209 protein-coding genes, 1 tRNA gene and 5 pseudogenes (1 of these 215 running past the window's edge) are annotated in these 228,520 nt (G+C 57.4%); 98 read left to right on the forward strand and 117 right to left on the reverse strand.

The features are described from left to right. A protein-coding gene (locus tag V6582_RS16075) for a protein adenylyltransferase SelO family protein (RefSeq protein WP_156630894.1) crosses the window boundary here: on the reverse strand, nt 1–767 show its 5' portion. The gene continues 685 nt to the left of window position 1, outside the view; only the first 767 of its 1,452 coding nucleotides appear in the window; its start codon is at nt 765–767; its stop codon lies off the left edge, out of view. Nucleotides 768–988: 221 nt separating this feature from the next. Here V6582_RS16075 and V6582_RS16080 point away from each other — a divergent pair, with 221 nt between their 5' ends. Next, nucleotides 989–1,561, forward strand: a complete 573-nt coding sequence (locus V6582_RS16080) for a HupE/UreJ family protein (RefSeq protein ID WP_156630895.1) — start codon at nt 989–991, stop codon at nt 1,559–1,561. A gap of 156 nt (nt 1,562–1,717) precedes the next feature. Next, nucleotides 1,718–2,545 (forward strand): DUF2076 domain-containing protein, encoded by an 828-nt coding sequence (locus V6582_RS16085; protein WP_156630896.1) that lies wholly within the window; start codon nt 1,718–1,720, stop codon nt 2,543–2,545. Between the two features lie 486 nt (nt 2,546–3,031). Here V6582_RS16085 and V6582_RS16090 read toward each other — a convergent pair whose 3' ends face one another. From V6582_RS16090 to V6582_RS16145, 12 genes are all read right to left on the reverse strand, one after another. Next, on the reverse strand, nt 3,032–3,475 hold the full coding sequence (locus V6582_RS16090) for a hypothetical protein (protein WP_156630897.1): 444 nt from the start codon (nt 3,473–3,475) through the stop codon (nt 3,032–3,034). Nucleotides 3,476–3,601: 126 nt separating this feature from the next. Continuing rightward, nucleotides 3,602–4,066 (reverse strand): preQ(1) synthase, encoded by a 465-nt coding sequence (gene queF, locus V6582_RS16095; protein WP_156546680.1) that lies wholly within the window; start codon nt 4,064–4,066, stop codon nt 3,602–3,604. Then, nucleotides 4,063–4,977 carry a cation diffusion facilitator family transporter gene (locus V6582_RS16100; protein ID WP_156630898.1) on the reverse strand — a complete coding sequence of 305 codons (915 nt, stop codon included), beginning with the start codon at nt 4,975–4,977 and terminating at the stop codon, nt 4,063–4,065. The genes queF and V6582_RS16100 overlap by 4 nt, the downstream gene beginning before the upstream one ends. Before the next feature lie 199 nt (nt 4,978–5,176). Next, nucleotides 5,177–5,683, reverse strand: a complete 507-nt coding sequence (locus tag V6582_RS16105) for a GNAT family N-acetyltransferase (protein WP_156630899.1) — start codon at nt 5,681–5,683, stop codon at nt 5,177–5,179. Then, nucleotides 5,680–7,869: an anthranilate synthase gene (locus V6582_RS16110; protein ID WP_156630900.1), complete on the reverse strand. Its 2,190-nt coding sequence runs from the start codon at nt 7,867–7,869 to the stop codon at nt 5,680–5,682. The genes V6582_RS16105 and V6582_RS16110 overlap by 4 nt, the downstream gene beginning before the upstream one ends. A gap of 221 nt (nt 7,870–8,090) precedes the next feature. After that, nucleotides 8,091–8,861, reverse strand: a complete 771-nt coding sequence (locus V6582_RS16115) for a Stf0 family sulfotransferase (protein ID WP_156630901.1) — start codon at nt 8,859–8,861, stop codon at nt 8,091–8,093. Between the two features lie 152 nt (nt 8,862–9,013). Beyond that, complete coding sequence (locus V6582_RS16120; protein WP_015916752.1) at nt 9,014–9,319, reverse strand: PAAR domain-containing protein; 306 nt, start codon at nt 9,317–9,319, stop codon at nt 9,014–9,016. A 299-nt stretch (nt 9,320–9,618) separates the two neighbouring features. After that, complete coding sequence (locus V6582_RS16125; protein WP_156630902.1) at nt 9,619–10,662, reverse strand: hypothetical protein; 1,044 nt, start codon at nt 10,660–10,662, stop codon at nt 9,619–9,621. Then, a complete protein-coding gene (locus tag V6582_RS16130) occupies nt 10,659–11,270 on the reverse strand; it encodes a hypothetical protein (protein ID WP_234889595.1) in 612 nt (203 codons plus the stop codon). Before V6582_RS16130 ends, V6582_RS16125 begins: the two co-directional genes overlap by 4 nt. Nucleotides 11,271–11,280: 10 nt before the next feature. Further along, nucleotides 11,281–13,422 carry a type VI secretion system tip protein TssI/VgrG gene (tssI, locus tag V6582_RS16135; protein ID WP_156630903.1) on the reverse strand — a complete coding sequence of 714 codons (2,142 nt, stop codon included), beginning with the start codon at nt 13,420–13,422 and terminating at the stop codon, nt 11,281–11,283. Between the two features lie 269 nt (nt 13,423–13,691). Then, the gene (locus tag V6582_RS16140; protein ID WP_234889596.1) at nt 13,692–14,159 is read right to left on the reverse strand and encodes a YkgJ family cysteine cluster protein; all 468 of its coding nucleotides are present in this window, start codon (nt 14,157–14,159) and stop codon (nt 13,692–13,694) included. Nucleotides 14,160–14,411: 252 nt separating this feature from the next. Continuing rightward, entirely contained in the window at nt 14,412–15,533 is a 1,122-nt protein-coding gene (locus V6582_RS16145; protein ID WP_156630905.1) for a saccharopine dehydrogenase C-terminal domain-containing protein, read from the reverse strand. A 119-nt stretch (nt 15,534–15,652) separates the two neighbouring features. On the opposite strand from V6582_RS16145, the gene V6582_RS16150 reads away from it, so the two are divergent. After that, complete coding sequence (locus V6582_RS16150; protein WP_156630906.1) at nt 15,653–16,084, forward strand: Lrp/AsnC family transcriptional regulator; 432 nt, start codon at nt 15,653–15,655, stop codon at nt 16,082–16,084. 29 nt (nt 16,085–16,113) lie between these two features. Here the strand turns inward: V6582_RS16150 and V6582_RS16155 are convergent, their stop codons facing one another. The 6 genes from V6582_RS16155 to V6582_RS16180 all read right to left on the reverse strand — a co-directional run bounded on the left by V6582_RS16155 (nt 16,114) and on the right by V6582_RS16180 (nt 21,929). Further along, nucleotides 16,114–16,434 (reverse strand): BrnA antitoxin family protein, encoded by a 321-nt coding sequence (locus tag V6582_RS16155; protein ID WP_156630907.1) that lies wholly within the window; start codon nt 16,432–16,434, stop codon nt 16,114–16,116. Beyond that, nucleotides 16,434–16,679: a BrnT family toxin gene (locus tag V6582_RS16160; protein WP_156630908.1), complete on the reverse strand. Its 246-nt coding sequence runs from the start codon at nt 16,677–16,679 to the stop codon at nt 16,434–16,436. The genes V6582_RS16155 and V6582_RS16160 overlap by 1 nt, the downstream gene beginning before the upstream one ends. Before the next feature lie 114 nt (nt 16,680–16,793). Next, the gene (leuA, locus tag V6582_RS16165) at nt 16,794–18,500 is read right to left on the reverse strand and encodes a 2-isopropylmalate synthase (RefSeq protein ID WP_156630909.1); all 1,707 of its coding nucleotides are present in this window, start codon (nt 18,498–18,500) and stop codon (nt 16,794–16,796) included. Between the two features lie 348 nt (nt 18,501–18,848). Next, entirely contained in the window at nt 18,849–20,033 is a 1,185-nt protein-coding gene (locus V6582_RS16170) for a benzoate/H(+) symporter BenE family transporter (RefSeq protein ID WP_156630910.1), read from the reverse strand. Between the two features lie 173 nt (nt 20,034–20,206). Then, a complete protein-coding gene (locus V6582_RS16175) occupies nt 20,207–20,788 on the reverse strand; it encodes an ATP-dependent Clp protease proteolytic subunit (RefSeq protein ID WP_070164160.1) in 582 nt (193 codons plus the stop codon). A gap of 232 nt (nt 20,789–21,020) precedes the next feature. Further along, nucleotides 21,021–21,929, reverse strand: a complete 909-nt coding sequence (locus tag V6582_RS16180) for a metallophosphoesterase family protein (protein WP_156630911.1) — start codon at nt 21,927–21,929, stop codon at nt 21,021–21,023. A gap of 39 nt (nt 21,930–21,968) precedes the next feature. Between V6582_RS16180 and V6582_RS16185 the strand changes: the two genes are divergently transcribed. Next, the gene (locus tag V6582_RS16185) at nt 21,969–22,472 is read left to right on the forward strand and encodes an NUDIX domain-containing protein (RefSeq protein WP_156630912.1); all 504 of its coding nucleotides are present in this window, start codon (nt 21,969–21,971) and stop codon (nt 22,470–22,472) included. Here V6582_RS16185 and V6582_RS16190 read toward each other — a convergent pair. Further along, the gene (locus V6582_RS16190) at nt 22,454–23,422 is read right to left on the reverse strand and encodes a glutathione S-transferase family protein (protein ID WP_156630913.1); all 969 of its coding nucleotides are present in this window, start codon (nt 23,420–23,422) and stop codon (nt 22,454–22,456) included. The two genes, V6582_RS16185 and V6582_RS16190, sit on opposite strands and share 19 nt — an antisense overlap. Before the next feature lie 401 nt (nt 23,423–23,823). On the opposite strand from V6582_RS16190, the gene V6582_RS16195 reads away from it, so the two are divergent. Beyond that, complete coding sequence (locus V6582_RS16195; protein ID WP_156630914.1) at nt 23,824–24,399, forward strand: GNAT family N-acetyltransferase; 576 nt, start codon at nt 23,824–23,826, stop codon at nt 24,397–24,399. 112 nt (nt 24,400–24,511) lie between these two features. On the opposite strand, the gene V6582_RS16200 is transcribed toward V6582_RS16195, so the two are convergent. From V6582_RS16200 to V6582_RS16235, 8 genes are read right to left on the reverse strand one after another with little or no spacing between them, the layout of a single operon-like run. Further along, entirely contained in the window at nt 24,512–25,345 is an 834-nt protein-coding gene (locus tag V6582_RS16200) for an MBL fold metallo-hydrolase (RefSeq protein ID WP_349508889.1), read from the reverse strand. A gap of 40 nt (nt 25,346–25,385) precedes the next feature. Continuing rightward, nucleotides 25,386–25,802, reverse strand: coding sequence for a GNAT family N-acetyltransferase (locus V6582_RS16205; RefSeq protein WP_156630916.1), 417 nt, complete (start codon nt 25,800–25,802; stop codon nt 25,386–25,388). Between the two features lie 31 nt (nt 25,803–25,833). Next, nucleotides 25,834–26,262, reverse strand: coding sequence for a GNAT family N-acetyltransferase (locus V6582_RS16210; RefSeq protein WP_015916736.1), 429 nt, complete (start codon nt 26,260–26,262; stop codon nt 25,834–25,836). Between the two features lie 8 nt (nt 26,263–26,270). After that, nucleotides 26,271–26,777, reverse strand: coding sequence for an HXXEE domain-containing protein (locus V6582_RS16215; protein ID WP_156534669.1), 507 nt, complete (start codon nt 26,775–26,777; stop codon nt 26,271–26,273). Further along, nucleotides 26,777–28,846, reverse strand: coding sequence for a hypothetical protein (locus V6582_RS16220; RefSeq protein ID WP_156630917.1), 2,070 nt, complete (start codon nt 28,844–28,846; stop codon nt 26,777–26,779). Before V6582_RS16220 ends, V6582_RS16215 begins: the two co-directional genes overlap by 1 nt. A 1-nt stretch (nt 28,847) precedes the next feature. Beyond that, nucleotides 28,848–31,676: a DUF4159 domain-containing protein gene (locus V6582_RS16225; protein WP_156630918.1), complete on the reverse strand. Its 2,829-nt coding sequence runs from the start codon at nt 31,674–31,676 to the stop codon at nt 28,848–28,850. Further along, nucleotides 31,676–32,614: a DUF58 domain-containing protein gene (locus tag V6582_RS16230; protein WP_156630919.1), complete on the reverse strand. Its 939-nt coding sequence runs from the start codon at nt 32,612–32,614 to the stop codon at nt 31,676–31,678. The genes V6582_RS16225 and V6582_RS16230 overlap by 1 nt, the downstream gene beginning before the upstream one ends. A 39-nt stretch (nt 32,615–32,653) precedes the next feature. Next, nucleotides 32,654–33,667, reverse strand: coding sequence for an AAA family ATPase (locus tag V6582_RS16235; protein ID WP_156630920.1), 1,014 nt, complete (start codon nt 33,665–33,667; stop codon nt 32,654–32,656). Between the two features lie 187 nt (nt 33,668–33,854). Here V6582_RS16235 and V6582_RS16240 point away from each other — a divergent pair, with 187 nt between their 5' ends. The 3 genes from V6582_RS16240 to V6582_RS16250 are packed head-to-tail and all read left to right on the forward strand — an operon-like array spanning nt 33,855 to nt 36,390. Continuing rightward, entirely contained in the window at nt 33,855–34,478 is a 624-nt protein-coding gene (locus V6582_RS16240) for a DUF1285 domain-containing protein (RefSeq protein ID WP_156630921.1), read from the forward strand. Continuing rightward, nucleotides 34,475–35,131, forward strand: a complete 657-nt coding sequence (locus tag V6582_RS16245; protein ID WP_156630922.1) for a CoA pyrophosphatase — start codon at nt 34,475–34,477, stop codon at nt 35,129–35,131. The genes V6582_RS16240 and V6582_RS16245 overlap by 4 nt, the downstream gene beginning before the upstream one ends. Continuing rightward, on the forward strand, nt 35,128–36,390 hold the full coding sequence (locus tag V6582_RS16250) for a CCA tRNA nucleotidyltransferase (protein ID WP_156630923.1): 1,263 nt from the start codon (nt 35,128–35,130) through the stop codon (nt 36,388–36,390). The genes V6582_RS16245 and V6582_RS16250 overlap by 4 nt, the downstream gene beginning before the upstream one ends. A gap of 6 nt (nt 36,391–36,396) precedes the next feature. On the opposite strand, the gene V6582_RS16255 is transcribed toward V6582_RS16250, so the two are convergent. The 3 genes from V6582_RS16255 to hemF all read right to left on the reverse strand — a co-directional run bounded on the left by V6582_RS16255 (nt 36,397) and on the right by hemF (nt 38,341). Then, nucleotides 36,397–36,615: a DUF1059 domain-containing protein gene (locus tag V6582_RS16255; RefSeq protein WP_156630924.1), complete on the reverse strand. Its 219-nt coding sequence runs from the start codon at nt 36,613–36,615 to the stop codon at nt 36,397–36,399. Nucleotides 36,616–36,939: 324 nt separating this feature from the next. Next, on the reverse strand, nt 36,940–37,230 hold the full coding sequence (locus tag V6582_RS16260; RefSeq protein WP_156630925.1) for a hypothetical protein: 291 nt from the start codon (nt 37,228–37,230) through the stop codon (nt 36,940–36,942). Between the two features lie 196 nt (nt 37,231–37,426). Further along, nucleotides 37,427–38,341 (reverse strand): oxygen-dependent coproporphyrinogen oxidase, encoded by a 915-nt coding sequence (gene hemF / locus V6582_RS16265; RefSeq protein WP_156630926.1) that lies wholly within the window; start codon nt 38,339–38,341, stop codon nt 37,427–37,429. Nucleotides 38,342–38,528: 187 nt separating this feature from the next. Here hemF and V6582_RS16270 point away from each other — a divergent pair, with 187 nt between their 5' ends. Both V6582_RS16270 and V6582_RS16275 read left to right on the forward strand, forming a co-directional pair. Then, entirely contained in the window at nt 38,529–38,807 is a 279-nt protein-coding gene (locus V6582_RS16270; RefSeq protein ID WP_156630927.1) for a hypothetical protein, read from the forward strand. Between the two features lie 186 nt (nt 38,808–38,993). Continuing rightward, nucleotides 38,994–39,953: a flagellin gene (locus V6582_RS16275; RefSeq protein ID WP_156630928.1), complete on the forward strand. Its 960-nt coding sequence runs from the start codon at nt 38,994–38,996 to the stop codon at nt 39,951–39,953. Nucleotides 39,954–39,998: 45 nt separating this feature from the next. Here V6582_RS16275 and V6582_RS16280 read toward each other — a convergent pair whose 3' ends face one another. Together V6582_RS16280 and V6582_RS16285 are read right to left on the reverse strand one after the other, a co-directional pair. Beyond that, nucleotides 39,999–41,450 (reverse strand): cell envelope biogenesis protein OmpA, encoded by a 1,452-nt coding sequence (locus tag V6582_RS16280; protein ID WP_156630929.1) that lies wholly within the window; start codon nt 41,448–41,450, stop codon nt 39,999–40,001. 236 nt (nt 41,451–41,686) lie between these two features. After that, the gene (locus tag V6582_RS16285) at nt 41,687–42,172 is read right to left on the reverse strand and encodes a tRNA (cytidine(34)-2'-O)-methyltransferase (protein WP_156630930.1); all 486 of its coding nucleotides are present in this window, start codon (nt 42,170–42,172) and stop codon (nt 41,687–41,689) included. 465 nt (nt 42,173–42,637) lie between these two features. Between V6582_RS16285 and V6582_RS16290 the strand changes: the two genes are divergently transcribed. Further along, the gene (locus tag V6582_RS16290) at nt 42,638–44,497 is read left to right on the forward strand and encodes an ABC transporter ATP-binding protein (protein ID WP_156630931.1); all 1,860 of its coding nucleotides are present in this window, start codon (nt 42,638–42,640) and stop codon (nt 44,495–44,497) included. 145 nt (nt 44,498–44,642) lie between these two features. On the opposite strand, the gene aac(6') is transcribed toward V6582_RS16290, so the two are convergent. Continuing rightward, nucleotides 44,643–45,095, reverse strand: coding sequence for an aminoglycoside 6'-N-acetyltransferase (gene aac(6') / locus V6582_RS16295; RefSeq protein WP_156630932.1), 453 nt, complete (start codon nt 45,093–45,095; stop codon nt 44,643–44,645). 184 nt (nt 45,096–45,279) lie between these two features. Here aac(6') and V6582_RS16300 point away from each other — a divergent pair, with 184 nt between their 5' ends. Together V6582_RS16300 and V6582_RS16305 are read left to right on the forward strand one after the other, a co-directional pair. Continuing rightward, complete coding sequence (locus tag V6582_RS16300; protein ID WP_156630933.1) at nt 45,280–47,157, forward strand: ABC transporter ATP-binding protein; 1,878 nt, start codon at nt 45,280–45,282, stop codon at nt 47,155–47,157. Nucleotides 47,158–47,302: 145 nt separating this feature from the next. Beyond that, a complete protein-coding gene (locus tag V6582_RS16305) occupies nt 47,303–47,512 on the forward strand; it encodes a hypothetical protein (protein WP_156630934.1) in 210 nt (69 codons plus the stop codon). A 68-nt stretch (nt 47,513–47,580) separates the two neighbouring features. Here V6582_RS16305 and V6582_RS16310 read toward each other — a convergent pair whose 3' ends face one another. Together V6582_RS16310 and V6582_RS16315 are read right to left on the reverse strand one after the other, a co-directional pair. Next, on the reverse strand, nt 47,581–48,522 hold the full coding sequence (locus V6582_RS16310; RefSeq protein WP_156630935.1) for an endonuclease/exonuclease/phosphatase family protein: 942 nt from the start codon (nt 48,520–48,522) through the stop codon (nt 47,581–47,583). A 292-nt stretch (nt 48,523–48,814) separates the two neighbouring features. Further along, the gene (locus tag V6582_RS16315) at nt 48,815–49,072 is read right to left on the reverse strand and encodes a hypothetical protein (RefSeq protein WP_156630936.1); all 258 of its coding nucleotides are present in this window, start codon (nt 49,070–49,072) and stop codon (nt 48,815–48,817) included. A gap of 150 nt (nt 49,073–49,222) precedes the next feature. Between V6582_RS16315 and petA the strand changes: the two genes are divergently transcribed. The 5 genes from petA (at nt 49,223) to V6582_RS16340 (ending at nt 53,768) form a co-directional block, all read left to right on the forward strand. After that, nucleotides 49,223–49,819, forward strand: a complete 597-nt coding sequence (petA, locus tag V6582_RS16320; protein WP_041698135.1) for a ubiquinol-cytochrome c reductase iron-sulfur subunit — start codon at nt 49,223–49,225, stop codon at nt 49,817–49,819. Between the two features lie 13 nt (nt 49,820–49,832). Continuing rightward, nucleotides 49,833–51,098 (forward strand): cytochrome b, encoded by a 1,266-nt coding sequence (locus V6582_RS16325; protein WP_156630937.1) that lies wholly within the window; start codon nt 49,833–49,835, stop codon nt 51,096–51,098. A gap of 25 nt (nt 51,099–51,123) precedes the next feature. Beyond that, nucleotides 51,124–51,978 (forward strand): cytochrome c1, encoded by an 855-nt coding sequence (locus V6582_RS16330; RefSeq protein ID WP_156630938.1) that lies wholly within the window; start codon nt 51,124–51,126, stop codon nt 51,976–51,978. 310 nt (nt 51,979–52,288) lie between these two features. Continuing rightward, nucleotides 52,289–52,831 carry an adenine phosphoribosyltransferase gene (locus tag V6582_RS16335; RefSeq protein WP_156630939.1) on the forward strand — a complete coding sequence of 181 codons (543 nt, stop codon included), beginning with the start codon at nt 52,289–52,291 and terminating at the stop codon, nt 52,829–52,831. 31 nt (nt 52,832–52,862) lie between these two features. Beyond that, complete coding sequence (locus V6582_RS16340) at nt 52,863–53,768, forward strand: nucleotidyltransferase domain-containing protein (RefSeq protein WP_156630940.1); 906 nt, start codon at nt 52,863–52,865, stop codon at nt 53,766–53,768. A gap of 24 nt (nt 53,769–53,792) precedes the next feature. On the opposite strand, the gene V6582_RS16345 is transcribed toward V6582_RS16340, so the two are convergent. From V6582_RS16345 to ychF, 7 genes are all read right to left on the reverse strand, one after another. Further along, nucleotides 53,793–54,404: a LysE family translocator gene (locus V6582_RS16345; protein ID WP_156630941.1), complete on the reverse strand. Its 612-nt coding sequence runs from the start codon at nt 54,402–54,404 to the stop codon at nt 53,793–53,795. A gap of 83 nt (nt 54,405–54,487) precedes the next feature. Further along, nucleotides 54,488–55,279 (reverse strand): helix-turn-helix transcriptional regulator, encoded by a 792-nt coding sequence (locus V6582_RS16350; protein ID WP_156630942.1) that lies wholly within the window; start codon nt 55,277–55,279, stop codon nt 54,488–54,490. Between the two features lie 14 nt (nt 55,280–55,293). Beyond that, entirely contained in the window at nt 55,294–55,773 is a 480-nt protein-coding gene (locus V6582_RS16355) for a glutathione peroxidase (RefSeq protein WP_015916712.1), read from the reverse strand. Beyond that, the gene (locus V6582_RS16360; RefSeq protein WP_015916711.1) at nt 55,760–56,245 is read right to left on the reverse strand and encodes a MaoC family dehydratase; all 486 of its coding nucleotides are present in this window, start codon (nt 56,243–56,245) and stop codon (nt 55,760–55,762) included. Before V6582_RS16360 ends, V6582_RS16355 begins: the two co-directional genes overlap by 14 nt. Continuing rightward, nucleotides 56,242–56,712 (reverse strand): MaoC family dehydratase, encoded by a 471-nt coding sequence (locus V6582_RS16365; RefSeq protein ID WP_070148904.1) that lies wholly within the window; start codon nt 56,710–56,712, stop codon nt 56,242–56,244. The genes V6582_RS16360 and V6582_RS16365 overlap by 4 nt, the downstream gene beginning before the upstream one ends. Before the next feature lie 54 nt (nt 56,713–56,766). Further along, nucleotides 56,767–58,263: a hypothetical protein gene (locus V6582_RS16370; protein ID WP_156630943.1), complete on the reverse strand. Its 1,497-nt coding sequence runs from the start codon at nt 58,261–58,263 to the stop codon at nt 56,767–56,769. A gap of 155 nt (nt 58,264–58,418) precedes the next feature. After that, nucleotides 58,419–59,522, reverse strand: a complete 1,104-nt coding sequence (gene ychF / locus V6582_RS16375) for a redox-regulated ATPase YchF (protein ID WP_070164190.1) — start codon at nt 59,520–59,522, stop codon at nt 58,419–58,421. Nucleotides 59,523–59,676: 154 nt separating this feature from the next. On the opposite strand from ychF, the gene clpS reads away from it, so the two are divergent. Next, the gene (clpS, locus tag V6582_RS16380) at nt 59,677–59,988 is read left to right on the forward strand and encodes an ATP-dependent Clp protease adapter ClpS (RefSeq protein ID WP_015916707.1); all 312 of its coding nucleotides are present in this window, start codon (nt 59,677–59,679) and stop codon (nt 59,986–59,988) included. A 3-nt stretch (nt 59,989–59,991) separates the two neighbouring features. Here the strand turns inward: clpS and V6582_RS16385 are convergent, their stop codons facing one another. The 5 genes from V6582_RS16385 to V6582_RS16405 form a co-directional block, all read right to left on the reverse strand. After that, nucleotides 59,992–60,444, reverse strand: coding sequence for a GNAT family N-acetyltransferase (locus tag V6582_RS16385; RefSeq protein ID WP_156630944.1), 453 nt, complete (start codon nt 60,442–60,444; stop codon nt 59,992–59,994). Nucleotide 60,445: 1 nt separating this feature from the next. Next, nucleotides 60,446–61,159 carry an aminoacyl-tRNA hydrolase gene (gene pth / locus V6582_RS16390; RefSeq protein ID WP_156630945.1) on the reverse strand — a complete coding sequence of 238 codons (714 nt, stop codon included), beginning with the start codon at nt 61,157–61,159 and terminating at the stop codon, nt 60,446–60,448. 77 nt (nt 61,160–61,236) lie between these two features. Continuing rightward, the gene (locus tag V6582_RS16395) at nt 61,237–61,977 is read right to left on the reverse strand and encodes a substrate-binding periplasmic protein (protein WP_337739187.1); all 741 of its coding nucleotides are present in this window, start codon (nt 61,975–61,977) and stop codon (nt 61,237–61,239) included. Between the two features lie 66 nt (nt 61,978–62,043). Continuing rightward, nucleotides 62,044–64,446: a putative bifunctional diguanylate cyclase/phosphodiesterase gene (locus V6582_RS16400; RefSeq protein WP_156630946.1), complete on the reverse strand. Its 2,403-nt coding sequence runs from the start codon at nt 64,444–64,446 to the stop codon at nt 62,044–62,046. 405 nt (nt 64,447–64,851) lie between these two features. Continuing rightward, nucleotides 64,852–65,451 carry a 50S ribosomal protein L25/general stress protein Ctc gene (locus V6582_RS16405; RefSeq protein WP_156612785.1) on the reverse strand — a complete coding sequence of 200 codons (600 nt, stop codon included), beginning with the start codon at nt 65,449–65,451 and terminating at the stop codon, nt 64,852–64,854. 314 nt (nt 65,452–65,765) lie between these two features. Here V6582_RS16405 and V6582_RS16410 point away from each other — a divergent pair, with 314 nt between their 5' ends. The 4 genes from V6582_RS16410 (at nt 65,766) to V6582_RS16425 (ending at nt 70,280) form a co-directional block, all read left to right on the forward strand. Further along, entirely contained in the window at nt 65,766–66,650 is an 885-nt protein-coding gene (locus V6582_RS16410) for an AraC family transcriptional regulator (protein ID WP_156630947.1), read from the forward strand. A 184-nt stretch (nt 66,651–66,834) separates the two neighbouring features. Then, complete coding sequence (locus tag V6582_RS16415; protein ID WP_156630948.1) at nt 66,835–67,791, forward strand: helix-turn-helix domain-containing protein; 957 nt, start codon at nt 66,835–66,837, stop codon at nt 67,789–67,791. A 186-nt stretch (nt 67,792–67,977) separates the two neighbouring features. Next, the gene (gene adh, locus V6582_RS16420) at nt 67,978–69,492 is read left to right on the forward strand and encodes an aldehyde dehydrogenase (protein ID WP_156630949.1); all 1,515 of its coding nucleotides are present in this window, start codon (nt 67,978–67,980) and stop codon (nt 69,490–69,492) included. Between the two features lie 413 nt (nt 69,493–69,905). Beyond that, entirely contained in the window at nt 69,906–70,280 is a 375-nt protein-coding gene (locus tag V6582_RS16425) for a DUF779 domain-containing protein (protein ID WP_156630950.1), read from the forward strand. A gap of 59 nt (nt 70,281–70,339) precedes the next feature. Here the strand turns inward: V6582_RS16425 and V6582_RS16430 are convergent, their stop codons facing one another. Then, nucleotides 70,340–71,230: a hypothetical protein gene (locus V6582_RS16430; RefSeq protein ID WP_156630951.1), complete on the reverse strand. Its 891-nt coding sequence runs from the start codon at nt 71,228–71,230 to the stop codon at nt 70,340–70,342. Between the two features lie 420 nt (nt 71,231–71,650). Then, nucleotides 71,651–72,583: a ribose-phosphate pyrophosphokinase gene (locus tag V6582_RS16435; protein ID WP_015916696.1), complete on the reverse strand. Its 933-nt coding sequence runs from the start codon at nt 72,581–72,583 to the stop codon at nt 71,651–71,653. A 742-nt stretch (nt 72,584–73,325) separates the two neighbouring features. On the opposite strand from V6582_RS16435, the gene V6582_RS16440 reads away from it, so the two are divergent. Further along, nucleotides 73,326–73,691, forward strand: coding sequence for a hypothetical protein (locus V6582_RS16440; RefSeq protein ID WP_197434309.1), 366 nt, complete (start codon nt 73,326–73,328; stop codon nt 73,689–73,691). A 76-nt stretch (nt 73,692–73,767) separates the two neighbouring features. Here the strand turns inward: V6582_RS16440 and V6582_RS16445 are convergent, their stop codons facing one another. From V6582_RS16445 to lgt, 6 genes and pseudogenes are all read right to left on the reverse strand, one after another. Beyond that, nucleotides 73,768–74,187, reverse strand: coding sequence for an Imm50 family immunity protein (locus V6582_RS16445; protein ID WP_156630952.1), 420 nt, complete (start codon nt 74,185–74,187; stop codon nt 73,768–73,770). A gap of 177 nt (nt 74,188–74,364) precedes the next feature. Then, the gene (locus V6582_RS16450; protein WP_197434310.1) at nt 74,365–75,294 is read right to left on the reverse strand and encodes a hypothetical protein; all 930 of its coding nucleotides are present in this window, start codon (nt 75,292–75,294) and stop codon (nt 74,365–74,367) included. A gap of 140 nt (nt 75,295–75,434) precedes the next feature. Further along, a pseudogene (locus tag V6582_RS16455) lies at nt 75,435–76,590 on the reverse strand (M24 family metallopeptidase). Then, nucleotides 76,587–77,417, reverse strand: coding sequence for a peptidoglycan editing factor PgeF (gene pgeF, locus V6582_RS16460; protein ID WP_156630954.1), 831 nt, complete (start codon nt 77,415–77,417; stop codon nt 76,587–76,589). Before pgeF ends, V6582_RS16455 begins: the two are co-directional and overlap by 4 nt. Before the next feature lie 264 nt (nt 77,418–77,681). Next, nucleotides 77,682–78,794: a class I SAM-dependent methyltransferase gene (locus V6582_RS16465; RefSeq protein ID WP_156631003.1), complete on the reverse strand. Its 1,113-nt coding sequence runs from the start codon at nt 78,792–78,794 to the stop codon at nt 77,682–77,684. A 17-nt stretch (nt 78,795–78,811) separates the two neighbouring features. Beyond that, entirely contained in the window at nt 78,812–79,675 is an 864-nt protein-coding gene (gene lgt, locus V6582_RS16470) for a prolipoprotein diacylglyceryl transferase (protein ID WP_156630955.1), read from the reverse strand. Between the two features lie 356 nt (nt 79,676–80,031). Here lgt and V6582_RS16475 point away from each other — a divergent pair, with 356 nt between their 5' ends. From V6582_RS16475 to V6582_RS16490, 4 genes are all read left to right on the forward strand, one after another. Further along, nucleotides 80,032–80,313, forward strand: a complete 282-nt coding sequence (locus V6582_RS16475) for an accessory factor UbiK family protein (protein ID WP_156630956.1) — start codon at nt 80,032–80,034, stop codon at nt 80,311–80,313. A 498-nt stretch (nt 80,314–80,811) separates the two neighbouring features. Next, nucleotides 80,812–81,312 carry a YbjN domain-containing protein gene (locus tag V6582_RS16480; RefSeq protein WP_070164214.1) on the forward strand — a complete coding sequence of 167 codons (501 nt, stop codon included), beginning with the start codon at nt 80,812–80,814 and terminating at the stop codon, nt 81,310–81,312. Between the two features lie 2 nt (nt 81,313–81,314). Continuing rightward, nucleotides 81,315–82,136 carry a pyrroline-5-carboxylate reductase gene (gene proC / locus V6582_RS16485; protein WP_156630957.1) on the forward strand — a complete coding sequence of 274 codons (822 nt, stop codon included), beginning with the start codon at nt 81,315–81,317 and terminating at the stop codon, nt 82,134–82,136. After that, nucleotides 82,133–82,492 carry a tRNA-binding protein gene (locus V6582_RS16490; RefSeq protein WP_156630958.1) on the forward strand — a complete coding sequence of 120 codons (360 nt, stop codon included), beginning with the start codon at nt 82,133–82,135 and terminating at the stop codon, nt 82,490–82,492. Before proC ends, V6582_RS16490 begins: the two co-directional genes overlap by 4 nt. A 134-nt stretch (nt 82,493–82,626) precedes the next feature. On the opposite strand, the gene V6582_RS16495 is transcribed toward V6582_RS16490, so the two are convergent. From V6582_RS16495 to V6582_RS16510, 4 genes are all read right to left on the reverse strand, one after another. Next, entirely contained in the window at nt 82,627–83,991 is a 1,365-nt protein-coding gene (locus tag V6582_RS16495; protein WP_197434311.1) for a phophatidylserine decarboxylase associated domain-containing protein, read from the reverse strand. Between the two features lie 214 nt (nt 83,992–84,205). Next, a complete protein-coding gene (locus V6582_RS16500; RefSeq protein ID WP_156630959.1) occupies nt 84,206–85,585 on the reverse strand; it encodes a sensor histidine kinase in 1,380 nt (459 codons plus the stop codon). A gap of 44 nt (nt 85,586–85,629) precedes the next feature. After that, a complete protein-coding gene (locus V6582_RS16505; protein WP_156630960.1) occupies nt 85,630–86,328 on the reverse strand; it encodes a response regulator in 699 nt (232 codons plus the stop codon). Between the two features lie 5 nt (nt 86,329–86,333). Continuing rightward, the gene (locus tag V6582_RS16510) at nt 86,334–86,798 is read right to left on the reverse strand and encodes a MarR family winged helix-turn-helix transcriptional regulator (RefSeq protein ID WP_156631004.1); all 465 of its coding nucleotides are present in this window, start codon (nt 86,796–86,798) and stop codon (nt 86,334–86,336) included. A 413-nt stretch (nt 86,799–87,211) separates the two neighbouring features. Here V6582_RS16510 and V6582_RS16515 point away from each other — a divergent pair, with 413 nt between their 5' ends. After that, entirely contained in the window at nt 87,212–87,409 is a 198-nt protein-coding gene (locus V6582_RS16515) for a hypothetical protein (protein ID WP_060719824.1), read from the forward strand. A gap of 146 nt (nt 87,410–87,555) precedes the next feature. Then, a complete protein-coding gene (locus tag V6582_RS16520) occupies nt 87,556–88,203 on the forward strand; it encodes an MBL fold metallo-hydrolase (RefSeq protein WP_156630961.1) in 648 nt (215 codons plus the stop codon). A 78-nt stretch (nt 88,204–88,281) separates the two neighbouring features. On the opposite strand, the gene V6582_RS16525 is transcribed toward V6582_RS16520, so the two are convergent. The 3 genes from V6582_RS16525 to V6582_RS16535 form a co-directional block, all read right to left on the reverse strand. Beyond that, on the reverse strand, nt 88,282–88,497 hold the full coding sequence (locus V6582_RS16525) for a cold-shock protein (RefSeq protein ID WP_015916682.1): 216 nt from the start codon (nt 88,495–88,497) through the stop codon (nt 88,282–88,284). Nucleotides 88,498–88,956: 459 nt separating this feature from the next. Continuing rightward, nucleotides 88,957–89,847, reverse strand: a complete 891-nt coding sequence (locus V6582_RS16530) for a DMT family transporter (protein ID WP_337739188.1) — start codon at nt 89,845–89,847, stop codon at nt 88,957–88,959. A gap of 165 nt (nt 89,848–90,012) precedes the next feature. Continuing rightward, nucleotides 90,013–90,435: a hypothetical protein gene (locus V6582_RS16535; protein WP_156630962.1), complete on the reverse strand. Its 423-nt coding sequence runs from the start codon at nt 90,433–90,435 to the stop codon at nt 90,013–90,015. A 329-nt stretch (nt 90,436–90,764) separates the two neighbouring features. Here V6582_RS16535 and V6582_RS16540 point away from each other — a divergent pair, with 329 nt between their 5' ends. Beyond that, nucleotides 90,765–91,967 (forward strand): pyridoxal phosphate-dependent aminotransferase, encoded by a 1,203-nt coding sequence (locus tag V6582_RS16540; RefSeq protein ID WP_156630963.1) that lies wholly within the window; start codon nt 90,765–90,767, stop codon nt 91,965–91,967. 88 nt (nt 91,968–92,055) lie between these two features. Here the strand turns inward: V6582_RS16540 and V6582_RS16545 are convergent, their stop codons facing one another. Both V6582_RS16545 and V6582_RS16550 read right to left on the reverse strand, forming a co-directional pair. Beyond that, nucleotides 92,056–93,282, reverse strand: a complete 1,227-nt coding sequence (locus V6582_RS16545) for an OpgC family protein (RefSeq protein ID WP_156630964.1) — start codon at nt 93,280–93,282, stop codon at nt 92,056–92,058. Between the two features lie 171 nt (nt 93,283–93,453). Next, nucleotides 93,454–94,620 (reverse strand): calcium:proton antiporter, encoded by a 1,167-nt coding sequence (locus V6582_RS16550; protein WP_156631006.1) that lies wholly within the window; start codon nt 94,618–94,620, stop codon nt 93,454–93,456. A 475-nt stretch (nt 94,621–95,095) separates the two neighbouring features. Between V6582_RS16550 and V6582_RS16555 the strand changes: the two genes are divergently transcribed. Beyond that, on the forward strand, nt 95,096–95,359 hold the full coding sequence (locus V6582_RS16555) for a DUF2188 domain-containing protein (RefSeq protein ID WP_071585385.1): 264 nt from the start codon (nt 95,096–95,098) through the stop codon (nt 95,357–95,359). Nucleotides 95,360–95,433: 74 nt separating this feature from the next. Here the strand turns inward: V6582_RS16555 and V6582_RS16560 are convergent, their stop codons facing one another. Beyond that, on the reverse strand, nt 95,434–96,336 hold the full coding sequence (locus V6582_RS16560) for a LysR family transcriptional regulator (RefSeq protein WP_156630965.1): 903 nt from the start codon (nt 96,334–96,336) through the stop codon (nt 95,434–95,436). A 98-nt stretch (nt 96,337–96,434) separates the two neighbouring features. Between V6582_RS16560 and V6582_RS16565 the strand changes: the two genes are divergently transcribed. Beyond that, the gene (locus V6582_RS16565; RefSeq protein WP_156630966.1) at nt 96,435–97,496 is read left to right on the forward strand and encodes an NAD(P)H-binding protein; all 1,062 of its coding nucleotides are present in this window, start codon (nt 96,435–96,437) and stop codon (nt 97,494–97,496) included. A 48-nt stretch (nt 97,497–97,544) separates the two neighbouring features. Here the strand turns inward: V6582_RS16565 and V6582_RS16570 are convergent. The 4 genes and pseudogenes from V6582_RS16570 to trxB form a co-directional block, all read right to left on the reverse strand. Beyond that, nucleotides 97,545–98,661: pseudogene (locus V6582_RS16570) on the reverse strand (alkene reductase). Nucleotides 98,662–98,704: 43 nt separating this feature from the next. Beyond that, a complete protein-coding gene (locus V6582_RS16575) occupies nt 98,705–99,040 on the reverse strand; it encodes an ArsR/SmtB family transcription factor (RefSeq protein WP_197434313.1) in 336 nt (111 codons plus the stop codon). Between the two features lie 559 nt (nt 99,041–99,599). Continuing rightward, nucleotides 99,600–100,496 carry a LysR family transcriptional regulator VtlR gene (locus V6582_RS16580; RefSeq protein ID WP_041698126.1) on the reverse strand — a complete coding sequence of 299 codons (897 nt, stop codon included), beginning with the start codon at nt 100,494–100,496 and terminating at the stop codon, nt 99,600–99,602. A 25-nt stretch (nt 100,497–100,521) separates the two neighbouring features. After that, on the reverse strand, nt 100,522–101,496 hold the full coding sequence (gene trxB, locus V6582_RS16585) for a thioredoxin-disulfide reductase (RefSeq protein ID WP_156630968.1): 975 nt from the start codon (nt 101,494–101,496) through the stop codon (nt 100,522–100,524). Between the two features lie 232 nt (nt 101,497–101,728). On the opposite strand from trxB, the gene V6582_RS16590 reads away from it, so the two are divergent. Next, a complete protein-coding gene (locus tag V6582_RS16590) occupies nt 101,729–102,196 on the forward strand; it encodes an Lrp/AsnC family transcriptional regulator (protein WP_337739189.1) in 468 nt (155 codons plus the stop codon). A gap of 59 nt (nt 102,197–102,255) precedes the next feature. Here V6582_RS16590 and V6582_RS16595 read toward each other — a convergent pair whose 3' ends face one another. Both V6582_RS16595 and V6582_RS16600 read right to left on the reverse strand, forming a co-directional pair. After that, a complete protein-coding gene (locus tag V6582_RS16595; protein WP_156630969.1) occupies nt 102,256–103,263 on the reverse strand; it encodes a hypothetical protein in 1,008 nt (335 codons plus the stop codon). 347 nt (nt 103,264–103,610) lie between these two features. Beyond that, nucleotides 103,611–104,225 (reverse strand): sulfotransferase family 2 domain-containing protein, encoded by a 615-nt coding sequence (locus tag V6582_RS16600; protein WP_197434314.1) that lies wholly within the window; start codon nt 104,223–104,225, stop codon nt 103,611–103,613. Nucleotides 104,226–104,728: 503 nt separating this feature from the next. On the opposite strand from V6582_RS16600, the gene V6582_RS16605 reads away from it, so the two are divergent. Both V6582_RS16605 and V6582_RS16610 read left to right on the forward strand, forming a co-directional pair. Then, the gene (locus tag V6582_RS16605; RefSeq protein ID WP_156630971.1) at nt 104,729–105,766 is read left to right on the forward strand and encodes a hypothetical protein; all 1,038 of its coding nucleotides are present in this window, start codon (nt 104,729–104,731) and stop codon (nt 105,764–105,766) included. Nucleotides 105,767–105,896: 130 nt separating this feature from the next. Beyond that, complete coding sequence (locus tag V6582_RS16610; RefSeq protein WP_197434315.1) at nt 105,897–106,649, forward strand: hypothetical protein; 753 nt, start codon at nt 105,897–105,899, stop codon at nt 106,647–106,649. Here V6582_RS16610 and V6582_RS16615 read toward each other — a convergent pair. The 5 genes from V6582_RS16615 to carB all read right to left on the reverse strand — a co-directional run bounded on the left by V6582_RS16615 (nt 106,603) and on the right by carB (nt 114,536). After that, a complete protein-coding gene (locus tag V6582_RS16615) occupies nt 106,603–107,430 on the reverse strand; it encodes a glycosyltransferase family 25 protein (RefSeq protein WP_156630972.1) in 828 nt (275 codons plus the stop codon). The two genes, V6582_RS16610 and V6582_RS16615, sit on opposite strands and share 47 nt — an antisense overlap. Nucleotides 107,431–107,440: 10 nt before the next feature. Beyond that, complete coding sequence (locus V6582_RS16620; protein WP_156630973.1) at nt 107,441–108,541, reverse strand: glycosyltransferase family 4 protein; 1,101 nt, start codon at nt 108,539–108,541, stop codon at nt 107,441–107,443. Nucleotides 108,542–108,727: 186 nt separating this feature from the next. Further along, nucleotides 108,728–109,204, reverse strand: coding sequence for a transcription elongation factor GreA (gene greA / locus V6582_RS16625; protein ID WP_156630974.1), 477 nt, complete (start codon nt 109,202–109,204; stop codon nt 108,728–108,730). A gap of 471 nt (nt 109,205–109,675) precedes the next feature. After that, complete coding sequence (locus tag V6582_RS16630; RefSeq protein WP_337739190.1) at nt 109,676–110,920, reverse strand: DUF2235 domain-containing protein; 1,245 nt, start codon at nt 110,918–110,920, stop codon at nt 109,676–109,678. Nucleotides 110,921–111,053: 133 nt separating this feature from the next. After that, nucleotides 111,054–114,536 (reverse strand): carbamoyl-phosphate synthase large subunit, encoded by a 3,483-nt coding sequence (gene carB, locus V6582_RS16635; protein WP_156630975.1) that lies wholly within the window; start codon nt 114,534–114,536, stop codon nt 111,054–111,056. A gap of 289 nt (nt 114,537–114,825) precedes the next feature. Between carB and V6582_RS16640 the strand changes: the two genes are divergently transcribed. From V6582_RS16640 to ypfJ, 3 genes are all read left to right on the forward strand, one after another. Next, on the forward strand, nt 114,826–115,551 hold the full coding sequence (locus V6582_RS16640; RefSeq protein ID WP_197434316.1) for a DUF1868 domain-containing protein: 726 nt from the start codon (nt 114,826–114,828) through the stop codon (nt 115,549–115,551). 575 nt (nt 115,552–116,126) lie between these two features. Further along, a complete protein-coding gene (locus tag V6582_RS16645; protein ID WP_156630977.1) occupies nt 116,127–116,810 on the forward strand; it encodes a glutathione S-transferase family protein in 684 nt (227 codons plus the stop codon). A gap of 190 nt (nt 116,811–117,000) precedes the next feature. Continuing rightward, nucleotides 117,001–117,897 carry a KPN_02809 family neutral zinc metallopeptidase gene (gene ypfJ, locus V6582_RS16650; protein WP_156631010.1) on the forward strand — a complete coding sequence of 299 codons (897 nt, stop codon included), beginning with the start codon at nt 117,001–117,003 and terminating at the stop codon, nt 117,895–117,897. 6 nt (nt 117,898–117,903) lie between these two features. Here ypfJ and V6582_RS16655 read toward each other — a convergent pair whose 3' ends face one another. Further along, nucleotides 117,904–118,893 (reverse strand): aldo/keto reductase, encoded by a 990-nt coding sequence (locus tag V6582_RS16655; protein ID WP_156630978.1) that lies wholly within the window; start codon nt 118,891–118,893, stop codon nt 117,904–117,906. Nucleotides 118,894–118,996: 103 nt separating this feature from the next. Between V6582_RS16655 and V6582_RS16660 the strand changes: the two genes are divergently transcribed. Further along, complete coding sequence (locus tag V6582_RS16660) at nt 118,997–119,899, forward strand: LysR family transcriptional regulator (RefSeq protein ID WP_156630979.1); 903 nt, start codon at nt 118,997–118,999, stop codon at nt 119,897–119,899. 241 nt (nt 119,900–120,140) lie between these two features. After that, nucleotides 120,141–121,538: an MATE family efflux transporter gene (locus tag V6582_RS16665; RefSeq protein ID WP_156630980.1), complete on the forward strand. Its 1,398-nt coding sequence runs from the start codon at nt 120,141–120,143 to the stop codon at nt 121,536–121,538. 97 nt (nt 121,539–121,635) lie between these two features. Here the strand turns inward: V6582_RS16665 and carA are convergent, their stop codons facing one another. After that, complete coding sequence (carA, locus tag V6582_RS16670; protein ID WP_070164242.1) at nt 121,636–122,856, reverse strand: glutamine-hydrolyzing carbamoyl-phosphate synthase small subunit; 1,221 nt, start codon at nt 122,854–122,856, stop codon at nt 121,636–121,638. 338 nt (nt 122,857–123,194) lie between these two features. On the opposite strand from carA, the gene V6582_RS16675 reads away from it, so the two are divergent. Next, the gene (locus V6582_RS16675; RefSeq protein ID WP_060719796.1) at nt 123,195–123,650 is read left to right on the forward strand and encodes a GatB/YqeY domain-containing protein; all 456 of its coding nucleotides are present in this window, start codon (nt 123,195–123,197) and stop codon (nt 123,648–123,650) included. A 92-nt stretch (nt 123,651–123,742) separates the two neighbouring features. Here V6582_RS16675 and bioB read toward each other — a convergent pair whose 3' ends face one another. Continuing rightward, nucleotides 123,743–124,729 carry a biotin synthase BioB gene (bioB, locus tag V6582_RS16680; protein ID WP_156630981.1) on the reverse strand — a complete coding sequence of 329 codons (987 nt, stop codon included), beginning with the start codon at nt 124,727–124,729 and terminating at the stop codon, nt 123,743–123,745. Further along, the gene (locus V6582_RS16685) at nt 124,726–125,304 is read right to left on the reverse strand and encodes a biotin transporter BioY (protein ID WP_156630982.1); all 579 of its coding nucleotides are present in this window, start codon (nt 125,302–125,304) and stop codon (nt 124,726–124,728) included. The genes bioB and V6582_RS16685 overlap by 4 nt, the downstream gene beginning before the upstream one ends. Before the next feature lie 303 nt (nt 125,305–125,607). Between V6582_RS16685 and dnaG the strand changes: the two genes are divergently transcribed. Both dnaG and rpoD read left to right on the forward strand, forming a co-directional pair. Further along, nucleotides 125,608–127,632 carry a DNA primase gene (gene dnaG / locus V6582_RS16690; protein ID WP_156630983.1) on the forward strand — a complete coding sequence of 675 codons (2,025 nt, stop codon included), beginning with the start codon at nt 125,608–125,610 and terminating at the stop codon, nt 127,630–127,632. 685 nt (nt 127,633–128,317) lie between these two features. Beyond that, the gene (rpoD, locus tag V6582_RS16695; protein WP_156630984.1) at nt 128,318–130,363 is read left to right on the forward strand and encodes an RNA polymerase sigma factor RpoD; all 2,046 of its coding nucleotides are present in this window, start codon (nt 128,318–128,320) and stop codon (nt 130,361–130,363) included. 553 nt (nt 130,364–130,916) lie between these two features. Here rpoD and V6582_RS16700 read toward each other — a convergent pair. Beyond that, entirely contained in the window at nt 130,917–131,084 is a 168-nt protein-coding gene (locus V6582_RS16700; protein ID WP_156630985.1) for a hypothetical protein, read from the reverse strand. Between the two features lie 639 nt (nt 131,085–131,723). Here V6582_RS16700 and V6582_RS16705 point away from each other — a divergent pair. Next, entirely contained in the window at nt 131,724–132,041 is a 318-nt protein-coding gene (locus V6582_RS16705) for a hypothetical protein (protein WP_156630986.1), read from the forward strand. 150 nt (nt 132,042–132,191) lie between these two features. Next, the gene (locus V6582_RS16710; protein WP_156630987.1) at nt 132,192–132,947 is read left to right on the forward strand and encodes a hypothetical protein; all 756 of its coding nucleotides are present in this window, start codon (nt 132,192–132,194) and stop codon (nt 132,945–132,947) included. Between the two features lie 222 nt (nt 132,948–133,169). On the opposite strand, the gene V6582_RS16715 is transcribed toward V6582_RS16710, so the two are convergent. Further along, nucleotides 133,170–134,198 (reverse strand): IS110 family transposase, encoded by a 1,029-nt coding sequence (locus V6582_RS16715; RefSeq protein ID WP_060718548.1) that lies wholly within the window; start codon nt 134,196–134,198, stop codon nt 133,170–133,172. Between the two features lie 108 nt (nt 134,199–134,306). Between V6582_RS16715 and V6582_RS16720 the strand changes: the two genes are divergently transcribed. Continuing rightward, entirely contained in the window at nt 134,307–135,608 is a 1,302-nt protein-coding gene (locus V6582_RS16720; protein WP_349508890.1) for a toll/interleukin-1 receptor domain-containing protein, read from the forward strand. Nucleotides 135,609–135,774: 166 nt separating this feature from the next. On the opposite strand, the pseudogene V6582_RS16725 reads toward V6582_RS16720, so the two are convergent. Continuing rightward, a pseudogene (locus V6582_RS16725) lies at nt 135,775–136,912 on the reverse strand (amidohydrolase). A gap of 161 nt (nt 136,913–137,073) precedes the next feature. On the opposite strand from V6582_RS16725, the gene V6582_RS16730 reads away from it, so the two are divergent. Beyond that, the gene (locus V6582_RS16730) at nt 137,074–138,189 is read left to right on the forward strand and encodes a DUF930 domain-containing protein (RefSeq protein WP_197434527.1); all 1,116 of its coding nucleotides are present in this window, start codon (nt 137,074–137,076) and stop codon (nt 138,187–138,189) included. Nucleotides 138,190–138,192: 3 nt separating this feature from the next. Here the strand turns inward: V6582_RS16730 and V6582_RS16735 are convergent, their stop codons facing one another. Beyond that, entirely contained in the window at nt 138,193–138,798 is a 606-nt protein-coding gene (locus V6582_RS16735; RefSeq protein WP_156634830.1) for a LysE/ArgO family amino acid transporter, read from the reverse strand. A gap of 89 nt (nt 138,799–138,887) precedes the next feature. On the opposite strand from V6582_RS16735, the gene V6582_RS16740 reads away from it, so the two are divergent. The 6 genes from V6582_RS16740 to V6582_RS16765 all read left to right on the forward strand — a co-directional run bounded on the left by V6582_RS16740 (nt 138,888) and on the right by V6582_RS16765 (nt 144,719). Continuing rightward, nucleotides 138,888–139,790 carry a LysR family transcriptional regulator ArgP gene (locus V6582_RS16740; RefSeq protein ID WP_420360236.1) on the forward strand — a complete coding sequence of 301 codons (903 nt, stop codon included), beginning with the start codon at nt 138,888–138,890 and terminating at the stop codon, nt 139,788–139,790. A gap of 116 nt (nt 139,791–139,906) precedes the next feature. Then, on the forward strand, nt 139,907–140,458 hold the full coding sequence (locus V6582_RS16745; protein ID WP_349508891.1) for a heme NO-binding domain-containing protein: 552 nt from the start codon (nt 139,907–139,909) through the stop codon (nt 140,456–140,458). Then, entirely contained in the window at nt 140,458–141,993 is a 1,536-nt protein-coding gene (locus V6582_RS16750) for a putative bifunctional diguanylate cyclase/phosphodiesterase (protein ID WP_156634833.1), read from the forward strand. The genes V6582_RS16745 and V6582_RS16750 overlap by 1 nt, the downstream gene beginning before the upstream one ends. Before the next feature lie 60 nt (nt 141,994–142,053). Then, nucleotides 142,054–142,476, forward strand: a complete 423-nt coding sequence (locus V6582_RS16755) for a secondary thiamine-phosphate synthase enzyme YjbQ (RefSeq protein ID WP_156634834.1) — start codon at nt 142,054–142,056, stop codon at nt 142,474–142,476. Between the two features lie 240 nt (nt 142,477–142,716). Beyond that, nucleotides 142,717–143,139, forward strand: a complete 423-nt coding sequence (locus V6582_RS16760; protein WP_156634835.1) for a hypothetical protein — start codon at nt 142,717–142,719, stop codon at nt 143,137–143,139. A gap of 341 nt (nt 143,140–143,480) precedes the next feature. Continuing rightward, nucleotides 143,481–144,719, forward strand: a complete 1,239-nt coding sequence (locus V6582_RS16765) for a membrane dipeptidase (RefSeq protein ID WP_156634836.1) — start codon at nt 143,481–143,483, stop codon at nt 144,717–144,719. 142 nt (nt 144,720–144,861) lie between these two features. Here the strand turns inward: V6582_RS16765 and V6582_RS16770 are convergent, their stop codons facing one another. From V6582_RS16770 to tnpA, 5 genes are all read right to left on the reverse strand, one after another. Further along, nucleotides 144,862–146,904, reverse strand: coding sequence for a glycosyl transferase (locus V6582_RS16770; RefSeq protein WP_156634837.1), 2,043 nt, complete (start codon nt 146,902–146,904; stop codon nt 144,862–144,864). A gap of 304 nt (nt 146,905–147,208) precedes the next feature. Further along, entirely contained in the window at nt 147,209–148,768 is a 1,560-nt protein-coding gene (locus V6582_RS16775; RefSeq protein WP_156634838.1) for a hypothetical protein, read from the reverse strand. Nucleotides 148,769–149,374: 606 nt separating this feature from the next. Continuing rightward, nucleotides 149,375–151,063, reverse strand: a complete 1,689-nt coding sequence (gene tnpC, locus V6582_RS16780) for an IS66 family transposase (protein ID WP_060718544.1) — start codon at nt 151,061–151,063, stop codon at nt 149,375–149,377. A 62-nt stretch (nt 151,064–151,125) separates the two neighbouring features. Beyond that, entirely contained in the window at nt 151,126–151,479 is a 354-nt protein-coding gene (gene tnpB, locus V6582_RS16785) for an IS66 family insertion sequence element accessory protein TnpB (RefSeq protein WP_010975401.1), read from the reverse strand. Further along, nucleotides 151,476–151,928, reverse strand: a complete 453-nt coding sequence (tnpA, locus tag V6582_RS16790) for an IS66-like element accessory protein TnpA (protein WP_060718545.1) — start codon at nt 151,926–151,928, stop codon at nt 151,476–151,478. The genes tnpB and tnpA overlap by 4 nt, the downstream gene beginning before the upstream one ends. 159 nt (nt 151,929–152,087) lie before the next feature. Here tnpA and glf point away from each other — a divergent pair, with 159 nt between their 5' ends. Then, nucleotides 152,088–153,191 carry a UDP-galactopyranose mutase gene (glf, locus tag V6582_RS16795; RefSeq protein ID WP_156634868.1) on the forward strand — a complete coding sequence of 368 codons (1,104 nt, stop codon included), beginning with the start codon at nt 152,088–152,090 and terminating at the stop codon, nt 153,189–153,191. Between the two features lie 59 nt (nt 153,192–153,250). Here glf and V6582_RS16800 read toward each other — a convergent pair whose 3' ends face one another. Further along, on the reverse strand, nt 153,251–153,442 hold the full coding sequence (locus tag V6582_RS16800; protein ID WP_156634869.1) for a hypothetical protein: 192 nt from the start codon (nt 153,440–153,442) through the stop codon (nt 153,251–153,253). 100 nt (nt 153,443–153,542) lie between these two features. Between V6582_RS16800 and V6582_RS16805 the strand changes: the two genes are divergently transcribed. From V6582_RS16805 to V6582_RS16825, 5 genes are all read left to right on the forward strand, one after another. Next, a complete protein-coding gene (locus V6582_RS16805; protein ID WP_015916634.1) occupies nt 153,543–153,746 on the forward strand; it encodes a cold-shock protein in 204 nt (67 codons plus the stop codon). A 450-nt stretch (nt 153,747–154,196) separates the two neighbouring features. Then, nucleotides 154,197–155,357 (forward strand): Mu transposase C-terminal domain-containing protein, encoded by a 1,161-nt coding sequence (locus V6582_RS16810; RefSeq protein ID WP_234889901.1) that lies wholly within the window; start codon nt 154,197–154,199, stop codon nt 155,355–155,357. A gap of 37 nt (nt 155,358–155,394) precedes the next feature. Continuing rightward, entirely contained in the window at nt 155,395–156,522 is a 1,128-nt protein-coding gene (locus V6582_RS16815) for an AAA family ATPase (RefSeq protein WP_234889902.1), read from the forward strand. 76 nt (nt 156,523–156,598) lie between these two features. Next, a complete protein-coding gene (locus V6582_RS16820; protein ID WP_197434528.1) occupies nt 156,599–158,623 on the forward strand; it encodes a hypothetical protein in 2,025 nt (674 codons plus the stop codon). 441 nt (nt 158,624–159,064) lie between these two features. After that, nucleotides 159,065–159,298, forward strand: a complete 234-nt coding sequence (locus V6582_RS16825; protein WP_210252566.1) for a hypothetical protein — start codon at nt 159,065–159,067, stop codon at nt 159,296–159,298. A gap of 419 nt (nt 159,299–159,717) precedes the next feature. Here V6582_RS16825 and V6582_RS16830 read toward each other — a convergent pair whose 3' ends face one another. Next, nucleotides 159,718–160,701, reverse strand: coding sequence for a hypothetical protein (locus tag V6582_RS16830; protein ID WP_156634870.1), 984 nt, complete (start codon nt 160,699–160,701; stop codon nt 159,718–159,720). Nucleotides 160,702–161,107: 406 nt separating this feature from the next. Here V6582_RS16830 and V6582_RS16835 point away from each other — a divergent pair, with 406 nt between their 5' ends. The 4 genes from V6582_RS16835 to V6582_RS16850 all read left to right on the forward strand — a co-directional run bounded on the left by V6582_RS16835 (nt 161,108) and on the right by V6582_RS16850 (nt 165,335). Beyond that, nucleotides 161,108–162,952, forward strand: coding sequence for an AAA family ATPase (locus V6582_RS16835; RefSeq protein WP_156634871.1), 1,845 nt, complete (start codon nt 161,108–161,110; stop codon nt 162,950–162,952). Nucleotide 162,953: 1 nt separating this feature from the next. Next, a complete protein-coding gene (locus V6582_RS16840) occupies nt 162,954–163,298 on the forward strand; it encodes a hypothetical protein (RefSeq protein WP_156634872.1) in 345 nt (114 codons plus the stop codon). 17 nt (nt 163,299–163,315) lie between these two features. Further along, nucleotides 163,316–164,407 (forward strand): IS5 family transposase, encoded by a 1,092-nt coding sequence (locus V6582_RS16845; RefSeq protein ID WP_349508847.1) that lies wholly within the window; start codon nt 163,316–163,318, stop codon nt 164,405–164,407. Between the two features lie 397 nt (nt 164,408–164,804). Further along, nucleotides 164,805–165,335, forward strand: coding sequence for a hypothetical protein (locus V6582_RS16850; RefSeq protein ID WP_349508892.1), 531 nt, complete (start codon nt 164,805–164,807; stop codon nt 165,333–165,335). A 90-nt stretch (nt 165,336–165,425) separates the two neighbouring features. Here the strand turns inward: V6582_RS16850 and V6582_RS16855 are convergent, their stop codons facing one another. Continuing rightward, nucleotides 165,426–166,205, reverse strand: coding sequence for an XRE family transcriptional regulator (locus tag V6582_RS16855; RefSeq protein WP_234889908.1), 780 nt, complete (start codon nt 166,203–166,205; stop codon nt 165,426–165,428). A 48-nt stretch (nt 166,206–166,253) separates the two neighbouring features. On the opposite strand from V6582_RS16855, the gene V6582_RS16860 reads away from it, so the two are divergent. Next, nucleotides 166,254–166,592 (forward strand): helix-turn-helix domain-containing protein, encoded by a 339-nt coding sequence (locus V6582_RS16860; protein WP_156634889.1) that lies wholly within the window; start codon nt 166,254–166,256, stop codon nt 166,590–166,592. A 153-nt stretch (nt 166,593–166,745) separates the two neighbouring features. After that, a complete protein-coding gene (locus tag V6582_RS16865) occupies nt 166,746–166,982 on the forward strand; it encodes a hypothetical protein (protein WP_156536945.1) in 237 nt (78 codons plus the stop codon). Here the strand turns inward: V6582_RS16865 and V6582_RS16870 are convergent. Continuing rightward, on the reverse strand, nt 166,932–167,180 hold the full coding sequence (locus V6582_RS16870; protein ID WP_156634888.1) for a hypothetical protein: 249 nt from the start codon (nt 167,178–167,180) through the stop codon (nt 166,932–166,934). The two genes, V6582_RS16865 and V6582_RS16870, sit on opposite strands and share 51 nt — an antisense overlap. Nucleotides 167,181–167,330: 150 nt before the next feature. Between V6582_RS16870 and V6582_RS16875 the strand changes: the two genes are divergently transcribed. The 8 genes from V6582_RS16875 to V6582_RS16910 are packed head-to-tail and all read left to right on the forward strand — an operon-like array spanning nt 167,331 to nt 172,785. Further along, nucleotides 167,331–167,681: a hypothetical protein gene (locus tag V6582_RS16875; protein ID WP_070148838.1), complete on the forward strand. Its 351-nt coding sequence runs from the start codon at nt 167,331–167,333 to the stop codon at nt 167,679–167,681. Beyond that, nucleotides 167,681–168,535, forward strand: coding sequence for a ParB/RepB/Spo0J family partition protein (locus V6582_RS16880; RefSeq protein ID WP_156634887.1), 855 nt, complete (start codon nt 167,681–167,683; stop codon nt 168,533–168,535). Before V6582_RS16875 ends, V6582_RS16880 begins: the two co-directional genes overlap by 1 nt. Then, a complete protein-coding gene (locus V6582_RS16885; protein WP_071203634.1) occupies nt 168,532–168,996 on the forward strand; it encodes a hypothetical protein in 465 nt (154 codons plus the stop codon). Before V6582_RS16880 ends, V6582_RS16885 begins: the two co-directional genes overlap by 4 nt. Continuing rightward, nucleotides 168,993–169,238 carry a hypothetical protein gene (locus tag V6582_RS16890; RefSeq protein ID WP_234889907.1) on the forward strand — a complete coding sequence of 82 codons (246 nt, stop codon included), beginning with the start codon at nt 168,993–168,995 and terminating at the stop codon, nt 169,236–169,238. Before V6582_RS16885 ends, V6582_RS16890 begins: the two co-directional genes overlap by 4 nt. Next, nucleotides 169,219–169,536, forward strand: coding sequence for a hypothetical protein (locus tag V6582_RS16895; protein WP_041696869.1), 318 nt, complete (start codon nt 169,219–169,221; stop codon nt 169,534–169,536). Before V6582_RS16890 ends, V6582_RS16895 begins: the two co-directional genes overlap by 20 nt. A gap of 2 nt (nt 169,537–169,538) precedes the next feature. Next, entirely contained in the window at nt 169,539–170,138 is a 600-nt protein-coding gene (locus V6582_RS16900; RefSeq protein ID WP_156634886.1) for a DUF3486 family protein, read from the forward strand. Then, the gene (locus V6582_RS16905; protein WP_156634885.1) at nt 170,135–171,493 is read left to right on the forward strand and encodes a terminase large subunit domain-containing protein; all 1,359 of its coding nucleotides are present in this window, start codon (nt 170,135–170,137) and stop codon (nt 171,491–171,493) included. Before V6582_RS16900 ends, V6582_RS16905 begins: the two co-directional genes overlap by 4 nt. Further along, a complete protein-coding gene (locus V6582_RS16910; RefSeq protein ID WP_234889906.1) occupies nt 171,493–172,785 on the forward strand; it encodes a DUF935 domain-containing protein in 1,293 nt (430 codons plus the stop codon). Before V6582_RS16905 ends, V6582_RS16910 begins: the two co-directional genes overlap by 1 nt. 148 nt (nt 172,786–172,933) lie before the next feature. On the opposite strand, the gene V6582_RS16915 is transcribed toward V6582_RS16910, so the two are convergent. After that, nucleotides 172,934–173,962: an IS110 family transposase gene (locus tag V6582_RS16915; protein ID WP_060718548.1), complete on the reverse strand. Its 1,029-nt coding sequence runs from the start codon at nt 173,960–173,962 to the stop codon at nt 172,934–172,936. Between the two features lie 325 nt (nt 173,963–174,287). Here V6582_RS16915 and V6582_RS16920 point away from each other — a divergent pair. Both V6582_RS16920 and V6582_RS16925 read left to right on the forward strand, forming a co-directional pair. Beyond that, a pseudogene (locus V6582_RS16920) lies at nt 174,288–174,659 on the forward strand (DNA adenine methylase); the annotation flags it as partial. A 101-nt stretch (nt 174,660–174,760) separates the two neighbouring features. Next, on the forward strand, nt 174,761–177,172 hold the full coding sequence (locus tag V6582_RS16925; RefSeq protein ID WP_156632654.1) for a restriction endonuclease: 2,412 nt from the start codon (nt 174,761–174,763) through the stop codon (nt 177,170–177,172). 321 nt (nt 177,173–177,493) lie between these two features. Here the strand turns inward: V6582_RS16925 and V6582_RS16930 are convergent. Next, nucleotides 177,494–177,569 (reverse strand) — tRNA-Ile (locus tag V6582_RS16930). A gap of 161 nt (nt 177,570–177,730) precedes the next feature. Here V6582_RS16930 and V6582_RS16935 point away from each other — a divergent pair. Beyond that, nucleotides 177,731–178,477: an SIMPL domain-containing protein gene (locus V6582_RS16935; RefSeq protein ID WP_156632653.1), complete on the forward strand. Its 747-nt coding sequence runs from the start codon at nt 177,731–177,733 to the stop codon at nt 178,475–178,477. A gap of 57 nt (nt 178,478–178,534) precedes the next feature. Here the strand turns inward: V6582_RS16935 and V6582_RS16940 are convergent, their stop codons facing one another. Together V6582_RS16940 and V6582_RS16945 are read right to left on the reverse strand one after the other, a co-directional pair. Next, a complete protein-coding gene (locus V6582_RS16940) occupies nt 178,535–179,173 on the reverse strand; it encodes an outer membrane protein (protein ID WP_156632652.1) in 639 nt (212 codons plus the stop codon). Nucleotides 179,174–179,473: 300 nt separating this feature from the next. Beyond that, nucleotides 179,474–180,337 carry a DMT family transporter gene (locus tag V6582_RS16945; protein WP_156632651.1) on the reverse strand — a complete coding sequence of 288 codons (864 nt, stop codon included), beginning with the start codon at nt 180,335–180,337 and terminating at the stop codon, nt 179,474–179,476. Nucleotides 180,338–180,444: 107 nt separating this feature from the next. On the opposite strand from V6582_RS16945, the gene V6582_RS16950 reads away from it, so the two are divergent. From V6582_RS16950 to V6582_RS16970, 5 genes are all read left to right on the forward strand, one after another. After that, nucleotides 180,445–181,848 (forward strand): PLP-dependent aminotransferase family protein, encoded by a 1,404-nt coding sequence (locus V6582_RS16950; RefSeq protein ID WP_156632650.1) that lies wholly within the window; start codon nt 180,445–180,447, stop codon nt 181,846–181,848. Nucleotides 181,849–181,928: 80 nt separating this feature from the next. Further along, nucleotides 181,929–182,360 carry a plastocyanin/azurin family copper-binding protein gene (locus tag V6582_RS16955; protein ID WP_156632649.1) on the forward strand — a complete coding sequence of 144 codons (432 nt, stop codon included), beginning with the start codon at nt 181,929–181,931 and terminating at the stop codon, nt 182,358–182,360. A 185-nt stretch (nt 182,361–182,545) separates the two neighbouring features. After that, complete coding sequence (locus tag V6582_RS16960) at nt 182,546–183,367, forward strand: thermonuclease family protein (protein ID WP_156632648.1); 822 nt, start codon at nt 182,546–182,548, stop codon at nt 183,365–183,367. Between the two features lie 387 nt (nt 183,368–183,754). Then, nucleotides 183,755–183,979, forward strand: a complete 225-nt coding sequence (locus V6582_RS16965) for a hypothetical protein (protein WP_141748632.1) — start codon at nt 183,755–183,757, stop codon at nt 183,977–183,979. A 145-nt stretch (nt 183,980–184,124) separates the two neighbouring features. After that, on the forward strand, nt 184,125–184,604 hold the full coding sequence (locus V6582_RS16970; RefSeq protein ID WP_156632647.1) for a hypothetical protein: 480 nt from the start codon (nt 184,125–184,127) through the stop codon (nt 184,602–184,604). A gap of 298 nt (nt 184,605–184,902) precedes the next feature. Here the strand turns inward: V6582_RS16970 and V6582_RS16975 are convergent, their stop codons facing one another. Continuing rightward, nucleotides 184,903–186,159, reverse strand: coding sequence for an AGE family epimerase/isomerase (locus V6582_RS16975; protein ID WP_156632646.1), 1,257 nt, complete (start codon nt 186,157–186,159; stop codon nt 184,903–184,905). Between the two features lie 257 nt (nt 186,160–186,416). Between V6582_RS16975 and metH the strand changes: the two genes are divergently transcribed. Then, entirely contained in the window at nt 186,417–190,190 is a 3,774-nt protein-coding gene (metH, locus tag V6582_RS16980) for a methionine synthase (RefSeq protein ID WP_156632645.1), read from the forward strand. 21 nt (nt 190,191–190,211) lie between these two features. Further along, nucleotides 190,212–190,682, forward strand: a complete 471-nt coding sequence (locus V6582_RS16985) for a GNAT family N-acetyltransferase (RefSeq protein ID WP_156632644.1) — start codon at nt 190,212–190,214, stop codon at nt 190,680–190,682. Nucleotides 190,683–190,782: 100 nt separating this feature from the next. Here the strand turns inward: V6582_RS16985 and V6582_RS16990 are convergent, their stop codons facing one another. The 3 genes from V6582_RS16990 to V6582_RS17000 form a co-directional block, all read right to left on the reverse strand. Further along, on the reverse strand, nt 190,783–191,946 hold the full coding sequence (locus V6582_RS16990; protein WP_156632643.1) for an acyltransferase family protein: 1,164 nt from the start codon (nt 191,944–191,946) through the stop codon (nt 190,783–190,785). Nucleotides 191,947–192,268: 322 nt separating this feature from the next. Beyond that, a complete protein-coding gene (locus V6582_RS16995) occupies nt 192,269–192,673 on the reverse strand; it encodes a helix-turn-helix domain-containing protein (protein ID WP_156632642.1) in 405 nt (134 codons plus the stop codon). A 316-nt stretch (nt 192,674–192,989) separates the two neighbouring features. Further along, on the reverse strand, nt 192,990–193,733 hold the full coding sequence (locus V6582_RS17000; protein WP_197434415.1) for a helix-turn-helix transcriptional regulator: 744 nt from the start codon (nt 193,731–193,733) through the stop codon (nt 192,990–192,992). Between the two features lie 331 nt (nt 193,734–194,064). Between V6582_RS17000 and hisC the strand changes: the two genes are divergently transcribed. Beyond that, nucleotides 194,065–195,129: a histidinol-phosphate transaminase gene (gene hisC / locus V6582_RS17005; protein WP_156632640.1), complete on the forward strand. Its 1,065-nt coding sequence runs from the start codon at nt 194,065–194,067 to the stop codon at nt 195,127–195,129. Here the strand turns inward: hisC and V6582_RS17010 are convergent. The 6 genes from V6582_RS17010 to V6582_RS17035 form a co-directional block, all read right to left on the reverse strand. After that, nucleotides 195,126–196,019: a protein phosphatase 2C domain-containing protein gene (locus V6582_RS17010; protein ID WP_156632639.1), complete on the reverse strand. Its 894-nt coding sequence runs from the start codon at nt 196,017–196,019 to the stop codon at nt 195,126–195,128. The two genes, hisC and V6582_RS17010, sit on opposite strands and share 4 nt — an antisense overlap. A 172-nt stretch (nt 196,020–196,191) precedes the next feature. After that, nucleotides 196,192–197,919 (reverse strand): methyl-accepting chemotaxis protein, encoded by a 1,728-nt coding sequence (locus V6582_RS17015; protein WP_156632638.1) that lies wholly within the window; start codon nt 197,917–197,919, stop codon nt 196,192–196,194. 137 nt (nt 197,920–198,056) lie between these two features. After that, nucleotides 198,057–199,115: an ABC transporter ATP-binding protein gene (locus V6582_RS17020; RefSeq protein ID WP_156632637.1), complete on the reverse strand. Its 1,059-nt coding sequence runs from the start codon at nt 199,113–199,115 to the stop codon at nt 198,057–198,059. After that, a complete protein-coding gene (locus tag V6582_RS17025; protein ID WP_156632636.1) occupies nt 199,112–199,963 on the reverse strand; it encodes an ABC transporter permease in 852 nt (283 codons plus the stop codon). The genes V6582_RS17020 and V6582_RS17025 overlap by 4 nt, the downstream gene beginning before the upstream one ends. Beyond that, the gene (locus V6582_RS17030) at nt 199,960–200,799 is read right to left on the reverse strand and encodes an ABC transporter permease (protein ID WP_197434414.1); all 840 of its coding nucleotides are present in this window, start codon (nt 200,797–200,799) and stop codon (nt 199,960–199,962) included. Before V6582_RS17030 ends, V6582_RS17025 begins: the two co-directional genes overlap by 4 nt. A 193-nt stretch (nt 200,800–200,992) precedes the next feature. Next, complete coding sequence (locus V6582_RS17035; RefSeq protein ID WP_156632662.1) at nt 200,993–202,051, reverse strand: ABC transporter substrate-binding protein; 1,059 nt, start codon at nt 202,049–202,051, stop codon at nt 200,993–200,995. A gap of 892 nt (nt 202,052–202,943) precedes the next feature. On the opposite strand from V6582_RS17035, the gene V6582_RS17040 reads away from it, so the two are divergent. From V6582_RS17040 to V6582_RS17050, 3 genes are all read left to right on the forward strand, one after another. Next, nucleotides 202,944–204,515, forward strand: coding sequence for an amino acid permease (locus tag V6582_RS17040; protein WP_156632634.1), 1,572 nt, complete (start codon nt 202,944–202,946; stop codon nt 204,513–204,515). Nucleotides 204,516–204,834: 319 nt separating this feature from the next. Further along, entirely contained in the window at nt 204,835–205,980 is a 1,146-nt protein-coding gene (locus V6582_RS17045) for an iron-containing alcohol dehydrogenase (protein WP_156632633.1), read from the forward strand. A 176-nt stretch (nt 205,981–206,156) separates the two neighbouring features. Beyond that, nucleotides 206,157–206,873 carry a ParA family protein gene (locus V6582_RS17050; RefSeq protein WP_015916544.1) on the forward strand — a complete coding sequence of 239 codons (717 nt, stop codon included), beginning with the start codon at nt 206,157–206,159 and terminating at the stop codon, nt 206,871–206,873. Nucleotides 206,874–206,959: 86 nt separating this feature from the next. Here the strand turns inward: V6582_RS17050 and V6582_RS17055 are convergent, their stop codons facing one another. Then, nucleotides 206,960–208,297, reverse strand: a complete 1,338-nt coding sequence (locus V6582_RS17055) for a L,D-transpeptidase family protein (RefSeq protein ID WP_420360202.1) — start codon at nt 208,295–208,297, stop codon at nt 206,960–206,962. Between the two features lie 393 nt (nt 208,298–208,690). On the opposite strand from V6582_RS17055, the gene V6582_RS17060 reads away from it, so the two are divergent. From V6582_RS17060 to V6582_RS17070, 3 genes are all read left to right on the forward strand, one after another. After that, complete coding sequence (locus tag V6582_RS17060) at nt 208,691–209,524, forward strand: aldose 1-epimerase family protein (RefSeq protein WP_337739308.1); 834 nt, start codon at nt 208,691–208,693, stop codon at nt 209,522–209,524. 103 nt (nt 209,525–209,627) lie between these two features. Continuing rightward, nucleotides 209,628–209,963, forward strand: a complete 336-nt coding sequence (locus tag V6582_RS17065) for a TIGR01244 family sulfur transferase (protein WP_156632631.1) — start codon at nt 209,628–209,630, stop codon at nt 209,961–209,963. A 75-nt stretch (nt 209,964–210,038) separates the two neighbouring features. After that, nucleotides 210,039–210,380 carry a RidA family protein gene (locus tag V6582_RS17070; protein WP_156632630.1) on the forward strand — a complete coding sequence of 114 codons (342 nt, stop codon included), beginning with the start codon at nt 210,039–210,041 and terminating at the stop codon, nt 210,378–210,380. A 53-nt stretch (nt 210,381–210,433) separates the two neighbouring features. Here V6582_RS17070 and V6582_RS17075 read toward each other — a convergent pair whose 3' ends face one another. Continuing rightward, nucleotides 210,434–210,874 (reverse strand): carboxymuconolactone decarboxylase family protein, encoded by a 441-nt coding sequence (locus V6582_RS17075; protein ID WP_156632629.1) that lies wholly within the window; start codon nt 210,872–210,874, stop codon nt 210,434–210,436. A gap of 95 nt (nt 210,875–210,969) precedes the next feature. Between V6582_RS17075 and V6582_RS17080 the strand changes: the two genes are divergently transcribed. Further along, complete coding sequence (locus V6582_RS17080; RefSeq protein WP_156632628.1) at nt 210,970–211,446, forward strand: MarR family winged helix-turn-helix transcriptional regulator; 477 nt, start codon at nt 210,970–210,972, stop codon at nt 211,444–211,446. A gap of 60 nt (nt 211,447–211,506) precedes the next feature. Here the strand turns inward: V6582_RS17080 and V6582_RS17085 are convergent, their stop codons facing one another. The 3 genes and pseudogenes from V6582_RS17085 to V6582_RS17095 all read right to left on the reverse strand — a co-directional run bounded on the left by V6582_RS17085 (nt 211,507) and on the right by V6582_RS17095 (nt 215,193). Then, a complete protein-coding gene (locus V6582_RS17085) occupies nt 211,507–213,159 on the reverse strand; it encodes a thiamine pyrophosphate-binding protein (RefSeq protein WP_156632627.1) in 1,653 nt (550 codons plus the stop codon). A 31-nt stretch (nt 213,160–213,190) separates the two neighbouring features. Beyond that, nucleotides 213,191–214,163 (reverse strand): annotated as a pseudogene (locus V6582_RS17090) (DMT family transporter). Nucleotides 214,164–214,239: 76 nt separating this feature from the next. Further along, entirely contained in the window at nt 214,240–215,193 is a 954-nt protein-coding gene (locus V6582_RS17095) for an alpha/beta hydrolase (protein ID WP_156632625.1), read from the reverse strand. A 187-nt stretch (nt 215,194–215,380) separates the two neighbouring features. Here V6582_RS17095 and V6582_RS17100 point away from each other — a divergent pair, with 187 nt between their 5' ends. The 6 genes from V6582_RS17100 (at nt 215,381) to metF (ending at nt 225,041) form a co-directional block, all read left to right on the forward strand. Continuing rightward, a complete protein-coding gene (locus V6582_RS17100; RefSeq protein WP_156632624.1) occupies nt 215,381–216,103 on the forward strand; it encodes a ribonuclease T2 family protein in 723 nt (240 codons plus the stop codon). A 146-nt stretch (nt 216,104–216,249) separates the two neighbouring features. Beyond that, a complete protein-coding gene (gene ettA / locus V6582_RS17105; protein WP_156632623.1) occupies nt 216,250–217,899 on the forward strand; it encodes an energy-dependent translational throttle protein EttA in 1,650 nt (549 codons plus the stop codon). Between the two features lie 129 nt (nt 217,900–218,028). Beyond that, a complete protein-coding gene (locus V6582_RS17110) occupies nt 218,029–220,407 on the forward strand; it encodes a methyl-accepting chemotaxis protein (RefSeq protein ID WP_156632622.1) in 2,379 nt (792 codons plus the stop codon). A 295-nt stretch (nt 220,408–220,702) separates the two neighbouring features. Then, on the forward strand, nt 220,703–222,895 hold the full coding sequence (locus V6582_RS17115; protein ID WP_156632621.1) for a methyl-accepting chemotaxis protein: 2,193 nt from the start codon (nt 220,703–220,705) through the stop codon (nt 222,893–222,895). A gap of 227 nt (nt 222,896–223,122) precedes the next feature. Further along, entirely contained in the window at nt 223,123–224,124 is a 1,002-nt protein-coding gene (locus V6582_RS17120) for an ArsR/SmtB family transcription factor (protein WP_156632660.1), read from the forward strand. Next, nucleotides 224,124–225,041, forward strand: a complete 918-nt coding sequence (metF, locus tag V6582_RS17125; protein ID WP_156632620.1) for a methylenetetrahydrofolate reductase [NAD(P)H] — start codon at nt 224,124–224,126, stop codon at nt 225,039–225,041. Before V6582_RS17120 ends, metF begins: the two co-directional genes overlap by 1 nt. 583 nt (nt 225,042–225,624) lie before the next feature. Here the strand turns inward: metF and V6582_RS17130 are convergent. The 4 genes from V6582_RS17130 to V6582_RS17145 form a co-directional block, all read right to left on the reverse strand. Next, complete coding sequence (locus V6582_RS17130; RefSeq protein ID WP_156632619.1) at nt 225,625–226,626, reverse strand: GlxA family transcriptional regulator; 1,002 nt, start codon at nt 226,624–226,626, stop codon at nt 225,625–225,627. A 2-nt stretch (nt 226,627–226,628) separates the two neighbouring features. Further along, the gene (locus V6582_RS17135) at nt 226,629–227,213 is read right to left on the reverse strand and encodes an isochorismatase family protein (protein WP_156632618.1); all 585 of its coding nucleotides are present in this window, start codon (nt 227,211–227,213) and stop codon (nt 226,629–226,631) included. A gap of 299 nt (nt 227,214–227,512) precedes the next feature. Continuing rightward, a complete protein-coding gene (locus tag V6582_RS17140; protein ID WP_156632617.1) occupies nt 227,513–227,947 on the reverse strand; it encodes a DMT family transporter in 435 nt (144 codons plus the stop codon). A 3-nt stretch (nt 227,948–227,950) separates the two neighbouring features. Further along, nucleotides 227,951–228,418 carry a DMT family transporter gene (locus tag V6582_RS17145; protein ID WP_337739307.1) on the reverse strand — a complete coding sequence of 156 codons (468 nt, stop codon included), beginning with the start codon at nt 228,416–228,418 and terminating at the stop codon, nt 227,951–227,953. Between the last annotated feature and the right edge of the window lie 102 nt (nt 228,419–228,520).

Raw genomic sequence — 228,520 nt, forward strand, 5'->3', positions numbered from 1 at the left:
ATGGTTTCGCCTGATACCGCAACATTGTCGGTATTCATCACCCCATGGATGAAGCCGATCGATAGCCAGCGAGCAATCAGCGCCGCCTGCCGGTCGGCAATGGCGTTCAGCAGCGCCAGATAGCGGTTGTCGGTGTCTTTGAGGATGGGATAATGCCGGTCGATGACGTGATCGGCCAGTGCCTTCAGGCTGTCATTATCCTGTCGGGCAGCAAAGAACTGGAAGGTACCGACCCGAATATGGCTGGCGGCTACCCGTGTCAGTACAGCGCCGGGCAGCGCCACTTCGCGTCTGACCGGCTGGCCGGTTGCAACGGCGGCCAGCGCGCGGGTGGTGGGAAGGCCGAGCGCATGCATGGCTTCCGAGACGATATATTCGCGGATCACAGGACCTAGCGCCGCACGCCCATCGCCATTGCGGGAAAAGGGGGTGGGGCCTGCGCCTTTCAGCTGGATATCGCGCCGTCGCCCATGGCGATCCAGCACCTCGCCGAGCAGAATGGCGCGGCCATCGCCCAGTTGCGGTACGAAATTGCCGAATTGATGCCCGGCATAGGCCATGGCCAGCGGGCTGGCGCCCTGAACGATACGGTTACCTGAAAAGATCTCCGCCATGGCCGCATCGCTCTGGCCTTCGATTTGCAGGCCCAGTTCCTGCGCAAGCGCGTGGTTGAACCGGATCAGCTTCGGCTGCGCCACGGGTTGCGGCAGAACGGCAGCGTGAAACGGCTCCGGCAGACGGGCGTAGCTATTGTCAAAGGCAAACATTTCGATCTCTCAACATTTCGATCTCTTCGGGCAACGTTTCATGAGGTATATGTGGCGCAGCGACATGGGAGTGCAAGGCAAGACCTGTGACGAAGCCGCATCTCCGGCAAATTGCGCATGGACAATTGAAAATTGCTTACGTTACAGTCGCCGCTGACATAAAGAGGAAACCGGCGGGACCGAATCCCGGACGCCAGGTTGACCAAAAAGAGGGACTGTTGATGTTCAAACGCTTTTCATTCACCGCTGCCATTTTCGCAAGCGCCGCCGCTCCGGCCTTCGCCCATCTCAACCCCGCCGAACACGGCTCGGTTCTGGCCGGGATTTCCCATCCCCTGACCGGACCTGATCATATCTTGGCGATGGTTGCCGTCGGTCTCTGGGCGTCCCAGCAGGGTGGCAAGGCGCTCTATGCCGTGCCCGCCGCTTTTGTCGGCACCATGGCCATCGGCTTTCTTCTGGCGCTTTCAGGCGTGCATCTCCCCTTCGTTGAACCAGCCATCCTGGCGTCCGTCATGGGTCTCGGTCTGCTGGTGGCGACCGCCGTGCGCATGCCTGCTGCCGGCGCTTCCGCCGTCGTTGCTCTTTTCGCGCTGTTCCATGGCTATGCGCATGGCACCGAACTGGCTGGCGCCGGTGCGTTGGAATTCGGCCTCGGCTTCCTGATCGCTACCGCTGCGCTGCATGCGGTCGGTATTGGCCTTGGCGTCGGCCTCAACCGCTTCGGCCCGCGCATTACCCGGCTGCTCGGCGTGGCCACGGCTCTCGGTGGCGCGGCCCTGATGCTGGGCTGATAGTCCAATCAAGGTAAAACCAGCAACGGCGGGAGAAATCCCGCCGTTTTTAGTCGTGGAACAGAACAGGTTACATATTTGTAATTCACAAGGGCTTGGAACAGCCATGATTGCCACCCTAGATCATGGTCAGTCATGTCATCGGAGATAAGATCCATGTCACCGGAAGAGCGCCAGTTACTGACCCAATTGTTTGACCGCGTGCGCCAGGCGTCTTCAACGCCGCGCGACCGCGAGGCGGAAAGCCTGATCGAAGGCGAATTGCGCAGCCAGCCCTATGCCACCTATTATCTGGCCCAGGCGGTGATTATTCAGGAAAAAGGCCTGGAGGCAGCGACCGCCAAGATCCGCGATCTCGAAGACCAGATCGCCCATTTGCAGGACGAATTGTCCCGCGGTCAGGCCCAACCGCCAGCTCCGCAACAAGGCGGTGGCTTTCTCGGCGGGATAAGCTCGATTTTCGGGGGTGGCAGCCAAGCGCCTGCTCCATCCCGCAATGCAGGGCCTTGGGGTGCGGCACCAGCGCAGAACCGTGGCTATGACGATTACAGCCGCAGCGCCCCGCCACAATCCGGCCCATGGGGCGGCGTGCCTTCAGGCGGCCAATGGCAGCAACCGGGGCAACAACCAGCAGCAGCTCCAGCCGGCGGCGGCTTTCTGCGTGGTGCCCTGACCACGGCGGCGGGCGTTGCTGGTGGCGTGCTGGTGGCTGATGCGGTGCGTGACATCTTCTCTAGCCACGGCGGCGGCTTCGGCAATATGCTGGGCGCTGGCGGCATGGGGGGAATGGCCCAGACACCGGTCGAGGAAACCATCATCAACAACAATACCTATAACATCACCGAGAATGGCCGCGACGATACGCTCGCTCAACGTGATGACAGCGGCTTCCAGCAGGCCAGCCTGGACACTGACAATGACAGCTATGACAATAGCAGCTTCGACGACAGTGATTTCGGCGGCGATGACAGCATGAACGCGTGACCCAAGCGGTCATCAGGCGCCGCGCGTCATTACGCGCGGCTTAACGTGTCGGCTCGAAACCAAACTGAACAGAGCATTTGACCGGAAGGTGAAACCGGGTCCGCTTTTCTCCGGTGAATGCTAGAGAATGTCTGCTTTCACAGAAGCACAGTACACGACGCAAACGTTTTTATGTGCCGCTTACCCCCCCTCTGCCTTGCCAGGCATCTCCCCCTCCAAGGGGGGAGATCGGCTCGGAATGAGCGTGTAGCTTCACATTTGCCGTTCAAAATGTCGGAAGTCACGACGATATCCGATAAAATGCGGGGCAAAGTCTATCTGATCTCCCTCCGTGAGGGGGAGATGTCCGGCAGGACAGAGGGGGGTAAGCCACGGATGCAAACGACAGCGTCGTGGCCTGCATCATGGACTCGCATTAACGCTCTGGCTTTTTGTTTTACCCAATTCCAATTGGCAAAACCGGTTTCCACTTCTCCCGGAAATGCTCTAGCGCCCCATTTGGTTCGACGGTCCGAACATATCTATCCGTCGGCGCTCTCTATCCGGATCGTGAGGCCGCGCCGTCACGCTATAGTTGCTGCGGTAGGTTTTACCGAGATCCGAGACGATTTCAATTTCACACGAAGCTGTGGTTGAACCACTGATAGAAACCCGGATGGTCGCGCCAGCCAACCACGTTCGGGGCATAGTATTCGCCGCCATCATGCGATGGATCGCCGCGCGATAATAGAGAACGGACAAAGTGAAATCGGCATTGTCAGGAACGACTGTCCCGCGCTCCAGATCAAATTCGATGTGGTGCTTGCCGAGACCATGGAGGAAAGCGACATATTGGCCCAAGGCCCAGTAACCGTTGAGATCGTTATATCGGCTGGCGAAGGTCCGAAGAATGTCGTGTCCAATAGCCTTGAACTGCTTTCTTCTTGGCATAGGCCTCTCACTCTGGTGTCAGATCCCACAAGGGATATCGGAAAAAATCACCGTAGACACGACAAGATTTTTTTGGCTCGACACGATCTATTCGAGGTGGGAAGAGGCTAAATCTTCCCATTCCACTCACCCCCGCCCGCGATAGGTCGGCACGCCCTGATCCGGCAACCAGACACCCTTAGGCACCTCGCCGGTCTGCCAGAATACATCAATGGGTATGCCGCCGCGTGGATACCAATAGGCGCCGATCCGTAGCCATTTCGGATCGAGCAGTTCCACGAGCCGCTTGGCGATGTAGATCGAGCAATCCTCGTGGAAGGAGCCGTGGTTGCGGAACGAGGTCATGAACAGTTTCAGCGATTTGGATTCCACCAGGAAGTCGCCCGGAATATAATCGATGACGATATGGGCGAAATCCGGCTGGCCGGTCATCGGGCAGAGCGAGGTGAATTCCGGCGCGGTGAAGCGCACCACATAATCGGTTCCGGCATTGGTATTGGGAACCCGTTCCAGCACCGCCGCCTCAGGGCTGGTCGGCGCATCCACCTGGCGGCCCAGTTGGGACAGGCCGGAAACATCGGTCTTGCTCATGCATGTTCTCCTTCAACTTTAACACGGACGCCATGGGCCTCTTCGCTTTCCGGCTCCACATGGATCGTCACCCGCGCGCCCGGCTGCACGGCTTGTACCGCCGCTTCCAGCCTGTCGCAAATCTCATGGGCCTCGCCCACCGGCATCACGGCTGGCACGACGAGATCGAAACCAACAAAGGTCGCTGCCCCGGCCCGGCGGGTGCGCAGGTAATGCACCCCGAGCGAGCCGCTGGCGTGATCGGCAATTGCCTTCTTGATCGCATCTTCTTCCGCTGGTTCGACCGCCTTGTCCATCAAGCCATCGACGGAATGGCTGATCACTTTCCAACCCTGATAGATGATGTTGCAGGCGACCAGAATGGCCAGCAGCGGATCGAGAATGGCATAACCGGTGATCACCACCAGAACAAGGCCGATCAGCACGCCCACCGACGTCACCACATCCGACATGATATGCTGCCCATCCGCCGTCAGGGCAGGGGACCGGTTGGCTTTGCCGACCCGGATCAGGATCGTTGCCCAGACCGCATTGACGACACCGGCGGCGAAGTTGATCGCCAGGCCAAGCGCCGGGGCATCCAGCATGGCTGGCGCTTCAAGGGCGGCCACCGCCTCCTTCATGATCAGCAGCGCGGCAATGACAATCAGCACGCCCTCGATAACAGCCGAAATATATTCCGCCTTGTGATGCCCATAGGGATGGTCGTGGTCGGCAGGCTTCTGGGCATAGCCGATCACGAAATAGGCTATGAAAGCCGCCACCACATTGACCGTGGATTCCAAACCATCCGACAGCAGCGCCACGGACCCCGTGACCCACCAGGCCAGAAGCTTCAGGCCCAGCACGCCGAAAGACAGCGGAATGCCCCAGAAAGCCAGCCGCTTGACGATAGGGTTATGCTCGGACATCACGCCCACTCCTGCATTTGCGAACCAGTTGCAAAACTCATGCCCTTAAGACGGCAAAACCGCCCAAGCCTGCAAAGGCTGGACGGTTTATGATGGGTCTCATATCTTTGATATCTGCTAATCTGTCAAACCCGAAGGATGGATAATCCAAAGCGGCGTTAACAAGTAGTAGATATTGCTAATTAATGTGCAATGAAGATCATGCTGTGTTTGAACGAATGATCGCCATATGGATGACATCGACAAACCGCCCATCGATCCGCACCGCATCGCGGGCAACCCCTTCGCGGACAAAGCCGACGCTTTCGTAAAGGCGGATGGCGCGGTCGTTATCGGCATGAGCATCCAGTTCCACCCGGTGCAGGCCGATTGTCCATGATGCGGCAAGCGTGGTTTCGATCAGCCGTTTGCCGAGGCCAGCGCCCCGGTAACCATCGATAATGCCCATGCCCAGCACACCGCGATGGGCGTGGATTTCTCGGTCGTGACGGCGAATGTCGCACCAGCCGACGACACGCGCACCATCAAGCGCCACGAATTGAGGATTGTTGCTTTTCCTAAGGCCAGCCACGAAATCTCGCAGACGGTCCAGTGGCGGCGCTTCCAGCATGCTCAGATAGCGACGCTCGCGCGCGACTGCGTCGAGAGCCTGATGAAAGCTCTCGACATTGCTCGCCTCTATCGGCTGAATGATGATGCCACTCATGCAGCTTTCACCTTCGCCCGCTTGGCCAGTTTTTCCACGACATTCTCGATCATCCGCATCCCGGCATCGTTGCCGAGTGTCATGATCGATTCCGGGTGGAACTGCACGGCGGCAACCGGCTCCTTGGCATGTTCGATGCCCATGATCGTCCCATCCTCGCTTTCGGCGGTGATGATGAAATCCTTGGGCAAGCTGGCCGGATCGGCATGGATCGAGTGGTAGCGCCCGACCGTGACTTCCTTGTTCAGCCCGGAAAACACGATGCCGGGTTCCAGCACGCGGATGCGCGATGGCTTGCCATGCATTGGCACATCCAACTGCCGCAGCACGCCGCCATAGGCTTCCGTCAGCGCCTGGAGACCAAGGCAGACGCCGAAGATCGGCAGGTTGCGGTCACGCGCTTTCTTGATCGTCGCCGTGCAATCGAAATCCGACGGCGAGCCCGGTCCGGGCGACAAGACGACGAGATCGGGGTTCAGGCGATCAAACACCTCTTCCGGCACCGGGCTACGCACCGTGCTGACGGTGGCGCCGGTCTGGCGGAAGTAATTGGCCAGCGTGTGGACGAATGAGTCCTCATGGTCAACCAGCAGGATTTTCACGCCATGGCCGACAGCCGCCACGCCGCGCTGGGCCTTGGCGTTATGGCCGGTTTTGGCGTCACGGATTGCAGCAATCATCGCCGATGCCTTCAATTCTGTTTCAGCCTCTTCCTCATGCGGATCACTGTCATTGAGCAGCGTCGCACCGGCCCGCACTTCGGCAATACCGTCTTTGATGCGCACGGTGCGCAGCGTCAGCCCGGTATTCATATCGCCATTGAAACCGACCATGCCGACCGCGCCGCCATACCAGGCGCGCGCGCTCTTCTCATGGGCTTCGACAAAACGCATCGCCCAGAGTTTTGGTGCGCCGGTGACGGTGACCGCCCAGGCATGGGAGAGGAAGCCGTCGAAAGCATCCATATCGTCTCGCAACCGGCCCTCGATATGGTCCACCGTGTGGATCAACCGGGAATACATTTCGATCTGGCGACGGCCGATGACCTTGACGGAGCCCGGCTCGCAGACTCGGCTCTTGTCGTTGCGGTCGACATCCGAACACATGGTCAGTTCGGATTCGTCCTTCTTGGAATTCAACAGCTTGAGGATCTGTTCGCTATCGGCAATCGGATCGTCGCCGCGCTTGATCGTGCCTGAAATCGGGCAGGTCTCAATGCGCCGTCCGTTGACCCGCACGAACATTTCCGGTGAAGCGCCGACCAGATATTCCTGATTGCCGAGATTGATGAAGAAGGAATAGGGCGACGGGTTGATGTCCTTCAATCGCTTGGAAATATCCGAGGGCTTGCTGTCGCAACGCTCCATGAATTTCTGCCCGGGAACCACTTCGAACAGGTCGCCCTTGCGGAAGCTTTCCTTGGCCTTCACCACCAGTTCGGCAAATTCGCCGGGCCGGTGATCGCCGCGCGGCGGAATGGTATCGGTATGGCGGAAAGGCTCCGGCGCAATGGTCTCGGCCTTGCCAGCCGTGGTTACGCCATCCTTTTCGAAATCATAGCGGTCGATCCAGGCCTTGGCGGAATAGTGGTCTACGACCAGAATTTCATCGGGCAAGAACAGAACCATGTCGCGCTGATCGTCCGGCCGCTTCAGTTTCAGATCGATAGCATCGAACTGGAAGGCCAGATCATAGCCGAAAGCCCCGAACAGGCCGATGCTGCTATCGGCAGACGAATAGAACAGGTCGGTAATGGCGCGCAGCACAGTAAATACCGTTGGCGCCTTGGAGCGCTCCTCCTCGGTAAACACCCGGTCGGGGGTCTTCACCGTCAGGTCCAGCCGCTGCGTGGTCAGCGCGCCCAGCACCAGTTCCGGCACGGTCTTCAGCTTTTCGGCGATCAGCGACAGCAGCACTTCGCCCCGGCCATTATAAGCCTCGATCCACACGGCGCGGCCAAAGCTGGAGATACCCAGCGGCGGATCGACAATGGCGGTATCCCAGCGAGTATAACGGCCCGGATATTCATAGTTGGAGGAAAACACCGCGCCGCGCCGCTCATCCAGCTTTTCGACATAGCTGGAGACTGCATCGGCATAGGGTGTGGCACGACGCTGGCGCGTTACCGTAATCCCGCCCCGGGTCTGGTAGACATCGCTATTGTCATCGCGAATAATGGTTGCCATGGCGCTTCTTCCTCATCGTAAAGCCCGTCAGTGAGGGGCCATGAACACAAAAAAGCCGCCTCAGGAAATCCGGGCGGCTTTGGGTCAATCGTCTTTAGACATGACTGGTCAAGGCCGCGTTAGCGAACCCACCACCAAGCATTCATGGACAAAACGATCTTCATGGCGGAATTCATAACCCGGTCCGCCACGCCGCGCAAGAGTGATTTTCATCCCCCCAATCATAGGGGATCACTGCGCAAATGCTCCGTGCGAAACCGTGTCTCCCAGCTTTGGTTGATCCGGTCTGCCAGCTTGGCAGTGCCGGGCACGACGCTGCATGCAGCCTCACTATTTAATCCCAGTTGCTTCAGCACATCCTTCAGGCTGCCAATGGGGTCGGCGCAAAGCGCTTCATAGGTGACTGGCAGGGGTTGGATGTCTTGCATGTCAAACCAGCTTTGCCAGGCGCGATCATATCGGTTGAACTCGTCATAGCGGGCGCGGATTTCGGCGGCGTCGTAAATTGGATCGCGTGGCGCAGACAGCCGTTCCAGCTCCGTACCATCTGGTGCGCGATGCCATAATCCAGTTTGTTGGGCTTTCACATAGGAAACGGCCTGTTGCACCTTATCGAGACGTGTCAGGTGAATGAACAGCGTGGGGCCAAACGCAGCCTCGATCCGCTGCCGGTCGCTGGCCAGCATTGGGTACAGAACGGCAAGCTTCTCGACAAACAGATCGAAACTGTGCCGTTGCAGCCGCAGGCCAAACAGATCCGTGCCATCGCGGCCCCTCTCGACCGCAGTTTCAAAGATCGCCGCCAGAAGATCGCTCTCCGGCAAAGAGGGGTTGATGTCCAGATTGAGATAGGACAGCCAATCGGTAATCGGTCCGTGATGAAAATAGGATTTCGGCTTACCCGCCACTCCGGTTGCTGCCAGCATATTGCACAACAAAGTGCTGCCGCTGCGTGGCGAGGTGCAGATCACATAGGCCTGGAATTTCGCCATCGACTTTTGAGCCAAACAATCATTGAATTTGCCCAGCCCTATAGTAACGAGGTGTGACAGGCCGGTGACCGTAGGCAATAAAACCGGAGATTACGGACGGTGAAACAATCGTGATTGAGGGCGTCTAGAGAAATTCATGCTTGCGGGACGGCTCAAGCGCCATCATCCAAAAACACGTCCCCTGATCCTTCGGCAGCCGCCCCGCCGCAATCGATCGCATCGCCAATCCGCCCCGCAGGCTGGCCATTGATGAAGACCGTTGGCGACCCTGCTGCCAAAGCCCGACCATGGCTTGGTTCCGGGCAGGACGAACAGGCATGCGCGCCATAGGCATCCCCGACGCGGACCGCTCCGCGACCGTTGATGAACACATTACCGCTGGCCTCGATGGAGGGTGTCGGCGGGAAATGGCAGGCATGGCCAGAACCAATATCGCCGAGGCGGGTGATGGCGGGCATTTGAACGTCCTCCTGTTCTATAACTGTAGCGTCAGTCAATCACATTGCAATTTTTCAAATTTAAATTTTATTTATTTTTTAATATCAATGTATTATGCGATAATTTACTTTGGTACGTATGAGTTATGGGTGGTTTAGTATTTTGTTGAATTGAATTATTTAATTCGCATCAGGAAATTTTTGTGGATTAAACCCTCTGCCTACCGCCTGCCAGTAAAACCAGGCGGAAAAGGATTAAAGTGACACGAGTGATGCCATCTTCTTATGGTTTGTGGGAGTGAGTTTCTCCGATCCCAATATCAGAATGCACTACGAATTTGCTCGCCTAACCCTCGGAGGCTCTGGCGTGGCAATGGAATATGATCCTCAAGGCTTCTGATCCAGTCTCCGCTCGCGTCTCGCTCTGTGTGAGCTGCGTTCCACTGGGATCGTGTCATCGTTCCTGATCTAGCAATCTCTTGTGGCGATCCGTTGCCAGTGTAATCGTTGGCGATTTCGACTTTTACGTTTTCGCCGAAAAGATCGCCAGGTATCCAATCCACAGATAACAGAGTTCGAGTCATTGGCAGGGCGCGTCCGCCCGGCAATTGAGTTGCTGCGGTGCCGATCCGAATATGCGTTCCAAGCAAAAGAACATTGTCGGCAGAGTCGATTAGAAAGCTTTCACAGTTCGGAAATCCATCACCGGAGATTGCTGATGATATGTGAATAGTCTTTGCTGTCCTGTTTATCCGCAGGCTGAACTCATGTGTTACGTCGAGATCAGGTACGGCTCCTCCCCATCGCTCCCATACCTTAACGCTGCCGCCGTTCGTATCCGAGCCGCCATCCGAAATATCGCCCCCCAAGGCCCAATGGCCCAAATCTGTGTCCGCCCCGTAGAATGCAAAATTTTTCCCCGCGTAAGAAAGTCGTCCGTTGACGCTCTGATCGCCGTCTTCCCGATATGGCGTGATCTGTCCACTCACATTGCTTCGTGGTTTTTTTCGAGGCTGGGAGTAGTCATTAGCCATTTCTGGCAACTTGTCCCCCATTTGCTCAAGGCGAGTTTCGGGAATATGCACACCACGATCGGCCATTTCGTCGCGGGTCATCATTGACGCTGCACGTTCTGGTCGACCTTCCAATACCTTTGGGATTACTGCATTTGAAGAGCGATCTGAGCGCGCGATGGCATCCATAAATTGTGCTGATTTAAGGTCGATTCTTACCTGATGAGAAATTCTAGATGTAGCTTTCTTACTAGATGAAAAGCCTCGTGCATCGCCATGGAAACCAAGCCCCCCTAAGCCGAAATTGCGGTCAGGATGGAACGAGCGTGTATATAAAATGAAATAGCTCAATTGGTGTCCCTCACAAATTTATTGATTGCATGAGCTGACAAGGAGATGACTCTTCCGGCCGAGAAGCGTTCAACGGTCACATCGCTAGCAGATCCATCTGCTAGAGCAATACCGAAACTGGAGTGGAATATGCGCGCCCAGCCTTCATCATATTGATCACCCACAACATGTATATCGCTGGTGGAGTCCCAGGAAATCTGTTCCTTTGTTTCGGGGTCAGTTGACTGACCACTTCCGATGGTCAAAAGCTTGGTGACTAGAGAGCGTTCCTGGTGTTTTGGATCTGCTTCGAATTTGAACGTATATGTCCCGGTGTCAGGGTAGAAAAGTTCGATGATCGATCCTGGTGAGCTAATGCTGGCGTGAAAAACCTTCTCCTGTGACGTTCTGCCATCAGCATCTGCCTTGAGGAGACGCCACTGATTTTCAGGCATCGAGCGTCCGGCGACAATCACTGCACCGCCTGTTTCCAACATTGGCTGGTTTACTGTTATGATCAAGCGTGTCGACAATTCCGGCTCCTTTGCCTGGTTCTGGTCAACAGCATAAAGCGCTGCAACGGCCAGCAAAATTGATCCCGTGATCTTGAGTTTCGTAGAAATTTTCAACGCGCGCACCTCAGTTTATGTCGATTCTGGAGGCCGTCATTTTGATCTTGTCTTCCTTTTCGATAATGAGATTGGTACCCTTCAGTGTGATAGTGCCGTCTGGCTGCAGACGGACTTCCGACTTTCCGCAGCGAAACAGTATCTCCTCATGGGCATCGATGATCTTGGTTGACCCGACCACTTCGCTTGAAGCGCCAGCGGCACTTTCATAAATCGCACCACCTACATTCAAAGTGTGTATACCACCAACCGAGACAATATTTGCGGCTCCGACCGTAAGAGTTGCCGCACCCAGCGCATTTATGGACATCGCACCTGAAGCGTTAATCGTGTAATTCCCAAAGCCACTCATGGAAGACATTGTCTTTGCAAGGAAATAGCCGGCATCACGAATGCCGAATGTACTGGCGGCAAGCGCGCCACGTACCACACCGCCGCCAACTCCTGTTCCGACGTTAAGCGTCACGTTCTGGCCGACATGGGTCATCTGGCTAGACTGAACTTCTGTAAGATGGGCGCCACCCACGGATGTAATCTTGTTGACATCAACACGTTCCGTCGCATGGTTCAGCACTTTGACCGTCATATCCTTTTGGGCGTGCACAAATATCTCCTCCAGCCCAGCCTCATCTTCAAACGTCAGCTCATTAAACTTCTGCGTTGATTTCCCCTTATGCGTATTGGTCCGAAACACGCTCTTGGTCTTATTCGCCGGCAAATCATACGGTACTTGATTGTTCGTATTCGGCACGACGCCTGTCACCAGCGGTCTATCCGGGTCGCCGTCGATATAGGCGATCATGACTTCCATGCCGATGCGGGGGATGACCTGGGAGCCCCAGAGGCCGCCGGCCCAGCTTTGGGAAACGCGGATCCAGCAGGTGTCGGAGCCGTCCTTTTTGGCGCGTCTGTCCCAGGGGAACCAGGCTTTGATCCGGCCGTATTGGTCAGGATGAATTTCCTCCCCCGAGGGGCCTGCGACAATGGCCACCTGCGCGCCTTCGATGCGCGGGCGTTTGGTGGTACGATGCGGGGTTAAGGGGATACGGGACGGGATGGCCTCGAATTCGTTGATATATTCCGGCTGATTTTCCGTGGTCTCATAGGAGCGATCCACCACCCAATGGGTGATGCGGGTTATCACATGCTCTTCGTATTTGTGTTCCGGGTGCGGTTCTTCATAGGGGTTGAAGCGTCGTCCCGGTTCCAGCACACGCACGGTCGACTGGCCTTTGATCCGCTCGTGATCCGCCTGTGTCGCCTGAGCGCGCAATTTGCCGACGCGCTCCATTTCGGTGTAATCTGCGGCGCGGGCGGGGTAGTTGTAAAGCTCGCGCTTGGCATTGCCCGGCAACTCCACGAGAGAAGGAGTCTGTGAGCGTGGAATGAAGTTCGGCGTTTCAAAATTCCAGTCGGCATCGACCCGTTGGCCGGGAACATAGCTGAAGCGCCGCATCCATTCGGTGATGTGGTTGCGGTCGGAAGAGCCTTGGGCGATGCGTACGGTGTCATCGTCTTCCGCGCTGGCCGAGGCCTTTGACCAGGCAATCTGGTGGTCTGTCACTTTCAGGCGATGGATGCCCTTATCATGTTGAAACCAATAGAATATTCCATCTTCTTCCAACCGGCGAAGCAGGTAGTCGAGGTCACTCTCCTGCCATTGGACAGAATAGCCTTGTGCCGGTGGCTTGTTCTGTAGAAAGCCGATATCCGGCTGCGGCAGGCCATGTTCGGAAAACAGCGTTTCCATCACCTGGATCGATGTCATATCCAGCCAGATCCGGCAATCGGAGCGGCGCGACAGCAGCCACATCTGCGGACGGATGGTGAGCGTGTAGGAGCGTAACCCACGTGTGACCGGCGGGCCTTCCTCAAGATCGGTCACCAAGCCATTGAACGGGCGGCGCAGGCCATCCTCGCCCAGTTCGCCCTGGCGGATTTCAAGGGAAATATCGACCAGCTTGCCAATAAGCTCTTCCGGTTTGACCGCTTCACGCTTGGCGCGGACATGCAGGGTGATTTCGAACAGACGATTGACGCCCTCATCCACCTTCATCCGCTCCGGCAGCAATTGATCCTCACCCAGCGGAGAGGAGACCTTTAAAACGCGGCTGGCCTGAATGAAATCGGCAGTCAATATATCGTCGAACATCGTAAGGCCCCCAGGATTGCGTCTTAAAATATCAAATGCAATATCGATGGCCCGCCCGAACTGTTTCAAACACGCCATTCCTATGGCGAAATTAGACTAGTCTTACAAAAGGTCAAGGTTTTGGTTGTGTTGCCGGATATGTTTGTTTTTTCAGTTGCGAGTGATCATCTGTGGACGGAAAGGGCGATGCAGAATTGCGCAAAGTCTACTGCATAATTCCTTAAATCGGAATCGATTTAAGGAGAAAATTATGCAGCAAATTTAAAGTGTTACAGCGTCCTTTGTGCGTTTATAAAACGCACGGCGCTGTAACCGGCCAGCGTCTCGCCAGCATTGATCTTGACGACGTCTTCCCCGATAAAAACGATGACATAGCCGCCGACCGCCTCCGCGTCGGCTGCCCAGCGGCGCAACGCGCTGGCATAGGGTTCGTGACGCCACACCTGCGGAAAGGCCGGGTCGACCAAGACCGTGATTTGCGGACCCTGAGTGTAGACCATCATCTTTGCCTTGGCCGGTTCCCATTCCGGGCCAAGACTGTCGCTTGTCATCCAAAGACAGAGAAAGTCTCGGCAGAGCTGCGGTCTGTCGGGGTAGATCGCGCAGCCTTTCTCGGCTGTGCAGTGGAGGCACCAGGTATTGGCCGGTTTTGCTAAGGCGTCGATATCCGGCAGACGGCAACAGAGCGTGCAGGTGCCGCAAGTGCGAACGGGCAGGGCTGCCGGGGCTGGGGACATGTCGAGGGGCATGAGGCGGTTTTTGCAGCTTTGAGACGGAAAACCTGCCGTAGCATAAGGCAACCGCTCACGCCATGCACCTCACCCTAATACCCAGGCTCGAAGATCCTGACGCATCCTCGCCTTGAAGGCATTGCAAATATCTCAAATGCATCAGACGCTTGAGATATTTGCAAAAGGAATACCAAGAGTCATTTTCAATGACCCTTTGTATAAAACGATTGTCCGGGTGAGGCGGGGTCGTGTCTTCGCTTATGCCGCTGCGTATTCGGGGCGCTTTTGGGAGATCGGTCCGGCTGCCGATTGATAGAGCTGGCCGAAGCGATTGGCGAGAAAGGCGTCGAGGCTGATTTCCTCCTGACGCACGAAGCCGGATTGCGGCAATGCACCCTCAGCCAGGAGGTCCAGCACGGCGCAGATGCCAGCGGCGGTGGTGATCTGGATGGCGCTCATTTTCCTGTCCGCTACAGTCCCGGCATAGACCTTGTTGGCATAGGTCTCCTGCATATAGCGCCCTTCGCGCCAGCCGCAGACGGTCACGAAAATCACAACCACATCCTGCATGGTGGCGGGCAGGGCGTTTTCAAACAGGTCCTTCAGCACGTCGCGGCGATTCTTCAGGTTGAAATCGTTGAGCAGCGCCTTGATGATCGCCTGATGGCCGGGGTAGCGGATGGTGCGGTAATTCATCGTCCGTACCCGGCCTTCCAGGGTTTTCGCCAGCGTGCCGAGGCCGCCTGACGTGTTGAAGGCTTCATAGGTCACGCCATCAAGCGAAAATTCCTCACGCTCTTCCATGGCCGGTACGCTGATCATCTGGCCCTCGACAATGGCTTCGCAGGGTTCGATATATTCGTTGATCAAGCCGTCCGTGCTCCAGGTGAGGTTATAATTCAGCGCATTGGACGGGTATTGCGGGAGCGCACCGACCCGCATCCGCACGCTGTCCAACGTCTCGAAGCGCTGTACCAGATCATGGGCTACGATGGAAATGAAGCCGGGGGCAAGGCCGCATTGGGGGATGAAGGCGGTGCGCGCACCCTCAGCCAGTGCCTCGACCTTTTTCGTGGTCGCCACGTCTTCGGTCAGGTCGAGGTAATGGCAGTTGCTGCGTGCCGCGCTTTCGGCAATCGCGCTGGTCATGTGAAAAGGGGCGGCAGAGAGAACCGCAAACTGACCGTGAAGATGGGCATCCAAGGCTTTGCTGTCGGTAATGTCGACCAAAGCTGTGGCGATACCGGGGTGAGCGGCAAGCTTTGCCAATTGCTCTGGGCTGCGGTCGGCGACTGTCACCCGGTAATCGCCGGTCTCTGCCAGAAGATGGGCAATTGCCCCGCCGATCTTGCCCGCGCCAATGATGAAAATGTTTTTCATGGTCGTTCCCCTTGATGCTTTGAGGCATTCAGTTTGTGTCCAGTGCCTGTCGATTCACAGTGGCAGATTGCGCAATTTCACCTATAGTTTTGAGCAATATGATAAAGGGATTGGACAGAATGCAGGTCTCCGACAAGGACCGCGAATTGCTGGCGCTGCTGGGTGAAAATGCCCGCATGCCGGTGGCAACGCTGGCGCGACGGCTTGGCCTGTCGCGCACCACGGTGCAGGCGCGGTTGGAACGGCTGGAGCGGGAAGGGGTAATTGCCGGTTACGGCCTGCGGCTATCGGACGCCTATCAAAGCGGGCTGATCCGCGCCCATGTGATGATCACCATGGCACCCAAAGCATTGACCCGCGTCACGGCAGAGCTTGCCGCCATCCCGCAGGTCACGGCGCTGCATTCCGTCAACGGTCCCTACGACCTGATCGCTATGCTGGCGGCGCCATCAATCCAGGAGCTGGATCGACTGATTGACCTTATTGGGGAACTGTCGGGGGTGGAGCGGACGCTGTCGTCGATTATTCTATCGACGCGGATCGCACGGTGAGCGTCTCCGGTTGGATCAGGAGTTCTGACTCAGAGACCGGCGGCTTTGCGCAGATCCTCATTCATCCGGCTTTGCCATCCCTTGCCGGTGGATTTGTAGTGCTGGATGATTTCGGGATCAAGGCGTACGGAAATCTGCTGCCGTGGACTTTCAATAGTCGGGCGGCCCCGCTTGGCTTTTTCGCGGTCAATACTTGCGGCCAATTCAGGAAAGGCTGCACGGAATGGGCGTCCTTTTGACCTCTGCGCTTCTGACAGTTCCGGATTGTCAGGGTCAGAGGCAATTCGCTTTTGAATTTCAGCTTCTTCCTCATCCGTCAGAGGCCGTTTCGAGGAAAATTGGGTGGGCATCAGAGTTTCCTTTCCTTCCGGCTGGCAACGCGCATGGAAATGATCGAAATTGCTTCAGATCCAAGTGTGCGGAAGACGACTGCGGCGATGATTTGGCCTTTAAATTCTCCGATTGCCAATGATCTGCCTTGCTTGGCGGGATAGACTGTGGACCCTTCGAAAAAATCGAGCGTCAGATCGGCAAAATCAAGACCGTGCTTTTCGATATTGCTCGCCCGCTTGACCTCGTCATAGGCAATTTTCATTATTTAATGTATCACATTTAATATGCAGATCAAGTGTGCTGGCGCCGCAGCTTTCGCGGCACCTCAAAAGTATCGGCGAGATCCTTCATCTCCCGCCGATGCTGTCAGCTTCTCTTACTTCGCCCTTGCGTCCAGCACCCGGTTGGCTGCCGAGACGATGGCTTCCAGCGAGGCGGTGACGATGTTCTGGTTGATACCAGCACCGAACAGCCGTCCGCCGGGGTGGTCCATTTCCACATAGGCGATGGCTGCGGCGTTGGAGCCGTGTTGCAGGGAGTGCTCGGAATAATCGCGCACCGAAATTTCGATGCCCAGATAGGTGGAGAGCGCGTTGACGAAACCGTCAATCGGGCCGTTACCCTTGCCTTCGATCCGCTTCACTTCGCCGCCATCGGTGATTTCGGCGGCGACGATCCGCACGCCCTTGGTGGCCGTGTCAGGGTAGGTGTGGTGATCGACGAATTTCAGCCGGGCGTCGGGCTGGTCGATATAGCGGCTGATGAAGCTGTCATAGATCCGCTTGGAGGGCAGTTCCACGCCTTCTTCATCGGTAATGCGCTGGATTTCCTCGCGGAACTCCACCTGCAGGTTGCGCGGCAGGTTGATGCCGTAATCCTGTTGCAGGATATAAGCGATGCCGCCCTTGCCCGATTGCGAGTTGATGCGGATGATCGCTTCATAGGATCGACCGACATCCTGCGGGTCGATCGGCAGATAGGGCACTTCCCAGACCGGGGTATTGGCCTTTTTCACTGCCTTCATCCCCTTGTTGATCGCATCCTGATGCGAGCCGGAAAAGGCCGTATAGACCAGTTCGCCAACATAGGGATGGCGCTCCGGAATGGTCATTTCATTGGCATATTCATAGACATCCTTGATGCGCTCGATCTGCGAGCAGTCCAGCTCCGGATCGATACCCTGGGTGTACATGTTCAGCGCCAGCGTCACCACATCGACATTGCCGGTGCGCTCGCCATTGCCAAACAGCGTGCCTTCTACCCGGTCGGCACCTGCCATCAGCGCCAGTTCGGTGGCGGCGATGCCGGTGCCGCGGTCGTTATGCGGATGCAGCGAGATGATGACGTTTTCGCGGTTGTCGATATTGCGGCACATCCACTCGATCTGGTCGGCATAAATGTTCGGCGTCGCCATTTCCACAGTCGAGGGCAGGTTGAGGATCAGCTTGTTGTCGGCGGTCGGCTTGATCTCGGCAATCACAGCGTTGCAGATCTCCAGCGCCACGTCCAACTCGGTGCCGGTAAAGCTTTCCGGCGAATATTCGAACCGGTAGCCGCCGCCAGCCTTGGTGGCCATGTCGATAATCATTTTCGCCGCATCGACGGCGATCTGTTTAATGCCGGGAACGTCCTTGGCAAACACCACGCGGCGTTGCAATTCCGAGGTCGAGTTGTAGAAGTGGATGATCGGCTTATGCGCGCCTTCCAATGCCTCGAAGGTGCGGGTGATCAGCTCCGGGCGGCATTGCACCAGCACTTGCAGGGAGACGTCATCGGCCACATTACCCTGCTCGACGCACCAGCGGGCAAAGTCGAAATCGGTCTGCGAGGCCGAGGGAAAGCCGATCTCGATTTCCTTGAAGCCCATGTCCAGCAGCAGTTGGAACATTCTTGCCTTGCGGTCGTGGCCCATTGGGTTGACCAGCGACTGGTTGCCGTCGCGCAGGTCAACCGAACACCAGATCGGCGCCTGGGTGATGGTTTTGCCCGGCCATGTACGGTCGGAAATGTCGATCTGCGGGTAGGGCCGGTATTTGTTTGCCGCGTCGGGCATGCCCTTTTTGACGGAATTGGTCTTCAACATGTTCGCTCTCTTCTCATCCCGAATATGCCCGGCTTATAGCGGTTCGAATGCCGCTTGCGAATGCAAAATTCGGCCCCTTCAGGGGTCAACGGTCAAAATTGTGGAGTGGTGAGGAGCAATCGCCTGCGACGGCTAACCCGGCCGCCGGGCGCTCCTCAATGGACCCGGCAACCGCGGATAAGGTCGAGAAGAAGAAGCGAGGATAGGGCGCGCAAAGCTGCGGCGCGGCTAAAATTGCCTCGCTGTGCAGTCTTTGTCATGGAATGGCCCAATGTCTTCATGCTTCAATCTATAATCAGCGGTTTCCGGGCTGGCAAGGGCAATTTTCATCAAGGCTGCGGATGACAGTCAGCGTCGCAGCCGGACAGCGAACCGCGTCAGCCCCAGCATGGCCAGACCGCCGATCAATCCCCAGAAGGCGGCGGAAATGCCAAGAAGAGAGATACCCGAGGCGGTGACCAGGAAGGTGACCGCGGCGGCCTCGCGGGTCGTAGGTTCCCGGAAAGCCGAAACGATCGACCCGGAAAAGGCGCCGATCAGCGCAAGGCCCGCGACCGATTCGATCAGGATGGCGGGTGCCAACCCGACGAAGGAGGTGACCACACCGGCCAAAAGCCCAAGCACCAGATAGCCAACGCTGCCGATCATCGCCGCCCAATAGCGCCGCTGCGGATCGGCATGGGCATCATGGCCCGCCGCCATGGCGGCAGTGACGGCGGCGAGATTGATGGCATGGGCGCCAAAGGGTGCTGCAAGAGCGGTGAACAGGCCGGTAATGGTGAAAAGCGGACCCGGCCTTGGATGGTAATCATGCACTTTCAGCACGGCGATGCCTGGAATGTTCTGCGAGGCCATGGTGACGATGAACAGTGGCAATGAGATGGAAACCATCGACGCGAATGTGAACGTCGGCATCACGAATGCGACCGGCGGCACGAAGGAGGCGCCCAGTGCCGTGAATGCGCCGTCGGGCAGGGGAACGGCGAATACCAGAACCAGAACGAAGGCGGCAAGAGCGGCGGGAACGGCAAAGAGCCGGTTGATGGTGCCGACAATCGCCCAGGCCAGCAGGATCGGCAGGCCAAGCAGCGGGCTTTCTTCGATGGCCTTGAACGGCGCAAAGCAAAGGCCGACAATCACCCCTGATAGCATGGCATTGGCAAGCGGGGCGGGAATGGCGCCGATGGCCCGGCCAAGCGGCTTGAACAGCCCGGCAATGACGATCAGCGCTGCGCAGACCAGAAACGCCCCGACCGCCGCTGAAAAGCCGCCTTGCGGCACGCCAGCTGTCACCAGCAGGGCGGCACCCGGCGTCGACCAGGCAATGGAAATCGGCATCCGCGTCTTGAGGCAGACGATAAGACCGCAAATCCCCATGGCAACCGACAGCGCCATCAGGCCGGAAGCCGCCTGAAGATCGCTGGCGCCAACCCCTTTCAGCCCTTGCAGGATAACGGCGAAGGAACTGGCAAAGCCGACAAAGGCGACCAGAAGCCCCATGAACAGGCTTTGCGGCGAGAATTCTTTCAGCATGCGGATGGTCCCGGCCACAGTATCGATCCGGCTGGAACATCAGGTTTTAATGAAACACGCAAGGCTGAGATGAGTAAAACGGGTACGTATCGAAACACATTTGTGATGGCAGGCACATAAAACAAAACCCCGCCGGATTGCTCCGACGGGGCCATATCTTCATGGTTGTAAAATCAGATTTCCGACTGGCTTTCAACGATCTTCGAAACCAGGCCGTAGTCCTTGGCTTGTTCAGCCGAGAGCCAGTAATCGCGGTCGATGTCCTTGGCGATCTTTTCTTCCGTCTGGCCGGTGGCCTTGGAGAAGATCTTGATCAGCCGCTCGTTCATCTTGATGATTTCGCGGGCCTGGATTTCGATATCCGATGCCATGCCGCGTGTGCCGCCCGAGGGTTGGTGCAGCAGGAAGCGGGTATTGGGCAGGCAAAGGCGCTGCTCCTTCGGCACCGAAACATAGATCAGCGCGCCAGCGGAGGCGACCCAGCCGGTGCCGATGATCCAGACCTTCGGCTTGATGAACTTGATCATGTCATGGATCGAATCGCCCGATTCGACATGGCCGCCTGGAGAATTGACGTAGACGCGGATGTCGTCGTCGCTGGCGGCAGCCAGAGCCACCAGTTGCGTGCAGACCTTCTGCGCCAGTTCCTGGGTGATCCCGCCATAGATGAAGATCGAACGCGACTTGAAAAGATTCGCTTCCGTTTCCTTGCCGAGCGGCAGTTCCTTGCTCTTGTCGTCGTCTTCTTCGTTCATTCGGCAATTCCTCATTTGCGTTTTGCTCACCAGAACCGACCGCGTCCTGGCCATCACAATGACCGATAGGCTGCGGACGGGACGCTTACCACTTCCTATGCAAATAGTGCTTATCAAGGCTTAAAACAATGCCGGAAAAAGGCAAGCGTGGACGCAGTGAACAGGAAGTTGATCCTGTATATCGATTTTTCAGCGCCTCGGTTCGGCAACTGGGATTGGGGATATCGGCGGCTCAGCCCGACAATCTCTGGTTATGCGTCAGGGAGACCTCGCTGGTATCACCCGTCAAAGCATAGCGCTCCCAGTCCAGCACCCAGGCCCCTGGCGCACCGGAAATCGAAAACAGATTATAGGCGGCCTGCGGCTTTTTGCTGCCCGGCCCCTGGCTGGCCGAGGCAATACCCACAACCGGTACGGGGCCATGGCGATTGCGCAGCCAGTTCAGGGTGTTGAGATGGGTATGGCCGTGCAGCACCAGTTCGGCCCCGCCCAGCGAGATCGCTGCGGCAAAGCGGCGGATGCCGATCATCCGCTTGTGCTGCGAGGCGGCACCCCGAACAGGGGGATGATGGATCAGCACCACCCGGAACAGGCCCTCTTCGCCCGCCTGGCGCAGCAATTGGGCGGTTTCACGGGCCTGGCGCGAGCTGAAATAGCCGCTGGCGGAAAAGGGCGGGGTGGCGATGGAGGTTGAGCAACCGATCAGCCCCACCGGTCCCCGGCGACGAAAAGTCGGCCAGAGCTTGAAATCCTTGCGCCAGATTTCCGGGTCCGTGTCGCCGCGCACATAGTCATACCAGGCATGCATTGCCTTTTCGTGGGCGCCGGGCACATAAGCATCATGATTGCCCGGCACGACCGATGTCGTGGCGGGCGGGCCAACCGTGCGCAGCCATTCAGCGGCCTTGTTGATCTCTAACCCGGAAGCCAGGTTGACGAGATCGCCGGTAACGGTCAGATGGTCGGGTGCCCTGGCGTGAATATCGGCCACCAGCGCCTCCAGCGTGCCGGAGACCATATGCTTTGCCCGGTTGCGGTGCCAGTTGACGTAACCTGTGATGCGCTTCGATGCCAGTTCTCGAAAGGTGAGCTGCGGCATGGGTCCCAGATGGATATCGGATATATGGGCGAGTTTGAACATGAACCTTATCTATACTTTCCGGGCAGCGGGGCAAGCGCGATGACACTGTATCCATCAGGGTCTCAACCGGATGACAGCCGGTTGGGTTCCGTGAAAAAACTGCTGGTGCGGCTGTTGCACGTTTATTTTGCCATCACGCGCGGCATGACGCTTGGGGTGAGGGCCGCATGTTTCGATGAAGAGGGACGGATTTTCCTGGTGCGGCACACCTATCTCCCCGGCTGGTATATGCCCGGCGGCGGCGTGGAGCGCGGCGAAACCGCGAGCCAAGCGCTGGAAAAGGAATTGCGGGAAGAGGGCAATCTGGTGATGATCGCGCCGCCCGTTCTGTTGCAATCCTACCTGAACCGCACCGCCAGTCGCCGCGATCATGTGTTGTTTTACCGCACCCTGGTGCGCCAGACCGCGCCGCGCCTGCCGGACCTGGAAATCGCCGAATCGGGCTTTTTCCCCCTCGATGCTCTCCCTGAAGGAATCACACCCGCGACCCGGCGGCGCCTGGCAGAGTTAGTCACGGACGGGCCTTACGCCGATTTCTGGTGAAGAAAGGGAAGGTCCGGGCCGACCGGTATGATGCCTGTCGGGTTGATGGTCTTGTGGCTGCCGTAGTAATGGCGCTTGATATGGTCGATATTGACGGTCTCAGCCACGCCCGGCCAGTGGTAGAGCGCCGACAGATAGGCCGATAGCGCCGGATAATCGGCAATGCGGCGGATGTTGCATTTGAAATGGCCGACATAGACCGCATCGAACCGCACCAGCGTGGTAAACAGCCGCCAGTCCGCCTCGGTCAGTGTATCACCGATCAGGAACCGGCTGGAGGAAAGCCGTTGTTCCAGCATGTCCAGGGTTTCAAACAGCGGTGCAATCGCTTCTTCATAAGCCTCTTGCGTGGTGGCGAAACCGGCCTTGTAGACGCCGTTATTGACGGTGTCGTAGATGCGGTCATTCAATGCGTCGATCTCATCACGCAGCGGTTCGGGATAGAAATCTTTGATATCCCCTGTCAGCGCATTGAAGGCGGAGTTGAACATGCGGATGATCTCGGCGGATTCGTTGGAGACCACGGTATTCAAATGCTTATCCCAAAGGACGGGCACCGTGACCCGGCCGCTATACTGCGGATCGGCCTTGAGATAGACCTGCCAGAGATAATCCGCACTGAACAGATCGTCGCCCGTGGCCGCACCATCCTGCTGAAACGTCCAGCCGTTTTCCAGCATCAGCGGATGGACGACGGAAACCGAAATCAACTCTTCCAGCTTTTTCAGTTGGCGGAAAATCAGCGTGCGATGCGCCCAGGGGCAGGCCAGCGACACATAGAGATGGTAGCGCCCGGCCTCAGCCTTGAAGCCGCCACTGCCGCTCGGCCCCGGTGTGCCATCGGCGGTCAACCAATTGCGAAACCGGCTGGCTGAACGCTGGAAATGCCCTTTGGTGGCTTTCGTATCGTACCAGGCGTCGCTCCAGACGCCATCAACCAACATGCCCATCGGCTCTCTCCTTCTATCGCTGTTTCGAATTTCCGTTGTTCTTATATGCGGTGCTGGCGAGAAATTGCGATGATTTGGCCGATGAACAGTGTGTTTTGGTAGCTACAGCGCCGTGCGCCACATATGGCGCACGGCGCTGTAGCTTCTTATATTTGTTGCATAATTCTTTAAACCGATTACGGTTTAAAGAATTATGCAATAGCATCGGACCGAGTGGTGGAAACTGTTTTTCTGCACGATGCTATAGACGGTCGAAAAATTTGTTGTTATGCAAATTCCAATCGAAATTGGACAGTGATCCCATGACCTTCTGCCGGAACCTGCGACGACGCTGATGCTCTCGGCCATCCCTGTGATGGTTTGAACACTCCTGCGCAATTCGCTATACGGTTCCGGTCTTCATGCAAAAGCACGATCTCGTCTACCTCACTGAGGATGCGTCTCACGACGCCATTATCGAACTCATCAACGCGGAAGCTTTCGGCCCTGGCCGGTTCACACGAGCCGCTGCCCGTATCCGGGAACAAGGCCCGCATGATCGCACGCTATCCTTCGTCTGCGCCGACCAGGGCGAAACCATTGCCTCGGTGCGCATGACCCCGGTGCTGGCCGGAACAGTCAAAGGCCATATGCTCGGCCCGCTCGCTGTGCGTCCCTCCCATAAATGCCTGGGCATTGGCCGGGAACTGGTGCGCATCGCCATTGAAGCCGCCCGGCGGAACGGCTCCGAAGCAGTGATCCTGATCGGCGATCCGCCATACTATATGCCGCTCGGCTTTGAAAAAATCGCTTACAATGCCTTGTCATTCCCCGGTCCGGTTGATCCCGGTCGGGTGCTGGTGGTGCCGCTGGCTGAGGATGTGCATGCCCGGCTGAAGGGCGTGATTGGCTGGCGCGATAACCAAGATGTCGTTGCTCTTGATAGCGTCGAAGATGTCGATGACTGCGAGCCCTTGCGTCTGGCTGCAAACGGCTGAAACGCTGTCAGGAGACATATAGTGTTACAGTACCGTGCTTTTCTAAAAGCCACGGTACTGTAAACGCCATTGTTCGTGGTCTTCGAGACGATCGGGCGTCATACTGACGCCACTATCCTAAAGCCTCGAAACGATAGGCCTTCGCTTCTTTCCTGATGGAACCGACACCCGGAAAGGGCAGGTGCGCGGCGGCAATCAGATAGCCTTCGCTTGCCGCCTGTTCGAAAACCTGCGCCCGCGCCTTGGCGGCATTGGTCTGATCATAATCGAAATCGATGGTGATAGAGGGATCGCGAAACTGCACGTTTTCGCCATGGACGATATCGCCGACGAACAGCATGGCCTTGCTCTCGCTCTCAAACCGGATCGCCAAATGACCGGGCGTGTGACCGGCACGTAATGTGGCGCTGAAACCGGGGAGGATCGGCCCGTTATCGTCAAAAATCGTCAGCCGTCCCTCGGCCTCATACGGGTCAAGGCAAAGATGCGCCCGACCGATTTGGCCCTTAACCCGCTCCGTCACATCAGGCGCATCGGCGGCCCCCGGCGATAGCCAAAAACCTGTTTCCGTGCGTCCGGCGTGGACAATGGCGTTGGGGAAAATCGGCGCACCATCGCGCACCAGCCCGCCGGTATGGTCAGCATGAATATGGGTGAGAATGATGTCGTCGATATCGGCGGGACTGAGGCCAAGTGCTGCCAGCCCAGCGGAAAGCTTGCCGTGATCAGGCCCGAGAAGCTGGCCCGAACCAGTGTCGATCAACACGATCCGTTCAGGGGTTTTGATGAGGAAGCAGTTGACGGACAGCGAGGTCGCGGCATCTGCAAACCCCTCCGCGACAGGCTCGCCATTGCGGCGATAAAGCTTGCCGACATCGGCGGTCAGAATGCCATCCTGAAGGGCGAAGATCTGCGCTGCTCCAAGTGTGAAGTGATAGGGGGACATGGAGAGTTCCTTGGACAGGGGGACAAGCGAATATCGAGGCTTACAGCTGTTTTCTCATCCAGGTGACGCTGTAACTCTCTGCCGGGTCTGCCAGACTGCCAAATGTTTCATACCCCAGTTTTTCATAGAGCCGTCGGGCAGTTGGATTCATGGTATCCACTATAGAAGCTTTGCATCCTCGCCTTCTGCCTTCGCCTTCGGCCAGCATAAGCAACTGACTGGCAAGCCCCTGACCGCGACGATATTCGGGGACAAACAACAATTTAGTATAAAGCCAGGCTCTACCTGTGTATCCGATTAAACCGCCATCAACGATTCCATCCCGGTCTTTAAGCGGGATGAAAAGTTTTCGTCGTAGACTGAGATGTTCTCTGTTAAAATCGAGTATTGCCGTTTCAATGGTTTCAAGGGCGTCTTCGGGCACGTCATCAAAAATCTCAAGCACCAATTTGTCCATCGCCGTCCCTCATGCCGCTACAGAGCTGCAATCACCACCGCTTCACCATCATCGTAAGCGCAAAGTTGTCGATAAAATGCTCAATTGTCCCGAAAACCTCATAGCCATATTTTTGATAGGCCTTTGTCGCAACCGGATTGGCGGTTTGAATATGCGCGCCTTTGCAACCACGCTTGCACGCCTCATTCTCTGCCAAAGCCAGCAATTTTCCTGCAAGGCCTTGGCCACGAAGCGCTTCTGGAATGAACATAATGTCGATATCCAGCCAGCCTCTGGCGGTGCGCCCAATCAATCCGCCCAAAATCTCCCCATCATGATGCTCAATGGGGATAAACAGGCTTTTATGACCACCCGTTTTACCAAACATCACATCATTATGAGCTGTCAGCCAGCCGGAGATCAGGGTTTGGGTGTCGGACGGCACCTCATCCAAAACTGCAAGCGAAATATCGTTCGTCATCGCAAATCTCATTTATGTTTATAAAATAACCAAATTATCCCATGAGCTAACAAAAGAGCAACAAGAGCGAGAGGAACTTGCAGAACTGCTCCAGCACTGAGGAGCAGTAACAGATCATAGCCAGAGAAAATCACCTTCTCAATGACATAGTGAGCAAACCAGACACCTGAAGGAAAAATCAAAAATGCAGCAGTCCAGCCGCCAGGCAGCGGATTTTTCGTGAAAATCACGTTTGCGATGTGACTGATGGCATTCGCGAAAATGGCAGCATAGCTCAATGTGAACAGCGTGAATGCAAGATGGCTTCCCGTCCATAGCAGCCAAGCGGCGAGCATCAAAAATGCAATCGATAATAGTGTTACAGCAACACAAAACGGATATGTTTTGTACCACCGTACAAGCCGGGTTGACCGGCTTTTTTCAGCCCAAATCGCAATACCACGTGCCTCTTCAACATTATGCAGAACAAATATCAAAACCGCAGCCCACACAAAAAACGGCGGTATTGAACTCATCACCGTCCCTCGCGCCACCACATGGCCGAAACCGCAAACAGCAGCAGGGCCAATCCGCCGAAACCGGCAAACAGGGGCAAGGTGTCCACGCCTTTCAGCAGGGTTTCGCTGGTCATGCGGATCGCCATGCGTTCGCCGTCGCTGCTGCGGACCGGGCCGCTGACGGGCAGGATGTCCGGAACGGATACACCGCTGGCGCCGGCATCCAGTCGCCGGATCAGCCCGTGGGTGGCGTCCGATACCGGTTTCATAATGTCAGGGGTGGAGATCATCGCCTTGAATTCCGGCGCATCGACAGCGCCGATATGGACGAGGGTGGAAAACTCGCCATTGGTGATGGTGAACAGACCGGTTTCCGCCATCCGCTGCTCCGTCGTGAAGCGGCCCGGTTCGGTCTGGGTCAGGGTCACGTCCTGCACCTTGCCGGAGGGGCTGGTGATCGTGGCGGGGCCGGGGTCATTGCCGATGGTCTGGCGGGTAATGGTCAGCATCCGGCCATTGGCGCGGGCCGTCAGTGCTTCTTCCTCCAGCTCGGGTTCTTTCATCAGCCAATGGGCGATGCGGCGGTAAAGCGCCACATGCGGGCCGCCGCCTTCAAAGCCGCGCGCCCAGAGCCAGCCCTGATCGGACAACAGCATGGCGACGCGGCCTTGGCCTGCGCGGTTCAGCACCAGCAACGGCTTGTCATTGGCGGTCATGACCGTTTCGCCCTGCGGCGGATCGACATCGACGCTGCGGAACCAGCGGCCCCAATGCGGCGGCTCGGTGCTGGCGCCATCGAGATCGCGGGTCACGGGGTGTTTCTTGCCAATCTCCGATAGGCGCGGATAAAAGCCGCCCTCCTGCATATTGCCGGTAGGCGCTGCCGGCAGAACCGAGGCCAGCGGGGTCATAGCGATCGAATCCTGACCGGCATGTTCGGGGCCAGCCGCAATCAGCAGCGCGCCGCCCTTGCGCACATATTCGGCGATGTAATCATAGTAGAGGATCGGCAGCACGCCGCGATGCTGGTAGCGGTCGAAGATGATCAGATCGAAATCATTGATCTTCTCAACAAACAGCTCGCGGGTCGGAAAGGCGATCAGCGACAGCTCGTTGATCGGGGTGCCATCCTGCTTTTCCGGTGGTCGTAGAATGGTGAAATGCACCAGATCCACCGAGGCATCGGATTTCAGCAGGTTGCGCCAGGCGCGCTCACCGGCATGCGGTTCGCCGGAGACCAGCAGCACCCGCAGGTTCTGGCGGATGCCGTCGATCAGATGCACGGTCTTGTTGTTGGTTTCCGTTACTTCACCGGGCAGGCCGGAGACGGAAAATTCCAGCACATTGCTACCGGCACGCGGTACGGCAAAGGAATAGGGCGTTTCCGCACCCGGCACAGCGGCAAACGAACCGTCATCCTGGCCGTTGATCCGCACGGTGACGGTGGCGGGCTGGCGGCCCTTCACCCCTTCATCGATCACCCGCAGCGACATGTCCTGGTTCTGGCCGACAATGCCGAAGCGGGGGGCGCGCACCACTTCGATGCGCCTGTCGAATTCATTGGCCTTGCCGGTCAACAGCGTGTGGACCGGGGCGTCCATGCCCAGCGTCTTCAAGTTGGACGGCACATCATGCACCTGCCCATCGGTGATGAAGATCGCGGCACCAACCCGTGCTGGCGGCACGTCGGATATCGTAGAGGACAGCGCTTCAAACAGCCGGGTCGATGGCGTGTCGGCGTTTGCCGGCGTCGAGGCCTCGACAATGCGGGGTTCGATGCCGGGGAAGCGGGCCAGCTTGTCCTTGACGCCCTGCAAGGCCTGATCGGTCATCGCCTTGCGGCTGGCGATATCGGTTTGGCTCTGGCTGCGGTCAACGATCACAGGCACGACGGTCGAAAGCTTGTCGCGGTTTTCCGACAGAAGCTGCGGATTGGCGAGAGCGGCGATCAATGCGGCAAAGGCGACCAGCCGGATCGTTGCGCCGCGTATGCCACGGCGAAAGCCGATAGCCGCGACGGCCAGCGCCAGCAATGCCAGCGCAGCCAGCGCCCAGAGAGGCAGGAAGGGAGAGAAGGAAAGGCTCATCTTATTGACCCAGCCTTTCCAGCAGGGCTGGAACATGCACCTGATCGGCTTTGTAATTGCCGGTCAGCATATACATCATGATATTGACCCCGACGCGGTAAGAGATTTCCCGCTGATTTTCATCGGGCGGCACGGTCGGCAGCATGGGCACGCCATTGGCGTCGATAGCCCAGGCGGAGAGAAAATCATTGCCGGTGATGATGATCGGCGACACGCCGTCGCCGCCTGATGTCAAGCCGTTCTGGCTGGCGCGGGCCTCCTGGCGGGCCTCGACCCACAGCGGGCTGCCCGTATAGCGGCCCGGATAGGTATGCAGCAGATAGAAGGACCGGTTGATCACATGGTCCTTCGGCACCGGCTCTAGCGGCGGAATATCGATATTGGCAAGGATCTGGCGCAGGCGCTCGCCATTGGCGCTGGTCCCGGCGTCTCCTTGCCCACCCATACTGCCCAATTGGTCGCGGGTGTCGAACAGCACGGTGCCACCGGAGCGCATATAGGCGTCGATCCGGCTGATCGCCTCGGCGCTTGGCATCGGTGCGCTGGCCGAAATCGGCCAGAAGATGATCGGGTAAAGCGACAGCTCGTCCTTGGCAATGTCCAGCCCGACCGGCGCGCCCGGCTCCAGCGTGGTGCGATAGGTGAGGAATTCGGTGAGCCCGCTCAGGCCCCGCTCGGAAATGCTATCGACGTCCTGCTCACCGGTTTTCACATAGGCCAGATGGGTGGTATCCAGCCGTTGCAGCAGGATGTCGTCGCCCGGCTTGGCGTCATTGGCAAAGCTGCGGTCCGCAGGCAGCAGGGCCAATGCCGTGGCCAGGACCACGAGAGCACCCGCGCTTTTGGCGATCCGGGCTTTCGGCATCCGGGCAAAGGCGCCGCCCATCAGAAGGACGACCAGGCTGTCGATGATGAACAGCGCCAATGCGATACCCAGCAGCGGCGGCTTCAGCGGTGTGGCACTTGCCCCGGCCAGCGGCTCACGCACCACCGGAACCGTTACGCCCTCGAGGTTTATCGGTTTCAGTTCGGCACCTGCTGGCAGAAGGTTGAGGGCAGAAAATCCATCTTCGGAGCCGTAAAGGCCGGGTGGATTGTCGAATGTGGCGGCAGCCGGGCGCTTAGCCCCCAGCTCCAGTGGCTTTGCATTGCTGGCTTCCGCCGTCAGTCCGCCATGCTCGGTCAGCAGCCGGTAGGGCGGCAGGCTGGCCGCTGCGGCACTGGCATTGCTACCGGTATTGGCCCCGCTGGCATGGGCCAGTTGCACGACCCGGCGCAGCATTTCCACGAAATCGCCTGAGATCGGCAGATTGGACCAACTGGCCTCGGCGCTGACATGGAACAGCACGATGCGCCCGGCACCGCTATCCCGGGCGGTGACCAGCGGTGTGCCATCGGCAAGGCTTGCCCAGGTGCGGCTGGCGAGATCAGGGGTCGGTTCAGCCAGAACCTGCCGCTTGACCAGCACGCCATCGGGTGGCGCCAGTCCGGCAAACGGGCTGGTGGGCGGGAAGGGGGCCAGCGGTTGCGGCTCAGACCACGAGAGTGCGCCGCCCAATTGGCGTTCGCCCTGGCGCAGTGTCACCGGCACCAGCGGATCATCGGCAGGGGCAGCGGCAAGCCTTGGTCCGGCAAAGCGGATCAGCGTGCCACCGCGTTGTAGCCAGCGTTGTAGCTGTTGCTGCACATCCGGCGGCAGGCGGCCAATATCGGCCATGATCAGCGCCGAGGGGTTGTGCTGCAACAACTCGGGAATGGCTCTGGCCAGATCCTTGTCACTGGATTTGATCAGGTCGGCATAGGGTTGCAGCGCCCGCTGGATGTAATAGAGCGGCGAAAGCAGCGGTTGGAATTCGTCATTGGCGTCACCGGCCAGCAGCGCCACCTTACGGCGGCGAAAGCCGTCATCCAACAGCTGGACGGCTCCGGCGGTGCCATAACCGGCAAGGCTCAACCGGGCAAAATCATTGCGCAACTCAAAAGGTGCGGCAATCTCTGCCGTGGCGACGCTTTGCCCGGCGGCAAAACTGGCGGTGCCAGACGCAATCGGTCGGCCCTGCTGGTCCTGCGCATCAACGATAACCTGTTGTGGATCGGCAGACGACAGACGGGTAACTTTGGCAACAAGCTGATCGACACCATTGGTGGCGCCGGTCAGGGCGACACTTGCCTTGCCGTCATCGGTAATCACCCGCAATTCGGCAGGGGAAAGGACGGAGAATTGGCTGCCGATCTGTTCGCTTTCGCTGGCGGCTAAACCATCGCTCAGGAAGGCCAGCGTGCCGGGCTTGGTTCCTTTCAGCCCTGCCGTCAGCGCGGTGAGGGCGCGGTTGCGGTCCGGCGTCAAAGGCCTTGGCCGGGCAGCACTCAGTCTTTCGCGGGCGGTGGCGGCATTGACGGGGACTGCATCCTGGGTCAGGTCGGCGGTCAGCACCAGGGAAATCGGCAGATTACTGCTTTCGGCCTCATCGATCAGGCCGTTTGCCGTCTCGACGCGGCGCTCCCAATCGGTGACGCTGGCCCAGCTGTTGTCGATGACCAGAACCAGCGGACCGCCACCGGCAACCGATGTGCCGCGCGGGTTGAGCACCGGTTCAGCCAAGGCCAGAATGACCAGGGTTGCCATCGCCATGCGCAGCAGCGTCAGCCACCAGGGGCTTCGGGCCGGGGTTTCCTCCCGCTTCAATACACGAGCGAGAATGCGCAGCGGGGGAAAGATCTCCATCTGCGGGCGCGGCGGCGTCAGTTTCAGCAGGAACCAGATGGCTGGCAGCACGACGAGTGCGCCGAGCAGGGCAGGACTGGCAAAGGCAAGCGGAAGACCACCCATTACGCGCCTCCACGATGCGAAAGCTGCGGCGCGCCCGACAGATGCATATGCACCTTGACCAGTGCTTCGGAGGCCAGCCGGTCGGTGAGATGCGGAGTAAAGCTCCAGCCTAGCCGCCGCAATTCTTCGCTCAGGGCTTCACGGCGCAGGAAATAGGCGCGGCGATAGTCTTCCCTGATGCCTTCGGCGCGGCCCGATACCAGTTTTTCGCCGGTTTCCGGGTCGGTAAATTCGGTGCGGCCCGCATAGGGAAACAGTTCTTCCGCGGGATCGGCAACCTCGATGACATGGCCGCGCAACCCGCGCCGCGCCAGCGGTGCAATGCCCGCCATGATCGCATCGGGATCGTCGAGAAAATCACCGATCAGCACAATATCGCTGGCATTGCGGATCATGGCGGTATCGGGAAGGCCCTGATTGGGCAGGCCGCTCAGGTCCGGCGCATGGATCAGCGCTGCCGCCAGCCGCTCGGAAGCGTTGCGGGCGGAAATAGGTTCCATGATGCCGGGGCAGCCGATGCGCTCGCCGGAGCGCGCCAGCACTTCGGCCAGCGCCAGCATCAGCACCAGCGCCCGGCTTTCCTTGGAAACGCTGCCGAAGCGGGATTTATACATCATCGAGGGCGACAGATCGGCCCAGAGCCAGATCGTGTGGGCCGCTTCCCATTCGCGGTCGCGGATGTAGAGATGATCGTCGCGGGCCGAACGACGCCAGTCGATTCCGGCCAGGCTTTCGCCCTCGGCATAGGGACGGAACTGCCAGAAATTTTCGCCGATGCCGCGCTTTCTGCGGCCATGCCAGCCGGAAATCACCGTATTGGCGATGCGCTTGGCTTCCACCATGCAATCGGGAATGAGGGCAGCGCGTTGGCGGGCGCGGGCCAGAACATCTCCGGTCGGGGTTTTCTCGACGATCCGTCCGTCGACGGCCCCTCTCATCGCTTCTGGTGCAAATGCTGCCAAAACGCTACCGCTCCCTCACGCTTTGTTTTGCTTGAGCAGGGCGGCGATCACGTCACGCACCGCCATGCCTTCGGCACGGGCCGCAAAGGTCAAGGCCATGCGGTGCTGAAGCACCGGTTCGGCCAGCGCATGCACATCGTCGATCGAGGGCGCAAGACGGCCTTCGTAAAGCGCACGGGCGCGAGCGCAGAGCATCAAGGCCTGTCCGGCGCGCGGACCTGGACCCCAGGCGACATGCTTGTCGGTTTCCGTATGACCTTGGCCGGGCCGGGCGGCGCGCACCAGCGACAGAATGGCATCGACCACGCTATCAGGCACCGGCATCTGGCGGATCAGCCGCTGGATGTCGAGCAGGCGCGGCGCATCGAGCACGGCACTGGCATGGCTATCACTGACCCCTGTTGTGTCGAGCAGGATCTGCCGTTCTGCGGCCAGATCGGGGTAGCCGACATCGACCTGCAACAGAAAACGGTCAAGCTGGGCTTCCGGCAGCGGATAGGTGCCTTCCTGTTCCAGTGGGTTCTGGGTGGCCAGCACATGGAAAGGCGCGGGCAGGTCATAGCGCTGACCGGCAATGGTAATGTGGTATTCCTGCATGGATTGCAGCAGGGCGGATTGGGTGCGCGGGCTCGCCCGGTTGATTTCGTCGGCCATCAGCAATTGTGCAAACACCGGACCCTTGACGAAGCGGAAGGAGCGGCGGCCATGCTCGTCCTGGTCCATCACCTCGGTACCGAGAATGTCTGACGGCATCAGGTCGGGGGTGAACTGGATGCGGTTGGCGTCCAGCCCCAGCACGGTGCCGAGTGTGGTGACCAGCTTGGTCTTGGCCAGGCCCGGCACGCCGACCAGCAGCGCATGGCCACCGGAGAGAATGGCGAGCAGGGTGTTTTCCACCACCTTTTCCTGCCCGAAAATCACCTTGGAGACCTCGGCGCGCACGCTGGCAATTTCGGCCAGGGCCTGTTCAGCCTGAGCGACGATGGCTTTCTCATCGAGCGCGGTGTCCGTGGTGTTGATCATGCCCATGGCGGTCTCCGTTGGCTCATATCGTCATTGGTAGGTAAGGCAGGCCTGTGCCGATTGCCAGAAGAATCGATCAATACGTGTATCGGCACAGTTTATCTAACTTATTCCCCGTGAGGCGGCTGACAAGCGGGTTTCAAATGACTATCTCGTGTCCGATATCTCATAAGGTTAAAACCGGGACGCAAACATGGCAGGCGACGAAAACAATGAAGCGGGCGATGCGGCTGGATTGGCCGCAATGATTGCCCGCGCCGCCGACCAGACGGCAGGGGGCAAGCCCGGCCTTCCACCGGTCGAGCGCTGGAACCCGCCCTTTTGCGGCGATATCGACATGGAAATCCTGGCCGATGGCAGTTGGTTCTATCTCGGCACGCCGATTGGCCGCGCGCCTTTGGTGCGATTGTTTTCAACCGTGCTGCGCAAGGACGAGGATGGGAAAACCTATCTGGTCACGCCTGTGGAAAAACTGGGGATCAAGGTCGCAGACGCCCATTTCGTCGCCGTGGAAATGACTGTTGGCGCAAGAGATGGGGCGCCACTGTTGACCTTTCGCACCAATGTCGGTGATCTGGTCGAGGCTGGGCCTGAGCATCCATTGAGGTTTGTGATCGAGGGCGAACACCAGCAATTGAAGCCTTATCTTGCGGTGCGCGGACGGCTGGAGGCGTTGGTATCGCGTGCCGTGACCTATGAGCTGATGGCGCTGGGCGAGGTGATCGATATCGATGGGCAGGCGATGTTTGCCATCCGCTCCGGTGGTGAGACATTTGCCGTGATGCCAGCGGCTGATCTGGATGGATTGGCATCATGACGGAAACCGACCGCAACGATCTGACCCTGCCAGGCTTCACCGCCGATGAATTTCGCCGACGGGCTCTCAACCAGAGCGGTGCGCCGCTGGAAACCGCCTGGCGCGACCATGGCGATCACGTGCTGAATACCGATATGCTGTTGAAGCTGGAAGGCCTGCGGCTGAAGGATGCCGCCGTGCTGGTACCGGTGGTGGATGATGGCGACGACGCACGGATCATCTTGACCCAGCGCACCACAACGCTGCGCAAGCATTCGGGTCAGATTGCCTTTCCCGGCGGTGGTATCGATGATGCCGATGCAAGCCCGGAAGCGGCGGCATTGCGTGAGGCGGAAGAGGAAATTGGCCTCGATCCGCGCTTTGTCGAGACAGTCGGACGGTTGCCGCATTATCTCGCAGGCACCGGTTTTCGCATCACGCCGGTGCTGGCGGTGGTGCAGCCGGGATTTCGCCTGACCATCAACCCGGATGAAGTGGCCGATGTGTTCGAGGTGCCGCTATCCTTCCTGATGGACCCGGACAATCACCGCCGAGACAGCAAAGTCTGGGACGGGATTGTCAGGCATTTTTATGTGATGCCCTATGGCGAGCGCCAGATCTGGGGCATTACCGCAGGCATTCTGCGCACGCTTTATGAAAGGCTTTATGCATGACGACGGTTGCGGATCAGCCCTGGTTTCAGGATGCGGCGCTGGCCAAGGTCTTTGCCCTGTTGAACGCCGATGGCGGCGAGGTGCGGGTGGTGGGCGGCGCGGTGCGCAACAGCCTGCTGGGTGAACTGGTTGGCGATATCGATCTGGCCACCACGCTTGTTCCGTCCGAAGTGACGGCCCGGGCCGAGGCGGCAGGCATCAAGGCGGTGCCAACAGGCATTGAGCATGGCACGGTGACGCTGGTGATCGGCGGCAAGCCGTTTGAAGTGACGACGCTGCGGCGCGACATGGAAACCGATGGCCGCCACGCCGAGGTTGCGTTTGGCACCGACTGGCAGGTGGATGCCGAGCGGCGGGATTTCACCATCAATGCGCTCTATGCCACGGTGTCCGGCGAGGTGATCGATCCGGTCGGCGGGCTGGCGGATCTTGAAACTGGCACGCTGCGGTTCATTGGCGATGCCCGTTTGCGGATTGCCGAGGATTATCTGCGGGTGCTGCGCTTCTTCCGGTTTTTTGCCTGGTATGGACGCGGACGCCCGGATGCCGATGGCCTGCGGGCCTGTGCGGCAGCGCGTGATGAATTGCATCGGCTGTCTGCCGAGCGGGTCTGGTCGGAGACAAAAAAGCTGCTTTCCGCCAAAGATCCGGGCCGGGCGCTGCTGTGGATGCGCCAATCGGGCGTGTTGACCGCGATCCTGCCGGAAACCGAAAAATGGGGGATTGATGCCATTCCAGGCCTGATCGCCACGGAAGCCGCCCTGAATTGGCAACCGGAGCCCCTGTTACGGCTGGTGGCAATGGTGCCTGATAACCCTGAGAGGATGAAGGGACTGGCCGAGCGGCTGAAACTGTCGCGGGCTGAGGCGGAGTTTTTGCAGCGCTTTGCCACGGCACCGAAGATCAAGGATGATATGGCTGATCTTGCCCTCGACCGGTTGCTCTATCGGCAAGGCAAGCCGGGCATCATCGCGCAGTTGAAACTGTCTTTGGCCGCAGCCCGTGCCAAGGCGGAGGGCGATACGGCCAGCATGGCAGCGTCGGCTCGCTGGTTTCGGCTGTTGCAAAGGGCGCAGGCGTTCGAAAAGCCAGCCTTTCCCATCACCGGCAGTGATGTCCTCGCCGCCGGTCTTGTGCCGGGACCGGAGATTGGTCGCGTGCTGACGACGCTGGAAGACAGCTGGGTTCAGGCCAATTTCACCTTCAGCCGGGAAAAGCTTCTCTCCCGGCTTAAAGAGGCGGTCACACCATCAGGTTGATTGCGATCAGGCGGCCCGGTAACTGTGTTTGTTATCTGCGGTATCGCCGTCGCCTGCATCGGTAATGCGCGCCCGGACATTCTGCACCATATGTTCGCGGATCACGCTTTCTCCGTGCACGAGCCGCATATGCTCGACAGCGCGATGCACCACCTCGGCTTCTTCATTGGCGCGTGTATGCCATTCGCAACCGGGTACGAGACTTCCACATTCAAATTGTTTCATGGTTCTTTCCTCCCGAAGCATTGCTGCGGTGAGGCGTCGTTGGCAACGACCCCTCAAAGGTCAGTGCTTCCTGTTTTATCGTTTTTTCTGAATTGGTCATCGCTCAAACCTCATTCTCATGAGGGTTGAGTAAAAGTTTAACGTTGATGGAAGGGACGGGTTCCATTCCCTTCGCACAGATTGAAAAACGCCAATGATAGTGATGCTGCATCCGTCGAAAACGCATCCTCGGAACAAGTCCGAGGATGCTGAAACAGTCCGTCTGACGGTATGATGCGGCGAAGCCTGTTCATCCGTTCAGGGAGTGCGTTTGGTGTGATCCACTTATTCCGCTGGCATGGCCCAGGCGTAAAACACCGAGCTTGGGCCATGGACAGCGTTTTTGCTGACCATTTTATGGGCGTCGTTGGTGCGATGTTCGCGGCCATGAAGGCCGGCAAGCCGCAATTTTGCCTGTTCGACAAAGTAGCAATGCGGCAGATTGGCATCGCTGGACGCTTTCAGGTCATGCGCCATGCGATCGATGAGTTCCGCTGTGTCGATCAGGCGGTCGCGACCGGTCCGATCTGCGGAATTCGTCATGTCCGTGGGAATAGTCATGCTGTGCGTAGCCATTGCAATCCTCCTCCTCATTCCATAGGCGACAGGATAACACGGGAACGCGACATGCTAACGTTAATTTTCGATTAATGGGCCTGTATTGCAGTTTTTGTTAATCAAGAAAATATGAATTGAACGTTATCGCAGCAAAAGCCCCTATAATTATGGGGTTTCTGCTGCGATCAGACCCATTCTGAAGCAGATTTCTGCCTCAAGGCCAGCGGACGAGGGGCGGAAGCGACGACAAAATCGATTCGACATTACCGCCGGTCTTCAGGCCAAAGATCGTGCCCCGGTCATAGAGCAGATTGAACTCAACGTAGCGGCCTCGGCGCACCAGCTGTTCTTCCCGGTCTTCATCTGTCCATGGCGTGTTGAAGTTGCGACGAACCAGATCCGGGTAGACGGAGGCGAACTTGCGGCCGACATCCTGCACGAAGGCGAAATTGGCGGCCCAGAGATCGAATTTTTCCCCGGCATGCAGCCAGTCGAAGAAAATTCCGCCGATGCCACGCGGTTCCTGGCGGTGCGGGAGGAAGAAATATTCCTCGCACCAGGCTTTGTAATGCGGATAATCGGCAATGTCAGGATGGGCGGAACAGGCGGCTTCGAGCGCGGCATGGAAGGCCACCGTGTCGGCATCCTCCTGGGTCCGGCGCCGATCCAGCACCGGTGTCAGGTCCGCCCCGCCACCGAACCATTGGCTGGTGGTGACCACCATGCGGGTGTTCATATGCACAGCCGGGACATGCGGATTGCAGGGATGGGCGATCAGCGAAATGCCCGACGCCCAGAACCGTGGATCTTCTTCGGCACCCGGCATCTGCTTGCGAAATTCCGGCGAAAATTCGCCATGCACCGTGGAGGTATGAACGCCGACCTTCTCAAACACCCGGCCATTCATCATCGACATGCGTCCACCGCCGCCAAGTCCTTCTTCGCGCTGCCAGTCCTTTGGCACAAAGCGTCCGGGTTCGCGCTCGCTCAAGGGGCCGGTTAATTCGTCTTCCAGCGCCTCGAAAGACCGGCAGATCTGGTCACGAAGGCTTTCGAACCAGGCGCGGGCGGTGGCTTTTTTCGCCTCGATATCCTCAGGCAGGCCTTTGGGCAGAATGGGCCGTTGCATATGCTCTCCCTGTCGCCGCTTTCATCAGATCCCGGCGCGTTGATCGAAGCACGGTGACTATCAGATCCAGCTCGGTTGTGCCATCGCCGCCAAACCTCCTGATACTGGAAAAACCATCGCGCATGGCTTATCATCGGGTCTCGAAAGGCCGGGTCTAGAAAGGCCGGGTCTCGAAAGGATTGTCACCATGACAGCAAAACGTCCTCTTCCGCCGCTCGACGGACTGAAACGGCAGATTGCCCGCCACCGTGATCGACAGACAAAAGACCGGGGCCAGGGGATACGGGATACCTCGCCCTTCATTCGGGAAACCTTTCGCCTCAACCGGGAAGAGGCCCGCGCCAAGGCACGCGAATGGTTCGATGCCTTTCCCAAGGCCGCCTACTGGACCGAAGTGGAAAGCTGGCGGCAATTGGAGGGCGATGCCATCGAGTTCACCATGCGGCGCCTGTCGTCTGCGGATTGAGGCGTGGCCTGATCCGGCGTGCTTCTCAGCAGCCTGGCGTTGAATATTTCTTAATCGTTAAAATTGCAGTCTTTGCCGAAAGGTGATGGAAACAACTCATAGATTATAAATCCCTTACATTGTGGGGTATTTTTCTTCAAAGCGCCATTCGCGCGTTTTAAAGCCCACGACGTTAAAGGGGGCAGCATGGATTCCGTATCGATCAATGCCACGTCTGCATCGGCCCTGTCTCTTCTGAGCGGGTCTTCGAAGGCGCTTGAAGCGACCCAGACCAAGGTTGCAACAGGCAAGAAGGTCGATGACGCCTCTGATGACGCCGCCTATTGGTCGATTGCCACGACGATGAAATCCGACAGCCTGTCGCTGTCGAGCGCCGAGGACGCCACGGCGCTGTCGGCTGCCGTCTCCGACACCGCAGCCCTTGGGCTGGAGCAGGCGACGGGACTTGTTTCCGACATCCAGGCCAAGCTGATAGCCTCCAAGGCAGCCGGTGCCAACAAGGGGGCGATCAATGATGAGATCAGCCAGCTCAAGGACCAACTTTCGACCGTAACGCAGTCCTCAAGCTTCAACGGCCAGAACTGGCTGGCGCTCGACAGCAACCAGTCGCCGAAAGTGACCTCGATGATATCCTCGGTCGGCACTGATGGCAGCGGTAATCTGGCCGTTAATGTCACCAATTTTGACACGGCACAAAGCGTGCTGACCAGCAAAAACGATGCGAGCGACGGCATTCTGACGCGCTCGACGCTGACCATTGGCTCCGATGGCAGCGCCAGCGAATATTATCTGATGAATGTCGGTTCCCAGACACCGGCTGCACCGACTGCTGCGGAAATCGCCATTTCGGATGATACCTCGAATGCGCAGATCGATGCGATGATCGGTGCCACCCAATCCATCCTTTCCAGCATGACCGATGCCAGCGCCGCCGTCGGCGCCACCCAAAACCGGATCTCCAACAGTTCCGATTTGATGAAGGATCTACAGGATACCGCCACGATCAGCATTGGCCGCTTGACCGATGCCGATATGGAAGAGGAAGCCACCAAGCTTTCTGCGCAAAGCGTTCAATCCCAGTTGCAGACGGCCACCCTCAGCATTGCCAACAGCCAGCAGAAGAGCCTGGCACAGCTGTTTATGTGACAGCTGTGCCAAGGTGATGGCGACGTCGCACCGTCTAAATATGCCTTACCGCTTGCGTGATCTGTTGCGCTTGCGGGTATTGCCTGGTTGGCCGAAGCCTTGCTTAACGGGGCTTTGCTGAACGGTTGGGGGCGTATCGGCAACAGCGACAAGCTCGGAAATCGTTTGGGCAGACGCTTCGGGGGCCAGTTCGTCAGGAGCCAGTATCTGCGCAGTTTCGACCTTGTCTTCGTGCGTGACCGGCTCGGACAGCGGCGCATCGGCAGGCTGCTGCGGGATGACATCGTGCGTGTTGTCAGCCGCCGCCGCGTCGACGGGTTCGGCAGATATTTCCGGCTCCGGTTCCAATGAAACCGGCTCCTCAACGATAACTCTCTCATCATCGTGTCTGTCATTGTCGTTCATAGCACTGTTTTGGGCACTGGCTTGTGCACTGGCCTGGACGGGCGTTTCGCTGGCTTGCGTCACCGCAGGGGGAACGACCAGAGCCAGAAGCGACGGAATTGCATGTTCCGACGGTGCGTCTGTGCTTGCCGTGTCCAAGGCAGTGGCGGGGGACGCGGACAGCGCCTGCGCCAAAAGATCGGCGATTTTCAGCGTGCCCGGCAGGGATGTGTTGGTCGAATGGCCAGCGCGTGCGACGCGGACACTATTGGTCATCGGAGCTGTGGCATTCAATTCGCCGTACCAGTCGAGTTCACCGATGATCGCCAAGGGTGGCGAAAATGGCGCAGGCAACGCGACGCGGGTGCTGAAGGTGATGATCTGTAGCCGCTCTGCCAGGATGGGAAGCCGTTCGGGTGCTTCTTTTTCAATGGCGTTCAGCGCTTCAGCGACGATCTGGTTGCCCTTGGAATGGCCGGTGACAAGGTTGAACCGCAGGTCCGGGTGGCACAGCAGCGCCTGAACCGTGTCGGCATCGAGACTGGTGCGACGCGGCGGTTGCGATATTTTCGGGCGGCGCTGATAGGCGCCGAATTGCGGACGTCCGACCAGATCGTCGATCATCTCGAAATTGCGGCGCAGAAAGCCCAGCGGGCCAAAGAAGAAGGCGCCACCCAGGGCCTCCGCAACCACATCGCCCAGTCCATAGCCGGACACCACCGCGCAGACCGGTGCCTCGATGGCGTCGGCGACATTGCGGGCAAAGGCAGCAGCCCCAGCGGCGGAGCCGCCAATGCCCGCCACCGCCATGGCCCGGACCTCGCGGCCACCGCGCAGCAGATATTCATCCACCGTTTCGCACAGCGTCAGCATGCCCTGGCCGGTGGGCGGCACGATCATGATCAGCCCTTCGGCGGCCAATGCGTCGCTGATATAGAAGGCCTCGTCCGAGGTCAGCGCCCGGATGTCGTAATAGAGCGCATCGAGGCTGCTGTTGCGCAACCGCCAGGGCTCCAACGCGGCATTGCGCAAGGGCCGCTTTTGCAGCCTTTCCGGCAGCGAAAGCGACCGGGCAAATTGGGTCAAGCCAAAGGTGAAGGCTGTCTCGAACATTGGTCTTCTCCCATGTGTTTTGTTGCGTTGCAACTTATGGGCGCGCAATTCGATTAGCAACTGTTACTTTATTTTTTTTGCACTAACGAAAAGACGGTATTCGTCCATCATTGCAAATCCAACCCAGCATAGCACAGGCTGGACCCGCTGGCTTTGTGCAAAGCCAAATTTCCATGCACATGTCTGTGTGGTGTTTATCGCGATGAAAACGAGGCGAGCCGCGGTATTCCGCTGGTTCAGCGCCGCGTCTGGCGTAGCGCCTCACCGGCGATCATGGCCGCCGACATCGCGACATTGATGGAGCGCTGGCCCTCGACCATCGGGATCAGGATGCGGGCATCGGCGCCGTCATGGACATGGTCGGGCACGCCAGCGCTTTCGCGGCCAAACAGCAGGATATCGTCGGGTTGGAAGGCAAGTTCGGTATAGGGCATGGCCGCCTTGGTGGAGGCCAGAACCAGCCTGCGCGCACTGTCCTTGCGCCAATCCTCAAATTGCGCCCAGTTGACATGCCGGGTGAGGGTAACGGCGGCGAGATAGTCCATTCCCGCCCGCTTCAGATTGCGGTCCGACAGGTCGAAACCGGCAGGCTCGATAATATCGACACCCAGGCCCAGGCAGGCGGCGAGCCGCAGGATCGTGCCGGTATTGCCGGGAATATCCGGCTGGTAAAGGGCGATGCGGAGCGTGGAGGGGGAGACGCCGGGGATGCTATTGGTCATGGCGTTTGAATACCGGCTTCGCTGCGGCCTGTCTGTTGTCGATGGGCAACAGTGCGACCGCAAAACAGGGTGCCGTTCCGATTGCGACTTTTCAATTTCCCGCTGCGTCTTTATTGAAAGTGCATCTTTACTCGAGACAGGGAGGCACGCATGACCGATATCCACTGGATGCGCCATCCCGCTGCACGAATTCTCCGTCAGCGCTGAGCCCTCTCGACTTTTCCTTAACCTGTCGAAACGCCATCGCCTGAACTGTGCTCTTGCCCGAACTGCGCTCTTGCAAGAGGCGATGTCTTTCTCAATCCCATGGCTGATTTCGCCTGAACCTTTGCAGTCAGGCGGTCATGCCGCCAATCGGCTGGCCCTTTCGCGGTTGGCCGCCGTTTACCGATTGAGCTTGCCATATCCCGGTTGCTTTGCCGCGATACGCGCTATATCGGTCCGGCAAGCTGATGGAGACTGAAGATGTTTACCTGGTTCGAACGCCAACTCAATCCCTATCCGGCCGAGCAACCCAGCCTGCCGCCCAAGGGTCTGTTCCGCTTCATCTGGCATTATACCAGGCCCGCTGCCGGCTGGCTGGCGCTGATGGCCGTGCTGGTGATGCTGATTGCGGTGGGCGAGGTGATGCTCTTCCAGTTTCTCGGCGATATCGTCACCTGGCTCTCCCATGCCAACCGCGATACGTTCCTGCAAACCGAAGGCTGGCGGCTGGTGGGCATGGGCGCCTTGGTCCTGGTGTTTCTGCCGGGCATTGCCACGATCAATTCGCTGATCGTGCATCAGACGCTGCTGGGCAATTTCCCGATGATCGCCCGCTGGCAGATGCATCGCTTCCTGCTCAACCATTCCATGACGTTTTTCGCCAACGAGTTTTCTGGCCGGGTCTCGACCAAGGTCATGCAGACCTCGCTGGCGGTGCGCGAAACCGTGGTCAAGGTGCTGGATGTCTTCGTCTACGTCATCACCTATTTCATCTCGATGCTGGTGGTGATCGCCTCTGCCGACCTGCGCCTGCTGGTGCCGATGCTGGTCTGGCTCGGCATCTATATCTCGATTGTCACCTATTACGTGCCCAGGCTGCGCAAGATCGCCGCACTCCAGGCCGATACCCGCTCGACCATGACCGGGCGGATCGTCGATAGCTATACCAATATCGCCACGGTCAAGCTGTTCTCCCACACCAGGCGGGAGGAGGACTATGCCAAGGGCGCCATGGACGAATTCCTGCAATCCGTGCATGCGCAGATGCGCAAGGTGACACTGTTTCAGGTTCTGGTCTATCTCAATAATTGCACGGTCATCTTCATGATCGGCGCGCTGTCCGTCTGGCTGTGGCTGACGGCCTCCATCCAGGTCGGCGCCATCGCCATTGCCATCGGGCTTGCCATGCGGGTCAACAGCATGTCGCAATGGGTGATGTGGGAAGTGTCGGCGCTGTTTGAAAATATCGGCACCGTCTATGACGGCATGGAGATGATGACCAAGCCCCATGACATTACCGACAAGCCCGATGCCAAGCCACTGACCGTGCCCAAGGGCGAGATTGTCTATGACAAGGTTCGCTTCCACTATGGAAAGACGCGCGGCGTGATCGACGATTTCTCGCTGACCATAAAGGCTGGCGAAAAGGTCGGGCTTGTTGGCCGTTCCGGCGCTGGCAAGACGACCCTGATGAACCTGCTGCTGCGATTCTATGATGTCGAAAAGGGCCACGTCACCATCGACGGGCAGGATATCGGGGCCGTGACCCAGGATAGCCTGCGGGGCCAGATCGGCGTCGTCACTCAGGATACCTCGCTGCTGCACCGGTCGATCCGTGACAATATTGCCTATGGTCGCCCGGATGCCAGCGATGCCGAAGTGGTCGAGGCGGCAAAACGCGCCAATGCCTGGGACTTCATCGAGAACCTGGTCGACATGCAGGGCCGGGTCGGACTGGATGCGCAGGTGGGTGAACGGGGCGTGAAACTATCCGGCGGTCAGCGTCAGCGGATTGCCATCGCCCGGGTCTTCCTGAAAAACGCGCCGATCCTGGTGCTGGATGAGGCGACCTCGGCGCTTGACTCTGAGGTAGAGGCCGCCATTCAGGAGAGCCTGTTTGCGCTGATGGAGGGCAAGACAGTGATCGCCATCGCCCATCGTCTCTCGACCTTGACCGAAATGGACCGTCTGGTGGTGCTGGACAAGGGCCGGATCATCGAGACCGGCACCCATCATCAACTCGCCAACCATGGCGGCGTCTATGCCGATCTGTGGAACCGCCAGTCGGGTGGGTTCTTGGGAGACGAGGCCACCGAAGTGCAGGAAACGGCGGCGGAGTGATCCGCCGCCATTGTTTGCTGGCAGCCGCTCTCTCATTTCCGACGTCATGCTCGGCATTGTGTCGAGCATCTGATACCACTGCTGTCTTGAATGAAGGTGATGGTATGGATCTGGCGGCAGATCCTGGTTGAAAAGCTATACGGGCCTATAACGGCTTTCGGAAGAAGACGACGCGCTGTGTCTCCTCAAAGCCCAAAGCGGTATGGAGCGCATGGCTGGCTGAATTGTCTAGCGGCGCGTCAGAGCCAAATTCAACACATCCAAGCGACTTTCCCCATTCGGCAACGGCATTGCAAAGCACTCCTGCAATCCCTTGTCGCCTCTCAGCGGGCCGGACGTAAATCCCTTCGAGGAATAGAACGGGCGAACTGCTGCATCCATTCACATAATCATGTCGCAAACTGGCCTCAGCAAAGCCGACCGCTTCATTCGCGGTGTCTCGGACGATAAACGCGATGGCTTTTCCACTTTGCGAGAGAAACGTTCGGCCCAATTCAGCGCGATGATCTTCAAGTGTGTGATGCGGCCAGAGCGCGGTACGAAGCTGCGCCCACGGCTCAACATCTTTTATCGTCCCAATCTCAACAATCAACTTCATATTGGGGTTCCCTTCAGGGCGCTTTCGGCTCGGCGTTCTAGTGTCACGGCAACCAGGGTGTTACCATCCTGATCACGCAAATATAACCGGCCAATCGACATCAGCACCTTTGTCCCGGTCCGCAATAGCCCTAACTTGCGATAGAACCGACTCGTCCCGTTCGGCTCTATCGAGGTCCCGCCCCATGCTGATTGCCGCCGTCATCCGCCTGTTCGAACGCTGGGTCGATCCCTTTACCGAGCGTGCGGATCTTTGCCCGCCGCGTGGCACCACGGCTTTCGTGTGGTTTTACGTGCGCCAAGCCAAGTGGGCATTTTTTGCCATGGCTATATTTGGTGGCGCGGTGGCAGTCATGGAAGCCAGCATGTTCTGGTTTGTCGGGCGGCTGGTGGATCTGATCGATACCGTCCCCAAAGCCGCAGGCTGGCAGGGGCTGCTCGGTGCGCATGGGCTTGAACTGCTGGGCATTGCCGCCGTTGTCGTCTTCGTGCGATTTGCGGTGATCACGCTGAGCGCGCTGGTCGAAGAACAGGTCGTGGTGCTGAATTTTCTCAATCTGGTGCGTTGGCAAAGCCATGTGCATGTCGCGCGCCAATCGCTGAACTTCTTCCATAATGATTTTGCCGGGCGGATTGCCACCAAGGTCTGGGCAGGCGGGCAGGCGACGGGCGATCTTCTGACGTCGCTGTTGCAGGTCGCCTGGTTCATGGTGATCTATACGATTTCCACCATGGCGCTGCTGGCGCAACTGGACTGGGTGCTGGCGGCGATCATTGCCGTCTGGGTGCTGGTTTTCGCGGTGCTGGCCCGCTATTTCGTGCCGCGCATCCGCCGCCATGCCCGCGACACAGCCGAAGCAGGTTCGGCGCTGACCGGCAGGCTGGTCGACAGCTATGCGAATATCCAGACCCTGAAACTGTTTGCCCGTGAGCGGCAGAACGACCACTACATCCGCGCCGGCTTCGAGCGGTTTCAGGCGGCGCAAGCGCCCTTTACCCGGCTGATCACAGGGGTGCGCGCCTCGCTGGCGCTGCTGTCGGGGGGCATGATCCTGATGATTGCCGCCGTCTGTATTGATCGCTGGTTTTCAGGGGCGATGACGGCGGGTGGCATGGCGTTTACCCTTGGCCTCGTGCTGCGCCTCAGCATGCTGTTGAACCGGATGATGACCCAGTTGAACGGTATGATGCGCAATATCGGCACGATCCAGAACGCCGCCGAGATGATTTCCCAGCCCATCGGCCTGAAGGACCGGCCCGATGCCAAGGTGCTCACTGTCACCGGCCCGGAAATCCGCTTTGAGGATGTGTCCTTCCACTATGGCAAGCAGAAGGGCGCCATCGACCATCTGTCGCTGACCATCAAGCCCGGCGAGAAGGTTGGCATTGTCGGACGCTCCGGGGCTGGCAAAACCACGCTGGTCAACCTTCTGCTGCGGTTCTACGATGTCGAGGGCGGTGCGATCCGCATCGATGGCCAGGATCTGCGCGAGGTGACGCAGGAAAGCCTGCGGGGCAAGATCGGCATGGTGACGCAGGATACAGCCCTGCTGCATCGCTCGATCCGTGACAACATCCTGTTTGGCCGCGATGAGGCGAGCGAAGAGCAGTTGCGCGCCGCCGCCGACCAGGCCGAGGCGCTGGGCTTTATCGAAAAACTGGTCGATCAGCGCGGACGAACCGGCTTTGACGTGCATGTCGGCGAGCGCGGCGTGAAACTTTCCGGCGGCCAGCGCCAGCGGATCGCCATCGCCCGGGTGATGCTGAAAGATGCCCCGATCCTGGTGCTGGATGAGGCAACCTCGGCGCTCGATTCGGAAGTGGAAGCCGCCATCCAGTCCAATCTGGAACAGCTGATGACCGGCAAAACCGTGCTCGCCATCGCCCACCGCCTCTCCACCATCGCCAGCCTCGACCGCCTCGTGGTGATCGACCAGGGCTGGATCATCGAAGAGGGTAGCCATGACGAGCTGGTGGAGCGGGGCGGGCTCTACGCCGAGCTTTGGGCGCGCCAATCGGGGGGATTTATTGGCGGCGAGGAGCAGGACCGGGCGGCGGAATAGGGTGGCCTCGTCATTGCCTTCCAGGGGTGTCCGCTTTACGCTCAGCGCTATCTATAGATAGCGTGTTCGTAATACGAATATTACGCCGAATGAATCAGGCTGGTCCATGTATGAGATGACGAAAACGAAGGGGTCTTTCACGAAAATGAGGACGCTTCGCTGGAGGCTGGCGATTACCTTTTTAAAGATCGTTTTCCGCAAGGAAGAAAGACTAATCTACTCTCTCAAGGCGCTTGGAATGAGTGATCTCTACTGCGTGCGGGCTCTCGAATTCGGTTATCATCTGGACAATTACTCGGCGAGCATGCTGATCGGCAAGTTCATTGCTAATCCATTTACTGAACCTAAAATCTGAGCCGTCCTTCCGGGTCGCAGTTCATTATTCCGCAGTGCCTTTCAACAAGCCAATAGAACTATTAGGCCTCACCCCTTCGGCAGCAGCAGATCGGTGATCAGTCCATAATGGTTGGAGCCGAAATTCGAGGGAATGCGTGACAGCTTCGCTGCCATCAGCGGGCTGCGGATGAAAATATGGTCGATCGGCACGCCGAGGGCGCCGCCGATGATTGGCCAGGTGGCGGGCTCGAACCCGGTCGTGGTCATGCTGGTGACTTTCAGCAGTTTCTGCATGTCGGGCGCCAGCGTCGAGGCGTTGAAATCGCCGGCCAGCAGGAGAGGGCCATCGATGCCGCTCAAGACATCGCCCAGCTCTCCCAGTTCCTCCATGTGATAGCCGTCGAAATAGGGCTTGCTCAAATGGGCAGCGGCCAGATGCAAGGCGGTGCCGCCGACGTGGATTTTCGCCATGGCGAACCGGTCGCGCCTGAGATCGCTGAGATTGCCGACATAGATCATCTCAAGCGGATATTTCGAGAGGATCATCAGGTCGCAGGTCGGCGTGTGCTCACCGCAGCCGATCCGGTAGGGATAGGTCTTCACCAGCCGGTCGAGATGCAGGGAAACGGGGGCCGCCTCCATCACATAGGCGACATCCGCACCCGATTCGAGAATGTAATCGGTGATCGCACCGCCGTTTTCCAGGTTGTCGCCCAGCACGTTGAAGGACAGGACCCTGAACTGCTGCATGCGCGCCAGATCGATCCGGGGTGTTGGCGGCAGGGTGGCCCAGATCATCCAGACGGCATGACCGGCGATGAACAGTGTGGCGGCCAGAAGGGTCATGGTGAACAGGCCGGGGCGTAGCGCCAGGCAGAACAGCGCCACGAGCAGCATGGACAGCCCGGCGTGAAGCTGGAGGCTATAGATCACCCCTGCACCCCAGAAACTGGTCGTGTAACGCAGGGCAAAGACGCCAAGGGCAAGCACGAGCAGGGTTGCCATGATGTGCAGCAGCATCGATTTCATCTTCTTGCCTTTTGCGGAATTGCAGTGTCATGCAGCCTATAGGGTGTCGACTGCGCTTCTATAACACTTTCTATTTGTTGCATGATTTTATCTTTAAACCGATTCCGGTTGTCGTCCCATGCTTCAATCGCCATGCATACGGCCTGTCAGATGGCACGGAACCTGATTTCCGAAAAGACAATATCCGGCAACCAAGCCTGCACCTTGGGGCTTCATAACGAGACCGCCAGAATCCCGAGGTCAACTCACAACGATCACACATGCAGATCACGAAAATTTTGCAGCGCAACAGTCACTTGCGCATTGCACAAGTCTTGACTTTTTTCAAATCAGGTTTGCAGCGAAAAGCGTGAAAAACAGGGCTCTTCTCGTGTCCTGGCTCTTGATAAAGCGCAAATCCCTGCAATTGCAGGGGAATTTTTATCCCTGGTTTTCCTAAAGTTTTCCGCGACATGTTGCCTCTGATGCGGTTGAACACTGGACAGATTTCACCAGCGCGCATAGAAATTGACTTGGAGGCGGAGAATCCATGGCGATTTTGTGGCGTCATGGATGCCGTCAGGGGGACCGCTGCCGTAGGACCTGCTCGTTGAACGGGTATTGCGGCGGATGAAAAATGATCGAGCGTCCTTTGCGGGTGAGAGTGACCCATGGCGCTCCAACGGTTTGTCGCAGGCGATGCGAAGAGGATGGTTTGACCGTGAGCGAACACAATACACAGACTGAAACTGCGAGCGGAGGCATGGGCGCGGGCGAGCCGACGCGCCGCGACTTCCTTTATCTCGCCACCGGCATGGCGGGCGCAGTTGGCGCCGCGGCTGTGGCCTGGCCCTTTATCGACCAGATGCGGCCCGATGCCTCGACCCTGGCTTTGGCCTCTATCGAGGTCGATGTCTCGGCTCTTCAGCCGGGCATGTCGCTGACGGTGAAGTGGCGTGGCAAGCCGGTCTTCATCCGCAACCGCACCGACAAGGAAGTGGAAGAGGCCAAGGGCGTGCCGATTGCCCAGCTGAAGGACCCGGTGGCGCGCAACGCCAATGCCGGCGACGACGCCCAGGCGACCGATCTTGCCCGCTCGGCGGGGCAAGGCAAGGAAAACTGGATCGTGATGATCGGCTCCTGCACCCATCTCGGCTGCGTACCGCTTGGTCAGGCCGGGGAATATGGCGGGTGGTTCTGTCCCTGTCATGGCTCGGTCTACGATACGGCGGGCCGTATTCGCAAAGGTCCGGCGCCGGAAAACCTGCATATTCCAAATTATGGGTTCGTATCCAATACCGTGATCAAGATCGGCTGAGGGGGAGAGATTGATGAGTGGGCATTCCAGTTACCAGCCTTCGAGCGGGCTGACACGGTGGATCGATCAGCGGCTACCCTTGCCGCGCTTGGTCTATGATAGTTTCATTGCTTTTCCCGTACCGCGCAATCTGAACTACGCCTATACATTCGGCGCCATGCTGGCCGTGATGCTGGTCGTGCAGATCCTGACTGGCGTCGTGCTGGCCATGCATTATACCGCTGAAACCACTGTTGCTTTCAACTCCGTCGAAAAGATCATGCGCGACGTCAACCATGGCTGGCTGCTGCGCTATATGCATGCCAATGGCGCGTCCTTCTTCTTCATCGCCGTCTACCTGCATATCGCCCGCGGTCTTTACTATGGGTCCTACAAGGCGCCACGCGAAATCCTTTGGATTCTCGGTGTGGTGATCTTCCTGCTGATGATGGCGACTGCCTTCATGGGCTACGTTCTGCCCTGGGGCCAGATGTCCTTCTGGGGTGCGACTGTTATCACCGGCTTCTTCTCGGCCTTCCCTTGGGTGGGTGAGTGGATACAGACCTTCCTGCTTGGCGGCTTCGCCGTTGACCAGCCGACGTTGAACCGCTTCTTCTCACTGCATTACCTGCTGCCCTTCATGATCGCAGGCGTGGTTATCCTGCATATCTGGGCACTGCATGTCACCGGGCAGACCAATCCTACCGGGGTTGAGGTGAAGTCAAAGACCGACACCGTGCCGTTCACGCCCTATGCGACGCTGAAGGACGCCTTCGGCGTGTCGATCTTCCTGATCGCCTATGCCTGGTTCATCTTCTACATGCCGAACTTCCTCGGCCATCCCGACAACTACATCATGGCCGATCCGTTGAAGACCCCGGCGCATATCGTGCCTGAATGGTACTTCCTGCCGTTCTACGCCATGCTGCGTGCCATTACCTTCAACGTGCTGTTCATCGATTCCAAGCTGGGTGGCGTGTTGGTGATGTTCGGGGCGATCATCGTCTTGTTCTTCCTGCCTTGGCTGGATACGTCCAAGGTGCGTTCCGCCGTTTACCGTCCCTGGTACAAGCTGTTCTTCTGGATCTTTGTCGCCGATTGCATTTTGCTGGGTTGGCTCGGTTCACGTCAGCCGACGGATACATTCACCACCATGGCACAGTTCGGGACGCTGTATTATTTCGGCTTTTTCCTGGTGATCATGCCGCTGCTCGGTCTGCTGGAAACGCCAAGGCGCGTGCCGAACTCCATTACCGAGGCTGTTCTGGCCAAAGCCGGCAAAACCGAAGCGCATGTCTGAGACAGGCAGGGAGAGGATAAACTCAATGAAGAAGCTTGCCACAAGCCTCCTGTCGCTGGCATTCGCCACCGGTCTCGGCTTTTCCGCAGCGCTTGCGCAGGAACATGCGGAAGGCGAAACGCCCCATTACCCCATTCATAAGCCAGCCCCGGTGGAATGGAGTTTTTCCGGGCCTTTCGGTAAATATGACAAGGGACAATTGCAGCGCGGACTGAAGATCTACAAGGAAGTCTGTTCCGCCTGCCATTCCATGAACCTGGTTTCCTTCCGCACGCTGGAAGGCCTTGGCTATTCGGAAGCGCAGGTGAAGACCTTTGCCGCCGAATACGAAGTGCAGGACGGGCCGAACGCGTCAGGCGAAATGTATACCCGCAAGGCCGTGCCTTCGGATCATTTCCCGTCGCCCTTCCCCAACCATGAAGCCGCCGCTGCCGCCAATAATGGCGCCGCACCACCGGACATGTCGCTGCTGGCCAAGGCACGCGGCATCGAGCGTGGTTTCCCGACCTTCATCTTTGATATCTTCACGCAATATCAGGAGGGCGGGCCGGATTATATCCACGCGCTGCTGACCGGCTATCAGGACCCGCCAGCTGGCGTGACGGTGGCCGAAGGCACCCATTATAACCCGTATTTCTCTGCCGCCTCGGCACTTGCCATGGCGCCGCCGCTCAGCGAGGGGCAGGTGACCTATGACGACGGCACGCCGCAGACGGTCGATCAATATGCCAAGGACGTCTCGGCCTTCCTGATGTGGGCTGCCGAGCCGCATCTGGAAGAACGCAAGCGCACTGGCTTCATGGTCATGGTTTTCCTACTGATTTTCTCCGGCCTGGTCTACCTGACCAAGAAATCGGTCTATGCCAGCAAGGGGCATTGATTGACCCTTGGGGATTGTTCCCTGGCGTGACGCAATTTCGAAAAGGCGGCTTTCGGGCCGCCTTTTTCGTTGGCCGTAACGGCGATCAATAGAAAGACAGTTGCGTCGCGATCATATTCCCGCTGGACAGCGTCTTAAATCGATTCCGATTTCAAACATTATGCAGTAGGGTCCGGCGCAAAGAGAGTTTGTCAGGGAAAAATGGTCACCGGTTTTCTCAAAAAGACAAACGTCAACAAGTGAATCTAGAGCCTGTCTGGTTCCATCTGAACCTGACTGACTTCAGGAATTCCGTCACTTCGGGCAGACTATGACACAGATTTCCCAGGAACTTTCCGCCGCCATCCGCTCCATTCCGGATTATCCGAAGCCCGGCATCGTGTTTCGCGATATCACCACGCTGCTCGGCAATCCACGCGCTTTTCGTCGCGCCGTCGATGAGTTGGTGCAACCCTATGCCGGGTTGAAGATCGACAAGATCGCCGGCATGGAAGCACGTGGCTTCATTCTGGGCGGGGCGGTTGCGCATCAGCTATCTGCCGGTTTCGTGCCGATCCGCAAGAAGGGCAAGCTGCCGCATACTACGGTGCGGATCGCCTACAGCCTGGAATATGGCGTGGACGAGATGGAAATGCATATCGATGCCGTCCAACCCGGCGAAAAGGTCATTCTGGTCGACGACCTGATCGCCACCGGCGGCACCGCCGTCGGCGCAGTGCAACTGCTGCGCCAGATCGGCGCCGACGTCGTCTCCGCCTGCTTCGTCATCGACCTGCCGGATCTCGGCGGCCGCAAGAAGCTGGAAGCGCTAGGTGTTGAAGTGCGCACGCTGGTGGAATTTTCCGGGCATTGATCTTTATTGAACCGAAACGACGGATGCCGCGATGGATCACGATCTTCTAGCTCATTTGCCGCTGCGCAAAAGGCGGGAGCTGGATCGTGTCTTGAAAATTCTCTTCGAGGAATTCGACGAGGCACAGAAGGGTCGGCTTTCGGCCAAGAACAAGGGCGGCCAAATTCTCAAGGTCCTCCTGTTCGGCTCCTACGCGCGTGGCAACTGGGTCGAGGACCATGCCAGCGGCTACTACTCGGATTACGATATACTGATCGTGGTCAACACGGAGACCTTTGCCGACGAGGATGAATTCTGGCGCACCGCCCATGACCGCATCATCCGCGAAGAGCAGGTCACCAAGCGCCTGAAAACCCCGGTAAATTTCATCGTCCATTCGCTTCATGACGTGAACGACAAGCTGGCCCAGGGACTGCCGTTTTTTGTCGATGTTATCAGCGATGGCATTCCTCTTTACGAGGTGCGGGGTTATGGCTTTGCTGAACCGAAGCCGATCACTGCCGAAGAGAGACAAGCGCGGGCGCAAGCCTATTTTGATGATTGGTTTCCGAGCGCTGTCTATAATGTGACACTGGCGGGCTATGCCAGTAAGGACATGCAGCTCAAACAGGCGGCTTTCAACCTCCATCAGGCCACGGAACGCTTTTATCACTGCGTCATGCTGGTTTTCACTCTCTATAGCCCGCCGCTTCACAGTCTTCGGAAGCTCAGGCCTCTGGCTGAAAGCTATGACGCCCGTCTTCGAGACGTCTGGTCGCCGAAAAACCGCTTGGCACGTCGTTGTTTTGACCGGCTGCATCGCGCTTATGTCGAGGCGCGTTATTCCACCCAATACAAGGTGACCTCTGAAGAGCTTGACTGGCTGTTCGATGCGGTCACACGATTGCAGACGGCTGTAGAGATGGTTTGCCGTGAAAGACTGGCCGCCGCCGAATAGCCAGCGTTGTTTATTTGCTTCGCGTCAGCGCTCGGCCAGCGCCAGTCTGACGCTCATCAACAGGAATGCGGTAGAAAATCCTTTGTAGAGCGTTTTGACCGTTCTTGGCTTTGAGAGGATATGCTTGCGCAATCCGCTTGCCATCCATCCATAGAGGGCGAAGACGATGAATGTCATCGCCATGAACAGGCTCGAGCAGAGGACGAATTGCCTGATGGCCTGCGGGGCCTTGCCATCAACGAATTGCGGCAGGAAGGCCAGGAAAAACAGCGAGAGTTTCGGGTTCAGCAGGTTGATCAGCACGGCCTTGCCGATGATTCGCAAGGCATTGTACGGCTGGCTTTGCTCCTGGCTCATCTCGATTTCGCCGCCGCGCCAGAGGCTGGCTGCCATATAGAGCAAATAGACGACACCGCCGATTTTGACCGCTTGGAAGAGGGTTTCATTTGCGGCCAGTATCGCTGCCAGGCCAAAACTGGCTGCTGCCATATGCGGAAGAATGCCGAGCGTGCAGCCGAAGGCGGCAATGGTTGCGGCTCGCCATCCGCCGGACAGTGCGACAGTCAGAGTGTAAAGCGCTCCGGTTCCGGGTGTTGCAACGATGATGAGGGATGTCAGGTAAAAATCGAGAGGCATGATGAGCGACCGCGCTGTGTTGATCCTTGCGCCATTTGATCACCGCTTGCCCGTCCGGTCTTGAATGGAATTGCAGGTTTCTCTCAGGCCTGAAAAGCCGCAGGTGTGAGGCCATATCGGCGTTTGAATTCTCGCGTCATATGGCTCTGGTCGGCATAGCCGCAGGTAGCGGCGATGTCGGCAAGGCTGCTCTTACCCGATAGAATCAGGCGGCGGGCCTGGTTGGCGCGCTGCTGCAGAATATAGGCATGGGGCGTCAGCCCGGTCATGGCCTGGAAAGCCCGCAGCGTTTGGAATCGGCTGGCATTTGCGACAGTGGCCAAGTCCTGGAGGGATGGATTTGCCGCCGGGTCGTCACAGATCATCTGCCTGACCCGCTCCATGGGCGGATCGTTCTTCGGCCGCACTGCATTGCTTCGCCAAGAGATCAGTGGCGCCAGCAGGTCAATCAGGGTCTCGTCTTGGGCCAGGGCTGCCGCTGACCCTTTGCCTTCGCGCATGGCTTGAAAGGCACGGTAGAACCGGGTCGCCCAATCCGGCTTGTCGAAGACCGGTCTTTCGAATTCAACCTGTCCGGTCTCGCCTAGATCCGTCTGCATGTCGTTGAGAAACGCCGGCTCCATATAGAGCATCAGCCAATGTCGGCCGTGGTCATCGAGTGGCGCGCCATCATGCACCTCTCCGGGATTGACGGTGATAATGTTGCCGGGCTCAGCCGTCACCTGGCCCCGGCCAGAGGCCGATATCTGCCCGCCATTGACGATCAGCCCGATGCCGAACTCGTCGTGGGTGTGTCGAGAAAATCTGTGTTTACTTTGGGCGCAAACGGCGCGAAGCCGTGGGTCGCTGGGCCGGAATGACTGAAAGTCCTGCATCCGGCCCATCGCCCTTAACCCTTTACCGCCTTGGCAATATCGTCAGCAATTTCTTCCGGTTTGGTGATCGGCGCATAGCGGGCAATCGGGGTGCCGTCGCGTCCAACAAGAAATTTGGTGAAATTCCATTTGATCGCTTCGGTGCCGAGAATGCCGCGGACTTCGTGGGTCAGGTATTTGTAAAGCGGGTGGGCCTCGTTGCCTTTGACATCAATCTTGGCGAACATCGGGAAGCTGACCTTGAAATTCAGGTCGCAGAAACTGGCAATTTCCGCTTCCGATCCCGGTTCCTGGCCGCCGAACTGGTTGCAGGGAAAGCCGATGATGACGAGATCGTCTTGAAAACGCTTTTGCAGGGTCTCCAGGCCTTCATATTGCGGTGTGAAGCCGCATTTGCTGGCGGTGTTGACGATCAGGAGCAGTTTTCCGGCAAATTCGGCAAGCTTGCGCTCCCGACCGGTAATATCCTTGGCTGAAAAGTCATGAACGTTCATTGTCATTCTCCTGTTCGAGCACGGTGCTGACGAAACGCAGCACCGGCTCGCCCTGCTGGTTCATACCCTCGGCAACGCTGGCGTGGAGGTGCCAGCCGGGACGCGACCTGAGCGCACGGCTGTTTTGTGCCGTCAGGCTATAGGTAATGTCGTCCCCGGCATAGACCGGTTTCAGCCACTTCAGGTCGGTAAAGCCGGGCGAGGGGCCAAGCCGTGGCGGTGTCACGCCTTCGGCAATGGCTTTGGCGTTGGCTTCGCCCATGAAGTCGAGAAAGGTTCGCATCCACACTGAACAAGTATGCCAGCCGGAAGCACAGAGACCGCCGAAGACATAGGACTTCGCCGCTTCCGCATCGACATGGAAGGGTTGCGGATCGAATTTTGTGGCAAAGCGGATAATGTCCTCCGCGTTGAAATGGCGGGTGCCGAGCACGACTTTTTGCTCGAAGGGAAACAGGTCGACCATTCTCATGCCACGTCTCCTGCCGGTTGGCGCTGGCGCATCATGGCCGCATTGCGGGCGACGATGACGGTTTCGCCCTTCTGGTTGACCAGTTCATGGCGGCTGGTGATGACACCGATCCCCGGGCGTGAGCGCAATGCACGGGCCTCTTCAACCAAGGAAAAGCCGCTCAGGGTATCACCTGCCAGAACAGGCGTTTTCCACTGCACGAAGTCTATGCCCGGCGCGCCTTCGGAATAGGAGCGAAGGATATAGCTGTCGATCATCATCCGCATCAAAAGCCCGCAGGTATGCCAGCCGGAGGCCGCCAAGCCGCCGAGAATGCTGGCCTCACCGGCTGCCGCATCGAGATGCATCGGCTGCGGATCGAACTCTGTGGCAAATTCGATAATGTCATTTAAGTCCACCGTAACGGGGCCAAGCGGCAGGCGGGTACCAACTGGAAAATCTTCAAAATATAATTTGTCTGTCTGCATGATATCCTCTCTGGGCGTATCCGAACCCTGATAGCGCAGATACAAGAATTTCAATTACGGTGCCGGAGGTGTGCCTGGCGCGGGGTCTGGAGCGGTGCCCGGAATACTGAAAGCATTGCCGTTGACCTTGATCTGGCCGGTGCGATCCGTTTCCACGTGCCAAAGCAGTTGGCCATCATCCTGTGTCTGGGCAAAGCCTTTCGCCATCAGCAGGAAAAATGCTGTCTGGCCAAGCTCTGGCGTTTGCTTGGCATTGGTCTGGAGATAGGCAATGGTCTTGTCGAAATCGCGTGCTGTTACGGTTACGTCGACCAGCGGTTTGTCGTTGCCGGTCAGGGCAAACGTAGTTTTGCCGGTGATTGTTACATCATAGAGCGAAGATGTCAGGCGGGTACCGTCATAGGCAATGGTGGCGATGCCCTCAGGAAAGAAGCGGCGGCTGATTTCGCTCTTTTGCGGCGGTGTCAGCGGCTGGGCGGGATCGTAATCGACATTGTCCATCAGGTAATTGATGCCATCCGCCGCGTTGACGGTGGGCACAATGACCTTGATCTTCGAGGTCTGCGGAATGAGCGGCACATAGGCCGCTGGCACAAGGCCCGCTACCATCTGCGGCTCGACGAGATCCAGGCCGAAGCCGAATCTGGCGCCATTGCTGATGCCGTCAATCATCGTCTCTATGCCGAAACGCTTGGCGGTGAACGGCCCTTGCGGGGTCTCGACCTGTATGTCGCGATAGACCACGGTCTGGGACATGGTCTTGAAAAGGGGGAAATTCGAGCGGAACAGCTGGATCAAGAGGTTCTTGTCAGCCTCATCCATTGGCGGCTTGTTCCAGCTCCTGACCAGGATAGGGATCATTTTCTGGAGCGGCCCGTAGGCAAGGCCCTCGATCTTGCCGGAGCTTTCGCCTGAGCCGACGCGGACACCGACAGGGTCTGCTTTCGGACCCTTTATGGCTTCGACGAGGTTGGTATAGGAACCGGTGCTGGCAATCGTGATCGTATTATCACCGTCCTTCGTCCCTTGAACTGTGGAATTGACTGCATCCAGGCGTATGTCCGTCGAGCTGTCGCCCGTCTGCAATCGCAGCCGCATGTCCTCGGCCTTGTAGGTGCCGGACTGTAGATAGGTGATGGTTGGATCGTAGATGCCCGTCATGCTGTAGGAATCAACCGAAAAGAGAAAGTTGGACTTGGGGCCTTTCTCTTTGGTCTGCCCTTTGACGTCTATCCCACCTGCCTGGTCGATTTGCCACAGGCCACCGTCCAGCGGCCGAATGAGGGAAACGACCGGGCTGATGCCCACGGCCTTGGTGAATTTGATCGCCTCCAGTCCGAAGAGCGCAATGGTATTGACCCGGACCTCATAGGCGCTGTTGCGGGCCCGCACCGTCATGGCGCTCGCATCCTTGACCATGCCGTCCGGCAGGGCGGACAGGAGCTGCTGCTTGAGGTCCTTGGCGCCCTTGGCAGTAATATCGGCGGCGTTTGCCTGCCCATGCACCAGGACAGCGGATAGAAACAACACAGGCACAGACATCGAACGCATGCTTACTCCCCTCGTTTCAGGAGGCGGTAACCCACACCGCTCCAACAGGTTGATATTGCCCAGTTGGCTACCGTTTTAAAGGGCAAAATAAAAGCGGGATGCTTTTGGAAGAGCATCCCGCTTATGATTGACAGTTCGACCGTCGCAAATATGGATCAGGTGTTGAAGCGGAAGTGGATGACGTCGCCGTCATTCACGACATATTCCTTACCTTCGTCGCGGCCCTTGCCAGCTTCCTTGGCGCCGACTTCACCCTTGTAGGTGATGTAATCATCATAGGCGATGGTGAAGGCGCGGATGAAGCCGCGTTCGAAATCGGTATGGATCACGCCTGCTGCGGCGGGCGCCTTGGTGCCGCGCGGAATGGTCCAGGCACGGGTTTCCTTGGGGCCAACGGTGAAATAGGTGATCAGGTCGAGCAGGTGATAGCCCGCGCGGATCAGCCGGTCGAGACCTGCTTCTTCCAGCCCGAGCGCCGACAGAAATTCGGCAGCTTCCTCGTCCGGCAATTGCGCCACTTCGGCTTCGATGGCCGCCGAAATGATCACGGTTTCCGCCCCTTGCGCCTTGGCCATTTCCTCGACGGCTTTGGTATGGGCATTGCCACCCACAGCATCGGCTTCGGCGACATTGCAAACATAGAGGACCGGATGGGAGGTCAGCAGGTTCAGGCTTTTCAGCACCTCGCGTTCTTCAGCATCGAGGCTTGCCAACAGCAGGCGGGCGGGCTTGCCTTCCTGCAACAGCTTCAGCGCGCCATCCATGACAGGCAGCAGCGTCATCGATTCCTTGTCCTTGGAGGCGGCGCGCTTGCGGGTTTGCTCGGTGCGGCGCTCCAGGCTTTCCAGATCGGCCAGCATCAGCTCGGTTTCGATGGTTTCGGCATCGCCCACCGGATCGATCCGGCCTTCGACATGGGTGATGTCGTCATCTTCGAAGCAGCGCAGCACATGCACGACGGCATCGACTTCGCGGATATTGGCGAGGAACTTGTTGCCGAGGCCTTCACCCTTGGAAGCGCCACGCACCAGACCGGCAATATCCACGAAGGAAATCCGGGTCGGGATGATTTCCTTGGAACCGGCAACGGTTGCCAGCGTCTGCATGCGCGGATCGGGCACGGCCACTTCGCCGGTATTTGGCTCGATGGTGCAGAAAGGATAGTTGGCCGCCTGGGCTGCCGCCGTCCTGGTCAGCGCGTTGAAAAGGGTGGACTTGCCGACATTCGGCAGTCCCACGATACCGCATTTGAAGCCCATGGGTGTTTTCCGTGCTCAGTAAAGGTTTTGTTGCCTTGCCTATGGGGGAATGGAGCGGCCCGGTCAAGGCTTTGCCGCTTCTTGGCGCCAATTGCTTGAAGCCGGGAGCGGTTCGCATTATGGTAACGCGAGCGTGTGCCGATGGGAGTTGCCAATGCCTCAAAAAGTCATTGTCGGGCAGCCAAAGGTCAAAACCAGGCCAAAGCTGGAGCAGCCCAGGCTCTACAAGGTCATTCTGACCAATGATGATTACACCCCGCGCGAATTCGTGACCATCGTGCTGAAAGCCGTGTTCCGGATGAGCGAGGAAACCGGCAACCGGGTGATGATGACCGCCCATCGCTTCGGTTCAGCGGTGGTGGTGGTCTGCACCCGCGACATCGCCGAGACCAAATCCACTGAGGCCAATGATCTGGCCAAGGAAGCAGGGTTTCCGCTGCTGTTTACCATTGAGCCGGAAGAATAGGCATCACTTGCGGCGGATCTGATAGCCGGTCTTGTTCTGGAGAAAGCCGCAGGCTTCGTAGAAGCGGTGGATTTCGGGACGTGTGCTGCCTGTCAGCAGCATGACCTTGTAGCAGTCAGCATTCCAGGCGGCGTCGATGGCATGGAGAACGACCGCTCGGCCATAGCCCTTGCCTCGATGGCTCTCGGCACTTACGACATTCTCGATTAGCGCATAGGGGCGGCAACCACGCGTCAGGTTGGGGGTTACCAGCAAACTTGCCGTTGCTACGGGTCTTTCACGGTCGAGAGCAACGAATACCGTCAGACCCGGATGGGAGAGAATCGCTGCATAGGTGTTATGCACTCGTTCAGCATCGGTAAAATCGTTATTGCTGCTTAAGTCCTTGTAGAGTGACAGCAGGCTTTCCAGGTCGTCTGGGCGGGCGGCTCGAACCGTGATGGGTGGTTTGCTCATCTCAATCCTTCTTAGGCCCAAACATCTTCTTCAGCATCTCCGCCATCGGTCCCGTTTCCGGCAGCTTTTTCGGCTGCACGCCAGTATGGGCCTGATGAATGTGGGATTTCGCAGGCTTTGCCGGTTTGGGCTTTTCTTCTTCCGTCTTGGCTCCGGTGGCGAGCGCCAGTTTGTTCATCAACTGGCTGTCTTCGCCGCGCACCAGCATGTCGGCATTTTCAGCCAATGTTTCCAGCAGCGGGTCGAGCCATTCGGCGTCGAGCTTGCCGAAATCGCCTAGCACATGCGCCTGAACCCGGGATTTATCGCCAGGATGGCCGATGCCGAGCCGCAGGCGGCGGTAGTTCAGGCCGCAATGGGCATCCAGCGATTTGATGCCGTTGTGGCCGCCATGGCCGCCGCCCAGCTTGATACGGGCCTTGCCGGGAAGAAGATCCAGCTCATCATAGATCGCCACCAGCTGTTCGGGGCCTAGCTTGTAGAAGCGCAGCGCTTCACCGACCGATTCGCCCGACAGGTTCATGAAAGTCTGCGGTTTGATCAGCAGAACTTTCTCGCCCGCCAGCGTGCCATCGGCAATTTCGGCCTTGAATTTCTTCGACCAGGGCGAAAAGCCGTGGCGGCGGTGGATGGCGTCGAGCGCCATGAAGCCGATATTGTGGCGGTTGCCGGCATATTGGGAGCCGGGATTGCCAAGCCCTGCAAGAACGATCATCGCATTTTCCACGAACGGTATTTCGGTTGGTCTTCACGACAGCGAAATGCGGACCATGTCAACCCCGATTGCGCGTGCTATTGCGGCTGTAACAGGCCATATTCTCGCGAAATCCTGGCTTGCGTGCCGTCGGCAATCAGTCGATCAAGCGCTTGTTGCATTTGCGCCATCAGGGCGTCGGGCAGGGATTTGTTGCAGGCAATGGCGAATTTCTGCTCGGTCAGCACGAATTGCTGTTCCAGAGGATGCCCTTCCTCCACCAGTTTGTGATAGAATTTTTCCGAGACCGGCATGAGATCGATCCGGCCGCTTTCCAGTTTCTTGATGGTCAGGTCGAGGTTGGAAGCGAGGTCTATCCTCGGAAAACCATGCCGTTCCAGAAGGGCCTGAGTGTAATCGTCGCGCTGGGTGCCGACAATATACTTGCGGGCATCCTCGACATTGCGCACCTGAATGCCGGAGTCCTTGCGGCTCATGATGATATTGCGGTCGATGGCCAGCGGCTCGACCCATTTGAAGCGGCCTTCGCGCTCGGGAATATGGGCTGCGGTAAACACGCAGGTCATCTGTTCGGTTTCGGCCATCGCGATGGCGCGGGCCCAGGGCATCATCTCGATAGTGTAGGGGATCGCCAGATCCTTCATGATCATGACGACCTGCTCGTAGCCGACGCCCTTGTCCACGCCGTTTTCCCTGAAATTGTAAGGGGGGTAGTCTTCCGTGGTGAAGACGATACTGTTTTGCGCCATGGCGGTGGTGGTCATGAACATCACGCAGGATAGGACGGCAAGGCGGAATGCACTTCTTCGACAGCCCATCTTCGGCCTCCTCACGTTGCGTTTGGTTGTACTTGTCCTGCTGAAATTACGGTATTTTTTCTCATTCTACCCCGTGGTCCGCTGCCCAATCCTGGCAATGGGCGTGGCTTTCGGCGGCGTCGTGCCATTGGCCCCGAAACGGGCTTGCAGGTCTTCGAAGGACAATGGCCGGTCAAACAGATAACCCTGGCCGTAATCCACACCGATCGCCTGTAGCGCTCGCCATTGTTCCTTGGTCTCGATGCCCTCGGCCACCACGGTGCATTTCATCTTGTGCGAAATGGCAGCAATGCCTTCGATCAACATGCGGCTGCGCTCGCGCAGATCCGGGGTATCACCGGTCATGGAGCGGATGAAGGACTGGTCGATCTTGATGATATTGACCGGGAAGCGGCTGAGATAGCTGAGTGAGGAATAGCCGGTGCCGAAATCATCCAGCGCGATGCGGCAGCCAAAATCGCCGATCTTCTGGAGGACGGTCTGGATATGCGGACTGTCATGCAGCAGCGTCGCCTCGGTGATCTCGATGATGATCCGCGACGGGTCGATGTTGAAAAGATGCACGGCGCTGCCCAGCCAGACCAGCAGGCTGGCATCGATCTGCGTTGGTGAGACATTCAGCGCCAGATAGGAGGTGGTGTCGCCACTGAGGGCGGAAAGCCGGGTGAAGTGATCGAGAGCCTTGTCGAACACCTGCTTGCCGATATCGTGAATGGTGCCGGTTTCTTCGGCCAGACTGATGATTTCGGTTGGCGCCATGATGCCATGAACGGGGTGGCGCAGGCGCATCAGGGCCTCATAGCCGACCGTCTTGCCGCTTTGCAGGTCGATGATGGGCTGCAAGAAGGCATCGAGCCAGTCATTGCTCAATGCCTGCTCAATCATCCGCTCGATTTCGGCGCGCCGGCGCGTGGTATTGCCGATGCTGTCGTCGAAGATCTGGAAGCCGTTCTTTCCGTCGCGCTTGCGATTATACATGGCCATGTCGGCCTTTTGCAGCAATTCCGTCGCTGTCTCGGCGTGTTGCGGATACAGCGCGATGCCGATGCTGGCGCTCAGCCTCGTAGCGGTGCCCTTGACGATGAAGGGGGTTTCGAAAATCCCGCAAATATCGTTGGCCACGGCGCGGGCGGCTGTTTCGCAATCGTCGGCACGCAGCAGGATGGCGAATTCATCGCCGCCGATCCGGGCAGCCACCGAGTTTTCCGGCAGGAGATAGACGATCATGTCCACCAGAATTTTCAGGGTCGTGTCACCGGCATGATGTCCGAGATTGTCATTGATCCATTTGAACCGGTCGAGATCGACGAACAGGCAGGCAAGCGAACCGCCCTGGCGGTCCGTTGCCTCGATCTGCGCATCCAGTTCGTTCTCGAAGCCCTGGCGGTTGAGAAGCCCGGTCAGGTGATCGGTCAGTGCCTGGCGCCGGTTGCGTGCCTCCGATTGCTTGAGGGCGGTGATGTCAGTCATGACGCTCAGCGAAAGGTTGGACTGCGTCATCGGTGTGGCATTGCCGGATTCGACGACCAGCACATCCATGATCCGTCCGTCGGCGCAGACGAATTTGGTGGTATATTGCTGTTTCAGGCCGGTTTCGCCATCCTGCTTGACTTGCCGATAGGCTTGTCGGGCCTCGATTGTGATCAGACTTTCAAAAGTGAGGCCGATGACATCTTCGCGGTGATAGCCCGTCACCGATGCCCAGTAATCGCTGATGCCGGTAATCCGGTCATCGGCATCGACGGAAAACAGCATGGCGGGCGTGGCGTGATAGATGTCGGTTACCAGACGGTGAGCCTGTTTCAGCTCGATTTCTTCCTGCTGGAGCTTGGATTGCATGGCGTTGAAGCTCTGCGCCAACCGTCCCATTTCATCATTGGAATGCCAGTCGACCGAACGGCGGGAACCAAGCCTGCGCGTCGCTTCGATGGCGGCGGTCAGCTGTGTCAGCGGTCTCATCACCATCATCCGGTTTCCGACGATAGCCGCCAGGATCACCACCAGCATGGCAAGAATGAAAATGGCGATAAACACGCCTTCGGTCCGGCGAATGCTGGCAAACAGGCCATGCTTTTGAAAGGAAAGCGTAATGGTGCCGACGGTTTTCGGTCCGTCCTGATGCTGGTAGATGATGGTTTGCGCCAGGGTGGCAAATGTCTTTTCCGGCACAAATGGTTGCGGCATGTTGATGCGGATATTGCCGGTCAGGTCGGAAACCTCGACCCTGATGACCTCGCCACCGGAAATCAGCGCTGCACTGATCTGGCTTACGCTTTCGGCATCGAAATCCCAAAGCGGCTTGGCGAGTGCCTGGGCATTGGCCGCCAGCAGCATGGCAATGCTGTTTTGCTGGTCGGTTTCGGCCCGCTGCGACGACAGCCAGAGAAACAGCAGAAACAGCGGCACCACGCAGACGAACACCGTTCCGGCCACCAGCGCAAGGAAGCGCTGTTCCACGGACCGGGTCATGGAACGCATCCGACAGTGTGCAAACTCAAATAGCAACCAATAGATGTGATATTAAACATTTTTCCATCGTATTTGCTGAGCGGTGCTGGAAAATGAATAGGGATGAAACAATACAACCCCACGGCCCCTGGTTCTTCTCTTATTTGAGGGCAGGATTCCATGCGATACGTTAACGATGACTGAAGTCGCAAAGAAGAATTGCAACTTTACGCAAAGTTATTTGCGACTTTGGTGCAATGCTACCCGCTATGGGCGCAAATGTCACTATTTGACGGGGCGGGCCAGGGGGCGGACCTGTGTCATAGCTTTTGCCGTAAAGTTTTATCATGAACCGGATATCTGACGGCATAAAAAAACCCGCCCTGTAAGGGCGGGTTTATCGATCGCTCCAACTGAATGGATCGATTATTCTTCGGTCGCTTCTTCGTCGGCAGCGTCAACATCAGGAGCAACGAGAGTTGCGATGGTGAAGTCGCGGTCGGTGATGACAGGGGTCACACCAGAAGGCAGCTTGACGGCAGAGATATGCACGCTGTCGCCGATCTTCAGGCCTTCCAGATCGAAGGTGATGGCTTCCGGAATGTTGTTGGCCGGAACCTGCAACTCGACGTCGTGGCGTACGATGTTGAGGACAGCGCCGGTCTTGATGGCGGACTTCTCTTCATTGACGAAACGGACAGGCACGGCAACCGTGACCTGGCTGTTTGCGGAAACGCGCAGGAAGTCGATATGCATGGTGAAGTCGCGGACCGGATCCAGCTGGTAGTCCTTGGGCAGGACGCGGATCTTTTCGCCGTTGACTTCAATGGTCGCCACCGTGGTCATGAAACCGCCAGCGTGAATACGCTTGGTGACTTCATTGGTGTTCAGGGTGATGGCAATGGGAGCCTGCTTGTCACCATAGATGACAGCGGGAATGAGACCGTTGCGGCGAAGTTCACGGGAGGACCCCTTACCAACCCGTTCGCGCGTTTCGGCCTTGAGCTCGTAAGATGCGTGGCTCATGGCAGTTCCTTTCGATGTTACTGGAGAGTTTCAGCCGGTTTTGTCTTTGAAATTCCGGATTGAAACTGGAAACGGTGCCGGTAAAACCGCACGGCTTCATCCACCTTGCCTCCAAGGGTGTCTAGGCGGACGCGGGCGCTATAGTATGAAAGGGCCGGAAATGCAAGCGAGCACCGGCTTTTTCCGCTTGAACGCGACGGATGCGACCGAGGGCAGGCTGACCTTTTCGTCCGGCCTTTTTCATTGCAGGTTAGCAAGATACGTCAGGACAGGACCAGCGCTTTTGGCCAGATTGGCACTCAACGGAGTCCATGATGACCGAACACAAAACCCATTCCTACGCCCGCCGCTTCAATCGCGTTCTCGATTATATCGACCACCACCTGGATGAGCCGATATCGGTTGAGGAACTGAGCGCGGTCGCTAACTTCTCCAAATTTCATTTCCACCGGCAGTTTTCCAACTACATCGGCGTGCCGGTCGGTCGTTACGTGCAGTTGATGAAGTTGCGGCGGGCCTCGCAGCGGTTGGTCTTCAATCTGGACGCCCGCGTCATCGATGTCGCGCTCGATGCCGGCTTCGACAGCCCGGAAGCCTTTGCGCGCGCCTTCAAGACCGTGTTCGGCCAGACCCCGAGCGATTTCCGCAAGGCCCCGGAATGGGGGGCATGGAGCCTCTGCTACCAATTCCAAAACCGTCACCGTGAAGGAGTAAGCGATATGGACGTTCAGATTGTTACCCAGCCAACGATGCTTGTGGCCGCGCTCGAACATAAGGGCGCGCCGGGGCTTTTGCCGGCCTCGGTGCAGCAATTCATCGGCTGGCGCAGGGAAACCGGCCTTTCGCCGATTGCAACGAACAAGACGTTCGGCATTGCCTATCACGGTCCCGAACTCACGCCACCGGACCAGTTTCGCTTTGATATTTGCGGGACTGTGGTGACAGACGTGCCTGATAACCGACAAGGGATCGTCACAAAGACCATCCCCGGCGGGCGCTGCGCGGTGGCGCATTACCTGGGATCGCGCGATCACATCGACCGGGGCGTCTATTATCTGTATCGCTCCTGGTTGCCGCTCAGCGGCGAGGACCTACGCGATTTCCCGGTTTATTTCGAGTATCTCAATCTTGATCATGATACGCCCGCGCATGCCCATGAGACCAATATCTATTTGCCACTTGCCGACAAGTCGGCCTGAGATGCGGTTGGGTTTACGGTGAGGACCGGCATCGGCGGGGTAATCCGGGAGCCGGTTTTTGCCCGCGCCAATGCCGGGTTCTGCGACCTTCGTCCTGCAATCCCGCCGCTTGGCGACGATTGCCTTGTCGCACGCAAAGGTTCATGATGTACGAAGGGATGTGAATTTGCTTTGGGAGGAGCATATGAGCGTCGGTTACAAACATGCCGATACGGTCTATTCGACAGCGTTGCAGGGATCGAAGGCGGCCAGTTCACCGATTGCCGCTTCCTGGCGGCGTTGCCTCGATGTCCATGGGCTGGACCCTGAACAGGCAGGCACCCCGCGGATTTTGGACGAAACGGCCTTCCGCGAAGCGCGCCAACGCATGGACCACCTGATCGCCGCCAGCGCCGAAGAACTGGACCGGTTGTTTTCGACCGTCGGGCGTTCTGGCTGCTGCCTGGTGCTGGCCGATAGTCATGGTGTGGTGCTTGAGCGGCGTAGCGCGGCTGGCGACGACCGGGATTTCCACAGGCTTGGTCTCTGGCAACAGACGGAATGGAGCGAGGCCAGTGTCGGCACCAATGGCATCGGCACGGCGCTGGCTGACGAGCGCCCGGTCATCATCCACCGCGACCAGCATTTTCTCTCCGCCAATATCGCGCTGAGCTGCACCACGGCGCCAATCCGCGACCATCGCGGCCAGATTGCCGCCGCGCTCGACATTTCCACCTGCCGCCATGATGTGACGGATCTGTCGATGACCATTCTTGCCCAGGCGGTGCGCGATGCCGCACTCCGCGTCGAGGTCAACCTGTTTCGCATGGCCTTTGCGGGCGCGCGGATCGTCATGATTCCCACGGTTGCCAATCCCACCGCATTGTTGGCCGTGGACGGTGACGACCTGGTTCTGGGCGCAACGCGGGCGGCTCGAGTAGCATTGCAGATCGACGATCAGGCCATCGCCGCCGGTCTGCCTGCCGCCGATGCCTTGAAAGAAAAGCGCGGGGAAGAGGGTGACGATCTGCATGAAGCCGAACGGGCGGCGCTGCGCCGGGTCCTGTCGCGCACCAAAGGCAATGTCTCCCAGGCGGCGCAATTGCTGGGCATCAGCCGGGCGACCCTGCATCGCAAGATGAAACGTTTTAATATTCACTAATACACGCAACAGTGTCGCAGGGATGAGACACTGTGCGCTGCGGCATTGTGTGGCGAGGCTGGTATCCGGCCCCGGCCCGGCGCATCTTCCACCTACGGTTCTGGAGTTTGTCAGGGAAAAGTGGAGGACCGGTTTTCCCCTAACGGCAAACGTCACCACAGGACCCTTCATCAGGGAGGATGAGAGATGAACATTCAGGTTCAAACCACGGCGAGCACCCCGTTCAAGCTGAAATACGGCAATTTCATCGGTGGCGACTGGCGTGAGCCGGTGGGCGGCCGGTATTTTGAAAACACCACCCCTGTCACCGGTGGCAAGCTGTGCGATATCGCCCGCTCCGACGAGCGCGACATCAATCTGGCGCTGGACGCTGCCCATGCCGCCAAGGACAAATGGGGCAAGACCCCCGTTGCCGAGCGCGCCAATATGCTCAACCGCATTGCCGACCGGATGGAAAGCAATCTGGAGCTTCTGGCCCGGGCCGAAACCTGGGACAATGGCAAGCCGCTACGTGAAACCATGGCTGCCGATATTCCGCTGGCCGTCGATCATTTCCGCTATTTTGCCGCCTGCGTGCGCGCTCAGGAAGGCTCGATTGGCGAAATCGACCACGATACGGTCGCCTATCATTTCCACGAGCCGCTTGGCGTCGTCGGCCAGATCATTCCTTGGAATTTTCCGATCCTGATGGCCGCCTGGAAGCTGGCACCCGCCCTTGCCGCTGGCAATTGCGTCGTGCTGAAGCCCGCCGAGCAGACACCGGCATCGATTCTCGTCTGGGCCGAATTGATCGGCGACATCCTGCCGCCCGGCGTGCTCAATATCGTCAACGGCTTTGGTCTGGAAGCCGGCAAGCCGCTGGCCTCCAGCCCGCGCATCGCCAAGATCGCCTTTACCGGCGAAACCTCGACGGGCCGGTTGATCATGCAATATGCCAGCCAGAACCTCATTCCGGTGACGCTGGAACTGGGCGGAAAATCGCCGAATATCTTCTTCGAGGATGTGCTGCGCGAAGATGATGATTATCTCGACAAGGCCCTGGAAGGCTTTGCGATGTTTGCCCTCAACCAGGGCGAAGTCTGCACCTGCCCAAGCCGGGCGCTGGTGCATGAAAAGATCTATGACCGCTTCATGGAAAAAGCCATCAAGCGCGTCGAGGCCATCGTTCAGGGTGATCCGCTGGATATGGGCACGATGATCGGGGCGCAGGCCTCCAGCGAGCAGCTTGAAAAAATCCTGTCCTATATGGATATCGGTCGCCAGGAAGGCGCCGAAATCCTGACCGGCGGCCATCGCAATACCCTGTCCGGCGATCTCGCTGGTGGCTATTACGTCAAGCCGACCGTGTTCAAGGGTCATAACAAGATGCGGGTGTTCCAGGAGGAAATCTTCGGCCCGGTCGTCTCCGTCACCACCTTCAAGGACGAGGCCGAGGCACTGGAAATCGCTAATGACACCCTCTATGGCCTGGGTGCCGGCGTCTGGAGCCGCGATGCCAATACCTGCTACCGCTTTGGCCGCAATATCCAGGCCGGGCGAGTCTGGACCAATTGCTACCACGCCTATCCGGCCCACGCGGCCTTCGGCGGCTACAAGCAATCGGGCATTGGTCGCGAAACCCACAAGATGATGCTGGATCATTATCAGCAGACCAAGAACATGCTGGTAAGTTATAGCCCCAAAGCCCTCGGCTTCTTCTAAACCCGTTGTAAATCCGCCCCGCTGGGCTGCAAATGTCTTCCGCCTGCGCTTCCGGTGCTCACGTACTCTATGTACGCTCCGCTCCGGTTCTCGTCGGAAGCCATTTTCGCCACAGTGGGGCGAATTTCCAATCGGATTTGAACCCGCCGATATTCACGTCTGGAGGGGCTGCAAATGGTCATGTTCTGCGCTTTCGGTGCTCACGTACGCTCCGCTCCGATTCTCGAACATAACCATTTTCGCCACCTCCAGCCGCGAATCTCGACGGGTTTAGCCGTCGAGATCGGAGCCTTTGGAAGTTCGTATGGGCTTGCGGCTCTTGCATTCTTCTCCCCAGCGGGGAGAAGGTGGCGGCAGCCGGATGAGGGGGGCGAAGCCGAGACGGACTTCTTTCTGTTTGAAACGAGGTAGCGATGGACACGAGTTTGGATGGTGAACCAAGGGTCGTCGCGACAGCGGCGGCAATCGATTTGATCGGTGAGATCCGTAGGGATCATCCGCAGATCCTGTTTCATCAGTCCGGGGGCTGTTGTGATGGGTCATCGCCGATGTGTTATCCTGTCGATGATTATATCGTCGGGGATACCGATGTGAAGCTGGGCGAGATTGATGGCGTGCCCTTCTATATCCATAAGAGCCAATACGAAGTCTGGAAACATACCCAGTTGATCATTGATGTCGTGCCGGGGCGAGGGGGCATGTTTTCGCTGGATAATGGCCGCGAAAAGCGCTTTCTGACCCGCTCAAAGCTGTTCGGGGGTGAGGTCTGCGCCTTGCCTACCCGCTAACGATTGGCCGCTAACGATTAGCCCCGCTAACACTTGCGCCGAAGCGTTGAAATTTCGTCCTATAGCAGGCCGCATTTGGCGCAGGCAGCGTCGATGATTTCAAGCTTGATGGCTTGCGCCCTTGCATATTCCCGCCGAAAGAGGTTGGAAACCCAGAGTTCCGAGCGTCCGCGCCGTCCTTTCCAGCCGATGGTTCCGGCATCGGAGGCGTCGAGCAGCTTGCGGGTGAGATGCGAGCGCGACAGATGAAATGTCTCGGCCATGGTCTGGATCGATACCGTGCCGATCAAAATCTGCTCTGCATCGGCGTCGGTATCCTGGCTTTTGGCGATCAGCCAGTCAATGATGATATTGCCGTTGTTCAGCCAGACGAAGGGATCGAAAATCTTCGGTTGCTCGCGTAGCTCGGGGGTCTGCATGAAGGCGGAGGCGACAAGCGGATGCAGCTTGCTCATGTCCCGGCCATTGGCCTCGAAGTTTTGCAGCCGTGCGCCGTCATCGAACCCGTCCAGGCTTCGCAGATGGATCTCCATCCAGCCCGCCGCACTGCCAAGGCTGGCCTCGGTCGGCACCAGCGGCCTGCTGCGGCGGTCGGTGGTGGTTGTTTCGCGGGCGATGCCGTAGGCTTCCATTTCCTTCAGAAATGCGTCCGCCGTATTGCGGCTGGCCACGCCATTGGCTTCGATAAAGTCGAAATAGCGGGCGGGCAGGATCTGGCCCGCCTCGAAATATTGCATCAGGGCAATCTGTCCGAGAAGCCAGCGCTGGTGACTGGCAAAAACCCTTGCGATCTGAGGGCGCTCCTCAAACCGTTTCAAGAAGGCTTCCGCCTGCACGCGGATGATCGGATGAATCCGAGGATGGGATAGCATGGCGCTGGCTGTGAAAGGCATGGCCTGGTGTTTCGTTGGCTGCGCTGGAATATCGTCTTGAGCTTGCGTGCAGGTCATGGTTTCCGGGCCAGTTTTTCAATGCAAATAGAAGGGTATCCGAAGCTCAACCATTCATCAATGGATTAGCCATCTGCAACCATTCTGTTTTGACCAGATCGTTTCTGCTCTTCGTGGAATCGCAGCAACGCTCTCGTTCTTGTTTGTACGCATTTCCGGACAGAAAATCGGTGTCCAGTTTTCCTGGAAATGCTCTATGGATTTTTCGAGATTTTTACACCGGATCGGTGCTGACGTCATGCCAGCCGGAAAAGCATGTGCGACGAATAGGGTATTTCCGTTTTGCATCGGAATGCGAAAAGCGCGGTCCGTCTCCCCGAAAAGACAAACGGCAGCAAAAGGCGCTGTAACACGTTAATCTGCCAGGTAATCCCTGAAACCGATTTCGGTTCAGGGATTTACGCAAGCGTGCCGCGACGATTAATCGAACAGGCTGGAAACCGAGGCTTCGGCGCTGGTGCGGTTGATGGCTTCGCCAAGCAGGGTGGCGGTGCTCAACACCCGGATATTATGGGCCGATTGGACGGCGACGGTCGGCTGGATGGAATCTGTGATCACCAATTCGCGCAGCTTTGAGGAGGTGACGCGGGTAACGGCGCCGCCCGAAAGCACCCCATGGGTAATATAGGCGGTAACGCTGGCTGCGCCCATGTTCAGCATCGCTTCAGCCGCGTTGCAGAGCGTGCCGCCGCTATCGACGATATCGTCGATCAGAATACAATCCTTGCCTTCGACATCGCCGATGATGTTCATCACTTCGGATTCGCCTGGACGATCGCGACGCTTGTCGACGATGGCCAGAAGACAGTCCAGACGCTTGGCAAGTGCACGCGCACGCACCACACCGCCGACGTCAGGTGAAACGACCATGAGATTGGCAAGGTCGTAGTGTTCCTTGACGTCACGGGCGAGGACGGGTGCTGCAAAAAGGTTATCGGTCGGGATATCGAAAAAGCCCTGGATCTGGCCGGCATGCAGATCAAGCGTCAGAACACGGTCGGCGCCCGCCTCGGTGATCAGGTTGGCAACCAGCTTCGCCGAGATCGGTGTGCGGCCAGAGGCGCGACGGTCCTGGCGGGCATAGCCGAAATAGGGAATGACGGCTGTGATCCGCCGCGCCGAAGAACGGCGGAAGGCGTCGATCATGATCAGCAGTTCCATCAGGTGGTCATTGGTCGGAAACGACGTCGACTGGACGATGAAGATATCCTCGCCACGCACGTTTTCCTGAATTTCCACGAAGATTTCCTGGTCCGCAAAGCGGCGAACACTGGCTTTTCCAAGGGGAACATTGAGATATTTACAGACCGCTTCAGCAAGTTGCCGGTTCGAATTACCTGCGAAGACCTTCATTTGTGCCCGCCTGTTTGCATCCCGCTACGCGACCCCGTCTGGGCATCCCGCCTCGGATTAAAACTGTTACAACCGACCCCAGCACACTTGTTTCATGCGCGGCGCTGCAATGCGGGCTTTTTAGCGCCCTTGCCCCTGAATGCAAGTGGTTTGCGACAGTTCTCACGGAAATTCGTAAACGAAGTGATTTTCCCGCACGTGAAGGTTCATATGTGTCGGTATTCAGTGCGCTAAAGATCGGATTTGATGTGCATGGCAATTCTGCGCCAAAGATTGGCCCTTTACTAAAAGGTATTCATTCGAGCTAATTTATGGATGGCGAAAGGAATAGTAGATGGACGTAATTGCCGAAGTGTTAATGGACTAGGAACTACAACAGATTCAGCGCCTACCAGATGGCCCCGACACCGTCATTGTGTTTAAATACGGGCGGATCACTGCTTGGACAGAAGTCAAAGTCAACATATCCATTCGAGATACCCCGCTTGTCGTTAAACAGGTAATTCGTTCCAGAGAGTGGTACACGATCATCTTCAATGGTGGAGATATTCGGATCAGCCGCATTCCGGTTTGGCCATCTCCTGAATGTTTCATCTATAATGGTATTAATGACCCAACGGTGATGGTCTTAGATTGCGGAGACGAGTAGAGCGAAGTCGATTTCACATCAATTGTGGACGTTGCGATGTTCCTCTCTAAGAAACACGTTAATCAATTGACTGCGTTGCTAAGGAGGACAAGCATGAATTTCCCGGAGGAGATGCTTTGGGACCATATCAATGATGGCTGGAGCCGTATGTCTTTCAAGCAGCGTAAGCTGTGGGACGTTATCAAGCGAATGCCGGAAGAATGGGAGCTAAAGGGCTACGGCCCTTGCTGGGTCGTGGCATTGGTTGGCGAAATTGTAATCTATTACAACCATTTCGAAGATGGCTTCAATCGATCACCATGGTCGCAATTCGGTGTTATCGAACGATATCAGTCGTTGCAAATTGGGCCGGAGGACATGGTTCAGATGCAGCTTAATGACATCGAGGCAGGTTACAGCCTTGGCCCCTGGACGAGCAGTCCAATCGCTGGCAACCACGTCGTTAATTATAGCCGATGATCGCAAAAGGGCCAAAACGCAAAGTGGGCCGCTTAGGGCTATAAGCGGAGGTATGGTCTCGTTCCTTATCGCAGTCTCAAGCGCCATCTGGTTGTCCGGGAACAATCGATATCGCCAGTTTTTTGGCTCGAATGAAGCCATCCAACCCGTAGCAAGGTAAGAGTTCAATCTCGATGTCTTTGATATCCTCCTCCATCGCGTAATAGTTAGATCGGCCTCGGTCGGTTGCACGTTGCACGATAAGGCCCGCGATGACATTTTGATCGCTAAAACCATTCAGCTGGAGGTCCATGATGCCTTCAAGGCTGAAAGTCACGATAGCGTGCTTATACCCGTTTTGCTCACCCCCGCTCTCGGCTGCCCAGCTATGTATTTTCAGTTCACTGGCTCCGGTTCTGCTAAGAGACAGACTAAGAACCTCTGCGTCATGAAATTTCGGCATCTCCCCAAACCATGCCAATAGTTCTCTTCCCCCCGGTACATCAGCGTAGATCATTCGTTTTCCATGTTTTTGGTAATCCACCTTGCCGTTGCAGCCTGAAGATATTGAAAAGCGTCCTCAAACTTCAGGCCGGTGTCAATAAAGGGCCACTATTGGTCGTGGTTGGAATGCAACAACAGGTGAAGACCGACTATCTCAGTCTACAGCAACTTCCCCCCAATCAGCACTCTGCTACCCTGTATTTCTCGCACGCCAGTCAACATATTCCTCAAGAGTCTTGTTGGCGATGATCTGCATGACGGAGGCGGGGACGGCGGCCCAGGGGTCTTGGGCTTTGCCTGGCACGGTCTGCTGGCCCTGGATGCGGTGCAGGCGGTTGCCGCTGGCGTCGAGAACGTCCCAGACATAGACGACGGTGATCTTGCCGCCCTCGCCATAGGCGGAGAAATAGCCTTTGAGGATATGGCGGGCCTGTTCGCCGCTTGAACTGCGCATCATCAGGCCTTTGGCGCGGGCCTCTGCCCCCAATTGGCGCGAGAGCGGCGTGACCGCCTCGACCGGCGCGCCGATGATTGGCAGGAAGCGGATCGAGTCTGGTCCGGCATCGCCAGCCGGAGCAAGCGAGGCTTGCTGCGAGGGTGCGGGCGAGGCAGGAGCGGCGGCTTCGTCATCGGTTTGCGGCGCGAGAGCGGCCTGTTCTTCAGGCTCCGGTTGGCTGACCGATGATCCGGCCTCGGCCTGCTCATGCATCCGGTTCTGTTGTCGCTCGGGCTGCTGCCAGCTTTGCTGGCGGCGGGGTTGGCCGTCCAGTGGTTCGGAGGCAACCGGATTATAGCCGTTTTGGAGAGCTTGAGCCTGGGCTTCCAGCGAATTTTGTGGCTGGGCCTGCTGTTGCGGATAGGGGGAATAGGCCTGTTCCGGTACTTGCTCACGCTGGCGGTGTGGGCGGCGGGGAACATCCTCATTCTGGCGCATGGCCGTCTGCATGTCTTCCCCGGTCAGCGGCTTGCTGATCGAGCCGCTGGTGCCGACATCGAGCGGTGGTGTCAGCGTGTCGGAGACGCTGCAACCGGCCAGACCGGCACTGGCCAGGCCAGCGCTGGCCAGACCACCAAGGGCCAGAACGAGCGCGGAGCCGATGCTGGAAGCGGGACGTCTCATTGGCTGCCTCCTTAACGGCTGCGTTCGTATGAGAATCCCGCGATTATCTTCCTAAAACGTTAAATTTTGCTTCAAACGCGACGTACATGTCGCCTTTTATCGACGAAAATGCGTCTTTGATGTCAGGGCATCGAAGATGTTTACGCCTTGATGATCAGGTCAAGCGGATGGCGCGACAGCGCACGGGGTGCGCCTTCGGTGGTGAGATAAGTATGGCCGAGCGTCATCGCAGTCTCGCGTTCGGAATCCATGATGATCATGTGGATGAATAGCGACATGTCAGGCAGGATTTGCTGGGGATTGCCGATGTGGAACATCTGGTGCTCCATCCACGACGGGGAGAAGCGGGCGCCCAGCGAATAGCCGCAGGCATTCAGCCGGTGGCGGGTCAGGCCGCGCTCGTCCAGCACCCTGGCATGGGTCTCGAATACATCGCCGAAGGTATGGCCGGGCCGCAGAACGGTTTCGATTTCCTGGATCGCTTCACGGCAGGCAGCGTAAAGTTCACGGTGGCGGGGCGAGGGTTCGCCGACCAGCACGGTGCGCATCATCGCCGCATGGTAATGGGCCGAGACGCCCGCCCATTCCAGCGTCAGCTTGGTCATTGGCCGACAGCGTGCGGCGGCCCGCCTTGTAGCGGCATAGCAGTGCATCCTGACCGGAGCCGATAATGAATTCATTGGCCGGATAATCGCCGCCACCGGCAAAGACCGCGCCTTGCATGGCAGCGAGAATGGCGGCTTCGTCGCCCCCGGCTGAAATCAGCGGCAAGGCTGCATCCAGCGCGTCATCGGCCAGACTGGCGGCCTTTTCCACATAGGCAATCTCTTCCGCGCTCTTGATCAGCCGCAAATCGCTGACCAGCATCGAGGCATCGATCAATTCACCGAAGCTCAGCAATTGATTGTCCAGCAGCCGGGCGACCCGTCCGGTCATGCCATGGGTGTCGTATTCGATGCCCAGCCGGCAGCCGAGCAAGTCCAGATCGTTGAGCAGATCCTTCAGGTCGCTGGTCGGATCGGCATTGGTACGGTCAACCCAGATCAGGATATTGTCTATGGTCGAGGTCTGGCGGGCCTGACGCAGATCCGCCGAGCGGGTCAGAAGCGTCATCGAGCCATCGGCCTTCACCACCAGCGTCTGGAAGAAGCAGTAGCCGAAGGTGTCATAGCCGGTCAGCCAATACATGCTTTCCTGGGCAAACAGCAGCATGGCATCCAGCTTCTGTTCGCGCATCCTGTCGGTCAGGCGTTCCAGCCGGGCGGCGTATTCGGCGTTTGAAAAATGCAAAGTCATGCGCGAGGCCCCTGAAGCATGATGGCGGAGATCTGGCGGCCGTAGTCCGGCTCGCCCGCGTGGGTGGTGCGGCGATAGGAGAAGAACCGCTCCGGATCGCCATAGGTGCAGAGGCCAAGCATGTCGGCGGCAATTCCGGCATCCTTCAGCCGCTTCACTGTCAGTCCCGGCAGATCGAACATTGAATGGCCGGGTTTGGTCGAAGGCGTGAAGAATTGCCGATAGGCGGGATCATGGGCCAGAAACCGCTCGACGAATTCCGGGCCGACCTCATAGGCCTTGGCGCTGATCGACGGGCCAAGCGTGGCGACGATGCTGGCACGGGCAGCACCAAGCGCGATCATCGCCTCGATGGTGTTTTCCAGCACGCCGGTCAGCGCGCCCTTCCATCCGGCATGGGCAGCCCCGATGATGCGGTTGACCGGGTCGGCAAACAGGATCGGTCCGCAATCGGCGGCAAGCGCCCCCAGGATAAGGCCGGGCCGGTCGGTGACCATGGCATCCACCTGTGGCCTTTGCGACCCGAAAGGCTCTGTCACCGTCACCACATTGGGCGAATGGACCTGATGAACCGTGACAAGATCGGCCTCTTCCCGGCCAAACCAGCCAGCCACGCGGGCGCGGTTTTCATGCACATGCGCCGGATCGTCATTTGAGCCGAGCCCGATATTCAGCCCCGCGTAAATGCCGGTGGAAACGCCGCCATGCCGGGTGAAAAAGCCGTGGACTATCCCGGCCGACTCGCAGGGAGCCAGAAGGGCGCTCTGCAAGGGGGATGGTCTGGTTTCGGGCTGAAGGTGGGCCACATCGTGTGTCGAGGACGGCATCGGTGTCCCTTTCGCATGTCTTCGAGCATCGTGCAGAAAATTGGAATCTGCACGATATCAACAGTTTTTGTTTGCGCATCGGATTTATCCGAAAACCGGTTTCCACTTTTCGGTCCGATGCTCTAATCCGAATCAATCGGAATTATGTCCAGGATTTTTGCCCGCAGCACGGTCAGATCCGGCGATTTGGCCGGATGTGACCATCACTGCGGTAATCTGTCAATCCTGGGTCAAAACGCGGCCTGAGCTAAAGGTCGGCCTGGGTCAAATGTCCGCTTGGGGTAGGGGCCGGAACGGGGCGAGCGACAGGGTGGGGCTGGACAGGGCCAGCACCTTGAACAATTCGCCCATCCGTCCGACGCCAGCGCCGGCCAGCCGGTTGACGGCTTCGGCCAGTTCAAGCTGGGTGGCCTCGTCCTTGCCGCGCCCCAGAATGCCAGCCCGTTCCTTGATGCCGAGGCCGAGCAGGAAATCGCCCTGGCGCAGGCAGCCACTGGGCGTGACCCCGGCGGCAAGGGCGGTGCGGGCCAGATCCTCGAAATCGACATGGCTGGTCAGGTCGGCAATGCCGGGATTGGCCAGCGGCGGATCGTAATCATGGGCGCGCAAGGCTTGCAGCGTATCGCCGAAACCGGTGGAGATATGGCCGTAATCGATGATCAGTGCTGCCCCGCCTTCGGCTTTCAGCCGCTCGCACATGGCGGTCATCACCGCGCGGCGGGCCGGTGAAAATTCAAACACCGTGCCATCAGGCTGGGCGCTGGCGCCCGGCGGCAGAAGAGCCGGATCGAGCGTCGCAACCCCGGTCGAGAAGATCAGCTCGTCGTCCACGCTAAGGCTGACCATCCGTTCGCGGTAATGCGGACCGAGCTTGACGAACTGGCGGATGGGAATGGCGTCGAACAGCTCGTTGGCCACCACCAGCACGAAGCCTTCGGGCACATCGCCAAAGCTGTCATGCCAGTCAATCTTTTCGATATGCGGTTCCAGGCTGTTGCGCTGGATCTGGCGCAGTCGGTCGCTGGTTTCCACCAGATGCACGGTGGAATCCCGGTAGAGATCAGGCGCAAGCCGGGCGATCACCCGCAGCATGTCGCTCATCATCGTGCCACGTCCGGGGCCGACTTCGGCCAGCCGCACGGGGGCGGGCAGGCCATGGCGCTGCCAGGCATGGACGATGAAAACCCCGATCATCTCACCGAAAATCTGGCTGATTTCCGGACCGGTGATGAAATCGCCCGAAGTGCCGAACGGCTCACGGGTCTTGTAATAGCCGAATTCCGGATCGGCGAGGCAGAGAGCAAAGTAATCCGTAACGCTCAACGGACCGTTCAACCGGATGAGCGCCTTGATCTTATCACCAAGCGTGGTGGTCATGGTCAGCGTTTCCCGATTCATCCCTTTAATCCTGACGGCTCTTGGTTATGCGCAGCACGTCTTGCCCGCCAGATAGCCCACAGCCCCAGCGCCAGCATCGGCAGCGAGAGTACCATGCCCATTGTTAACCAACCACCTGCCAGATAGCCGAGCTGCTCATCTGGTTCCCGGAAAAATTCAACAAAGATACGCGCCAGCGCATAGCCGCAGATAAATACGCCGCTGATAACGCCTGAGGTTTTCAGCGCGTGGAACCGGCGAACGAGCACTTGCAGCAGCGCAAACAGCACAAGACCTTCGAGTGCCGCTTCATAAAGCTGGCTTGGATGGCGGGTGAAGGGGCCGCCGGTCGGGAACTGCATGGCCCAGGCTACATCGCTGATCCGGCCCCACAATTCGCCATTGATGAAATTGGCGATCCGGCCGAAGAAAAGACCGATGGGGGCAACACAGGCGACGAGGTCGAACAGCATCCACACGGGCAGGCCGTTGCGCCGGGCAAAGACAATCATTGCCAGCGTCGCGCCGGTCAGGCCGCCATGAAAGGACATGCCGCCGCGCCAGATTTCCAGCGCCACCACCGGGTTGTCCAGCACCGGTTGCAGATCATAGAACAGGATATAGCCAATCCGCCCGCCCAGCACGATGCCGATGGCCGCCCAGACCAGAAAGTCATCCAGGTGCTTTTCGGTGATTGGTGTGGTGTTGCCTGGCCAGAGCGACAGATTGGCGATCATCCGGCGCGCCAGCCACCAGCCAAGTAGAATGCCCGTAACATAGGCCAGCCCATACCAGCGAATGGCAACGGGGCCGATGCTGAGCGCAATCGGGTCGATCTGCGGATAGGGCAGAATGGCGAAAAGGCTGGCTACTGTGTTCAAGGATATGCTTTCATTCGATTACTCCGAAAAATGGCGGGCAGGCTTGCGCTGGTCAAGGTGAATCTGCCCACCCGCCTTGATCCGCTCCGATTAAGGTGAAAATTGCACCGAGAGCTTAAAAAGACGTGAGATCCTCAATGATCTGTGTAAAGGCCGGGAAAAGGCTTTTGGCAAGGGTTTTTTGAAGAGTGGCGTTTGGGCGCGTTTGGCGTGGCCCATCCGCTGTTTAGGCGGTGGGTGCAGGGGCTGGTGCTCTTCACGTGGTTTTCTCTTGCATAGCCTGCGCCGAATCCCTACCTCCAGAGAATGCCGCGCCCCAATCGGGCGTCTTGTGGTGGAGCGTAAGGAACACGATCATGAGCACCGGAACAAGCCGTATCATGGATGAATTCGCCAAGTTGATGACCGATGCCGCTGGCGCCGCCCAGGGCGTGCGCAAGGAAGCGGAAACCGCCTTGCATGCCCAGGCCGAACGCTGGCTGAACAGCCTGGACGTCGTGCGCCGCGAGGAATTCGACGTAGTGCGCGAAATGGCGTTGAAGGCATTGGAAGAAAACGAAGCCCTCAAGGCCCGTATCGAGGCGCTGGAACAGCAGACGGGCGGCAGTGTGCCTGTGGCCACCGACCCGGCATCTTGATAGGGAAAAGCATCTGGTAGCTACGGATCGGCTGGCCATCGGCCTGATTGTCCGTAGATGGACTTGCAAATCAATAATCACGCTATCTGACGGTTGTGCTCGCGCGCAGCCGTTTTTTATGTGCGCTATGGGGTCATCGGAGCGTTAACCGGGCATTGTGGTTAATGATTGCTTACGTTTTTTTTCCACATGTGGATTGTTCCAAAAAAGGCAATTCCATGAGTCAGTTAAGCCTCTGCATCGGGGTGTGGATACACGCGCTGTCCACAGTGACGCTCGTGAAATCGGTCGGGAGGGGCTGGTTTGGAGGAGTGCCCGCTATACACTGATTTTAAATGATGATTCGAAACGAACCCGACCAGTTTCGGGCAGGGTGCCGCAAGCATTCTGGGGCTATCGGGTGTCATTCGAAGCGTATTTCCGGTCAGTGCGTTGTGGTTTGTCGATGGTGTCAGCTTGTCGTCGTCACAAGGGCATTCCCGGTTTAGAAGGTGCGGCATGAGCCTAATGGAATTTCAATTTGAACGTCAATCCAACCCGGTCGACACGATCGAGTATGTGGCCTCCAATAATGACTGGTCTTTCGAGCGGTCCGGCGAAGATGAAATCGCCATGACCGTGGATGGCCGCTGGGCTGCCTATCACGTGTCCTTCTCCTGGATGGAGGAATGCGAGGCGCTGCATCTGGCCTGCGCCTTCGATATCAGGGTACCCGAACCCAGAGTCAACGAGATCATCCGGCTTCTGTCGCACATCAATGGTCAGGTGCTGATGGGCCATTTCGATCTGTGGCGGCAGGAAGACGTGGTGATCTTCCGCCAGTCGCTGCTGCTGGCCGGCGGTGCCGAGCCGACCAACCAGCAGGTTGAAGTGCTGTTGTCCAGCGCGGTCGAGGCCTGCGAGACCTATTTCCAGGCGTTCCAGTTCGTCGTCTGGTCGGGGATCGATGCCAAGTCGGCCATGGATGCGGCGCTGTTCACCACGGTCGGAGAGGCCTGACCATGGCCATTTCGCAGACCTCAGGTCCGATCGTTCTTGTCGGCGCCGGCAATATGGGCGGCGCCATGCTGTCCGGCTGGTTGAAGAATGGCGTCGATCCGTCGACGGTGATCGTCATCGATCCCGGCGCGAGTGATGCTGCCAAGGACCGGTTTGCTCAGGCTGGCGTGCGTCATCTCACGCAGGCACCGGACGATATTGTGGCTGGTCTGCTGTTTCTGGCAGTCAAGCCGCAGGTGATGGAAGCGGTGCTTGCGCCGCTTAAGCCGCTGGTGGGTGCCGATACGGTTGTGGTGTCCGTGGCTGCCGGAAAGACCCTGTCTTTCATGGAGACCCATTTGGGGGTTGCGGCCATGGTCCGCGCCATGCCCAATACGCCTGCCATGGTCGGACGTGGTGTCACCGGCGCCTATGCCAATGCTGGCGTCAGCGAAGCGCAGCGGGCGCGGGTGACGGCGCTTCTGTCCGTGTCCGGGCCTGTCGAGTGGGTGGGCAGCGAAAGCGATATTGACGCCGTGACCGCCGTTTCCGGCAGCGGTCCGGCCTATGTGTTTTATCTCGTCGAATGCATGGCTGAGGCAGGCCGTAAAGCCGGTCTGCCAGCGGACCTCGCCATGCGTCTCGCTCGGGAAACCGTCGCGGGGGCTGGTGAAATGTTGCACCAGTCCCCGGACGATGCCGCCACGCTGCGCAAGAATGTCACCTCGCCGGGCGGCACCACCGCCGCGGCCCTTGGCGTGTTGATGGCAGACCAGGGCATGCAGCCGCTGTTCGACACGGCGATTGCCGCCGCGAAACGCCGGGCCGAGGAGCTCGCCTCTTGAGCGGTGGCGACAAGACTTCGACCGAGATCACTTACGGCGATTTCGAAAAAGTCGATATCCGGGTCGGGACGATCATCGAGGCAGAGCCTTTTCCTGAGGCCCGCAAGCCTGCCTTCAAGCTGCGGATCGATTTCGGGCCTGAGATCGGCATCAAGCGGTCATCCGCGCAGATCACCGTGCATTACACACCGGAAAGCCTCGTTGGACGCCAGGTGCTCGGCGTGGTGAATTTTCCGCCACGCCAGATCGGGCCTGTACGCTCCGAGGTCCTCACCCTTGGTTTCGAGGATGAGACCGGAGCGATCGTGCTGGCTTCGGTGGAGCGCGGCGTGCCGAACGGCAAGCGGATGATGTGATGGAAAAAGTTTGGCCAACATGAAATGGCCCGTTTTATTATCGCTTTCATAGGTGCATCTCGTCAAGTTTTCTGAGCTGTTCCAAGACGGCATAGTCTTGAGATGCGCCGTCTTGGCCAGGTATTGGATGCCTGTCAGCGAGAGTACCAGACACCAATCTGTGCGCCGATATTGGTTACGTTGCCTCCTGCACCTGCGCTACTGGTTGCCGTTTGAGGGCGCTGTGGATAATGATTGCCGTTAGCGTCCATAAAGACCAACTGTTTATTCGGTAAGCTCTCATAAATCACGACGAAGGATGAGCCGCCGTAGTTGAACATGCCCATTTCCTCTCCTTTGTGGACTTTTGTCCCAGCTTTCATCTGCTCACTGAAGGAGATCGTTGAAACTTCGCTCATGCCCAGCGGGATGCAGCAGACCCGGCCATAGTCTTCGGTCTCGAAAACGATGAGACCGCGAGCATTGACCTCGGTCAAATAGGGTAGAGATGCGGTGGTGGCCCCGCCAAAATCCGGTAGAACTAGTTTGTTGAAATAGGCACCCGGAATGCATATCGGATCGAACAGAACCTTGCCATTGACCGGCACCCACCAGCGATGGAAATTATAGGGGTTGAGGTATGTCTGGAAGATATACCCGCCTGTGAACATGTCGACTAGATCAAACTTGTCGATAACCGCCTGTTGTTCCGCTATCGGTGAGCTGAGAATGTCGCGTAGAGAATAGTTCATATCCTTGAACCAGAATGTATTGTCCGCAGCAACATTCCAATCCCAGCGGAATAGAGACCCATCATTTGGGCAGATGACCGTTTGATTCGACTGCGGATCTGCAATCGGGCGCGCCTCATGGGGGTTCTTGAAATTACGAGTAAAAAAGGAATTCCACGAGTTCCAATAAGGCAGCGTCTGGTTATCTTTTTCCCATAAATCGAATTGGTATGATGCCTTGGCTTTCGCAGACAACCATTGTTGCCCTTCCACGGCGAAACCTTCAGCAGACGCCAGGCTCCCCAAAAACTGATGCCACTGGTTCAATACTCTGGCCATCTTTTCATTAAATTGTGGAAGGCCCAGAAGTTGTGACCCTGATAGAGTAGGATCAATGCCAACTGTGAAGCCGGAGAAAGGCAAGCCGACCAGATCGTCATCAATGTAGCGAGGCCACCAGGTTAGAAGAAAATTGCACACTGAAGCGAAGAATTCAGCATTGGGGATGGGTGGAATTGGCACGCCATCCGTATCAAGATCCTGCGTATTGCGTATGGTTTCATTTTGGCGGCACGCATTGGCCATCAGATAGGAAACAACTGGATTGCTGGCTAGAAAGTCTAGCAAATCCTGCACCGTTGGATCCAGTTCGCCATCAAAGGCCGTAACGGCTTCTGTTACGTGCTCGTGAAATTTTTTCCAACTGGAACTCCCTGGATCAGGAAGCCATCCTGTACGATAACTGCTTGGAAAATGGTGTTTTTTGATTGTGATGGAAGAATCTTGCACGTTAATCCCCTATGAAATGGCAAGCCAAATCGATCAGCCTCAGGCATTAAAGTGTCGGCAATTTTAAATTGCAACATGATAAAATTTTCAACCTAAAAAAGTCAGCCAAATTTAACAGGCTGCTAATGCTGCCCGACGGGAATGAAAATGAGTATATTTAGGGAACGGATAAAAACGTAGAATGGGCTGTTTCTCGCCGATCCTTTCTGCTCTATCACACCGGAATGCGGATCGTGGCGCGCAGGCCCCCGAGCGGGCTGTCGCCAAGCGTGACATTGCCGCCATGGCTGCGGGCGATGTCGCGGGCAATGGCGAGGCCAAGCCCGGTGCCTGACGCATCCTGGTTGCGGGCCTCATCCAATCGGAAAAACGGCTTGAACACATCATCGCGAGATTGGGCGGGAATGCCGGGACCATCATCATCGAAGACGATGGTCAGCCACTTGGCTCCGTGGCGGGCCTCGACATGCATGGTATTGGCATAGCGGCGGCCATTGGCGGCAAGATTGCCCACCAGTCGCCAGAAGGCATTGGGGCGCACCCGGATCTGCTCGTCACCCTCGATCATATAGCTGAAGGTCTTGCCGTGCAGCCGGTAATCGGCGCTGATTTTTTCCAGCATGTCCTTCAGGCTGAAGGGGCCGAAATTCTCTTCGGCCTCGCCCTTCGCAAAGGCCATATAGCCTTCCAGCATCGATTGCATGGCATCGACATCTTCATTCAGCGGTTCAAGATCGGGATTGTCGCCCGCGAGCGCCAATTGCAACTTGAACCGGGTGAGGATGGTGCGCAGATCGTGGCTGACGCCGGTCAGCATGGCGGTGCGCTGTTCCATCTGTCGCTCGATACGCTCGCGCATCAGAATGAAGGCGAGGCCCGCCCGGCGAATTTCATCGGCGCCACGCGGACTGAAGTCCTTGGCGGGCTTCTGGCCCTTGCCAAAGCTTTCGGCGGCCTCGGCCAGCGACAGGATCGGGCGGATCTGGCCGCGCAGAAACAGTGTGGCGATAACGATCAGCACCAACGACGTGCCGAACATCCACAGCAGGAAGATATGGGTATTGGAGGCATAGGCCTGGTTGCGCCGGGCGAAAATCCGCAGCACCTCGCCATTCAACTGGATACGGATCTCGATCAGCGGCGAATCGCCGACGGTATCGATCCAGAAGGGCCGCTTGATCTGGTTGCGCAATTCGTCGCTCAGCAATTGATCGAGAATCGAAAAGAATGGCTTGGGGCGAGGGGCTGGCAATTCGCCATTCTTTTCCAGCGAGGCGACTAGACCCAGCTTGGAATTGGCAAGTTTCAGGGTGTTGGCCGCGTCCTGCGGGTAGGTTTCCAGCAATACGATTATCGTGGCAATGTCACGGGTAACGGCGGCGGACAGGCGTTGCGTCACCATCTGCCAGTGACGTTCCATGAACACGAACAGCAAGACGGTCTGGAGGATCAGCATCGGCAGGATGATGATCAGCAGGGCCCGGGCAAACAGGCCGGTCGGAAACTGGCGGCGCAGCCAGCGGCTGAACCAGCGCAGGTCGATCCATGAGATGCGCCGGTATCTCAGCCGGCTGAAGGCTTGCCTGAACGTCATGGTCGGTTCCGTTATGGTTGACCGCTGCTGGTCGGATGCAGCTTTTAATCTCGGCTGAGGCGATAGCCGATGCCTCGCACGGTTTGCAGCCAGACCGGATTGGCCGGGTCGTCCTCGATCTTGCGGCGCAGGCGGTTAATCTGCACGTCGATGGTGCGTTCACCGACATCGGTATCTTCGCCCACCAGCTCATGGCGCGGAATGGTATCTCCGGCCCGGTTGGCAAACAGCAGCATGATATCCTGTTCGCGGTCGGTCAGATGAATGACCTCTGGCCCCTTTTTCAGCTCCTTGCGCAGGATGGAGAATGTATAGGGGCCGAACATCACCTGTTCGATTTTCGGCGTATCGGCATTGGTATTGCGCCGCAGGATATTGTTGATGCGTAGCACCAGTTCACGCGGATCGAAAGGTTTGGCAAGATAGTCGTCGGCACCTGCCTCCAGTCCGGCAATGCGCGAATCGGCCTCCGTGCGGGCCGTCAGAAGAATGATCGGCGCATTGATCTCGCCGCTCAGCGACTTGGTCAGCGACAAGCCGTTTTCGCCGGGCATCATCACATCGACGATCAGCAGGTCATAGGCCAGGCCCGCCAGCTTGCGGCGGGCTTCCTGCGCTTCGGCGGCGACGGTGACGCGAAAGCCCTGTTCGGTCAGGTAGCGATGCAAGAGATCGCGGATGCGTGTATCGTCATCGACAACAAGGAGGTGCGGGGCATCGTCGGTCAGGTCAATACGCTTCATACTGCTCAAGGCTCCTGATCTAGCGGGGTTGCCGCGCTACTCTCACTGCGCATGGCAGCCAGAAAAGTGCGAACCGCCTGTCTCTGTTCGCCGGAAAACCCTTCGAAGGCACGGGCAATCCGGCGCGATTGCGGGTCCGACAGAGCCAGCGCCAGTTCGCGCCCGGCCAATGTCGGGTAGAGCCGGCGCTGACGCCGGTCGGCGGGGCCGGTCATCTGGCGAATATAGCCCTCGTCAATCAATTCCTTCAGAACCCGGGCGAGGCTCTGCTTGGTAATGCGCAGCAACCCCAGAAGATCGGCCACTGTCATGCCCGGCTGGCGGTTGACGAAATGCACCGCCCGGTGATGGGCGCGGCCATAGCCCAGCTTGGCCAGAATTTCGTCCGGATCGGAAATGAAATCACGGTAGGCGAAGAAGAAGGCCTCGATCGTTTCGAAATCGATGCTTTTATCGTCGATATGCGGCATGTCCGGCAGCTGCTTTTTCGCCGTTCTTACCGATGACGTTTTCTGCACGTGTTTCAATTCCTTGTTCTACCGGTCTTTACGCCGCCGCGGTGTTTCGGGGAGGTCCGGCCGGTCATCTGTGGCCGATCATCTCGGGCGGCGTGGTCCATGCACTTGAAATTCGGTGCAAAACTATGACGAGTGCGATCAAAACGCTATTAAAAAAGCCGGTTTTCCAAAGATGCCGTCAATAGAGGCTGCTTCTGCCTGAGAAATATTTTCAAGGTCATGCAACCAAAGCGCGGCTCAAGGCTTTATGAGGGCAATAGATGGGGACGGGGTGGCGGTTGTCGATGGAAACAGTCGCGATCCCTTCAAGGCGATGAGAATGCTTTGGCGTTTTCATGCAATGGTAGAACAAGAGGCTGACTGCAATGTCATCAAATCTCGCGTCGGAAACCGCACCGGAATTTTCGTCCGACATTCCTGTCGCGCAAGCCGTTGAAAACACCTTAAAGCCGGTGATGATCCTGGTTTTCACCCTGAAAATCGCCGTGGCAGCCCTTCTGGTCGGCAATGTGATGATGCCGAACCTTCATTCGGCTGAAGCCGAAATGGTCGCCGTACCCTGACCATCTTCGATGGTCTGAGACGCCGCTTGATGTGAGGTTACTATAGGATTTTCCGCAGGACCGCTGTCCACTTTTCAGTTTGATGCTGTATATGACGTATAAAGGTCGCCATTGGTTCGCGGCACGCCGATCGTCAGAGGTTAAGTATGGGACAGCTTCAGGCCGGGATTATTCCCGTCACGCCATTTCAGCAGAATTGCACGGTTTTCTTCGACAGCGAGACAAAGGAAGGCGTGGTGGTCGATCCGGGCGGCGATGTCGAGGACATCCTGCGCATGGTCCAGGAAAACGGCATCACTCTGAAGGAGATCTGGCTGACCCACGGCCATCTTGATCACGCCGGTGGCGCCGAAGACGTCAAGGACGCGCTCGGCATCCAGATTATCGGCCCGCATCGCGATGACAAGGTGCTGCTGGATGCGCTGGAAGGGCAGAGCGCCCGATTCAATCTTCCCATCAAGCTGCGCAATGTAACGCCTGACCGCTTTCTGGAAGAGGGCGATGTCGTCGGCTTTTCCGGCCACGAGTTCGAGGTGCTGCATTGCCCCGGCCATGCACCGGGTCATGTGGTGTTTTTCAATCGCGTCCAGAAATTCGCCCATCTGGGCGATGTGCTGTTCAACGGTTCCATCGGCCGCACAGATTTGCCGGGCGGCAATCATCAACAATTGCTGGCATCGATCCGCGACAAGGTCCTGCCACTCGGAGACGATGTCGGTTTCATTTGCGGCCATGGCCCCGGCAGCCGGATCGGCGACGAGCGCCGCAGCAATCCGTTTCTGAAAGGCCTTTGAAAAGGTCTTTGAATCGCAGAAAAAACCCGGCAAAACTTGCCGGGCCGCTGGGCGAAATGAAATGTGTGAACGAGGGTCTCAGCCTGCGATTTGCAGATTGACGGCCTTTGGTCCCTTGCCGCGGCGGTCCGGTTCCGTATCGAAGCTTACTTTCTGATTTTCACTCAGTCCGTTCAGACCGGAAGCCTGTACGGCGGAGATGTGGACGAAAATATCCGCACCGCCATTGTCCGGCTTGATAAAGCCGAAGCCTTTGTCGTTGTTGAAGAATTTTACAATGCCAGTTTCGGCCATGCGTCAGGTCCTTTTGTCTCTGTCCGGGATCGGCGGACAGCATTGCTCAATCCCGCCCAGGGTCGAGGCAGGGGTCTAGGCGAGCAAGTTTAAATTGTGAGGAAAGGTCCCTGTTACCGCAGCCACAAGCTGTGAACGACGCCAGTCGTATCCCCTTATGGATGCCCGGAACTTCTGCGTCTCCGGTGCCAGTCGAAATTTAGATCTTTCCGCGCCTTTAAATTGCCCGAACCCTTCAAGAGTGCTTGGTTTGTGGGAAATTGGCAAGCAAAAGTTTTTTTACCAATCTATGATCTGGCATGGTTCAAGCCGGAGCAATTCGTGTCTTTCCGGGCCAAATCTGTGCTGATTTCGCCAAAAATTGCGAAAACTGCATCGTGGACGATGTAATTCATCCTGAATATGCCGGTTGTAGCGGTAAAGTTTTTCAAAGCTGTAAAATAAGGCGTGAGTTAAATTTTATTGCCTAATAGCGCGCTGTTTGCCCCATTCAGGCACGATTTCCACCGCCAGCATGGCAAGAAACATCAGCGCGCAGCCGAGATAGCCGATTGGCGTCAGGGATTCATGCAGGATAATTGCGCCCAGGAGCGCACCGAACAGCGCCTCAGATGACATGAAAATCGCTGCTTGCGAAGAGGATGTGTACCGCTGGCCGATGATTTGCAGGCTGAAGGCCAGGCCGCTCGACAACAGACCGCCATAAAGGATTTGCGTCATCGAGTTCTCGATGTCGGCAAGGCTGATCGGCTCCAGGCTGAGGGCGGCGAGCGTGCAGAGAAGCGCGGTCACGGCAAACTGGATGGTGGCAAGGGCGAGGGGCCGCGACAGGGTCTGGATAATCCGGCCCGTCAGCAGGATCTGCACCGCGAAAAACCCGGCGCAGAGAATAGTCAGTCCGTCGCCGGTACTGAGTGCCGAAAGGCTGCCGCCGCTGAGCAGGAGGATGCCGAGTAGGGCTGCCAGAGCGGAAGGCCATATGATCCAATGAGGCCGGTGCCGCAGAAACACCACCGCCAGGACCGGCACGATCACTACATAAAGGCCGGTGAGGAAACTGGCATTGGTGACGGTGGTGGTTTTCAGGCCGAATTGCTGGGCGGTCTGGGCGGCAAACAGCAGGACGCCGATGATGACGAACATCCTCACGTCACCCACCGACAATCTGTCACGGCTACGCCGGCTTTCGAGCACGGCGAAAGGCAGCAGCACAAGCGTCGCAATGCCAAATCGCAGGGCGTTGAACCAATTGGCGCCCAGATGATCCATGGCGGTGGACTGCGCCACAAACCCACCGCCCCAAATGGCGGCAGCCAGAAGAAGAAGGAGATTTGCCTGAATGCGGGTCACTGAAACATCCTGATCCTGCCCTGGGGCTCATCTTGCGGCTGCGCAGGCAATTCGGTGGCTCTATCAGGCGTCATCAATGGCCGCAAGAACTGCGATATCTGTTTTGAACCATCCCGGGGTTGTCTTCAGGTGTTTCAAAAAATACGAAACGTGTCTACGGAAACGCTACAGATCCTGATTGTTTTTTGGCGGTGCCCGGTTGAGCCAGACGACCAGCAGGCCAAACAGGCTGAGCAGGGCAAGAACGCGGCGGTCGGCCAATACCGAGAGATAGCCGGGGACATGAACGGAGGAAACGGTGCCAGCGACTGCTCGGTCGACGCCGTTGTTGCGGGCAAGCGTATTGCTCAGCAGGTCTTTCTGGGTGATCGGCAAGGCGATACTGCCGGTTTCCATCGTATCGACCGGGGTTTGATCGGTTATTGTGCTTGCCGCCACTGAGGGGGCCTGTTGTCCGCTTGCGGGGGCCGCCGAAACCCATGCGGTCGGCAATGTCAAAGCGGCCAGAGCAATCCAGGCCGCAAACATGGGTTTCCGGCCAAAATCCCAGGGTTTTGAGGGGTTATTTTCCGTCCTGTTCCGTCTCATCTCGCCGCGTCCTTCTGCCCAACCACAGGATGATAAAAGCCGGTCGAAATCGTCGGCAAAGGGACCGAATTGCGGCACTGCACTGCAAAAATTGAGGCGATATTGTGGCGCGTTAATATTTGGGCGTTCCGGTCGGTTAACGGCGCGTTCCGTCGTCCTGGCCAGCATCCTTGATGGTGGTTTTTGGGCGCTCCTGTCACGGTGACAAGAAAAGCATCGGCGCTGGCCGTTTCCGCTTGATCCGGGCAGGCAGAATTGCCATACAGCTGTAACCTGAAGCCTTGGGCAAACCAAGGTTTGCAAACGATCAACAGCTTCAGGATAATTTCATGGCTTTTCTTGCCGACGCCCTTTCCCGTGTTAAGCCTTCCGCCACCATTGCCGTGTCGCAGAAAGCTCGTGAACTGAAAGCGAAAGGCCGTGACGTGATCGGCCTTGGCGCGGGCGAACCGGACTTCGATACGCCCGACAACATCAAGCAGGCCGCCATCGACGCTATCCATCGCGGCGAGACCAAGTACACGCCGATCTCGGGTATTCCGGAACTGCGCAAGGCGATTGCCGACAAATACAAGCGCGAGAACAATCTGGACTACAAGCCGGAGCAGACGATTGTCGGCACCGGTGGCAAGCAGATCCTGTTCAATGCCTTCATGGCGACGCTGAACGCCGGTGATGAAGTGATCATTCCCACGCCTTACTGGGTCTCCTATCCGGAAATGGTGGCGCTGTGCGGCGGCACGCCTGTCTTCGTTGCCACCACGCAGGAAAATAACTTCAAGCTGACGGCAGAAGATCTCGAAAAAGCGATCACGCCGAAGACCAAGTGGTTCCTGTTCAACTCGCCGTCCAATCCGTCGGGTGCTGCCTATACCGAGGCCGAGCTGAAGGCGCTGACCGACGTGCTGCTGCGCCACGAGCAGGTCTGGGTGCTGACCGACGACATGTACGAGCACCTGGTCTATGGTGACTTCAAATTCACCACGCCGGCGGAAGTCGAGCCGAAGCTCTATGACCGTACATTGACCATGAACGGCGTTTCCAAGGCCTATGCCATGACCGGCTGGCGTATCGGCTATGCCGCAGGCCCGCTGCCGCTGATCAAGGCGATGGACATGATCCAGGGCCAGCAGACCTCGGGCGCTTGCTCCATCGCTCAGTGGGCGGCTGTGGAAGCGTTGAACGGCACCCAGGACTTCATTCCGGAAAACAAGAAGATCTTCGAAGGCCGCCGCGATCTGGTGGTTTCGATGCTCAACCAGGCCAAGGGTATCGTATGCCCGTCGCCGGAAGGGGCTTTCTATGTCTATCCGTCCTGCGCGGGCCTGATGGGCAAGACCGCGCCGTCGGGCAAGGTTCTGGAAAGCGATGAGGATTTCGTCACCGAACTGCTGGAAACCGAAGGCGTGGCCGTGGTGCATGGTACCGCCTTCGGCCTTGGCCCGAACTTCCGCATTTCCTACGCGACCTCGGAAGCCCTACTGGAAGAAGCCTGCAAGCGCATCCAGCGCTTCTGCGCGGCCTGCAAATAAGCTTTCGCATACCAGTAAAACTAAAGGGCGGGATGGTGATGCCATCCCGCCCTTTTTCTATTGATCCATCGACCATCGGCAGCACCGATCAGGCATTCTGCATTTGCTTGCCTGCCGGGACGGGTGCAGGAACCGGTTTTGGTGCCGGAGCCGGAGCGAAATAGATGTCGCGTTCGCGGTAGAGGGCTGGCAAAGCCAGAAGCGAAACGCAGAACACCGCGATCATGGTTTTCGACAGTTCCGAGAAGGGGCCGACCCGCCCATCGATATAGCGCACCGCAAACACCACCAGCACATGCCAGAGATAGACATGCAGGGAGTGACGGCCCAGCAATTGCAGGAAGCTGAGACTGAAGACGCTGTTGACCACGCTTGCTGTCTTGCGCACGAAAGCGCTGTCATATTTCGGACCGGCAATCAGCAGCCATGCAACCAGGCTGGCCATGGCGGCGAAATTCAGCAGATAGACGGGGCCGAAATCGGCGCGCACTTCCATCGTGCCGAATTTTTGCAGCACGACGTCAGGCATCAACCCATGGGCCGTCATGATTCGCAATGGCAGGAAGAACAGCAGCACGGCAAGGGCGGTCTTGGGGATCAGCGTCTTCTCGGGGCTGAATACCTTGCTCCATTCAATATTGCGCGTCGCCGTCAGGCTGCCAGCGATCAGGCCGGAGAAGAACACGATCTGCCAGCCCAGCAGGTTGAAGCTGGCGCGAATGCCTTCCTTTTCGGCAGCGCCCAGCCAGGCATCGAGCGGATAGGTGATCAGACGGTGCAGGCCGAGCTGGCCCGCCATCCAGACGACCAATGAGCCGATAGCGACGCTTGCCCAGCGACCGGTAATGCAGAGCCAGATCAAGACCGGCGCAAACACCATGTAGATGATATATTGAGGCAGGATATCCATATAGGTCGGCTGGAACAGGAATGTGGCAATTGAGCCGAGCCGCAACGGATCGCCGAGCGAGACTTCGCCCAGCCAGTCATGCCAGATTCCGGCAGCACCTGGCAACACGAAGCGGGCCAGGAGGACCAGCAGAATAATGCCCATGGCGTAGCGATACAGCTCCAGCGCCCGCGCCCAGATCCGCTCGCGTCCCGCTTCATAGCCGCTTTTCAGCATCTTGCGGCCATAGACCATGCCGACCAGCAGACCGGACATGAACACGAAGCCCTGCGCATCCTCGACAAATGTCAGGTTGCGATGGTTGACCTCGACCAGCAGATAGCCGCCCGTGAAGATCAGGTGGTTCAACATCATGAATACAAGGAAATATCCCCGCATTCCGTCTAGGACATCTAATCTTTTCAAGGTCCCGGCTCCCGGTTCGCGTCCTGCCCAGCAGGTCGGTTTTTGCCCTTCATCGTGGTGACAATGCGGCGGACCGGGTAACGATCCGATCACATAACCGCAACGAATGTTTGCAAGAAAGGTTCCGGCATCAAAATCTTGTGACTGGATTTTGACCTGCACCCGCTGAGATCAAAGGCCCAGAGCAGACAGCATGATGAAGGTGGCAAACAGGATGAAATGGGTCATGCCCTCGATGGCATTGGTCTCGCCATCGTTGAGGTTGATGGCCGCCGCGACAAGGGTGATCAGCACCATCACCGTCTGTACCGGGGTCATCGCCATGATGAACGGCTGGCCGGTGTAAAGGGCGATGGCCTCCATGACCGGCACTGTGAGGATGACGGTAGACAGCGACGCCCCCATGGCGATGTTGACGGTGGCCTGCATGCGGTTACGCAGGGCCGCTCTCAGCGCCGTCATGATTTCGGGGGCCGCCGAGATGGTGGCAACAACGATGGCCATGATGGTCGGAGGCGCGCCGGTATCGCGCAGACCCTCGGTCATCAGGGCAGACATGAACTCGGCGAGAACGCCGATCAGCACCACGCCAAACAGGATGACGGCGATGGAGGATGCGATGCTTCCGTCTTCCTCGTCATGGGGCAAGGCCTCCTGTGGGACCTGCTGTGGCTCTGCGGCGCTTTTGGTGGCTTCGACACTGGTGGCGGGGGCCTTTGCTATTGTGGCTGTCGTTGCTGCCTTGGGCACGGCGCGGCCGGTATAGCTATAGCTGAAGAAATAGCTGTGCTGACCGACCTGCATGCGCAAAAACAGCCCATAAAGCGCCAGCATGGCAAAGATGGTGAAGGTGGAATAATAGGTCCATTTGTCGACGGGGATGAATTCCGGCACGATCATCGATATGCCCATTGCCGTCAGGATCATCACGCCATAGGTCTTGCCGCTATCGTCATTATAGGGCTGTTCGCCGTGCTTCAGCCCGCCCAGCAGGGCGGCAAGGCCCAGAATGCCGTTGATATCCAGCATCACAGCCGAATAGATCGTGTCGCGCACCAGGGTGGGCGAGCTTTCGCCCTGCATCATGATGGCAAGGATCAGTACTTCCACGGCCACGGCTGACAGGGTGAGGATCATTGTGCCATAGGGGTCGCCAACCCGTCGGGCGAGGATTTCCGCGTGATGCGCGACCCGGATCGACGCCACCAATATGCCGCCAATCAGCACTGCCGCAGCGATGAGGCTGATGGTGGGCCCCGCTTCGATCAGCGAATGTTCGAGGAATAACACGGCTATCGCCAATGCGATGGGGATCAGCAGGGACTTTTCCCGGAGCAAAACTGTCACGTCTCTTCATCCTTTGAAACCGCCGGCGCGGCATTATTTGTCATTCAAGCAGGGTAGTCGGGCAAGCAAGAGCCATTCAAGGGCTGAACATGGATTTCTGTATAGCGATTCGCCATTGCAGTGCGTCCATTCTCTTTCGCACCTGCAACGTGCTGGGGCAATTTGCAGTTCCGTCCTCAAGATGCGATAGTTACACCAATGGTCATTGAAAATTGCCATTGGTGTTCCTTTTGAGAATATCTCAAGCCTTTGACGCATTTGAGATATTGGAAACGCCTTCAAGGTGAGGATGCGTTACAGCGCCGTGCGCCATATATGGCGCACAAAAGTCCGCTGTAGCGCTTTATATCTGCTGCATAATTTTCTCTTTAAACCGATTCCGGTTTAAAGAATTATGCAGTAGCATCTTCGAACCTTGGTATCAGACGACAGGGAGATCATTCATTGCACAGGGAGAAGATGCATCATGGTCAAGGTTACCTATGAAATCGTTCCGCATGATGAAGGCTGGGCCTATCGGCTGAACGGCGCCTATTCCGAACGCTTCGATACGCATGATCAGGCATTGGAAGCGGCGCGAATCGTCATGCAGGAAATCGCCCAGGCCGACGAGCCCGTGCGGATCGTCTATCAGGATGAGAGCGGCAAGTGGCGGGCGGAAATGAGCAATGGCGATGATCGGCCCGAGGTGGAAATCCTCGACCACTACGACCAGTCCCGTACCGCGTGAACGGCCCGCACTGCCTGAATAGATTGTGTAATCCAGGTTTGCTTGCGGACCAGGACAACATTACGCGGTCAATGTTATTCGCCCAGATAGGCCAATAATCCTTCGACCACGGCGTCGAACACCGTCCGGCAGCGGCGGCTGAGTTTCAAATCTTCGTGCATGACCACGAATGTGTCGAGCGCGATATTGAGGGTTCCGGGCAGGACTTCGATGAGATCCGCATGGCGGCGGGCGAGGCCGGGCTGGCACATGCCGATCCCCAGTCCGGCGCGGATGGCTGCAAATTGTGCCAGATTGCTGTCGCTGCGGAACTGAAAATGCAGGGCATCCAGATCCGGGCGGGTTCTCAGCAGATCCCTGATATAGGCCAATTGCCGGTCGAAACCGATGAGGCGGTGCTCGGCAAGCTGCGCCAGACTTGATGGCGTGCCGTGACGCTCGAGATAACGCCGATGGGCATAAAAGCCGATGCCAATCACCCCGATATGGCGGCTGATCAGGGCAAGCTGGGTTGGCGCCACCATGCGCACGGCAATATCCACCTCCCGGTGGAGCAGATCCTCCATCTGGTCGGTGGCCGATAGCTCGATTTCCAGCCCGGGAAACTGTTCCTGCAAGCGGGCGAAAATTGGGGGAAGCACTTCCACGGCGATCATTTCGCTGGCGCTGATCCGCACCGGTCCGCGCACATCTCCTGCTTCTCCCTGTTCCCCGGCGGCGATGCGCGCCAGCGATGTGCTGGTGGCAGCCATCAAGGCAGCGTGGCCCCGCATGGCGAGGGCGGTTTCCGTTGGCAGCAGGCCGCGCTGGCTGCGCAGGAACAAAGGTGTCCCGAAAGCCTGTTCCAGCATCTCGATATGGCGACCGACCGTCGGCTGGGTCAGGCCCAGTTGACGCGCTGCGGCAGACAGCGAACCCTCCGTGATGACGGCGAGTAGACTGCGGTAGAGGTCCCAACTCAAGCGTTCAGTATTCATGCATTTTTGTATAGCAGGGATAAGAAAATATACAATTTCGAATATAGGGGTAATTAGAGATGATTGGCAATTGAAACAGCAGAAGTCTGGAGATTGCTTTGACAGAGATAAACGATATCAGTGCTTCTATTCCGCAGCCCGGCCCGATTGCCCTCGTGCTCGGGGCGACCGGAGGCGTCGGTGGTGCCGTCGCACGGGCTTTGGCCGGTCGGGGATACCATGTGCGGGCTCTCCACCGCGATGCAGCCCAAATGGCGGCGAGGCAGAAAGAGGGGCAGCCAGGACTGGAATGGGTGCAGGGCGATGCGATGAACCGCGCTGATGTCCTCCAGGCGGCCAGGGGCGCCTCGGTTATCCTGCATGGTGTCAATCCGCCCGGCTATCGCAACTGGGGGACATTGGTGCTGCCGATGATCGACAATACCATTGCCGCCGCCCGTGCCAGCGGTGCCCGTATCCTGATGCCGGGGACGATCTATAATTATGGCCCGGATGCCTTCCCGCTGCTCAGTGAGGAGAGCCCGCAGCATCCTCAGACCGTCAAAGGCCGGATACGGGTAGAGCTGGAGCGGCGGCTGGAACAGGCCGCAGGCGAGGGGGTGCGGGTCATTCTTGTCAGGGCTGGTGATTTCTTCGGGCCAGAGGCGGGAAACAACTGGTTTGCTCAAGGGTTGATTACCCCCGGCAAGCCGGTGACCCGGGTTAACCTGCCGGGCAGGCCGGGCGTCAGCCATAGCTGGGCCTATTTGCCTGATGTCGCCGAAACCTTTGTCCGGCTGCTCGAATGCGCGCCTGATATGCCAGCCTTCGCCCGTTTTCACATGCAGGGCCATGTCGATGTGGACGGATATGCCATGGCGCAGGCAATCCGGCGGGCAAGCGGCAGCGATTCTGTCCGGTTCAAGCGCTTTGCCTGGTGGATGGTGCCGCTGCTGTCACCCATCCTGCCGGTGTTTAGGGAATTGCTGGAAATGCGCTACCTGTGGCGCGAACCCATTGCGATGGATAACCGACGTCTTGTCGAGGTGCTTGGGGAAGAACCAAGGACGGCACTGGACGTGGCGGTGACCGCGACCCTGAGGAGCCTGAATTGCTTGCAACCCATGGCGGGTTCTCTTGGCGCAGGCAGCTCGATGGCATCGGAAACTGCCCCGCAATGATGTAAAAAAGACCCCGCCGGTGGGCGGGATCTGTATCGAGGTTTTCGATCAATCGTCGAGCGTAGGATAGTCGATATAGCCCTTTTCTCCGCCGCCGTAGAATGTGCTTTGGTCGGCTTCATTCAGTGGCGCGTCTTCCTTCAGGCGGCGCACCAGATCCGGGTTGGCGATGAAGGGTTTGCCGAAGGCGACCATGTCCACCTTGCCTGACGCAACGGCGTCCATCGCCATCTGCCGGTCATAGCCGTTATTGCCGATCCAGACAGCCATGCCGCCCGCATTGCGGTAAGCGCCCTTGAAGGCATCCCAATCGAAGGGCTTGTCGCCCTGGCTGAAATCACGCGGGCCGCCGGTCGCACCCTCGATCACGTGGATGTAGGCCAGGTCGAAGGCCGCCAGCTTTTCCACCAGCGTGGTATAGACCGACTGCGGATCCGGATCTGAAACGTCATTGGCAGGCGTGACCGGCGACAGGCGGATGCCGGTGCGGCCGCTGCCGATTTCGCGGGTCACGGCCTGAACGACCTCAATCGTCAGGCGGATACGGTTTTCAATCGAGCCGCCATAGGCATCGCTGCGCTGATTGCTGCTCAGCCGCATGAACTGCTCCAGCAGATAACCATTGGCGGCATGGATTTCGACGCCGTCAAAACCGGCATCGATGGCGGCGCGCGCCGCCTTGCGGTAGTCTTCGATCAGGCCGGGGATTTCCGAGAGTTCCAGGGCGCGGGGCTCAGAGGTGTCGACAAATGCGCCATTGCCATCCGGGTTGATCACATAGGTCTTGCCCTTGGCGGCGATTGCCGAAGGAGCCACCGGCTTGCCGCCATTCGGCTGAAGCGAGGTATGGGAAATACGCCCGACATGCCAGAGCTTGGGTGACGATCTTGCCGCCCGCCTCATGCACCGCCTTGGTGACGGCCTTCCAGCCTTCAAGGGCTTCCGGCGTATAGAGGCCTGGAACATCGGCATAACCCTGGCCCTGATGAGAAATAGCCGTGGCTTCGGTGATCAGCAGACCGGCGGTGGCGCGCTGCTGGTAATAGGTGGCGGTGATTGGCTTTGGGACGGCATTGGGAGAGCGATTGCGCGTCAGTGGCGCCATGGCGATGCGGTTTGCAACGGCGATATCGCCAACTTGCAAGGGGTCGAAAAGAGTGGCCATTGAAATGTCCTTCTGAGGGTAATGAGTGGAGTATGAGGGCAGGTCAGAGTTCCAACGACAGCCGGGATAGGAAGGCAGCAATGGCTGCCTCGTCCCGCTTGTAGAAAATCCATTGTCCGACCTTGTGAGAGGTGATCAGTCCGGCCTTGTGAAGGCTCGCGAGATGGGCCGATACGGTGGATTGCGACAGGCCGCAGCGCTCGAATTGCCCCGCGCAAATGCCCATTTCCAGCGGATGAGCCCGGTCGCTGAAATGCTTTTCCGGTTCGCGCAGCCATTGAAGGATCTCACGCCGAACGGGATGCGACAGCGCTTTCAGCGCGTCATCCATGTCCGGCTTACCGAGGTCTTCTAGCGTGTCAGAATTCGTATCGTCCATAAACGATATATGGATCGTAAAAATCCGATATCAAGAGAGGCGGCCGGGGTTTTTGAAGCGCAAAAAAAAGCACCCGCGAACGGATGCTTCAAGTGTGAAGGTTGTCAAACCTCCAGAGGGGAACAGCTACAAAAAACTACCAAAGATAGTTCTTCCGCAACTATGCAATCATATAGATCAATCCTGGGAGTTTTCAAGGGCGCCTGCAAAAGTTTGGCCCCCATAAAAAAACCAGAAGTAAAAAACCAAAAAGAAAAAAGCCAAAAAAAAGGGGCCACCGGATTACTCCAGGGCCCTTAAAGTGTGAAGGTTAAAAACCTCCAGAGGGGAACAGCTGGTGCGGTGGGAACTGGGAGGAAGCCACCGTGTGCATCAGCTATGAGCGATATGGTGGTTTTTTGTGCAGTGAACAATGCTTTTTTGTGCATAGGAGGCATGCGCATGTCGCATGTCTGCTATTTGCGTCGCAATTGAAGAACGATCTGACGATGATCTGCGACCTTGCCGCCACTGTATTGCAAGGCCTATGCATAGATGCGCATAAGACGATCTGACGGATTCAGAAATTCCAGTTGCGCGCTTTGCTGACGATGAAGTCGCGGAAAACTTTTAGCTTGGCCGCATTTTTCATCTCGTCCGGATAGCAGAAATAGGTATCGAAGGACGGAACTTCGGCATTGATCGGCAGCTGAATCAGTCCCGGATCGCGACCGACGATGTAGTCGGGCATGCAGGCGACCCCTATACCCAGCAGGCAGGCGCGCTTGATTGAGGTCTGGCTGTTGATTTGCAGATGGGGAATGCGGCGATTGTCGGAGGAGCGCCCGGCCACTTCCAGCCAGTTAACGTCAAGCAAGTAATTGGGCGCCGGTTCGCCAAAGCTGATGATCCGATGGTTATCGAGATCCTCGATGGTCTGCGGCTCCCCATAGCGATTGATATAGGAGGGCGCGGCATAGACATGCATATGCACGGTAAACAGCTTGCGCTGGATCAGGTCCGATTGCTGCGGCTGGCGCAGGCGGATGGCGCAATCGGCGTGGCGCATGTTGACGTCCAGTTCCTCGTTGTCGAGGATCAGCTGGATCGACATATCGGGATAAAGTTGCAGGAATTCCTGCACCTTGTCGGTGAGCCAGCCCTGGCCAAGCCCGACCGTGGTGGTGACGCGCAGCTTGCCGCTTGGCTTCTCGGTGGTTTCGGTCAGCTGCATTTTTACTGTTTCCAGCTTCAGCAGCACGTCATGGGCGGTGCGATAGAGCAATTCGCCCTGTTCGGTCAGAATCAGGCCCCGGGCGTGGCGGTGAAACAGCTTCACCCCCACGTCCTGCTCCAGCGCGCTCACCTGCCGGCTGATCGCCGATTGCGAGAGATGCAGCTTATCTGCCGCATGGGTAAAGGACCCAGCTTCGGCTGCGGCATGGAAAATCCGCAGTTTGTCCCAATCCAGCGGTATATTGCTGCTGCCTCGCATCATGCCCTCACTCCGCGGCCTGAGCCGGGATAATCTCCGCGGCAAGATAACGTTCTGCCTCGAGGGCGGCCATGCACCCCATGCCGGCAGCAGTAATAGCTTGGCGGTAAATATCATCGGTCACGTCACCAGCGGCAAAAATGCCAGGGACGTCGGTCGCGGTCGAATCCGGTGCGGTCCACAGATAGCCGTTTGGCTTCAGTTTCAGCTTGCCGGTGAATAGTTCCACCGCTGGGGCATGGCCGATGGCGACGAAGACGCCGTCGATTGGGGTGTCTGTGACGATGCCGCTGTCGAGGTTCTTCAGCCGCACGCCGGTCACCGATGGCGGCATCGGCGGCTTGGCCGGGATGCCCGTGACTTCATCGATGACGGTGTTCCACAGGATCTTGACATTGGCCTTGGCCAACAGGCGCTCCTGCAAAATCTTTTCCGAGCGGAAACTGTCGCGGCGATGCACGACGGTGACGGTCTTGGCGATATGCGACAGGTAGAGCGCTTCCTCGACAGCCGAATTGCCGCCGCCGACCACGATCACATCCTTGTTGCGATAGAAAAAGCCATCGCAGGTGGCGCAGGCCGAAACCCCGAAACCCTGGAAATGCTGTTCGCTTTCGATCCCCAGCCATTTCGCCTTGGCGCCGGTGCAGATGATCAGCGTATCGGCAGTCCAGACCGTGCCGGAATCGGTCTTGACGGTGAAGGGGCGGCGGGTGGTTTCCACCTCGGTCACCAGGTCGTTGACGATTTCCGTGCCGACATGGGTTGCCTGTTTCAGCATCTCGCCCATCAGCCAGGGCCCCTGGATCGGATCGGCAAAGCCGGGATAGTTTTCCACATCGGTGGTGATCATCAGCTGGCCGCCCTGTTCCATGCCGGCGATCAACACCGGTTTCAGCATGGCGCGGGCTGCATAAATGGCGGCGGTATAACCGGCGGGACCAGAGCCGATGATCAGCACTTTGGTATGGCGGGCGGACATGGTCTTTCCTTTCCGTGGCGAGGGACGTGTGGTGTGCGGCATATAGGATGCCTGCCCCGCCTTTTCTTCATTTCATTTATGAAGGCTCCATGCATTTATTCAAGGGCAGCTCTGCGTTTATAACAGGGCAATTCCATCCACCGTAATTTTACTGCGGCAAACGGACATTTTCTTGCGTTGGAACCCGGTCAGGGTCATAAGCGCGCATGGAGTTTGATAAAAGGGTGACCGCGTGTTTCGCGCCGAATTGGATGCCATCGACATCAAAATTCTAAGAGAACTGCAACGCGACGGTCGGATGACCAATGTCGAGCTTTCGGAGCGCGTCGGTATTTCCGCGCCGCCCTGCCTTCGCCGGGTGCGCAAGCTGGAAGAGGCGGGCATTATTCAAGGCTATCATGCGGCTTTGAGCGGCCCCAAACTGGGCTTCGATCTGGTCGCCTTCTGCATGGTCGGACTGAAACACCAGTCGGAAGCCAATCTGAAGAGCTTCGCCGCCGCCACCGAACAATGGCCGCTGGTGCGCCAGGCCTGGATGGTCAACGGCGAAAGCGATTTCCTGCTGCACTGCGTTGCCGAAAACCTCACCAGTTTCCAGGATTTCGTTATCGAGACGCTGACAGCCAATAGCCATGTCGATACGGTGAAAACCCTGCTGACGATCCGGCAGATCAAGCGGCTGGACTCGATTCCTCTCTGATTCCTACTGCATGATTCCTTAAATCGGCATGGATTTAAGGAGAAAACTATGCAGCAGATTTAAAATGTTAAAGCGTCTGTGCGTTTTATAAAACGCACAGCGCTGTGCTTGTCGAGCAGGCTATTGACCCTGTCGATCAGGGCCTCGACCGAATAAAGCGCCATCACCTCGGGCGAGACCGGCTGAAACGGCGCCTGGAAGAAATCTTCTATGCCGTCGAGGTTTGCCTTGCTGTCGAGCAGGAAGACGTTAGCCGGATGATAAAAGTCCGCTGTGCGCACTGAACCATTATTGGTCAGAAGCTTGCGGCCATAGAGGGTGGCTTCGAGCGGGCGCAGCGTCAGGCCCTGCTGGCCGTCCTGGACAATGTCGATGATACAGCGGGCCGCCAGATTTTCGGCCAGATAGGCCGGGTAAGGGCTGTTGCCGGTGTGCTTGGTGAAGCGGTCGGCCAGGGTTTTGCGGGCCTTCTTCAGTTCCGTAAACCGGATGGAAGTGGTGAAGCCCCGGCGCCGCAAATCGCTGCTCAGCGCCTCAATCAGCGATTTGCGCCCCTTGTCCTTGCCGAGAAAGGCAAAATCCACGACGGGCTGCACCGATTTGACGCTGTCGACGGCGGCAATATACTGGCGGTAGGGTTCAAATCCGTAGCGCTGGCAGTCGGCCTCGTCGAAGGACAGCACTGGATAGCCGGCGGCGTGTAGGTCTTGCAGCAGCGGCCCCATGCCGGTCTTGGTGGCGATTGGATTGCGCACCACGACGGCGATCCTGGCGCGGGGGCGGGCCTTGTGCAGATATTCAACGATTTCCTCGCGCTCGTTGACGAGAAAAAGTGCATCCGGCTGGCTGGCGATCTGCTGGGCGATGATCCGGTTATAGAGATATTTTCGGCCGAAGCGCGGCATGATCTTGAAGATAGGCCGGTGACGGGCGGCATCTTTCACGTTCAGGACCTGAACATCGAATCGGCTTGGATCGGCCTTTGTCCAGAAATAGTCTTCATAATCGGCCCAGAAACCAATGCAGGCAACTTGCTGGCGCTGCTGCGCCACGGGGGTAGACGTCACGTTGGGCTCCTGCGCAAGCGACGTCTCCTCAATGTGGACGCCATGATTTTCACCAGAAACAGATTTCACTGTATAGTTCGTTAAATCTGAGCTGATTAAGGTGAAAATTCGGCGGTTACAGCGCCGTGCGTTTTATAAAACACACGGCGCTGTAACACTTTAAATCTACTACATAATTTTCTCCTTAAATCGGAAGCGATTTAAGGAGAAAATTATGTAGTAGCCCAGCGTTATATTGCATCCCTGCGTGGCCGCAAAGCCATGGGTATACTTAGTGTTTTTGAATGCACGCGGCATCGTCTTTCGACCCGGATGGATGAAGGCCGATGCCGCATCGGATCTATCCGTCAGGCAGAAAACTTATAGTTGAACAGCTCGATTTCTTCCTGGAAATGCGTCTGTACGAAGGTTTTGGTTTCCTCATCGTAATAGCGGGTATAATTGCCGCGCTTCGACTGGTTTTTCTTCGGAACAGGATTGCTCAGCCGCAGTCTTTCCAGCAGGGTCGGCTTCATGCCGATTTTCCTGCGGATATGGCGGAAGTCGGAATCGATATTTTCCATCGTGCCGATGTAATCGCAGCCGGAGAGCCAGAACATTTGCGAGCGGCGCTGAAGCGGCGGCAGGATCTCCTCTGGCCAATGTTCGTCATGTCTCGAATAATAGGCGTCTTCGAGCAGCCAGGCCTTAAAGCCAATGTCGCGGATATGCTGTTGGTAGACCGGGCACTCATAGCTCTGCAGCCGCTTCTGGCAAAGAAACGAATAGAGCGACACCATCCGGTCCCAAGGATTGCGCACGAAGCCGAATGAAAAGCGGCCATCGACGCCGAATTGGGAAAGCTTCCTGTGCGGAACATGGGTCGGCACGCCATGCGTTTCGCCGCCCAGCACCCTGGTAATGGATCTGCCAGCGGATTTCGGAACATGTACGAAGACAAAATTGGGCGCAACGACCGTCATGGTCCCTCCTGTGAGTGAATGCCGCGTCCAAAACGCTGGACGTCGGTAGGGCGCAGGTGCCCGTTTCAATGTTTCCCGCAGAGAGCTTAAGCCCCGATGCCGGCTTCCGGCCCAGGAACTCCACAACTCTGCATGGACATTCGGATCAAGTTCATCTTGATCCGTAGCTGATATCATCTTTATTTGCGCCAGTAGCGGCGCATTTGGGATAAACCCATGTTATTGTAGTAACCAATAAGTTACTGATTCGCGCCAGTGCTTTTTTAAAAAATTCCCCGTGCTTTTTTTAAAATCATGCGGCAGCAGCGCCGTTGGGCCTTTGGGCGAGGGATAAGCGGCACAAGGGAGGCTGTTGCCTGGGAAATCTGGGGACAACGATGATAGCGCTATCAACATAAGTGGGAACGGCTTGGCCTTGCGACAACAGCATGAATATATTCGGCGAGACGAATGTTCATGCTGTTCGGCCTGAAAATCGTCTTGTGACCACCAAGGGGGCCGAAATGCAAAAAGCGGATGCGATCAGCGTCAATTTGTTTCGGGCGACGAAACCGGACTTTCCCTTCCAGGCCTTCCTGGAGAAAACGTCTGCACAGTTTCGCTTTTCGGTGGTGGACGATGCGCATTACAAGCCATGTGACGTGGCTGTGTTCTTCGGGTCCTTCGGCCTGACGTCAACGCCGGTCCATGCCTTTCGAACGGCGATTGCCACCCAGCACAAGGGGCCGCTGCTGACCGTCGAAACGGGCTTTTGGGGGCGTGAGACCATCAAACGGTCATTTAACTGGTATCACACTCTTCTGGGGCATCGGCGCGCTTTCTACAAATTCAGACATAGTTTCTACCGGATTGCGCTCGATGGGTCGCTGCCGGGCGACGCCGATTTCTGCAATACCAAAAGCCCGGCGGATCGCTGGGAAAAACAGAGTGCGGCGCTGAATATCCGCTTGAAACCCTATCGCAGCGCTGGCGAACATGTGTTGATCATCGGGCAGATCCCCGGCGACGCCGCCATGCGGGGCATGGACGTCTGCCAGTGGCTGGGGGCAACGACGCGCAGCGTGCGCCGGCTAACCGACCGGCCGATTGTCGTGCGGCCGCATCCCGGCATGAAAAACGAGGATTTCGCAGCGCTTCAGGTCGAACTTGCGACTGTTTCCAACTTGCGGATCTCCGATCTCGGCTCGCTTTCCACTGTCGACGAGCTGGAGCGGGCGCATTGCACCATCTGCTATTCCTCGTCGTTTTCGCTGGATTCGTTGCTGGCCGGCGTGCCGGTCATCACCTTGTCGCGCTTCAACATTGCAGCGCCAATCTGCTCCAGGCGGCTCGAGGATGTGGCCGAGCCGCCTTTGCCTGATCGTGAGCAATTGTTTTACGATATCGCCTATGCCCATTGGACACCGGAGGAGATCCGCAGCGGTGAAGTCTGGGCGAGATTCGCTCCCATCCTTGCCAGGCGCTGTATCGGGAGCAGCCGTCCGGTCCGCAGTCGCGCTGCCAATTCTCTGCTGCCGGGATTTCAGTTGCAAGGGCTGTAACCGTCTTCATTTCCTGTGGTCGCTTTATGGGCTGGATCGGTTCCCCTCAAATCGGATAGAGGTAGGGGAGTTGAAGCAGGAAGCTGTGATGTCGTGAGGATTTCGCAGCTATTCCGTGACAGGATAATCCATGTTCGGGAAGAAAAACGGGCCACGCAAGAAAAGCCGGATCGAGCGGTTCTTTTCTCTCAACCAGCATCGCAAGCGCTGGGGCGCGGCGCGTCACGCTGTCGCGGATCTGGATTACCAGACGCTCAAACATCAGATGGTCGAGGGTGACTCTGCGCAGCAGACGCGCGGCTCGGAAAAATCGCTTGATCTGCATCTGGAAAATCTGCGCCGGGAGTTTGCTGGCCAGCCGGAATTGCTCTGGCATCATGCCCGGCTGATCGTGCTGCTGCGCCGCGAATTCCAGGTGGAACAGACATTCGCGCAATTGCAGGCACTGTGGGAGGCGGAGGCTGAGTTCCTCTGCGAAAACCTCAATCTACGCTGGCTGGTTTCTGCCGCTGACAGTTTTGTCGATCATCACCCGGATGCCGGGGAGCGGGCGCGCGCCATGCTGGTGTCGCTGCTGGTCAATACGGTGAAAATCTATGAGACCGAGCGGGTGTTGGCGACAGCTCCGGCACCGGCCGATGCGCAAAAACTGGAACGGCTGCAATCCGAGTTGATTCCGCTGTTTTCCGGCCTGTCCTGCTTTACCATTGGCACCGACGATACCCTGCGCAACATGCGCTGGCGGCTCGACGGGTTGATGGCGCAAGGCCCGGTCGGCCTGATACTGAAAACCGTCTTCGACCGGTTGCAGGTGGAAGATACCGCCTTTGCCCGCCTCAAGGCGCAGCATCACCGGGGGAGGACGGGCTGGTGGTCTGAGTGACGGCCAAGCTCTTCAGATAGTCGAAATCCTCGCGCCGGACCGGCACCTGCCGCCGCTGCGCGTCATGGCTATGACAAAGCTGACGCAGGCCCATTCGCAGCTGGGCCTTGATGCGCCGGAGCCGAAAGGCCAGCGCTGGGCGCTGCCTTTCTGATTGAGCGGGCGAAATCGATGACTGGGTCGCAATCGGCTCGGGCAGACCATAGGGGACGCAGCGGTCCAGTTGCACGACCAGCGCCGGATCGGCCTGGAAGGAGGCAAGCTCATAGGCCGCGCAGATTACCGCATCGGCAATGGCGCCGTGGCGCGCACTGCGCTGAAGGAGTTTGGCGGCTCCGGTCGGCCAGAGAATATAGGCCGCAGCCCCCGAACGATCCTGGTAGAGCCTACGAAGCGGCAGGTCGGAGAGGCTTGTGCGGGCAACAAGTTTCTTGCGGCTGCGGGTTTCCAGCGTCACATGGTCGAGATCGCTGCGATGGCGCAGTGTTTCCAGAAGAGCAGGCACCTTGTCGGACAGCACCGCATCGTCTTCCAGCACCAGCACGGGGGCCGTGCCTGCGGCAACGGTCTCCCAGATTTGGCGATGGCTAAGCAGGCAGGCCCGTTCCGCTGGCCGGATCGGTCTTTCCCAGCCGCTCCAATAGGCCTCGTCAAGATCGGGAAGATGATCGGCATCCAAGGCCGCTATGCGGGTGAAGGCTAGCCCAAGGGCATGCATTTGCGCTTGCTGGAAGGCCAGCCGCTCACGAGCGCGGTCGAGATTGATGATCAGCACCTGCATGGCGTCGGCTTTATGGTTGGGGCGCAGGCGGCGCGATCACCGGCCTGCCAAGCAATCGGCTATAGACCGCCTCCAGCCCTGCCGCTTCTCTCGCCAACGCAAAGTTTTCCCGCACATGGGCAACGGCCGCCTTGCCATGCAGGCAGGCGCGACCGGGATCGGCCAGATAAGGCTCGATTGCGTCACGCAGCGGCGCATAGGAATCAGCGGCGACCACGGCGCCGGTTGCGCCTTCGGCAATCAGTTCCGCATAGGCCCCGGCATCCGAGGCGACCACAACGGTTTCGGACGCCATGGCTTCCAGCGGCGTCAGGCCGAACCCTTCATTGCGCGAGGGCGCGACATAGAGCGTCAGCCGCCGATACCATGGCTTGATATCCTCGACTTCGCCCAGAAAAACGATCCGCTCGGTCAGACCGGCGGCGGCAATCTGCGCCTTCAGTCCCTCGGCAAAACCCTTGTGTTCCGGGGTGACGCGGCCGGAGACCACGGCTGTCCAGTCGGGATAGCGTGGCAGAAGCTCAACCATCGCCTTGACGAACAGATCGGTGCCCTTCTGGTGGCGCACCCGACCGAAGCAGCCGATCAGATAATCGCCTGGCAGGTTTGTGGCTGCTATCCTGTCCTCGGCACCTTGAGGCGGGTGGAACAGTTCGGTGTCGATACCGTGGCGGATGACGCTATGCGGCACCTGCAAAAACGAGCCGGAGCGGGCGCTGGTGGCAACCACGGCATCCATTTTCGAGATCAGCCAACGGGTATAGCGGCTGTGATGACGCTGGGCCGCCGAGGTAAACAGCAGTTTCAGCGGCATGCGCAGAACATCGCGCAACACCACGCCCGCCAGCATTTCCAGATTGCGCCGGGCATGCCAGACGCGGTGGGAGGCACCGCGCGGCTTTTTCCACAAGGCTGGCATTTGTGCGAAAGACAGGGCTGGCATGGTGTCCGGCAGGCCGGGACCAAGCGTGGCAATGGCCAGTCCGCGGCGACGCTGCTGCGGGATCAATTGCACCACGGTGGAGGTTACGCCCGAAAGCCGCCGCTTGAAATGAGGAGCCACCACCAGGATTGAAGCAGGATCAAGCACGCACAGGGTACCTTTCGTCATCACGGCTACTGCATAATTCTTTAAACCGGAATCGGTTTGAAGAAAAAATTATGCAGCAGATATAAATCGTTACAGCGAACCTTTGTGCGCCATATATGGCGCACGGCGCTGTACAGTGCAGGTTACTGCTCACAGAAAAAAGACGCGCCTGCAAGGCGCGCCTTTTTCAACAGCAGAGGCTGGCGATCAACCCCAGTTGACCGCGATAATTTCGTAAGCCTTGGAGCCGCCGGGCGCAACGACTTCGATACTGTCGCCGGCTTCCTTGCCAATCATGGCGCGGGCAATCGGCGAGGAAATCGAGATACGGCCAGCCTTCACATCGGCTTCCTGATCACCGACGATCTGGTAGACCTTTTCCTCGTCGGTATCCTCATCCACCAGCTTGACGGTGGCGCCGAACTTGATTTTCGAGCCGGACATTTTCGACAGATCGATGACTTCCGCGCGCGCAGTCAGATCTTCGAGTTCGGAGACCCGGCCTTCATTATGGCTCTGGGCTTCCTTGGCGGCATGATATTCGGCATTTTCCGAAAGGTCGCCATGGGCGCGCGCTTCGGCAATGGCCTCAATGATCCGAGGACGTTCTTCTTGCTGACGCCAGCGCAGTTCCTCCTGAAGCTTGGAGAATCCGTTCTGCGTCATCGGTACCTTATCAACCATGTCCTCTTCCTTCACCTTTCATGCCCGCATGGCGTGGCCATGAAAATAAAACAGGTTCCGAAGCAAAGCCACGGAACCAGCCACATATCCAACTCGTGACATTATAGCAGACTGTAACAGTCAATTTCCAGAGATTTCGAATGGACGTATTTTCAATCTGCCCATCCGGCACGACCATCCAGCCGCAAACCATATCACCGCGCTGATATAAGGTTCCAGATGTCGTTAACAAGGGCAATGGCGACAAGCCACATCGCAATCGAAATCGCGAAGACCAGAAGCAGGTATTTCATCCTTGGGGTCATTATCTCTGCCGTTTGTCGCCGGTTCTTGCTGGCGAGTCTAACCGATGATTCGGGTCCGGTGCGGATTAACCTTCGGTCAAGGATAGGATTTTGTAAACGGCGAGGCGAAGTGTGTCCCGCTTTGTACCATGCGGTCATCCGTTTATCGATGGGGTGGCCGAAGCGATCACCATGGTTCGATTTTATAGTCGCCGTCCGGCGGTATATTGGGCGGTCGGTAGGGGCCTGCCATTGGATGGCCATTCAGCCGGTCGATGACGGATTGATGGATGAGACTGCCCGCCTCGATATAGCGAGGGTCGCAGAGCGGCAGATACCAGCCTTTGGGCGGCCGGTGACGCCAGGAGGAAAACGGCACGCGTCGTGGAACGATCTCCAGCGGCAGCCAGCCCCATGTCATGGAATCATGGAGCGGGGCCAGCGGATCAAGCTTCACGCGGTCATTGTCGTTGCGTTCGCCATAGACGATGTCACGCACCCTGTCTTCATCGTAATCCAGGCCGAACGGCCTGCTTTCGGCGATCATCCAGGCCAGCGGAATCTTGGCCGTGGCGCTTTGGGCTTCGCTATAGCCGCCGCCGACATCGCCATGCGAGCCGGCAAACCAGACCTGCTTGAAATTCTGCGGCTTGATCTTCTGCGGGTCCTGTGGCTTGAACGGGCCGCCCCAGAACTCCTGATCGGCCTTCCAGTAGACCGGCCGGAACATCGTGCGCCGCTCATCGATCGCCAGCGCCTGACGGACCGTGGCCACGCTGGGATTGCGGGTCGTGAAAGGGAAGGTCTGGAAGGTGAGACCTCTCTGCGTCTGATTGATCACCGTCGATACGGTGTCGAACAGGCCAAGAAAGGCAATCGCTGGACGGCAGCCGCGCAACGTGCGCTCATAAAGACGCATGGCGGCAAAGGCGGATGGCGGGGAATGGCTGAGGACGTCAGCCGTTTCGCTATGCTGCTCCCCTTCCGGAATGGTTTTATAAGTCCGGTAGGCGTAGTCCACCAGGTTGAGAAAATTCGGTGCGATGATGCCGAGACTATTGATGAAACCGGCCAGAACCCTGGCGCTATAGGCGCCGCGGCTGAAACCGAGGATATAGATCCTGTCGTCCTCGCCAATCTTATTGCCATCATCGCCGCGCGGTGCGGCCCGGTAGTTTTCAACGAGAAACCGGTAGGCGCGCTTGACGTTGCGGTCGAGCCCCCAGCCTGTCGCCAAGCCCCAGACTTCCGCGGATTTGCGCGCAAATCGTAGCCAGTCGTCTTCTGCGCCGAAGGTGCCGACGCCCGGTTCATAATAGACCAATTGTTCGTCGCTGCGGGTCAGGCAGCCAAGCAGCCTGACCATATTGGTCCGGCTGGCTGAAATCTCGTTCGACGTGCCGTCAAATAGAATGACGATGTTTTTGCCCACGCTGCCCCCTCGCCAGATCGAGGGTTTTTCATAGCATCATCAGGGTGGTGCGGCATCCCTGGCTTTTGAAGGGTCAGGCGAAAAGCCTCACCCTTCGACCGCAGACGGTCAGCAGCGATTATTGGGCGGGCTATCAGAAATAGCTTTGCAGCGGGCGGACTTCCAACTGGCCCTTTTTCAGTGCCTCAATGGCTTCGGCGGCGGCAAGCGCACCGGCCATCGTGGTGTAATAGGGCACTTTCTGCATCAGAGCGGCGCGGCGTAGCGATTTGCTGTCCGAGATCGCCTTGTTGCTGTCGGTGGTGTTGATCACCAGCTGGACCTGCCGGTTGCGGATGGCGTCCTCGATATGCGGACGGCCTTCCAGAACCTTGTTGATCTTGACCGCTTCGATGCCTTGCTCTGCAAGGAAGCGCTGGGTGCCACCGGTGGCCAGAACCTTGAAGCCGATGGAGGTCAACAGCTTGATGGCGGGCAGAACGCGGACCTTGTCCTCATCGCGCACTGACACGAACACCGCGCCATCGCGGGGAAGCTCGACGCTGGCGCCGAGCTGGCTCTTGGCGAAGGCCAGAGCAAAGCTGGTGTCGAGGCCGATCACTTCGCCGGTCGAGCGCATTTCCGGGCCGAGCAGCGTATCGACACCGGGGAAGCGGGCAAACGGGAACACGGCTTCCTTGACGGCGATATGCTTCAAGTTGCGCGGATCGGGCTTGGCGCCGTAAGCGGCAATTGCCGCATCCAGCTTTTCACCGGCCATGATCCGGGCAGCAATCTTGGCTATCGGCGCGCCGATGGTCTTGGCGACGAACGGCACGGTACGCGAGGCGCGTGGATTGACTTCCAGCACGTAGATCACGCCATCCTTGATGGCATATTGCACATTCATCAACCCGCCGACATGCAGCGCCTTGGCCATGGCGGCTGTCTGGCGTTCCAGTTCGTCAAGGGTTTCCTTGCTCAGCGAGCGCGATGGCAGCGAGCAGGCGCTGTCGCCGGAATGGATGCCCGCCTCTTCGATATGCTCCATGATGCCGGAGACGAAGACGCTTTCGCCGTCGCACAGCGCATCGACATCCACTTCGATAGCATTGGTCAGATAGCTGTCGAACAGCAGCGGGTTCTTGCCGAGCAGCGTGTTGATCTGGCCGGTCTTGTCATTCGGGTAGCGCTGCTTGATATCCTCAGGCACCAGGCCTGGCACGGTATCCAGCAGGTAGCTCTGCAACATGCTCTCATTGTGGATGATCTGCATGGCCCGGCCGCCCAGCACGTAGGACGGACGCACGACCAGCGGGAAGCCGATTTCAGAGGCGACAAGGCGCGCCTGCTCGACCGAATAGGCGATGCCGTTGTTGGGCTGGTTGAGGTCGAGCTTCATCAAGAGCTTCTGGAACCGGTCGCGGTCTTCGGCCAGATCGATCATGTCAGGCGCGGTGCCGAGAATCGGGATACCGTTCTTTTCCAGGGCCTCGGCCAGTTTCAACGGGGTCTGGCCGCCAAACTGTACGATGACGCCGACCACTTCACCCTTTTCCTGCTCGGCGCGCAGGATTTCGATGACGTCTTCCGCCGTCAGCGGCTCGAAATACAGGCGGTCGGAGGTGTCGTAGTCGGTAGAGACGGTTTCCGGGTTGCAGTTGATCATGATCGCTTCAAAACCGGCATCCTTCAGGGCGAAGGCGGCATGGCAGCAGCAATAGTCGAACTCGATGCCCTGGCCGATGCGGTTCGGACCACCGCCGAGGATGACGATTTTCTTGCGATCCGACACTTGCGCTTCCGAGCGCAGCGCGCCGACGAACGGCGTCTCATAGGTCGAATACATGTAAGCCGTGGGTGACGCGAATTCGGCAGCGCAGGTGTCGATGCGCTTGAAGACCGGGCGGACGTTGAGGCCGTTGCGCAGCTCGGCCACTTCCTTTGGACGCTTGCCCGACAGGCTGGCAAGGCGCGCATCGGAAAAGCCCTTGGCTTTCAGCATCCGCAGGTTTTCAGCGTCTTCGGGCAGGCCATGCTCGCGGATGCGGGCTTCCAGATCGGTGATTGCCTTCAGCTGGGCGATGAACCACGGATCGATCTTGCAGCCTTCATGCACTTCGGCTTCCGACATGCCGAGCCGCAATGCCTGAGCAACCATGCGCAGCCGGTCCGGGGTCGGCGTGCCGATGGCGGCGCGGATGGCGTTCTTGTCGTCGCCCTGACCAAGGCCGGGGATCTCGATTTCGTCCAGACCGGTCAGGCCGGTTTCCAGGCCACGCAGCGCCTTTTGCAAGGATTCGGCAAAGGTGCGGCCAATCGCCATGACTTCGCCGACCGACTTCATCGCGGTGGTCAGTGTTGGTGCGGCGCCGGGGAATTTTTCGAAGGCAAAGCGCGGGATCTTGGTGACGACATAGTCGATCGACGGTTCGAAGGAGGCAGGCGTTGCGCCACCGGTAATGTCATTGTCCAACTCGTCCAGCGTATAGCCGACCGCCAGCTTGGCGGCGACCTTGGCAATCGGGAAGCCGGTCGCCTTGGAGGCAAGCGCCGACGAGCGCGACACGCGCGGGTTCATCTCGATGACGACGAGGCGACCATCCTTGGGGTTGACCGCAAACTGCACGTTGGAGCCGCCGGTCTCGACGCCGATTTCGCGCAGCACCGCAATCGAGGCGTTGCGCATCATCTGGTATTCCTTGTCCGTCAGCGTCAGGGCCGGGGCAACGGTGATGCTGTCGCCGGTATGGACGCCCATCGGATCGATATTTTCGATGGAGCAGATGATGATGCAATTGTCCGCCTTGTCGCGGACCACTTCCATTTCATATTCCTTCCAGCCCAGCACCGATTCCTCGATCAGCACTTCGGTGGTTGGCGAGGCATCGAGGCCGGAGCCGATGATTTCGAAGAATTCCGAGCGGTTATAGGCAATGCCGCCGCCGGTGCCGCCCATGGTAAAGGAGGGGCGGATGATGGCAGGCAGTCCGACGACGTCGAGCGCCTGGGCAGCCACCGCCATCGCGTGGTTCATATAGCGCTGCTTGCGATCAGTTTCGCCAAGGTTCCACTGGTTTTCCAAATCGTCCAGCGCTGTATCGAGTTCGGCGCCGGAAAGCCGGGCCTTCACCTCGTTACGGGCGATTTCATGGGTCTTGCGGTCGGCGTCCTTGATTTCGGTGGCATTGGCCAGCATGGATTTTGGCGTCTCAAGGCCGATGCGGGCCATGGCTTCCCGAAACAGGGCGCGGTCTTCGGCCATGTCGATGGCAGCGGGCTTGGCGCCGATCATCTCGACATTATAGCGATCCAGCACGCCCATGCGCTTCAAGGAGAGCGCGGTGTTCAAGGCCGTCTGTCCGCCCATGGTTGGCAGCAGCGCATCCGGGCGTTCCTTGGCGATGATCTTGGCGACCACTTCCGGCGTGATCGGCTCGACATACGTTGCGTCGGCAAGGCCCGGATCGGTCATGATGGTCGCCGGGTTGGAATTGACCAGGATGACCCGGTAGCCTTCTTCCTTCAGCGCCTTACAGGCCTGGGTGCCGGAATAATCGAATTCGCATGCCTGGCCGATGACAATCGGTCCAGCGCCGATGATGAGGATGGATTTAATGTCTTGGCGCTTTGGCATGTCTCTATCCGATCTCTTCACCTGCGCGAAAAACCGGCCAAGGTGAGGGGCATCACCGGTCGGGCGCAGATCCATGGTATTTCAGGCTAGAAGCGGCTTATAGGGAATTGTGGCGATCAGCGGAACCCCCGTTTTCGCTTTTTCTACGGATAAGTGAAGGGCGGGCGCGGCGGCGATGTGGTCCTGCAATTTCCCCCGGAACATTACAGTGAGAAATGGACCGGTTTGTCACATGCCATTTGTGTGGGCGCTGTAGGAAACCTGTTCGGTTTCAAAGGAGATGGCCCTCATGCCGCAGACGCAACTGTCGTCCGACCTCATTCGTTTCTCTGCTGTTGGCCGCCCCGGGCCATCGAAACATCTCGGCATCCGTTTCGATGCGGAAGGCAACTTCCTACCCGAACCGGGCAACACCATTGTCTGCCATCTTCGCGAAGGAAGTGAAAGCCAGAAGGCGATTGTCGCCTTGCAGGAGCGCTACAAGCAAATGTCCGAGGCTGACCATCTGGCCGTTACCCCTGCCTCCAGCCTGCATATGACCCTGTTTCAGGGCATTATCGAACATCGGCGCACCGCCGGTTTCTGGCCAAAGGATCTGCCGCTGGATGCGCCAATCGACGACATGACGGAAATCCTCGCGCAGCGGCTGACACATTTTGCGCCCGGACCGGATTTTCGCATGAAGATTGCCCGGATGGTGCCGACGGGGCTAAGACTTGAGCCGGTGGGCGAGGCGGATCGCCGGGCCTTGGCGCAGTGGCGCGACAGGCTGGCGGATCTGTTCGGCTATCGCCATCCCGACCACGAAAGTTATGAGTTTCATATCACCTTTGCCTATGTCGTCAGGCCATTTTCCGAGGCGGCTCTTTTTCAGTGGCAGGCCATGCTGGAGGCGGCGCGAGAAGAACTCCTGGAGCAATTTGAGGATATAGCCCTTGATCCTCCGGCTTTCTGTGCCTTTAACGATATGAAGCATTTCGAAGAACTGATCGTATTGCAGCGTAACATCGACTGAAAAAAATGACTGCTAAGAAATACGATATTGTATCGTTTCGCATCGGAGCAATCTGAAACCCTGTTGCCTTTTCCGGATCGATGCGATGGGATTGTTATGCTTTTCGCAAACATAGCCTGCCGCTGTTTTGCGACATCCCAATGCGTCTTTGTTGTCGGATTTTTTTAGAAATTCTCAACGAGACGATTGTTTAACTATTTGATCCCATGGGAATTTATGGGAAACGGGCATCGTCTTCGACCATTTCCCCTGGCTGCACCGTTTTAGTGGCGCCTTCAAGGCAAATGGCATTTTTTAACGCTCTGTCAGGGTTGCAAAATTGGCTATCGACTTGCAACGGCAAGGCGTGCAGCCTGACTTTCGTCATGTCCTTTGCTGGTTCTGGCAGATGCCAGGGGCTGGTTCTGGCAGATGCCAGGGACATGACAGCAGATTTTAAAAATCCAAGGTATTTTCATGAGACATTTTTTTATCCATCGTGTTTGCGCATCTAAAACCGTTTCACACTTTTCCTGGAAATGCTCTGGCTGGGGCCTATTTGCCCAGGCAACCGATATGAGCCAGGAGACCTGCCCATGATTACCGTCCATTATCTGGAGCATTCCAGGGCGCACCGCATTCTCTGGCTGCTGGAAGAGCTGGGTTTGTCTTATGAGGTGAAAACCTACAAGCGCGGCGCCGATATGCATGCACCGGCGGCGTTGAAGGCCGTGCATCCGCTGGGAAAATCGCCTGTCATCGAAGACAATGGCCGGATCTTCGCCGAAAGCGGCGCCATTATCGAATATCTGATCGACACCTATGGCGCCGATACCAATGGCAAGACGGTTTTGCGTCCGGCACCGGGCAGCGTCGCTTTCCTGCGTTACCGTTACTGGCTGCATTATGCCGAAGGCTCGGCCATGCCCCTGTTGGTGATGAAACTGGTATTCACAAGGCTGTCCCGGCAAATGCCATTTCTGTTGCGAGGAGTGGCTAAGCGGATTTCCGATGGCGTTTGCGGCAAGATGATCGATCCGCAGATCGGTGAACATCTGGCTTTCTGGCAGGCAGAATTGCGCAAGGATGGCTATTTTGCCGGTCCTGACTTTACCGCTGCGGATATCGCCATGAGCTTCCCGGTGGAATCGGTGCTGTCGATTTCCGGCGATACCGGCGATGTTTCCACACTGCGCGCCTATCTTTCCACAATCCGCGCCAGGCCGGCCTATCAGCGCGCCCTGCAACGTGGCGGAGCTTATATGTTCGCCAAGACCTGATCGCGCTGTTTTCCATCCCCCAGTGTTTGGAACACTGTTTTGCTTAAAAGTGTTTGGAACACTGTTGAGCTTAGGAGTGTTTGGAACACTGTTGGGCTCAAGCCGTTACCAGCCTGCCGCCGGTGCTGTTGCACGGCGGCTGTTTTTGCTGAACATGTGCGTTCTGCATATGCGGCTGGGGAGAGAACCGATGGAACTGGATGGGCGTCGTCAGTCCGAAAATCTCGAGGATGTCAGGGGTGCATCAGGCGGCGGTGGCTTCGGTCGGCGCGGCATCCGGCTGCCGCTTGGCGGTGGTGGGCGGGGTTTGAGTTTTTCGACCATCATCATTCTGGTGCTGATCTATTTCGGTCTTCGCCTGATGGGCATCGATATGTTGCAATTGCTTGAGGAGGGCAGTGGGTCCGCGCCGTCTTCGCAGCAGCAGCAGGTCAGCGACACGCCAGAACAGGCAGAAATGAAAGTATTCGTGAGCCGCGTGCTGGCGTCTACCGAGGATGTCTGGACCACAGCATTTCAAGAGCGCGGCGCGACCTATGAAATGCCAAAGCTGCGGCTGTTTTCTGGTCAATATCCCTCTGCCTGTGGCGCAGCCTCTGCGGCGACCGGGCCTTTCTACTGCCCTGGAGATCGCCGTATCTATCTCGATACCGCGTTTTTCACGGAGCTATCCAAGCGGTTCCAGGCCTCCGGCGATTTTGCCCAGGCCTATGTTATTGCCCATGAGGTCGGACATCATGTGCAGAACCTGACCGGCATCCTGCCGAAATTCAACCAGATGCGCAGCTCAATGAGTGCCGCCGACGCCAACCGGATGTCGGTTCGCGTCGAATTGCAGGCCGATTGCTTCGCCGGGATCTGGGGCCGGAAGGCCGATCAGCAGGGATTGCTCTCGGCGGGCGATCTGCAGGAGGCAATGAACGCCGCCCGGCAGATCGGCGACGATACGATTCAAAAGCGGTCCCAGGGCTATGTTGTGCCTGAGAGCTTCAACCACGGCTCCGCCGCACAGCGGATGGCATGGTTCAAGAAAGGCTATGACCAGGGCCGGATGGATGCCTGCGACACCTTTTCCGGCCCGATTTGATGGCGGTTACTTCTCGCTGTCCAGATGCGCCATTTGCGCCTCTGCATAGCGGGAACCGGCGGCGCTGCCCTTGGGGACTGCTGTTTCAAGGGCGGCGATATCCTCCTGTGAAAGGGTGAGGTTGAGTGCGCCGAGAGATTCAGAAAGCCTGTCGCGGCGGCGGGCACCAATCAGCGGCACGATGTCGTCGCCCTTGGCCAGCACCCAGGCAATGGCGGCTTGCGCTGTGGTCATGCCTTTTGAGGTCGCGACCTGTGTCAGGGCTTCGACGAGGGCCAGATTGTGGTCGGCATTCTCGCCCTGGAAGCGTGGCGAATGGGCGCGGAAATCGGTTGGCGCTGTCGGTGCGGTCCAGTTGCCGCTGATCAGCCCGCGCGACAGAACGCCATAGGCGGTAATGCCGATGCCAAGTTCCCGGCAGGTTGGCAGGATACTGTCCTCGATGCCACGCGAGATCAGCGAATATTCGATTTGCAGGTCAACGATCGGATGGACGCTTGCCGCCCGCCGGATCGTATCTGCGCCGACTTCCGACAGGCCGATATGGCTGACATACCCGGCCTGGACCATCTCTGCGATGGCACCGATGGTTTCTTCAATCGGCACATTGGGATCGAGCCGGGACGGGCGGTAAATGTCGATATGGTCGGTGCCCAACCGTTGCAATGTGTAAGCCAGCGCCGTCTTTACGGCCGATGGACGTGCATCGTACCCGATCCAGCCGCCTGCAGGGTCGCGCTGAGCGCCAAATTTGACGCTGATCTGCACTTTGTCGCGCAGGCCGCCCTTCAACCCTTCTCCAATAAGCATTTCATTATGGCCCATGCCGTAGAAGTCGCCGGTATCGATCAGCGTTACCCCGGCATCGATGGCGGCGTGCAGGGTGGCGAGGCTTTCCGTGCGGTCGGAAGGCCCATACATGCCCGACATGCCCATGCATCCCAATCCAAGGCGCGAGGTCTGAGGGCCGGATTTTCCAAGTTTTACCGTTTGCATATCCAGTTTCCTTTTCTGCTGTCTGTCTGAAAACAGGTTTACGCTGTTTGGCTTTGTGCGATAATCCTATTTATTCCGTATGTGTTGTTTGGATTTATGCACAATGAGCGATCTACCGCTGGCCGATCTCGATGCCTTCGCCACCATTGCCCGGTTGAGAAACTTCCGGGCAGCCGGAAAGTTGCGCGGCGTTTCGGCCTCGTCGCTGAGCGAGGCGATGCGGCGGCTGGAGGCGCGGGTTGGCGTGCGGCTGCTGAACCGCACCACCCGCAGCGTGACCCTCACCGATGCCGGAGCGCGGCTGTTGGAACGGTTATCGCCGACGCTGGCCGATATCGAACTGGCGCTTGACGATATCAACCAGTTTCGCGAGCGCCCCTTCGGACGGTTGCGGCTCAATGTGCCTGGTATCGTCGCCCGGTGTGTGCTGCCGCCTGTTGTCAACGGCTTTCTGGCCGCCTATCCGGATATTCTGCTGGAGGTGATGGTCAATGACGCTTTGATCGACGTGCTGGCCGAAGGCTGCGATGCGGGCATCCGCTATGAAGAGGCGCTGCATCAGGACATGATCGCGGTTCCCATCGGCCCGCGCCGCCAGCGCTATGTTTGCGTGGCTGCACCGTCTTATCTTGCGCAGTATGGCAGACCGGAATGTCCGCGCGACCTGATCCATCACCGCTCCATTCTGCATCGCTTCAACAGTGGCCGGGTGAATGAATGGCATTTCGAACGCGAGGGCGAGGCGATCAATGTCTCCCCGCCACCCCGGCTGATCGCCGAGACGGTCGATCTGGAACTGGCCGCGGTGCGGGCCGGACTTGGCATGATGCGCACATTCGAGGACTTCGTGATCGAGGATTTGAATGCCGGACGGCTGGAGCGGGTGCTGACCGATTGGGAGGACGAGTTTTCCGGTCCCTTCCTCTATTATCACAGCCGTCGCCACATGCCCGTACCCCTGCGGGTCTTCGTCGATTATATCCGCCAGCATGGCGATCCCGGTTGATCGCTCATCAACAACCGTGATGGGACGACGAGTTTTTCTGAAGCATCTGCTTATGTCTTGAAAACGTCACGGCTTTGACGTACCGAGGCAATTGCATATTATTTCCTCACACAGCTCGGCGGTTGAGAAGAGAATATGCATAGCAGCTGACCTGTATGCGCCATGTCCGGTATACGATGCTGAAACCCCGCCGCTCGTCCAGCCTGACTGGAAGCGGCTTTTTTTCGTTTTGGAAGTTCTCATGACTTATGCCTCGTCCCAGCGCCTTGGCGCGCCCATTGAAAGCTGGCTTAGCCATGTTCGCGCCACGCTGGCGCTGGGTATTCCCCTGGCGGGTGCGCAACTGGCGCAACTGGCAATCCACACGACCGATGTGGTGATTGTCGGCCGTCTGGGAGCCGAATCGCTGGCGGCTTTGGTGCTGGCCGGGCAGTTTTTCTTCACGGTGTTTATTTTCGGTTCGGGCTTTTCCATCGCGGTTATGCCGATGGTGGCCAATGCCTATGGCAAGGGCGATGTGCGCCTGGCCCGTCGCTCCATTCGCATGGGTTTGTGGGTGTCGCTCGCCTATAGCGTGGTGACCTGGCCGCTCTTCCATTACTCGCGTGATGTGCTGCTGGCCCTGGGGCAGGTGCCGCAGGTGGTCGAGCTTGCCTCGAGCTATATCCGCATCATGTGGCTGAGCTTGCCTGTCGCGCTGATGTTTGCGGTGATGCGGGCGCTGGTCAGCGCCATCGGGCGGGCGCAGATCGTTCTATATATCACCATCGCTACCTTGCTGCTGAATGCTGCCCTGGCTTACTGCATTGTGCTGGGCCATTTTGGTTTTCCGGCTTTCGGCATTCTGGGGGCTGCCTGGGTGGCGGTTTCGGTCAATGTCTTCGCCATGATCGCCATGGGTCTTTATCTGCATTTCAACAGCGTCACCCGGAAATACGAATTGTTCGTGCGCTTCTGGCGGCCCGATTGGGATGCACTGCGCGATGTGATCAAGCTTGGCCTGCCGATTGGCGTGACGGTGCTGGCTGAAGTCAGTCTGTTTACGGCTGCCTCCCTGCTGATGGGCAGCATTGGCACGATTGAGCTGGCCGCGCATGGCATTGCCCTGCAATTGGCCTCCATCGCCTTCATGATCCCGCTGGGGCTGGCGCAGGCCGCCACCGTGCGGATTGGTGTCGCCCATGGGCGCGGTGATTTTACCGATGTGGTACGGGCCTCCATCACGGTTGTCTGCATGGCAGCCCTGATCTCGGTGATCGGCGGGTTGCTGTTCTTCTTTTTCTCCAATGAATTGAGCGGAATGTTTCTCGACCGGGGCCGGGGCGATGCGGCGGCGGTGCTGGATTATGCAGCGCCGCTGGTGGTGGTCGCCGGTATTTTCCAGCTGGTGGATGGCATGCAGGCGGTTGCCACCGGGCTGCTGCGCGGCCTGAAGGATGCCAGCGTACCGATGGTCCTGGCGCTGATTTCCTATTGGCCAATTGGTTTCGGCCTGGCCTGGTTCATGGCGTTTCCCTTGGGGATGGGCGGTCTTGGCGTCTGGTTCGGTTTCCTGATCGGGCTTTCCAGCGCCGCCGTCATGATGGGGCTGCGGTTCTGGCTGCGGCTTCGCCACGAAATGCGGATGATGAACCGGTAAAGCCGTTCTACCCATATGATAAGGCTCTGCATGAGAATCAAATAAGCCGACCAAGTGATTGGTCGGCTTATGTTTTTCATCGGCTATTATCTGCGGTTCAGCGCTCGGCCAAAGCCGGTTCGCCCTTCTTCTCGCGCACCATGTTGATGAAGCGGCGGAACAGATAGTGGCTGTCCTGCGGGCCGGGGGAGGCTTCCGGGTGGTGCTGGACGGAAAACACTGGCTTGCCGGTCAGGCGCAGGCCGCAATTGGTGTTGTCGAACAGCGAAATATGAGTCTCTTCAACGCCTTCCGGCAGGGACTTCGAATCCACCGCGAAGCCGTGGTTCATCGAGACGATCTCCACCTTGCCGGTGGTGAAATCCTTGACCGGATGGTTAGCGCCGTGATGGCCCTGATGCATCTTCTCGGTCTTGGCGCCCAGCGCCAGACCCAGCATCTGATGGCCAAGGCAAATGCCAAACAGCGGAATATCGGTGTTGATCAATTCCTTGATGACCGGCACGGCGTATTCGCCGGTTGCAGCCGGATCGCCGGGGCCATTGGAGAGGAAAATGCCATCGGGCGACAAGGCCAGGATATCTTCGGCGCTGGTATTGGCAGGAACGACCGTGACCTTGCATTTCAGGCCGGTAAACAGCCGCAGGATATTGCGCTTCACGCCGAAATCCACGCAGACGACGTGATAATCGGCATCCTTGTCAGCCAGTTCGGAAAAGCCCTCGTTCCACACCCATGGCTTTTCACCCCAGGTGGAGGACTGGCCGGAGGAGGCGACCTTGGCAAGATCAAGACCTTCCAGCCCGCTCCAGGCCTTGGCCTTGGCCTTCAGCGCCTCAATGTCGAAATTGCCGTTCGGGTCATGAGCGATGACGGCGTTCGGCGCACCGTTTTCGCGAATCCAGGCGGTCAGCGCCCGCGTATCGACGCCGGACAGGCCGATCATGCCGCGTGCTTTCAACCAGGCATCGAGGTGCTTGGTGGCACGGAAATTGGATGGTTCGGTGATATCGGCCTTGAAGATCACCCCAACCGCGCCATGGCGGGCAGCGGGCGTCAGGTCTTCAATGTCTTCCTCATTGGTGCCGACATTGCCGATATGGGGAAAGGTGAAGGTAACGATCTGGCCGAGATAGGAGGGGTCGGTAAGGATTTCCTCATAGCCGGTCAGCGCGGTGTTGAAGCACACCTCGGCCTGAACATCGCCGGTGGCGCCGACGCCCTGACCTTCGATGACGGTGCCGTCAGCCAGAACCAGAAGTGCTGTCGGCTTGGTTGTTGTCCAAGCTGCGGTGGGCAATGGCGATGTTGCGGTCATATCCGTTCCTTTTCCAGCCGCTTGCCCCGGCCGATGCAAACCGGCGGCGCGTGGCTATCTTTGTGTGCCAGTATCTAGTTGTGCCAAGGGTCCTCGCGCAGCAAGAGGATGCGCGTGCGGGAACCTGATGTCGATGTCTGTGCAGGCGATGGTACATAGACGAGAAGCGTGGGCCGGGTCAATTGTTCCTCAGGTAAAAGAGGTGTTTTCCCTTGAAGTCTTGAAACACCCCCGCATTGCGCGGAGCCTCCGGGAGGGGTATCACCACGCCTGAAGCGAGCCACGGTGCCGTTTGAACGGCGGCCAGGGGCTCCACAGTCACCCAAGGAGATGAAGACATGCTACGCGAGGATCTGACGACTGCACTGAAGGAAGCGATGAAAGCCAAGGACAGCCGTCGGCTTTCCACCATCCGCCTGGTGCAATCGGCCATCAAGGACCGCGATATCGCCAATCGCGGCGAGGGCAAGGCCGAGGCCAGCGACGACGACATCCTTCAGCTGATGGCCAAGCTGGTGAAGCAGCGTGAGGAATCGGCCAAGATCTACGAAGACAATGCCCGCCCCGAGCTTGCCGCCCAGGAGCGCGAGGAAGTGGCGATCATCAAGGCCTTCATGCCCGAGCAGATGGATGACGATAAAGTCCGCGAAGCGATTTCCGGCATCATCACCGAAATCAGCGCCGAAGGCGTGCGCGACATGGGCAAGGTGATGGCCGCTTTGAAAGAACGCTATGCTGGCCAGATGGATTTCGCCAAGGCCTCCGGCGTGGTGAAAGAGCTTTTGACCAAGTAAGGCCGAAGTCGCCGTATACAGCGTCGTGCGCCATAGATGGCGCACGACGGGTCGCTAAAGCGCTTTATATCTATGGCAGCTTCTCGCTTTCTTTATTCTGCGGCGAGTGGCGCAGCGTCGTGTGGCAATGCGCCGATAGCGGCAAACAGTGCCTCGTCCTCACCTATTCCGGCATTGGGCGTGGTCAGCAGCGTATCGCCGTAGAAGACTGAATTGGCACCGGAGACCAGGCAGAGGATTTGCGCTTCCCTGTTTAGCGTCGAGCGCCCGGCCGACAGGCGAACCGTGGATCTCGGCATGACGATCCTTGTCGCCGCCACCATGCGCACCAGTTCCAGCGGATCGATACGCGGCATGGCGGCAAGCGGCGTCCCCTCCACAGGCACCAGCGCATTGATCGGGACGCTTTCGGGATGCGGGCGCATGGATGCGAGGACCTGGAGCATGGAGGCGCGATCACGGATGGTTTCGCCCATGCCAATAATCCCGCCGCAACAGAGGTCGATGCCGAAAGAGCGGACGATGGACAGGGTTTCCAGCCGGTCTGCATAGCTGCGGGTGGTGATGATCTCGCCATAAAATTCCGGACTGGTGTCCAGATTATGGTTGTAAGCCGTCAATCCGGCCTTGGCCAGTTGCTCAGCCTGATGCTTTTCCAGCATGCCAAGCGTTACGCAGGCTTCCATGCCGAGATCGCGAACGCCGCGCACCATGGTCAGTACCGCGTCAAACTCCTTGCCATCGCGCACCTGCCGCCACGCAGCGCCCATGCAGAAGCGCTCGGCACCGGCATCCTTCGCCCGTTTTGCAAGCGCCAGCACGCCGTCTGGTTGCATGAGGCGATCCTTCGTCAGCTTCACCTCCCGGTGATGGGCCGATTGCGGGCAATAGGCACAGTCCTCGGGGCAGCCGCCGGTCTTGATCGACAGCAGGCTTGCCTTCTGCACGGCATTCGGGTCGTGGTGACGGCCATGGACGGCGTTGGCATGGCCGATCAATTCCAGAAGGGGTAGATTGTGAAGGGTGACGATCTCTTCCACGCTCCAGTCATGGCGAATTTCGCCCGCCGCCCCACTCATTGCTCCGTCTCCTGCTGGCGTTTTGCCTTTGGTGGCCACTGGCTGGCGATCAGCGCCGCAAGCACACATTTCACCACGTCACCACCCAGAAAGGGCAGGAGGCCAACGGTCAGCAATGTCGCGGCAGGAACGAAGAAGGCAAGCCAGGCGAGGCCTGCGGCATAGACCAATGCCAGACCGGCAAAGCTGGCGACAAGGCGCATCGCCAGCCCGCGTCCATGACCGATCAAGCCGGTCAACCACGCCGCAAGCCAGTATCCGGTAAGATAGCCGCCAGTTGGCCCCATCATATAGGCAAGCCCGATGCCGCGTTCCGGCGAGCCGGAAAACACGGGCGCACCAACAGCACCGACGGCCAGATAGGTGGTGAAGATGGTCAGCGACATCTGCGGCCCAAGCATCAGCGCGAACGCCATCACCGCAAAGGTATGCAGTGTCATGGGGACCGGCCAGAAGGGGATCTGCACCTTGGCCGCCAAGGTCATCAACAGCACGCCGACGGAAATAATGATTATTTTATCGATAAAAATATAAAGCGCACTCTTATTGGTTCGAGAAAGAAGGGAAATGTCCATGTCGTCTCCAATTTTTATGTCTATTTTGAAAAATTATCGATAAAATATCGAGCCTGGGCTTGTTGTCAATCCCAACGCTTGCTCCTTGGGAGTCGTTGGCTCATTTTGAGGCCCGGGGATTTCCCTCATTTTGGGCTGGGAATTCCCTTAATACTGGGCCAAAGGCCGGAAAGGGACTGCAGACGTTGGAGCATGGAGGGCGCAAAGGGGAAGCACATGTGAATAGCGGGTACATCCCATGAAAGCCGTGGCGCTTGCCTTTCATACCTCCTATATAACCAGATCATTCCTCAAGGTTGCCCAATGCGCTTTTCAAACGACTTTCTCGACGAGATCCGCGACCGCGTGCCGATTTCGGCCGTGATTGGCGCGCGCGTGCCGTGGGATCGCAAGAAAACCAACGTGTCGCGCGGCGATTACTGGGCCTGCTGCCCGTTTCATGGCGAAAAAAGCCCAAGCTTTCACTGTGAGGATCGCAAGGGCCGTTACCATTGCTTCGGCTGCGGTGTGTCCGGCGATCACTTTCGCTTCCTGACCGATCTGGAAGGCCTGAACTTTCCGGAAGCCGTCGAGCGGATTGCCGACATGGCCGGTATCGCCATGCCCAAGGTGGATGTGCGCGACATAGAGCGTGAGCGCGAGCGCACCAGCCTTCAGGACGTCATGGAAATGGCCACCCTGTTTTTCCAGGACCAGTTGCAAGCAGCCCAGGGCGCCAAGGCCCGGGCCTACCTGCGGGAGCGCGGGCTTTCGGGCCGCACCATCGAGACCTTCCGGCTGGGCTATGCACCGGAAAGCCGCAATGCGCTGAAGGAACATCTGGCTGGTAAAGGCGTGCCGAAGGAGCAGATTGAGGCCTGCGGGCTGGTGGTGCATGGGCCGGATATTCCGGTTTCCTACGACCGTTTCCGTGACCGGATCATGTTTCCGATTCTGTCTTCCCGCGACAAGGTGATTGCCTTTGGCGGACGGGCGATGTCGCCGGATGCGCCAGCCAAATATCTCAATTCCAACGAGACGGAACTGTTTCACAAGGGCAATGTGCTCTATAATTTTTCCCGTGCCCGACGGACGCTTCAGGGCGCCGATGGAGCAGAGACGATCATAGCCGTGGAAGGCTATATGGATGTGATCGCGCTCTATCAAGCGGGTGTCGAAAATGCCGTTGCGCCACTCGGCACGGCGCTGACCGAAAATCAGCTGGAGCTGATGTGGAAAATGACGCCGCAGCCGGTCCTGTGTTTCGATGGCGACGGTGCCGGGCAGCGGGCGGCGTTTCGCGCTGTCGATCTTGCGCTGCCGCATCTGAAGCCCGGCAAGAGCGTCCGCTTTGCCATGCTGCCGGATGGCAAGGACCCTGACGATCTGGTCAAGCAGGATGGCCGTGCGCCTTTTGACAGGGTGCTGGCCGAGGCTCGCTCTCTGGATGAAATGGTCTGGGTGCGCGAGACCGGCCAGGGCCGGTTTGACACGCCGGAGCAGCGTGCCGAGCTGGAGGCGCGGTTAAAGCAGATCGTCAATATCATTGCTGATGAGAATGTGCGCCGCCACTATCAGCAGAATGTCCGCGACCGACTCTATGGGTTCTTCCAGGGGCAGGGGACGGCTCGCGCCGGGCGCGGTAATTTTGAGCGGGGTGGTGGTGGCTTTGCCGGCAACCGGCCCGGCAATGGCCGTTTTCAAAACGGGGCGGGTGGACGCGGCGGGCCGGGTGGCCAGCGTCCCGGCAGCACGGTGGCCTCCGACCGGCTGACGCGGTCGGGCATGGTCAGCCGCAGCCACGACCAGCCCAGCCTGCGCGAAAGCGTGCTGGCGCTGACCATCGTCAATCATCCGCAATTGTTGCAGGAGGATTATGACGAGATTTCCTGCATCGATTTCGACAGCCGTGATCTGCAAAGGCTTTGGCCAGCAGTACTGACTGCGGTTGCGCAAACCGGGGCGCAGCTGACCCGCGAAGATCTGTCCGAACGGCTGACGGCAAGTGGCTTCGATACGCTGCTAAAAGCGTTGGACCAGCAGATCCGCAATGCCAGACTGTGGACGGCAACCACGGTGGCCGCGCTGGAAGACGCCCGCGAAGGCTATACCCAGGCGCTTTCCCTGCATAAGCGCGCTAAGGCGCTGCGCCGCCAGCGTATCGAGTTGGAACGCGAGATTGCCGAAGCCACCGAGGCTGATGATGCCGGACGGATCGATGGACTGATGTCGGTTTTGCAGGAAGTGCAGCTGGAAATCGTTCGGATGGAGAACCAGGAAGCGATCATCGATGGCTTCGGCGTGATGTCGGGCCGCGTCAAGGGACCGGCCTATGGTCACAATTCATAACGGTTTTGCAAGCTTTGTTATGGCAGATACCGAACGCGCCCCTTGTATCGGCGGCGTGAGTGCCTAAATTTCAGTTCAAACCGGGTGAAGTTCCTGAGATCGAGGCCGTGCCTGTCCCGAAAGGATGTTCCAAAAGGACAGGTTAATGACGTGACGATTGAATGGCTCCCTGCCACGTGTGGCGCGTGTGGAGGCGTTAGATAAGGAGCGTAGAGCGAGATGAATGGTTTTTTCGCGATATCAACAGGCACAATCGCCTTAAAAGGCTTGACGTATCGATAAATTGTGGGAATCACGGTCAAACGAAAAAACAAGGTGACGCAGGTTGCGCCGGGTCTATGCTGGCGGGCTTCGTCGCCTGTTTGTGCAGTTATACTGCAATCGGCGGGAACCATGGTGGTCAATCGGGAATTAGACATCGCGGCGTAACAGCCTTTAGAGCGTGTGAAACGTAACAAGGCTGGTATATCGTTCGGCATTTAGGGCATGGTTTATCTTCGGCCGCATCAGGTTTGAGAAATTATGCTGCACATTTAGGGTTTTACAGAGCGTTTCGTGCGTATGGTCAACGCATGGCACTGTAGGTCGTAACCAGTGATTCGCAGTGGTCGGTGCAAGGCTATGCCCCATCTGGCGCGTGACAGCACTGCGGAAAATTGAAGCGTCAGGGAAAGCGACGAGACATATGGCAACCAAGGTCAAGGAAAACGAAGAAGCCGAGAACGAGCGCGATGGCGCGACCGACGGTCCGCTTCTCGATCTTTCGGATGACGCGGTCAAGAAAATGATCAAAGCCGCCAAAAAGCGCGGCTACGTCACTATGGATGAGCTGAATTCGGTTCTGCCGTCTGAGGAAGTGACCTCGGAGCAGATCGAAGACACCATGGCGATGCTTTCCGACATGGGCATCAACGTTGTCGAGGACGAGGACGCCGAAGATCCGGCTGCCGAAGAAAGCGACGGTGACGAAGAAGCTGAAAGCGAAGGCGGCGAACTGGCGCCTGCTGGCAATACCGCTGTTGCCACAGCCAAGAAGAAAGAGCCGACCGACCGCACGGACGACCCGGTGCGCATGTATCTGCGCGAAATGGGCTCGGTCGAGCTTCTGTCGCGCGAAGGCGAAATCGCCATTGCCAAGCGCATCGAGGCTGGCCGCGAAACGATGATCGCCGGTCTCTGCGAGAGCCCGCTGACGTTCCAGGCGCTGATTATCTGGCGTGACGAGCTGAACGAAGGCACGACGCTGCTGCGCGAGATCATCGATCTCGAGACCACCTATTCCGGTCCCGAGGCCAAGGCCGCGCCGCAATTCCAGAGCCCGGAAAAGATCGAGGCGGACCGCAAGGCTGCCGAGGAAAAGGAAAAGACCCGCCGGGTCCGCTCCAGCGAAGACGACATCACCAATGTCGGCGGCGACATGCAGATGCCGGAAGAAGAGGAAGAGGACGAAGACGAGTCCAATCTTTCGCTGGCCGCCATGGAAGCCGAGCTGCGCCCGCAGGTCATGGAAACCCTCGACCTGATCGCCGATACCTATAAGAAGCTGCGCAAGTTGCAGGACCAGCAGGTGGAAGCGCGCCTCGCCTGTGCCGGCACGCTGTCATCCGGCCAGGAGCGGCGTTACAAGGAACTGAAGGATCAGCTGATCACGGCAGTCAAATCGCTGTCGCTGAACCAGAACCGTATCGACAGCCTTGTCGAGCAGCTCTACGACATTTCCAAGCGCCTGATGCAGAACGAAGGCCGCCTGTTGCGGCTGGCTGAAAGCTATGGCGTCAAGCGCGATAGCTTCCTGGAACAGTATCAGGGCGCGGAACTTGATCCCAACTGGATGAAGTCGGTCGGCAATCTGGCTGCCCGCGGTTGGAAGGATTTTGCCCGCGAGGAAAACAACACGATCCGGGAAATCCGTCAGGAAATCCAGAATCTGGCCACCGAAACCGGCATTTCCATCGCCGAATTCCGCCGTATCGTCTCCATGGTGCAGAAGGGCGAACGCGAAGCCCGGATCGCCAAGAAGGAAATGGTCGAGGCCAATCTGCGTCTGGTTATTTCGATTGCCAAGAAATACACCAATCGCGGCCTGCAATTCCTTGACCTGATTCAGGAAGGCAATATCGGCCTGATGAAGGCGGTTGATAAGTTCGAATACCGGCGCGGCTACAAGTTCTCCACCTATGCGACATGGTGGATCAGGCAGGCAATCACCCGTTCGATTGCCGACCAGGCCCGCACGATCCGTATTCCGGTGCATATGATCGAAACGATCAACAAGATTGTTCGGACATCGCGCCAGATGCTGCACGAAATTGGCCGCGAACCGACCCCGGAAGAACTGGCTGAAAAGCTGGCCATGCCGCTCGAAAAAGTCCGCAAGGTGCTGAAAATCGCCAAGGAGCCGATCTCGCTCGAAACCCCTGTGGGCGACGAGGAAGATTCGCATCTCGGCGACTTCATCGAGGACAAGAACGCGCTGCTGCCCATCGACGCCGCCATCCAGGCCAACCTGCGCGAAACCACCACTCGCGTGCTGGCCTCGCTGACACCGCGCGAAGAGCGCGTGCTTCGCATGCGCTTTGGCATCGGCATGAACACCGACCACACGCTGGAAGAAGTCGGCCAACAGTTCTCGGTCACCCGCGAACGTATCCGCCAGATCGAAGCCAAGGCCCTGCGCAAGCTCAAGCATCCAAGCCGGAGCCGCAAACTGCGCAGCTTCCTGGACAGCTAAGCTTAGCCAAGAGACAAGAGTTGAAAACCCGGCGGAAACGCCGGGTTTTTTGCGTTTAAGGGTGGGGAAGGGTGGCTGGCAGAGCAGAGGGGGAGATCTTGCTCTGTCAGATCCGTGCCTGGGCAAGCCAACACGTAAAACCAGGCTTTAGGGCTATGGCAATATTACGGACCGCGCGCGGATATTATTCCATTGCAAGCTATCGCGGGTGCTCAAGAATTTGTCTGGTTCAATATCACAGTACATGACGCAAAGATTTTAGGGCTTCGCCACCCCCTCTTGCCTCTGCCGCCACCTTCTCCCCGCTGGGGAGAAGAGACCGGGCTGATAGCTCTGACCCTCAAATTACTGCGTAATTGCAGCGGATTTAAAGTGTTACAGCGGCGTGCGTTTTATAAAACGTACGCCGCTGTCATGTTGAAAGAACAAAACGTTGCCTCGTACATCTTCTCCCCAGCGGGGAGAAGGTCCCGGCAGGGGGATGAGGGGGCAAGCGGCATATCAAAACGGTTACGTCGTACTGTATGAACCTGAAACTCGCGCTGCCGAATGCTCACGTATCGCGGACGGATAGGGCGGCGATGGTAGACGGAATGCTGGCGGCAGACGAGGTGACCACGGTGGGTTTTGCAATGGGCGGCGCGGGGTTCGCGGCAATCAAATAACCCGTCCGCGAGGGGGCTGGTGGGATGCTGGCTGCTATGGCGGATGCAGATGTCATTTTGTTCTCCTGACCGGCCTTTTCCGTATCATGTGGCGTCGTCCGGTTGACGGCGAGGCCGTCATCGCCCCGCCAGAATAACCGGGCTTGCCCGGCGCGGGCCAATATCCTGTAGACCCGTGAGAAAATTCTGATTTGAAAAAAGATAATTTTATCGATTGTCCATAATGCAGTGCAAAAATTGGTGCTGTGGCGAAATTCTCGCCGCATGGATGTGCTTTATCAAAAACTCGTGCCGCAATCCCGCGCGGTAAGGGGCTGATCTTGCTGCATCAACGCCTTTATCCCTGCCCAATAAAATCCCATCTGCCCCACTTCCAATCACTACCCTTTATGCGCTAAACATCGGGTGAGATCGGTTGTAACACGCCGATCTTGGGGCATGGAAACCCCTTCAAAAGCGGTCGGTGTCGACCGTTAAAAAGACACCCCTCAGCCATAGGTTTGTGGCTGAGGCGGTGAACCGTGTCTATACGGTTCGCTCTCTACCATTCTCTATGGTCGGGGAGGTCTCGGCGTATGTCCAGAGCTTTGCTTAAAGGTCGGGACGGTCGTTCTTTTGTCGGCTTTCCAACTCCCCGATCACCAGAGGGCAAAACCCTCCGGTGATCGCTCGTGTTGTTCACAGGGAGCGCCGCAATGGAGACTTACGATATCTGGGCTGACCTTCTCGCCACTTTCCGCGCCTCGCCGGATGCGATCAAGGCCCTCTGGCTGCTGATCCCGCCGGGCGTGTTTCTGGCCGCCCTGGCGCTGCTGCTCCGCTACCGCCTGCGACGGAGCGAGGCAGATAAAAACACCGAACTGACCTACACCGTCATCCGCCAGGATGACCAGACCGTGCAAATCTACAGCCACGGCACCGGCAACACCCACGCCGACCCAATTTTCCTGCCCGTAACAAGAGCCGATAGCGGCAAATTGCTGGAATACTGGGAACGTTCCGAGCATTCTTAGTGGTGCAGTGTGGTTGGTTCCGGGGCGAAACCACCGTTGCATTTGCTTTACGGTGGAAAACGGGGAGCGAATGATACTTGGAGCAACTTTGCCTTGTTGGCTAAGGCCCGGTTGTGCATGGTGATGTCGGGGCTAAGGGAAGGGGGCGTGATGGTGGAACGGGTGCCGACGATTGATGAGATCGACAGTGGGAACAAGCTTGCTGCTTATTTATCTAAACGGTCACCCCACGAGGCGCAGCTTATCGCGTTGAGATCTTCCTTGAGGGTAATGCCACTATTGGCACGAATTTTATCGCTTAATAAGGTTTCTCGAAGTTTGAAGTCCAGATTAACGGTGTCGATCTTTCGTCGAAATCTAATCTCTTGGGCTATTCATAGTTTTCCAAATTATGAAATGGGTAACGCCGCAGAATCGGCTGCTGTATCAGCTGCCGATAGGTATTCTTATTCAGGAGCTTCCGCTGCGGGCGCTTCAGGTATGGTTGCCGATGCCGCCGCCTCCGCTGCTGCTGCTGCAAGCTCTGCTGTAGCGGACAGTCTATTAAGTGTGAATTATGCAGCAGATGCCGCCACTGCTGCTGCCTATGCCTACAACGATCCTATTTTTTGGACGATGACACGTGCTGATTTGCGCAGCTTGCAAAATGAAAATGTTTTGTCTGTACTGCAATCAGGTCTTTGGATCGGCACCGAGGCACCCAAAGCGATTTTGCATGACGAGGCCGCGTTTCCACTGGGTGTTGCAATGCTTGGGGATGAATGGTCACTGGTTTGCCAATGGTATTCTGCTATCAGCAAAGGTAATCAGCCGTTTGAATATTTGGGAAATCGACTGGAAGAGGTGATTGTTGATGTAGCTCGCGAGTCATATGTGGACACCCCCTCGGTCAAGCCTTTCTTCTGATCTTTTTGAACCCGGCTGGCTGCTCGCATATGTCCGGCCTCTCTGATGATCGGCCGAACGGCCGCGGGCCTTGATGAAATCCGCGGATCATGGTCCCAATCAAAAAAGCGCATTCTGCAGATGCAGTCTCGCGAACGGGTTGTCCTGATCCCCGGCGGAACCGGTATTCATCACGATCGTCTGGCAGGCCCTCCGAACTCGGTGACGCTGGTGCGTCGGTTTCTATGCGATGGCGTTTGTGTATACCGTCTGCCGAGTCATCACGGCCCATGCGATCCGCGCCATCTTGTTCGCCAGCGCCACGGTCGTCAGGCGCGGGGGCTTCGTTAACAACAATTTCCTGACCCACTCGATGAGCGGCCCGTGCATCTTATGCCTGACATGCCTGAGGACGGCTGTCGCGCCGACGATCAGCAGCGTTCGCAGATATCGGTTCCCGGCCTTCGTGATCCTGCCGAGGCGCTCTTTTCCTCCAGACGAATTCGATCGTGGCGTCAGCCCGAGCCATGCGGCAAATTCTCGCCCCGACCTGAAGACTGACGCATCAGGCACCGTCGCCGCCAGTGCTGTGGCAGTGATGACGCCGACGCCCGGGATCGTCGCAAGCCTGCGGCCTGCTTCGCTCGTTCGTTGCCATTCGCGTATCTTGGCTTCAAGTGTCCTGACCTCGGCGGTCAGGGAGTCGATTTGCCTGGCCAAGGATACGACAATGTCAGTCACGAGCGGCGGAACGTCCAGCTCTGTCGGCTCGTGTGCGAGCACCCGCTCGACGAGCTCTGCCGTTCTTTCGATCCCGACCGGCGCCACGATGCCGATCTCGGTGAGATGGCCTCGTAAGGCGTTCACCAGCATGGTCCTCTGCCGGATGAGGAGAGCACGCGACTTGTGCACCATCAGGATCGACTGCTGCGACGCGGTTTTGATTGGAACGAACCGCATGGTCGGCCGGGTCACAGCCTCGCAGATCGCCTCGGCATCCACCATGTCGTTCTTCCCCCGCTTCACGTACGGCTTCACATAAGCCGGCGCCATCAGCTTGACCTCATGGCCCATGCCTGTCAGTTCGCGAGCCCAGTGATGCGCGGAGCCGCACGCCTCCATGCCGATCAGACTCGGCTCCAGCTTGGCAAAGAATGCAAGAAGGTGTGTGCGCCGGAGTTTCTGAGCGATCACGACACGACTGCTGTCATCAATGCCGTGAACCTGGAAGACATTCTTTGCAAGGTCGATTCCGATTGTCAGCCTGGACATCCCGTTTCCTTTCCAACGTTTGATTGGTCCCTGCCGATATTCTCGGCGGTAGTGGTGGGGGTGTCCACATCATCAAATGGGTTCTGGAACCGCGATTCGGATGAGGTTATGAAGGCGCTCTCCCGTCGTTTTAGTGCAGATAGCGACAATAGAATCGACCCTGAAGACGACACGGTTGATTCTCGTGTTAGTGTCAGGTCCGCCTTGACTCCTAAAGGAGCAGGTTTCTTCGTCAGTTACTCCACAAAGAATGAGCCTGAGGCCCGTGAAATCGTCAAGTATCTCGAACAGGCTGGATACTCGACTATAGCCCAATTCAAAGATTTCCCGGTCGGCTCAAACTTCGTCATTGAGATGCAGGAGGGCTTGGAGCGTGGGGCGAGGGCCATTGCACTGCTTTCACCTGAGTACGTGGCTTCGGACCATTGCCGCGCGGAATGGGCCGCGATTTATAATATGGACCCGATTGGTAAGGGCAGGAAACTTGTCCCGCTTTTGTTGAAACCAGCTCCGCTCAACAAGCTAGCACGCCAGATCGTTTATAAGTCACTCGTTGGTCTGAGCGCCGAAGAGCGGCGTGTTGCCGTTTTGGAGGCCATTGGCAGTGATCCTGCTTTGTGGTCACCAGAAAAGTTGCGTGGCCGACTGGCCGAAACATCGAGTCCAGATGTTGTACCTACTGCCGATGGAAAGCTGGATGCTGTTCCTAATGCGATTTATGACCGTGCGGTCTATGACGCGGATTTACCGGACTTGCCTGAAACTTTAAGAGCCCTTTGCTCAATCATTCAAGGTTCGTTACCTGATAACTGCCCGAGGACGATTGCGCCTTCTTTGATTGCTTATGGAGATCATCTGAGGGACAGAGGGGCAAAGCCCATTCTTGGCTTGCTTTCGGCAATCGCAGGCTCTTTGACGAAAGATGTTAAATCGGGCGAGTTCGGCATCTGGAGTGATGGATTGTCGGAATATTTTGACAATTTCTTCTCCTTTCATTCAAAATTCGTCACTCACTTCCCGAAGTCGCAAGTGCGTGAAGAGGTGATTGCTGCCAACGAGATCGACGAAGATCGTGCGAGCGGCAAGGATTTTGTGGAGCCGGTGCAAGAAGCCGCCAAGGCGCTTGGGGAACTGCATTTGATAGGAGGCACTACACCCGGTTTCGAACGTGTCGTGCAAGACAGTCTGCAAAGGGCTAAAGATATTGATTCATTGCCCAATAACCCCGATTCAGGTCTTGGTACGGACGTAACGCCAAAACGCCGATTTATTTTCACGCAGGTTGGTTTCTGGGAGCGTGTTGTTGCCTCCCTTAACAATATGTCCTCCCTTGCATCAACTGAGCAGGGTAAGGCCGCGATTGCTATTTTGACCGAGGCGATCAAAAAATTCCTTTCGTTTCTTCAGTGAACTTGATGATGGTAGATAATCTGTGGAGTGAAGATAAAGCCGTTGCCGAGGTCCACTCGAAATCATTCCATCACCTCCAGGGCTTGCTCAAGGGCGAAACCAACGGTCGCGTTCTCTCCATCGAAGAGATCAACGAAGCCATCATTGACGGTTGCCTTGCGGCCAATCACCCCAATCTCCCCCGCACCACCCGCATAAACACCCTCGCTCCAACCTCAATCAACGCATCAGGAAAGTCATAATCCGGGTTGTGCAGGGCCGGGTGTGTCTCGCCCGCGCCGAGGAAGAACATGGCGGCGGGGGAGGTGGTGCGGAAGCGGCCGAAGTCTTCGGAGGCGCGCATCGGCAGGGCGCGGGCGTCGTGGGTTATGCCTTCGGCATCGAGGGCGGTGGTGAGGGCGGTGACGGCTTCGGGAGCGTTTTCGCAATGCAGGAAGATGTCGTGATAGGTGAGGGTCAGGCCAAGGCCGTGTTGCTCTGCGGTGGACTGGGCGAGGGCTTCGGCTTGGCTGCAAAGCGCGTCCATGCCCTCATCGGTCAGGGTTCTCAGCGTCACCCAGATTTCGCCGTCGCCGGGCGCGATGCCGAAGGCGGGTTCGCCGAGTGTTGCGTGGGTCACGGTGGCGAGGCGGAAGTCGGTGGCCGGTGGGGCGCTGTGGGAGAGGGCGGTCAAGGCTGGCATCAGGCTGCTGATCGCCTGCATTGGCGACAGGCCGGTTTCGGGCTGCGAGGCATGGGCAGTCTTGCCGGTGAGCGTGATTTTTAGCCCACGTGAGGCGCAGTTGACCGGGCCTGCCTTCAGCGCCACATGGCCGAGCGGAATGCCCGGCAGATTGTGCAGGGAAAAGGCCAGATCCGGCGCAATCTCAGCAAAGCGCGGATCGGCCAGCACCGCAGCGGCACCGGCGCCATTTTCCTCGGCAGGCTGAAACAGCAGCACAACGCGGCCTGTGGCAGGCGGCTGGCGCGACAGGCCAAGCGCCAGCGCCAGCAGAATGGTGGAATGGCCGTCATGGCCGCAGAGATGGCCTTTCCCCGGAATTGTCGAGGAATAGGTCAGGCCGGTTTTTTCCGTAATCGGCAGCGCGTCGAGTTCTGAGCGAAACAGCAGGGTCGGGCCGGGTGCCGCACCCGAAAACACCGCCGCCACACCATGGCCGCCAAGCCCGGTCAGGATGCGATCCGGGTGGAGTGGCGTCAATGTCTCAACGATCCGCCGGGCTGTCTCCGGAGACTTCTGGATAGCGATGAAGCTCGTGGCGGATGGCGGTGAGAGCGTGCAGATCGGTAGGGCTGAGGAACATGGTGGCTCCGCAATGGCGTGGCTGACATGTGTCTGTTAGCACGCCCTTGTGTCGGTCTGAAAGTATTGTGTCGGGCTGAAAGTGTCGAAACGCGGCTTGCGGGTTTGCGGCGGGCATCAGCCCCGTGTATGGATCGGGCAATGCAGGAAAAGCCGCAACCGATGCATAAACGCTTTGTCTGGGGCATCGCCGCCTCGGTGCTGCTGCATGGCCTTTTGGTTCTGGCATTCCTGGCCCATTGGCCCACCCCGGCGCCGGATGCACCCAAGGAAGAGGTCGTGTCGGTTTCCATTGAGCCGCCACCAGAGGAAAAGCCGCAACCCGAGAAAACCAAGCCGGAAAAGCAATTGCAGCTGGAGTTGAAGCCGGAGGCAAAGCCCAAGGAAGCCCCGGCACCTGCCGAAGCTGCACCCAAAGCCCCCGCACCCAAAGCTGAAGAGAAGAAGCCAGAGGAAAAGCAGGAAGCCAAGCCGCCTGCACCCGCACCACCGCAGGCGGCAAAGCCTGCCGAGGATAAGCCCCAGGCCTTCGAATCCGCGCCGAAGGACGAGGAAGCCCCGAAGGAGGATGTGCCCCCCGTGCCACCGCCTGCCGAGGAGCCGGCAGCACAAACCCAGTCACCTCCTTCCGCTGCCCCAAAAGCCGGGCCGGACAAGTCTGCCGCAGGCGATCCGCAAAAACCCGATCCGCCACAGCCGCCCGCCCTGCCAAAGGATGTGGCCCCGCCGGATGCCGGGCTGGCCGGACAATTGCCAGCGCCGGACAAGGTGGAAAAACCGGGCGGCGGGCTGGTGACGGAGCAACGCTTTGCACTGGACGAAGAGAGCGCCGCGCAGCCTCAGCCGAAGCGCGAGGCCTTGCCTTCGCCTGCATCGGCGGACAAGAAAGCCGGGCCTGTTGCCGCGTTGAAGCCTGCCAAGCGGATCTATTCCAAGGCAACGCTGTCCGATCCGCGTGTGCGCCAAGCGCTCGGCACACTGCCCCCGGAACGCCGGATCGTGCAGATGTGCAGCATTGAAATGCTGGAACAGATCCGCCGCGCCGTTCCCGGTGCCGTGCCGGATGTGATTACGGGATCGCCGACAACGCGACAGACCATTACCGCACGGTTGATGGATGTTTCGGGTGCTGCCTTCCGCAGTCGGGGGCAATGGTATGATATCGGCTATCATTGCGAAACGGATGCCAAGACCTTGGCGATCACCAGTTTCAGCTTTTCGCTCGGGGCCGCCGTGCCGAAAAGCCAGTGGCAGGCGCGGCGTTTTCCGGTGAATTGACGCTTACGAATGCCGGAGCAGCCCGATGGCGATCCAGGCCATGACCAAGGCAATGATCGCATCCAGAACCCGCCAGGAGGCGGGGCGCGCAAATACCGGCACAAGCAACCGTGCGCCATAGCCGAGCGAGAAGAAAAACAGGAAGGATGCTGAAACCGCGCCAAGGCCAAAGGCCGTCTTGTGATCCGCAAAGCGGCTGGAAATCGAGCCGATCAGCAGCACCGTATCCAGATAGACATGCGGATTGAGAAAGGTGAGGGCGAGGCATGTGGCAAGGCTGGCGGTGAGCGTGCTGGGCTTGGCCTCACCGGGCGTAAGGCCACTTTCAGTTTTCAGCGCGGCCAGGGCATGCCGGGCGCTGTAGGCCAGAAGAAACGCCGCGCCACCATAGCGCAGCACCGGCTCAAAAGCGGGCAGAAGGGCGGTTACCGTCGCCAGCGCGCCAATGCCAAGCGAGATCAGCAAGGCGTCGGCGGTGGCGCAGGTCAGGCAGAGGATAAAGACATGCTCGCGCCGCAAGCCCTGACGCAGCAGGAAGGCGTTTTGTGCCCCAATGGCGACAATCAGGCTCAGGCCAAGAAACAGGCCGGAAAAATAGGCGTTTTGCATAGAGGGCTCCAGGTTGTGGCCCTTTGACTAATGCAAATGACTTCATTAGAAAAATTAACAAATATAACCAGGCATAAGAAATTCTAATGATGTTCGATGGTGAACATTTATCGGCGCTGGTGGCTGTGCTGCGCAGCGGCAGTTTTGAAAAAGCAGCCCGTCAGTTGGGGGTAACGCAATCGGCGATCTCGCAGCGTATCAAGCTGCTGGAGGAGCGATCTGGCACGGCGCTGATCATTCGCGGCCAGCCCTGCTTGCCAACTTTGGCGGGCGCGCGGCTGTGCCGTCATGCCGAGGAAGTCGCCCTGCTGGAACGCCAGGTGATCGGTGATCTCGGACTTGCGCAGGCGGCGCAGGTGACGGTGCGGCTGGCAATCAACGCCGATAGTCTGGCGACCTGGTTCGTGCCGGCCATGGCCGCGGTGGAGGGCCTATTGTTCGATCTCGTGCTTGACGATCAGGACCACAGCGCCGATTGGTTGCGGCGCGGTGAGGTGCGGGCGGCGGTGACCTCGCTTGCCGAGCCCGTCCAGGGCTGCGATTGCCGACCGCTTGGTCTGCTGACCTACCGCGCCACGGCCAGCCCGGATTTCGTGGCGCGTTGGTTTGCGCAAGGGGTGACCGCTGAGGCTCTGGCCGTCGCCCCCTGTCTTACCTTCAATGCCAAGGATGGATTGCAAACCGCTTGGATGGAGCAGGTGGCCGGATGCCGTCTGTCGCCGCCTTGCCATTGGCTGCCCTCCAGTCAGGCTTTTATCGACGCTGCGTGCCTGGGACTGGGCTGGGGCATGAACCCGGCGGTCGCGGTGGCGCCCTTGATTGCCGAGGGCGCGCTGGTGGATCTGATGCCGGATCAACCGCTTGCCGTGCCGCTTTATTGGCACTGGAGCAGGGCGCTTGGCCGGGCACTCGATCCGTTGACAACAAGCGTTCTTGCCGCAGCACGCCAACGCTTGCAGCCCATGGCGCAGAAGCCTGCATCCAAGCGGTAAGACTGCATTCACCACAAAGTATATTGGGATCTTAGGGACGGAGGCCATCCGTCTTGTTGTTAAGCTTTTCCTCATATTGTTGCCTCGCGTCGATAGCTGGGAGGTTGGGGTAGGACATGAAGGGGATTGTTTTTACGGAAATGCTCGAATTCGTCGCCGCGACCTGGAATGAAGACATGGCCGACGACATTATCGAAGCCTCTATCCTTGCCAATGGGCTTGCCAGTGGCGGTGCCTATACCAGCGTTGGCACCTATGACCATCGTGAAATGGTGTCGCTGCTGGCTGCGCTGTCGCAGCGCTCCGGGCTTGATGTCGATGCATTGATGCAGGGGTTCGGACTGCACCTTGCGGGACGTTTCGCCGTGTTGTTTCCAGGCTTTTTTGACCGTAGCGCCGGTCTCTTCGGCTTTCTCGCCAGCATTGACGCCCATATTCATGTCGAGGTGAAGAAGTTCTATCCCGATGCGGAATTGCCTTCTTTTGAAATTCTCAGCCAGGACGGTACGTCCCTGTCCATGCTCTATCGGTCCGGGCGGAACATGGAGGCCCTGGCGGAAGGCCTGATTCAGGGCGCTGCCCGGCATTTTGGCCGCACCGTTACGATTGAACGCAGCCCGCGCGACGATGGGGCAACTTTGTTTGTGATCGTCGAGAGCGCATCGTGATGGTAAACCAGCCACGTGAGGTTTCCGATCCTGAGAGGATCGACCGGCTGACCCGCCGCCTGGAGCGCGAGCGCGAGGCCCGACGCCAAGCCGAGACATTGCTGGAAGCGCGTGCGCGTGAGCTTTATATGGCCAATTGCCAATTGGCCCGTCAGGCGGAAGATCTCGAACAGCGGGTCATGCAGCGCACAGCGGAACTGGTGCAGGAGCGCGAACGCGCCATGGCGCTGGCCCAGCAGGACCAATTGACCGGGCTTGCCAATCGCCGCAGCTTTACCGCGGTTTTGACAGACGCTTGCCAAAAGAGCCGCCTTCGAGGCGATCGTATCACCGTCGTTCTTGTTGATATGGACAGGTTCAAGCTGATTAACGACGCTTATGGTCATGAAGCGGGGGATGCGGTGCTGCGGGAATTTGCCCGCCGGCTGATGGTTGCGGCTGGACCTGGAACGGTGGCGCGGCTGGGGGGCGATGAATTTGCATTGATTCTCGACCACCTGCCGGATGTGACGGCCGATCATGCCTTTGTCTCGAGCTTTCGCGCCAGCCTGCAGGAGCCGGTTCTCTTTAATGGCAAGCGGTTGGAGGTCTCGGCGTCTATCGGATATGCGAGCCTGCCGGATCACGCCGCATCGTCCACCGAATTGCTGCGGCATGCCGATATGGCGCTTTACGTTTCCAAGAAAGCCGGGCTGTCACTGGCGACCGGTTTCGACGACGATCTCTGGGCCGAGGCCAATGAGCGCCGCTTGCTGGAACTGGAACTGGTGCTGGCCATGGACCGCCATGAAATCATGCCCTGGTACCAGCCGATCGTCGATGGAGCCAGCCGGCGGATATTGGGGGTGGAGGTGCTGGCACGCTGGCATCATCCCTATCGCGGTCTCGTGCTGCCGGGCGTCTTCCTGCCGCTGGCCGAAGAGCGCAATCTTCTGGATCGGTTGTTTGCCCAGGTCGCCCGCGCGGCCTGTGCGCAAACAGCGCCGCTGGTCAAGGCTGGCAAGCTCAACTACGTGTCGGTCAATATTTCCCCAAGTCAGTTCAAGTCCGGTAATCTAGCGATGGTCATCGCCTCCATCCTGGAGCAAACCGGTTTTCCCGCCACCGCGCTGGTGGTGGAGATTACCGAGGACCTGATCATGTCGGACCTGCTGCGGGCCGGGCGTGAGCTTGCAGAACTTTCGCGGCTCGGTGTGCGGGTTGCGCTTGATGATTTCGGCACCGGCTATTCGAATATTTCCTCCCTCAGCAGCCTGCCGATCCAGTGGTTGAAGCTGGATCGCAGCCTGATCGGCCGGGTGGGGGATGACCGGGTTGGGCAGGTTATCGTTCAGGCCGTGCTGCAAATGGCCCAGGCGCTCGGCATCGATGTGGTGGCGGAAGGGATTGAAACGGAGGTTCAGGCGCGCTGGCTTGTGGATGCCGGATGCCGCAAGCATCAGGGTTTTCTCTATGGCCGCCCGGCACCCCTGGAAGACTTGCCGTGTTTCTCGCAACCGGAACGCCCAAGCCTTGCAACTGGAAGCAGCCCTTGACGCTTGCATTCTATTGGCCATTTCCTTGAAGACGAAGGAGCGCAATTCAAGGAGCATGCCATGCCGCAAACCAGCCTGTCGATTTCCACCCGTGGCCAGGGTCTGTATGAATTTACCGATCAGGCCGATGATTTTGTCAGGCATGCGGGGGCCCAGGAAGGCCTGTTGACTGTTTTCGTGCGCCATACGTCCTGCTCGCTGATTATCCAGGAAAATGCCGATCCGGATGTGAAGCGCGATCTAAAGGTGTTTTTTCAGCGCCTGGTCCCGCCATGCACCGATCCGTCCATGGCATGGATCACCCATCGTCAGGAAGGGCCGGATGATATGCCGGCCCATATAAAATCGGCGCTGACGCAGGTATCGATTGGTATTCCGGTGGCCAATGGGCGGCTTTTACTTGGAACCTGGCAGGGTATTTACCTGTTCGAACATCGCGACCAACCCCATATGCGCCAGGTAGTAATGCATCTAAGCTCTTGAACCACAAGCTGAAACTAATGAACCGAGACTGAATGGACGCTTCTGATGGCGTTCAGTATTGCGGCGTTAATCTCTCAGTCAATCGCTTACGGAAACGGGCTGTCCGACGCGAGATCTTGGTTGGCTTTTCTGCATCTGAGTTTTTTGCAGATTAATCAAACCCATGATTAGACAAGGTTTTCGGGGCGGTAAGCCGGTTTTTCAAAGAGAAACCCATGCCGTCCTTCGAGGAGAAAAACGATGCGAAGCATTTTTGCGAAAACAGCTCTGGCTGGACTGGCCTTGATCGGCGCGGTGGTTGCCACGGTTGGCCCGGCCGCGGCCCAGCCGGATGTGCGCCTGGGCGTCTATATCGGCGGCGATGCGCCGCAATTGGTACAGGCCTGGGGCGATGACGGTTATCGCCGTCCACCACCGCCACCGCCGCCGTGGGGTGGTCCGCCACCTCCGCCTCCGCCCCCACGGCGTTGGGATGGTCCCGATCCGCGTTACGGTGGCGTGTGTTCGCCCGGTGATGCGATCCGTCAGGCCCGCCGCGATGGCTTGCGCCGGCCGAATATAGAGCGTGTCACGCCGCGCCGCGTGATTGTCGGTGGGATCCGCTACGGCGAATATGATCGGGTCGTTCTCGCAAACCGCCCCGGCTGCCCCTTCGCGGACTGAAGCCGGTCTTGAATTGAAGAATGTTGTTAAATGATTGACGGCGCGCGTCCCGACAGGACGCGCGCTGTTTTACGTTGCTCCGCTGAACGCGCATTTGTAATCGCGCTGGACTTATTGTTCTATTCGTCTGACTATGGGGACGGATCAGATCAAAAGGCACCGACCTATCGATATAAGGGGCCATTGCGACGTTATAGACTGTGTCGCTTGGTCTGGCCGAAGCATTTCAGAGCCTACTGCATCATTTGTGTTTTTATAAACCCGGCACAGGATGCGCGTAACATTCACATCAATATTTATATTTAGTCATTTTTAAAATTCGTTGCTGGAGATATGTCTCAATGGACAGAATTTCTTCTGAAAACACCACAGATTCCGTTTCCGAAATAACCGATATCACTGTCAGCGCGCTTCACGCGCTTGCCTATCCAATCGACACCCATCTGGATTCGCTATTTCTATCGCGACTGGCCGGATATGATTTCTGGAAGGGAGACTGGAAGGCGCATCGGCGCTCCCTCGTGGTGTGGTTGATCCGAAAAACCTCGCCCAGAGGACGCAACAGGCCGTTGTCCGAACATGTCAGCGGTCCGGATTTTCTGGAAGGCGGTTATGGTGGGGCTTGTTTCAGTGCCCATGCCTTGTGGGAAAACCTTATCCCGGCACCCTTCCTCGACCCCTGGAAAAACTGGGTGGATCATCAACGCTATGTGGAAGCGGTTATCAGGCAGAGCAAGGGCCGGATGCGGCTGGCGCGCAATGCAAGCGAGGTCCGCGCCGCCAAGGCTGAGGGGGCGCGATGCGCGATTCTGTCCATGGAAGGCGCGCATATGCTGGGGCCGGGCGGGCCGAAAAGCCAGGCCCTGCGGCTGGACAGGTTGGGCGAGATTGCCAGGGCCGGTGCCGCCTATCTGACACTCAACCATTTCAGCCATACCGATATCTCCGCGGCTGGTTATGCGCCGGTCAATCCATGGCGCAAGATCGAGGGCGGCGGTCTGTCTGCCTTCGGCAGGCAGGTGGTGGAGCGCTGCATCGATGTCGGACTGCTGGTGGACGTCACTCATACATCGACGCAGGGCATTCTGGATACTTGCGAGATCTGTCTCCGCCGCAACGTCCCGGTCTTTGCCTCGCATGGCGCATCGCGCACGGTCACACGAGGCGGGGAGGAGAGGCTGTCGCGCCATCTGGACCGGGCGTTGAGTGATGAGGCCATCCGCGCCATTGTCCGGACAGGCGGCTGTATCAGCATTATCCTGGCGCCATATTTCCTTCAGAACCGCTATCTTGCCGATGGCAAGCCGGACATGGACGCCGACATTGCCTTCGTGATCGCCTATTACGAAGCGTTTGCGCAGCTTATTGCCAGTATGAACATTGTCGAGGACCCCTGGAAGCATCTCTCGTTTGGCAGCGATTTCGACGGGGGCATTTCCAGCCTGCCAACAGGTATGCAAAGCGGCGCCGATCTTCCGAAGCTCACCGAAGCCATGGTCGCCGCCGGTTGGCCGACGCAGCGGATCATCGATGTCTATAGCGGCAATTTCCTGCGCGTCTGGGAGCAGGTCCGGCCCTGAGGCCTTCAGTCTTCGCGGCAACAATACAGCGCCGTGCGTTTTATAAAATGCACAAAGGACGTTGTAACACTATGCAGTAGGACAACGCCGCTCGCCAGATTTGGCGGGCGGCGTTGTCATCACACACGACAGCGCCGTGGTGTCAGGTCTCTATGCCGGACCATAGGCGCGTGTCGGGAAGGAGAGGCGCGTGCCTGTTCCACTTGGTGAGCTTTTCCCGGTAGCGCCGTCGATAGGTTTGATCGTCCTCGAAATCGATATTCTCCAGGGCGAATTCAACACCGATCTCGTAATAGGCCTCCATATTGAGCAGTTCGGGCTTGGGTGTTTCGCCCCGTTCGCATTCACCTTGCATCTGCCAGAACAAGTGTTCGAGCCGACGGGCGAGGCCGGGCATGTCACGCAGGGCGCTGGTTTCGAACTGTCGGCTCAAGCTTTCCTTGATGGCTACAAGGCTCTGACGGTCCTGGGCGAAGGCGATTGCGCGCCGAACATAGTCATCCGGAGATTGGCAGATCAGCTCCGGCGCACCGGCAGATGCCACGACGCTGGCGCAGAAGCGCGATGCGAAGCTCTTGCCGGGGAAAGTCAGGACCGGCAGGCCCATGTTGATGGCGTCGGCGGCGGTGGAATGCGCACCGTAAGGGAAGGTATCGAGAAACAGATCAGCAACAGCGATGCGGGCAAGATGTTGCGCATTGCCCGCCTTGGCCGCAAACAGCAGCCGAGCCGAATCGACGCCGCATCGGGTTGCCGTATCGCGCAGGCGCTGATTGACCTCTTCGTTGCCGGACAGCAGCCAGAGCACGCTGCCGGGCGTTGCCTGCAGGATGGTCATCCAGCGGGTGAAGCCGCTTTGCGTAATTTTCTGCATGCCGTTGAAGCAGGCAAAGACGAAGGCGTCTTCGGGCAGGCCCACTTCGCTGCGTGTCGGGCGCGGCGCCACTTTCCGCTTGCGATCGACCGGCTGGTTGCAGGCGATCCGAAGCACCTTCTCGGAATAATAGATCTCGTGTTCAGGCGGTACGATAAGATTGTCAGCAATCATATATTGATGGAAAGGGCTCGCCATGGAGCCGGGATAGCCGCAGAAATTGACGATAACCGGGGCAGGCCGATAGGCGAAAATCCGGGTTCTCGCATGCTTCGTATAACCGTTGACGTCGATCAGCACGTCGATTTCATCGGCTGCGATCAGCCGGGCAGCATCGACATCGCTCAGCGCAAAAATATCGCGCCAGCCATCGACCGCCTGTTTGATGCGTTGCTGGGTTTCATCGGTTTCTATCGGTTCTCCGCAATAATAGGCGAACACTTCGATACTGGTCTTGTCATGTAATTCCAGCACTTCGCGCAGCGCAAAGCCGACCGCATGGTCGCGCAGGTCCGACGACAGGTAACCGACACGTAACCGCTGGCCGGTTCCGGTCTTCTGGCGTGGCAGTTGGGGCGGTACGGCGCTCAGATCCGGACGGCCGATCATTGTTTTGTTGCAGCGATAGGCTTTGGCCAGATGGAACAGCGGATCGTCTGAATAGCAGGAGATCGTCAAGGGCGACACTGCATCCAGCAACTGGCGCATCGTGACATGGGGAGATTCTTGAAGGACCGGCCATTTGCACTGACGCAACCGTATGGCGGACCAATGCTGACCGGCTTCAGTCTTGTCGGGCCGCAGCTCGATTGCTTTCCACAGAGAGGCTTCAGCCTCTTCCATCAGACCGGCGTTTTCCAGCACGCGACCGATATGTTCCAGCACCATGATGCGATTGGCAAGCCGGTCAGGCGAAACATCCGCAGTCATTTCGGCATAGCTGCGCCATTGTTGCAGGGCATCGTTGAGCAGCCCGCTGTCTTCCAGAGACCTGCCCAGATTGACATGGGCGGCGCCGAATTGCGGGTCAATCTTCAGGCAGGCGCGCAGAGCATTGATTGCCCCAGCCATATCGCCAAGCTGCCTCAAGGTGACGGAATAGTTGAAATAGACCATATGCACCAGCGGATGGGCGCTGTTATAGGCGATCCAGACCTTGTAAAGCTCCATGGCCTGATCGACGCGACCTGCCCTGGCGCATTGCTCGGCGACTTCGAACAACTTTGTCAGCGAGAGCTGTTGGGTGCGTGCCTGCTCTACGAAGTCGGCAGAAGGTGCAGCGATAGTCGATGTTACAATGCCAGTGTCCATATCCACCCCAGGAACAGTCGGCCACAAGGCCGGGTAACGACAGCAGGCATATGCCGATGGGCATCAGGCCTGACGCATAACACTTTTCCACGGTAAACGGGACCGCGATGTCATGCCTTGCCTTGGTAGCGGCATTAGCTTGCATCGGGCTTGACGAAGGATTGATGGCAAGAACACTGGCAAAACATCGCATCTGGGCAGAATGGAAGCCTGAAAAAGTAAATGCGGCGCCTGGAGGAGGCGCCGCATCTGGTCTTGCTGTCGAGGGCTTTACAAGCGCGGCCAGAGCAGCGCCGATAAGCAGTTAGATGCTTTGATAGGCAAGGATGATGGCTTCAACCTGCGACGAGCTGAAAGCCTGGACCTGCGTGGTGGTCAGCGACTGCAGCTGCGTGCTGGTCAGGGCGCCGATATCGTCAGTTGTCAGGCCGCCGATTGACTTGACGCTGATCGCGGCAATATCGCCGGTGGAGAAGGTAACGATATCGGCGGTTTCCAGCGCAGAGATCTGCTTGGAGCTGAGGTTGGCCACCTGGCTGGTTGTCAGAGCTTCCGCTTGAGCAGTCGTCAGAGCCGCAACCTGGCTGGTGGACAGGCCGCCGATTGACTTGGTGGAGATCGACGCGACCTGGTCCGTTGACAGGCCAGCTACGGCATCGGTGGTGAGGACGCCAACCTGGGCTGAAGACAGGGTTGCCACCTGGGTTGTTGACAAGGCAACGACCTGGTCGGAGGACAGGGCCTTGACCTGTGTGGTGGACAATGCGGCGATCTGTGCCGTTGTCAGGGCGGCTCCATCCGCGGTTTCCAGCGCAGCTATCTGGGTTGTGGTCAGGCCGCTGATGGACTTGGCGCTGATTGCAGCAACCTGCGTGCTGGAAAGGGTAGCAATGGCGTCGGTGGACAGGGCGGCGATTTGCTTTGCGCCGAGGGTAGCAACCTGGCCGGACGACAGCGCGCTGACCTGGTCGGTGGACAAGGACGCGATCTGCGTGGTGGTCAGGCCGACAATGGTCTTGGTGCTGATGGCGGCGAGATCGGTGCTGTCGAGCGTTGCGACATCAGCCGTGTCGAGGCTGCCGAGCTGAGCCGAAGAGAAGCCGGAAATCTGCGTGGACGACAAGGCCGAGACCTGGTCGGAAGACAGGGCTTTGACCTGAGCGGTGGACAATGCGGCGATCTGTGTCGACGTCAGGGCGGCTCCATCCGCGGTTTCCAGCGCAGCTATCTGGGTTGTGGTCAGGCCGCTGATGGACTTGGCGCTGATTGCAGCAACCTGGGTGCTGGAAAGTGCAGCAATTCCGTCGGTGGTCAGGCCAGCAAGCTGCTTGGCGCTAAGAGTAGAGATCTGACCGGTTGACAGCTGCGTGACCTGGTCCGTGGTCAAGGCGCTAAGCTGCGTCGAGGTCAGGCCGGAGACCGCTTTGGTGCTGATTGCCTGGATCTGGTCGGACGTCATCACCGCGATATCATCGGTGCCGAGTGCAGCGATTTGCGTCGCGGACAGAACTGAAACTTGCGACGACAACAGATTGGCTGTTTGAGTCGTGCCGAAATTGCCGATCTGGGAGGCTGTCAATGCGGCCACAGCCTTGGTGCTCAAAGCGGCTTCCTGACCCGAGCTCAACGCGGTCAGCTGGCTGAGCGTCAGGCCAACGACGCCAGTAGCGGAAATGGCGCCCATCTGGTTTGTGTCCAGCACAGCCAGGTCTACCGTTTCGATTGCTGCGATCTGCTTGGAAGACAATGCCGCCACCTGAGTGGTCGACAGTGCAGCTGCATCTTCCGTATTCAGGGATGCGATCGCTGTGGTGGACAGCGCCTTGATTTGCGTAATGGATAACGACGAAACAATAGAAGTCATTGAGATGTGCCCCTTGGGTTAACGGAATGCCAACATCACCCTCCCACCATGGATTCTATCGGGTCACGACATGTCGTACCGTCGAATCAAATCGCATCAGAAGAGAAAATGCTACTCAGGACATGGCTCGGATGAGCCGGCACGTTAGGAGCGCATCATGCATAAGAGCTCACAAAAGCTCTGATCCTACGTCAATTGACGATAACGTGTTGCAAAGGTGCATGTCGTTTCGCCAAAATTTGCCTTTAACATAGTCCATCTCCGTTCTGCACGAGAGATTGACCTATGCAATCATATGTACCCGAAGAATTACTAATTTTCATTTAATGAGGGATTTTAGAGTGAGGATGCAACTTCTGTTGCTAGCAACGTTATTTGTTCCCTGATGTCTCTCTCGGTGCAATTCTCAAAAAACATTGCACTTATTGAATGTGTTTCTCGGAAATCGATTCTTGATAATAACAAATTCCAGAAATCCGCGTTATCTGGTGGAGATGTAGATCGCGGCGTATGCGGCGTCCACGCCCCATTGATTTTTCAGTTGCAGCGGCTTGATAGTTTTGCCTGGGGGCCGGATGTGAGCTCACCGATGAGTATCTGACGAGCTCATTGTGAGGCCTTGATGCGGGTGGCATAGGCCCAAGGCATCAGGGCATCGATGTCTTTCACGAGGTGGCCGTTTGCGAGGCGGGTGAAGAGGTCGCAAAGATAGGCGTAAGGTTCAACGCCGTTCATTTTGCAAGTGCCGATAAGACTGGCAAACCGAGCCCAATTGCGGCCCCCTTCATCGTGCCCCGCAAAGAGCGCATTGCGGCGGTTCATGGCCGGGCGGCGGATCGCGTTTTCCACCAGGTTGGAGTCGATATCGACATGGCCATCGTCCAGGAACAGCCGGAATCCGTCCTGTCGCGTCAGCATATAGGCCAGGGCTTTTCCGAGGTCAGATTTGCGTGAGACGCGCGCGGCCTGGGCTGCCAGCCAGGTGAAGAACTCCTCCACCAGCGGGAGGGACAGGTCCTGTCGAACTGCCCGGCGATGTTCGGGGTCTGAGCCTCGGATACTGTCTTCGATCTTGTAGAGCGCGGCGATCCGCACCAACGCCTCGTCGACGATGGGCGATCCGCTCTTTGGCGTGGCCTTGATCAGCTTTCTGCGCCCGTGTGCCCAACAGAAAGCCAACTTCAGCGGAGCGCCGCCGATACGATCGGACGTAGCGAGATGAGAGTAACCGCCGTAGGCATCCACTTGGATTGTGCCGTTGAACCCGTCAAGGATCTCAGCGGCATATTCTCCTTTACGCCCGGGCCGATAATGGAACACCACACCTGACGGAGCAGAACCATTCCAGCCGCGGTCGTCACGCAGCACGGCCCAGAGATAGCCGGTCTTTGTCTTGCCTCGCCCAGGATCCAGCACCGGGGCGGTCGTTTCGTCGACATAGAGGCGCGTGCTTTCCCACAGCAGCCGTTTGGCCATGTGGTCGACCACCGGTGCGATTTCGCTACCCGTGCGCCCCATCCAATCGGCCAGCACCGTGCGGTCGATTGGCACGCCGTGTCGCGCCATGACCTCGGCCTGACGGTTGAGGGGCATGTGTTCGGAATGCTTGGAGACGGCAATCTCCGCCAGAAGGGCCTCCGTCGGCCAGCTCCCTTCCAGAAGATGCGCCGGCGCTCTGGCCTGGACGACGCCGGTTCGACCCTTGGGGCATGCGTATTTCGGGCGGATCGTGACGATCACCTCGTAGCGCGCCGGGATCCGGTCGAGCCGTTCCGTCCGGTCCTCGCCGATCCGGACCATGTTGCCGCAACCGCAGGGACAAACGATGCTATCGGGCTCGATCACGCGCTCGACCCGCGGCAGGTGTTCGGGCAGTGCACGGGCCTTGCGCTCCTTGCGAGAAACGGCCTTGTCCGGATCGCCAACCTCTCCAGAATTGCCAGCCTTTTCGGGATCATCTGCGCTGGCTTCGATCTTCTTCTCGACGGCGGCGATCCGCGCCTGTGTTTCGGCAATCGCCGTTTCAAGGTCTTCCAGTGCCAGTTCCATCTGCGCCGGATCGAGCTTTTCCGATTTTGGCCCGAACTTCGTGCGCCTGTAGTCGTGAACCTGCCCCTCAAGCTTCTCGATCAGTTCCTTCAGCTCAGTGATGAACGCGTCCTTTTCGGCAACGACCGCCTGCTCATGCTGGCGTGCCGCACGCTCGACCGACAGTTCGAACTGCATCGCCGCAAAGGCTTTGACTACCTCTGGCGGAAGGTCCGGAAACAGGCTGAGATCAATAGGTTGCGACATGCCGCTTTATAGCAAAGCAGCTCAAAAAATCCAAATAAAACAATAGAAAGACGGCCGAACAATCATCCTGCCGCCGACGGCGCGGTCACCCGTTGCGCCATCACCCGCCGCCAGTCAAGACCTTCGAACAAAGCCTCATATTGACCCCTGGAAAGACGCATCGTCCCATCCTGAACCTTGGGCCAGGCAAAGCTTCCATGTTCAAGAATTTTGTAAGTTAGCACCATTCCTGTGCCATCCCACACCAGGATCTTCAGACGATCCCCGCGCTTCGACCGGAAGATCACCGTCACCCCGGAATGCGGGTCCAGCTTCAACTCGGTCTGCACCATCAAAGCCAGCGCCTGATGCCCACAGCGGAAGTCAACCGGACGGGTTGCGATCAGGATCGGCAGTCGTTGGCCCGCGACGATCATGACGCTCCTCGCACAGCGTGAACCAGAGCGGCGACCCGTTCAACGGGCACATTATTAGGAACCCGCATCACAACGTCTGAGCCAATCTCCAACGTCAAAACCTGCACACTCGGCCCGTCGGAGGCCAGCTTCGGCAGCGGCAAACGATTGACAGGCTCAGGCGGCTCCGCAGCGATTGCCAGAGGAACAAATGACGGCTCGACACCATCGTGCTCCGACGGCGTCGTTGCCGCCGCAAACGGCAGCACCAGAATGCCGTCACGCACTTGACGTCGCCAATCGGAAAGCTGGTTTGCTATAACGCCGTGACGGCGCGCGACATCCACAACACGAACACCAGGCTCAAAGCTTTCCGCCACGATCCGCGCCTTCACATCATCCGGCCAACGCCGGTTACCGCGGCGCGGCTCGACAACTTCGTAGCGACCAACAAATCCATCATCTGCCATGCAAATCTCCAGATAAAACTGGAAACCTTCTCGCATACGCAGCAAGCCTCAAAATACACCCAATCCAATGGGGCGGAGACCGCGCTTACATCGCGGCCTTCTTATCGCAAACACAATCATTTACCATTCACGTTGAACAGCAATGGGGAATCGGGGTTGATGAAAGAAATTGCAATTGTCGGCGCAGGGCTCTCAGGGGCCGTCATCGCTCGCGAACTCGCCGCAGCGGGACACAAGGTTTCCGTATTCGAGGCGCGCGACCATATCGCTGGCAATTGCCACACGGCACGAGACCCGGAAACCGGCGTCATGGTGCATGTCTACGGGCCACATATCTTTCACACCGACAATGAGACCGTGTGGAACTACATTACCGGGTTCGACACATTTCAACCCTATACCAACCGGGTGAAGGCCATAACCGAAGGTCAGGTCTTCTCGCTGCCAATCAACCTTCACACGATCAACCAATATTTTGGCAAGACCTTTAACCCAGCGCAGGCCCGCGCCTTTATCGAATCAAAGGGCCTGAAAATGGATCAGGAGCCGCAATCCTTTGAAGAGCAGGCGCTGAAATTTATCGGCAAGGAGCTCTATGAAGCCTTCTTCAAGGGCTACACGATCAAGCAGTGGGGTGTGCAACCGGACCAGTTGCCGGCCAGTATTTTGAAACGGCTTCCAGTCCGGTTCAATTATGACGATAACTATTTCAATCATCGTTTCCAGGGCATGCCCAAGCACGGGTATACGCAGATCGTTGAGCGGATACTGGATATTGAGGGCGTTGAGGTTCACCTGAACAGGCCCTTTTCGCCAGCGGAAAAAGATGATTTCGACCATGTCTTCTATAGCGGTCCGCTGGATGCCTGGTTCGACTATCGCGAAGGCAGGCTTCCTTATCGCACGCTGGATTTCGAAATCTTGCGGGGGGAGGGCGATTTTCAGGGAAATGCCGTGGTTAATTATTGTGGGTCTGACGTGCCTTATACCCGGATTACCGAGCACAAGCATTTCTCGCCCTGGGAAACGCATGAGAAAACCATCTGCTATAAAGAGTATAGCCGCTCCTGCACGGAGAAGGACATTCCCTATTACCCGGTACATTTGACGGGGCTGTCGGATAATCTCACCCGCTACCAGGAAATGGCCGCAGCTGAGAAAAATGTAACCTTCGTTGGCCGGCTCGGCACTTTCCGCTATCTCGATATGGATGTCTCCATCGCCGAAGCGCTTGATTGCGCTAGGAAATTTGTGTCCGGTTGAGAAAGGCTGGTCTCAGAGGTGGCACAGAACTCTTGAGTTCATCGAGGTGTTCCACGTCACTATAACTGCGGTGGGAAGAGGGCAATGCCAAGCTGAAGCAGAGCGGCACCGATCTGTTTTTGGATAAGGCCGTGTTGCAGGCCGGTTGCGTCGTCTATGACCAATGTCGCGATAATTTTCGCAACGTCACCCAGGTTGAAGCGGTGTTGAAGACATATTTTGAAACTGGAAGAAGCAATCAATTCTGCCAATTAGCTTTCTATATCCGTGTTGGTGGTTGATCGTCAGGGGATCACGCTATAAAAGTCTGGCGCGGAGTCAAACGGCTACGGGAATTCAAGAGGAAATGTCATGCCTACTGGTACTGTGAAATTTTTTAACGACGACAAGGGTTTTGGTTTTATCACGCCCGAGAATGGTGGAACGGATGTATTCGTTCACGTGTCTTCCCTGCAGCGCGGTGACTCGCTCAGAGAAGGTGACAAGGTCAGCTTCGAAATCGGGCAGGACCGTAAGACCGGGAAGTCGAAGGCTGAAAACGTCAGCGTGCTTTAACAACGGAGCCGCGTTCAGTGCAATGATACGCACGAACGCATTCCGTGAGTTGAACTCGAATTTGTCGACATGCTCGAGTGGAAGGCGAGAAGATATTCTGATCGCCAGTTCTACCTCGATCTGTTCCTAAAGCATTGGACCGAAAAGTGATAATCGCTTTTCGGTCCAATCATTGAGTGAATGAGACCACAAGCCGCCTAGTGCTCTCCTAGCTGTTTGAGCGCGCAGCCTTTATTTCCAAACATTTATATCCACTACAAATGCAATCTGTCCGCAGAAAGGCAATCGCCTTTGTGCGCCTGGTATCTTCCAATATTCCGGCTGATGACAAGGTTAGCTGAAGGGCGCACATGTGCTTTATCGCCGTGTTGTCACGCTCGATGACGAGAAAAGGACGAGATCCTTGCGGCCTAGCCGCTCGACCTGGAAGGCTTTCCGACATCCGCCATAATGTCGGACGTGCCGCGCGACGCACTGGCGAAGGTAAGCATCCAGGAGACACAGATCGCGGCATTTATTTTGCAGTTAACGGCGCGAACGCGACTAATCAGGAACTTCAGGCTGCTGCCACAGCTCTACAAGCATAGTTGGTTCTTCGAGGCGCTAGATAGCAACCCTACTACGGACGGGAAATCGATTTTATCTAGAAGGGCAGCTACAATGCATCGTAATAATTGGATGCCTATCTTTTCCGGGAATCGAAATCCTGTACGGCAGCCTCTATCGGATCGGCAGCGGCTCGAAGTCCTGGAGCCAGCTTTCGTTTATACCGGTAACAAGCCCGATGCCAAGCCGGAAAACTACATGGAGCGGGCTATTCCGCTCGATGATTTCCGCGCCCATGTGGCGGCGCAGATTGTCGAGCATAATGCGCAGGAGGGACGCCGGGCCGAAAACTGCAAAGGCCGCAGTTTTGATGAGACCTTTGCCGCCTCGATGGCTGCGCCGACGACAATTGTTCGGGTTCCATCCAAGGCGCAGTCCTCGCTTTGGATGTTGGCGTCTGAGGCGATCAGGACCCAGAAATCGAATGGCGGGATTCATTTCCAGGGGAACCGCTATTTTGATCCGGCCCTGAACGAATGGGCTGGAAAGCAGGTCATCATCCGGTTTGACCCCGATGCCCTTCATAAGCCGATCAGGGTTTATGACTTGAAGAACCGGTTGATCTGCGAAGCCGGCTGCATGGATGATGCAGGCTTCAGCAGCAGGGACGACGCGCGTGCGCACTCCCGTCTTGCCAGCACCCACAAGAAGGCGGTGCGCCTCAAAGCCGACGCGGAAGCAGCCCTCAGCGCCCAGCAGCTTGGCGAGATCTATTACAAGGGATCCAAGCCCAAGCCGGTGGATACGCCAGAGCCGATCCGGCCAGCTGTGACGCGGTTGATAACCCGCAGCCAGCAGGTGGAAGCGCCGGTCGAGGCGATTTCAGATCAACATTTCGAAGACAGTTTTTCCCGCGCGCTGGGCCTGGTTCAGGGCGGTGGGGTCATTGAATTCCCGCGAGGGAATAGCCCGGTGTCGCGTGTTTCGGACGCCGGGAACAACGAGCCGAAGAGTAATGCGTACGGTTCCGGAAAAAAGAAGGGCAGTCCTAGGACTGCCCGATAACAGGCCCGAATGGGCTATTTGACGGAGCTATAGTTAGATGAACAAACATGCTTTCACAAGCCCCCCGACCGGCCAGTTTAATGCCGGATCGTGGGAGCGGCCATTGCAGGCCCCGGAAGTCTCGGCCAATAAGAGCGAGGCCGATATCGAAAAATGGTGGGAGCTGGTCGACCGGGTGATTGCCGTTGCCCGCCAGTTTCGCTGGACGAAGGCCGAGGTCACCCGCCGTTCAGGCATGAAGGACGCAACGTTCAGCCAGTGGTTCTCAGGGCGTTACGAAGGACGGCTGGATAACCACAACGCCATGATCGAACAATGGCTGGATGCCCTGCAGGCCGCTGCCAGCGTGGCCGCGATGATCCCGCAAGCGCCCTCATTCATGCAATTGCGCGGCTCTGCCGAAGTGTTGGAAACCCTGACCTGGGCGCAGATTTGCCCGGATCTGGTGATGATCACGCTGGGCGCTGGCATGGGCAAGACGGCGGCCTGCGAATATTTCACCAACACGCGCCCGCATGTCTATCACGCCACCGTCTCGGAAAGCACCAAGACGGTGCATGGCATGTTGACCGAGCTGGCCGAGCAATTGGGCGTTCAAGAGAACAATCCCGCTCGACTGGCCCGCGCCATCGGCGGCAAGCTGAAGCGTACCGGCGACGGCACCCTGTTGATTGTCGATGAGGGCCAGCATCTGAATGACGAAGCGCTCAACCAGCTGCGCCATTTCGTTGACGTCTACAGATGCGGGGTGGCGGTTGTCGGCAATTCCGAGGTTTACAGCCGCTTTACCCGAGGCAGGCAGGGTCCGTCCTATGCCCAGCTGAAAAGCCGTATCGGCAAAGGCCTGAAGGCGGTCGAATTTGCCGACGACGAGGATGTGATCGCATTCGATGATGTCGTTGCCCAGATGCGGGCAACCTCAGGCTTCGACATGGTCTTGAAGGCCATTCGAGGCATGCGGGATTTCATCGTCGCCGAAAAGGGCGCCGATTTTGCCGATGGTCTGATCCCGTCCTTGCAGATCGATTCCATCACCGAGACGGCCGACCTATTGCGCATTGCGGACGATATCGCGCCTGCGCCTGACGCCACTAACTACTCAGCCAAAAAAGAGGACGCCATGGAGGAGGCGGCGCTGCCTGTCCTCAACAGTGGAGACGAATGATGGCCAGCGTTGCAGCACGGGAGTATTTTTTGGTATCAACCGCGTCATGGTTGAAAACAGGGAAGTGGGGGACGTGATGAAAATGCCATTTGAATGGACTGGTTTTGGAGAAGCCACCTCGGTCAAGCCCGAGGAACGCCCGGATGCCACCTCGGTCAAGCCCGAGGAACGCCCGGATATAGTATCACTGCCGATAGAGCCGAAAAGCCACCTTGAGAAGTATCTGGCCTATTATGTTGGGCGGCCAAATCCGGGCTATGCTGTACTGGTTACCGGGGAATGGGGAACAGGTAAAACCCATCAGGTCCGGCACGCCCTTCCACCCACACATGCCCACTATATCAGTCTCTTCGGCCTCAATACGTCCAGCGAGATTGATGCGCAGATATTCAGCAAGATGTTCCCTAGGGCCTCGGCTATCAAGCGCTTCGCCGAGAAGATGGATAGCACCTCTGTCGACATCCCGTTATTGGGACCTGTGGGCAGTGGTGGATTAGCGAGCATTCTGGCTAATCATTTCATCAAGAATGAGGTCGATAGTTCACGCCCACTGATCTTCGATGACCTTGAACGGTGCACCGTCGAAAACGCTGTACTGCTTGGAATGATCAATCGCTATGTGGAACATCATCGCTGCAGAGTGATCGTCATCGCGCACGACAATGAATTGGTTGAGAATTTCGCGCATACCAAGGAAAAGATCTTCGGCCAAACTCTCAACGTTGAGCCGAGCGTAGAGGCAGCTTTCGCGGATTTCGTCGCCTTTTTCAAGGATCGGCAGAAGCTTGACAAGCTTGAGCCATATTGGCGGGAGGTACTTTTCACCTTCCGGCAATCGGGAACATTTTCTCTGCGAGTACTTCGTCATGTTGTTGAGGATGTTAGTCGTCTGGCAGAGACTCTTGAGGATCGCCATTTCGAACACAACATCGCGATGGTGGAGTTAGTCCGCCTGTTTTCCGCTCTGGCAATAGAAATCAGGACGAATAATCTCAAGCGGGAAGATCTTTCAAGAAGGGCAAATAAGATACTTTCCCATCGTATGGCGATTGCACGGGCGAACAGCGAAGAGCAACCAAAATGCGGACTATACGAAGCAGCCCAAAAGTTTACCTCCGTTGATATTGGAAGCACATTGCTGAGCGACGAGATATTGGTGGAAATGCTGTTCGATGGTCGCTTCACTGAGGAAAAAATCCGTATCTCATTGGACAGCAGCGCCTACTTCATCCAGAAGGAGGCTGCGCCGCCGTGGCAGATCGTCATCAACTTCGACAAGCTTGATGATGAGGACATTGATCCGGCATTGGCGCGGATTAACGAGCAATTCGACAAGCGTCAGGTAACAGATTCTGGCGATTTCCTACACATTGTCGCTTTAAAGATGATGATGGCTTCTCGTGGCATCCTTAAGGTCACGCCGAAGGAAATCGCCAACGATGCCAAGCTCTACATCGATGATCTCGCGGCTGAGAATCGGCTGCCCCCGCGAAAGGCGGGCTGGATGTGGACCGACGAGTTTAAAGACGCATCTGGCGGCGTTATGTATTGGGTCACTGATTCCTATCGAGCCGACTTCCAGGATGTTTTCGACTATCTCGTCAAGGCTCGGACGAGCGCTCTGACTGACACGCTCCCCGGCAAAATCCCAACTTTGCTGGAAGCCGTGAAAACGGACGGACAGAAATTCTTCGACATGGTTTGTAATAACCGCAGCGCGACTATGGAATACGAGGACATTCCGATCTTTGCGTACGTGAATCCGGTGGCATTTATGGATGCCTGGTTGGAGTCGCCAAAGCCGGGTTGGTACTGGATCAGCAACGCACTGAAAGAACGAAAAAACGCAATAGCCGGTTATCCCGCGCTGGCTCCCGAAAGTACATTTTATCTAGAGGTCCATAAGGAGATGTTGCAGCGAGCACATAGCAGGGAGGGGTTGGCCAAAATACGAATGGAACGCGCTGCTGAATGGATGGGAATACCCAAGCTTCCTGAGCCTGTCTCAGCCAAAGCGCCAGTAAAACCGAAAAAGGTGATCCCTACGGCACGCGAAGGCGAGGCAAGTGCAGTTCCCGCAAAGCCGAAACGTTCGCGCTAAAAGACGTCCGATTAGCGGACGTCGGAGCCATTCATTGGGGTTCCTCCTGACGAAACATAAAATCTCGAGTTTCAGCCTCAGCATCAATGTCGCCATTCGTAATTAATCGCTGAGTTCAAAGAGTCGTTTGCAAATCTCATTTTTCCGGTTCTGCGTGTCAAAATTCCGGAAGTCTGCGGCGAGCTACAGCGAGTGTTGTGTGTCACTCAGATGTGGAATTTGCGAGAACTTCCGAAATTTCATGGGAATAGATGGGAGTAGTGTTTCAAAAAGATATTTTCCAATCCATTCGAGCCATTGCCCTGGTAAAATGCGCGGCGACAGGCTTGTGATCTGCGCGTAAGCGTATTTTATGACCAAACCTAACGTGGGCCTTCAAAAACTATTCAGGACAGGGGTGACGTTTTTCAAAGAATTGATATTGCCGGAACATTGCCCGGCGTGGCTCGCCAAGCCTCGACAGATTTGCCTTTCAACTCAGACAGTAAAAATTTCGTGCCGGAATTATCCTCTGCGAGCCAAAAATGCATTGAAATGAATGGCTTGTTCGACGAAGGTCATTGCGAGAAAATTTCGGGGCGGGGCCGCGGGCTCAAGCTATACCGCAGCGCCACTATGTTCCATATTTGCATCTTATCTGATTTTGGAGCCGATTTCGTCGGTCGCTTGATCTGACAGTCGCGACATCTAGGCGAGAACACCGCCGTTTACATCACCGTGCTGGCCGGTATCGTACTGCAATTCATCGGTAGTGCATGCTTCTTCCTGTAAACCAAGAGCCTCATCGAGCTGAATTTCTTCTTCGCCCGTCTAGCGCTGTTGCAGGACACTATGTTCGGGGTTCGCCTGCCAGATTCCAACCCTGACGGGAGAGAGAAACAACATATCATCGAAGGCTAATTTCTGCGTTTGTCCAGTACAACGCCATCGCGCCCGATTATTTGGATACTGAAAAGCCCAATTCTCCGGTGACGCCGCACACTACGAAAGCAAAACCGGCTCAACAGAAGGCTGAACAGTGGCAGCCAGCAGGAGCTTTTACCCTCCAGATATGGCCTCAATAAACCGCAACTGGATTGCGTTAATACGTAAAGTCAATCCGAACTTCCAGAATAAATTTTTTCCTGATGATTTATTTTAGATGTTATGAATATATTTTCGGCTCTATTCAGAGATTTATTTTCCGAAAACATTCTATTGACAAAATCCCCCAGATCATTTCTCATATTTATACTTCGAGAGCTGGAACATAATACAAGAAAACTCGCTTCACTTTTTTTGAGGGAGCCAGCAAATTTATAACCATCCAATATTTTATTAAGAGAAAAATTGATATGTGGCTTCAAATATTCACGAAGTTCACAATGACGTTTGTACATCACTGAGGCAAACGAGCGAATAAGCCACTTCATGTCGATTTTTTCAAAGGCGAGACTAGTTAGTTCTCTTCGGAGATCGGCTTTACAGTGAGAAGAGTCCGTGAATTTTTTGACGTCTAGCCATGGAGAAACATTGAAGCCTGTATCCAGCTTAATAAGCTGTCCAGTATCATTGCGGGCAAAATTTGCATTGCCGCCGATTGAAAATCCGCCCAGCGGTAGTGCCCCGTGCTGTGCGTAGTCTCTAAGCCGAGCACAAATTCGATAACTTAAATGAGTGTTATAGTAATTAACCCGTATTTTCTCGTTGAATTGTATAGCGTCTGACAGCGTTTTCAAATTTTTTAAAATTTTGCTGCAATGATCGTCATAGCTTTTGTAAGACGTTAATATGGTGATAACGTTGACATTAAAACGTGACCGAACACTGTCGAAAAAAAATACATCTAAACCGGATCCTTTATCCGAGTATGCGTATTCGAACGCTATATCTAGAGAATCTTTTTCAAATCTAATGAATGAGCGTGCAAATACTTGGAAAGATTCTTCTATATCAATGAAGGAAATGATCGTATTTAGGGCGCGCTCTAGTGTTTCATATTGACTTTCATTTATTTCAAATGTCTCTCCACCTAGAAAATCCTCTTTTAGGTAATATCTAACAGCACCCTCAGACATATTTTCTCGATTGGTTGGCACGGACTAAAATCCCGTTCTCTTACATTGTTTGCTCACGTAGAAAATCAGTCACGACGACGCGTAAAAGATTTGTTCAAGCGGAGATCTGAACTTAAATATCCTTTGATGACACTTTACTCTAATGTCGACTTTTGGCTCCCCAGTCATGAGATGCAAGCGACTTTTTAGAGGATGCAAGCGTTTGCCATACAAGCGGCTTCCCAAGAACGACTTTGAGCCGAAAAGCGGACGATACCAAGCACACTCTGGTGAGGCACACCAATCCTTCGGTAATTGTTTCTTCTATACGCCACTTCATCTGACACTCAACTAGTATTTACGTGCGCGAATATCATTACTACGTCATCCTTTAGGTTGAAATTAACGAATTTTCATTTAATTTGAAAAAAAATCGGCGGAGAATTGAATGATAAAAAAATGGAACATTAAAAATTTCAAATCGTTTCGTAATCCCCCCGAATTGAAATTTAATAGCATCAACATTCTTGCCGGTGCGAACAGCAGTGGTAAAAGTAGTATAATTCAAAGCATCCTGCTTTTAAAGCAAACAATACAATATGGAGCCCCGGATAGAAGCCTTGCTCTAAATGGGCCGCTGCTTCGGATGGGTGAATTTAGCGATGTTCGAAATTTCGACGCTGAAAATGAAACTCTTTCAATCGCTTTCGATTTAGATGTTAATCAGGGAACTTCGAGCGCTCCTATATGGCCTAGGCAAAGTCTTGATAGAATTTATGCGCAAGGTTCTACTGGTCTCCAAACAATTTCTGTTGAAGCAGAGTTTCGTCAATTTTTTGGGCAAGAACCTGATGGTGGCTTGAAAAACAAAATAGTTCTCCAGCGATCAAGCTTATATTCTACATACGATGCAGAAAGTTTAAATGAACCTGCATGTATAACGCTTACGACAAAAGCACTGCCGTTTGGTCCAGTTGATCCGGATTATGGGGCAAATCCTTTTCGGCATTTCAATGTAGAAATTGACGACGAAAGCCTAGCGCAAATTTCCGCAAATAGACCAAATCTAACTATTGAAGCAGGTATCGCGCGTCATTTTTTACCGGATTTAATTTTATTTAAGTATGATGCGGCGGCTCAAAAAGCTAATGAACTTGCTTCCTTTTTGTGTACGCCTCATTCAAACTTGGCTAAACATAGCAATCTAGGAAATGAAGTTATTTCACCTGTAGTAATTAATGTCCTGAATGAATGGCTTTCTAAGAAAAATTTTAAAGTGATTGATGTTAATGATTCAATCATTGCAAACGATGTAAGGCAAATTATATCGTCGCTGCCAGGTAACATCTTTTCTTGGAGCTCTCTGGTTGATCAAAAAAAGAGCGATAGACAGGATTTTGTCTTACTTCGTACATTATTGTCTGACGCACTTCTAGTTGAAAGCACAAAAAATTTAACATACGATCTGGATATCCCACGTATTACTCGTATCTCGTCGGATTACGTGAAAGACTTTTTTAGGCAAGGTGTTCGATATCTTGGTCCTCTACGGGACGCTCCTAGGCCAGTTTATCCCCTCGAGGCTTTGGAGAGCACGACGGATGTTGGGTATCGTGGCGAGCACACTGCGGCAGTTTTTCAATTAAACAGTGATAAATTTGTATCCATGCATCAGCCTCCAGGTGAAGGCTTCGAGTTCGACTATGTTACGGATGCAGAAAAAGTCACGATTAGCCTTCATGACGCGACCGTCAGTTGGCTTGCGTACCTCGGTGTAGCGGATGAAGTTAAGTCGACTGACAGCGGGGTTTTTGGAAATCGATTGCAGGTGGCTACGGATAATTTAGACCGGTGGCATGATCTCACTAATGTTGGGGTTGGGGTTAGCCAGGTGCTTCCTCTCGTGGTAACTGCCTTGTTAGCTAAGCCCGGTAGCCTACTAATATTTGAACAGCCCGAATTGCATCTTCATCCTCGTGTGCAGGCAAGATTGGCGGACTTTTTCTTGGCGCTTGCTTTGGACGGAAAGCAGATGCTGCTTGAAACTCATAGCGAATATCTAATAGATCGATTTCGGTTACGCATTGCACTTTCGGATGCTGATGCAGTCAGGCCGCTGTTGAGTATTCTGTTCACGGAAAAGGAAAACGGACAAAGTGTAATCACGCCTGTTCAGGTGACTGAATTCGGAGCCATCGAGAATTGGCCTAAGGATTTCTTTGATCAAAGCCAAAAGGATATCGCAAGGTTGCTTAAAGCGGCTGCGAAGCGTAGATCGAAGAGCAGGCACTAACATGACAGCGATATATTTAGATACAGCACTACTAGCAGTGCCGAATTATGCGATTGACGATCAATCAGGCCAAGAGCTTATCGAAAGAATTATTCATTTTTCGGAGCTTTCTCAGCATGATGTTCCCGTCGAAATTGTTATTTCGTCAAGGGCCGAAGAAACTCTTTGGTGCGCCAATTTGGGTCCAGACTTTCACCAGATTGAAGAATTTCTTGACTTAATGAATTTGAAGCATGTCTATTCTGCAAACGACCTCGTTCAGCGTTATCAAATCTTATTTGGAAATTGGACACCTCTAAAAACCTCCCCATTTTCCGCGTTTCATGATTCAATCCGGCCAGTGTGATTTTCTGGGAGCGGATGATGCGTGGGCAACCGGGCTTTTGGGATTTGGATGATCGTTACGAACGGCTGAGTGCCGTCGGCGATCCGCTGGAGAAGCTCAACAGCATCATTCCATGGGCGATATTTGAAAAACCTTTAGCGAAGGCGCTGAAGCGGTCCGACGGATCGAAGGGTGGACGTCCACCATTTCCGTCGGTTCTGATGTTTAAAATCCTGGTGCTGCAAGCGCTTTATAATCTCTCCGACGACCAAGCAGAGTTTGTTATCCAGGACCGGCTGTCGTTTATGCGTTTCCTTGGCCTTTCCCTTTCGCAGAAGGTGCCGGATGCCAAGACGATCTGGCTGTTCCGAGAGAGTTTGGTGCGTGCAGGTGCCATTGATAATCTGTTTGCCCGTTTCGACAAGCATCTCTCACGTTCCGGATATCTGGCCAAAGGCGGGCAGATCGTTGACGCCACGATCATCCAGGCTCCCAAGCAACATAACAGCCAGGACGAGAAAGACGCGATCAAGGCCGGCGAAATCCCTGAGGACTGGAAGGATAAACCCGCCAGGCTGGCCCAGAAGGACCGCGACGCGCGATGGACAGTGAAGTATTCCAAGGCGAAACGGCCAACGGAGACGCCGACGTCGACGACGACTGGCCAGCACGATATTGCCATTCCAATGTTTGGTTACAAAAACCATGCAGGCATCGACCGAGCCCATGGCTTTATCCGGGGATGGACGGTGACGAGTGCGAGCGCCCATGACGGAGCCCAGCTTCGAAACGTAGTGACCAAAGACAATACCGCGTCGACGGTCTGGGCCGATACGGCCTATCGCTCCAAGACCAACGAGGAATGGTTGCAGGACAATGGCCTAAAGTCCGACATCCATCAGAAGAAGCCAAAGGGCAAACCCATGCCGGAGGCGATGTCGCGCGCCAACGGCCGTCGTTCGAAGGTCCGCTCCGCCATCGAACATGTCTTTGCGCGGCAGAAGGACAAGATGAAGCTCTTCGTGCGCACCATCGGAATCAGCCGAGCGAGGGTGAAGATCGGCATGGCCAATATCACCTACAACATGCTTCGCTATGTCTGGCTGACTGGAAAACCACGGACCGCATAACGCGCAGCTGGCCGGAAGGCCGAAATGCATGCCGCAGATGCGGCAATCATCACAAAAAATGGGCGATCATCCGCGCGAGTTCATCGCGGAAATACATCCACGGCACCATCTTGCCAACTGCGACCGGTAAATCGAGGTGTCCAATTGCACTCGAGCTAGCTCGGATACCTTTCCGGAGGTTCTTGAGCTGGTCGATTTCGGAAGTGTGCCGGAACTGCCACCGGTTGCACCTCTGATTCTTGCTGATGAGAGTAAGCGCGCATTTGTATCCGCCGCGTCAGCACGGTTATTGGGGCAAAACATTAGGCTTGGGTCTGCTTTTTTTTCCACGGCCCCAACTTTGTTTGGTGTGAAGGCAACGCTTCTAAACGTTCTTGGGACGCCGCCGGGTAGTCCATTGCCAGTTTATTTTGATGCAGAAATTCAGACATTAAATTCGCTCTCGGATCTAATAGACAGTTTCACTGCGGACGTTGTATGGAGACGGGCAAATTGTGCAAATGATTTGCATTTCGCTATTACTCTCGGGGCACTATCTCTTCTTCGTGATGCTGGAGAGGAAGTTGGCTCTGCCAAATTGCGTCAGTTTGCGTTGGGATCAGAATTTATGGCTAGCCTCGAAAGGGTCGAGTGCCTTGGAGATGGACGCTATGGTACAGCCGTTCGGGAGCTTTGCAGTCAGCTTGTTGCAGGTAAATGTAACCGTCAAGTGAATCCATTCAGCTTAACGGGACAATACGTAAGGACGTTTGACGGCGCAAAAGCGTGGAGGACGCATGTCACTAATGCTGGTTTAGCTTTGAGGCTAATGCATTGGGATGGCAAGAATGGTATAGAGTTCGCCAATGTTGATGTGAAATCTGGAGAAAGAATTGAAGTAGGAGAAAACAAGCCTGCTGCTAGATTAGATTTTTCAGATTTAATTTAAAGACATGAATTCATGTGAAGAGCTTAACTCTACGATTTCAACTGTTATGCTTCTTTATTATTTGGCAGACGGTTGGATGATTTTATGAATTCATGGCGGATGTCCCACAAAAATCACCCGTCCAACCACCGCCAGATCCTCAACCCGGTTGGCGTCAAACGTCTCGATCGGGTACTTCCCGGCTGTGTTGTCTGAGATTAGCTCTAATCTTCCGTCCATGCGCCAGTTAGCCCGTTTGACCAGGACGGCGTTGCCTACGCTGAAGACGTAGATGCGGCCGTGGTCGACAGTGGTTTGGCTGGCGTCGACGATGAGGAGGGCGTTGTCGGGGATTGAGGGCAGCATGCTGTCGCCGGTGGACCACATGAGGAAACAGTGGTCGGGGGCGCCGCCGAGATCTCGGAGGAATTTTCGCTCGAATGCTGTTTCGCTGGTTGGCATCTGGTTGACGGGGAGGCGGCCTATTCCGGCTGAAGCGCAGACGTCGTATTGTGGCATTAATACGAAGTCGCGTTCTGCAACGGCAGCGCTAGATAACTGCGATCCGCGCATTTCGCCTTCGCCACCAACAAGCCAAAGAACATCAGCGCCGTGCTTTTTGCGATAGGCAAATAGCACTGAGGCGGTAGGCTCAGACTCTCCTCGTTCATAAGACGCCAAAGTGGTTTTACTGACACCTATAGAGCGAGCAAACTCCTCACGATCTGGATCTCCGATCGCTCTGCGAAATTCGCGGAGACGCGCAGCCATGGGCGTTTTTGGATCGACTTCAGGTCTTGCCAAATCGTAACACGCAATAAAACGGAAAAGCGCTTTACAAAGACGGAAATCCGCTTTATCCTCTCTATAAATACAGATCAAATCACCCATGAAAAAGGAGGCCAGTCAGGGCCTCCCCGTTCACAACGAGGAACTATTATGCACCGTGGCCGTGTTACGGACAAGGCAGCGAAACTGCGCCTTGATGAGATAAATCGCATAAAAGCCAGGCTCAATGTGGCCGGTCTCACGCTGCTGGCGATCGACCGGGAATATGGCTTGCCGCGCGGCACGGCCGGGAACACGTTGCAGCAGGCCAATCTGGCCGGCGAACGGGCGATTGCCGCTGCCTTGAAGACCCGTCCGCATCTGTTGTGGCGCAGCCGGTATCATCCTGATGGCCAACGCCGCGCACCGCAGCCGCCTGAAAACTATCAGCGCCCGCCCAACATGGAAAAACGCCGCCTCGAAAGCTCCGGCGCCCGCGAGGCGGCCTGAGGTGTGGTGCGGGCGGCACGCTGTTCTAGCCTTTGGCATCCGGGTTTTCACCGGCAGAACAGAAAGCGTCCATTGCAAGAGCTCTCGTTCCGGCTGTCCAGTCCAGCCGTCCGCTCCACACATAAATCTTCACCCGAAACGTCGAGCTGAACAATGACAAATCGAGACACCCAAATTGTCACCAAAGCCCTTCCCATCAAGGCGGATGCCGCCGACGCAGTCATGTACAAGTTGATCGCTGCAGCTGGTGAGGACGAAACAACTGGACGGCTTGTTGACCTTGCCTTGGAAGCATTGCCCTACAAGCAGGACGAAGTGATCGCCGCCCAGCTTCTGTCGTCAATCCTTCTTCACGACAATCTCGCGGAGGCGCTCAATGGCCGCCTCTGACACCTCTCGTCTGAGTATCGCGGCCCCGGTTTCTCCGGTGACCTCGAGACGGGTAATCAGGTTTTCTACCGTGACTGGCGTGCCGTCTTTAAGAAGGCTCACTGTCGCTTCGGCCAAAGGATGCCGCCAAAGCCGAGCATCGGCCTCGCGAACACCTTTCATGATCGCTGCAATACGCTCTTCTTTCGTTCTCTTCATTCGAATCGTCTCCTCGTATCTTCGTTGCGAGTTGATGACAGGTCTCGGGGCTGCGTTTGGGCAGCTCCGAGACCGCTATGCTCCCCTGATTCGCCCTGACCAAAATAGCCGGTTGGGTTACCGGGTGACCGCGAAAATGGGGGGGTGCTCATGCTGAACCTCCACTCCCAGGCGTCGCTGCATGACGGGGCGTTTCATGCCTGCGTGATGGCTGTGCATGACGGTTTTCCGCATCTCACAGTCCAGGCGATCATCGACCCGCCACATGAATGGTTCGATGCGGCACTGGCCCGGCAGGTGGTTATTCACCTGATGGTTCGGGTGTTTCTGATCCCCAAACGACGGGTGGTGGAGCATCAGGAACGCTCCCGCGAGGCCGTGAACCGGGCGCTGCGAACGATCGACCGCCGCCTGCAGACCCCACGATTTGAACAGCATTATTGCAGGATGGCGGCTGCGGCGCGCGCCTCGCTGACTGCCCGCATGGAGGACGCCGCCTGATGGCCGAGTTCAAAACCATCCCTATCGACCAGATCGTGGTTCCGGAGCGCCTGCGGGCGGTCGAGGAAGATCATGCCCTGGCGATTGCCCAGAGCATTGTCGAACATGGGCTGCTCAACCCGATCACCGTGCGCAGCACGAGGGCTGCCAAGGGCGGAAACTATACGCTTGTCGCCGGCGCTCATCGCCTGAGAGCCATGGTGCTGAATGATGAAAGCGAAATCGAGGCCATGGTGGTCGAGGCCGACAAGGCCGAGGCGCAATTGCTTGAGATCACCGAGAACCTGTTTCGCAACGAGCTTTCGGTGATCGACCGGGCGATTTTCGTGCAGAGCTACCGCGATGTGTGGGAGCAGAAGTACGGGAGGATCACCCCAGGCGGTGACCAGAAATCAAAGCGACAAGTTGTCGCTTTGGTCGGTGATCGAGCAAATTTGGCACTGCTGTTTCAAGAAGAGGCTGGACAAGGCTTCTCTGAACATGTGGCTGAACGCCTCGGCTTTTCGAAGCGGTCCATAGAGCGCCTCAACAGGATTGCCCAAAGCCTTTCCCCCGCACTTCGTACCGCGCTTCGCGGCACCCCAGCCGCCGACAATCAATCGCTTCTGCTCAAGCTCGCCAAAGCCGGTCCGAGCAAGCAAGCGGGGATCGTTGCCGGACTGGAGAAGGAACCGGATATCAAAAAGGTTCTGGCCTGGGCGAAAGACCCAGCACCACCGATCTCGGAGGCCGACAAGCAGGCGATCGTGCTTCATCAGCTAAAGACGGCCTGGAAGGGGGCCGATGAGACAACACGCCAGCGCTTCCTTCAGTCCATCGGTCTGGTGGATGATGTTCGAGAGGCTGTCCAATGAGCAAGCCGGACCCTTCCCAGCTCGACTTTTTCGCCCAGCCGGTTTTCCCGGTGCGCGATGGGGCAAAGCAGGTCGATATCGATCGCTACCGTGCCAAGATCAAACGGGCGATGGCCCGCGCCATCCGCGAATGCGACTACGACCGGCCCACCATTGCCGCTCGCATGGCCCACTATCTCGGCCTGCCGAATGTCAGCAAAGCCACGCTGGACGCCTATACCGCCGAAAGCCGCAATGGTCACGATGTGACGCTGATCCGTTTCACGGCCTTTGTTCATGCCACGGGCGCGCTCTGGCTTTGGGATGAGGTTGCCTCTGTTCAGGGCGTGACCGTGTTGATCGGCGACGAGGCGCGGCTGGCTGAAATCTCCAGGCTGCGGCAGGAGCGCAAGCGCATCGAGGCGGAAATCCGCCGCCAAAGTGCGCGCCCTGTGACGCTGGTTTCCAGGGGGCGGTCATGAAGGAGTGGTTTTCGCTGGCCGAGCTTGCGGAGCTGAAGCTGCCGGATCTACCCGATCGCGGCACGACCCATCGCCTTGAACTGTCCATGGCGGAAATCGCCGGACGTCTCAACACGATCGAAGTCGCACAAGCAGGTCGATTTTCGGCCATGGAGCAAAAACTAGCCCCCATCCAGGCCATGGGCGAGCGGCTGAACGAAGTCCTTTTGGAGCAAGCAAAGAATGAGCAGCATCGCGGTTGATTATGAAAAGCTGACCAGGGAGAAAGCCCGCCTGGTCATTCTCCAGGAGCTGGCAAAGCAGCAAAGCGAAAGCCTTTCGTCTGCCTTGCTGGCTCCAGCATTGCGCCTGAATGCGATCTATCAAGATCGGCCCTGGCTCAACCAGCAGATCGAATATCTGCGGAACCTGGGCGCGCTGACCGTCATCGATATCGATGACGAGATCAAGCTAGCGACCTTGTCCGACCATGGCAAACGGCACCTGGATCGCGAAATCACCATCGAGGGCGTTGCCCGCCCGCGTCGGCCGGGGATCTGATCATGGGGCGCGGACGCTTAAGTGGCATTGAACTGTTGCCGGAAGAATGCGGACCGATCGTTGCCTGGGCATCCGAGGCCCTGCAGGACCGCGACCGGACGCAAACCGACATTTATAAGGAGTTCGTCGCCAAGCTTCAGGCGCTCGATCGGGAATATCGTGGCGAGCTGGAGATCAGCATCCCGTCCTTCAGCTCCTTCAACCGCTATTCCTTGCGCCTGGCATCGATGACCCGGCGGCTGGATGAAACCCGTGAGATCGCAACGGTGATTGCTGGCAAGTTCGATGCCCAGTCCAGCGACGATCTGACCTTGATCGCGGCCGAAGCGATCAAGACGCTGATCTTCGAACTGCTCACCAGCAAGGGCGAAAGCGGTATTGATCCGAAGGGCGCGATGGCTCTGGCCAATGCGCTGCGCGCCTCCACCCAGGCGCAAACCGTGTCTTCGGATCGCCGGCGCAAGGTCGAGGCTGATTTCAAGCAAAAGGCCGACAAGGTCTTTGCGACGGTTTCCAACCAGATGGAAGCCCAGGGCAAGCCTGATGGGCAGGAGGTTCTGCGCAAGATCCGCGAAGACATTTACGGGATTTTCGAGAAATGAAATCCCCAGCCGTTCCGCTTTATGGCTATCAGCAACGCTGGCTGCTCGATCGCTCGCGCTTCAAGCTCGGCATGTTTGCCCGCCAGACCGGCAAGACCTTTACGACGACTCTGGAGACTGTGGACACCTGCTTTGAAGCGGCCGTGTCCGGCAAGCGCGAACGCTGGGTGATCCTGTCGCGTGGTGAACGCCAGGCGCGGGAAGCCATGAACGAGGGCATCAAGGTCCATTGTAAGGCTTATGATCTGGCGTTTCAGGAGGCTGAGTTCGATTGGGAAGGCGAGAGCGGCACGCATAAAGCGCTGGAGGTCACGTTGCCTCATGGCTCCAAGATCACGGCGCTGCCAGCCAATCCGGACACGGCGCGCGGCTTTTCCGCCAATGTCTTTCTCGATGAATTCGCTTTCCACAAAGACAGCCAGCAGATCTGGCGGGCGTTGTTTCCTGTCATTTCCAAGGGCTGGAACATCCGGGTGACATCCACGCCAAACGGCAAGAGCAATAAATTCTATGAGCTGGCAACCGGGCCGATCGATGATCCCTGGAGCCGCCATGTCGTCGACATCTACCAGGCGGTGCGGGACGGGTTGCCGCGCGACATCGACGAGCTGCGCGCCGGTCTTGCCGATGAGGATAGCTGGGCGCAGGAGTTCGAGCTGAAGTGGCTGGACCAGGCGAGCGCCTGGCTGTCCTACGATCTGATTTCGTCCTGCGAGGATGAGCGTGCCGGAGACCCGGAAGGCTATCAGGGCAATGTCTGCTTCGTCGGCCGCGATATCGGTCGGCGCGAGGATCTGCACGTCATCTGGGTCTGGGAGCAGATCGGCGATGTGCTTTGGGAGCGTGAACGGATCGAGCAGAAGCGCGCCACTTTTGCCGAAATGGACGAAGCCTTCGATGATGTCATGACCCGCTACCGCGTCGGCCGGGCTTGTATCGACCAGACGGGCATGGGCGAGAAAGTCACGGAAGACGCCCAGATCCGCTATGGCAGTCGGATCGAAGGCGTGTTGTTCACCGGGCCAAACAAGCTGGTTATGGCGACACGCGGCAAGGAGCGGTTCGAGGATCGCACCGTGCGTATCAGCCAGGGCGATCAGAAGCTGCGCGCCGATCTTCACAAACTGCGTAAAGTAGCGTCTGCCACCGGTGCGCCTCGCTTTGTGGCCGAGCGCGATGACGATCACGCCGACCGCACCTGGGCAGCGTTCCTGGGCATCCATGCTGCCGACGGCATCGTGGGTGAATACGGCTATCAGCCAGCGCCGGCACCACCATCCAAGTTCGCAGAACAGCAGGGTGACGATGAGCCCTACCGCGTCTCCTCGATGCGCAACAGACGTGGAGGCTATTGATGGCCCAGATCCTCGACCAATACGGCAATCCGATCAGCAGCGGCCAGATCAGACAAGAGCAGGCGGCACCTACGGTGACCGGTGTTCGCCGTCCTGTCGGCAATCATCAGGCCCCGGGGCTGACACCACCGAAGCTGGCGCGCATCCTTCGGGAATCGATCGACGGCGATCCGGAGCGGTATCTGGAACTGGCCGAAGACATGGAAGAGCGCAACGAGCATTATGCTGGCGTGCTTGGCGTGCGAAAGCGCCAGGTCGCGGGCCTGGAGATTACAGTCGAGGCCGCCAGCGATAGTGCCGATGATGTCGCGGCAGCCGATCTGGTGCGTGACGTCATCGGGCGCGACGATCTTGAAGACGAGCTGTTCGACATTCTCGACGCGGTCGGCAAAGGCTTTTCCGCCACCGAAATCATCTGGGATACGTCCGAGGGCCAGTGGACGATCGAGGCGCTGAAATGGCGCGATCCGCGCTGGTTCGTGTTTGATCGAGACGATGGCGAGACGCTCCGGCTGCGCGGTCTTGCAGGCGATGAGGATCTCTGGCCGGCGAAGTGGATCGTCCACAAAGCCAAGATCAAGTCCGGCCTTCCGATCCGAGGCGGCTTGGCGCGGTCGGCGGCCTGGGCCTATCTGTTCAAGACCTTCACGGCGACAGATTGGGCGATTTTTTGTGAGGCGTATGGGCAGCCGTTGCGCCTCGGCAAATATGGTTTAAGCGCTTCCGAAAAGGACAAGGAGGTCCTGCTGCGCGCCGTCAGCAGCATTGCGGCAGACTTTGCAGCCACCATCCCGGAAAGCATGGCGGTCGAGTTCGTGCAGGCTCAGCTCTCCGGCAGCATCGATCTTTATGAGCGGCGGGCCGATTGGCTCGACCGTCAGATCTCCAAGCTCGTGCTTGGTCAGACCGCGACGACTGATGCGCAGGCTGGCGGTTATGCCGTCGGCAAGGTGCATGACGGCGTGCGTGACGATATCGAGCGGGCCGATGCTCGGCAACTGGCCTCGACGCTCAACCGCGACCTCGTCATTCCGCTGGTCGCGCTCAATTTGGGCTCGCGCAAAAAATACCCGAAGATCCGCATCGGTCGGCCGGATGAAACCGACGTCAACGATCTCGTTGCCAATGTTGTCAAGCTCGTGCCACTCGGGCTGAAGGTCGGCATGTCGACCATGCGAGACATATGTGGACACCCCCTCGGTCAAGCCTTTCTTCTGATCTTTTTGAACCCGGCTGGCTGCTCGCATATGTCCGGCCTCTCTGATGATCGGCCGAACGGCCGCGGGCCTTGATGAAATCCGCGGATCATGGTCCCAATCAAAAAAGCGCATTCTGCAGATGCAGTCTCGCGAACGGGTTGTCCTGATCCCCGGCGGAACCGGTATTCATCACGATCGTCTGGCAGGCCCTCCGAACTCGGTGACGCTGGTGCGTCGGTTTCTATGCGATGGCGTTTGTGTATACCGTCTGCCGAGTCATCACGGCCCATGCGATCCGCGCCATCTTGTTCGCCAGCGCCACGGTCGTCAGGCGCGGGGGCTTCGTTAACAACAATTTCCTGACCCACTCGATGAGCGGCCCGTGCATCTTATGCCTGACATGCCTGAGGACGGCTGTCGCGCCGACGATCAGCAGCGTTCGCAGATATCGGTTCCCGGCCTTCGTGATCCTGCCGAGGCGCTCTTTTCCTCCAGACGAATTCGATCGTGGCGTCAGCCCGAGCCATGCGGCAAATTCTCGCCCCGACCTGAAGACTGACGCATCAGGCACCGTCGCCGCCAGTGCTGTGGCAGTGATGACGCCGACGCCCGGGATCGTCGCAAGCCTGCGGCCTGCTTCGCTCGTTCGTTGCCATTCGCGTATCTTGGCTTCAAGTGTCCTGACCTCGGCGGTCAGGGAGTCGATTTGCCTGGCCAAGGATACGACAATGTCAGTCACGAGCGGCGGAACGTCCAGCTCTGTCGGCTCGTGTGCGAGCACCCGCTCGACGAGCTCTGCCGTTCTTTCGATCCCGACCGGCGCCACGATGCCGATCTCGGTGAGATGGCCTCGTAAGGCGTTCACCAGCATGGTCCTCTGCCGGATGAGGAGAGCACGCGACTTGTGCACCATCAGGATCGACTGCTGCGACGCGGTTTTGATTGGAACGAACCGCATGGTCGGCCGGGTCACAGCCTCGCAGATCGCCTCGGCATCCACCATGTCGTTCTTCCCCCGCTTCACGTACGGCTTCACATAAGCCGGCGCCATCAGCTTGACCTCATGGCCCATGCCTGTCAGTTCGCGAGCCCAGTGATGCGCGGAGCCGCACGCCTCCATGCCGATCAGACTCGGCTCCAGCTTGGCAAAGAATGCAAGAAGGTGTGTGCGCCGGAGTTTCTGAGCGATCACGACACGACTGCTGTCATCAATGCCGTGAACCTGGAAGACATTCTTTGCAAGGTCGATTCCGATTGTCAGCCTGGACATCCCGTTTCCTTTCCAACGTTTGATTGGTCCCTGCCGATATTCTCGGCGGTAGTGGTGGGGGTGTCCACATCATCAAGCTTGGCTTGCCGGATCCGGACGCGGACGAGGAGCTGCTCGTTCCTCAGGCGGCAGCGCCAGCACCATCGTCTGACCAGGAGGATGCTCCACCGCCGAAAGTCGCTGCGCAAAGTCAGATGGCGGGGAGCGATCAGGACGCGATCGATATGGCGGCTGCCAAGATCGCGGCCGAGGACTGGAAGGAAATGACCCCACCTGTCGTCGATGGTTTGGCTGATGCCTTGAGCAAGGTGACGACGCTGGAGGAACCCGGCTTGCTCCGCTCCTGGAAGATGTCCACGAGCGCCTATCTGGCGTCGTCATCGAGAACCTGGACTGCCTGGCCTTCATCAATCGGTATGACCGGCCGGGCGTGCTGTTCTATCTCGACCCGCCGTACTTCGGGTGTGAGAACGATTACGGCAAGGCGCTGTTCGAGCGGGATCAGTTCGAGGTTCTTGCAGGGCGCTTAAAGACCCTTCAAGGGCGGTTTATCTTGTCCATAAATGACCGTCCAGAGGTCCGGGAGATATTCGCAGGGTTCCCAGTTGAGGGGGCAGAGTTGTCCTACTCGGTGTCAGGCGGGAAGGGGATTGAGGCGCGGGAGTTGATTTATTGGGGTAGGGAGGGGTTCTGTTGAGACGGGTGCTTGATGCCAGCTTTGCGCCTCCATGTCTCTCGTTCGAGGCAGTTCGAAAATTGTTCGAAAGCTGGCGTCGTCCACGTTTCAGACGAGTGACCTTGACGAACAAGGTTCGTACAACTTTAAATGACAACTTAGGTCGTCGTGGGGATGCCTGTAGTATTGGTAACCTACCGAGGCGCATAAATGGCAAAACTGCCAAAAAAGAATGGGGCTGCTTGCCAGATATGCCAGACTACGACTTCCATCAACTATCTCCACATGATCTTGAGGTTCTAACTCGCGATCTACTGCAGGCTCATTGGCGAGTCGATATTGAAAGCTTCAAGGGTGGCCGCGATGGCGGCATAGATCTGCGTTATGCCGCCGGGCCGTCGAAGACCATCATCCAAGTCAAGCATTACCTCCGTACTGGCCTAACGGGCCTGATGCGTGATCTGAAGCCGGAAGCCATCAAGGTCCGACGTTTGGCTCCCTCACGGTACGTCGTTGTAACCTCTGTTCCGCTGTCGCCGGCGAATAAAGACGCGATCGTCGAGATCATCGGCACCGAGTATTTAAAACCCCATGATATCATAGGACCAGAAGACCTCAATAATTTGATAGGCCAGCATTCCGATATTGAAGGTCGCCACTATAAGCTTTGGTTGGCAAGCCGAGGCGTCCTTGACCGGGTCATTCACAATGCGGCGCTCACCCGCAGCGAGTTCAAGGCGCGCCAAGTCTATCAACAGGCGCGCCGGTACGTAGCGAGCGATACTTATCCGACAGCGCTACAGATGCTTGCAGACCAACGAGTAGTTATCATTGCCGGCCCACCAGGCGTCGGTAAGACGACGCTCGCAGATCTGTTGCTATATACGCACCTTGAGCAGTGCTACCAGGCTATCCTAATCCAGCGCGACGTCGAAGAAGGTGAAAAGCTATTCCAGCCCGGCTCACGGCAGATTTTTTATTTTGACGACTTCATGGGAGCGACTTTCGCTGGGGACCGTATCCACGGCTCCAATGATCGCGCGCTGCTCAATTTTATTTCCATGATTAGGTCGACGCCAGACGCGCGACTTGTGCTTACCACCCGCGAGCATGTCTTCTCCCAAGCGTTGAGTCGCTCAGAACGGCTGCGTCACGCCGGGCTGGATGATCTACGTGTCACATTGAACATGCCGAGCTATACGACGATGCAGCGGGCCCGTATTCTCTACAACCATCTCTACTTTAGCGACCTGCCCAACGCCTATTGTGACGAACTGTTGCGGGATAAATTTTACATGCAGATCGTAAAGCATGAGAAGTTCAATCCGCGCCTGATCGAGTGGTTGTCATCCTACCGCCGTCTGACGTATGTGCCAGTCGAGCACTACCGCGGCTTCGTCAATAATCTCCTGCGCGATCCATCCGAAATCTGGCGTCACGCCTATGAGCAGGAAATTTCCGAGGCGGGCCGCTCGGTGCTGCTTGCTATGCTAGCTCTTGGCGGTCGGTGTGGTGGAGGCATGCTAGAGGGTGCCTTTGGACCGCTCCACGCGCATCGTGCCGCGCGCTACCGCTTCTCCACACGGCCTGAAGACTTCAGGACTGGCGTCCGAGAAGTGGTAAATAGCTTCATCAAGCCTTGGGGTAACGAGGGGTTTGAGGTGATCGATCCTTCCGTGCTCGATCTGCTCAATTCTGTCGTGCGCGACGCGCCGGATAATGCCGTCGACCTGATCCAGGAGGCGGCGCGCTTCGAGCAAATCGAGCGAATTTGGGAGCTGGCGAAGGCCAACCAAGGTGCTAACATCCTAGCTGCGCTCGAACGCGATGCGAACAGGATTGCCCCATCAATCGCCCGGTTGGCGGCCCAATGTCGGCGGTTCGCCTTCAAAGGCGGCGTCGCCTATTTCGGCCCGACGTTTGAACAAAGACTTACGATTATATTTGAGCTGGCTGAGCGGCTCAGAGCACCTGCGATCCACGCGCTGATCACACCAGCCTATGTGCGGCTAATTGAAGAGTGGGGCACCGAGCGGCCGCAGATCAACGACGCGGTCAACCTAATCCGCGCGATGGACTCGGCGGTGTCGGTGTCTGCTGTCAGTATCACATCCATGCGGAACACGGTTCTCGATGCGGTCTTGCAAGAAGCGCGAACTGGCTGTCGATCGGACGAGCTGCGCGAAATTCTAGGCGTGGTCGAGATACAGGACGAGGGGCGTGAAGTGGTCATGATTAGGGAAAGCTTTGCTAGGTATCAGCTTCAGAACTTCTCCGATGACCTGGGCGAATGTCGCTCGAGTGACGCGTTTTATGGTTTGATTGAGGACTTGGAGGTGTTCCGCGATGAGCTCGGAGTCGATGTCGATGCGATGATCCGGCGGGTCGAGGAGGCAAACGCCGAGTTCGAAGAGCGTGAAGATCAATACGCCGACCATATGCAAGCCGAGTGGAAGGAGCGGTCGCATATGGAGTTGTCCGGTGATCTGAGTATTTCGGAGATGTTTGGATCATTGAGGGGTGATCGCTCTTAGCGGGCGGTACCACGCTCACTCTGGCGTACAAACAGTAGCTAACTCAGCTTCCGTCCCAATGACCGCAGGTTCGGAAATCAATGCGAAACGGTGCTTATAGGGGCTGCAGTTACCCTCTGAACCGACTTCAAAGAATTAAAAAGTCTTTCAAAAATACTCGGATTTGAAGCCAGCAAGGGTTTTGCTCCGATGATTCGATATCGTCGACAACCGCCGGACTGCAAGTTTCATTTTTCCGGTTTTGCGTGTCAAAATTCCGGAAGTTTGCGGCGAGCTACAGCGAGCTACAACAGTCCGGGTTGATGTGGCGATGAACAGAAATGGTGGGCCTGGAGAGACTCGAACTCCCAACCAAGCGGTTATGAGCCGCCGGCTCTAACCATTGAGCTACAGGCCCGGCAGGCGCGAGGGCCGGCGGTGGGGTTGGCAATGGTTCCAACATCCGTGGTGACGCTCTAGCGGAAAACGATGGGTGCGACAAGTGTTTGCCGCAATGGTTTTGCAATAGGTTGTTTAGCGAGAGGTTGCGTAATCGGAAATAGGAGCTTGGGAGACGGCATGGTGAAATTGGGTGCGGTTTTGGATCTTGGACGGATTGGCTTTGTGTTGGCGTCCCTGGCTGTGGTTTCTCCGGTCATGGCACAGGAAGCGTCCCGGCAGGAGGCGGTCATCAATGTGTCGGGCGAAGGAGAGGTCAGTCTGGCGCCGGATATGGCTTTGATGCAATTGGGTGTCGTGACTGAGGCTGCCGAGGCCGCGCAGGCGTTGAAGGACAATAACGAGGCTTTGGCCAAAGTGTTGAAATCCCTGAAGGACAAGGGATTAGCGGATCGCGATTTGCAGACATCCGGCTTTCAGATTACGCCGCGCTATCGCCAGGAGCCAGAAGACAAGGCCGATAGCCGCCCGCCAGTGATCGAGGGCTATTCCGTCAGCAATGGGCTGACGATCCGGGTGCGTGATCTGTCCAAGCTGGGCGGGGTAATCGATACGTCCGTTGGGCTTGGCGCCAACCAGGGTGGAGAGATCCGCTTCACCAATGACAAGCCGGAAACGGCCATAGATGCGGCCCGCAAATCCGCCATGGCGGATGCCTTAGCCAAGGCGAAAGTGCTGACGCAAGCGGCGGGTGTCAAGCTTGGCCGAATCATTTCCATCAATGAAAACGCAGCGCGGCCTTTTGAGCAGGGCATGATGATGAAAGCCAGCATGGCCCGGGATATGGCGCCCGCACCAACGCCGATGGCAGCAGGCGAGAATACCTATCGTGTGACCGTGAATGTCAGCTTTGCATTGGAGCAATAGCCAGCAATCACAAAAAAAGCCCCGGTCGTTAAACCGGGGCCGATCTCTAACAGTCTATCAGAATTTGATACCGATGCCGAGATTGACGACATTCTGCTTGGTTTCAAAATCGATGCCGCCAAGGTTCTTGGTGCCGTAATCGTTGTAGCGATATTCGAGGCGGGTAAAGATGCGATTGGTAATCGCATAATCGACGCCAGCGCCGATGGTCCAGCCGTTAAGCGTCTTGTCGTAATCGCCGGACGAAGACTTGATATAGTCTCGGTCTGCCGTCCAGCCGCCAGCCACAAACAGCAGGGCGCGGTCGATGGCGTAACCAGCGCGGGCTCGGGCAGAGCCGGAGACATCCATGCCCACCTTGACGCCGGAATAGTTGTTTTCGTTCCAGTCGTAGTTCACGTCGGCTTCTACGCCGAGAATCACGTTGTGGCCGACATCGAAGTTCCAGCCACCAAATCCACCGATGCGGCCGCCATCGAAATTATCCGAGAGCGATGCGCCGCCCTGCGACAGTGTGGCATCCAGCCAGCCGTAGCCGCCGTAAACACCGATATAGCCGCCTGCCCATGAAAACGCTGCGGGGGTTTCAACAGCAGCAGGAGCTGTCGGAACCTGATCAACTGCATCGGCGGCCATGGCAATGCCTGCCGATACGAAGAGGGTTGCAGCGGTTGCAAGGAGGGTCACTCTGTTCATATTCGTCTCCACTCGTTTAATGAGTGAGTGAGATATAATTTATTCATTTGCGTGTATGTAGCAAAAATACCACGGTTTCTGCAATTATGAGCTTTAAATTCCGCAAATGAGGCCAATACACATCTTATTCGAGTGTTTTACTGTCAAATTTCGCGGGTTTTTGCTGTTTCTTTCCCTCAGATAGGGCAGAGAAAAGCCTGTGCATTCTGCTTTTGTGATGAATTTTTAGTTATTGGAGCCGAGGGAATGCGCAGGAAGGCTCAGCACTTTGGTGTTCTCTTTCCGGTGTTTTGGTGACGGCTATTGGGTCGCCCTTCTGGCGCCAGTGACGCAGGCAACGACGGCAAGGGTGGTGACCAGCATGGAGGGGCTGACGGTTTCGTGGAGAAGGGCGGCGGCAAGCCCCAAGCCGAAAAACGGTTGCAGCAATTGCAATTGGCCGATGGCAGCTATGCCGCCCTGGGCAAGGCCGCGATACCAGAAAATGAAGCCGATCAACATGCTGAACAGTGAGACATAGCCAAGGCCCAGCCAGGCGCCAGCGGTTACGCCACTGAGCGTTGAGGGCAGGGTGAGGGCGGCGGCCACGATGCTGATGGGCAAAGCCAACGTCAGCGCCCAGCAGATTACCTGCCAACCGCCCAACCGGCGCGACAGTCTTGCGCCCTCGGCATAGCCAAGGCCGCAGATCAGGATGGCGAGGATCATCAGCATATCGCCGTAAGATGCGGTGGCGACCCCTTGGGACAGGGCAAAGCCGATCACCAGAGCGCTACCGAGGCTGGAAAACAGCCAGAAGATCGGCCGCGGACGCTCACCGCCGCGCAGAACGGCAAACAGGGCGGTCGAAAGCGGTAACAAGGCGATGAAAACCAGCGAACGGGTCGAGGGTATATGTTGCAAGGCGTAGGCCGTCAGCAAGGGAAAGCCGATCACCACGCAGAGCGAGACCATGGCGAGGGCCGCGATTTCCGCGAGATTGGGTTTTGCCGGGCGAAATACCAGAAGCAGGCCGCAGCCAAGCAAGCCGGCGATGCTGGCGCGGGCGACGGTTAGAAAAACCGGGTCGAAACTGCCGATCGCAGCCCGGGTTGCCGGGAGCGAGCCGCTGAAGATCAGCATGCCCAGAAAACCATTGATCAGCCCGCTCGTCGTCTTGTTCATTTGATGCTCCTGTTTTTGTTGTTCTTGCGCCGAGGTGATGGTTATGCCAGAGACGGTGCAATACAATTTTGCCAAACTGTTATGGGTGTTTGAGCAATACAGAGGCGATGGTGAGCGATTTGGACGCGCAGGGAATAAGCCGGATCGACACGGTAATGGCGGCTATTCGGACGCGTATTTCCTCGCGAAGCCTGGCGACCGGCGCACGGCTACCCTCTGTGCGCGGCTTTGCCAAGACCATGCAGGTTTCGGTTTCAACAGTGGTGGAGGCTTACGAACGGTTGGCGGCGGAAGGGCTGATCCGCGCGCGGCCGGGCTCCGGGTTTTTCGTGGCGGCACCCTTGGCGCCGTTGTCCCTGACCAATCTCGGGCCTCGGCTGGAGCGGGAGATCGATCCGTTCTGGGTCTCTCGCCAATCGCTGGAAACTCGTGGTGATCTGCTGAAACCGGGATGCGGCTGGCTGCCGCCCGATTGGTTGCCGGAGGCGGCAATTCGGCGGGCGCTGCGCATGCTTGGCCGCGCCGATGGTGCGGTACTGACGGATTACGGTTCGCCGCTCGGCCTGCCGGGGCTTCGGCAATTGCTGTCGCGGCGGATGGCCGATCATGGGCTGACGGTGGCGGCGGACGCGATCATGCTGACGGAATCCGGCACCCATGCCATCGATCTGGTCTGCCGTTTTTTTCTGGAGCCGGGCGATTGCGTTCTGGTCGATGACCCCTGCTATTTCAACTTTCATGCCCTGCTGCGGGCGCACCGCGCCACCATCGTCAGCGTGCCTTATCTGGCGGATGGCCCGGATCTGGAGGCGTTCGCGGCTATTGTCGAGGCCCATAAGCCGCGGCTCTATATTACCAATTCGGGCGTGCATAATCCCACCGGCGCAAGCCTCTCGGCGGTCAATGCGCATCGAGTGCTGACCCTTGCCGACCGGGCCGACCTGACCATCGTCGAGGATGATATCTTTGCCGATTTCGAAGATGTTCCTTCTGCGCGGTTATCGGCTTTCGATGGGTTGAACCGGGTGGTGCAGATCGGCAGTTTTTCCAAGACATTGTCGGCTTCGGTGCGCTGCGGTTATATCGCCGCCCGGCGTGATTGGATCGAGGGACTGACCGACTTGAAGATCGCCACGAGTTTTGGTGGCGGGCGGCTTTCCGCCGAACTGGTGCTGGCCGTGCTGACGGATGGTGGCTATCGCAAACATCTTGAAGGGCTGAAAACCCGGTTGGCCGCAGCGCGCAGCACTGTGGCGGCGGAGTTGTCGTCGCTTGGCTTCACGCCCTGGCTCCAGCCGAAGGCGGGACTTTTTCTGTGGTGTCGAATGCCTGATGGGATCGAATCGGGCGCTCTGGCCCGCCACTGCCTGAAGGATGGCGTCATTCTGGCACCCGGCAATGTCTTCAGCCTGTCGCAGAATGCGGGCCGGTTCATGCGTTTCAACGTGGCGCAAACCATGGATGCGAGGGTTCTTGGCTCATTGAAGGCGGGTTTGCAGCAATTGCGGTGAATGGTGCGGCACGTTCAGAGCGATGTCAGCAACGATCATCATAGGTGGTGCCAGAAGAAACCCAATCAGGAGTTCGCATCATGATGTTCAAGACCGGTCTTTACGCAGCCCTTATTGCCACGAGCCTTACCGCATCGGTGGCTTTTGCGGCTGAAACCCAGATCAAGGTCACCGAAACCGGTGAGGGCGGTGGCGCCATGGGGCTGAAGATGGAGCCTGCAACGGTTGCCGCTGGTCCGGCGGTGTTCCACGTTCACAACGATGCCATGTCGGAAGACCATGAGATGATCGTGGTAAAGCTAGCGACCCCGGATGCCAAGATCCCGCTCGATAAGGCCAAGCACCGCGTTGACGAAAAGAAGCTGAAGAGCCTTGGCGAAGTGTCGGATCTGAAGCCCGGCGCGGATGGCAAGCTTAAGGTGACATTGAAGCCGGGCAGCTATCTGGTGTTCTGCAATATCAAGGGCCATTACGAGGCCGGTATGCAGGGCACCCTGACCGTTACGCCCTGATCGGCAGCCGGTGATCTGTGTGCCTCTTGTGATAAGCCCGCAGCGATGCGGGCTTTTTCATGCCGATATCGCGGGCTGATGCAGAGACATGCTGTTTCATTTTGGATGACTGTTTTCCCCTGAAGGCGCCAACCTTTTAGAAACTCTTAACGACGATAATGCCGCCATTCGATAAGGAGTAAAACATGGCGGCTAGAAAAGCAGCGGGAGGGGCAAGGCGCGGGGGCGCAAACAAACGCCGGGCATCCGGTGGGTCAAGAGCAAAACGGGCAGGGTCGGGCGGCAGCCTTTGGCCTTGGTTTGGGGCGCTTGTCGTAGTGGTGGCCGGCGTTTCGGCCTATGACCACCGCAAGGAATTGCCTGGACTGATCGACAAGACGTTCGGTACCGGTGGCAAATATATCGCGCAATTGCAGGGCCATGCGCCCCGCGAAACCAGTAGCCGCAGCGAGACTGGCCCGGTTCCGCCCGCAAGCATTCCAACGCCGACGGCGCGCAGGCTCGATCCGACGCCATTGCCACCGGCCACGACGATGATACCGACCGCCTCCATGATGCCTCGATCAAGAGATGACAGCCCCTTGCCGCCTGCCACCACGCTGGTGCCGGGACAGGTCGTTGCCTCCCTTCAGCCGCGCGGGGTCGATAAGCAGCGGGTGTCCGGCAAATTCTATTATTGCGGCACAAGCGGGCTCGACAATTGCGTTGTCGATGGCGACACCTTCTGGGTCAACAAGACCAAGATCCGGGTTGCCGATATCGATGCGCCGGAAACCGAACAGGCAAAATGTAAATCCGAGCGCGACCGGGGCTTTGCCGCAAAGGTACGGTTGCGTGATCTGCTCAGCGCCGGCAGTTTCGATCTTTCTCCCTTTGGTATGCGGGATGAAGACCAATATGGACGAAAATTGCGCGTGGTGAGCCGCAATGGCCGTTCACTCGGCGCGATGATGGTCGATGAGGGATTGGTCAGGCCCTGGACCGGTCATCGACAGCCCTGGTGCTGAGAGAGTTTGCCATAGGAAAAGTGGAACCCGGTTTTCCCGAAAAGACAAACGAAAACAACAGAAGCTGGAGTGTGTCTGGTTCGATCTGAACCTGACACACTCCGGATGTTTTTTCTGTGCCGTTCTGAGTGGTGCACGCCTATGTTGTGCCGTTTCGTGCCGCACGCCTCCAAAACTTGCCGGTCTTGCCACGTTTGCGCCATCTGCACGACATCAGATCGTAACACCTTGGCTTTATGCTTTCCTCCATAAGCAGAGAATAAAAAACTTTTGGAACTCATGGAGCAAAATCCGGTTTGCGGCGTTCCTAATTGTTTGCTGACTTCAAAGAAGCCTAAGGCAAAGATTGCGCGGCACGCACAGCACGGACAAAGGGAGAAAAGACCAGTGACCTACGATATGACTGACCTGACCATGTCCGAAGTTCTCAAGGACCCAATGATCCGTCAGCTCTTGCGGGCAGACGGAGTATCTCTCAGCGCGTTTGCCGTCCTGCTGGATGATGCGGCCCGTCAGCGTAATCTGGCCCTGCGTTGCCGCAAAGCTGGCGTTCCCGCAGCGCATGTGATCGACAGTCTTTCCCACGTGCAGGGGCCTGCCGACTGCCTGTAACATTTGACGTAACCTGTGCCAGCAGCGCCGTTTCCAATGGCCGCTCTTATTCTGCCGCGATGACCACGCAAGGCTCGCGGCAGTTTCGTCTTCTACCACGCTTCATGGTCCGAAGTTGAGGCGAGCGTAAGGGTTGGCGATGAAGATGGCTCGGTTGTTTTTGGCGCTGTCCGTGGCTGCCATTGGTTCTGTAACATTTGTCTATACAGCAGGGGCCAAGGAAGCGGCCCAGCCGCAGTTTTCTTCGGTCAAGGGGCGATGCCTGCGGGTTTCCATCGGTGATCAGGATCTGACAAAGGCCTGCTCTTCCGAAATTGGCCGCAGCTTGCATAGCGATGGCCGCTCTGGCCTTTATTTTTTCATGGGCACCACGCACATCATTACCTTTACCGGCATTCCCTCCAAGGAAAAGCCGCGCGACAAGAGCCAGATTGAGACGCTCAAGCTGGACGAAGTCATCCTCAATGATGGAAGCACCAAGAGCGGGTTGCAGCGGATCGCTGCCAATGGCGCCTGCAATACCAGTCAGATCAATAATGACCGGTTTCTGGTGGCCTGCACCGGCACACTGCAAAAAGGCACGAAATTCACAGCCAGTTTCGAAATCGACAAATCGATGAAATAGAGCATTTCCAGGAAAAGTGCGAAGCGGTTTTCCGTCCGGAAATGCGAAAAGCAAAGAGTTGGAGCATTTCCAGGAAAAGTGCGAAGCGGTTTTCTGTCCGGAAATGCGAAAAGCAAAGAGTTGGAGCATTTCCAGGAAAAGTGTGAAGCGGTTTTCCGTTCGGAAATGCGTGAGACAAACACTTGGAGCATTTTCAGGAAAAGTGTGAAGCGGTGTTCCGTCCGGAAATGCGTAAATGTCTAGATAACCCGCCTTCGGACAGAAGGCGGGCTTACAATAGGTGATTGTCGCTCTTGGATTACACGTCCAGCGGATAGTCCTGGATAACCTTGGTCAGGCTGCCTTCAGCTGGAAACAGCGGGATGAGGCAGGCTTGAAGGGCGTGATAGATATCCCCCTTGCCGGGGAACAGGCTGTTTGACGGCACAAGGTCTTCCGTCATCTCTTCGTGCCAGCCGCCAAATTGCTTGTCGATCGTGTGGTTGGCGATGAAATTCCAGATCTTGCGGTAGTTTTCCTCGTTCAGGTCGCGGCCCTGGTGCTGGTTGAGGTAATGGGCAGCGCCTGCGGCCTCGCAAAGCGGCCACCACAGCTTGAAGGTCTTGGCGGGCACGTTGTCCCAATCCAGCGTGTAATAAAAGCCGCCCTTTTTGCGGTCCCAGCCCAGCAGCATCGATTGATAGAACAGGCCGCTTGCCGCTTCCGGCATCCAGTCATGCTGCTTGCCTGTCAGCACCCAGAGCTGCAACACCAGGCGGGCCCATTCCAGCCAATGGCCAGGCGTGGTGCCGGCGGGGCGGAACATTTCATTGGGGTGATAGTAATTGCGGTCCACCACCCATTCCTCATCGAAATGTTCGGCAACGCGGAAGGCTTCTTCGCGGGCGCGGCGGTTGATGATCAGATCGGCGATCCGGGTGGCCTTGTCGAGATAATGCTGCTCGCCGGTGGCCTCGAATGCCGCCATCAGCGCTTCGGTGAGGTGCATGTTGGAATTCTGGCCGCGATAGCCGGGTACCGGCTGCCAATCCTGAGAGAATTCCTCGGCAATGGCGCCGTGGCGCTCCTCCCAGAATTTGGTTTCCAGCACCTCGGTAATGTCTTCCAGCATCCGGTCGGCCAGCGGATGGCCAACGGTTTTGGCCGAAGAAGCGGCCAGCAGCACGAAAGCATGGCCATAGCCCTGCTTGGAGCCATCGGCGACGCCATCGTCGTTCAATTGCCAGACATAGCCGCCGTTCTTTTCGTCACGATGCTTGCGCCACAGATAACGCATGCCGTGGTCTACCACATCGGCAGCGCCGGGACGGCCCAGCAGATCGCCGATGGCATAGCAATGCACCATGCGGGCGCTGGCATGGATGCCGCGCACGGGATTGTCTGTCGTCAACGGTGTGCCATCGCGGGCAAGATCGTAGAAGCCGCCCTTAGGGTTGATCGCTGCCGTCTGGAAGAAATCAAACAGGCCATCGGCCTGATCCAGCAGCCATTTGCGATGGTAAGGCCGTCCGCTCCATTGGTCAGCCAGCGGTTTTCCTTGATTGACGTTCGACATATCATCCTCCACGCGGTACAAAATCGCCCGTGTCTATACTGCATAATGGACGAAATCGAAATCGATTTAAGGAGAAAATTATCCAGCAGCCATAGAGTGTTACCGCTCCGTTCACCCTTTATGATAGACTGTGCCGCAATGCGTTTGGAAGGCACGGTGCCGGCTGAACGGCGCGATCTAATGACGCCGCGTATATTGACATAAACATATCTTTATGTGATTGGGTACGTAACCCTGGGAACGGAAGGAAGTCGCTCATGCTCGATCAATTGTTTGGACGTGAAGGAGCGAACCGCGACGGCGCAGAGATCCTCAAAGCTCTGCAACAGGCGGCGCGTGAGCGTATTCTGATCCTCGACGGTGCTATGGGCACTGAAATTCAGGGCCTTGGCCTGGGTGAGGATGACTTTCGCGGCGAGCGCTTCATTGGCTGCGCCTGCCACCAGAAGGGCAATAACGACCTTCTGATTCTGTCCCAACCGGAAGCTATTGAAGATATTCATTTTCGCTACGCCATGGCGGGAGCGGATATTGTTGAAACCAACACGTTCTCTTCCACCCGCATCGCCCAGGCGGATTACGAGATGGAAGGCGCTGTCTACGATCTCAACAAGCATGGGGCGCAGGTCGTGCGCCGGGCCATCCTTCGTGCCGAGCGCGAAGACGGCAAGCGCCGCTTTGTGGCGGGCGCGATTGGCCCAACCAACCGTACGGCGTCGATCTCGCCCGATGTCAACAATCCCGGCTACCGCGCCGTGTCGTTTGATGATTTGCGCCTTGCCTATGGCGAACAGATCGATGGCTTGATTGATGGCGGTGCCGATCTCATCCTGATCGAGACGATTTTCGATACGCTGAACGCCAAGGCGGCGATTTTTGCCTGCGAGGAGCGCTTCCTTGCCAAGGGCATTCGCTTGCCGGTGATGATATCAGGCACGATCACCGACCTTTCTGGCCGCACCCTGTCGGGCCAGACGCCATCGGCGTTCTGGAACTCGGTGCGCCACGCCAAGCCCTTCACCATCGGGCTGAACTGCGCTTTGGGTGCGGATGCGATGCGCCCGCATTTGCAGGAACTGTCCGGTCTTGCCGATACGTTCATCTCCGCTTACCCCAATGCCGGTCTGCCGAATGAATTTGGTCAGTATGACCAAAGCCCGGAATATATGGCGAAATTGGTGGAAGGCTTTGCCGAGGAAGGCATCGTCAATGTGGTGGGTGGCTGCTGCGGGTCCACGCCAGCTCATATCCAGGCCATCGCCGAAGCGGTAAAGGGCAAGGCGCCTCGCCAGCCGGTCGAGCACCGCCCCTTCATGTCGCTCTCGGGTCTTGAGCCTTTCGTGCTGACCAAGGACATTCCCTTCGTCAATGTCGGCGAACGCACCAATGTCACCGGCTCGGCAAAGTTCCGCAAGCTGATCACCGCTGGTGATTTCAATGCAGCGCTGGTGGTTGCCCGCGATCAGGTCGAAAACGGCGCGCAGATCATCGACATCAACATGGATGAAGGACTGATCGATTCAGAAAAGGCCATGGTTGAATTCCTCAACCTGATTGCCGCTGAACCTGATATCGCCCGCGTTCCTGTGATGATCGATTCATCCAAATTCCAGATCATCGAATCCGGCCTGAAATGCGTGCAGGGCAAGCCGATCGTCAATTCCATCTCGCTGAAGGAAGGCGAGGAGAATTTTGTTGCGCAGGCGAAGCTGATCCGCAATTACGGTGCCGCCGTCGTGGTCATGGCCTTTGACGAGCAGGGGCAGGCGGATACTTACGAGCGCAAGGTGGAAATCTGTTCACGCGCCTACAAGATCCTTACCGAAGAAGCGGGCTTTTCGCCTGAGGATATCATCTTCGACCCCAACGTCTTTGCTGTCGCCACCGGCATTGAAGAGCACAACAATTACGGCGTGGATTTCATCGAGGCGACCCGCACCATCCGTCAGCGCATGCCGCTGGTGCATATTTCCGGCGGTGTTTCCAACCTGTCCTTCTCGTTCCGCGGCAATGAGCCGGTGCGCGAGGCGATGCATGCTGTGTTCCTCTACCACGCTATTCAGGCGGGCATGGACATGGGTATTGTCAACGCCGGTCAGTTGGCAGTCTATGAAAGCATTGATGCCGAGCTGCGCGAAGCCTGCGAAGACGTGGTGCTGAACCGCCGCGAAGATGGCACGGAACGGCTGCTGGAGATTGCCGAGCGTTATCGCGGTACAGGCGAGGCGAAAGCCCGCGTTCAGGACATGTCCTGGCGCGAGCTGCCGGTGGCCAAGCGTCTGGAACACGCTTTGGTCAACGGTATCACTGAATTCATCGATGCCGATACCGAGGAAGCCCGCCAGGCGGCCGCGCGTCCGCTGCATGTCATTGAAGGTCCGCTGATGGCGGGCATGAATGTGGTCGGTGACCTGTTTGGCGCGGGCAAAATGTTCCTGCCGCAGGTGGTGAAATCCGCCCGCGTCATGAAGCAGGCCGTGGCTGTGCTTCTGCCCTACATGGAAGAAGAAAAGCGCGCCAATGGCGGCACTGGCGAGCGCGAAGCTGCTGGCAAGGTGCTGATGGCCACCGTGAAGGGCGACGTGCACGATATCGGCAAGAATATTGTCGGCGTGGTCTTGGCTTGTAACAACTATGAGATCATCGATCTGGGCGTGATGGTGCCTGCTGCCAAGATTCTGGAAGTGGCGATCAAGGAAAAGGTCGATATCATCGGACTTTCCGGCCTGATCACGCCATCGCTGGATGAAATGGTGCATGTCGCGGCTGAAATGCAGCGGCAGGGCTTTAATGTGCCGCTGCTGATAGGTGGTGCCACCACCAGCCGTGTGCACACGGCGGTGAAAATCCACCCGCAATATCAGTCGGGGCAGGCGGTCTACGTGCTGGATGCCAGCCGCGCCGTGGGCGTTGTCTCGTCCTTGCTGTCGCCCGATACCCGCGACACCACGATTGAAACCTTGCGCACAGAATATGCCAAGGTGGCCGATGCCCATGCCCGCGCCGAGCTTGAAAAGCAACGCTTGCCAATTGCCCGCGCCCGCGCCAATGCGGCCAAGGTGGATTGGGCCAGCTACAAGCCGAAAAAGCCAAACTTCACCGGCATCAAGGTGTTTGAGGATTATGACCTCAAGGAATTGGCGAAGTATATCGACTGGACGCCTTTCTTCCAGACATGGGAGCTGAAAGGCCGTTATCCGGCTATTTTGGACGACGAAAAGCAGGGCGAAGCCGCCCGTGCGCTTTATGCTGACGCACAGGCTATGCTGGCGAAAATCATCGACGAGACATGGTTCCGCCCCCGCGCGGTGATCGGCTTCTGGCCCGCCAACAGCGTTGGTGATGATATCCGCCTCTTCAAGGACGATAGCCGCAAGCAAGACCTAGCCACCTTCTTCACCCTTCGCCAGCAGCTTTCCAAGCGCGATGGCCGCCCGAATGTTGCCTTGAGCGATTTCGTCGCTCCGGTTGATAGCGGCGTGGAAGATTACGTTGGCGGCTTTGTGGTCACGGCAGGGATCGAAGAAGTGGCTATTGCCGAACGGTTCGAGCGTGCCAACGACGATTACTCCTCCATCATGGTCAAGGCCCTTGCCGACCGCTTCGCCGAAGCCTTTGCAGAGCGCATGCATGAGCGGGTTCGTAAGGAATTCTGGGGCTACGGCGCAGATGAGACCTTTGCACCGGAAGACCTGATCTCCGAATCCTACGCCGGTATCCGCCCAGCCCCCGGCTATCCAGCCCAGCCCGACCACACGGAGAAGGTTACGCTGTTCAACCTGCTGGATGCCACGGCCACGACAGGCGTAACGCTGACGGAAAGCTACGCCATGTGGCCCGGCTCATCCGTCTCCGGCCTCTATATCGGCCATCCTGACAGCTACTATTTTGGCGTTGCCAAGGTGGAGCGCGATCAGGTGGAAGATTACGCCGCCCGCAAAGGCATGGACGTGCGCGAGATTGAGCGTTGGCTGGGGCCGGTGCTGAATTACGTGCCGAAGGCGGCAGTGGATACGGATGCGGCGGCGTGATCGTCTGAAGGTCGAGGGAACATGCAGATAAGACCAGCAAATTCCCTTGACGCCCAGGGGATGAGCAATGCTCTGGACGAGATATTTGCCGCGGGCCTACGCAAGAGTGCAGGTGACCCTGAGTGGGTGCTTGCACATTATATCGACCACAAGAACCGCATTGAGTGCTCGGTTGCGCAAGAAGAGGATGGCCGCATTCTTGGGTTTCAATCCTTGCGATATGCGACAGCAGATAACCCCTATGGCACCCCAGAGGGTTGGGGTATTATCGGCACTCATGTAAGCCCACTTGCCGCACGGCGAGGGGTTGGTTCGGCTCTTTTTCGAGCGTCAGTGCGGGCCGCAGAAGCATTTCCGGTTCAGAATATCGAGGCGGCCATTGGGGCCGATAACGCTGTAGCGCTTGCCTATTACGAGGCGATGGGTTTTCGGACCTATCGCTCTTCAGACGGGTTGGTTTGCAAAGTTTACCGCATCGAGGCGGGGGCTTAGAGTTCATCAGGGAAAAATAGAAATTCTCTGGATCTTTGTTCTTAAGCATTTCCGGACGGAAAACCGCTTCACACTTTTCCTGGAAATGCTCTAAAAGACATCATTTCATCACCGCCTCCGCACGCGGCAAGACCTCTCTGGCATCGCCCTTCTGGGCGGTGAAGCTGAATTTCTTCCGTAGGCGCAGGATTGGTTTTTCGATGAAATGCCAGGAGCCCATGGCAATCACGGTGGCTATCGGAAGTGAAATGGCGAAATGCAGCCAGGGTGATGTCAGCTTCGGAAACAGGTTCACCAGGGCCTGCTGAAAGGGATATCCATAGAGATAGATTCCGTAGGAATAATCTCCCCCATGGTAGATCGGGATGGGGGGAATGCGCAGCATTCCGACATAGACGGTGAGATAGACCAGCATAGGCGCAAAAATCGTGCAGAGCGTGCTGCCGCTGACGTGAGGAAGCGCGAAAGAGGTGGCAATCGGAACGATGCAGGAGATAACCGCCAGCGTCCAGTGTTTTGGAATGAAACGGCGGAACAGGAAGAACACCGATCCCAGCATGAAATTGACATAGAGCATCAGGCCGCGCAGGCCGATGAAATGATTAAGCAGGGTGTAGCCGGAGCTTTCAGGTGGAAATAGCCCGCCCATGCTCGACGGGCTGATGTTTTCGACCTTCAGGGCGATGATGATCACGGCGACACAGGCCGTCGCCACCAGTGCTGCCAGCGGGCGCTTTAGAAAGCCAAAAATGATCAGCGCTGACATGATGGCATAGCAACCGATCTCATAGGGGACGGTCCAGAGAGATCCATTCACGGTCGATGGAAAGGGATTGTGCTCGAAAACGCCCGGTAGGACATAATGGATAACGCCAAAAATATTGGCGAAATAGGCCCAGAATTCATAGGACTGAAAATAGGTCGGGAGGCTGACCGTGGTAAACAATGGACCGAGGATCAGCGCCGCAAACACAATGTCGACCGCAAGGGCTGGCACGATTCTGATGCCGCGATTGAGCAGAAAGTCCTTCAGGCGAAGGCGGATGGCGCTGCCGGTAATCAGAAAGCCGCTGAGTGCAAAAAACATCGGCAGGATGGCAGCCTGCAGGACCGTGATTCCGGGCTGAGAAAATTGGTATTTTTCACCTTCGGCAATCAGGAATGAATGGTCGAGTAAAACCATGACTGCCAGGAAAATTCTGAGAAAATCAAATCCCGGACCAATGCCTCGATGTTCATCCAATACAGAACCAATCGACTTCATCTAAAATACCTCGATTATAAAAGACTAGAATTAGTTATATTGTAAAACTGATATGAACTAATTCGTCATTTGCTCAGTTATGTTCCTTATTCAGGACAATACTGTTCAAATTTAGATCGATATATTGAGTTGAAATTTTTGATACTGCACTCTTGTGGAAGGAGGTAAGCCTCACCCAAGTGGAGGATCAGGAGATGGGCGACGCTCAGGCCCCGGCATTGCCATCACAATGCAGGTCTGTTGTCGCAGGTGATTGGGGGTATGGAGGAGGTGGCGCCTAGGATTCTACCGGGCTCTGACGCGCGCGGATCTGGCCGTAGCGTTAACGCGCAGATGCAATCTGTTCGATAATGGAAATAATGATTTTGCGCGTATTGGGGTTTTTGATGCTGGCAAAGCATGTGTTGAGTTCAAGCGCGTCTGAACGTGATGTCGCTTTAACCAGATCTGTCAGCTCGCTTGAGCTATCCTCGGGCGATGCGTCGGCATTATCGGCGGTGTAGGAAAAATCGGGGTCCATTCCCAAGAGAGTGGCTGCAGCGGCAAGTCTGCTGGCGCTCATGCCGTTGATGCCTTTTTCATATTTATGCAGCTGTTGGAATGTCACACCCAGTTCTCTTGCAACGTCGGATTGGCTCATCCCCTTATTCTTTCGGGCGCTTTTCAAGCGTTCACCCGCCAGGATGTTATAGTCGTGAACGTTGGATGTTTTTTTGAGCAATGTCATGGGCGATCTCAATAGACTACAACGAAAATAATATCATGTTTCATTCGATGTTTTTCAATAAACGAATCTGTGAAAAAACGAGAGTGTATTTATCAGTGACTGATAAACTCTTTTGATGTGTGCTATCTATGGTGGTTACTTCTTGAAATCACCATTCGATCGACGGAAATCGTAGCGTGCTTTATCTAAGGGAAGGATCGATTTAAGCAGCGTCTCAGTCATTTAGAGAGGGTATGGCCATCTAATTATAGGATATTTTAAATGTGACAAAAAGAGATAATTCCACGTAGTGGTGGAAGTGCCACCTTGACAGATTTCAGCATATCAATTTTTGCCTGAAAGCCTCTGCCACGGCGTGTGATCTGCTAACGGCGCCGAGCTTCGTCCTGATATTGCCGACATGCTTTGTGACCGCTTTTTCGGAGACCCCGAAAATGACGCTGATCTCCCAATCCGTTTTGCCATTTGCAATCCAGCCGATAACTTCTCTTTCCCGTGGGGTCAGCCGGGTGGCCGGTTTATGGTTTGCGCCATGCAGTTCCAATGCGCGTGCGAAGCTGAAGCTTGCAATCAGCGCCATGCCGGTTCTTGCCTGTGGGGAATCATCGATGTCGCCCCCGGCGAATGTGACGCCAGCGCAGCGTCCATCCAGAGACACGATGGGTAATGTGAAGCCATTGCTGACATAAAGCTCCCGGGCCTGATCCATCACCCGTTTTTCGTCGCGGCTTATGGCCAGTGTTTTGGAAAAATCCGACCAGACAAATGAGGGTTCAGATCTGACGATGTGACGGATGGCCGGGTCTTGAAATGCCAGGCTGTCGCGGAAATAGAGGCGCGACCATTCGTCAGGCCAATCGGCAAGTAAAATCCCTTGCATTTGCTGGCTCGGTAGCATGCCGGGCTTTGGCGGAAATCCTATAACGATATTTTTGACGCCGTATCGGTATGTGGCCTGCTTTGTTAAATTAATAAGATCTAAAAAAGTCTCTGTTTGCTTGATATCTGATAGAAAGGAGAGTGTTGAATCGATACTGACCAATATATTGTCTTCATTCATTTCTACCCCCATTTTTTGATAGTCTTTACATTACCTATCTGATTTCACTTTGCGTTGACCCATACTATCGAAAAAACGGAACAATGCGAGAGCAGGATTGTCTTACCCTCGACTTTCAGTTCTGCCCCCAAACAACCATTGGAAATAGAAAGTGCTGGTCTTTTTTGCGGCTCTTTTGCTGTTTCGATCCATGCGCGGGGGGCTCAAGGCCCTCCTGGTGAGGATGGACGAGCGCCTCAGGTGCCTTGGCATCGATCTCCGCCTGAGATATCAAAAATGAAAATTGATTGCCGCCACCCTCTCTTCCTCCTCCCATCTGTGGAGAACTTCCATGAGCCGTTTCTGGAGCCCGATCGTTCAATCTCTGATGCCGTATGTGGCGGGCGAACAACCCGCGATCGCCGATCTGGTCAAGCTGAACACCAATGAGAGCCCTTATGGTCCTTCGCCGCACGCGATTGCCGCGATGCGACAGGCGGTGGATGACACTCTTCGGCTTTACCCAGACCCGACCGGCCTGCCGCTGCGCCATGCGATTGCCAAAAGCCACAATCTCGATCCGAACGAGGTGTTTGTCGGCAATGGTTCCGATGAGGTCCTGGCACATACGTTTCAGGCCCTGCTGAACCATGATGAGCCGCTGCTGTTTCCAGATGTCAGCTACAGTTTCTATCCAACCTATTGTCGGCTCTATGGCATCGATTTCCGGGAGGTGCCCTTGGACGATGCCATGCGGGTGCGGATAGAGGATTATCGGCAGCGGTGTGGTGCGATCATCCTGCCCAATCCCAATGCACCGACGGGCATCGCCCTGTCCCTGGCGCAGATTGAAACTCTCATTCGCGACCATCCCGATCAGGTCGTGGTGATTGACGAGGCCTATGTGGATTTCGGCGCGGAAAGTGCCATTCCGCTGGTCAAAACCTATCCGAACCTGCTGGTGGTTCAGACCTTTTCGAAATCGCGGGGCCTTGCCGGATTGCGGGTTGGTTTTGCTGTCGGACAACGGGCGTTGATCGAGGCCTTGGAGCGGGTCAAGGACAGTTTCAATTCCTACCCGCTCGATCGGCTGGCGCTCGCCGGTGCCGTTGCCTCCTGGGAGGACCGGGAATGGTTCGAGCGTCACCGCGATCTGGTTATCGCCAGCCGGGAGCGTCTCTCCCTCGGTCTTCAGGATTTGGGTTTCGAGGTCCTGCCATCCTCAGCCAATTTTGTGTTTGCGCGGCATTCGGACCGGACCGGCGTGGATCTCACATTGGCGCTGCGGCAAAAATCGGTCCTGGTGCGAAATTTTCAAAAGCCTCGGATCGGTGATTTTTTGCGCATTAGCATTGGCACCGATGCCGAATGCGACCGGCTACTGGCGGCTTTGCGGGAGGTATTAGGCCAGAGTTAACGATCGATCCGGCATAGGATCGCTGTCGTGTCGTCGCTTTGCTTGAAGCGCGGAAATTGTAGCCCGTCGGGATCGACCTCGCGTTCCAGATGCCGTAATTCGGTGACCAGGGCCTTCAATCCGGCAGTTGCGGCGCGTTTGACCAGACCAGCAGGGTCATAGGCTTGGTAGAGGCTGACAAGATCGGCCAGCCCATCCGAGCAGATCAGCGCTGTGGCGCCGGTCTCGATGGTCAGGGATGTGCGAACCAGATGATCGGCGGTATCGGGTATGAGCCCCAGAGACCAGACACTGCCGCCAGGCGTGTTTTGCTGTTCGCGTTTGCTGCGTAAATTTTCCAATGTTTCGGTGTCGCTTGTGTGGGCCATGCCGCTTGCACCGATGCCGCCCGCGCGCTCCACATGGGCGCGGGCGGCCTGCTGTTCACGCTCAAATGCATCCGGCAGAGCCATATGGGTTTCCACCCGGCCATCGTCATGCAGAAGGTAGAGCACGCTATCGCCAAGGCCAATGAATTCTGCGCCATCCGGCGTTACCCGCAAGCCGGCCAGGGCCGCCAGTGGCCAGGCATAGCGCGGCTGATCGCCTGCTGCTGCGGTAAAAAGCTCGTGGGCGTCAAAAGCGATGGCGCGGATCACCTCGGTGACATTGGTGTCGTATGTTAGTTCCGTGGTCAGCCGTTTTGCCGCAAACTGGGCAATCCAGGCGGCATCGGAACCGTAACCCTCCATGAACTGGACGTCGCCCAGCCCGGTTGCGCCGTCGAGCACGAAAGCGGCCTGCTCATTATATCCCAGTCTGTCCTCGTTGCTGCGGTCGCTTTTGCCCGGATCGCTGATCGTGTCGATGATGGCCAGGGCAGGGCTGGTCAAGGCTGGCTTGGCAGACATAGGCACTCTTTCGTTAAGCCGAAGCTTGGAAGATGCGCGAAAATTGGCCTATCGCTTCACGGACCGCAAAATAAAAATGCCGAAAACCAAACACACCGCCGATGTTTTCGCCAATGTGTTGCTTAAAGGTGGGGTTGCTTAAAGGCAGCGGGCTGCCTGAAAGCTCTTTCGGTCAGGCCGCCGTGCGGTTGCTGTCCCGCCTGTCGCTGCCGCGCAACGCGGCGGAGCTTCCCGGCTCGCGGATCGCGGATCGTCTATTCAACTGGAACCGGTTGGCCAGTTCTGTCAGCTTGGCAGCGCCGCTGGAAAGCGCTTCGCTGATGGCATTCATGCTGCCGACCATGCCCGCGTTCTTTTGTGTCATCTGGTCAAGCGCATTAACCGCGGTGCTGATTTCGCTAAGGCTGGTGGATTGTTCTGACGATGCCGTCGCAATAGCCTCGATATTGACGTCGATGGATTGCACGAAAGACTCGATCCTCGTCAGCGCGCTGCCGGTTTCCCCGACCAGACGGACCCCGTCCTTCACTTCGTTGTTGGATTTGGCAATCAGTTCCGAAATCTCCTTGGCGGCCTTGGCGGAACGCTGGGCCAGTTCGCGCACTTCCTGGGCAACGACCGCAAAACCCTTGCCGCTTTCGCCAGCGCGAGCGGCCTCAACGCCCGCATTCAGGGCAAGAAGGTTGGTCTGGAAGGCAATTTCATCGATGACGCTGATGATATTGCTGATTTCCTTTGAGGCGACTTCGATCCTGCTCATGGCGTCCACGGTGAAATTGACCACCTTGACGGATTCGGTCGCGGCCAGGTGGGCGTCGCGCACGAGATTTCGGGTATCCTTGGTGCGGATGCTGGATTCCTTCACCGTCGCGGTGATTTCTTCCAGCGCAGCAGAGGTCTGTTCGAGCGCTGCCGCCTGCTGTTCAGAGCGTTGGGCAAGACTGCCAGACGCTGTCAGCATCTCCCTGCTATTGCTTGAGACAGAAGCAGTTTCCGACAGAACCTGGGCCAGGGTTTCCTGAAACTTGCCGATCGACATGTTGAAGTCGTTGCGCAGATGCTCGAAGGTCGGAATGAAGGGCTCATCGATCGTTATGCGGATATTGCAGTTCGACAGGCGTTCCAGGCCTGCACCGATGGCGGCAATGGCATTGACACGACCTGTCACGTCGCTAGCGAATTTCACAACCTTGATGACTTTTCCCTTTTCATCGAAAATCGGATTATAGGTTGCTTGGATATAAACCTTCTTGCCGCCTTTGCCGATACGCAGAAATTCATCGCTCTGGTACTCTCCGGCGCCCAGCTTGCGCCAGAATTCCTTGTATGCGGGCGAGGCTACATAGGTTTGATCGCAAAACATCGAATGGTGCTTGCCAGTGATGTCGCCCAATTCATAGCCAAGCGTTGTGCAGAAATTTTCATTGGCGGTGATGATTTGGCCGGAGGGCGTAAACTCGATAACAGCCTGCGAACGCAACAGTGCGTCGATCTTGCCGTCGTTATCAATGGTCTTGTTCTTGACAGTCGTGATGTCCGTGGCAATTTTCACAACCTTATAAGGTGTTTTGCCGCGAAAAACCGGATTATAGGAGCCTTCAATCCAGATCGGTTCACCTGTTTTGGTAAAGCGCTTATACTGGCGCTGATCGAACTGGCCTGAGGCGAGTTTTGCCCAGAAAGCGGTATAGGCTTGGGTTTTCACTTCTTCAGGATCGACAAAGATCCTGTGATGCTTGCCGATGATTTCGGATTTCGTATAGCCAACCGCTTTGCAGAAATTCTCGTTTGCATCGAGAATATTGCCTTTAAGGTCAAATTCAATGATTGCTTGAGAACGATTGAAAGCATCGAGAACAGCTTTTGTATCATTTCCGAAGCCAAGTGACATTAATCCCATAACCCTGCCTCCTGCTGTTGGAGGTATGTTATTTGATCTTTATTTAGAACAGGTAAATATTTATAAATACACTGAAAATTCAGTGACTTAGAATTTTAACGTCTCTCATTGACACCTTATGCCATTGTAATTGGCTATTAATCCGCCACAACCATCAGGTCGTCCCCTGCAAATTTCAGGGTGATGGTTTCGCCAATCATTGCCGGTGTAACGCCCGGGTCGTTGAACATGTCGAAGGACAGTGTCACGCCGCCGACATCCAGCCGGGTGCGGATGACCGAGCCGAGAAAGTGGCTTGAGGTGACTTTGCCGCTGATCCGCACGTCTCCCTTGGCGCCTTCGGCAGGCGATCCGGCTTCCGGGCGCAAAGCCACGGTAACAGTCTCGCCATTGGCCTTGCCCAGCGGCTTTTTCAGGCTCACCTGCTGGTCGCCGATCAGGATCGTATTGGTGGATGTATCCACCACCTTGGCGTCGATCAGGTTGAGCGTGCCGACGAAGGAGGCGACGAAACGGGTCTGGGGATGATTGTAGATTTCTGAAGGCGTGCCGATCTGATCGGCGCGCCCGCCGTTCATCACCACGATCCGGTCGGATATCGACAGGGCCTCTTCCTGGTCATGGGTCACGAATACGGTGGTAATGCCGAGCTGGCGCTGGATCTGGCGGATTTCCTCGCGCAGCGACACGCGGATTTTGGCATCCAGCGCCGACAGCGGCTCATCGAGCAGCAAAACCTGCGGCTTTGGCGCCAGCGCCCGGGCCAGCGCCACGCGCTGCTGCTGGCCGCCGGACATCTGGTAGGGATAGCGCTCGGCCAGATGATCGAGGTGGATCAGCTTCAGCATTTCCATCACCCGGCTGTGAATTTCCGCCTTGGGCTTTTTGGCGATCTTCAGGCCGAAGGCGACGTTGTCGAACACATTCATGTTGGGAAACAGCGCGTAGGCCTGAAACACCATGCCGATCCGGCGGCGATTGGGCGGCAGTTTCGTGACGTCCTGCCCATCGATGACAATCGAGCCGGAGGAGGGCGTTTCAAACCCCGCCACCATGCGCAGAACGGTTGTCTTGCCGCAGCCGGACGGTCCCAGGAAGGAGATGAATTCACCTTTATTCACCGGCAGATCGAATTCCTTGACGACGGTATTGGCCGCGAAACTCTTGCTGACCGCTTCGATCCTGAGGAAACTCATCGGGTTGCACTCCTTGGGGGCATTGAAGAGGACAGCGGGGCCTGGCGTGCAATACTGCGCGGCAACCAGCGCTGTCCGGGTTTTTTATTGGCGAATAATTGCATGAGGACCATGCAGCCCCAGGTCAGCGCAAAGGACAGAATGGCAAGCGCTGCCGGTTCATAAGCGCGGTCCTGGCCGATCTTGACCATATAAGGGCCGAAGGCCGGGCGATTGAGAAGGCTGGCGAAGACGAATTCACCAAGCGAGATTGAGAAGGTCAAAAAGGCGCCGGAGACAATGGCCGAGCGCACATTGGGAAAAATGACCTCGGTAATGGTGCGAAGACGCGATGCGCCGAGGCTTTCGGCGGCTTCCGTCAGGGTGGTGATATCAATGGCGGCCATGCCATTGTCCACGGCCCGAAACATATAGGGCAAGGACAATGTGACGTAGCCGATCACCAGCAGGATATTAGTGCCGTTTTCCGACATGGTGAGCGGCAGATAGGAACTGGAACCAAACAACCGGATATAACCGAACACCAGCACGACCGGCGGAATGATCAGCGGCAGGAGACTGACGAACTCGACAATGGGCCGGAGTTTCGGCAGCCGCAGCCGTACCCAATAGGCTGTCGGCACGACGATGACCGCACCGACCACGATGGCCATCAATGAGGCAAAGGCCGAGTAGCCGAGGGTAGACAGAAACTCGTCGCTGGAAAACACCGAACGGTAAGCGGCAAAACTCCACTGGCCCCGCAGCATTTGCAGGGAAAACTGGAAGGTCGCATAGAGCGGGACGAGGAAATAGGCGGCGGCGATAAGGACGATGACGGTCGAGACCAGCGGAAAGGGCTTTTTCATTTTTGCCACCGTTCGGCGCGGCTGCGCAGGATAAGATAGAGCGTGTTTGTGACGGCCATGATCGCCACCATGCCAACCGCCAGCGCATAGCCAAGATTGGGATTATACAGCACATTGCCCTGAATCTGCTGGTAAAGCACGATTGGCACGACGCCGAAGCTGGAGCCGGTCAGCGCATAGACGGTGACCAGCGTGCCGAAGGCATTGGCAAATAGCAGCAGGAAACAGCCGAGAATGGATGGTGTCAGCACCGGCAGGGCGACCATTTGCCAATATTGTCTGCGGGTGGCGCCGAGAATTTCCGCCGCTTCGCGCCATTCGCCCTTCAACCCGTCGAGGGCAGGGGTGATGATCAGTACCATCAGGGGTAGCTGGAAATACAGATAGGTGATCGCCAGGCCCCAAAAGGAGAACAGGCTGAAGCCCGTGCCATAGAGGTTGAAGCCGAACATGTCACGCAACAGAACGGTGACCAGACCCAGCCTGCCCAGGGTGGCGATGAAGGCGAAGGCCAGCGGAATACCGGCAAAATTCGAGGCAACGCCTGAAAATGTCATGAAGGCCGTGCGCACCCAGCGCGGCAAGCCGCCAAGAATAATGGCATAGCCAACCAGAAGACCGGCGATGGCGCCAAGACAGGCGGCGGCCAGGCTCAGGCGCAGCGACAGGGAATAGGCGGCCATGATATTGGGCGTGGCCAGGCTGATGAAATTCTCCAGTGTGAAATCACCGGCGGGATTCTGGAAAGAGCCTTTGATCAAATAAAGGATTGGGCCGATCAGAAACAGAATGGCAAACAGGAAAAACGGCAGCACACCCAGCCAATCCCAATTCATCCGGATTTTCTGACGGGGTGGTGGCGCCTGTCTTGACGAACTGGCTTTGGACAAACTGGGCTTATGTGGACTGGATGGCGAGTGAAGCCCGGTCTCCGCAACGGTCATGCCAATTTTCCCTTTTCATGAACCACGCAGGCCGGTTTAAACCGGCCTGCGCAAAGGTAAGGTGAAGTTTCAGCCCTGGGCTGAATTATTGTGCGCCCATCTGCTTTGCCCAATCGGCGGCAACGACGGCCTTGGCGGCAGACTGTTCGTCCAGAGATGGGAAGATCGCCTTGGCATAGCCTGCGGCATCCGGCATCTTGTCGAGCAGGGCCTGCGGAATCTTCTTCTTTTCAGCCAGGTCGTTGAAGCGGATCGGATGGCAATAGCCAGCCAGCCAGCCGAGCTGACCTTCGTCGGAATAGAGATATTCCATCCACAGCTTGGCAGCATTCGGATGCGGTGCGAAGGCCGAAATTGCCTGGACATAAACGCCGGCGATAACCGAATCCGAGGGAACGACAACGTCCATCGGCGGGTTGCCAGCGAGCTTGTCGCGCATGGCAAGCACGTTATAGTCCCAGTCGAACAGGATCGGCGTGGTGCCCTGCGCCATGTTCTGGGCCGAACCGTTGACCGGCACGAGATTGCCCTTTTCCTTAAGCGCCTTCATGAACTCGATCCCGGCGGTGGCGGCGTCAGCGCCAGCCTTGCCCGACTTTGCGGAGCCAGCAGCATAAACCGTCATCATCGAGCTGTTGCCGGTGCGCGGATCGCCAGGCATGGCTACGGAATTGGCATATTTCGCATCGGTCAGGTCGGCAAAGCTCTTCGGCACGTCCTTGACGATATCCTTGTTCACGCCGATAGCGAGAACGCCGTAATAATCGCCATACCAATAGCCATCGGCATCCTTGGCCGAAGCAGGGATCGAATCCCAGGTGGAAACCTTATAGGGCTGAACGAGACCGTCTTTCTTGGCCGCAGGACCGAAGGACAGGCCAACGTCGATGACATCGGGAGCCTGTGGGCCGGTATTGCCCTTATTGGCCTTGATGGCTTCGATTTCGTCGCCGGAACCTGCATTCGGGTTCAGCTCGTTGACCTTGATTTCAGGGTATTTCTTCTTGAAGCCGGCGATCACGTCGCCATAGCCGCACCAGTCATGGGGCAGGGCGATGGTGGTGAGCATGCCTTCTTTTTTGGCAGCTGCGATCAGCTCGGCGCTCGGTTCGGCGCTTGCATAGGCGGCCGATGCGACGACCATGGCGGTCGAGAGGGAAAGAATGCGGTGCAAACGGATGTTCACGGGTATCCTCCTTGTGGATCTGCAAATCTTTGATCTGCAAGATTGTCTGCGGTAAGCCGAGCGACTGCATAGGGGGCGCAGATGATAGTTATGTGACGGACAGGGTGGGCGAGCACTGCTATAACGGGCATATCTGCAAGTATTTCTGCAACGGTATTCTTGGAGACAATCTGCGGTAACGCTGATAACGCTGATGAACCGGCCGAGCAGGTAAAAGCCATGACCCTGGATTTTGCGCGCGCTGCTGCTGAGATGACAGGTATCTGCAAGCGTCGATTGTTCCCCTCCGGTCTTTGCCGGTTTATTGCGCAAAGATAAGACGACAGAGGGTCATCGAGTCAATCTGCCCCGGCTGGAAAAAATGACTTTTCCCGGTTCAGCCAGGGACAACATCGGGAAATTGGCGGTTAGCTCTTTGATTTAAAAAAGAAAACAAGATTTTTGTCTCAAAAAACCAGCCCTGTGGCTATCCCGTGCAGGCTGGCCCGTGGGCTGCGCTTTGTTATCCGAGCCGGGCTTAATGAGGTGTTTTTCCAGCACTCCCGGTCAGTAAGACGGTCGCAGGCTGGGGAATGGCGCGAACAGGCATGTGAATTGCATAGGCATTTGAAAGGTTGGAGTTTGATTTTTTTCTCGACTGAAATTGATTTTAGGCAAACACTGAAAACAGGGACCTGTATCACAGGATCGTGACAGGTTTCCAAGCCATCCGGATAAGTCCGGTCCGGCTTTAATAACAAGATCCAAAGGGAGCAGCGAAGACTGCGTGCGGTTTGCAACGGTAACAACCGGCAAACCGAAAAGGCAAAGGCTGCCGAGGTGTGTTTTCTCGGCTTAACTGGGGGTCATCATGACCGGTTATAGTGACGTCGATAAGCAGGAAGACCTGCATATCCTCCATTCCATGGGCTATGCGCAGGAGCTGGAGCGGCGCATGAGTTCGTTCTCGAACTTTGCGATTTCCTTCTCGATCATTTGTATTGTGTCCGGCGGCATCAATTCGCTGGCCCAGGCGACATCCGGGGCCGGTGGGGCGGCCATCGGTATCGGCTGGCCGCTGGGCTGCCTTATCTCCGGCGTTTTCGCGCTCGGCATGGCGCAGATCGCCTCGGCCTATCCGACCGCTGGCGGGCTTTATCACTGGGGCTCTATCCTCGGAAATCGGTTCACCGGCTGGGTGACGGCCTGGTTCAACCTGATCGGCCTGGTCACGGTGCTCGGTGCTATCAATGTCGGCACCTGGGGCTTTTTCGCTGGCTCGATTGCCGGTTGGTTCGGCATTAATGTCGATACGACGACGGCGGGCGGCTTTGCCAATCAGATCCTGTTCGTGGCCGCGATTACGGCGGTGCAGGCGCTGATCAACCATCTCGGCATCAAGCTCACCGCCAAGCTGACGGATCTCTCGGGTTACCTGATCTTCATCACCGCCATCGCGTTGACAATCGTCTGCCTGATCGGCGTGAAAGACTGGGATTTCTCGCGGATCTGGACCTTCACCAATTATTCCGGCACGCCGGCTGGCGATGCGCCGGTCTGGCCGCAAACCGGCAGTGTCTGGTATATCTTTGCCCTCAGCCTGCTGTTGCCGATCTATACGATCACCGGTTACGACGCCTCCGCCCATACCTCGGAGGAAACCATCAAGGCTTCGGAATCGGTGCCGAAGGGGATTATTTCCTCGGTTTTCTGGGCATCGCTGTTTGGCTACATCATGTTGCTGGCTTTCCTCCTGGCCATTCCCGATATGAATGAAGCCGCAGCCCAGGGCTGGAACGTGTTTTTCTGGACGCTGAACAGCATCACCAACCCGGTTGTCGCCAATATTCTCTATCTGGCGATTTTCGTTGCGCAGTTCATCTGCGGTCTGGCAACCGTCACTTCGGTATCACGGATGATCTATGCCTTTTCGCGTGATGGCGGCCTGCCTGCGTCCAAGGCGCTTTCCAGCGTCAGCCCACGGTTCCGTACCCCTGCCACGGCGATCTGGGTCGGAGCGGTGCTGTCAGTGCTGTTCGTCTGGGGTGCGTCGCTTGTTACCATTGCCGGGGCCTCGGCCTATACGATTGTCGTGTCCTGCACGGTGATCTTCCTGTTCCTGTCCTTCGCCATTCCGATCGTGCTCGGCATGAAGGTGATCGGTACGGCGAAATGGCCAAAAATGGGGCCGTGGAACATGGGCATCGGCGCCTACAGGTTTGTCGGCCTGCTGGTCATCCTGGCCATGGTGGTCATTTTCATCATCGGCGTGCAGCCACCCAATCAGTGGGCGCTGTACATCACGGTCGGCTTCCTGGCACTGACGGCGCTGATCTGGGTTCTGTTCGAGCAGCGCCGCTTCAAGGGGCCGCCGATTGGCGATGAAGTGGCAAAACGGCAGGCGGAAATTGCCGCTGCGGAAAAGGCTGTCGGTCAAGGCTGAATGGCCTGACCTCATACGAAGAGGGGTCGCCCGGATCGGCGGCCTCTCTTTGACTAAAGGAAAGCGTGAGGTGTTTTTCTTTTGAAATTTGAAATTGTGGTGGCGAAGCCAGTGATTTTCCCTTTTTGATTAGTAGTTATTTATATTAGATGCCCTACCATGGCTTGCGTGGGTGAGGAGGAAAGCCCGCATTCGGGAGGTTCAGATTTTCTGAGGTTTACACTGTGGTCAGGACGCGAGCAGCGGCATGACCCTCGCTATTCCTTTTTGCCTTTTCCGATCCCCTCTTCGATCCTCCGGTGGAAGGAGTGATGCGATCATGAAAATCTTTGCGAATTGGAGTTATCCGACCGACATCAGGGTCGGGCGCGGTCGGATAGAAGAGCTGGGTGAAGCCTGCAAATCTCTGGGTATGCGCAATCCGCTGCTGGTGACCGACCGAGGGCTGGCCTCGCTGGCTATTACCAGGGTGGCGAAGGAAACGCTGAGCGATGCTGGGCTGGACCATGCGCTGTTTGCCGATGTCGAACCCAACCCGACGGAGCTTAATCTGGAAGCCGGGCTGGTGGCTTTTCGGCAAGGCGGTCATGACGGCGTTGTCGCTTTTGGCGGCGGGTCGGGGATTGATCTCGGGAAATGCGTGGCTTTCATGGCTGGTCAGACCCGGTCTGTCTGGGATTTCGCCGCTGGCACCGAGGGCTGGCGTGATGCCGACGAGTCGGCAATCCTGCCGGTCGTGACAGTGCCGACCACCGCGGGAACCGGTGCCGAAGTGGGGCGCACCTGCGTGATCACCAATACCGTCACCCACGTCAAGACTGCGATCTTCCATCCGAAAATGCTGCCGGCAATCGTCATTTGCGACCCGGAACTGACGGTTGGCATGCCAAAATCCATCACGGCTGGCACCGGTATGGATGCCTTTGCTCATTGCCTGGAAGCCTATTGTTCACCGGTCTATCATCCACTCGGCCAGGGTATCGCCATTGAGGGGATGCGCTTGGTCAAGGAGTTTCTGCCTAAGGCCTATCGTGATCCGGTGGACCTGGAAGCCCGGCTTAACATGATGTCGGCGGCGGTCATGGGGTCGATTGCCCTGCAAAAGGGGCTGGGGGCCATTCACGCGCTGTCGCACCCTATCGGTGCGGTCTATAATACCCATCACGGCACAACCAATGCCGTGCTCATGCCGATGGTGGTATCTTTCAACCGTAAGGCCATAGAGCGCAAGATCGAGAAATTGGCGGGCTATCTGGAAATCCAGGGTGGCTTCGATGGTTTCCATGATTTTCTGATGGTGTTTCGCGAGGATCTCGCCATTCCGCATAATCTAAGTGAGCTTGGCGTGCCGGGTGATCGGCTGGACGACCTGGCCGCCATGGCGATCCGCGATGCAAGTGCTGCGAGCAACCCCGTCAAGATGACTTTGGAAAATACCACCGCATTGCTGGCGGAATGTTTTTGAAAATCTGGCTCCAGCTTACGGCAAGCAAGGTAACCTAGAATTTCATTCACAAGAACTGATATATGTCATTTGCTATTTATTAACCATTTTTAGCAAGGATGTATTAACCGGGCGCCATGAACAGTCGGGTGCCTGTCAGAGCGATGAGTGGCTCAATCATAGCATCGAGGACACCAATGCCAGTCATCTCATTTGCCAATGCCAAAGGCGGCGCGGGTAAAACCACAGCAGCACTGCTGCTTGCCACAGAACTTGCCCATCAGGGCTACCGGATCTGTATTCTCGATGCCGATCCGCAGCGCTGGATTACCCAATGGTCGGAAGCCGCCGGGTTGCAGCACAATATCGAAGTCATTTCCGAAGTCAGCGTTGGATCATTGCAGGGCCATATCCGCGAAGGCCGCAAAACCGCCGATTACGTTATCATCGACCTGGCCGGTGCGCGTGACGCCATCGTTACCATGGCGATCGGGCTTTCCGACCATGTGATGATTCCCGTTCAGGGCTGTGCCATGGACGCCAAGGGGGCCGCCCAGATCCTCGACCTGATCGAACAGATGCGGATTGCCGGTAATCTGGTTATTCCGCATTCGGTGGTTCTGACGCGGGTCGCCTCGATGGTCACCACACGGGCGCTTCTTGCTATCAAGGGCCTGCTGGCGGCGCGTGGGGTGAATGTCATCAATACGCCGATTGCCGAGCGCAATGCTTTCCGGGATATTTTCGAGACTGGCGGCACGGTCTATTCGATGGACCCGGCCAAGGTCAGCAATCTGGATAAGGCCCAGGACAATTCACGCGCCTTTGCTGCGGAAGTCGTGCATTTGTTGCCGGTAAAAGTGGTACGAAGCCTGCGCCCGCGCCTTTTGCGGCTGATCGGTGATGCCGCCTGAGACTTGTAATTGATATAAGCCATAAAAAACGCCCTGCTGCGACACCTGTCGGCAGGGCGTTTTCTTGTGTTTAAAATTGACGGCTATCAGTCCACGAATTCAACGGTAACGCCAGGCTGCACCATCTTGGCCAGTTCCGTTGCATCCCAATTGGTCAGGCGGATACAGCCATGGCTCTGGGTGCGACCGATTTTCGAGGGCTCCGGTGTGCCGTGGATGCCGTAGGTTGGCTTGGACAGGGCGATCCAGACGGTGCCGACCGGGCCATTTGGGCCTGGCGGAATATTCAGCACCTTGTCATTGGCACCCTGCTGGAAATTGACCTTCGGATTATAGGTATAGCCGGGATCGAACGCGACGCGCTGCACCTGCACGGTGCCGGATGGCGATGGCGTGTCATTGGAGCCGATGCTGGCCGGATAGGCGGTGATCAACTGGCCATCCTCACCATACGCCAGAACCTGTTTGCGGCCCTTGTCGGCAACGATGCGGGCAACCCGTCCGCTATGGGGCTGGCCGATGCTGACCACTTTGACCGTGCTGCCGGGAACAGTGAAATCGACACCGGGATTGAGCGCTTTCAAATACCCCTCATCCATGTGGAACTTCTCAGCCAGCATTTCGGTCGTGGATGTATAGCCAAGCGACGGCATCGCTGCCTTCTGGCTGTAATCCTCAGGGATTTCCGCCACATAGGGGCCAGCGGCGTCGGCAGCGGTCAGCGTGTAGCTGGTGAAGGGCAGGCCGCCATTCATACGCAACCGCTCCACTATGGCGTCGGTGTCGTTAGGGTTCAGCGTTTCGCCGGTCTTCTGCTGCCAGGCCTCCAGCGCCTTTTGCACATTCATGCCCATATGGCCGTCGATAGCGCCCGGCGAAAACCCTTCGCGGGCAAGAAAGACCTGAAGCGCGGTGATTTCCGGCTTGGCCTTGCCGCTGCTGCCAAGCGTCGAAGGCGCTGCGGTCGAGGGGGAAGCAGGCCGTGCCAGGGCATCGTCGCTCACTGACGGATCGTGGTTGACGTTTTGCGGATAGCCCTCGCCGAGCGGCTGGCGCTCAACGGGCTGATCCTCTGGAATGCCGCCGGTTGCCATGTCTTCATCGTCGTAGCCGCCACCGGATGGGGCAGGCGGATAGTAGTCACTGGTATTACTGTTGCGGTTGGGGCGCCCATAAACCATGTCGGCAGGCATTTCAGTCGCAATCAGATTGCCGGAGCGGTCGATCAACACCGTGCGGCCCATGCGGTCGCGGCTGATCATCACCGAGCCCTGTTCGGGTACGAAATCCAGAACCTCGCCTGAGGGGGTAATCAGCACCGTATTCGCGTTCTGCCCCGTATAGGGGCTGCGCGCCAGCGCAGGCTGCGACACGGTTGAGAGAAGCGCGACGACGATGAGACCAGTTTTCCAAAGCGGCTGCACGGGTGATCTTTCCGGTTGGTTTCTTGCATAACGCCCCAAACCCTATCCGGTTCAGGGGAAATCGAGGCGCTTGCGCCAAAGCATGGACAATTGCTTATCATGCGCTGAGACACCGTAATTTTGACGCTAATATGGAAAAATGAAAACGAAGTGAAGAAACTGTTAAACCTCCGTGCCTCTATCCAAGCGGAGGCCTCAACCAAGCTTGCAAAAATCGATGTATAAACAATGATCTAGCGCATGATAGGGCGGAAGACGTGAATGCGGTAGTCCATCCGAATTAACAGAGTTTTACACGGGAAAAGCTTAGGCTGCCGGGTTTTTACACGGTCTAGGACATGGCATAGGCCGCTATTGGCGCGCTAATGCTGTGCGGATTGCAGGAGGAGACGAATCATGAAGCTACAGGCAGCCAAGGGTCCAATCGTTGAACTGGACCCGACGTCGGTTATGGATATTCGCACCTTGATCATCGATGGTGTCGATCTGTCGCCGCACCGCGCCATCCCGGATGATGGCGATCCGCGCATCGACCATTCGCTTGAAGGTTTTCTCTTCACCTGCGGCCCTGACCATATCCGGCACCCGGAACCGATTGGCGGTGGCAGCGGACGTCGCTATCCGCTGCATGGTTCGTTTTCATCACATCCAGCCACGATCCTTCACCAAAGCGACAGTGAGTGCCGGGCTGAAATTCCGGTAATTCATGCCGATGGCGGCCAGTCGCTTCTGGAGCGACATTGGCGCATCGATGCGCAAACCGGTATTGTCGCGCTGCGCGACCGGATCACCAATAGCGGCCATGCGCCGTTTCCCGCCATGCTGATGTATCACATGAATGTCGCGGCAAAACTGTTCGACGACGCGGTGCGGATGGAAGGCGCAATGCTTGACGATGGCGATTTCGGCTGGCGTTTCGGCGCGGAGCCGGGCGGGGTGTTCTGCGTCGCCGCCAACGGCGACAAGGCAGGAGCGGATGGCTGGGCGGAGTTTCGGCTTGGCCCAATCGCCTCGGTTGGCGGGCTGACGCTGGTGGTACGTTTCGACACGGCAAGCCTGCCATTCCTGCAAATCTGGCGCAACCAGCAGGCACCCGCCAATGTGGTGGGCATCGAGCCGGTCACGCATCGCTGGGTTGGACGTGACGATCTCGCCAAGGGTGGCGAACTCGACATGCTGGCACCTGGCGAGAGCCGTGAATTCGGACTGGATTTCTTCTTCGTATGAGAACTGGCGCGTCTGGAATCCGCTTGCGGCGTTGACGCCCCGGTATCCACATCGTAAATGTTTGGCCGGTTTCGATTAAGCCGGTTTTGAAAAGGATGCGACGATGAATATCAGGCCGATCAACGAGGAATATTCCGTCAGCGGTCAGATCAGTCTCGATGATCTGGATGATATCAAGGCGCTGGGCTTTAAATCCATCGTTTGCCATCGCCCGGATGGCGAAGAGCCCGGCCAGCCGGACTTTGGCGCCATTGCTGCGCGGGCCGAAGAGCTGGGGCTTGCCATTCGCCATATTCCGGTCGGCCCGATGGGGGTCACGCCGGATGCCGTCGCCGCCATGGTCGACGCGCTTGATGATCTGGAGCGCCCGATGCTCGGCTATTGTCGTTCCGGTGCCCGCTCTACGGCGACCTACGAACACAGCTTGCGCCAGCGTTAAGCGGTCAAAAAACTTTCCCACGCTGCGGCAAAGTCCGCAGCGTTTTCGTGTTTCACAACCTCAAGGAGATATTCCATGTCCATCAAGCGTATCGAGCCCGGCAAGCGTATGAGCGGTGCTGTCGTCCATGGCAATACCGTCTATCTGGCTGGCCAGGTCGGCGAAGGCACTGGCGTCACCGAACAGTCCAAGTCGGCGCTGGCCGAAGTGGATCGCCTGCTGGCCGCTGCCGGTTCCGACAAGTCGAAGATCCTGCAAACCATCATCTACCTCTCCGACATGTCCACCTTCGCTGAAATGAACGCTGTCTGGGAAGCCTGGATCGACCCCGCCAACCCGCCAGCCCGCGCCACCAGCCAGGGCGCTTTGGCGACGCCGGATTACAAGGTCGAGTTCATCGTGACGGCTGCGATTTAAGGCCTGCATTTAACCTTGAAGGCCGGTGGAAGCCGGCCTTCTTGTTTGTATATTTAGGCTGCTGGTGGTGGAAAATGCAGTCCGCCTGCAATCCTGTTCCATGCATTGATATTGGCAATGGCAACAGTGAGATTAATGGCTTCTTCTTCGCTGAAATCTCTGAAAAGCGCGATGTAATCATCGTTTGTTGTACGGTGTGTTGCCATGGTTGTGATCTGTTCGGCCCACAAAAGCGCTGCTCTTTCCCTGGCTGAATAAACGCTTGCGTCTCGCCATGCGACCAGCAGATCAAGCTTTTGCATGTCCAAGCCAATCCGGCGCGCGACATTGAGATGGAGTTGCGTGCAAAACGCGCATCCATTGATCTGTGACACCCGCAATTTTACCAGTTCCGTCAGTTCCTTTTCGAGGCCGCTGTCATCGACGGCTTTTCCCATTGCTAAAAGCGCAGCATGGGCGGCCGCTGACGTCTGGCGAAAGTGCTCATAGGTCATGTTCTGCGGTTCTGGGTCATTTGAATTTGTCATATTGGGTGGGCCCGATTTTAATGTTATTATCAGTGTACGAATAACATATCAGGGCTCTTATAATGTGCAAGACGCAAAACGATTCAGCCCTGCCTGAGGCTGGGCAAGGGAAACGGGGTGAGGATGGATATTTGGGCTACCTGCTGCGCCAAGGGGCAAATGCCTATCGAAACCGCGTCGAGCAGGATTTGGATGACCTCCATCTAACCCAGCCGCAGTTTTCCGTCCTGACCATGCTGGCTGCCTATCCCGGACATTCCAGCGCGGATATGGCCCGCTTATCGCTGCTGACACCGCAGACCATGACCGTGATCGTCGCCAATCTTATGAAGGCAGGGCTTGTGGAGCGGCGACCGCATCCCATTCATGGACGCATTCAGCAACTCGATTTAACCGAAATCGGGCATCATCGTCTGAATGAGGCAAAGAAACGTGTCTATGCCCTTGAAAATGAATTGATAACCGGTCTTTCGCAGAATGATGAAACCGTTATTCGCTGCTGGCTGGTGCGGCTTGCCGCAATGGCCTCTCCAGCATGATGCGGAGAGACCATTGCCAAGCTTTGCTTCTAGGGTGATGGCTGTCATTTCAAAGCGTTATCAGCTTTTCTCGCGAATTTGAGTCAGCGTGCGTGTTGGCGTAATCGCTTCCGCGTCCAGCTTGATTTCGATGATCGATGGTTTGCCAGAAGCGCGGGCGCGCTCAAACGCCGCCGCGAAATCCTCAGTCTTTTCCACCAGTTCTCCATGACCACAATAGGCTTGCGCAAAGGCTTTGAAGTCTGGATTCACCAGATCGGTGGCACTGACGCGGCCCGGGTATTCGCGCTCCTGATGCATGCGGATCGTGCCATAGGTGCTGTTGTTGATCAGCAAAACGATAATCGGCAGATTGTAGCGCACCGCTGTGATGAATTCCTGGCCATGCATCATGAAGCAACCGTCACCGGCAAAGCAGATCACGTCGCGTTCGGGAAACTGCGCCTTGGCGGCCACGGCGGCGGGCAGGCCGTAGCCCATGGAGCCGGAGATGGGGGCTGCCTGGGTGTTGTAGCCCTGGAAACGATGGAAGCGGTGTAGCCATGTGGCGTAATTGCCGGCGCCATTGGTGAAGATTGCGTCTTTCGCGGTATTGGCTTCGATCCATTCCATGATCGGTCCCATCTGCACGGCACCGGGGCCAGTTTTGGGGGGCGTGGACCAGGTCAGATAGGCGGCATGCATGGCTTTTGTCCGCTCGGCCCAAACCGGCGAGGCTGGTGCTTTGAGGCTTACCAGAGCGGCGACAAAATCCTTGGGGCTGGCGCAGATGGCGAGATCCGGGCGATAGACCCGGCCAAGCTCTGACGGGTCGGGATAGACATGAACAAGTTTTTGCTTGGGGTAGGGGATGTCCATCAGCGTGTAGGACGATGACGGCATTTCTGAAAAACGACCGCCCAGCAACAGGATCAGATCGGCTTCCTTCACCTCTTTCGCAAGCGCCGGATTGATGCCGATGCCGACATCGCCCGCGTAATTGGGATGCAGATGATCAAACAGCATCTGGCGGCGGAAGGAGCAGCCGACCGGCAGTTTCCATTGTGCGGCAAAATCTTCAAACGTCTTCACCGAGGCCTCATCCCAGCGGGTGCCGCCGAGAATGACCAGCGGACGCTCCGCCTTCTCAAGCATCGCGCCAAGCGCAGCAATCTGGCTAGGGCCGGGATGCGCATCCACCGGCATATAGGGGCGGGATTCTGGCGCGTCCGCCTCTTCCACCAGCACATCTTCCGGCAGGGTCAGCACGACGGGGCCGGGACGGCCCGATGTGGCCACGGCAAAGGCGCGGCTGACAAATTCCGGGATACGGGCGACGTCATCAATCTCGCCGACCCATTTGGCAAATTCGGTAAAGGCGCGGCGGTATTCGACTTCCTGAAACGCCTCGCGTTCGCGCATGTCGCGGGCGACCTGTCCGATGAACAGGATCATCGGCACCGAATCCTGCCGGGCAATATGCAGGCCCGCCGAGGCATTGGTGGCGCCGGGACCGCGCGTTACCATGCAAATGCCGGGCTCGCCGGTGAGACGCCCCCAGCAATCGGCCATCATCGCCGCCCCGCCTTCCTGACGGCAGACGACGGTTTCAATTTGGCTATCAACCAGCGCGTCCAGCACCGCCAGATAGCTTTCGCCGGGCACGCAGGCGACGCGCTTCACGCCATTGGCCTTCAGGGCTTCAACGATCAATTGTCCGCCGGTTCTTTTCATGGAGCGATCCTTGGATGTGGTTTGGCCGAATTTAAGGTTGCGGTGGCCCGCTGCTTTCGGAAACAGGCCTGGATGCATGTTTGCGCTCCCGCCAGATGATGGTGAGGCCGGAGCCGATGATGATTGCGATGCCCAGCCATTTCAGCGCATCCGGCAGGTCATGGAAGACCAGCCAGCCAAACAGGGTGGCGGTGACGATTTCCAGATATTGCAGCGGCGCGAGCATCGAGGGTGGCGCGGCACGATAGGCAAACACGCCCAGCACACCGCCGACCGCGGCGGTGGCCCCGGTGCAGATGAGCCAGATGGTGCCGGTCAGGTCCGGCTGGACCAGATCGAACATGGCGAGGTTCATCGTCTGGCCTATGGCGATCATGATGGTGCAAAACACCATGGCCCAGCAGCCGGTTTCCACCTGCATGACGAACGGGTCCTGATGGCGTGACAATAGCCGTGTCAGGATTGCAAAAATGGCGATGCAAAAGGCTGCGATGATCGGCAGGAAGGCCACAGCGCCGACTTCCTGGAAACTGGGCTGCACCACCAGCATGGCGCCGATAAATCCGGTGCCACAGGCGAGGTAGCGGCGCCAGCCGATTTTTTCCTTGAGGATAATGCCGCTTAAGATCGTCAGGATGATCGGTCTCGACGAAAAAGATTGCCACGGCATCCGCCACTTCCATGGTGCGCAGCGCGGTGACAAAGGTCAGCATCGACAGGCAGAGCACCCCGCCACGGATCATGTGCAGGCGGGTGTTGGACCAGGACAGTTTCAACCATGTGCGGCGTATCATCAGCACGGGAAGCATGAAAAGGATCTGAAAGAAAAACCGGGCAAGGCTGATTTCGGCAGCAGGCATGGTTTGCGTTGCCAGCTTGGAAAACACATCCACCAGCGGCGTGATCAGCACCGACAGGACCATCATGCCAAGTCCGAACGTGACGCCGGAGAACAACGGCGCTTGGCTGGTTGTGCCTGAAGTGGCACGCGGTGGAGTGGACATGCGGGACTGTCTCGCTTTTGATCGTCTGTCTATACCGTCCATCATGCCGGACGGCACGTGACTTTCTGTTATAGGGTCATTCCAAGCCGGAATGAACGGCCTCTAGGCCCAGCGCCTTTCGCGCCCAATCCCGAAACGCCGCCATGGCCTCGTCTCGGCCAATTTCGTTCAGCGTTTCATGCCGCATGGCGGGATAAAGGGTCAGCGTGACATCGGTCAGACCGGATTGCCGCAGGCGGCGGTCCAGTGCGCGGGTGGCCTCGCCGCCTTTGGTGGCCGGGTCCTGCCCGCCGCCGACCAGATGAATGGGCAGGTTGGTCCGCAGCCGGGCAAGGCGGGGCAGGGTGGCCGTCTGCGCCGTCAGGTCAAGCACGTCCATCCACAGGGAATTGCTGGCCTGAAACCGGCAGAGCGGATCATTGGCATAGAGATCGACTTCCGCGTCATCGCGGCTCAGCCAATCGAACAAAGTGCGCCTGCCGGATACGGACTTGCCCCAGGCCTCGAAGGTTGCCCTGGCCATCAGCAGGCTTGGCACGTCAGACCCTTTCAATGCGCGCTCGATCTTCAGAACCAGCCGGGCGAACCGGGTCTCAATACCGTTGTTGAAATTGGAATTCCATATCGCCAGCGCTTGAAAGCTCTCCGGGAATTGCGTGGCGGTGCGCAGCGCGATCAGCCCGCCCATGGAATGACCAAACAGCAGAACCGGCAGGCCGGGATGGTTGGCAATGGCCAGGTCGCGGATTGCCTTGGCATCGTCTATCACCAGCGACACCCCATCCTTTCGCGCAAAGCGGCCAAGCGGCGCATTCGGGGCCTGGGTTTCTCCGTGTCCACGGTGGTCATGGGCATAGACGTGAAAGCCCGAGGCCGCCATGAAGACGGCAAAGCGGCGATAGCGAAGCGAATGTTCGATCAGCCCGTGATTGACGAGCAGAATGGCCTTGCCGTCATTTTCTGCTTGTTGATGATGGTAGGCGATCCGGGCACCATCCGGCCTTTGCAGGTAAAGCGTTTCGTCAAACATGCCGTCCTCCCGATAGTGCCGAACGCGAATGGTATATCGCGAGTCTCAACCCGTTCTGCCCCGAAAAATGACGTGATTTTGCCGCCAAGTGCAATTGCTGAAAGGCAGGTTCATACCGTTATTCAAGGTTGCAAGCCTGTTTCAACCGTTCCATGAAGACCTTAAGCGATTCGGTGGAGAGAACATCATGAAGCATTTTCACTATCTGGGTCTGGCTGCGGCGGTCTTTCTGACCTGTCATCCGTCTTTCTCAGCGGAAAAAGGCAGGACGACCAGCATTCTGGCCGTCAGCTGGCAGCCGGGTTTTTGCGAGACCAAGCCGGACAAGCCGGAATGCAAGAGCCAGACGGCGGACCGCTATGATGCCAGCCATTTTACTCTGCACGGGCTGTGGCCGATGCGCCAGAACTATTGCGGCGTTGATCAGGCCGATATCGATGCCGACAAGAAAAGCCGCTGGACCGATCTGCCGGAGGTGACGCTGTCTGCCTCCACTCGTCAGGCGTTGGACCGGGTCATGCCCGGCACCCAGTCATCATTGGAACGGCATGAATGGATCAAGCATGGCACCTGCACCGGTCTTGGTCAGCAAGACTATTTTGCCGAGGCGATCGCGCTGATCGAGACCCTGAACGGTTCGGCGGTCAACGGTCTGTTTGCCGCCAATGTGGGCAAGACGGTCACCCAGGAAGATGTGCAGACAGCGTTTGATGCCAGCTTTGGTACGGGTGCTGGACGGCGGGTGAAAATGAGCTGTGAACAAGACGGCAACAGACGGATTGTGACGGAGCTGACCATAGGACTTGGCGATGGCGATGCCGGGACGCCGCTGCAGGAGCGCATCCAGGCGGCAGGCTCAACCAAGTTCGATTGCAACCAGGGTATTGTCGATCCGGTTGGGCTGCAATGAGCCTGCTTTAAGACCGGATATTGCGCCTGCATCCTATCTCGTAAACAGGGCAAGACCTGAAGGAATTGCGCGGGCGGCATTGCCCCCGCTTGCGGTTTCGCCTACATAGCGGGCAATTCCATTTACCCGTGCGGAGCATTTTACCGATGGCACGTCAGTTCATCTACCACATGTCCGGGCTTAACAAGTCCTATGGCGCCAAGAAGATCCTTGAGAACGTCAACCTGTCCTTCTATCCCGATGCCAAGATCGGTATTCTCGGCCCGAACGGTGCCGGTAAATCGACGGTTTTGCGCATTATCGCCGGTCTCGACAAGGAATATACCGGTGAAGCCTGGCTCGCCGAAGGCGCGACCATGGGCTATCTGGAGCAGGAACCGAAGCTGAACCCTGATAAGACCGTGTTCGAAAACGTCATGGAAGGCGTTGCTTCCAAGACTGCCGTCCTCGACCGTTACAACGAGTTGATGATGAATTACTCGGACGAGACGGCGGACGAGGGCGCAAAGCTTCAAGATATTATCGACAGCCAGAACCTCTGGGATCTGGAAAATCAGGTCGAAATGGCGATGGATGCGCTGCGTTGCCCGCCCGGCGACAGCGATGTGACCAGCCTTTCCGGTGGTGAACGCCGCCGCGTGGCGCTGTGCAAGCTGCTGCTGTCAAAGCCCGACCTGCTGCTGCTCGACGAACCAACCAACCATCTGGACGCTGAAACCATCGGCTGGCTGGAAAACCACCTGCGGGAATATCCCGGCTCCGTGCTGATGATTACCCACGATCGCTACTTCCTGGACAATGTCACCGGCTGGATTCTCGAACTCGACCGTGGCCGTGGCATTCCTTACGAAGGCAATTACTCGGCCTATCTGCAAGCCAAGGCCAAGCGCCTGATGCAGGAAAGCCGCGAAGATGCGTCGCGCCAGAAGGCGCTGTCGCGCGAGCAGGAATGGATCGCATCCAGCCCGAAGGCCCGTCAGGCCAAGTCCAAGGCGCGTATCAAGTCCTATGAGCAGTTGGTGGAAGCGGCTGACAAGCAGCGTCCCGGCGATGCGCAGATCATCATTCCCGTCAGCGAACGACTGGGCCAGGTGGTGATCGAACTGGACGGGATTTCCAAGTCCTATGGTGACCGTCTGCTGATCGACAATCTGAGCCTGAAACTGCCGCCAGGCGGCATTGTCGGCGTGATCGGCCCGAACGGTGCCGGTAAGACGACGCTGTTTCGGATGATCACCGGCCAGGAAACGCCGGATTCCGGCACGGTCAAAGTCGGCGATAGCGTGCAGCTCGGTTATGTCGACCAGAGCCGCGATACTTTGGCTGCCGACAAGACGGTTTGGGAAGAAATTTCCGGTGGTGCCGAAATCATCAAGCTCGGCAAGTTCGACATGAACTCCCGCGCTTATTGCGGTGCCTTCAACTTCAAGGGCGGCGACCAGCAACAGAAGGTCGGCAATCTCTCCGGCGGTCAGCGCAACCGCGTGCATCTGGCCAAGATGCTGAAGGCTGGCGGCAATGTTCTGCTGCTCGACGAACCGACCAACGACCTCGATACCGAAACGCTCGGTGCGCTGGAAAATGCGCTGGAAAGCTTTGCCGGCTGCGCGATCATCATCTCGCATGACCGCATGTTCCTCGACCGTCTGGCCACCCACATTCTCGCCTTCGAAGGCGACAGCCACGTGGAATGGTTCGAAGGCAATTTCGAGGACTATGAAAAGGACAAGATCCGCCGCTTGGGCGCCGAAAGCGTCAATCCGAAGCGCGTCAGCTACAAGCGCCTGACCCGGTAATCTTGATTATTGACGGCCCCGGGATGGCTTTGTCCATATTGGGGTCGGTTTTCGTTATCATAATTTTAACAGTATATTAGATGTTAGTGTGATGAAGTTCATCCAGAGGTTTAGCGCCTGTGGGGGATTATGTTTTCTATACGTAACGTTCTGGTTTCAGTCTTTCTTATTATCAGCATTGCCTTGGGCGCCATGGTGTCGCGATCGCTCTATGTCGCTTACAACCAGTTCGGCGTGTTCCGCGATGTCGCAAAACTGACGGCGGTCAATAAGGCGCTGTTTGATTTTCTGCTGAATTACCGTCTGGAACGCGGCCATAGCAACACCGTCTTTATCACAAGCCCTGAAAAGGCTGGAACGACTGCGAAGGATGTTCCTGTCGATCGCCAGAAGGTGGACGCGGCGATGCAGGATTTTACCGCAGCGGTCACCGTTGTCGGTTCCCCCGAATTCACGGCGATGTTGAACAGGATCAAAGGGCATTACGACACGATCGTCTCGATGCGCCAGCCGCTTGATGCGCAGTTTTCGCTTCCGCTGGAAAGTCGCAATAAGGATTTGAATGTAAAGCAGCTTTCCTATGGCGATACCGTGCTTGACGATCTCGAAAAAAGCTCGGTTTTCACCGAATCTGCCATTCGTACGCTGGATAACAGCTTGACGGATCTTTTGCAGGTCAGAACCAATGCGTGGGTCGCGCGCTCGGCGGCCGGTGCGGAAAACATCCTGCTCAACAAGGCTATCGCTCTGCAAAAACCTCTTGCTATGCCGGATGTGCTTGAAGTCGCGAACCAGCATTCAAAAATCATGTCCGGCTGGCTTCAGGTTCGCGCGCTCGTCAATCATTCGACGATGCTGGAGGAATTGAAGCAGGCCCTCGCCAATGCCGAGACAGGGTATTTTTCCGGCCCATTCGCGGATATGCGCGACACTCTTTACAAAAAAGTTGTAGCTGGCGAGCCGACGGATTTGACGCTGGATAAATGGCTGTCGCCAAGTTCCAAAGCGCAGGCCAGCATAGCCGGTGTCGTGGTCACGGCCATGAAGGTTGTGAACGATAAAGCCAACGGGTTGGCTAATTCGGCCTTCTCCATGGTTATTTTGTATAGCGCCTTGCTCGCTGGCTCAATCATCTTGACCATTGCAGGCATGGCGATTGTCGTAAGGCGCGTTGTTGCTCCCATCGGTACTCTTACACAGTCCATGCGAACCCTTGCCGATGGCGATACGCAGAAAAATATCCCCTTCACCATCCGTCAGGATGAAGTGGGAGCCATGGCCCGCTCGGTCGAGATTTTCCGGGAGGCGGCCATTCGCAACAAGCAGCTTGAGACTGAAACCGAGGAGATGCGGCGTCGGGGTGAGCTTGAGCGCATTGAAGTTCAGCGCGTTGCCGAAGCGGAGGCCGAGGAGCGCCTGAACCGGGCAACCGGTTCGCTTGCATCCGGTTTGAAGCGCCTGGCGTCCGGGGATATGCTTTGTGAAATCCGCGAGGAATTCGCTCCACGGTTTGAAGCGCTTCGTCATGACTTCAACCGCTCTGTCGAGCAATTGCGAACGGCCTTGCTGAACGTCGGCAGTGCCGCGCATGCGGTGCGCAATGGCAGTGGGGAAATCTCCCAGGCGTCCGACAATCTGGCAAAGCGCACGGAGCAGCAGGCGGCCTCCCTGGAGCAGACTGCCGCAGCCCTTGAGCAGATTACCGTCAATGTCAGGGCAACGTCGCAGCGCACGGGCGATGCGCGCGATCTGGTGCGCAATACCCGCACACGCGCCGAGCATTCCGGAGCGGTGGTGGGCAATGCGGTCACGGCCATGGGGCGTATCGAAGAGGCATCCTCAAAGATCACCCAGATCATCAGCGTCATCGATGAGATCGCGTTTCAGACCAATCTCCTGGCGCTCAACGCGGGCGTCGAGGCAGCGCGCGCCGGGGAGGCGGGCAAGGGCTTCGCCGTCGTTGCTCAGGAAGTACGCGAGCTTGCCCAGCGTTCCGCCAACGCCGCCAAGGAGATCAAGGCGTTGATTGCCAATTCGGAAGTGGCGGTGGGCGATGGCGTGAGACTTGTGAACGATACCGGCAAGGGCCTGAGCGAAATCGCCGAACTCGTGCAGGCCATCAATGCGCATATGGATGCTATCGCGACGGCGGCGCAGGAACAGTCGGTCGGCCTCGGCGAAGTCAATACCGCCGTCAATCATATGGACCAGGCCACCCAACAGAATGCGGCCATGGTGGAGGAAATGAGCGCGGCAGGGGCGGGCCTTGCCAGTGAAGCAATCAGGCTTGCCGAACTGTTGGCGAATTTCGAGACGGGCGAGCAAAAGGCCGGTTTGTCTCCCGCACCGACAGCTGGCCAGTATCGATCCGCCCGACCGGCTGCGACAGCCCCGGCTCGTATGGAGCGGCAGGCAGCTCCCCTCACGCGCCCCAGCCGGGCGGTAGCCGCTCCAAGCCGAGGCAGCGCCGCCGTTGCCGTTTCGAAGGATGCCTGGGAAGAATTCTGAAATCCTCTCCAATACAAAAAAGCCCTGCATCTTTCAGATGCGGGGCTTTTCCGCTTAAGGGGAGACCCCGTCCGCAGCTTGAGAAAATTATGCCTGGAAAATTCCGATGGCATTTTTGAATTATGTGATCTGCTGCTTACTGTAGTTGAGGGGCAGTAAGAAAATACGCAGCCTCAAGTTGATTCCGTTTGTTTTAATTTACTTACGGAAAAATAATCAATTTCTCGCAAATTGGAAATCACTATGAGTTTTTGCCGCTCTATGCGGTGAATTCTGTGATTTTCGGGGGGTATTTATGCGAATTATTTCCGCTTTGTCATTTAAGGTGCTTTTAACAAGTCTTGGGATCGTGCCATTGATGGCGGCCATCGTGCTTGGTGCGATCCTGAGCTGGGAGGCCTGGGATAACTATACGAAAACGTCCAAGGCCGTGACGCTGGAGCAACTGGCACGGGATGGGGGCAATCTGTTGGTGGTCATGCCTCTGGAGGGCGCGGCGTCGCCGGCAGCCAGGGCAGAGGCACGGGCAACATCGGATGCGGCCTATGCGAAAGTGGTGAGCGCCTATAACAACGCCATCGCCGCTGGCTATGATGATGCAATCCTGAACGGCCTGAACAACCGGCTCGTTGACGCCTTCTCCAGGATTGGCGAATTTCGCTCTGCCGTCGATGCCGATCGCGTCGATCCGATCATGCCGCTGAAATATCTCCAGCCTATTTCCGCCATGGGAATGGAATTGGCCGGTCGTGCCGCCAATCTGGTCGATGATCGCCTGTTGTCACAAGGTATCCAGGGCTATTATTCCCTGTTGCAGGTCAACGATTCCTATCTGATCATCAACCGGATCGGCCAAGTTTATATGCAAAAGGGCACGCTGTCTCCCGAAGAGGCAGCCCGGTTCCATGCCGGATTCAATAAGGCCTCGATTTACATGAAGCCGATGCAGCAATTCCTGCCCAAGCCGTTGATGGATCGTTACGAGCAGTTCTGGCGAGGAAGCGATGCTGTGCCTGTCCAAAGTGCCGTCGACGCGATGTCCGTGGGGCGTACATATACCCCAGCGGCAGGCGATCTCGACACCTGGGACAAGATCATGGCCAAGCGACGGGATGTCGTTGCCGACCTGATCAAATCCTCATCGCAAGATCTGGGTGCCTTTGCCGATGCGCAGCTGTCGGACGCGCGTAACTCCTTCTATTTTATGGTGACGGCTCTCGGCATCCTGGTTTTGATCACCGCCGTGTTCAGCATTTCGGTCCTGCGGGTTCTCTCGAATGCCATTCGCCGGATCTCAAGCCGGATGACCGGCCTTGCCGAGGGCGACAAGGCTGGCGCTATTCCCTATCTCGACCGCAAAGATGAGATCGGCGACATCGCCCACTCGGTCGAGGTGTTCCGCCAGGCCGCGCTTCGCAACGATGAACTGGAACGGTCGGCCCAGGAAAACCGCCGTCTTGCCGAGATCGAGCGCGAGGAAATGCAGGCCAAGGCCGAGGCGGAGGCAAACGAACGTCTCACCCGCGCCACCGGGGCCTTGGCCTCCGGACTCCGCCAGCTGGCGGCGGGCGATTTGCTTTGCGAAATCCAGGAGCAGTTTTCACCGCAGTTCGAAGCCTTGAGGCATGACTTCAATACATCGGTCAACCAGTTGCGGTCCGTCCTGATTTCCGTTGGCATATCCGCGAGCGGCGTACGCAATGGCAGCGGTGAGATTTCTGATGCCTCCAACGATCTTTCCAAGCGGACCGAAACCCAGGCGGCCTCCCTGGAACAGACAGCGGCGGCTCTGGAAGAAATCACCGCCAATGTGAAGTCGACCTCGCTGCGAACCGGCCAGGCCCGTGATCTCGTTCGGGATGCCCGCGGCCGTGCCGACAGGTCCAGCAATGTGGTCGGCAATGCGGTGACGGCGATGGGCCGGATCGAGAATGCGTCTCGGCAGATTGTCCAGATCATCGGGGTGATCGACGAAATCGCTTTCCAGACCAATCTGCTGGCGCTGAACGCCGGTGTCGAGGCGGCCCGTGCGGGTGAGGCGGGCAAGGGCTTTGCTGTCGTTGCCCAGGAAGTGCGTGAGCTTGCGCAGCGTTCTGCCAATGCAGCAAAGGAAATCAAACAGCTGATCGGCAATTCGGAAGTCGCGGTTTCCGAGGGGGTCAAGCTGGTCCATGATACGGGTGAGGGCCTCGGCGCCATCGCGAAGGTGGTCGAGGAGATCAATGAGCATATGGATGCCATCGCGACAGCCGCCCAGGAGCAATCGGTGGGGCTTGGCGAAGTCAATGTCGCCGTCAACCATATGGACCAGGCCACGCAGCAGAATGCCGCCATGGTCGAAGAGATGAATGCTGCCGGGGCAGGGCTTGCCGATGAAGCGGCGAAGCTCTCGGAATTGCTGGCGAATTTCAAGACGGGCCACCAGAACTCCAGTCGTGCTACGGCCTCCGCAGGACGGGCGGATTTCGCACGCCAGCGGGTGGCCTAAAACTCGTCAGGGAAAAATCGAACCCGATTTTTCCGAAAAGACAACGATGCCATGCCTGTTTGGTTCAAGAGACAGGGCTTTCAATGCCGCCGGTGGCACCAGTCACCGGCGGATTTTTGTTGATTCACCGTGCAGGGAGGATAGTGAACGGCAATTTGGGGCTTGCGAAAATTATGCGCATCACATAAAGATATGTTTATATCTTGATTGACGGAAGCGACATGAGCATGTCTTTTACATTGGACGGTCTGGTCGATCTTCTCAAGGCGGCAGGTGAACCAACCCGCCTGCGTCTGCTGGCGCTTCTGGCGGCGGGAGATCTGACCGTATCTGACCTGACCGACATTCTGGGGCAATCCCAGCCGCGTATCTCGCGCCATCTCAAGCTTCTGGCTGAGGCGGAACTGGTGGATCGTTACCAGGAAGGTGCCTGGGCCTATTTTCGTTTGAAACAGGAGGGGGCTGCGGGCGATCTCGCGCGTCACCTGTTGGCGGTTGCCTCTACGTCCGATCCTGTTTTGGCGCGTGACGGTGAGCGGCTTGGAGCGGTTAAACGGGCGCGGGCGGAAAAAGCGCAGGCCTATTTCAGTCGCAATGCCGCCGAATGGGACGAGTTGCGTCGGCTGCATATCAATGACCGCGAGGTCGAGGATGCATTGGTGAAGCTGATCGGCGAAGATACAGTCGAGGCTCTGCTGGATCTCGGCACCGGCACCGGGCGTATCCTGCAATTGCTGGAAAGCCGCTATCACCGGGCGGTGGGCATCGATGCCAGCCGCGACATGCTGGCGGTTGCCCGGGTCAATCTTGACAAAGCTGGTGTGGCCAAGGCTGCTGTGCGCCAGGGCGATATTCTCAATCTGCCGCTCGATGGTGGCGAGTTCGATGTGGTGATCATTCATCAGGTACTGCATTTCCTGGTGGAGCCGGAACTGGCGCTGAACGAGGCGGCGCGTATGCTGAAGCCCGGCGGCCGGCTGGTGATCATCGATCTTGCACCGCATAAACTGGAGCATTTGCGCGAGGATCATGCGCATGTGCGGCTGGGGTTTTCCCATCAGTTGATGGAGGGCTGGCTCGTCAAAACCGGTTTTGACGTCACAAACGCAATCGATATTGCGCCAAACCACAGGGATGGGGAGGCGCTTACGGCAACAATCTGGCTGGCGACCTATGGTCAAGCCACAGCATCCGTGGCGCAGCAGGCCGCGCGGGCGGGAGTTTACTGATGGCACATACATCTTCCAAAAGAGATCAGGCGCGGCCCTTCAAGCTGTCCTTTGAATTCTTTCCGCCGAAATCCGAGGAAATGGAAGCTCAACTCTGGGCCACGGTCGATGAACTCACCGGCTGGGAGCCGGAATTCGTCTCCGTTACCTATGGCGCTGGCGGCACCACCAAGGCGCCGACCCTGGCCGCCGTGCGCCGCTTGCTGGCGGAAACGCCGCTCGCCACCGCATCGCATCTCACCTGCGTCGGTGCGACGCGCGAGGAAATCACCCAGGTGGTCGAGGATTTTCGGGCCGTTGGCGTCAAGCATTTTGTGGCGCTACGCGGCGATCCGCCGACCGGTGTCGGTTCAGCCTATCAACCGCATCCAGGTGGCTTTGAAAACGCGGCAGCCCTGGTGAAGGGCCTGAAAGAGCTTGGCGATTTCGAGATCTCTGTCTCCGCCTACCCGGAAAAGCATCCGGAAAGCGCCGATCTCGCCATGGATCTCGACATGTTGAAACGCAAGGTCGACAATGGCGCGACCCGGGCGCTCACCCAGTTTTTCTTCGATAACGATATTTTCGAACGCTATCTCGACAAGGTACGGGCCGCCGGGATCAACATTCCTATCGTGCCAGGCATCATGCCGATCCTTAACCTCACGCAGCTGAAACGCTTTGCCGGAATGTGCGGTACATCCGTTCCCGCCATACTGGACCAGCGTTTCGAAGGGCTGGACGACAAGCCCTTCGAACGCACCAGCGTTGCCGCTGCACTGGCTGCCGAGCAGATCGCCGACCTGCAGGGGCGCGGCATCGACGAATTCCACATCTATACGATGAACCGGGCCCCGCTGGTCAATGCCACGCTGGAACGGCTGGGATTGCAGCGCTCCGATACCGTCGTCTCCAGTCCGGCAGGGGTTGTGGCGTAAAGCGCGCAACAATTTTGCGATAACGACCACGATAAAACAAAACTAAAGCGTCAGACGCTCCCCTGAGCGTGACGCTTAAGCACGTGGACCAGTGCGGGGCCTGATACTTCTATGCGTTCATGAGCCGGTCGACTGAACATTCTTGCTCAATAAAAACCGCCGTGCGCCATCGAGGGCGCACGGCGTTTTTAGCATCGTTGATTATGAAAAGTGTTATGGCGGTCCATGCCGCCGCCGCATACGGTGTTGGAGTTCTTGTCGTTGTCGTCCTCAGATGAAAAGCATCGCTGCGACAAAAAGAAACGCTACTCCGACTGCCAGGATGTTGAACGAACGTGTCAGTCCCATCTCGGTCTCCCTTGCGTTAACAGTTAAAGAATATGACCGTTTCGTGTCATTTGAAAAGCGAAATTTGTGCTGCGTTGCAGCAGCCTGCCTGTATAAACCATTGGAAGAAAAGGTAACGCACGGAAACATATTGTTAAAATCGCGTGATAACGAAATATTTCATCGTTAATGACAGCGCCGTCATCTGCAAGAACCTGACCCAATCCTGGACGGGAGAATCGCATCTTGGTTCAGGTCAGGAATTTCGCAGCGCGGTTGGCGTTCCGCCATGCAGTTTCCTCCAGGCTCGGCGCATGTGCCGGGTGGAGGCAAAGCCTGCACGTTCCGCCACCGTTTCCATATCCAGCCGCGATCCTGTCACCAGTTGGTGCGCCAGCGCCACCCGGACGCGGTTGACGTAATCGCTGACGCTCATCCCCGTCTGGTCGTTGAACAACCGGGAAAGCGTGCGGGCACTGGTGGCGGCGATTGAGGCCATGCTGGCCACCGTCCAGTCCCGGGCAGGATCGGCTGAAACGGCATCCTGAACCTTGTGAATAGCGGGGTGCAGGTGGTTGCGTCCTTCCAGCCAGGGGGAAAGCTGCGGATCGCCGCCCGCCCGCCGCAGATAGACGACAAGATAGCGGGCGGCGCTGAGTGCTGTTGCATGGCCTGCCTCTTGCGCCACCAGCGCCAGCATCATGTCGATCCCGGCGGTAATACCGGCTGTGGTCAGCCGATCCCGGTCCTCGACATAGAGGCGGTTTTCCAGCACCCGTGCTGTTGGGGCCAGCCGTTGCAGATCGGCGGTTGCCGCATGATGGGTGGTGCAGGCATAGCCTTCCAGCAAGCCAGCGCGCGCCGCCAGCATGGCGCCTGAGCAAACCGCCACGAGCTTGATGCCGGGCCGGACCACGCGCCGCAGCCAGGCGACAATTGCCGCTTCCTGCGCCAGATCCTCGGGAAGGTGTGCAGCGTCCGTGGCGCCAAGTGGCTGGCTGGCATTGCCGGGGACAACGATCACCGCACCATCAGGCACGGTTTCTGGCAGCGGGCCAATCCCGGCAAGTTCGATTCCGATCGAGCTGGTGACGGTCGCGGATGGGCCGACATAGCGAACAGCAAACTGCACGGCTTGCTGTTCGAGATTGGCTTTGCGCAGCACTTCCATCGGTCCGGCGAGATCCAGCAGCAATGCACACGGCGGCACGACGACGATCATGTCGATCAGGCGCGGTGGCTGGATCTGCTCCTTCATGGTTATGCCGCTGCGTTTAATGACGCAGGGGTAAGCGCCTGCTCGACCGTGGCAATGCGGGCGAAGCGGCCAGCCAGCACCAGTTCGGTACGGGCGCGGATCTCCGCTGCACTCCATTCACGACCCTGCTCGTCAGTCATCGGGAAGGTGAGGGTGGCTTCACCAACGAAATCGACGCTGTAGCCGAGGTCAGATGCATGGCGCGTCGTGGTTTCGCAGCATTGCTCCGTGCGAATGCCGGAGACGATCAGATGGCGGATAGTGTTGCGGGTCAGCCAGACATCCAGCCCTGTGCCGACCAGTGCGCTGTGGCGGGTCTTGCGAAACACCGCGTCCGGCGTAATCGTCAGCGGCGACAGTGTGGTGACGAAGCCAGAGACTTCGCTGAACGGGCCGGTCTCTTCCACATGAAAGATCTGCACCGTAGGAATGCCCGCCTTCCGGGCGCCATCGATTAGCGCCTGTTGGCGCTCCAGATAGGCAGGCAAGGCTTCTTCGCGGAAATAGGGACGGTGGCGAAAGGATTGCTGTGCATCGATAACCAGCAGGGCGCAGTTGGCCAGCAGGGCGCAGTTGGAATGTGTCATGGTCATTGCCTCTATGGGAGTGTCTATCGCTGAAGATGTTACCAGTCTAGCGATGAAAACCCTCGGCGAAATACCGCTTCCTGACGAGGATGGGACAAATCACGCCAATCTTTATTGTCTATACGGTCCACTCTGTCGAGCACGAAAAAGCCGCGCATCCTTCTGCATAATTTTATCCTTAAATCGATTTTTCTTTAAGGAGCTATTCAGCAGCCTTTTGTTTATGCACCGACCCAAACTCCGCTAACGCACCCATCAGATTTATCCGAAAACCGGCTCTTAATTTTCGGTTCAATGCTCTATTTTACTTCAGTCTCTTTCCGCTGTATGAGCGCCACACCACCCAGTATCATGGTGAGGCCCAGGCCGGTGAAGCTGTAGGACATTTCTGTGCCGTGCAGGATGTCGAGAATGAGACCGGTGCCCATCTGTCCTGCAATGATTAGAATAGCTGTAGCCGTTGCCCCGATGCGGGCGATTAGCCAGCTGCCCGATGCCACGAAGATCACCCCGAGCGCGCCACCAAAAAAGGCGTAGAGCGGCGCTTCGAAAACACCTGGACGCGAAAGTTCGCCATAGGCCAGACCCAATATAGTTAGTACGGCAAAGCCAACGATATGGTTCCAGAAAGACGCCACGAGAGCGGTGGTGGTAAGGCTCAGTCTGCCATTCAACTGGCGGCTCAGGCTAATGAGGACGCCGGCGATTGCGGCAAAAAGGATTGAAACCATCATAATTTATTTTCCATAGAAAACCATGAGGCAACTGCCAGCGACAATCAGGATCATGGCTGCCACGTCCCGGAACGCCACCCGCCGCGCTGACAAGCCAAACAATCCCCACCAGTCTGCGGCGAGGCTGAAAAGCCCTTGTCCTACAAGCGTTAGGGCAATCGTTCCCGAAAGCGCGATGGGTGAGTTTACTGCAAGGCTGATGAGAATAACCGTGGCAGATCCGGATACGCCGCCAAGGTAAGCCCATGCCGGAGCCTGCGAGGTGACTTTGAGTTGTTCTTTCCGGCCAAAGGCGGCGAACACGAGCATAAACACCAGTGCTGTTATTGTGCCGCTGCCATGGGCAATCCAGGATGCGAGCACGGCACCGCCGTGCATTGTCAGCACACCATTCAAATGCGCCATCACGGCCAAAAGGCCACCCGAGCCAAGGGCGGCGGTGAGGGATAGGATTTTCGGATTCACGGCCACGTTTTGCGCTCTAAAAAATAATAAACTCTGCTCTGAAATTGTTGCTTGCGTCCATAGGATGCATATCTGCGAACGTACACGTCCGCAAGTATCAAGATCACC

This window comes from Agrobacterium vitis (genome assembly GCF_037039395.1).
Lineage (GTDB): Bacteria > Pseudomonadota > Alphaproteobacteria > Rhizobiales > Rhizobiaceae > Allorhizobium > Allorhizobium vitis_E.

What these genes read in the sequence shown, in the direction of transcription:
- V6582_RS16285 (WP_156630930.1), bottom strand. Translation starts at nt 42,172, where the DNA reads ATGACCAATAGCATCCCCGGCGTCTCCCCCTCCACGCTCCGCATCGCC.
- V6582_RS16615 (WP_156630972.1), bottom strand. Translation starts at nt 107,430, where the DNA reads ATGCAGGTGCTGATCATCAATCTCGACCGCGCTCGTGAGCGGCTGGCC.
- V6582_RS16465 (WP_156631003.1), bottom strand. Translation starts at nt 78,794, where the DNA reads ATGACCACCACGCTTGGTGATAAGATCAAGGCGCTCATCCGGTTGAAC.
- V6582_RS16335 (WP_156630939.1), top strand. Translation starts at nt 52,289, where the DNA reads ATGACACAGATTTCCCAGGAACTTTCCGCCGCCATCCGCTCCATTCCG.
- V6582_RS16245 (WP_156630922.1), top strand. Translation starts at nt 34,475, where the DNA reads ATGACGGAAACCGACCGCAACGATCTGACCCTGCCAGGCTTCACCGCC.
- V6582_RS16940 (WP_156632652.1), bottom strand. Translation starts at nt 179,173, where the DNA reads ATGAACAGAGTGACCCTCCTTGCAACCGCTGCAACCCTCTTCGTATCG.
- V6582_RS16700 (WP_156630985.1), bottom strand. Translation starts at nt 131,084, where the DNA reads ATGACATCTGCATCCGCCATAGCAGCCAGCATCCCACCAGCCCCCTCG.
- V6582_RS16405 (WP_156612785.1), bottom strand. Translation starts at nt 65,451, where the DNA reads ATGAGCCACGCATCTTACGAGCTCAAGGCCGAAACGCGCGAACGGGTT.
- V6582_RS16955 (WP_156632649.1), top strand. Translation starts at nt 181,929, where the DNA reads ATGATGTTCAAGACCGGTCTTTACGCAGCCCTTATTGCCACGAGCCTT.
- V6582_RS16230 (WP_156630919.1), bottom strand. Translation starts at nt 32,614, where the DNA reads ATGAGAGGGGCCGTCGACGGACGGATCGTCGAGAAAACCCCGACCGGA.
- ychF (WP_070164190.1), bottom strand. Translation starts at nt 59,522, where the DNA reads ATGGGCTTCAAATGCGGTATCGTGGGACTGCCGAATGTCGGCAAGTCC.
- V6582_RS16990 (WP_156632643.1), bottom strand. Translation starts at nt 191,946, where the DNA reads ATGAAGTCGATTGGTTCTGTATTGGATGAACATCGAGGCATTGGTCCG.
- V6582_RS16280 (WP_156630929.1), bottom strand. Translation starts at nt 41,450, where the DNA reads ATGTTCGAGACAGCCTTCACCTTTGGCTTGACCCAATTTGCCCGGTCG.
- V6582_RS16810 (WP_234889901.1), top strand. Translation starts at nt 154,197, where the DNA reads ATGTCGGACGTGCCGCGCGACGCACTGGCGAAGGTAAGCATCCAGGAG.
- V6582_RS16520 (WP_156630961.1), top strand. Translation starts at nt 87,556, where the DNA reads ATGGGACAGCTTCAGGCCGGGATTATTCCCGTCACGCCATTTCAGCAG.
- V6582_RS17095 (WP_156632625.1), bottom strand. Translation starts at nt 215,193, where the DNA reads ATGTTTGACGAAACGCTTTACCTGCAAAGGCCGGATGGTGCCCGGATC.
- V6582_RS16750 (WP_156634833.1), top strand. Translation starts at nt 140,458, where the DNA reads ATGGTAAACCAGCCACGTGAGGTTTCCGATCCTGAGAGGATCGACCGG.
- V6582_RS17010 (WP_156632639.1), bottom strand. Translation starts at nt 196,019, where the DNA reads ATGTCTGCCAAGCCAGCCTTGACCAGCCCTGCCCTGGCCATCATCGAC.
- V6582_RS16240 (WP_156630921.1), top strand. Translation starts at nt 33,855, where the DNA reads ATGGCAGGCGACGAAAACAATGAAGCGGGCGATGCGGCTGGATTGGCC.
- V6582_RS16730 (WP_197434527.1), top strand. Translation starts at nt 137,074, where the DNA reads ATGCATAAACGCTTTGTCTGGGGCATCGCCGCCTCGGTGCTGCTGCAT.
- V6582_RS16085 (WP_156630896.1), top strand. Translation starts at nt 1,718, where the DNA reads ATGTCACCGGAAGAGCGCCAGTTACTGACCCAATTGTTTGACCGCGTG.
- V6582_RS16985 (WP_156632644.1), top strand. Translation starts at nt 190,212, where the DNA reads ATGCAGATAAGACCAGCAAATTCCCTTGACGCCCAGGGGATGAGCAAT.
- V6582_RS16820 (WP_197434528.1), top strand. Translation starts at nt 156,599, where the DNA reads ATGAAAATGCCATTTGAATGGACTGGTTTTGGAGAAGCCACCTCGGTC.
- V6582_RS17025 (WP_156632636.1), bottom strand. Translation starts at nt 199,963, where the DNA reads ATGAAAAAGCCCTTTCCGCTGGTCTCGACCGTCATCGTCCTTATCGCC.
- V6582_RS16665 (WP_156630980.1), top strand. Translation starts at nt 120,141, where the DNA reads ATGACTTATGCCTCGTCCCAGCGCCTTGGCGCGCCCATTGAAAGCTGG.
- V6582_RS16275 (WP_156630928.1), top strand. Translation starts at nt 38,994, where the DNA reads ATGGATTCCGTATCGATCAATGCCACGTCTGCATCGGCCCTGTCTCTT.
- V6582_RS17075 (WP_156632629.1), bottom strand. Translation starts at nt 210,874, where the DNA reads ATGACCTATGAGCACTTTCGCCAGACGTCAGCGGCCGCCCATGCTGCG.
- V6582_RS17100 (WP_156632624.1), top strand. Translation starts at nt 215,381, where the DNA reads ATGAAGCATTTTCACTATCTGGGTCTGGCTGCGGCGGTCTTTCTGACC.
- V6582_RS16340 (WP_156630940.1), top strand. Translation starts at nt 52,863, where the DNA reads ATGGATCACGATCTTCTAGCTCATTTGCCGCTGCGCAAAAGGCGGGAG.
- V6582_RS16430 (WP_156630951.1), bottom strand. Translation starts at nt 71,230, where the DNA reads ATGACCTGCACGCAAGCTCAAGACGATATTCCAGCGCAGCCAACGAAA.
- V6582_RS17085 (WP_156632627.1), bottom strand. Translation starts at nt 213,159, where the DNA reads ATGAAAAGAACCGGCGGACAATTGATCGTTGAAGCCCTGAAGGCCAAT.
- V6582_RS16155 (WP_156630907.1), bottom strand. Translation starts at nt 16,434, where the DNA reads ATGCCCACCCAATTTTCCTCGAAACGGCCTCTGACGGATGAGGAAGAA.
- V6582_RS16150 (WP_156630906.1), top strand. Translation starts at nt 15,653, where the DNA reads ATGCAGGTCTCCGACAAGGACCGCGAATTGCTGGCGCTGCTGGGTGAA.
- V6582_RS16875 (WP_070148838.1), top strand. Translation starts at nt 167,331, where the DNA reads ATGCTGAACCTCCACTCCCAGGCGTCGCTGCATGACGGGGCGTTTCAT.
- V6582_RS16475 (WP_156630956.1), top strand. Translation starts at nt 80,032, where the DNA reads ATGAGCACCGGAACAAGCCGTATCATGGATGAATTCGCCAAGTTGATG.
- V6582_RS17045 (WP_156632633.1), top strand. Translation starts at nt 204,835, where the DNA reads ATGAAAATCTTTGCGAATTGGAGTTATCCGACCGACATCAGGGTCGGG.
- queF (WP_156546680.1), bottom strand. Translation starts at nt 4,066, where the DNA reads ATGAGCAAGACCGATGTTTCCGGCCTGTCCCAACTGGGCCGCCAGGTG.
- V6582_RS16860 (WP_156634889.1), top strand. Translation starts at nt 166,254, where the DNA reads ATGCACCGTGGCCGTGTTACGGACAAGGCAGCGAAACTGCGCCTTGAT.
- V6582_RS16705 (WP_156630986.1), top strand. Translation starts at nt 131,724, where the DNA reads ATGGAGACTTACGATATCTGGGCTGACCTTCTCGCCACTTTCCGCGCC.
- V6582_RS16365 (WP_070148904.1), bottom strand. Translation starts at nt 56,712, where the DNA reads ATGCAGACAGACAAATTATATTTTGAAGATTTTCCAGTTGGTACCCGC.
- V6582_RS16210 (WP_015916736.1), bottom strand. Translation starts at nt 26,262, where the DNA reads ATGACGAACGATATTTCGCTTGCAGTTTTGGATGAGGTGCCGTCCGAC.
- trxB (WP_156630968.1), bottom strand. Translation starts at nt 101,496, where the DNA reads ATGTCCGCCCGCCATACCAAAGTGCTGATCATCGGCTCTGGTCCCGCC.
- V6582_RS16160 (WP_156630908.1), bottom strand. Translation starts at nt 16,679, where the DNA reads ATGAAAATTGCCTATGACGAGGTCAAGCGGGCGAGCAATATCGAAAAG.
- V6582_RS16560 (WP_156630965.1), bottom strand. Translation starts at nt 96,336, where the DNA reads ATGAATACTGAACGCTTGAGTTGGGACCTCTACCGCAGTCTACTCGCC.
- V6582_RS16710 (WP_156630987.1), top strand. Translation starts at nt 132,192, where the DNA reads ATGGTGGAACGGGTGCCGACGATTGATGAGATCGACAGTGGGAACAAG.
- V6582_RS17050 (WP_015916544.1), top strand. Translation starts at nt 206,157, where the DNA reads ATGCCAGTCATCTCATTTGCCAATGCCAAAGGCGGCGCGGGTAAAACC.
- V6582_RS16720 (WP_349508890.1), top strand. Translation starts at nt 134,307, where the DNA reads ATGAAGGCGCTCTCCCGTCGTTTTAGTGCAGATAGCGACAATAGAATC.
- V6582_RS16115 (WP_156630901.1), bottom strand. Translation starts at nt 8,861, where the DNA reads ATGGCGAAATTCCAGGCCTATGTGATCTGCACCTCGCCACGCAGCGGC.
- V6582_RS16250 (WP_156630923.1), top strand. Translation starts at nt 35,128, where the DNA reads ATGACGACGGTTGCGGATCAGCCCTGGTTTCAGGATGCGGCGCTGGCC.
- V6582_RS17020 (WP_156632637.1), bottom strand. Translation starts at nt 199,115, where the DNA reads ATGAGTTTCCTCAGGATCGAAGCGGTCAGCAAGAGTTTCGCGGCCAAT.
- V6582_RS16975 (WP_156632646.1), bottom strand. Translation starts at nt 186,159, where the DNA reads ATGTCGAACGTCAATCAAGGAAAACCGCTGGCTGACCAATGGAGCGGA.
- V6582_RS16915 (WP_060718548.1), bottom strand. Translation starts at nt 173,962, where the DNA reads ATGTCCAGGCTGACAATCGGAATCGACCTTGCAAAGAATGTCTTCCAG.
- V6582_RS16425 (WP_156630950.1), top strand. Translation starts at nt 69,906, where the DNA reads ATGGACACGAGTTTGGATGGTGAACCAAGGGTCGTCGCGACAGCGGCG.
- V6582_RS16255 (WP_156630924.1), bottom strand. Translation starts at nt 36,615, where the DNA reads ATGAAACAATTTGAATGTGGAAGTCTCGTACCCGGTTGCGAATGGCAT.
- V6582_RS16970 (WP_156632647.1), top strand. Translation starts at nt 184,125, where the DNA reads ATGGCTCGGTTGTTTTTGGCGCTGTCCGTGGCTGCCATTGGTTCTGTA.
- V6582_RS16960 (WP_156632648.1), top strand. Translation starts at nt 182,546, where the DNA reads ATGGCGGCTAGAAAAGCAGCGGGAGGGGCAAGGCGCGGGGGCGCAAAC.
- carB (WP_156630975.1), bottom strand. Translation starts at nt 114,536, where the DNA reads ATGCCAAAGCGCCAAGACATTAAATCCATCCTCATCATCGGCGCTGGA.
- V6582_RS16300 (WP_156630933.1), top strand. Translation starts at nt 45,280, where the DNA reads ATGCTGATTGCCGCCGTCATCCGCCTGTTCGAACGCTGGGTCGATCCC.
- carA (WP_070164242.1), bottom strand. Translation starts at nt 122,856, where the DNA reads ATGACCGCAACATCGCCATTGCCCACCGCAGCTTGGACAACAACCAAG.
- V6582_RS16855 (WP_234889908.1), bottom strand. Translation starts at nt 166,205, where the DNA reads ATGGGTGATTTGATCTGTATTTATAGAGAGGATAAAGCGGATTTCCGT.
- V6582_RS16140 (WP_234889596.1), bottom strand. Translation starts at nt 14,159, where the DNA reads ATGTCCCCAGCCCCGGCAGCCCTGCCCGTTCGCACTTGCGGCACCTGC.
- V6582_RS16900 (WP_156634886.1), top strand. Translation starts at nt 169,539, where the DNA reads ATGGGGCGCGGACGCTTAAGTGGCATTGAACTGTTGCCGGAAGAATGC.
- V6582_RS16765 (WP_156634836.1), top strand. Translation starts at nt 143,481, where the DNA reads ATGGACAGAATTTCTTCTGAAAACACCACAGATTCCGTTTCCGAAATA.
- pgeF (WP_156630954.1), bottom strand. Translation starts at nt 77,417, where the DNA reads ATGCCGTCCTCGACACACGATGTGGCCCACCTTCAGCCCGAAACCAGA.
- V6582_RS16080 (WP_156630895.1), top strand. Translation starts at nt 989, where the DNA reads ATGTTCAAACGCTTTTCATTCACCGCTGCCATTTTCGCAAGCGCCGCC.
- V6582_RS16775 (WP_156634838.1), bottom strand. Translation starts at nt 148,768, where the DNA reads ATGACTTCTATTGTTTCGTCGTTATCCATTACGCAAATCAAGGCGCTG.
- V6582_RS16410 (WP_156630947.1), top strand. Translation starts at nt 65,766, where the DNA reads ATGACCGAACACAAAACCCATTCCTACGCCCGCCGCTTCAATCGCGTT.
- V6582_RS16685 (WP_156630982.1), bottom strand. Translation starts at nt 125,304, where the DNA reads ATGGACATTTCCCTTCTTTCTCGAACCAATAAGAGTGCGCTTTATATT.
- V6582_RS16910 (WP_234889906.1), top strand. Translation starts at nt 171,493, where the DNA reads ATGGCCCAGATCCTCGACCAATACGGCAATCCGATCAGCAGCGGCCAG.
- V6582_RS16715 (WP_060718548.1), bottom strand. Translation starts at nt 134,198, where the DNA reads ATGTCCAGGCTGACAATCGGAATCGACCTTGCAAAGAATGTCTTCCAG.
- V6582_RS16220 (WP_156630917.1), bottom strand. Translation starts at nt 28,846, where the DNA reads ATGAGCCTTTCCTTCTCTCCCTTCCTGCCTCTCTGGGCGCTGGCTGCG.
- V6582_RS16385 (WP_156630944.1), bottom strand. Translation starts at nt 60,444, where the DNA reads ATGAGCAAACCACCCATCACGGTTCGAGCCGCCCGCCCAGACGACCTG.
- leuA (WP_156630909.1), bottom strand. Translation starts at nt 18,500, where the DNA reads ATGTTGAAGACCAATTCCGTCAAAAAGGGCATGCCCGACGCGGCAAAC.
- proC (WP_156630957.1), top strand. Translation starts at nt 81,315, where the DNA reads ATGGCCATTTCGCAGACCTCAGGTCCGATCGTTCTTGTCGGCGCCGGC.
- V6582_RS16865 (WP_156536945.1), top strand. Translation starts at nt 166,746, where the DNA reads ATGACAAATCGAGACACCCAAATTGTCACCAAAGCCCTTCCCATCAAG.
- V6582_RS16110 (WP_156630900.1), bottom strand. Translation starts at nt 7,869, where the DNA reads ATGGCAACCATTATTCGCGATGACAATAGCGATGTCTACCAGACCCGG.
- V6582_RS16200 (WP_349508889.1), bottom strand. Translation starts at nt 25,345, where the DNA reads ATGTCCCCCTATCACTTCACACTTGGAGCAGCGCAGATCTTCGCCCTT.
- V6582_RS16895 (WP_041696869.1), top strand. Translation starts at nt 169,219, where the DNA reads ATGAGCAGCATCGCGGTTGATTATGAAAAGCTGACCAGGGAGAAAGCC.
- V6582_RS16880 (WP_156634887.1), top strand. Translation starts at nt 167,681, where the DNA reads ATGGCCGAGTTCAAAACCATCCCTATCGACCAGATCGTGGTTCCGGAG.
- V6582_RS16620 (WP_156630973.1), bottom strand. Translation starts at nt 108,541, where the DNA reads ATGACGAAAGGTACCCTGTGCGTGCTTGATCCTGCTTCAATCCTGGTG.
- V6582_RS16770 (WP_156634837.1), bottom strand. Translation starts at nt 146,904, where the DNA reads ATGGACACTGGCATTGTAACATCGACTATCGCTGCACCTTCTGCCGAC.
- V6582_RS16515 (WP_060719824.1), top strand. Translation starts at nt 87,212, where the DNA reads ATGTCATCAAATCTCGCGTCGGAAACCGCACCGGAATTTTCGTCCGAC.
- glf (WP_156634868.1), top strand. Translation starts at nt 152,088, where the DNA reads ATGAAAGAAATTGCAATTGTCGGCGCAGGGCTCTCAGGGGCCGTCATC.
- V6582_RS16840 (WP_156634872.1), top strand. Translation starts at nt 162,954, where the DNA reads ATGACAGCGATATATTTAGATACAGCACTACTAGCAGTGCCGAATTAT.
- V6582_RS16575 (WP_197434313.1), bottom strand. Translation starts at nt 99,040, where the DNA reads ATGGACGATACGAATTCTGACACGCTAGAAGACCTCGGTAAGCCGGAC.
- V6582_RS16655 (WP_156630978.1), bottom strand. Translation starts at nt 118,893, where the DNA reads ATGCAAACGGTAAAACTTGGAAAATCCGGCCCTCAGACCTCGCGCCTT.
- V6582_RS16435 (WP_015916696.1), bottom strand. Translation starts at nt 72,583, where the DNA reads ATGAAGGTCTTCGCAGGTAATTCGAACCGGCAACTTGCTGAAGCGGTC.
- V6582_RS16845 (WP_349508847.1), top strand. Translation starts at nt 163,316, where the DNA reads ATGCGTGGGCAACCGGGCTTTTGGGATTTGGATGATCGTTACGAACGG.
- V6582_RS16735 (WP_156634830.1), bottom strand. Translation starts at nt 138,798, where the DNA reads ATGCAAAACGCCTATTTTTCCGGCCTGTTTCTTGGCCTGAGCCTGATT.
- V6582_RS16170 (WP_156630910.1), bottom strand. Translation starts at nt 20,033, where the DNA reads ATGCTGAAAGAATTCTCGCCGCAAAGCCTGTTCATGGGGCTTCTGGTC.
- V6582_RS16740 (WP_420360236.1), top strand. Translation starts at nt 138,888, where the DNA reads ATGTTCGATGGTGAACATTTATCGGCGCTGGTGGCTGTGCTGCGCAGC.
- V6582_RS16905 (WP_156634885.1), top strand. Translation starts at nt 170,135, where the DNA reads ATGAAATCCCCAGCCGTTCCGCTTTATGGCTATCAGCAACGCTGGCTG.
- V6582_RS16290 (WP_156630931.1), top strand. Translation starts at nt 42,638, where the DNA reads ATGTTTACCTGGTTCGAACGCCAACTCAATCCCTATCCGGCCGAGCAA.
- V6582_RS16355 (WP_015916712.1), bottom strand. Translation starts at nt 55,773, where the DNA reads ATGAACGTTCATGACTTTTCAGCCAAGGATATTACCGGTCGGGAGCGC.
- tssI (WP_156630903.1), bottom strand. Translation starts at nt 13,422, where the DNA reads ATGTTCGACGATATATTGACTGCCGATTTCATTCAGGCCAGCCGCGTT.
- V6582_RS16310 (WP_156630935.1), bottom strand. Translation starts at nt 48,522, where the DNA reads ATGAAATCGATGCTGCTGCACATCATGGCAACCCTGCTCGTGCTTGCC.
- V6582_RS16205 (WP_156630916.1), bottom strand. Translation starts at nt 25,802, where the DNA reads ATGGACAAATTGGTGCTTGAGATTTTTGATGACGTGCCCGAAGACGCC.
- V6582_RS16835 (WP_156634871.1), top strand. Translation starts at nt 161,108, where the DNA reads ATGATAAAAAAATGGAACATTAAAAATTTCAAATCGTTTCGTAATCCC.
- V6582_RS17080 (WP_156632628.1), top strand. Translation starts at nt 210,970, where the DNA reads ATGTGCAAGACGCAAAACGATTCAGCCCTGCCTGAGGCTGGGCAAGGG.
- V6582_RS16235 (WP_156630920.1), bottom strand. Translation starts at nt 33,667, where the DNA reads ATGGGCATGATCAACACCACGGACACCGCGCTCGATGAGAAAGCCATC.
- V6582_RS17120 (WP_156632660.1), top strand. Translation starts at nt 223,123, where the DNA reads ATGTCTTTTACATTGGACGGTCTGGTCGATCTTCTCAAGGCGGCAGGT.
- V6582_RS16120 (WP_015916752.1), bottom strand. Translation starts at nt 9,319, where the DNA reads ATGCCCGCCATCACCCGCCTCGGCGATATTGGTTCTGGCCATGCCTGC.
- V6582_RS16215 (WP_156534669.1), bottom strand. Translation starts at nt 26,777, where the DNA reads ATGAGTTCAATACCGCCGTTTTTTGTGTGGGCTGCGGTTTTGATATTT.
- V6582_RS16500 (WP_156630959.1), bottom strand. Translation starts at nt 85,585, where the DNA reads ATGACGTTCAGGCAAGCCTTCAGCCGGCTGAGATACCGGCGCATCTCA.
- V6582_RS16370 (WP_156630943.1), bottom strand. Translation starts at nt 58,263, where the DNA reads ATGCGTTCGATGTCTGTGCCTGTGTTGTTTCTATCCGCTGTCCTGGTG.
- V6582_RS16395 (WP_337739187.1), bottom strand. Translation starts at nt 61,977, where the DNA reads ATGGGCTGTCGAAGAAGTGCATTCCGCCTTGCCGTCCTATCCTGCGTG.
- V6582_RS16100 (WP_156630898.1), bottom strand. Translation starts at nt 4,977, where the DNA reads ATGTCCGAGCATAACCCTATCGTCAAGCGGCTGGCTTTCTGGGGCATT.
- tnpB (WP_010975401.1), bottom strand. Translation starts at nt 151,479, where the DNA reads ATGATCGTCGCGGGCCAACGACTGCCGATCCTGATCGCAACCCGTCCG.
- V6582_RS17030 (WP_197434414.1), bottom strand. Translation starts at nt 200,799, where the DNA reads ATGAATTGGGATTGGCTGGGTGTGCTGCCGTTTTTCCTGTTTGCCATT.
- V6582_RS16755 (WP_156634834.1), top strand. Translation starts at nt 142,054, where the DNA reads ATGCCGCAAACCAGCCTGTCGATTTCCACCCGTGGCCAGGGTCTGTAT.
- V6582_RS16175 (WP_070164160.1), bottom strand. Translation starts at nt 20,788, where the DNA reads ATGAACGAAGAAGACGACGACAAGAGCAAGGAACTGCCGCTCGGCAAG.
- V6582_RS17135 (WP_156632618.1), bottom strand. Translation starts at nt 227,213, where the DNA reads ATGACACATTCCAACTGCGCCCTGCTGGCCAACTGCGCCCTGCTGGTT.
- V6582_RS16640 (WP_197434316.1), top strand. Translation starts at nt 114,826, where the DNA reads ATGCCGCAGACGCAACTGTCGTCCGACCTCATTCGTTTCTCTGCTGTT.
- V6582_RS16525 (WP_015916682.1), bottom strand. Translation starts at nt 88,497, where the DNA reads ATGGCCGAAACTGGCATTGTAAAATTCTTCAACAACGACAAAGGCTTC.
- V6582_RS16325 (WP_156630937.1), top strand. Translation starts at nt 49,833, where the DNA reads ATGAGTGGGCATTCCAGTTACCAGCCTTCGAGCGGGCTGACACGGTGG.
- V6582_RS16225 (WP_156630918.1), bottom strand. Translation starts at nt 31,676, where the DNA reads ATGGGTGGTCTTCCGCTTGCCTTTGCCAGTCCTGCCCTGCTCGGCGCA.
- V6582_RS16540 (WP_156630963.1), top strand. Translation starts at nt 90,765, where the DNA reads ATGGCTTTTCTTGCCGACGCCCTTTCCCGTGTTAAGCCTTCCGCCACC.
- V6582_RS17035 (WP_156632662.1), bottom strand. Translation starts at nt 202,051, where the DNA reads ATGGTCGTCGCATCGGCCGCCTATGCAAGCGCCGAACCGAGCGCCGAG.
- V6582_RS16180 (WP_156630911.1), bottom strand. Translation starts at nt 21,929, where the DNA reads ATGTTCAAACTCGCCCATATATCCGATATCCATCTGGGACCCATGCCG.
- V6582_RS16305 (WP_156630934.1), top strand. Translation starts at nt 47,303, where the DNA reads ATGAGGACGCTTCGCTGGAGGCTGGCGATTACCTTTTTAAAGATCGTT.
- V6582_RS17115 (WP_156632621.1), top strand. Translation starts at nt 220,703, where the DNA reads ATGCGAATTATTTCCGCTTTGTCATTTAAGGTGCTTTTAACAAGTCTT.
- bioB (WP_156630981.1), bottom strand. Translation starts at nt 124,729, where the DNA reads ATGAGTGGGGCGGCGGGCGAAATTCGCCATGACTGGAGCGTGGAAGAG.
- V6582_RS17000 (WP_197434415.1), bottom strand. Translation starts at nt 193,733, where the DNA reads ATGAATGAAGACAATATATTGGTCAGTATCGATTCAACACTCTCCTTT.
- greA (WP_156630974.1), bottom strand. Translation starts at nt 109,204, where the DNA reads ATGGTTGATAAGGTACCGATGACGCAGAACGGATTCTCCAAGCTTCAG.
- V6582_RS16645 (WP_156630977.1), top strand. Translation starts at nt 116,127, where the DNA reads ATGATTACCGTCCATTATCTGGAGCATTCCAGGGCGCACCGCATTCTC.
- metF (WP_156632620.1), top strand. Translation starts at nt 224,124, where the DNA reads ATGGCACATACATCTTCCAAAAGAGATCAGGCGCGGCCCTTCAAGCTG.
- V6582_RS16815 (WP_234889902.1), top strand. Translation starts at nt 155,395, where the DNA reads ATGAACAAACATGCTTTCACAAGCCCCCCGACCGGCCAGTTTAATGCC.
- pth (WP_156630945.1), bottom strand. Translation starts at nt 61,159, where the DNA reads ATGATCGTTCTTGCAGGGCTTGGCAATCCCGGCTCCCAATATGCCGGC.
- V6582_RS16145 (WP_156630905.1), bottom strand. Translation starts at nt 15,533, where the DNA reads ATGAAAAACATTTTCATCATTGGCGCGGGCAAGATCGGCGGGGCAATT.
- V6582_RS16745 (WP_349508891.1), top strand. Translation starts at nt 139,907, where the DNA reads ATGAAGGGGATTGTTTTTACGGAAATGCTCGAATTCGTCGCCGCGACC.
- V6582_RS16185 (WP_156630912.1), top strand. Translation starts at nt 21,969, where the DNA reads ATGACACTGTATCCATCAGGGTCTCAACCGGATGACAGCCGGTTGGGT.
- V6582_RS16535 (WP_156630962.1), bottom strand. Translation starts at nt 90,435, where the DNA reads ATGAGACGGAACAGGACGGAAAATAACCCCTCAAAACCCTGGGATTTT.
- hemF (WP_156630926.1), bottom strand. Translation starts at nt 38,341, where the DNA reads ATGCAACGGCCCATTCTGCCCAAAGGCCTGCCTGAGGATATCGAGGCG.
- V6582_RS16505 (WP_156630960.1), bottom strand. Translation starts at nt 86,328, where the DNA reads ATGAAGCGTATTGACCTGACCGACGATGCCCCGCACCTCCTTGTTGTC.
- V6582_RS16510 (WP_156631004.1), bottom strand. Translation starts at nt 86,798, where the DNA reads ATGCCGCATATCGACGATAAAAGCATCGATTTCGAAACGATCGAGGCC.
- V6582_RS16195 (WP_156630914.1), top strand. Translation starts at nt 23,824, where the DNA reads ATGCAAAAGCACGATCTCGTCTACCTCACTGAGGATGCGTCTCACGAC.
- V6582_RS17110 (WP_156632622.1), top strand. Translation starts at nt 218,029, where the DNA reads ATGTTTTCTATACGTAACGTTCTGGTTTCAGTCTTTCTTATTATCAGC.
- V6582_RS16270 (WP_156630927.1), top strand. Translation starts at nt 38,529, where the DNA reads ATGACAGCAAAACGTCCTCTTCCGCCGCTCGACGGACTGAAACGGCAG.
- V6582_RS16675 (WP_060719796.1), top strand. Translation starts at nt 123,195, where the DNA reads ATGCTACGCGAGGATCTGACGACTGCACTGAAGGAAGCGATGAAAGCC.
- dnaG (WP_156630983.1), top strand. Translation starts at nt 125,608, where the DNA reads ATGCGCTTTTCAAACGACTTTCTCGACGAGATCCGCGACCGCGTGCCG.
- V6582_RS16260 (WP_156630925.1), bottom strand. Translation starts at nt 37,230, where the DNA reads ATGGCTACGCACAGCATGACTATTCCCACGGACATGACGAATTCCGCA.
- V6582_RS16600 (WP_197434314.1), bottom strand. Translation starts at nt 104,225, where the DNA reads ATGACGGTCGTTGCGCCCAATTTTGTCTTCGTACATGTTCCGAAATCC.
- V6582_RS16555 (WP_071585385.1), top strand. Translation starts at nt 95,096, where the DNA reads ATGGTCAAGGTTACCTATGAAATCGTTCCGCATGATGAAGGCTGGGCC.
- V6582_RS16090 (WP_156630897.1), bottom strand. Translation starts at nt 3,475, where the DNA reads ATGCCAAGAAGAAAGCAGTTCAAGGCTATTGGACACGACATTCTTCGG.
- rpoD (WP_156630984.1), top strand. Translation starts at nt 128,318, where the DNA reads ATGGCAACCAAGGTCAAGGAAAACGAAGAAGCCGAGAACGAGCGCGAT.
- V6582_RS16605 (WP_156630971.1), top strand. Translation starts at nt 104,729, where the DNA reads ATGCAAAAAGCGGATGCGATCAGCGTCAATTTGTTTCGGGCGACGAAA.
- V6582_RS16190 (WP_156630913.1), bottom strand. Translation starts at nt 23,422, where the DNA reads ATGGGCATGTTGGTTGATGGCGTCTGGAGCGACGCCTGGTACGATACG.
- V6582_RS16480 (WP_070164214.1), top strand. Translation starts at nt 80,812, where the DNA reads ATGAGCCTAATGGAATTTCAATTTGAACGTCAATCCAACCCGGTCGAC.
- V6582_RS16450 (WP_197434310.1), bottom strand. Translation starts at nt 75,294, where the DNA reads ATGAGACGTCCCGCTTCCAGCATCGGCTCCGCGCTCGTTCTGGCCCTT.
- V6582_RS16440 (WP_197434309.1), top strand. Translation starts at nt 73,326, where the DNA reads ATGAATTTCCCGGAGGAGATGCTTTGGGACCATATCAATGATGGCTGG.
- V6582_RS16610 (WP_197434315.1), top strand. Translation starts at nt 105,897, where the DNA reads ATGTTCGGGAAGAAAAACGGGCCACGCAAGAAAAGCCGGATCGAGCGG.
- tnpA (WP_060718545.1), bottom strand. Translation starts at nt 151,928, where the DNA reads ATGGCAGATGATGGATTTGTTGGTCGCTACGAAGTTGTCGAGCCGCGC.
- V6582_RS16350 (WP_156630942.1), bottom strand. Translation starts at nt 55,279, where the DNA reads ATGCAGGACTTTCAGTCATTCCGGCCCAGCGACCCACGGCTTCGCGCC.
- V6582_RS16805 (WP_015916634.1), top strand. Translation starts at nt 153,543, where the DNA reads ATGCCTACTGGTACTGTGAAATTTTTTAACGACGACAAGGGTTTTGGT.
- V6582_RS17040 (WP_156632634.1), top strand. Translation starts at nt 202,944, where the DNA reads ATGACCGGTTATAGTGACGTCGATAAGCAGGAAGACCTGCATATCCTC.
- V6582_RS16945 (WP_156632651.1), bottom strand. Translation starts at nt 180,337, where the DNA reads ATGAACAAGACGACGAGCGGGCTGATCAATGGTTTTCTGGGCATGCTG.
- V6582_RS17015 (WP_156632638.1), bottom strand. Translation starts at nt 197,919, where the DNA reads ATGGGATTAATGTCACTTGGCTTCGGAAATGATACAAAAGCTGTTCTC.
- V6582_RS16445 (WP_156630952.1), bottom strand. Translation starts at nt 74,187, where the DNA reads ATGATCTACGCTGATGTACCGGGGGGAAGAGAACTATTGGCATGGTTT.
- V6582_RS16885 (WP_071203634.1), top strand. Translation starts at nt 168,532, where the DNA reads ATGAGCAAGCCGGACCCTTCCCAGCTCGACTTTTTCGCCCAGCCGGTT.
- V6582_RS16760 (WP_156634835.1), top strand. Translation starts at nt 142,717, where the DNA reads ATGCGAAGCATTTTTGCGAAAACAGCTCTGGCTGGACTGGCCTTGATC.
- tnpC (WP_060718544.1), bottom strand. Translation starts at nt 151,063, where the DNA reads ATGTCGCAACCTATTGATCTCAGCCTGTTTCCGGACCTTCCGCCAGAG.
- V6582_RS17065 (WP_156632631.1), top strand. Translation starts at nt 209,628, where the DNA reads ATGAATATCAGGCCGATCAACGAGGAATATTCCGTCAGCGGTCAGATC.
- metH (WP_156632645.1), top strand. Translation starts at nt 186,417, where the DNA reads ATGCTCGATCAATTGTTTGGACGTGAAGGAGCGAACCGCGACGGCGCA.
- V6582_RS16870 (WP_156634888.1), bottom strand. Translation starts at nt 167,180, where the DNA reads ATGAAGAGAACGAAAGAAGAGCGTATTGCAGCGATCATGAAAGGTGTT.
- V6582_RS17130 (WP_156632619.1), bottom strand. Translation starts at nt 226,626, where the DNA reads ATGAAGGAGCAGATCCAGCCACCGCGCCTGATCGACATGATCGTCGTC.
- V6582_RS16950 (WP_156632650.1), top strand. Translation starts at nt 180,445, where the DNA reads ATGGTGAGCGATTTGGACGCGCAGGGAATAAGCCGGATCGACACGGTA.
- V6582_RS16105 (WP_156630899.1), bottom strand. Translation starts at nt 5,683, where the DNA reads ATGAGTGGCATCATCATTCAGCCGATAGAGGCGAGCAATGTCGAGAGC.
- V6582_RS16330 (WP_156630938.1), top strand. Translation starts at nt 51,124, where the DNA reads ATGAAGAAGCTTGCCACAAGCCTCCTGTCGCTGGCATTCGCCACCGGT.
- V6582_RS16890 (WP_234889907.1), top strand. Translation starts at nt 168,993, where the DNA reads ATGAAGGAGTGGTTTTCGCTGGCCGAGCTTGCGGAGCTGAAGCTGCCG.
- V6582_RS16660 (WP_156630979.1), top strand. Translation starts at nt 118,997, where the DNA reads ATGAGCGATCTACCGCTGGCCGATCTCGATGCCTTCGCCACCATTGCC.
- hisC (WP_156632640.1), top strand. Translation starts at nt 194,065, where the DNA reads ATGAGCCGTTTCTGGAGCCCGATCGTTCAATCTCTGATGCCGTATGTG.
- clpS (WP_015916707.1), top strand. Translation starts at nt 59,677, where the DNA reads ATGCCTCAAAAAGTCATTGTCGGGCAGCCAAAGGTCAAAACCAGGCCA.
- ypfJ (WP_156631010.1), top strand. Translation starts at nt 117,001, where the DNA reads ATGGAACTGGATGGGCGTCGTCAGTCCGAAAATCTCGAGGATGTCAGG.
- V6582_RS16415 (WP_156630948.1), top strand. Translation starts at nt 66,835, where the DNA reads ATGAGCGTCGGTTACAAACATGCCGATACGGTCTATTCGACAGCGTTG.
- V6582_RS16995 (WP_156632642.1), bottom strand. Translation starts at nt 192,673, where the DNA reads ATGACATTGCTCAAAAAAACATCCAACGTTCACGACTATAACATCCTG.
- V6582_RS16315 (WP_156630936.1), bottom strand. Translation starts at nt 49,072, where the DNA reads ATGACGCCACAAAATCGCCATGGATTCTCCGCCTCCAAGTCAATTTCT.
- V6582_RS17140 (WP_156632617.1), bottom strand. Translation starts at nt 227,947, where the DNA reads ATGATGGTTTCAATCCTTTTTGCCGCAATCGCCGGCGTCCTCATTAGC.
- V6582_RS16400 (WP_156630946.1), bottom strand. Translation starts at nt 64,446, where the DNA reads ATGACCCGGTCCGTGGAACAGCGCTTCCTTGCGCTGGTGGCCGGAACG.
- V6582_RS16360 (WP_015916711.1), bottom strand. Translation starts at nt 56,245, where the DNA reads ATGAGAATGGTCGACCTGTTTCCCTTCGAGCAAAAAGTCGTGCTCGGC.
- ettA (WP_156632623.1), top strand. Translation starts at nt 216,250, where the DNA reads ATGGCACGTCAGTTCATCTACCACATGTCCGGGCTTAACAAGTCCTAT.
- V6582_RS16935 (WP_156632653.1), top strand. Translation starts at nt 177,731, where the DNA reads ATGGTGAAATTGGGTGCGGTTTTGGATCTTGGACGGATTGGCTTTGTG.
- adh (WP_156630949.1), top strand. Translation starts at nt 67,978, where the DNA reads ATGAACATTCAGGTTCAAACCACGGCGAGCACCCCGTTCAAGCTGAAA.
- V6582_RS16345 (WP_156630941.1), bottom strand. Translation starts at nt 54,404, where the DNA reads ATGCCTCTCGATTTTTACCTGACATCCCTCATCATCGTTGCAACACCC.
- V6582_RS17070 (WP_156632630.1), top strand. Translation starts at nt 210,039, where the DNA reads ATGTCCATCAAGCGTATCGAGCCCGGCAAGCGTATGAGCGGTGCTGTC.